The sequence below is a fragment of the Natronorubrum halobium genome, from assembly GCF_051351675.1.
Lineage (GTDB): Archaea > Halobacteriota > Halobacteria > Halobacteriales > Natrialbaceae > Natronorubrum.
Genome location: NZ_CP195595.1, coordinates 3,890,374 through 4,111,349 on the forward strand (window position 1 = coordinate 3,890,374; position 220,976 = coordinate 4,111,349).

A 220,976-nucleotide genomic window follows, 5' to 3' on the forward strand; every position below is an offset into this window, starting at 1 on the left:
TCTCCTCTCGAGGAGGCGAGGACACCCCTATGGCACGCTTACTCGAGCATCTCCTCGGTGATCGTGTTCGGTAGCAGGCCACCGAGCGTGTACTCGCTCGGCTCCTCGTCCTCGCCCTCGTCACACAGCACCACGAGGTCGCCGTCACAGAACTCGGACAGCGTCTGGCGACACATTCCGCAGGGGGTGACTCCGTCCCGGCGGCCGGAACTGACGGCGAGTCGCGCGAAGTCGCGGTGGCCGTTCTTGACCGCCTCGGCGACGGCGACCTCCTCCGCGTGGAGGCTGTTGCTGTAGTTCGCGTTCTCGAGGTTACAGCCGACGAAAACCTCGCCGTCGGCCGTCTCGAGGGCGGCACCGACGGGGTACTCGGAGTAGGGAACGTGTGCGGCGGACTGGACGTCGCGGGCGGCCTCGAGCAACTCGTTCATGGCCACTAGTGGCTCGAGGACGCGCAAGAAGGCATCGACCGCGACGAAACGCCGATCGAACGAGACGCGGATTCGAATCGACGCGAGCGCGGGGCGCTCGCGATCAGTCCTCGCCGGACTCGTAGTTATCGCCGGCGGCGTCCGGCAGCCGGGTTTTGCCGACGAAGACGAGCACGACGATCACCGTCACGTAGGGGATCGTCTGGATGAGATCCGTCGGGACGGCGTAGCCGGCCAACTGCAGTCGGATCTGCAGGGCGTCGAGGCCGGCGAAGAGGAACGAACCGGCCAGCGCGCCGAGGGGGTGGTAGTTCGCGAACAGGTAGGTCGCGATGGCGATGAACCCGCGGCCCCCGATGTCGGTCTCGCCGCCGCCGGCGAACGTCTGGAGTTGGCCGAGCGCGAAGCCGGCCCCGCCGAGTCCGGCGAACACGCCGGAGAGGAGCACCGCCGCGTAGCGGACCTTTCGGACGTCGACGCCGGCCGTGTCGAGCGCCTTCGGATTCTCGCCGCTGGCGACGACCCAGCGACCGAAGCTCATTCGGTTGAGGACGTACCAGCCGACGACGGCCGCACCGAGCATGATGTAGACCTGCGGCGGCGTGTCGAACAGCAGGTGGCCGATCAGCGGAATCTCGGAGAGCACCGGAATCGTCACGGCGTCGAACCGACCGACTCCGGCCGTGTTCGGGCTGTCGAAGACGATTCTCGAGGCGAAGGGTGCCAGCCCGAGCGCGATGAGCCAGAGCGCGAGTCCCGCGATGATCTGGTCGGCCTTGAACTCGATACAGACGATCGCGAACAGGAGGGCGAACAGCGTGCTCACGAGCACGCCCGCGAGCAGGCCCCACCAGTGGTGAGAGATCGCGAACGTCGACTCGCCGGAGCCGAGCCAGAAGGTGACGACGATCGCGCTGAACGCCGAGACGATGAGCAATCCCTCGATACCGATGTTGATGACGCCGCTCTTCTCGGCGAAGATGCCGCCGATCGCCGCGAGCGCGATCGGAACGGCGAGGCGAAGCGTCGCCGCCTGCCAGCCGCCGGGGGTCGCCCAGAGGAAGAGCGCGAGGGCGACCACGCCGGCGAGCGTCACCGCGACCGGATTCCGGTCGAACAGGTCGTGCGCCGTGCCGATCGGATTACGCATCGGTCTCACCTCCGTCGTCACCGCCGTCCGCCCGGACGGGTTCGGACTGTCCGATGTCGGTGAACTGCGCGCCGATCATCCGGAAGAACTCCGGCATCGCCACGAAGAGGATGATCAGCCCGCTCAGGATGCCGACCAGTTCCGGCGGTACGTCCGTCGCCGTGTTGATCGACTGCGATCCGCTGTCGAGGACGCCGAACAGGAACGCCGACGCGCCGACGCCGATCGGGTTGTTCCCCGCGAGAATCGAGACGGCGATGCCGTCGAACCCGTACTCCGGGACGCTCTCGAGCCAGCGGCCGGGGACCATGAGCACCCAGAAGGCGCCGCCGATCCCGCCCAGCGCGCCCGAGAGCGTCATGCTCGCGACGACCATGCGCTTCTCGTCGACGCCGCCGTAGGCGGCCGCGTCCGGCTGGACGCCGCTGGTCCGCAACTCGTAGCCGAAGGAGGTTCGGGCGAGCAGCCAGGCGATGCCGATCATGAGCGCGACCGCGAACCCGAGCGCGAGCAGCGAGAAGTTCATCCGCCCGCTGAAGCCGACGACGGGGATGTTCGGAATCTCGGCGTATTCGGGGACTCGCCGGGTCCCCGGGTTGGGGCTGTCGGGATCCTGGAACTGCCAGGACAGCAGCGTCGAGGTGATCCCGACGGCGACGAAGTTGAGCATAATGGTCGTAATGACTTCGTTCGCGTCGGCGTAGGCCTTGAGCGCGCCCGGAATCGCACCGAAGAGCCCACCGGTAATCGCACCCGCGAGCACGCCGAGCGGAATCAGCACGAGCATGCCGACGAGTCCGCCGGGGACGATTACCGCCGCGTAGAGGACGGTCACTGCCGTCGCGAGGCTTCCGACGACCAGTTGCCCCTGCGTTCCGATGTTGAACAGCCCGGCACGGAACGCGACCGCGACCGAGAGCCCGGTGAAGATCAGTATCGTCGTCTGCTGCAGCGTCTCCGACATGTCGAAGTTCAGCGGGTGCCAGCCGCCCTCGAGCGGATGGCCGAGCGCCCCGAGGAACAGTTCGTAGTAGACCTGCATCGGGTTGTAACAGAACGTCCAGCCGCCGAGGGTGAGTCCGGTCTGACAGGAGGCGAAGCCGCCGGAGACGAAGACGAGGACGCCGCCGATGAGGATCGACGCGAACAGCGCGGCGAAACTGATCGCGATTCGCTCGAACGCCGACGCGCGGATGAGTCGGCCGAGGAGTCGTTCGATCGTCCCTCTCATCGGTCACCTCCGGTGTCGGCGTCCGTGTTCGATGCCGCGTCGTCGGTAGTCGGCGTCGGAGTGGAGCCGACAGCCGAATCCGGCTGTTCGCCTGCCATGAGTAAGCCGAGATCCTCTTCGGAGAGGTCGTCGGGGTCCGTTACGTCCATAAAGGAGCCTTCGTAGATGACCGCGAGTCGATCGGAGAGACTTCGAACTTCGTCCAGGTTCGACGAGACGAGCAAGATCGCGACGCCCGCTCGGCGGAGGTCGAGCAGTCGTTCGTGAATGAATTCGGTCGAACCGATGTCGACGCCGCGGGTCGGATGGGTCGCGACGAGCAGTTGCGGATCGCGCTCGAACTCGCGGCCGACGATGAACTTCTGCTGGTTGCCGCCCGACAGCGACTCGGCGTCGGTGTCGGGGTTCGGCGGCCGAACGTCGTAGGTGTCGATAACGTCCTCGGAGTGATCGCGAACGCTGCTCCAGTCGATCCGACCGCCGTCGGCGAACTCGGGCGCGCGCTGGCTGCCGAGGACGCCGTTTTCGACGAGATCGAACGGCATGACGAGCCCGCGCTCGTGGCGGTCCTCCGGAATGTACGACATGCCGGCGTCGATTCGGTCTCGGCGCGACCACGCCGTAATGTCGTCGCCCTCGAGCGTGATCGCTCCCTGGTCGGGGGGCTGGAGGCCGGTGATCGCGTCGACCAGTTCGGCTTGTCCGTTGCCGTCGACGCCCGCGATACCGAGGATTTCGCCGGCACGAATCTCGAGATCGATACCCGAGACGACGTCGACGCCGCGGTCGTCCTCGACGGCGAGGTCGTCGATCGAGAGGATCGTTTCGCCCGTCTCGTTCGGCTCGGTTTCGGCCTCGAGGAGGACTTCCCGTCCCACCATGTATTCGGCCAGTTCGTTCCGATCCGTGCGAGTCGGATCGACCGTGCCGACGGACTTGCCGTCGCGGAGGACGGTCACTTCGTCCGCGGCGTGGGTCACTTCGCCGAGTTTGTGCGTGATGAAGATGATCGTCTTCCCCTGTTCCGTCAGTTCATCGAGGACGTCGTAGAGGCCCTCGACCTCCTGCGGGGTGAGGACGGCCGTCGGTTCGTCGAGGATGAGGATGTCGGCGCCCCGGTAGAGCGCTTTGAGAATCTCGACGCGTTGCTGGGCACCGACGCTCAGATCGGCCACCGTCGCGCGCGGATCGACGTCAAAGCCGTAGCGATCACAGAGGTCGCGAATCTCGCCGTCGATTCGGTCGCGATCGATCGCGAGTCCGAACCACTTCGTGGGTTCGGTACCGAGCGCGATGTTCTCCGCGACGGTCATCGTGTCGACCAGCATGAAGTGCTGGTGGATCATCCCGATCCCGGCGTCGATGGCGTCCCGCGGCGAGTCAAACGATCGTTCGGTACCGTCGACGACGACCCGCCCCTCGTTCGGCTCGTAGAGTCCGTAGAGGACGTTCATCAGCGTCGTCTTGCCGGCCCCGTTTTCCCCGAGCAGCGCGTGGACGGTCCCGCGCTCGACCCGGAGATCGACGTCGTCGTTCGCGACGACGCCCGGAAAGCGCTTGGTGATGCCATCGAGGTTGACGGCGAAATCGCGACTCATTGCTGTCCCTGCCGTTCCCCCGTCGTCAGTTGGTCCCGTTCCCGAACCGGTCATATGCGATTACAGGTCGTCAGGGTGGTCCGGAACGTCGATCTCGCCGTCGATGATCTCCTGTCTGGAGTCGTCGACCTGCTCCTTGATCTCGTCGGGGATCTCGTCACCGAGCGTGTTACCGTAGACGGCCTCGATACCGTCGTCTTCGAGGCCGAGTTGTTCGACTTCGCCGCCTTCGAACTCGTCGTTGACGACGGACTCGACGGCGGTGTAGACGGCCTCGTCGACGCGCTTGACCATACTCGCGATGACCACGTCCGCGTAGTCCTCCTCGAGCGACTGGTCGGAGTCGACGCCGATCGCGAACCGGCCCTCCTCCTCGGCGGCCTGGAAGACGCCGATGCCGGACGCACCTGCCGCGTGGAAGATGATATCGGCGTCTTCCTCCTGGTACATCGAGAGCGCCATCTCCTGTGCGGTGCCGGTGTCGTTGAAGTCATCGACGTACGACGTGACGACTTCGGCGTCGTCGTTCGCGTACTCGACGCCGGCCGTGAAGCCGGCCTCGAACGACCTGATCAGCGGCGACGTAACGCCGCCGACGAAGCCGACGACGTCCGCGTCGGGGTTGGTCTCGCTGTCGCCGGCCGAGAACTCCTCGGCGGTCAGCAGTCCCGCCAGGTGGCCGACCTGGAACGATCCCGCCGGTTCATCGAAGGTGTAGCTCCGGACGTTGTCCTCCTCGAGGACTTCGTCGATGATGATGAAGTTCTGTTCGGGATACTCGGGGGCGTTGCCCTCGAGTGCGTCCTTCTGTGCGAAGCCGATGCAGCTGATCAGGTCGTAGTCGCCGTCTTCCGCGAAGTCGCGCTGTGCGCCGTCGAACTCGCTGTCGTCGCCCGGCTCGGCCTCGCTGTAACTGACGCTGAAGTCGTCTTCCGCATCCTGGACGCCCTGCTGGGCCATGTCGTTGAACGAGTTGTCTCCCAGTCCACCGCTCGCGTACACCATGCCGACCTGGAAGTCCGTATCGGCGTCTTCGCCGAAGCCGCCGACACAACCGGCTATCGTTGTTAGTCCTGCGACACCTGCACCAGTAAGGAACCGCCGTCGATTCTGCGCCATGGCCCTGAATAGCGTAGACCTCCGGTTTATACTCGTCGGAATCGACGAATGTAATAGTAAAAGAACTAGCGAGACCACGTTTGTTATTCCTTGCGAACACAACTAGTGCGAAAATCACGGCAGGAGGAGCAATCCGCGGTTCGATCGCGAGCCGCTCGGCCCCGATCGACTATCGCGAAGCGGCGATCGCGGCCTCGACGACGTCACGAGCGTCCGCGACCAGATCGTCGACGCCGTCGCTCTCGGCGTAGATCCGCACGTAGGGCTCGGTCCCGCTCGGACGAACGAGGATCCACGAGGCGTCCTCGAACTCGAGGCGAACGCCGTAGCTCGTGTCGACCGCTGCCGCCGGGAAGGCCTCGGAGAGGTCGGTCTCGAGGGCAGCCATCGCGTCGGCTTTGGCGTCGTCCGGACAGTCGACGCTGACCTTTCGGTAGGGGCGCTCGGTGACCGGGTCGCGGAGCGTCTCCGTATCGCCGGCCGCCGCGACGAGGGCGCTGACGACGGCGGCGCTCGCGACGCCGTCGATCCAGCCGCCGAACGCGGTGTGGATGTGCTTCCACGGCTCCGCGGCGAAGACGACCGCCGTATCGCCGTCCGCCGTGGCCGCGCGGCGCTCTCGAGCGATTCCCTCGTGGAGCGCACCGAGACGAACTCGCTCGACGCGTCCGCCCGCGTTTCGGACCTGTTCGTCGATGCGCGCCGACGCGTTGGGCGTCGTCACGACGACCGGGTCCTCGGCGTCACTCGCCGCCGTGTAGTGGGCCGCGACGACGGCGAGCACCGTGTCCTCGTGGATCGCGTCGCCGTCGGGACCGAGGACGACCAGCCGATCGGCGTCGCCGTCGTGGGCCAGTCCGACGTCGAACGAACTCGCTTCGAGGAAGGCAGAAAAGTCCGACAGCGTCTCCGGCGTCGGTTTACTCTCGCGAGCGATGAAGTGGCCGTCGACGTTCGCGTTGAGCGCGACGACGTCGGCGCCGAGCCGCTCGAGGACGTGCGGCGTCGCGACCGATCCCATTCCGTTCCCGCAGTCGACGGCGATATCGAGGCCGTCGAGGGGCGTCTCGTTCCCCGTCGGTGCGTCGTCGACTGACGTCTCGTCCGCCGTGTCGAACTGGTTTCGCACGTAGGTGACGACGGCGTCTCGATACTCGTCGAGGACCTCGAGTTCCGCCGAGCGGCCCCAGTCGTCCCACCGGGTCGATTCGAGCGTGCCGTCGCCGTCGACTCGGTCCTCGATGGTCCGTTCGGCGTCGCGGTCAAATTCGACGCCGTTCGCGAAGAGTTTGATTCCGTTGTCCTGGGGCGGGTTGTGACTCGCGGTGAGCATCACGCCTTTGCGTCCGCGCGAGGCGAACGCGAGCGCCGGTGTCGGTACCTCGCCGATTCGATGCACGTCGGAGCCGGCACTCTCGAGGCCGGCTTCGACCGCCGCAGCGAGCGCGGGGCCGGTCTCTCGGCCGTCTCGTCCGACGACGAACGTCGTGTCGGGGTCGCCGGCGGCCTGTCCGACCGCGAGCGCGAGCGCTGGCGTTACCTCGTCGACTGGGCCGCGGATCCCTGCAGTCCCGAAGAGCGTCATAGCAGGCCGTTCCGCGAGGAACTACTTAGCAACGTTGCACACGAATCGGGAGAACGGCCGTCGCCGATTCCGGGGGACGGTGTCGTCACTGACTCCGATCGACAGTACTCGCGGGTTCGAACGGCGAGGGAGGGCTAGACTGAAAACGATGGGCTGCCAGACCGGCGACTAACCCTGATTCGTGACGGTGTCGACTACGCTTCGGGCAGGTCGTCGATCAGGACGACGGCTTCGCCGTTGATGACCGTCGCGTCCTCGCTCTCGTTTCGGATGATCGTCTCGAGGCGGTACTGCCTGTTGCCGAGGTCCTCGACGATCTCGACGCGAGCGGAGACGCGGTCGCCGATGCCGACGGGGCCGCTGAACTCGAGGTCCTGCGAGAGATAGATCGTCAGGCCGGGGAGTCGAGCCAGCGCGGCGCTGATGAGACCGGAGACGAGCGTCCCGTGGACGATCCGTTCGCCGAAACGGGTGCCGGCGGCGAACGCCTCGTCGAGGTGAAGTCGGTTTGTGTCGCCGCTGACGTGGGCGAACGCCCGGACGTCGTCCTCGCTCAGGACCTTCTCGAAGGTGACGGTGTCGCCGACGCTGATGTGCGCCGGGTCGTCGACGGTTCGGTCGAACTGCCAGTCGAGATTCGAGTGATCGATCGAGGGGATCGAGGCGGCGACGGTCTCGTCGTCGGACCCGTTCGATACGCTCGGTGCCAGCATCGCGGACATGGCCGCACGGTTGGCAGCGGTCGCACCTTCGAAGAAGGTCTGGGCCATCGACGTCCACGCGTCGGTCATGGCAGCGAAGTTGTGTTTCGCAGTCTTCTCGTGGGACATCTACCGGCCGGTAGGTGTGTGGTGGTTATGACTTCTTTGGCTGCGCCGAGCGGTCTTTAAAGCGATAGTAAACGATTATTAGGCGTTTTCCCGCCCGCGTTCGTCTAATCGCCGCCGCGGAACCGGCGGCCGATGGAAGCCGCGAGAACGCATCCCGATCCGTCGCGTTCCATCAGATGGTATCAGATGGCATCTAGTGGAAACCCTTATCAGGTCCGAGCCCATATGTACACTCGATGACGGACGACTCCGACCGATCGCTCTGGTTCCCGCCTGCGATGTTCACCGAACAGATGCAGGAGGCAGGCGAGCAGGTTGCCGAATCCCAGCAGGAGATGATGAAGAAGATGATGCAGGCCAGCGGCTCGAACCCGTTCGATACGGGCTCGAGTTTCGGCCCGATGAACATGGGAACGGCGACGTTCAAGGCTCGCGTCCAGAGCGGCGGTCGGATCAGCATTCCCGGTCCGGAACGGGAAGCCCTCGACATCGAAGAGGGAGATATCGTCCAGACGATCGTCGTTCCCGTCAAACGAAACCGAGAAGATCAATCATGACTCAGAACCCATTCACCGCCGTCTTCGACGCACAGCGCACCGCACTCGAACAGTCCCAGAACCTCACCCACGACGCCCTCGAGGCCCAGAAGTCCTCGATCGGCGCCTTCGGCGACGCCGTCGAGAGCTCCGGCGCACTGTTCGAATCCAACGCCGAACTGACCAAGGGCGCCGTCCACGCCTACTTCGACGCCCTCGAGGCCTCCATGCCCGAGCAGGCCGCCGAGTTCGACGAACTCCGCGACCTCGTCGACGAAGGCTTCGACTCCGCAACCGACGCACAGCAGCAGTCGCTCGAGGCCGTCGTCGAGGCCATCGACGAATCCGAAGCCGCCTACGACGAGTTCGCCGCCAGCTACTCCGAGGTCGTCGACAACTCGTTCGACGCCGCACTCGAGGCTCACGAACAGGTCGAAGAGAACGTCGTCGCCGCCGCCGAAAACGTCGAAGAAGCCGCCGAAGAGATCGACGTCTCGGCGTAAACCGCAGAATCAGGCGCAGCTTTTTCAGCGCCGCTCCCACAATTTTAGTCCAATGACAGATTCACAGCCCCAGGCGCAGAACTGGAACGCGGTCGTCGAACAGTGGAACGAACAGTTCATGGATGCCCTCGAGGAGAACATGGAAGCCCAGGCCCAGTTCGTCGAGAGCTGGTCCGACGCCGTCGGCGAGGCCACCGAAGAGAACGAGATTTCCGACGGCGTGGAGGGCTACGCTCGCGCCTACGAGACGTGGATGAACGCCTCCCAGCAGATGGTCGACCGGATGAACGACAGCATCGAGGGCGAGGAGGTCGACATGGAGGAGTTCCGCGACATCTGGCTCAACACGGCCAACGAGGCGTTCAAGGACGTCATGTCGACGACCGCCTTCGCGAAGATGACCGGCGAGACCGTCGGCGACATTCTCGAACTCCAGCAGCAGGCCGACGAGGCCTCCCAGGAGACGCTCAGCACGCTCGGCTTCGCGACCAGAGACGACGTCGTCGAGGTCGGCGACCGCCTCGTCGAACTCGAGCGCCGTCAGCACGCCGTCGAGCGGAAACTCGACCGCGTTCTCGATCACCTCGAGGAGGAATGATGAACCCGTTCACATCCGTCCTGGACATGCAGCGCCAGGCCTGGGAGGCGACCGCCGACCTGGCCGACAAGAGCAAAGTGACGCCCGACCGGACCGAAACTCTCGAGAACGTCGAGGTCGGCCAGACGCCGAGCGAGGTCGTCTACGAGGAGAACAAGCTCACACTCCTCCACTACGAGCCGATGACGGAGGAGCAACACGACATCCCGATCCTCGTCACGTACGCGCTGATCAACAAGCCGTACATCCTCGACCTGCAGCCCGACCGATCGGTCGTCCAGACGCTGCTCGAGGCCGGCTTCGACGTCTACCTGATCGACTGGGGCGAACCCTCGCGGCTGGACCGCACGCTGGGGCTCGACGACTACGTCAACCGCTACATCGACAACTGCGTCGACGTCGTCCGCGAGCGCTCCGGTCAGGATTCGATCAACATCCTCGGCTACTGTATGGGCGGCACGAAGTCGGCGATGTACGCCGCGCTCTACCCCGAGAAGGTCGAGAACCTCGCGCTGATGGCTGCGGGTCTCTGCTTTGCGGGCGACGGCGGCGTGCTCGAACTCTGGGGTGCCGAGGACTACTACGACCCCGAGACGGTGACCGACACGTTCGACAACGTCCCCGCAGGGTTCCTCGACGTCGGCTTCGCGCTGATGGATCCCGTCGCGAACAACATGACGAAGTACGTCCGGTTCTACGACAACATGGAGGACGAGGACTTCGTCGAGAACTTCGCCCGCATGGAGCGCTGGCTCGACGAGGGGATCGACGTCGCCGGCAAGGCCTACGAGGAGTTCATCCGCGACATCTACCAGGAGAACAAGCTCTACGAGAACGAACTCTACCTGAACGGCGAGCACGTCGACCTCACGAAGATCGATATGCCCGTCCTCCAGATCGTCGCGGAGTACGACCACCTCATCCCGCCGGAGGCGTCGAAGCCGTTCAACGACGTTATCAGCTCGGACGACACCGAGATCCTCGAGTTCGCGACGGGCCACATCGGGATGTCCGTCTCCTCGAGAAGCCACGACGAACTCTGGCCGCAGGTCAGCGAGTGGTTCGAGGCGCGCTCGAACGGAACGGACGTCGAGGCCGAACCCGAAACGCCGGAACCCGAGGAAGAGGACGCGGCACTCGCCGAGGACGTTACCGGCGACGAAACCGGCCCTAGCGATCTGACCGACGGGGGCGCGGCCGTCGAGTCCGAGGACGGCGCGGAGACGGACGAAACCGGCATCGGAACCCAGACGGACGAGTCCGACGTCGACGCCGAAACCGACGAGCTCGACGCCGAGACGAGCGACCTCCACGGCGAGGATCGAACGGACGAGGAAGTCACCGCACGCGGTGAAGACGATATCCAGGACGAACCCGCGGAGCCGGGTGAGATGACCGTCGACGAAGACGTCGTCGAGGAAGTCGCCGGCGAGGACGCCGCCTCCGAGATCGAGGCCGAAACCGACGATCTGACCGATCTCTCCGGTGTCGGACGGGCCTACGCGGACGATCTGACCGAAGCCGGCATCGAAACCTTCGATCAGCTGGCCGACGCCGATACCGCGGAGCTAGCCGCCGAAACCGGCATCTCACCGAGCCGAATCGAAGACTGGATCGAGCAGGTCCAGAACCGATAACGCCGCTGCGGTAGCCGACGGCTCGCGCGACGACGCTGGGTCGTCGATCTGTCTTCCCCGTTCTTCTCACCGAAGTATGTCCTGATAGCCAACATGTCGTTATTTATCGCCGGACGTTGACGGGTGAACCATGTCTATGGATGGGCGAACCTGCGTTATCACGGGCTCGGCGCGCGGTATCGGACGGGGCATCGCGGAGTACCTCGGCGAGGAGGGCGCAAACGTCGTGATCAACTACCGGTCGTCGGAGGAACCGGCGCTCGAGGCGGTCGACGCCATCGAAGCGGTCGGCGGGAGCGCCGTCACCGCACAAGCCGACGTCTCCAACCGCGACGAAGTCGTACATATGCGCGAAGTCTGTCACGACGCGTTCGGTCCGGCGGACGTCCTGGTCAACAACGCCGGCATCACGGCGGACGAGCAGTTCACCGAGATGACCCGCGAGGAGTGGGATCGGGTCATGGACGTCAACCTCGGCGGGATGTTCAACTGTACCCAGGAGTTCTTCGACGACGTCTGGAACGCCGACGAGGGCCGCCTGATCAACATCTCGAGCGTCGTCGGCAAACAGGGGAACTTCGGGCAGGCCAACTACGCCGCCGCCAAGAGCGGCATGTTCGGTTTCACCCGCACCATCGCCCTCGAACTCGCTAAAGGCGGGTCGACGGCTAACTGCGTCGCCCCCGGCTTCACCGCGACCGACATGCTCGAGAGCGTGCCGGATCACGTCCTGGAGCGGATCATCTCGGGAATCCCGCTCGAGCGACTGGCGGAAGTCGAGGACATCGCCGCCGTCGTTCGCTTCCTCGCCAGCGAGGAATCCTCATACGTGACGGGCGAAGTGATCGACGTCAACGGCGGGATGGACCTGTAGTCGGCGTCGCGACGTCGATCCAGTCGACCGATCACAGCTCTCAGTCGCCGCTATTCGCGCTCCCTCGATTCTGCTGCAATCCTCGAGACGGGTTCGTACACCGTCGCGGCTAAAATATATTTTAGCTAACACATATTCCGACAGGGGCCGTCGTTGCTACTGATGGAATCGAATACCAGATTAGAGACGAGCGATTTCGGGCCGAACGGCGTCCCGGGAATCGGGCGTCGTTCGCGCTCCGATCGAGAGGACCGGTGGACGAATTCGGAACTGACCGACTCGAGTACCGCCTCGAAGGAGATTAAAACGGGAACCACGACGGTCGGTGCCGTCGGTGCAGACGGCGTCGTCCTCGCGGCGGACAGGCGGGCGAGCCTCAGTGGGCAATTCGTGACGAACCAGTCGGCGCGGAAGATCGAACCCGTCGACGACCGAACGGCCGTCGCGTTCTCGGGCAGCGTCAGCGACGCACAGTCGTTCGTCCGACAACTCCGCGCCGAACTCCGACAGTACGAGTTCCGCCACGGCGACGCCGCGTCGGTCGAAACCGCCGCGACCGTGGCCGGCGACCTCGTTCGACGCGGTCCCTACCGGATCCTCGACCTCGTGCTCGCGGGCGTCGACGACGACCCGGCCGTCTACCAGATCGGCGGCGGCGGTAGCGTCATGGACACCGCGTACGCGGCCAGCGGCAGCGGCATGCAACTCGCCTACGGCTCGCTCGAGGGGGCCTACGAACCCGACCTCCCGCTCGCGGACCTCCGTCGCGTCGTCGCGGCCGCCGTGCAGAGTGCGACCGAGCGCGACACCGCCAGCGGCGACGGGATGACGATCGCGACGATCGCTCCCGACTCGCTCGACCTCGAGCAGTTCGACGATATCGCCGCGGCCGTCGCGTCGACGGCGGCTATCGAGGGCGACAGCCGGCCGAACCCGGACTCGACGTCCGAGGAGGGGCGCTGAGATGGAGTCGAGTGCACCCCAGCAGGCCTACGACCGCGGCAACACGATCTTCTCGCCGGACGGCCGGCTCTACCAGGTCGAGTACGCTCGCGAAGCCGTCGAACGCGGCTCGCCGAGCGTCGGCGTCGTAACCGACGACGGCGTCGTCCTCGCGGCGCGAAAACGCGTTCGATCGCCGCTGCTCGAGGCGGACACGATCGAGAAGATCCATCGGGTCGACGATCATCTCGCGATCGCGACTGCGGGGCACGCCGCCGACGCGCGACAGCTCGTCGACGTCGCACGCCGCGTCGCACAGCACCATCGGGTCCGATACGGCGAGCCCATCGGCGTGGAATCCCTCGCGACGCACCTCGCGGATCACGTCCAGGAACACACCCAGACGGGCGGCTCGAGACCGTTCGGTGCGGCGCTGCTCGTCGCCGGCGTCGATCCCGATCGACCGGGCGGGAGCGTCGGGCGGCCGCGACTCTTCGAAGTCGACCCCAGCGGGACGCCCTACGGCTGGCGGGCCGTCTCGATCGGGAACGGGTCCGGCGAGATCAGCGGGTTCTTCGAGGACCGACTGGACGGCGATGGTCCGCTCGATCGACGTCGGGGAACGACGGCGGCGCTCGAGGCGCTCGAAGTGACGGCTGAAGGCGATGGTGACGCGGACCTCGAGCCGGAGAGTATCGACGTCTGGACGATCGACTCGGAAACCGGGACCGTCGACGAGTTCTCGACCGGCGAGATCGAAGCGGTGCTCGGGGAACTCGAGTCGTAGTTCGCTTCTCGGGTACGTCCTCGGTCGATACTACTGTGAACCGCCTCGGGGTCAAGTGGTTCGAGAGAGCAAAGCTCTCTCGTTATCAAGCGAACGCTTCGCGTTCGCGGACATCGCGAATCTCCGATTCGCTCAGTCACGGAAGATCAAAGATCTTCCGTACGACCCCGAGGTACTCGGCCTGCTACGCCTGTAGATTCGTCATCTGACACGGATTCGGAATCGACGTTCTCGATCCGTTTAGTCTCCGTACGAATGGAACGCTCGAGCCGATACCGTACGGACGACGACAACGTGTGTTCTGCAACCGCTGGCGGCGATGATTTCCACGTCCTCCCCAGCCGATTCACTCACTCTCTTCGTTCGTTCGCTCATCCCTCGCACGACTTCGGGCCGCGGTTCACTTCTCGCTCACCGCGGCCCAGCGCGCGCCACCGCAACGTGGTATGACCGGTCCGGAATAGGATGTGAATTACCGCCGCAGACTACGGACTATTAGCCTTCGACGCTCGCCCGCTGGACGTCGACCACGTCGAGCCCTTCGTCGACGTACAGCGCGAGCACGTCGTCCTCGAGTTCGACGACGACCCGAACCGCGAGCGGGTCATCCGAGAGCACCGTTTCGGCCCACTCGTGACCGACGTTCCAGATCGGGCGGTCGCCGACGTCCCGGTCGTGATCGCGGTAGAACGAGACGACGTCCGCGTGCTCGAGCAGCGCCAGCGTGACGGGACAGCGCGCTTCGGTGCCGCAGGTGGAACACTCGAGGACGGCCTGGACGTGGTCCGTGTGTTCGGCCGGCAGTTCGTCGGCGACCGCAGCCGAGGGAGCTCCGAGTCGGGTGTCGACGGTGCCGGCACACTCGGGACAGACGCCGTCGCGCATGAGCGCGAGCCGGTGACGGTGGTGGCGGTCGAACGCCTCGGGAAATCGCCGTCCGTGAGACTCGAGTCCCGACGGCGGAAAGCCGAGTGCTAACAGTCGGCGCTCGCAGCCGGCACAGGCCACGGTCACGATATTGTCCGTCGATTCGGCCTCGAGCGCCTCGCGACCGCAAAACGGACAGGCCTCCTCGAGCGCGATCGGCGGGTGGTCGACCCGGTGGGTGTAGGTGCCGGTGGCGATCGCCCGGGCGATCTGCAGTCCGGCGTAGGTGAGTTCGTAGCCCGCCGGACTCTCGCCGGCCCCCTCGCTCTCGTCCGCCTCGTACTTCCGAAGGTACGGACCGGCGAGTTGCTCGAGGTGGTACGCGAAGCCGGCCGACGTGTCGACCTCGGAGGCTTCGAACAGCTCCGAAAAGGAGATGCGCGACGGCTCGTCGCCGTCGGTTCTTTCGAGCATCGTCTCGAGAATTCCCATCCGAATCTCGTTGCCGAGCGCCTGAAAGGCGTCGCTGGGCGCGGATAGCTGCTCGGTCCGGGCGGACTCGAGGGCGGGCTCTCGGGGCGAATCCGCCGGGTTCGGACCGGACTCGTTCCCTCCAGCGGTTGGCGACGGCTCGTCCGTGTCCTCGAAGGACATGCCACGGTGTTTGGGTCCGGGTCCCAAAGTAGGTTCCGTGTGCGGCAAGTCGTCCGTCGTTCGATACTGATCCGTCGTCTCGACTGTCCGATCAGCCGTCCCGATCCGACCACCCCGCTGTCCTCGAAATTGCCTCGCGTGTCTCCGAAACGAGGGCTTCGACCGCGTCTCCCGCCGGACGAACGTCGTCAGTTAGGCCGACGCTCTGGCCCGCGTACAGCGCCATCTCCCCGATATCACCGTCGACATCCGGCGTCGCCAGCGCCTCGTCGTAGCGTTCGATCGGGTCACCAGCGCCGGCGTCCGTTCGCGCAATCACGTCGGTTTCGCCGGGTCGTTCCCCGACGGGTGGTCGATCCGCGTCCTCCCATCGCTCGAGCGTCTCGTTTCGCAGGACGCGGTGCGCCATCCCCGGCCACCCCTTGTCGAACACCGTCGTGTAGCTGGTGTCGGTTTCGTCGCTCTCTCGAACGCGGCGCTGGTACTCGTCGTGGACGTTCGCCTCCGCCGTCGCGACGAAGCGGGTGCCGAGCCACGCGCCGTCGGCCCCCAGCGCGAGCGCTGCCGCGATTCCCCGACCGTCGGCGATGCCGCCCGCAGCGACGATCGGCACCTCGTCTCCGACCGCGTCCGCGACGCGGGGAACGAGCGCGGTCGTCGCCACCTCGCTCTGGACGTGACCACCCGCCTCGAGGCCCTGCGTGACGACGACATCGACCCCAGCATCTACAGCCTCGCGTGCAGCCTCGGCGCTGCCGACCGTCTGGAGCGAGAGCGCGCCCGCCTCGCGGACCCGATCGACGTAGGGGGCCGCGTCGCCGAACGAAACGGAGACGATCGGTGCGCCCGCCTCGAGGACGGCCTCGAGATGCGCGTCAGTCTCGACGAGCGTGGTCGCCTCGTCGAGCGCGAGGTTGACCGCGAACGGCTCCTCGGTCCGCTCGCGAGTCTCACGGATCACGTCTCGCGTCTCCTCGAGGTCGCGCCACGTGACCGCGAGATGCCCCAGTCCGCCGGCGTTCGAGACGGCCGCGGCGAGTTCTGGGGTCGTCGCGCTGCCGATCGGCGCCTGCACGATCGGGTGGTCGATCTCGAGGGTCTCACAGAGGGGTGTCCGGAGCGTCATCGTACACCCGTCGGTTTCCGTTAGCCGCACATCACTTCTCGTGTTTCTCCTTCGCGAGCACCCGCACGTTCTCGATGCCCGTCGACGGGTACTGTCCGTCGTCGTCCTTCTCGACGGCTTTGACCATATCCCAGACGACGTTCAGGCCCGTCGTGACGCCCTCGAGCGCCTCCATCTCGCAGCCCGTCTTCCCCGTCGTTTCGACGCCGACCTCGAGTTCGATGCGGTCCTCGGCGAGCGAGAACTCGGTGTCGACGTTGGTGATCGGAATCTGGTGGCACATCGGAATCGTCTCCCAGGTGTGTTTGACGGCCTGAATCGCGCCGATACGGGCGGTCGCGAGCACGTCGCCCTTGCCGACCTGATCCTCCCGAATCGCCTCGATGGTCGACGGCTGGAGGCGGATCTCCCCGACCGCGACGGCGCGGCGTTCGCTGTCGGGTTTGTCGCCGACGTCGACCATCTGGACGTCGCCGTCGTCGGTGGTGTGCGTGAGTTCGTCGGCCGCCGCTTCGCTCGAGTCCGCCTCCTGCGTTCGATCGTCACTCATCGGTCTCACCCCAGAGCGCCGCGGGAATCTCCTCGAGCATCTCGGAGGCGAGGAAGCCGAACTCCTGGGTCTCGGCCAATCGTTCGCCCGCGAGACCGTTGACGTGGGCGCCCGCCGCCGCGGCGTCGAGCGGGTTCGCGTGCTCCATCAGGGCCGCAACGATGCCGGCCAGCGTGTCGCCGGTGCCGCCGACTTTCATGCCCGGGGTGCCGGAGCGGCTGATCCGGGTCCGCTCGCCGTCGGTGATCACGTCGTTTGCCCCCTTCGCGAGGACGATGTGACCCAGTTCGGCCGCGAAGGATTCGATCCCGTCTGCGACCGCGGCCAAATCGTCGGTGTCCGGGCCGCCCATCCGCGCGAGTTCGCCTCGGTTGGGCGTACAGACCAGCGTCGCATCGGTCTCGACTTCGGGGACGACTTCCAGCGCGTCGGCGTCGACGACGACCCGCCCCGAATAGGACTCGAGGAACTGCGCTGCGGCCTCGAGCGTCTCGTCGTCCGTACCGAGTCCCGGCCCGAGGACGACGACGTTGTCGTACTGTTCGGCCGTCTCGAGGAGGTCCTCGGCCACCTCGGGTGTGAGCACGTCCTGTTCGTAGGGCTGGACGATGAGGTCCTCGCTGTATCCCTGAATCTCGCCGGCGACGGCGTCCGGTGCGGCGACGAAGGAGAGTTCCGCGCTGGCTCGTAACGCGGCCTGTGCCGCCAGCGCCGGCGCGCCCGTGTACGGGCCGCCGCCGATGATGTTAGGTCGGCCGTCGCGACCGTCTGGTCGGGCGAGCGAGATGTCACCCGGACCGACGTAGCGCTCGGCTGCTGCGGGAATACCGATGTCCGCGACCGAAACGTCGGCTGCGAGTTCGTCGAGCCCCGGTTTCGCGTCGTGGAAAGTGACGACGCGATCGGCGTCGACGCCGTTGTCCGCGTGGGCACCCTCGTTCGCGTCGAAGCCGGAGGGGACGTCGACCGAGACGACGGTGGCGTCGGCGGCGTTGATCGCCTCGGCTGCAGTCGCGACGGGCTCCCGGAGATCACCGCTGATTCCGGTGCCGAGCACGGCGTCGACGACGACGTCGCAGTCGGGGAGGTCGAACTGGCTCGAGTCGGTCACCTCCCGGGTGTCGTACTCGGCTCGCTCGAGGGCCTCCCAGTTCTCGTGGGCGATCTCGGTCCCGATGTTCTCGGACTTCCCGAGCAGGAGGGTGGTAACCGAATAGTCGTCAAGAAACCGCGCGGCGACGAACGCGTCCCCGCCGTTGTTTCCGCGACCGGCCACGATCGCGACGCTCGAGCCCGGTTCGGCGACGGTTCGAACCGCGCGGGCGACCGCGTGCCCGCTCGACTCCATCAACTGCTTTCGCGGCACCCCGAGTGCCGCGGCGTTCTCGTCGACCGCGGCCATCCGCTCGCCTGTAATCATGTGGGAGCGTTCGACGGGCCGACCGTTGAAGATTGCGGACGACACGCTGAAGCGATCGCAGCACCGAGAGCCACTGTGAACGTCTTCTGGCTCGACGAGGACCCGCGGCTCGCGGCGCGGTATCACTGTGACCAGCACGTCAACAAACTGCTGCTCGAGGCGGCTCAGGTGCTCTGTACCGCGGCCCGCCAGAACGGCTACGAGGCCGACTTTCTCTACGAGCCAACCCACACCGGCCATCCCGTCACGAAATGGGCCGCCGAGTCTCGAGCGAACTGGCTCCGCTTGCGCGAGCACGCCGAAGCGCTCAACAGGGAGTTCGTCGAGCGATACGAGAAGGACGACGACCACGCCTCCTGGCAGGTGATCGAGCGAATCGATCCCGACGCGATCGCGTTTCCGAGCGACGAACCGACGCCGCGGCCCCAGACGATGCCCGACGAGTACAAGCGACCCGGCGACCCGGTTGCGGCCTATCGAGCCTACTACGCCGGCGAGAAGGCCGACTGGGCCGAGTGGCGGCACACCGACGAGCCGCCGTGGCTCGCGGCGTATCTGGCCGACCTCGAGTGATCGGTCGACGCGCGGTCGACACTCCTTCGTCGTCGGTTTGTCCCAAGACCGCAGTTCAGTACTGAATTTCGAAGCCGTCCTCGCCCTGTGGCTCCTCGTACTCCGTCTCGACGTCCTCGACTTCGGCCGCGGGGCTGCCCGTGTGACACCACTCGATCATCGACTCGACGGCGTCCTCGGGCCCCTCGAACACCGCCTCGACGCGGCCGTCCTCGAGGTTCTTCACCCAGCCGTCGACGCCCTTCTCCTGCGCCGTATCGCGAGTGTTCGCGCGGTAGTAGACGCCCTGTACCGTGCCCGAGACGAAGACGTGTGCGCGGGTTCGATCTGCCATGTGCGGGTCATCGACCGCGACCGTCAAAAATCCGGGTCAACGATCCGGCTCGTATCCGTGACGAGAAATCGGCTGGGGAGGACGCTGAATCCCTAGGTGTCACGAGTCGCGGACGGTTTCCTCACAGATTTCGTGTCGTCACTCGAGCTACTCGACCCGCTGATGACGTTCGAAAAGCGAGATGTAAACGTAGCTCGAGCTCCAACCGGTACTCAGTGACCGTACGGTATCGAGACGGCATCCACTTCGAACGAGAGGGCGATTCCGAGCCACACGTCGTCGCCGACGCCCGCAGCGCCGTCGGCACCGTGAACGTCGTCAGCCACGCCCACGCCGATCACACCTTCCGGTCGGCCCCGGAGACGGTCGTCTGCTCGGCCGAAACCGCAGCCATCGCGGAGGCCCGCACCGGGACCGGCTTCGAGTTCGTCGACGCCGCACCCGGCATCGAACTCGTCCCGGCGGGCCACGTCGTCGGCTCTCGAGCGGCGATCATCGACCGCGAGGACGCGAGCGACGGTACCGACTCGCAGCGATACTGCTACACCGGCGACTTCTCGACCCGGGATCGGTGCTACCTCGAGGGGTTCGACCCCCACGCGGTCGACGCGGACGTCCTCGTGATGGAGACCACGTACGGACTTCCCGAGTACCGCTTCCCGACGCAAGAGACGCTCGAGGCCGAAATCTCCGACTGGATCGGCGACAACGACGACCGGCCGCTCTTCCTCTTCGGCTACTCGCTGGGTCGGGCCCAGAAGCTCCAGTGGATCGCCCGGAGCGCATCCACCGATCGCGAGACCCTGGTCTCCGACTCGATCCACGACGTGAACCGGGCCATCGAAACGGCAACGGATGGCCGACTCGAGTTCCTCGGCCGCCCATACGACACCCTTCGAAACCTCACGGACGAGATCGTGATTCTGCCGTCGAACCAGGCTCGAGCGGACTGGGTCGAGGCGGCCGTCGCCCGTGAGAATGCGCTCAAGGCGGGCTTTTCGGGCTGGGCCGTCGACTCGTCGTTCCGGTATCGGGGGAATTACGATGTGACCTTCCCCCTTACCGACCACTGTGACTTCGACGAACTCGTCGCCACGGTGCGGGCGATCGACCCCGAGGTCGTCTACACCACCCACGGCTTCGACGAGGCGTTCGCAGACGTCCTCGAGACGGAGTTCGGTTACCGAGCCAGACCGTTGAAGCGAGATCAAACGACGCTCGAGGAGTTCTGGTAACGACGATGGGCATCATCGATCACTTCGAAGAGGAGTACCTCGACGTCTCGAGTAGTCGCGCGACGGTTCGCGAGTTACTCGAGTTGTTCGTCGGTGCCATCGGCTTCGTCGTCGCCGCGAGCGCCCTCGCGTACTACCTGCTCGGCGGAACGGTCGCCCTCGCCGTAGCCGCGATCCTCGCGGTGATCTTCGCCATCACGCTCGTCTCGCAGGCGTACTGGGCGCTCACCGGACGTGAGGACTACAGGCAGTAGTCGTCGTCCCTCGCCGAATCCCTCTCTCACACGCCACAGCGCGCTCGTCAGGCCGCGCGTGGACGGAACTCTCACGCCGCGTCTTCGTAGCGGCGAGCGCCGACGAGCATGCGAGCGGTCACTGCCGCGACGCCGACGAGGAAGCCGACCCAGATCAACTCGGTCCCCGCGAACGGCCCCGTATACTCGACGACGGCGACGAGCACGAGCAGCGCAGCGACGTAGAGGGTGTTCGTTCCGATGAACGTCGCCAGCCCCTCCTCGTCGGTGACGCGGTCGGAGTCGTAGCCCGCGATCAACTGGACCATCCCGAAGTACTTGATCAGGACGCCGAGCGCGCCGACGAACCCAGCCGCTGCGAGGAGGGAACCGATCGTCCCGTCGACCATACCCACATAGTGACGCCGAAACGACAAAACGATTTCGTGGACGAGCTCACTCCCCGGTTCGCAGGTGGTGGAAGATGTACTTCTGGCCACAGGCAATTTGTAGTAGTAGCGCTTCAGATAGTCTCCAGTATGGGAGATATCAATGACCCTCAAGATTTCGCCGGGGGTCTCAAACGCCAACATCGCTTGCTCCAGGAGTCGGAGGCCGTCTTCGACGTCGACCGCAAGGCGATCGGACGCTGGCTCCGCAAGAAGGACGGCTCCGTCGCGATCTCGAGTCTGAAGACGTACCTCCGACGCGTCCGTGCTGCGAGCGAGCGATCCGAAACGCCGCTCGTCGAGATGGAAGAGTCGGATTACCACGACCTCGTCTTCCGCCTGCGACACGAACACGAACTCGCGGACTCGACGGTCCAGAGTTACGAGAACGCCGTGCTCCTCTTCCTCGGAGATATGACCGACTTCGAGTGGATCGACGACGTCGAGCGGACGAAGGTCGAACGAAGTGGTCCCGAGGTCGATGAGATGCTGGCCCCGAAAGACATCCAGGCGCTGACGTCGACGGCTCGACACCAGCGCGACGTCGCCTTCATCGAGTTCCTCGCGGACACTGGCGCCCGTCTCTCGTTGGCCCTCTCGCTGCGCGTGCGTGACATCGATCTCGATGATCCGCCGACGTACAAGCCGAACAGTGACGCGGTCGGCCTGAAGGGCGCACCGATCACCGAGTACCCGCTGATCGACTCCGCAGCTGCGATCCGTTCGTACCTGCGGACCGCACACCCCAGACCGAACAACCCGGATGCAGCCCTCTTCCACAAGCTCAAACCGCACAGTCGCGGGGAAGATGGCGAGCGCTGGACCGACGACGGCGCCGTCGTCCCGAACGCAGCCCGCCAACAACTCGTCCGAATCTCCGATCGTGCCGATCTCGAGAAGCCGGTCAAGCCCCATGCGTTCCGACACGCTGCGATCACGCGAATGGTACGCGAAGGCTACAGCCGATCGCAGATCGAGCATCGAGTCCACTGGACGCTCGATACGAACATGTGGGAGACGTACGAGCACATTACGTCCGAAGAGCACAACGAGGACATCTTCCGCGCTGCTGGCATCCTCGACCCCGAGGATGGCCCGGACCGAATCCGGAAGAACTGCGGGAACTGCCAGCAACCGCTGGCTCCCCATCACGACTGGTGTCCGAACTGCGGCCAGCCTGCGGCTCCGGGTGCCGCAGACGAACACACCGACGCGAAGGATACTGTCCTCGAGGAACTCGTCAACGAGACGAACCCGGCGACGCGCCGGGAGCTCCGAGCCCTCCTGGACGAACTCGACGAGCGGCCGGACACTGCTCGCGGCGACGCTCACGACGATCCCTCCTGACGACGCTCGAGTGCGCGGCGGGCCATCGCCGTGATCTCCGGGTTGATGTCCTTGCGAACCAGTGCTTTCAGTTTCTCCTCGCGGCTTCGGCTTGTGTCGATGTCTTGGCTTTCGGTACTCATAGGTCGCTCACCAGTTGGTCGCGGATGTGCTGTTGTTCATCTCGCGGGCGATTCGACAGTGGATAGCAGGTCACGAGCCGGCCGTTTGGCTCGGCCAACAGGATCGTCTCGGTCACTTCGTGTAGTCGCGCACACTCTGCCGGCGGCTTCGCGCTCGGGTAGTCGATCGGGATCGCCTCGAGCCACGCGATGCGCGGGTTGAGGTTCGGGCGACCGGAGCGCTCGGACCACCGCTTCGGGAAGTGAGGATCGACGAAGATCTCGTCGTAGGTCGGTGTGTGGGAGACGTCGATGTCAGTCTCGACGATACTCATACCGGGACCACCCCGATCGCGCCGACGATGATGCCGCTGGCGAAGCCGATCGTCAGTGCGATCAGAACACGGAGGACGGAGAGCGGCATCTAGCGCTCACCTCCCGGCTGTAGTGATCGAATTTCGATAATCGGTCGAGGGGATGGTACATACAGCCCCAGTTCGTAACCGTCTCCAGACCCTTCGATAAAGTGGCGGTCATCAACAGTTTCGGTGGCCCAACCACGAAACGGACCGATGACTGCCATCTCTTCATAATCGACATTGCGTTCAGTACCGCTCGAGGACTGTCCGCCATCGGTGGCGACGTCGTCGGGGTGTGGCAGAACTCGGAAGCCGTCGTCGGTTCGGACTTTGAGCCCCGCGGTGCGTTCCCCGTCGTGACGTTTCTCGTCGTGCGTGTGAAGTTTCTCTCGAGATTCCTCGGAGGAAACGGTCGTCTCCGTACCGCAATCGGGACAGCGGATTCGGACCAGCTCCGGGAGTTGGGCGACGTCAGCGCTCATCGCGACCCACCCTCCTCGCGTTCGTAACTCTCCGGGTCTGGACCGAGGACGGCCTCGGTCGCCTCGTCCTGGTCGTCGGCCATCGGGACTGCGTCTTCGCCGATCGCGATGCCGTCTTCAGTTCCAACGATCGTCTCGCGGCGGAACACTTCCTCGAGGCCGCCATCGGTCGCGATCTCGCTCGCGCGTTCGAACTCGCCACCATCGGGGATGGCTGTCTCGGCTTGGTCATCCTCGAGGGCCGCATCACACTCGGGGCACACCTGACAGTCGAGGTACCGGCGCGGATCGATTTCCGACCGCCGGACGGGAGCCTCGATGATCTCGCCACACCGGGCGACGTCCCGCTCGTCCTCGCTATAAGGACAGTGGTGATAGACTTCCTCGACATCCGCGACCCACCACTCATCGGGCGTGTCGGCGTTGCCGTCGAACCGCTCGGCGAGAGCCCCCTCTTTGCAGCGCTGGCAGAGGTAGTCGCGGCCGCGACACTGGTCGCAGCTCATGCTTCCGCCCCGTTGTCCTCGAGCGTCGACTGTTCAGCCTGGTCGTCCTCTTCGACCTCGGCGTCATCGCCGAAGTACGCGATCGGGACGATCTCCTCGTCGATGAACCGCCCGAGCAGCTCGGGCTTCATTTCCTCGGGCTCCCAGATCGCGATGTAACCACTCGCGTAGATGACCAGTCGGACGAACTGGTCGCGCCAGTGTGTCGTTAGGGCGACGCCGACGTCGGCGTCGACGGCCTTGGACTTGAGCGCACCCGCGCCCCACTCGATCGTGACATCGTCGAGGTTGGATTCGTGGGTCGCCATCTCGACGGTCCACTCCCGTCCGGCGTCACGCTGGTTGCGGACGAACTCCCACGGTTTGAGTCGGACCGGCGCGATCTCCTGACCGATGCGTGTCGAGAAATCGTTGAACGGCCAGTCCGGTTCGTGCTCGAGGTCACTCGTGTGCGTGCGTTCGGCGAGGATCCAGCCACCGCCGTCGACGTCGGCGACCCACTCAGAAGCGACCTTCCGCCGGACGTCTCGAGTCTCGGTTTCGATATCGTGACCGTTGATCAGGACACGTTCGTCCTGCTTGACGACCTCGCCGGCGACGTTACCCGACTGGATGACGAGATCGTCGTCCAGGTAGGTCTGGGTCTCGACGACTTCGATGGCGCGGGTGTTGCCCTGGTGGTAGTTCTCGAGCGGCTCGTCGGCCGGATCGGCGAGGAGTGCGAGCTGGCCAGCGATCATGCTGGCTCACCTCCGGTGAGCTCCGCGATCGCATCCTCGTCGCCGTCAAGCGCAGCGCTGACGGTTTCACTGATATCGTCTTTGCCGACGATGACGGTGCCGACTAATTCGCGCTGTCCCTTTGTCCGAACGGCTTCGCCGAGTGGGTAGCACCCACCGTCGAAACTGAAACCTGCGAAGCCGACTGTCGAATCGATTTTGAAATGGTCGCGGTCACCATGCGGAGCACTGACATCGAGGTCCCCGATCACCTGGCCGATCAGGGCAATCGGTTCGTCGTCGTTGTACTCTTCGTACGTGTCGAACAGCGCATCGACGCGATCGTGCATCTCCTCGCGCGTGAGGAAACTCGTGGTCATCGAACCGCCTCCACATCGATGGTCTGGCGAGTCCAGATGTAGGCCTCGTCTGCGTTCGTTGGATCCGCAAGCCAGTAGCGTCCGGTCTCGTCGACGCGAGCCTCGCAGCGGCGTTCGTCTACCGGGTCGCTGTCCTCGATCGTCTCGAGGGAAGCGCGAACGACGCCGATGGTTTCGGCAAGGTTGGTACTCGTTTCTTCGGTACTCTTATTCGAATCGTTGGTGTCTGTATTCATGGTTACAGCTGCCCGGGGCGGATTCCTGCCCCGGCGTTGGTGTCTGTAGCCCGCGGACAACCGGAGCGCATAGACTGGTACTCTTGGGCGCTCCGGTGGTTGCCGCGAGTGGCTGGTTCTGCAGTTGATCACGAAACCCTACTAAGGTAACCCGCGTCATTTCGAAACAACGACTACGCAGTAATCTGCGGTTGTCGGTCGTACTGGCCGCTATAGCCGCCGCGTAACAATATCGTCCGATGGTGTCCGTGACCATGCGAGCAGGTGTTTCTGACTTCGAGTCGGGCGCTGGTGACGCCCGGCTCACTGCAGTTGATTGGTGAGCTATGCTCTACAGCGCGTTCGTCTCGACAGTGTATGATTCAGGGGCGTCCCATTCGCCACTGTCTTCTGCCTCAAATCGCGCGACGAGGGCTTCGCGAACGTATCGACTTTTGTTCCCATCCTCGCCAGCGCGACTCTCGAGGTCCTCCAACATTTCATCGGGCATCGTAAACGACGGTCGCGCCATAATACTGCATTACTACTGTACCACCATAATAATACCGTCTCGTACCAATGCAGAGTAGTACTTCCGAATGCTACATTCTTATATTACTGTGGCAGAATGGCAAAACCATGACCGAGCGCGATAAGCAGCTAACAACGTATGTAACGGAGGAGGAACAGCAAAAGATTCGTGTGAAAGCCGCGGAAGAGGGGTACTCTGGCGTTTCTGGATGGCTGCGGGATTTGGCACTTAGCGAATTGGAGGACGAAGAGGGAAATCCGAAGACGGAAGCAATGATGACAGCTGACTAATCCAGTTCGACAGTCTCTCTCGGACCGAACTTGACCGGAGCTTCTAACTCTTCATCGACCACCTCGTAGACTTTCGCGTTCGTTTTCCCAGGCATCGTGATCAAATCGTAGTCCTCCATTTTCGAGAGGTAGTTGCACGCCTGTCGCCATCCCACTGGATTCTTGTTTCGGCCAGCGAAGATCGCCTCTTTGTGTGTCTCGTACGCCTCGGACATCTCATCACCACTGGCGGGCCCGATCTCTCGGACCAGTTCGTACAATCGAAGATGCGGAACGGGTAGTGATCGAAGGTTCGCTTTCCGAATTTTCGCTTTCGCGCGATCGAACGCGTCCGTAACATCGCGTTCGTGAAAATACTCGTGATGGCGCTCGTCGGCCAGCTCCGCAGCGGCAAGGACGGTCTTGATCGCCCAGCGAGCTACCCCACCAGTCTCGTCTGCGATCCACTCGAGTTGATAAGAATCGGCCGGCTGGCCCATCAGCCCGTGCTCGACACGCGGCTCGAGGATATCGATCAACTCGGGGACGTGGTATTTCTGGTACTCGATCTGGCTCTCACCGCGGAACCGGGGTCGAATATCCCGATCGACGCGGTTGAGCCACTCATTATCCTCGTGCGTGATCGCAATCACCGACACCAGGTCAACCGAGAGCAGATCCTCGAGGATGTCCAGGTCGGGAATGACGTCGGCCTCGTCGAGCACGATGATGAACGGCTCGTCGACGATCGTCTCGAGCGTCGCGACGAGTTCATCGCGTGGCTGATTCCGTTGGACGACCGTCCCCTTCGGATACTTCTCGATGGCCTCGTGGATGATCCCGTTAGCCGTCTGTCCCGAGCACTCGATCAACGCCGAACTGACAGCAGCCCGCCTGCGGAGATCGCGAAGCATCCAGCGGGCAGTCGCGGTTTTCCCGACACCGGACGGTCCGTGGATCAGAACGTCACCAGCCCTTCCACCAGCAGTCGCTGGTTTGAGCAACCGTGAGAGTGAGTTGAGTTCTTCGTTTCGATGAAGGATATCAGTCGGATACGCGTCGTCGAAGACCCACCGATCTTTAATCATACGTGACTATTTCTAACGGTGATATAAAAGGCGTAACGGGCGTCGTTTCGAAACAGTCCCTGAAGGTCGCAATCTAGGCCGACGGTGATTGGGAACTAGTTCTCGACAAACCGCGAAAAGAGCGACTCTATTGAAACATTCAATAGGTGACAAGAGTTGCCTGCTGAATATAGAGGATGTGTTCAACACAACGACTTCGTTTGTTTCACGCTGAATCCAATGGATCAGCCGATCAGTAGATCTGCTTATTGAGCGGTGAGGTATGGTCGGAGCAGTTCAACGTACTTCTCGGGCTCGGTTGGCTTCTCGATAATCTTGTCTGCCCTTGATACCGATGCATTCTCGGACTCCATTTGTGTTTTCGAGCTTGTCATTATGACGACAGGGATGGGTGGGGTGACTGACTTGGCAGCATCCAATACCTCTTTGCCAGTCGTCTGAGAGAGCCTCCAATCGAGCAGCACCACGTCGAGGCGGGGTGTATCCTCGTACTCGTTTCGTCGATGGATGAAATCGAGCGCCTCATCCCTCGTATTCGCAGTATGAATAGTCGGGGTCAGTTCTAAGACAGTGAACGCCTCCTCAATGAACCGAATATTCCCCGGATTGTCATCGACGACGAATAGTTCCCCACCACTCATCACAATACCTCCATTGGAACGCACAATGTTACTGCTTCTTATGGATGTTTCGAACCGTCAAAATACAATAGAATGGTAGTTTCCCTATTGCAATACGTGTGTCCTCTGTACTGAGCAGTAACTATGTGGGCGAAGTAGAATCCAGAGACAGCTGCCACTATAATTTGGGCGAATAATAATGGTGAATGCCGCGGCAATAATCCACATGAGCAGTCTTGAAGACGGGCCACAAAAAACCGCTGGCGTCTGTAGAAATTGCGGGGAGATGTATGTTGTTCACGTTAATCCAGATGGAGATGTGAACCCGATTGGCATTACTGAGTGTACCTGTGGTGAGAGTAACCTACAAATCATCGGTAAACAGTAGTTCACCTGTACTGAACGATCAACACCTTCGCAAATTGAGCCAGAGTTCGTACTGCACTCGCGCCCTGTATTCAGCAGAAACTGAATCTTCTACTCAGATTCTGTCAGTAACAGCGTGCTGAATAGAGAAGATGGATGCAGCAAACCAGCATCGTTTCTTCCACCGGATTCGTATTGAATCAGCCGATCAATAGACCTGCGAACTTGCCATTGAGGGTAGCTATCTGGCTCTAAACCACTAAGAACAGGGAGGCAACCGCACCCTTTCAATCCAAAACCCCTCAACAGTCTGTACTAACTCGACAAACGACTCAGGATCGTCTGGTTTCGTCAAGTAAGCGTTCGCGTGTTGCTCATAACTCGAAATAATATCCTCGTTAGCCGTCGAACTGGTCAGTACAAGTACCGGAAGATGCTTCAGTTTAGCATCGTTCCTGATTTCCTCTAACACGTCAAATCCATCTCTACGGGGCAAATTCAAATCCAATAATATAAAATCAGGACACGGTGATTCCTCGTCCCTTAAGAAATCAATTGCTTCAATGCCATCGGTGGCAATATGCATTTCTACGTCAAACTCCGCATCTTGGAATGCTATCTGAGTTAATCGAACGTCTCCGGGATTATCCTCTACAAGCAGAATATCAGGGATAGAATTACTTTCACTCACGTATATCAATAAAGTCTCTCAGATAATCGGGGTTGCTTGAGTCTTATTGCTTTTTCTCGGTTAAAACTTCTTCCCAACTACTTTGGTAGCTGACCGGCTAAATTGATAGCCGCTTCAGTAACTACCTCCCCTGTACTGACCGGTCACACCTTTGCAAATTGGGCCAGACTTCGTGCGATATTCGCGCGATGTATTCAGCATGCCTCCAGAACCCCGTCACCGATTAAGGGTTTCAACAGAACCAAAAGAGCAGCTTTTCTACTCGCCGGTCGTGACGCTGCCCGCAGCCTCGAGGCCGACGTCGGCGACGATCTCCTCGCCCGTGATCCGCCAGCGTCCGCGTCGGTGTTCGTACGTGATCCGATCCCAGCCACCAGCTGATCGTGGTTCGAAGACGACCTTCTGGGCGCGGCCGTGCGGTGGCGTCCAGCGGATGGCGAAACTGTCGCGCGAGTCAGTCATCGTCGCCCTCCAGGTACTCGGCGATCGCCCGGCAGCGCCCGGCGACCTGCTCCTCGGTGAGCGGCCGCTCGAACGTGAGTGTCATCTCGATCGTGTCTCCGCTGGCCGCCATCAGAGACCTCCGTCGACGAGATCTATGTCACGCTCGGCGCGATCAAGTCGGCGCTCGACGTCCTCGAGACGGTCGTCGATCGTCTCGTGAGCGTCGACGATGTGCTCGGCGATGGCCTCATCCCCTGCTCCGAGGTCGTCCAGCTGCTCCTCGATCTCCTCGAGGCGTTCGGCGAGCGTACACGATGGACAGCTGCGACCAGTGGGGTTGCGAACGAAGATCGTCCCGCAGCGCGTACAGTACACCGACTCCTCGAGATAGTTCTGGTTGCCGTGGAGCTCGCGGCCGGGGCCGTTGAACGCCATCAGTCGCTCACCTCTTCGTCGCGGTCGTGCACCCGACCGACGACCTCGAGCCTCGATCGAGGGAACGCGTATCGTTTCTTCCCCTCGAGCTTGAGATCGGTCCGCTGCGGGTATACCACTTCGATGACGTCGTCGGTCGCCGGATACTCGGGGTTGACATCCGCGACCGTCGGCCCACCGTCACCAAGCTCGTACGCGTCAGCCTGGAGGGTGTCGAATCCGACGACAACCATCGTCGCGTCTGGATCCTGTTCGTCCTGGACGTGATCGCCGACGTCGATCGGCTCCCGGTCCTTGCCCTCGCCGTCAGCCATCGCCAATTGCTCGGCGATCCGTGAGGCGTGGACGTTGTCTTCGCCACCGTCGGCGCGGACACCCTCGGCGCCGGCGACCGCCTTCGCGTGTTCGATCTCCTCGAGGTCGCTCTGGACACGCTCTTCGGGCCACTCATCGACGTCGGTGGGCTGCTTCGCGACCGCCATTTCAGCACACCTCCTCGAGCACATCGTTCAGTTGGTCGGCCGCCGAGACAGGTCGGTCGGCCCAGCCGCCACACTCCTGGCCGATGAAGGCGATCCACTCGCGGACGTCGTCCCCGCCGGCACCGTTCGATGCGAGTTCAATCCCTTCGGTGTGCAGGATCGGCCCCTCGAGCGAGAAGACTGGAACCGCGCCGGAGTCGTCTCGTTCGGCGCGGGACTTCGTGACGACGATGCGCCCGCGCTTTCTATCCACGTGGTGGTGTCGCTGCTTGTTGTCTGCGCCGAGGTAGCCGAAGTTCCACGAGCGACGCTCGAGGACGACGTCGTCGATCTGAGCTTCCGAAACATCTTGGTTCGTGCGTTGCGTAGTAGCCATTTGCCTTTCACGAGGCACGGGAGGTCGGTGCTGTAACACCGGCCTCAGATTTTCCGAGGCGTCCCGTGCTCATCCTATAGTAATACAGCCGACTACTTAACCCTTAGGGTCTATGGATTATGGCATAAGGGTTAAGTCCAAAGCCATTGTCCCTTTAGACGTGAGCGTAACAACTACCAACCAAGGTTCAATGCTCGACTCAGAAGACCTTGGTCCGGCCGACGAGAAGTTGCTCGATATGCTCAACGAGGGACGCGTGACGGCACCATACGCCTCTGAAGAGACCGGCTACAGTCTACAGTACGTCCGCGATCGACTTGGCCGACTCGTTGAACACGGGAACGCGCGTAAAGTGTATGAGGGACTCTACGAACTCGTTGACGACCCGAGGGACGGTGATCCCGATGAGTAGTCAGCAGTACGCTGACGGCGGCTCACTCCAGTGGCCTGACGGCTACGACCGCACGGACTCAAACGATCGCGAAGCCTACCCCGGAAACATCTCGCTCAGCCACAAGCAGGCATTCGAGTCGATCGTCGAAGAACTCGAGCGCTGGGGGAAGACCGACGTCGAGATCGAGACCGCGGGAACGCACTACGCGAACGATCCGAACATCCCGCATAAGTCCGCTGACCCGAACGACGTCGGCGTCGTGGCCTATTACCGCGACCTCGAGGCCCGTGCCGACGAACAGTCGGCGATCGCCTGCGACCAGTGGGAGAGCCAGCGCGAGAACGCCCGCGCGATCTCGCTGTGGGTTCGACGCATCCGACTGGCCGATCGCTGCGGGGTCGAGACAGCGAAGGACATCGACGAAGTCGCGCAGCTGCCGCCCGCCGACGAGGAGGCGATCGCGGCGCCGCCGGCCTCGAGTAGCGATGGTCTCGACCAGGAGCCGCACGAGATCCTCGAGATCTCGCCGGACGCTTCGGACGACGTCGTCACGGCGGTCGCTCGGCGGAAGTCAGCGAACGTGCATCCGGACGGTGACACGCCTGACGTCGAGGAGTACAAGCGGATCCAGAAAGCAAAAGAAGTACTACTCCATTAATACTCATCTATATTTCAATATAGAGGAGGAGAATCAATAACGCAGGAACAGTTCCTAACACGACATGGATCAATTTACTGTTAGTAGTATAGTTCGAGTACCTTTCCGATATTACTGTATAGTAACTGCGAAACGCAGCAGCAAACAATATCCCGGGAAGGATCACGATTGGAAATAAAATCATACCGTCATTATACGAAAATGATTCAGATAATCTTGAAAAGATGGGTGTTAGAATTGTGAAAGGCGTGTATGATATCGCAAAGTTGAATAGAGAAATCAATGGATTGTATCGAGGAATCTCCCTTAGCAATCTTGTCTCAATATCCAAATACAGGAATATGTTCATTAGCGGGAAATAAAAAACAATACCTCGGAAAAACCACCGATAACTCTTTTCCAGATGTGTTCGCTTTGCGGTTGGAAGATCTGGTAGCTGTTTCGTAGTTTTTTCACTATAGTCACCTGTTGACTTCCAAGGATATGAAATAGCCCTTGCAGAGATGCCGATAAATTTCACTCCATACATAATTATTAGCCCGAATATCAGAGGGGCTATCAAGAAAAACCATGATAGGAAAAAACCATCGTATACACGGTAATTTGAGAGAGACGGGTTGAAAATAGCGATGTAAAGCATTCCAGGGAGTGGCAAAAAAATGCACAGCCATCCAAGTTGAGAAAATATAACCAATTGTTTCACTAATTCCTTAGAACGGCTTATTAGAATGGTCAGTCCCCTAACCCAATATCTCGGGTCTGATTTTAATACTCGCCGTAGAAGTTTCCAATCCATCTTATGGACTACTTATCAGTCTAACTTGTATATCACACGGTATTTAATTCTCATTTATGTGATTGGGTCTATATCGGTATATTATCTCTATCTAGATAGACCCGGTTCGTCGCGATGCTCCTCGAGCCACTCTTCGAAATCGCCGTCGACGAGGCCCTGGACCAATTAGTTGACCATCGCCTCGACGTTGCCACCGCGGAGCTCCAGGAGTCGTTGGCCGAGCTCGTATCTGACGACGCGCCGGCGCCGCTCGCGTTCTCCATACCTGCTGATGTTGATGTAATGTTTTAGCGGTCACGGGGCCGATTCCGTTTCTTCCGGCTTTGAAATTACTATTATACTGAAGTAGTGAGAGTCATCCGTTATGAGCGATCCAAATCTAACCACTCATCCAATGAAGATAGCTGAACTAATCGGAATCGGCTCCCTTGCAGGTTATATCGGTGGGTCAATGGGGCAGGGGTTAACACTAACCGGGCTAGGTGAAGTAACTCTAATATTCTTATATGTGACCTTGATTTCAATTTCAACAAACTATATCCACAAACGAATCAGAAGTCGGATGAAAAACGATGAGGAAGAACGTATTCGATACGACTGGCCACCACATCGGGGATCTTGATCTGCCAACACGTTTAATTTAGCGTGGTCGAATGCACCATCCAGCGCGAGTTGGATACTGTCGTTGCCGACAGGTTCCGTTCGATGTGAGACATCGTAAACTACCCACCACTGATCGGAGATCGTTCCAACGTCAATAGCCACCGACGCCTGATCTCGGATTGGTCCGTCCGATTGACACACCACTATTGGATAGGAAGAGTTCAAGCGGATTCAGAAGGCGAAAATGTAATGGTTAGAGACTAAACATTTAAATGCGGCACCAGATAACACGGTACATGCCGCTCGCGAAACGACCGCATTCGTACCTCCTCACGGTAGAATTTGATCGGGAATCGCAGAAGTTTCTATTGAAGACCCCAGATCCTCTTGCGACTCAACTTCGACATGCCGTTTCTCTGTATGAGAAATGTCGAGATTTGCCCGTACGGATTGAGCACATTGGAGGACCGGGTGTTATTTGGGCATTATGTGAGATTTCGGTCAAAATCGCTGCGCTGATGGTCTCTGTATCTATCCCTCGTTTGATAACGTGGATAGTCGAGAAGAACGCACGTATAGTACGAACCGTCGATTTGTCAGGTACTGCAAGCGGTAGTGGTTCTGCTTCAGGATCTTTTGAAGTGAACTCGCACAATTGTTGATTGTTTCAACTCGCACGTTCCGTGTTTGAGAACAGAACTGCTCACCGCCATTCGTAGTGTACCCAATCCAGTTCATCGCGATGCTCCTCGAGCCACTCGTCGAGATCACCACGCCAGAGGCCCGTCTCGACGCGCGATACTCCGTTGCAATGGATTCCGTAGATGTCCAACCGTCCCTCGAGGACACTCGACACGTCATCGTACACCAGCGCCTCGCGACTGTGGTCCCGGATCGCGACGAGGTCGCTCTAATGCAATTGAGGCCGTGAAGGGCAGAATCCCCCTCAAAAATTTGCCAGACCACATTTGGATAAATGCCAATAATATCACCACATTTACTTTATTCGGCCAACATAGTTATGATCTTTAGGGAACACTTCATAGATAATGCAAATCGAAGCAGACCGGGTTTGTGAGCAATTGGAGTATCGATTTGGTGATGACCTTCGAAGCGTTGGTTACTACGATAATGGTGACAGTGAACACATATATATTCGAGATGATGTCAAAAAGAAGTATGACACTTCGGATGTGGAGAAGGTTTTCCGAGATGCTCGGCTAGAAGCAATTGATCGAGAGCACCAAGAATCCCTGTATATTCACGGTGACTTACAATGCACTCTACGATGTTTCAAGAAAGCGATAGAATTACACCTCATCAAAGACCAGCGTAAAGGGGTAATAGCCGCTATTGAGACTGGCGCAATAGACGATCTTCAAGGAACAATCGAATCTGCAGTAGTTGCAATTGAAGAATCGGATTCTTGATGGACTTCAATCTGGGTACTAATTTATGAGTAGCTCAAGCATGTCAAACACCACCAATAGCCATTGAAACGTCTGTTTTCGGCCAATAAGGTTTACATCACGTAGCCGAATGTACTAGTTCCATGGGTAATGATATACTCGCCATTTTCGGTGTGTTCGGTGCAGCGTATGGCGTTCTGGTCTTCTTCGTGGGCCGTCACGTTCTGCATACAATGTTTGACGGGGGTGTCATCAAGACTGGCGCCACACAGGGGATGCTCATCCTAGCTGGCGGGGTCATCCTCGCGCTCTTATTCGTATCCGGAATCGTTATAAAATTGATGGTGATTCTAAATGTACACAAGATGTAGAGAGCGCGCAACCCACAAGTTGATCAGTCACTGAGTCGGTCCCATTTCTTCCGATATCGAACTCGCCTGTGCGGCCAGTAGACTTAATCACCGATGCTCGAATGCTTCAGCCGGCGGGATGAGGAGTACTGTCGCTGGGACGGCGGTATCAATCCGACGTGAGACATCGTAAACCGCCCGCCACTGATCGGGGATCGTTTCAACGTCGGCAGCCATCGACGCCAGATCCCCGATCGCCCGTCCGATCGGCACACACCAGTGGATGGGGAGCTCCGACGTCGGCCCACTACCGACGTCTCTCAGACAGGGAATACCTACACGGTCATAGGAAATGTCCGGGTGGGGGTGGGGGAAGATGCTAAAGTTACCCGGACAGATCTTAGTACCGTGGAGTGTGTATTAAACTGCAGGTCGATATCGAGTCGTGAGTCGCGACCACGTCTGGTTATTTTCGGCGGCCATAATCCATCACGAATACAGTCGTGAAACTTGAGGAATTGGGGTGTCCACCTTACGACTCAATCCGGCTGTAGGCAGCTACCGTCCGCTCGAGTTCACTGATCGAATTGTTCAGGTTCCAGAGTTGGGGGAGGTCATCCTCCAACATCTGGACCTCGTCTAAGACCCGTTGTAGCTCCTCCTCTGTGTCGTCGGTATATTCAGGCTCAGTAGCCATAGATAAACCTCCTATATGAATCCTCATTATATTATCCAATAATACCACTGCCTACACAGTTACTTTTCGAAGATCTCAACTTGAGAAAGATGACGCACTACGGTCGAACAAGCTCGAGTGGGCTGGCAGCTGGCCGCCAATCGGCTCCTGGACTCCAACCTCCAGGCCGAGGAGATCGTCGACGAACTCGAATTAGGCAAACATGATAGATGTGGTGATTTTGCAGAGCGTTTATGATACTGCTTGAATATGTGATGGTATGGCAGAAAATCGTGACTGGCTCTTGAGGGTCGGTGCTACGCTTCTGGGTGGCACCGCTGTAGCTGATTTAGCCGGATATCCGCTGGGAGAGGCACTTCTCGTTGGCATTGTCGCAGCACTGAGTTTTCTCGATCCGATTCTGGGGGAGGTAGGAGGGGTTCTGTCGGAGTACATTTTCGGCATCGATATCGTCCCCGGCCTTCTCGAAGCAGTGAGCTATCTCATTGAGCAAGCGGCTGCGTCCGATATGCTACTTTTTGTGGTCGCAGCGTCTGGAACGGTCCTTATTCTACGGGCCGTAGGCATCCTCTGGCACAAACGCAGTAGCTCGTAACAACTCTGGTTCACCTGTTCTTTTCGCGATGTGATAGCCAACACTATTATCACAAACACATCCAATAGATATGATATGAACCGACGAAAGGTGCTTCTTACGAGTGGCGTTGCACTATCGGCCGTCCTAGCCGGCTGCACGAGTTCGAGCGACGATGGCACTAACGGCTCCGGCGGTAGTGAAAGCGACGACGAGGCCCTCGAGGATGCTGCCGACCATATTGTAGAGGCAAGCAACCGCCTTGAGGAAGAGACCACGATTTCGTTCGAGACCGATCCCGGTGACCCACTCAATACCAGCGCAATCGAGCAGGGTATCGAGAACGCCGAGGAGTCGTTAGACGATTTCAACGAAGATGAAGCAAGCAACGATCAGCTGACTCAGTACGAAAACATCGAAGCGGCAATCGAGTATACCACTGACGCGCTGGAGGTTCTCACCGAACTCGAAGAGGCGTTTGACGCGTTCGATACCGCTGTATCGTACGAAAACAACGAACGATATGATGATGCTGCCGATCAACTCGAGATTGCTCTGGATCACTTCACCAAGGCAGATGACCTCGTTGACGACGCGGCAGAATCCTGGTCATCAGTTGAAGTCGAAAACACCGAGGGGAAACTCGACATCGCGGACGGGGAAGACGACCTGGACGAACTTGACGATATCTGTGATGCTTATGCCCGACTGACTGAGGCTGCGATAGACTTCGACCGTGGCCTGGAAGCGTTCAAGGAAGGCACAGAGTCGATTGAGCAAGGGCGCTACAGCGCAGCCGCTTCAGCGTATGGTGATGCAACAATACACTTCGAAGATGCCAGAGATCTGTATCAGGATGCCGAAACGGAGGTGCCGTCGTCATACCGAGAAGTGTTCATCGATATGACGTGTGTTTCCGAGGCAATTGTCGAAGCAAGCGAACTGTTCGTCGAGGCCAGCGAAGCCGCCGACAGAGGAGACTACCAGACCGCCGATACTCGAGCTAACGAGGCCCAGGAGGCAATGGACGTGAGTTGCGGAGGCCAACGGTTCTAACGGGGTCCCCCTAAGGATCACACCTGGAGAGTAGATAGCGCTAAAAGGAGATCCGTCATACCAGATCCGTCGCCGCCAACAGCGGATTCTGGATCCGACCGACAGTCTCGGAGACCGGCTGGCGGTTCCCCATCCGCAACTAGATCTGACCGGCCTCTTCGTCGACGTCGTAGAATTTCACATTCGGTTTGACCCCAATAACGAACGCCAGTAGCGTGAAGATCGTCACACCCGGTCGCTGGTCGCGCTAACCGTCGACCTGATCTGCCGAATTGCATCTTCCGCACGTTTTCGCGACCCCAGTCTGGCCGATAGTTGGCCTGCCGAGACGTCGAGATCGTAGACGCTCATCGCCTCGCCAGCGACGCCGTCGACGTCGAACGCCTCGAGCAACCTGTCGACGTGCTCGCCGGCCGGGATCTCGACATCAGCCTCCCAGCGTGGCGTCGACGTTGTGTCGACGATCAGCTTCGCTGCGAGCTCGCAACCGCGGACAGTCGTGAGACCGTTGATGGTCTCGACGCGATCGTGGCGTGGGTCACCGTCGTAGTCGGCGTGTTCGAAGGTTCCCGAGACCTTGAAGTCGTACTCGACGTCGAGTTCCTGACCGTCTTCGATGTCGCCGGTCGCGAGCGGTTCGATGGTGCCGCTCGAGTTGTCCATCGTGTAATCGCGGAGGTACTCGTAGCGCTCTTCACTCTCGACATCGCGGACCGTCTCCGTACCGGGGATGACGTTCTCTTCGGCGAAGGCGACGTCCTCGTCGAGAGCGGCCGTGACCGTCTCTCGTGTACTCCGACCGCCGCCTTTGACCGTGCATCGCAGCGTTCGGTCACCGCGTTTCGTCACGCTGTAGTTCGCGAGCGGCAGGTCGCGGTCACTGGACCGCTGGCCGGCCTGCGCCCAGTGGACAACCGTGTCGTCGCCGTCCTGACGCACCTCGAGGAGTGAGTCGGACCGCTCGGCGTAGTCGACCAGGATGTCGATCAGGTCGGCATCCCGGCTGTCGTTGATGACCAGCGGCGTGTCGTCGCCGTCGAACCGAAGTTCGTAGCCCTCGAGGCGGTGTGGCTCGTAGCCATACCGGGGGGTCGCATCGTCTCGAGGCCCGTTTGGAGCGTGCCCCCCGGCGGCGATCCGAAGCCGCAGGGACGCCCCGAGCGTCTCGAAGTCCGTCTCCAGCGTGTCGGCGTTCTGGACCTCGGTCCACGACCGGCCGCCGTCGTTCGAGATGGCGATCGCCTGCTGTCCATCCGTACCGCTCCACGACGTGGTCGCGTAGCCCGTGAGCACCGAGTAGATGGTCTCGGCGTCACTGGTCTCAATCTCCGCCTGGCGGGCGTATAGCGTCGGAGAATCAAGGTGCCCCGCTGGCTCGTGGAGATCGTTCGCGAAGTCATCGCTATCCTCCGAGTCGTGGAACCGCTGGTCGAAGAACGTCACGAGGTCGATCAGTGAATCTTCGCTGTTCTCCTCGCCGTTGACCTCGAAATAGTAGTCGCCACTGGGGACATCGCCGCCCGCCCAGTCGGAGCCGAACGTACTATTGTTGAAGTCCCACGTCGGTCCGAACGACCCACTACCGACGGTGAAGTCGATCGTTCCGACAGCGGAGTCGTCGCTGGCGTCGTAGAGCGTGACCGAAATATCCGTCCCACCGGACGGCACCTTCCAGCGCACACCGATTCCGACGTCGTCGGCGGCGACGTCCATCTCGTTCGTGAACGTGCCGAACTGGATGTAGTCGGATGCCTCGTCGATAGTACGACCGCGCCCATCGGTCAGTTCGTCATCGTCGATCGCGGAACCAGCGTTTGTATCGACAATCTCGCTGACGTCGGAGCTGCCGGCGTCGTTGAGAAACAGCGTCTGAACTTGCTCGAGGCCGTCGTCGATAGCCTCGAACGGATCGGCGGCCGACGGTGAGAACGCCTCGTCGAACTCGCCGGTGGTCTCGACCGCCTGGAGGAGCTCGTCGACCACCTCCTCGACGACGGGCTCATCGATGACGGTTGCGTAGTCCGTGCCCTCGGCGATCAGGTCGCCGACGAGTGTGTAGGTCTCCTGCTGGATGACGTTCGTTCCGACGCGGCGCTCGAGTTGTGTCCCACCGACGCCGACCAGTTCGCACTGCCCAGGATCGGTGACGATGTCCTCGAGTTCGTCGATCGGCTTGCGGTCGCCATCCTTGTAGACCCGCATGTCTGCGCCCTCGTACGACTCAAGCGAGTAGGCCCCGTCCCGTGGGACTGGGACGCGGACCCGTGGGAGATCGTTGACCCGCGGCTCGAACTGGACGCCGTCGAGGATCTGCGGTGTGATCGTCTGACCCGACGGGTGGTCGATCTCCACGTGCCAGCCCCGCGGTGGAGCCGCCTGATGGGGCAGCCCGTTGTCGTCGGTCTCGGCCGAGTCGCTCACACTGCTGTTCGCGTACTGCCACTGAGTGAGCGTCTTGACCTGATAGACGTACTCTGTGTGGGGTGCAGCGGTATCGTCAGTGAACGTGTTGTTGCCGTCGCCGACGGTTCCCAGTAACCGACCGTCGACGGCGGGATCGTCGTCGTATTCGTATTCCGTCCGCTGGCGGTAGATCAGATGTGAACCTCGGAACTCGTTGTTGATACTCCACGAGATATCGACCGTCGTCTCTGACGTGGCGTCGAATGAGATATCGCCCGAGGGGACCAATTTCGTCACCTCCTCGACAGTCAGCCACGAACCGGTCTTGTAATCGGTCTCTGTCCGGATACGGACGGAATACTGCTCTCCACCGAGGATGTTTTCGATGACGTGGTCAGGAGGGGAATCGTGAGCGCCGGTCGCCTCGTGTTCGTACGGTGGGTGATCCCCGTCGGGATCGTCATCACGGATCTCGAGTCGGTACTGGCCGTTATTCAGGACGGCGTCCCACGTCGCTCCCAGTGATTCGGGGTTACTGGCGTCCAGTGAAAGCGATTCGACGTCTGGGATGTCAGTCGTGAAGGAGGCAGGCATTATTGATCCTCGCGAACGCTGGTGTCGGTTGTGAACGTCTCAACAGTCGTATCGTACTGCTGACCGTCCAGCAGTTCGGTTGTTACGTACTGGACGGATCCACCTTCACTCACGCCGGTTACCGAATCGTCGTCGATTACCCACTCGGTCGATCCATCTTCGCTGAGTAACACTTCGTAGTGATCGGTGTTGTTTGACTGGTCAGACCACGAAAGAGTGGCGTAACGCCCATTGACATCGTCGACCGTGAGATTTTCGACTGGGGGAAGATCGGTAAGTACGGTCTCTGGACTACTCTCCGACGACGTATCAGGCGTCACACGCCGAATCGTGTACTCGTACGCCTGTCCGTCGAGGAGTCCGGTGTCAGTATGTGTCACGGTGGACAGCCCGGTAATCGTCTCGACAGTTGTCCCGTCGCGGTCGATCTTGATCTCCCCATCGGTATTGTTGTCTTGGACACTCCACTCGAGATCGGCCAGTCGATCACCCCCAGTCGCACTGACGATCGTGGGACTCGGGAGCGTCGTCGTTCCACTTGTTCTGTCTGAGGGGTCAGACTCTTCGCCGTTGTACTGAGTCGTTACTCGGTAGTGGTATTCCCGTCCGTTCGTCAGATTCGTATCCGTGTACGATGTCGATGTCGTCGATCCGATCTGGGTATAGTTGCCGAACGTGGCACTACTATCCGTCGTTCGGTAGACGTTGTACCCCTCGATCGTCGCCCCACCCGAGGTGTTGGCTTCGTCCCAGTCGAGATCGATTTCCGAATCACGCTCGTCGACGACCGATACGCTGGGTGGATCGGCATCCGGGGTCTGATAGGTGATGACGATCTGACCGTCACCTGTGTTCCCACCGACTTGCATATCCGTCGACGGATCGGCGTTAATCGCAACCGATTCGTCGATGTATCCGGACCCACCGCCACCTGATCGGCGCTGGCCTGAGTATTGACCAGAACCGCCCGAACCGCCACCGTACCATCCGCCGCCACCGCCACCGCCGCCATACGTCTCGCCAGAGACGGATCCCCCATAGAAAAATTCTCCGTCCTCAGTCGTGCTGTCATAGGATTCGCCACCCGACGTTTGCGTACCACCACTATCCGCGTTCGATTCCCCCGGGCCACCTTCAAGTCCCCCGCCGTCACCACCATATTCGCCGTAGACCGCACCACCGCCACCACCAGCTACAAGGATTCGATCATTAAGACCAGTCCCTCCGACACGGACGTCAGTTCCCCCACCAGCGTCACTACCCCTTCCGCCACCGTCACCACCGCCATTGTACCCGTTTGCTCCTCCGACGTACAGATATAGTGTATTAGAGATGTCACCGGGGAACGTTGCTTGGGCGTACCCACCTTTCCCACTCGTACCATCGCCACCGTAATCGCCACCTTCCGCTCCGTAGCACTCAACGGTGAACTCAACGGCTTCGTCGGGAACATCCCACTGATAATTCCCCGGACTGCTGTATGTCTCCGTCGGCATTGTTACCTCCGCACCTCACGGCGTCTGACGAGTGTTTTCGCCCCCTGTACATCCACGATCCCTCCCGAGGCGATCGGATTCAGCCAGTCCTCGAGGTCGGTCGGGATCGGCCCGGTCTCACCGTCCGGGATCGAAAACAGGACGTCCTCGGCACCGGTCGCGACGATCGCATCCAGGGCGAACAGATCGCCGGCGACGTCGAACGTCAGCTGGGCGTGATCGCGAATCATCGAGACCGACGTGAGGTCGACGTCGAACAACTCGACAGAGGCGGGCTGCTCGAGGCCGACATCAATCCAGGAGTCGGTGCTCGAGTCCCACTCCTGGGCGTCGACCGTGCCGGCGTCCTCGTCGATCCACAGGCGGAGGAGGCCGTTCGACATCACAACCGGATTATCGATGTCGTGCTCGGTCGTGTGGACTGTCTGCCACTGACGTGGGCCATCACCACTATTCGAAAACTTCCCGTCGTAGCCGCGTGTGTCGTATACACGAGCGCCTGCGCGGACGTCGTTGCTATAGGCAGACTCGTATACAAGCACCGGTGCGTCCTGATCGAACGGCGGAGGATCATACCACGATGCGTCCGTGAGATCGTAAACGCCCATGTCGGTGTTGGCCGCTGGTCTCGTTTCGACCGGCTCGGCCAGTTCGGTTGACTTGTCGTCCAGGTTCATCCATCGGACCTTTCGAGCCGACGTCGGCACCGCGATCATTGTCTGGAGACCGTTGCCGAACTCGTGGTCGACCTGGAACGGGTTTGTCTCCACGGCTCGGAAGTGAGTTGCCTGCCTACCGACAAATGTCAAGTCGAGCGTCCAGGCCCACACATCACGCTGGTTGGCGTGGAGTGGGTCGACGTCGGCCGACGCGATTTCATAATAGCCAGCGTTGGAGTAGCCGCCACCGCGGCGGAATAGGGGCAGGTTCCCCAAGCTCGAGTCCGCGAGTTCGTCGAGCTCCGTCGCGATCATCGTCGAGATGTCCTCACCCCAACGGATCTGCCCCTCGAGACGGAGGTCAGCAGCCTCAGAGGCGATCGACTCGACGGAGGTACTGTCTTCGCCCAGGACCCCCATTTCAGCGAGTCGCTGGCCGAGTCGGTCGCTCTCGTTATTCGTCGATGCTTCTGGCAGGGGCAGGTTGTACAGGTATTTCATAGGTGTGTCGCGCTAATAGTCGGGGATGAGCTCCCCGAGTTCGTCCAGGCCGTCCTCAACCGCTCCGAGGATGTCGACGTCGGGGAACGTAGAGGTCCAGGTCCCTTCGAGTGAGACCTCGATCGCCGACGGGTCGTCTGCGCTTCGGGTCACCCGGGCCTCGGTGATCGCGAGCGGTTTCGGCCGCTCGAACGCCCCGGCGCCGTTTGAGTAGTCGCCATTGGTCCATTCACCGATATGGAGGCGAGCCGGCGCGGTCGAATCTGTCGGTGACTGTGCAATACAATACTCGAGTACCTGCCGCATCGCACGCAGGTTCGAGCCAGTTGCGTCGTACTTGGTTACGCTGGACTCGTCGCTCGGATCGCTCGAACCGTCGCCCCAGAGATCTCCGATACCTGCCTCGAGCGTTAGTGACGTCTTGTAGGCGCCCATACCTCCGTCGACGTGGTACCCTTTCCGACTCTCGAGGTCGGCATCGGCGACGTCGTCCGGGAGCAGGTCCGTTCCGATATCATAGGCCTCCCGAAGGTACTGGCCGCGGTTGCTGAGGAGGTAGTCTTTGGTCACCTCACCAGTGTCTGAGAGGTTCTCGCGGAATCGGAAGACCGCTGTCGTATCGTCGACGTCGATCTCGAGATATGCGTCTGTTTGTAAGGTCATGCGTGGAAAACAGTGCCGCGGTGACCGCGCGGCGGCGGTGTCGATGAGGTTATTCGACGACGTCGGCGAGCTTGACGAGTGCTACAGTATACCAGATGAGAAGGCACAGCAAGAGCGTCTCGACGGCCGAAGGGTCGAGGAGAGCAATAAAACCGATCGCGAGTACGATGTATCCGAGGACCGCCGCTGGCACGACCAGCTGTGCCGAGCGATCCGAGAGCTGTGACACATCGCGCAATTTCATGATGTTTGTTAGTTCTTCGAGACATGATAAAAGCGTTTAGGCGTTTTTAGGAGCGTCAATTTCGGGCGATCTCCCGTTCGAGGTCGTCAATCTTCCCTTCAAGGTCGTCACGTAGCTCCTCGATCTGATCCTCGTTCGCCTGCTGGACCTCGTCGACGACACGCTCGAGGTCGCGGGCGTCAACGTTGACGTCGCCCTGGTTGACTGTGATCTCGACTGGAGAGGGGTCAACAGTTGTTTCAACCGATGTTGTAGACTCTTCTTGCGATTCTGCCAACGTGTGCAACCGCGCGTCGCCCCCTTCCTTAGAAGGGGATCCGCTGTTACTACCCGGTTCTGTGGTTGGGTTGAGGTCCTGTGCGAATTGCTCGCCCCCGCGCGCAACCTCCGCAGCCCACTGGTCTACCCCTCCAAGACCAACATGTTCAAAGAAGGGGAACGTGTCCGGGTCATCAGCATCTGAGTCAGCCGAGGGTGAGGGCGAGCCAGACCCACCACCCCCGCCGGTGTTGGTAGTTACGTCGACGGAGATCTCGATCGGATCCAGTTCCTCTACCTCGAGGGGATCGATCGCTTCGATCTCGAGCGGGAGTAGCTCGTCCGAAAGCTCATACGGCTCCTCGGGGTGGTCCACCGCGTACGGATCGTCTGGGTGATCCAAACCGTAGGGATCCTCGGGATGGTCGACGTCGTACGGATCTTCTGGATGATCCAGGCCGTAGGGGTCCTCGGGATGGTCGACGTCGTACGGGTCCTCGGGGTGATCGACGTCGATCGGCACCCACTCCGGCTTCTCGAGTGTGAGATCAACACCTTCGCCATCGACCTGGAGCTCCTCGTCAGAGAGCGCGTCGGAAATTGCTGGTCCTACTGCCGACCCGACAGCGCTGCCGATCGCCGGACCGATCGCGCCACCCAGGAGACTGCCGGCACCACTGCCGAGGCCACCACCGAGTCCGCCCAGCAGTTCGCCGAACATCCCGCCACCGTCGCCGTCCCCCTCGAGGTCGTAGAGGACCTCGAGCATCTCCTCGAGGTAGTCCGTGCGCTCACGGGCCCAGCGATACTCGCGGCGTCGACGTCGACGTTCACGGCCGCCGCCCCCAGCGCCACCTGCAGCCTGGGCAGACATCGACCCGCCGTCGGTCATCCCGATCTCGGTGGTGCCGATCTCGGACTCGATCTGCTGGCGAGCGTTCCGGAGTTCCGACTCCGGGATCTCGATCGACAGTTGGGCTTCGGTATCGAAACTCATAGTCTGGGTCGTGTGGCCGCGTATGCGTCAAGCAGTCGCAGGTAGTCGAGCGGTACCTCGAGGACCTCCTCGTAGCTCATGCCGTGGGCGAGTCCGACGACGATGTAGTAGTCGAGTTCGGCTCGTCCCTCGAGGTCTCCGACGCCTCGCTCTCCGCCGAGGACGTCGAGGATCCGTTTCCCGACTCATCGGGGACGCCGAGGCCGTTCGCCTTGGCCTCGGCCCACTCGACGAACGCCGGGTGACAACCAGCGAGTTCGGAAAACGTCTCCTCGAGATCGGCGCCGGCGTAGGGTGCCGTCTCTGTGCTGGCGGCGACGAACCACAGCCGCATCTCGTCACGGCCGGCGTTGTCGGGCGCCTCGCGGTGCATCATCGCATTCTCGCCGGCAGTCATCGCACCGAGTTCAATCTCGGCGCCGCCGCCCCAGCCTTCCTCGTCACGCTGCCAGCGGAGGCCGCGCGAGAGGTAGCTGACGCGATCGCGGCGGCCCTTGATCAGCTTGAACTTGTCCGTCCCCTGCTCGAGGTCCCCGAGCGCCTCGTCCAGGTCGGCGATCCGATCGGTCAGTTCCTCGAGCGCACCGTCGAGCGTGTAGGTTTCGGTCTTGAGCATCGGTTAGACCTCCTCGACGTCGGCGACGTGGTAGTCGATCGGCTCCGAGAGGTCGCTGTCCGGGGCGACGAGATCGCTCCAAGAGTACGACGTCGGCTGGCAGTCTGTGAGACTGTACTCGATGGTCGTCCCCTGGCCGTTCTCGAGCGAGAAGGTCGCCGGTACCTTTCCGACCGGTCCGTCGCGAGAGTTGTCGACGGCCAGCGCCAGCTGATCGCGCTCGGTGAACGTCGCGTCCGTGCTGAAGCTGGGCTCGATCGCGTCGACGACTGCGTCGAACGGGTGGCGATCCTGGCCGCGGCGGAAGCGTGCCAGTCCGGACAGCGACAGCGTCGCCGACTGCATGAGCGGCTGGTTGAGGGCGTCGACCTGGAACGTCGCGCCGTGCCAGCTGAAGACGTCCTCGTCAGACGGCTTCTGGATCGTACCCGGCGCCGTGATGTCGTTCGGCTCGTCGCCGAAGAGCAGCGTCAGTTCGACGGTGACGTCGCTGCCCTGTTCGTAGCTGATCGTCGCGTCCTGGACGACCGCGCCGGTCGGCGTCCGCGTCTCGGTCGTCCCGTCGGGCATGTCGACCGCGCAGTACCATGTCGACGACGGCGCCGCCATCGGCGAGTTCGGGAGTGCCGTCCCGCCGTCCGCGAAGACGAGGTCGTGCCAGTTGGTGTCGGTCAGCGAGAACGATACCGACATGGCACCCTCGAAGTTACCTTCTCGAGAGCCCGACGGCGTCGGATCGTCCGGTTGGCGAGACCGCTCGAGCGCCTGCTCGATCGTCAGATCGCCGACTGTGATGTTCATACCAGGTTGATACCATTCGACTGTCCCATCGCCGTCGCTGTCCACGAGCGGGCCTCCATAAGAGTCCTCGAGGGCGTACGCGACGGCCGCCGAGCCTGCACCAGTCATCTGCCGATACCTCCGTCTATAGTAGCGCTATCTGTCATGGTCAGATTGTGTGTCGAAAAGACAGCAGTGCTCGCCGCTTCAGCGGGTCATCGCAGTAGATTTAGTCAATAGGATCGTAATATCTGTGACTAGTAAGAAAATTCCCAACCCACAGAACTTCATCGCCTTTCTTAGCAATTCCGATCAAGCCAGTCCAAGAACCGCTGGAAATCCTTCATCCCTGCTTGTTCACCAATATCTCGAAGCGTCCCTACTGACACTTCGTCATGGCGGGGGACAGGTACCGTTCGAGCATCCGAATCGTGGTCATCAGGAGGTTCCCACCTGAGAATGAAATGATCACCATTCACGCGATCAACGTAGAATGGGCCATGATTTACTAATACCTTCATTACATCGTCGCCCGAATACGTCCGCCGCGTCATCTCGAGAACTGTAGCCTACTGAAACTCGTCTGGGAGAGGTTTTCCAGATACATTTTTATCGGGGTCGATACCGATTTCGCGGAGCTCTTCAGGAGTCGGTTCTCGTCCCTCTCCCTTGTACCCATCGACAGCCTCATTGAGGTTCTCGAGAGCCTCAAATCGCGTCTTCCCTTGGCTTGATACACCGGTATATTCGTCTGTCGCAACCCACCATCCACCTTCGTCCTGTCTAATATCGATATCGTTTAAAAGATCAGGATCAAGCATATCCGCGAGTACAGAGATTAACTGTAGTGTTTTACCGGACCCCGCAAGACCAGAAATGGCGATAGATACGCGTGCGATATCTTCAATATTATCAAGATGATTGATAAGATCGACTCCTGCATCCTCCTTCGTCTTACCAGTCCCAGACTCGCCAGTCTCTTCGTCAACAGCCCTAATCCGACCATTCTCCCTTTCGAACTTGACTGGGGTTGTTGCACTCATGATTCGATGATAGGCGGTATCAGTGGTATCATGCCGCCCATGCTGGTTGATGGATGATATATGCCACGCGTCCATAACGCTTTGCATGCCCATTGCAATAGCGTTGCACGTGAATACAGACTACAGGCTCTGTACCCTGGATATATTCCGTTTCTACGGAACGGATGCTATTGCATCCAACGCTAAATGATAGATATGACATAGCTATGCCATACTTATGGTAGTGACTCGTAGCCGCGGAACACGCAGTCCAGTTGGTAGCGATAGAAGTCCCGGTACTCACTCGACTGCGGGTCGTCATTCGTGATCCGCAGGTCCGTGTACGACGTGTGGGGCGTTCCGGGATCGGGATAGCCGCGACTCTGGAGCAGCGTCCGCCGGATCTGACGTACGAGCATGCTGAACGGCACACCGTTCTCGCCGTCCGGGTCGACGTGACCCCAGTTGTCGCCCTGGGACGTCATCCCCTCGAGAGTGATCCCGACGACCGTCTCGATCTGATGGTCGTACTCCGTTCCGACAGGGCCGGTCGCCCGATCGGCGAGAGTCGCGCCGACATAGACGCCGCTCTCGAGACTGTCTGAGCGCTTGTGCATCGGCTCGTTCAGGTCGAGACCCTCAGAGCCTTCGTAGACGCTGCTGCCGTCGCAGTTGACCCGCTTGACAACGACCGGTTTGCCATTTCGATCAGTGTAGCTGTTGGCGACGTCGTCGACGACACTGCCCAACTGCTCGAGGATCCAGTTGACTTCGGTCATGATTCAAGCCTCCGACGCGCGTAGTTCAGCGCATCACGGATAAACCGGGCCTCTGGCAGCCCCGAGGGTTGTGTTTGGGGTAGGAACACGCGCCAGCCGTTGCCCTCACGATCGAACTCGTCGCGGACCCACTGCGGTGGGTCGTGGCGGCGCTCCCACACGAAGGACAGTATCGGGTTGCCCGATATCGGCTTCGAGTGGGTCGTTCCCCTTTCGAAGTAGATCGCCGGTTCAGGCCACCCCCAGCGCACGATGACGCGACCCTTGCGCCTCTCGACTCGGGTCACACCGGCCTCGATGATCGTCGAGACGTTGTACTCGTGTCGCTGGCCGTAGTTCTCGAGGATCTCGTGGGCCTTGGCCTGGACCTCCGGCGCGATCTCGTCGCGGGCCTTCTTCTCGACGTCGTCCAGGACGGCCTCGCGAAGGTCGTCCTCGAAGCTGCTCTCGAGTTCCATCAATGGTAGACCTCGAGCTTCTCCTCGGCCTGGCGCTCGAGAGCCGAGACCTTCGTCTCGACCGTCTGCAGATTGGCGTTATCGGGGATCCCGAGGTTCGCGTCATCGTCTGGGGCGAGCAACTCGGCTGCTGCCTTCATCGCGACGGCCTTCCGGACCGTCTGCGGGATGCCCTCGCGCCCGTACTCGTAGGTCACGTAGACCGCGTTACTGTAGGACTCGAGAAGCGGCTCGCCATCCCCGTCGAGGAGGTTCTCGGTGTCGAGATACAGCTGTGAGACACCGTCGTTGTTGACCCTGACGTAGTAGTCATCGCCGACCGCATCGGGCCACGTACCGCCGCTGTAGTCGCCAGCGGTCCAGTCTTCGTAGCCCTCGGGTGTTCGGACGAGCAACTGTGAGACCGACCCGGCATACCGCCGCTCCAACCGGATCCGCGTGTACGACCCTTGCCAGGTCTTCGGCGTCGCAGGTTCGCCAACAACGAACGCGCCGCCGGTCGGGATGTCCTCCTCGTCGTCACGAGACTTTGGCTCGGTCGGGATTAGGTCGTGGTCGTCCTCATCGATCCCGCCGGGTTCGTACCAGTGGCGCTCGGTCGTCTTCTCGAGCCACTCCTGTTGGCTGGCGATCGCGTCGACGACCGCTTTGTGGTTGTCCTCCTCGAGCGCACCCGAGAAACCGGCCTTCTGAAGCACGCGGCGGACGTCCTCAACGGTGCAGGTTCCCGAGTCTGACATGTGTTAGTTCTCGCGGAGCGCGTCGATCAGTTCGTCTTTGGTCATGCTCGACCGGCCCTCGATCTCGGCCTCGGCAGCGAGGTCTGAGAGTTCGTCGACCGTCTTATCCTCGAGGTCGTCGACGGACGGACTGTCTGGTTCCGGGAGCTCTTCGGCAGCCCCGTCTTCGTCGACAGCGCCGTCCTTGACCTCGGTAAACTCGACGTCGGTCGCTTCGACGCGCTCGAAGAGGCCGCGATCGTCGCAAAGGTACTCGGCTGCACTCTCGGTGACCTCGTGTGTGTCGCCGTAACCGGAGACGTGGTCCAGCGCCGCGTGGCTGAATCGTCCTGGGCCGTCAACGTGGCGGATGGTTTCCATCAGTGGTCACCTCAGGCATCCGCTGTGACGTCGAACGAGACGTAGCTCGAGCCGTCGTAGCCACGCCAGGCGCTGTCGGTCGTGTTGAACCACATCTCGCCGCCCTCGAGGTTGCCGGCGGCCGGGTCCTCCGAGAGCACACGGATGACGCGATACTCCTCGAACGCCTCGCGAACGCGTGCGTTAGTAGTGGGCATCAGCGGTCACCTCAGGGCGTGGTCGGCGCGGCGATGGTCGTGCCGAGCGCGCCGGCCTGGAGTTCCTCGATCTGGTAGTCGAACTGTCCCTCGATCAGGTTGCGGCTGTGGAGGCGACGCTCCATCGTCTGGTCCGTCTGGGTGAGCTGCGTAATCTCGACCTCGTCGTAGAGCCCGTAGACGAGGTTCGACGGGTCGACGAGCATTATGACGTCGTCGGGCCAGTAGGAGACGCCGACGATGTCGTACTCGAAGGGCGTGACGTCGTTGTCGCCCAGAAGCGCCGCGACGCCGAGACTGTCCTCTCGCTCGGTGAGCTCGTAGTGGTAGCTCTGGACCTGGGACTTGCTGGTCAGGAAGACCAGGTCGTCCGGGTCACGGTACCGCTCCGGCACTGTCTGGATCATGTTGTTGAACAGCGCCGTGTTGACCGCCTGGGCGTTGCCGGAGCCGTCGCTGTGGTCGTAGGTCGGCATCGTGGAGGCGTCGGCCTCCTCGCCGGTGCCGATGCGATCCGAGGCCGTGTCGTTGCCCTCGGCGATCGCGATCCAGCCGTCGAACGTGTCGTTGAACGTCGCCGGCAGGCCGCTTCCGGATCGGCCGGCGTTGATGCCGATGTTCTGGATGTCGTTACCCCACGCACGTTCGAAGTGCGAGAGGATGACGTCGGCGACGCTGTTTTCGTCCGTGATGACGTTCTTGACCGAGTCGCGCTTGAGGTCGTACTGGATGTAGTACGACTGGTCGGTCGCGTTGAACTCGACCGAGCCGGTCTCCGCGTCGGAGTTGGTCGTGCCAGTCGCGTCCTCGCCGCCCTCGGTGCGGACGTCGCCCGAGAGTTCGGGGACGCCGATCTTCGGGACGCCCATCTCGAGGCGCGGTAGCGTCTCGACGCGGACCATCTCGAGGAGCCCCGCCTCCTTCTGCTGGCGTTCGATGAACCGCTCGTAGAGATCGCGCGGGAGCTGGGCGCCGTTGAGGCTCGAGGTGTCGATCGTCTGCTTCTGGACCGAGTTCTTGTTCTGTTCGCGTGCGCCTTCGATGTTCGTGCTCATTAGATGTCACCTCCGCCGACGCCGCCGCCCAGTGCCTTCTTGAACTGGGCCGACTCGTCGTCCATGTCGCCGTTTTCGTTGCCCTTTTCGACACCGGGAAGCTGCTGACTTGCGCCAGTTTGCTTCGAGATCGCGTCGATCTGCTCGGCGTTCTTCTCCTGCTCCTCCTTCAGCGCCTTCGCCCACTCCGGGGCCTCCTTGAAGGCGTCTTCGTCACCGCCACTCTCCCCGCCGTCAGCACCCTTCTCGGAGAGTTCCTCGGTGATTCGGTCGCTGTTCTTCTCCTGCTGTTCTTTGAGCGCCTTCGCCCACTCCGGGGCGTCGGCGAACGGGTCGTCTCTGCCGTCCGTGTTCTTGTCCTTGCTCATGGTGAGATCCGCATCCGCGTCTGATTCCGTGCCAACCCAGTCGACGAAGTCCTCGGTGACTGGGGTCTCGTCGCGCCGTTCGCGGACGAACTCGCGATACTGCCAGGCGGCCTCGTCGGCCGCGAAAGCCGTGTCGTCATCGAGGACGTCCGTCTGCCAGACCCAGTCCTGGAAGTCCGAGAACGGGGCCTCGCCCTGGGCGTCGACGAAGCGCTGGAGTGCGTTGACGACGAGGTCGCCCTGCTCCTCGGTCAGCTTCTCGAGGGGGGCAGCCTTCTCGTCGCCTTCGCCGTCTTCGTCCTCGTCTTCGCCGTCACTGCCGCCGAACTTGTCGGCGTAGTCGGTGAGGTCGAAGTCCGAGTCTGGGTCGTCTGTAAACCGATTCGTCTCGAAGTCCTTGTCCGACGCCAGCGACGCCTCGACCGCGTCGTGTGCGGCCATCAGCGCCTCGCGGTTGTCTGCGTTCAGCGGCCGCCCCTCCTTGGCCGCATCGAGGGCCTTCGAGAGGGACACCTCGGAGACCTCGGACTGCCCAGGCTCGGGACTTACATCGTCATCGGGCTCCGGATTCGCGTCCGTCTTGCTGAACGCCTTCCGCAGGCGCTTGAGGAAGCCGACGTCCTCATCATCGAGGCCGCCGGCGTCGGGATCTGTTTGTGATTTGCTCATAGCATGTTTCGCGTCGGCTGCCTCGATCGACTCGAGGTAGCCCCACAGGTCGCGGGCGTCCTCCTCGGAGTGGCCGCGGCCGGGCGTGTCCTCGTCACCAGCCATCACAGCGACGAACTCGTCCTCGCCGGCGACGTCATCGACGATCGATTTGTCGGCCTTCGTGGTCGCGAACTGTGCCGAGACCACGGCCGGGATATCGACGTCGGAGATCTCGCTGACGAAGCCGTTCGTGACCTGAACCGGCGGCCAGTACTTGTCGCCGACGGCGTCGGGGTCCACCGTGTCGGGGATCTCGACGTCGTCCGGGAGGTCCTCGATCGAGTCGAACTCGATACCTTCCGTGACCTCGCCGCCGATCGAGTAGCCGTTGAGAACGCCCCGCTCGACGAAATCCCACAACTCGTCGTTGTGGTACTGACGTTGGACAACCCAGTTGCCAGCCTCGAACTCGGCGCCGTCGATCGTCTCGTCCTCGTCAAGCACTTCGTTGCGGACGAGTTCGGCGTCATCGTCCGGAAAACGGCCGTGCATGACGCCATGGTCAGGGTCGGGATTGAACATCGCCTGGACGCCCTCCGCGCGGAAGAAGTCCAGCTGGTGATCGACCTCGTCAGCCGTGAGCGCAAGGCCCGTGGCTATCTGCTCGGCGTCGTCGGTCGCTTTGATCGCGACCTGTTTGGTGAACTGTCGTCTCGAGTTGTCTGTCATCGTAGGTCCTGTGAGAACGCCGGAACAGATCTCGGGCAGAGGCCCCGACGAGGGCGTACCGTCATCGCCGCCAATCTATTCGTTATCGTATGATGACTACAGAATATCAAAATTCAAAAGATAGTCAATATATATTTCACAAGGGCAACCCAATCATCACCAGATGTCTGGTAATAGTAACATTGAGACCTCAATTCGACTTCGTATTCGAGACACTGAAAGTAAGGAACAAGATGCATCTTGGAACGATGTCTACAGCCTTTTCGTGAACAAGGACGGTGACGTGTTCGGATCACTGACCTATGAAACAGACCGGCCAACATTTGATGTGTTTCATGAATATGAGGCCGTTGATCTCGTGGATATTCCAGATCGGGTGGTGACTGTCATGCAAAAGTATATAGATAATTCGACAGTCAATTGGCCGTCGTCTGTAAACGCCCAAACGGCAGATATTGAGCACGAAGAGGCAGAGGTGATTTTGAAAGATGACGACAATAAGTTTAGCTTTTCAGTCTATAGCGGAGAGTATGTCCGTATTACGAAGAATGGAAATCCAATCCGAATCAATAGTGTCCCACCTAATATCCAATCCAAGGTAGATCAGTTCATCCCAAGTGAAGCAGAATATCTGTAAATATTTTAGGCTCGCCTGCAATCAGGGTCACTGCCTACTAGACTAGGCACCGATCTGCGGCCAACCGGTTGTGTTGGTCAACTCTTCGTACGGGTAGCTCATCCGGATCGAGTCGTAGTGATACGAACCCGCGGAACTGGCGCTGGTCCACGAGTCCCACTCCGATTCGTCGACGCCGAGGTAGACGTAGATCCGATCCTGGCTATCCTCGCCACCGTGGAAGCGGACGTACAGGTCCTCGGTCAGCGACTGATAAAGGGCGCTGTGGATGTTGCTCGAGTCGAACTCCTGCATCCGGACCTGGTCATTCTCGTCGTCTTTGACCGCCTCGCGGTCGACGTCAATCGACTCGCGCGTGCCGACCATGTTCTTGACCGGCGGCGCATCCTCCGGCCGATCGTCCGGGACGGCGGCCGCCTGGTCGCCCAGGTTCGCGAGAAGTGTCTCGCCATCGATCGGGTGGTCCTCGGGCAGCGGGTCCTTCCCCAGCTCGGCTCGAGCCTCGTCGACGGTCAGTGTGCCGTTCGACGCACCGATGCGCTTCTGGGCGATCGTCGCATCCCGGTCGGGGCGATCGGCACCCTTTAACTCGAACTCGATCGTCCAGTCCGTGACGTCGAGCGCCTTCTTGTGGATGATCTCGTAGAGTCGTGCCTCGAACTTCTGCTGTTCAGGGGCGATGGTCTCCTCGGCGAACTCGCGGACCTGCTCCTCCGAGTTCGACCGGTTGGACTGGCCCGGTCGGTTGTAGAGGACCGGCGGCACACCGTGGACCTTCGCGATGTCCTGCTCGGCCTCCTTTCGGAGTGTCTCGTAGTCCATCTGCCCGGCGTTGTCGCCCGCGAGTGGGCGGAGCTCCACTTCGATCTCAGAGCCGCCCTCGCCCTCGAGGCCCATGCCGCTCGCCTCCTCTTGGAGTTTCTCAACTTCGAGGACCGACGCCCGATGCGGGTTGTCCTCGAGATCCTCCAGCATCTGGCGGAGTTCGTCCTTCGAGTCCTCAGTGAGCGTGCCCCCCTTTACGATCACCGCGAAGTGGCTGATCCCGAAGTGCTCGAGCTTGTCCTTGTTGTATTGCTTCGCCGCCTGATCCATCGCGAGCGTCTCCATCGAGCTGATCCAGTCGGGGATCCCGTAGTAGGTCGCGATTGGCGACGGGTTCGGGATGAAGATGAGTTCGTTCGCCGGACTGTTCTTGAGCCCCTCGGCCGAGTCGTAGGTGACGTCGCCGGTGACCTTGTCGACGAAGACGCGCCGATCGCTCGGGTCGTCCTCGTTCAGGTAGCGGTCGCCGGCCTCCGCGTAGTATCGGCGCTGCCCATGCCGGCGCTGGACGTAGCCGTGACCCGACGTCACGATCGTCTCACCATCGTCAGTTTCCTTCTCGGTCTTGCGAACTCGGACCGTTGTCGCTGGGACGTGTGCCAGCCCGGTCGGCGTGCCATCGGGGGCGACGAGGATCTCGAGCGCGCACCACCCGATCATGTGGTAGTCCATCCGCGCGAGTTCGAGGACCTCTGTCGGCGTCGTCGCCGGCGTGTGTTCGGGTCCCGTCTGCCACCGCGACCCACTCCCGTACCAGAAGTCGTCGACGGTGTCGCGCTGGTCGTCGCTGGCCTTCTCGGGGTCAACCGACGTGTGCGGGACGATGTCGAAGCCGTAGCCCGCCTCCCAGCGCGCTTTCTTACGGATCGCTGCCGCGTGGGTTTCGTTGAGCTCCGAGAAGGCGGCCAACGTCTCCGGTGGATACGGCGGCCGGATCCCCCAGCCCTTCCCGGTCGCGATATGACGCTCGTCGAGCTGGGTGGTCTCGCGAGCCTTCGACATCGCGTCGTTGGTGCCCATCTTCGATACCGTGACCGAGACATTGCCGTCGTCGGAGTCACTCATCGTCTTCGTCCTCCTCGAGACTATCGCGGATCTTATCAACCGTGTCGGTGCCGCCGACGGTGCCGTGTTTCTCTCGGGTGTTGTCCTTGTCAGAAGTCATAGATGGGTCACCGCACTTTCGCTGTTGTCGTCTTCGTCGCGCTTCTGTTGGCGGCGCATCACTGCCCCGATCCGCTCGAGTTGTGACGAGGCCAGGGCGAGCGCGTCGACCGTGTCGTCGTGGAAGCCCTCCGGCGCGTCGTACCGGACCGTCCCGCTCGGCGTGACGTCGTACTCGAAGACGGACATCTCGTGACGCAACTGCGGGATTTCCGGGGCCGTGAGTTCGCCGCCCTCGACGCGGGTGATGAGGTCCTCGATCAGCTCGCGCTTGCGCTTCGGGCTGAACTTGACCGGCTCGATCGCGAGGCCGGCGTCGTGGAGATCGCCCACAATCTTGTTGTCCCTAGAGGCGTCGATCGCGACGATGCCCTCGTACTCGGCGGCCGTCTTCTCGATCCGGTTCTGGATCTGCGGCCAGCTCTCGTTCTGGGTGCGCTCGAAGTGAACGACTCGCCCCTCGGCGTCGAGCACGATGCCGACGAGAAAGTCCTGATGCCGCGCCAAGTCCCAGCCGTGCGCGTACGGCGGCGTCCCCTCGAGGTCGTCGACGTCACCCTCGAGTGTGAATACGCGGTCGCCTAGGTCGGAGAACACGCCGCCGCTCTCCTCCTTGAACTCCGCGAGATACTCCTGTTCGAAAACGTGCTGCGGGAGTTCGCGCTGGGCGGCGTCGACCTCCTCGTCCGGCACGTACGGGTTCTGGTAGGTCGGCGACTGCCACGACTCGACGTCGTGATCGTCGCTCGAGTTGCCGCGCTCGAACCACTCGAAGAACCAGTTGCGGCCCTTCGGTGTCGAGATGGCGATCATGTCGCCCAGCGTGTCCGACAGCGTCGGCCGAAGTTCCTTCTGCCATGCGCGATCGGGGACCATCGCCGCCTCGTCGATTATCAAAAAGTCGACCCCCTCGCCACGCAGTGAGTCCTCGCGGTCCGTGCTCCGGAACGAGATCAGCGAGCCGTTCGTGAGGCTGATCTCCTTCGGCTTCGTCTTCTTCGGCTCGCCGTCCATCAGCGGCGCCGGGACGACGTCCTCGACCGCGTTGAACCCGAGGTCCGCGATGTCGTACGTCGGAGAGACCCACCAGACGAGCGTATCCGGCTTGCCCAGCCGGCGGAGCGCCTCGTTGGCGCACATCTCCGTCTTCCCCCAGCGCCGGCCACAGCCGACGATCCGAAACCGCGAGTCTGACTCGAGGACGTCGACCTGTCCGGGGTGTGGGGACCAGTCGAGTTTGACTGTCGCTGACACCGTCACACCTCGTCGGCGAACTCGACAACGAATCCGTCTCCTTCGATCTTGTGCGTGTTCTCGCTCTCGACCTCCTGGCGTTCGGTCTTGATGAACTTGAACGAACGCTCGAGGAGGAACCGGACGAACGAGATATCGATTTCGTCCTCGGGATCGAGGCCGCGCTGGATGAGTCGATCGGCAGTTCGGCCTCGCGCGCGCTTGAACTCGTTAAAAAACTCTTCGTGCTCGTCCAGGTACGTGTAGAGTGTCGGCTTCGAGACGCCGCCTCGGTTGGCGACCTGTTCGTGGTTCAGTGGCTTCTCTGCAGCCTCGAGGAGATCGTCCTTGACCGCCTCGAACTTCGACGGTCGACCGCCGTGGGCCTCGGAATCGCCCTCGAGGATCGCTTCGGCTGAGGACTTTCCGATCATGTGGACGTCGACCAGGTCGTCGGCGCTGGCGGTCATGACGTCGTCGGCGGTTTCGAAACCAGACTCGCGCAGCTGCTCGGCGATCGCTGGGCCGATGCCGTCGATGTCGGTGAGGTCCTCAGTCATGGGTTAGTCCTCGCAATCGTCGTCTCGAGGCTGGCCGCCATTGGTCGAGATTGTGATCCCGTTGAGAAGGCGCTCGACCTCGAGGTTCCACATCCGACCGAGGATGGAGAACGCGAGGGCAGTGATAGCGATCTGGAGCTCCCACCGGGGCGGTTCGGCATCGAAGAACATCGGCCCGAGGACGATCAGCGCCCAGACGACGAAGAGGAGGATCGTACCAACCGTCTTCTCGAGGGTCTCTTCGTCAGGCATCAGCGCCCTCCCGAGGCAGTACATCTCGCATCGCAGTCGTTCGATCGGTCGGTTCCAGTTCTCCAACGCAGTCGGGTCCAGTTTCGGTGCATCTCTATGGCTCATGGTCAGTCGGTTATTCGGTGATCGAAAGTCACTGTCTGAACGGTCAGTGTATGAAAACGGGGTGCGCCGGGTCGCGTCTGCGAGGCTTGTGCCGAATCCCGGCGCGGGTCGGGACGGACCGTGGAGTCTGTCAGTCGCGGTGTGCCAACCGCCCCGAAGCGAGTAGTGTCAGCGGGTGCGATGACGTCCCCTTCAGCCCGGCGGGTAGGGGCAAGCCGGGCCACATCGGGGACTACTGGAGACAAACGTTCGCCCTACCCGTTGCGATGGTCGTGCCGTCAGCGTCGACGACGATCTCCGAGCGTGGGTTGTTCCAGGAGGCGTGCCAGCGGACGTCTTCGACGACGCCCTCGACGTCGCGACCGGCGAAGCGAACCTCGACCGGCTGGCCCTTGGCGATGGACTGGACCGTCATGGGACGATCACCGCCGACGCGAAGGCCTCGCGGATCGACTCGCGCTCGAGGACGGCATCGAACAGTCGCTCCTGATCGAGGCGGACGTCCGTCTTATCCTCGCGGCGGAGTTCGCGGGCAGCGAGTGCCAGATAGTACGCTGTCTGGAACGGGTAGCGCCCCCGGAGCGTGTCGTCCTCGTGTTTGTGATCCGTCTGACCGCAGCAGCAGACGGTGCCGACCGGGATCGGTTCGGCGGCGTCGATCGAGCGCGGCAGTGGGTTCCGAAAATCGGCGTAGGTGCCGACGTTGTGATCTTCGCCGTCGACGTCGTAGACGTAGACCGGATCGTGGCCGTCCTCGAAGTCGAGATCGGGCACGTCGAGATCGTCGTCACCGTCGTCGCGGATGTGGGACTTGATGCCGAACTCGCCATGTTCGGTGATGTGTTCCCAGCCGATCGCGGCGTCGGTGATCGACTTCCCCTTCGAGTTGCGCTCCGGAGGCTTCTCGATCTCCTTGATCTGACGCCCACACGTCGAGCAGAAGCGGTGATCGTGCTCGAGCGTCTCGAAGAAGTTACCTGCGTGCTTTTGACGCCGGTGATCATCGTGACACTCTGGCGAGCAGAACGAGCCCTCGACTGCGGGGAGGGTGAACTGGTCACCACACTGTCCGCACTCGACGCTCTTCGGTCGGGTGGATGCGTGTACAGACATAGCTCTGGAGGTACCCGGGCCGCTACCAACGACCCCAGGAGGAACGCGTTGATATCAGGTATAGTGATTGTAGTGCTTAAGAGACTATATTGTCACGAAATTCGTGACTTTCAGTCTGGCAAAACAGTAGTTAGTAATACTATTTCTTTATCCAGAATCGAATTCGAAACTGAGGGGCCCAATTCGGTAACTACAGATGCTTTTAGTCCGAGCAATAATAGACTACCTGAAAGGATCCATCAAGACAAGTAATTCCTCTCGAGTGGACTGTGCAACTCAACAGATTGCTATATATTCCTCATATCAAGATTCATCTAAAGAAACCACAATCGGCTATTTGATGGCGACATACTACAGCCGGCGTGGTGCACTGTCACTTCTTACCGCACTCGGTCTCGGAGCTGGGGCTTCGACAGGGAGTGCCAGCGCTAAGTCCGATACCCACACCGAAGAAGGGCCGACCTTAAACCGGTTTGCGACGACCGTCCGCGGTGCGGAGATCACCGGAATGTTCCTGACTGATAATGGTCGCTTCTTCTTCAATATCCAACACCCGAGCGGATCGAACGAGGAACCGTTTGACAAGGGAACCCTGGGTGCGCTCACGGGCGTTGACCTCCACAATCTTCCGAGCGACTTTGGGAGCGTCCCGGTTCCCGACGACGGTGACATGACGACAGTTCACACAGCGGCGGGAGAGTACCAGCCGCTCGCAAACGGCGGCGACGAGACCGACGACGGGGAGGGACTCGGGGTCCCCTATAGCCCGGACGGCAACCCGCTGACGAGCGCGAATAACCCGGATTTCAACGGGTTCGTCCCGGCTGAACATCCGAACGAGGGATACCTATTCAGCAACTGGGAAGCTCGGCCAGGAATGGTGAGTCGGCTCCACCTCCGGATGAAGGGGCGACGTGGAAACAGTCAGAACCACCAATGGGAGGTCCTCGGGAGCGAGAACGTCGACTTCCGGGATGTCGAAGGGACGTGGACCAACTGTTTCGGTACCGTGAGTCCGTGGGGCACACCCCTCACTTCCGAGGAGTACGAACCCAATGCGAGAAACTGGTTCCGCAGCGGGAGCGGCGCAGGCTCGATGACATCGTACCTCGGGCGGTTCGCGAACGCCTACCGGTACGGCTATATTGTTGAAATCGAAGAGCCAACCGGCGACCCCGAGCCAGTGAAACACTTTGCGATGGGCCGATTCTCACACGAGAACGCCGTCGTGATGCCCGACGAGAAAACCGCCTACATGAGCGACGACGGGACCGGCACCGTCTTCTTCAAGTTCGTCGCCGACGAGGCAGGCGACCTCTCGGCAGGAACGCTGTATGCAGCACAAGCGACACAGGACGACAGTACTGACGTGGCCGCAGCAGGGTTCGATCTTGAATGGACCGAACTCGCCCACGGTACTGATGAGCAGATCGAAAGCTGGATCGCCGAATACGATGATCAGGAGCCGGGTCCGAATGCCGACTACGTCACCGACGCCGAGATCGAAGCGTGGGCGAACGGGAACGCCGAGGACGACCGCGCAGCGTTTCTTGAATCCCGTGCGGCCGCGGCGGCCGTCGGTGCAACCGATGAATTCCGCAAAATGGAGGGCGTCAACATCCGTCGGGATGCGATCCCGGGCGATTACCTCTATATGGCCATGTCGAACACGAATGCGACGATGGCTGATGAACAGGGCGATATCGCAATCGAGGGCGACAGTTGGGGCGCAATTTACCGAATGGAACTCGACGAGGACTTCGATGTCGGGCGCATGGAACCAGTGATCACGGGAGGGCCTGACGCGAACATTTGTGGGGGCTGTCCCTATGATGCACGTCCGGACTCTGCGAGTACAGTCTGTCAGGACTGTGCATTCAATCCGATCCCAAATGACGAGGACGAGGAGAAAAGTATCGTCGGCCGTGGCCTTGAGCGAATGAGCGAGTCGTTCGACTCTGCACAGCCGTTCGACCCTGAGACGACGATCTCAGAACCGGACAACGTGGTTGTCATGGATGACGGACGTGTCGTGATCGGCGAGGACACGAACAACGAAGGACACGATCCACCGAACATGATCTGGATTTACGATCCTGGCGACGGCGAGCGGGGGCCGGTGAAGAACTCCGGTCGCGGTCGTAGTCAATCATAATCGGAGACTCGTCGCTCCTAATCCCCTTACGATTGGATCAGGTGGCGAGATCGATTTCATCATGAACAAAACTCGGGCAAAATCGACCGCTATCATCGAGATTTCGTTCCCGACCTCCGTTACCTGCTTCACCTACACTTGCCGCGATTTTCACAGGCCATTCTGAAGAAAGAAATCGTGCTGCTATCTACTGAAAGAGTAGAGACTCTGCCGGGCATCGGATGGGTTCGGTCGGGAGTCGACGAGACTTTCCTCTTCGAGTCGATCGAGGGCGTACCGGAGCGTACGCTGGTGGAGTCGCGTTTCTTCCATCAGACCCTGTTGCGTGAGCTCCCCCTCCGCCTCGAGGACCCAGACGACAAGCTTCGCACTGGGTGGGAGGTCATCAATCTGGTCTCGGTGTTCCTGTTCAGGCATCGATTGTGTCACCTCGAGGGAGATCACGACAGTTCAAGCACGGGACGAACCGGAGTGGGTCCCCGCAGCGCTGGCAGTGACCGTCGGGGTAGCGCACTACTGGTCACCCCCTTTATTTCGCGTTGAGTTTCCTGACTGGTCACGCTGTGTGTCCGGTTGTAGTGTGCGATGTGGACGCTGGAATATAGCGCCCAATAGATGTGTGTATAACGATTGCTGCATCCTAGTTCGATTTAAGCTATTATCTGTCCATTCTCTACTCGAATCGATGACATCACTGCAAGATCGCCCAACCACTATCGCTATTTGTGAAAGTTGCGGAAAGCCAATAGCTTCGCGAGAACTACCAGACGGAGTGCTTCTCCCGATCGGATCGGGGAAGGAATGCCCATGTGGCAGTGGCGATTTTCGTCGTTTTGACTGATCAGTAGCGCCTGTGGAGTGTGCATTCTGGTCACTCATTCTGACCACCGTCCACCTGCTTGCGCAGGTACTGGATTCGCTGATTGGCGATTCCGATCACATCCCGTCGCGGATCATCACAATGCGAGCGGTTCGTTTCGATCTTCTCGAGCAGTTTCGTGGCGTCGTTGATCCCGAGTCGGATGCAGCCTTCGGCGTCGTCGGTCTGGAACAGATCACCGTTCCGACGAGCGGCCGTGATCGCTCGAGAGATCTCCTCGAGCGAGTAGCCCGATCGGCAGAGCGATCCGACCACCGACGGTTTGCTCGCCAGCGGTGGTTGTTTGCGCCCGCTGTTGTAGTCGATGACTCGGACGACGGTCTCGTACACCTCCTTGGTTCGCTTCCGGCGCTCTGCTTCCGTCTCTTGCTGTTGAGTTTGCATCGACATGATCAGGCCACCCTCCCGAGGTATCGGATGTGGTCATCCTGTGGCTCAGTTGCCTCGCCGGCTTGGAGCATGTTGTCCATATCTGTGTGGAGCCGATCGGCGCTGTAATCTCGCCGAAGTTCCTCCTGAACGTGTTCGATGACGGCCTCTCGTGGGACTCCATCACTGTAGTCGGCTGTGAGGTCGGCGATCGCCTGGGCAAGTGTTTGCATGCGGTCCTTCTGACTCTTTGACTGGCCAACTTCCACCACGTCAGCGTCGAACTCGCCATCCTCGTTCTTCCCGACGTCTTGCATCGACCGACCGGCCATCTCCGTCGCGATCTTCGCGTGACGCTCTTTGATCGTCTCCGAGAGCTCGAACTTCGCTGCTGCCTCCGCGATCCGGACCAGTCCCTCAAGGTCGCGGAAGGTGACTGGAACCGGGGAGTTGTCGCTGACGTCGTACAGCTTACGGATCTCGAGAAAGCTCTCGCGCAGTTGTTCTTTGACGTCCTGGCTTTCGAACGGCGGGTTCGGTTGCTGCTTTGCGACAGCGATCCACTTCCGGAAGATCTCAGGGTCGACGATCGGCTCCGCTTTGTCCTCGTCCTCGTCGAGATTGTCATCGCGTTTCGCCCCATCGCGGACGTCGAGGACGTGATCGGCCAGTTGCCGATCGCTCTCCTCGTCGGGGACGTCCTGGACGGTGAAGATCAGGTCGAAGCGCGACAGCAGGTCAGACCGGAAGTCGAACTGTTCCGGGATGGGTTCGTACGGATCGAATCGCCCATGTTTCGGGTTGCCTGCAGCGATCACCGAGGCCTGGGTTTCGAACGTCGCCTGCTCGCCGGCGATCGAGGCGTTGATCTTCTGTTTCGACATCGGCTCGAGCATGAACGCGCGGACGTCCGGGTCCATGTCGTCGAGTTCGTCGATGCAGACCGTCCCACCGTTCGCTTTCACGAACGCACCGGCTTTCAGTGACCACTCACCGTCGCCGAAGTCGTCCTGTTCGGCAGTGACCGTCAGACCAGGCCCGGTCGCTCGGCGGCTCGTCACGCCGACGGTCCGCCACCCGATCGACTCGGCACGGTCGATGAGCTTCGACTTCCCGGTTCCCGGATCACCGATCAGAAAGACGTTCAGTGTCGACCGGTCGCTGTCGCCGTCAGCGTACTGAATCTGTCCCCCAGAGACCATCGCGAGGATGAGCGCCTTCTTCTCGAGATCGTAGCCGAAGACCTTCGTCGTCAGCGACTGTGCACCTACGTCGAGCGGGAGACCCTCGGTACCATCCGCGAGCTCGCGGATCCGTTTGCGCTCTTGTGAGGAGACGTCGAGATCTTGTTGATCGGTCTGTTCGATCTCGATGTGGCAGCCCTCGAGGTAGGGATCGAACTTCGGCTGCTTTTGCGAGTTCTTCGTCTCCTGTTCGAAGTGGATGATCCCCGAGACGACGACGCGGTCACCGACCGTGACGTCGCCGGCGATATCGTCCTCGACGAACGCATCGATCTTCTGGCCGGCGCCGTCAGCCAGTTCCGGCGGCACTTTGATGCGGAGTTTCTGCGCGTCGACGAACTCCGACTGATCGAAGTTCACTTTGAACGGCCCCTGTCGCTCGCAGCCCTGGCACTCGTGAGGCTCCTGGAAGTCTCCATCGGCCTGCGGGATCCGGTTGAGCGTCGAACAGAGCTGGCATTCGAACGCCGCTTCCTCGATCTTCGGATAGACGTCGGATGTCTTCGTGATCTCACCCCGGATCGAACGGTAGTCAGCGAGATGTTCGGATGGGGAGAACTCGCCCGGGTAGAACGTGTGTTCCTCCGGGAGATTCCCTACGCGTATGTGGGCGTTGAGCGTGATGTCGATCGAGAGGTCGAACATCCGCAACGCCTCCTCGAAGTACCGACGCATCTGCTCCGGTTGTGTGAGGAGATCGTCGGCGACGTCGGGATCGAACTTGTGGACGTCCCGCCAGTCGACCTCGAGGGAGCGCTGTTCGTTCGGATACTTCTGGGCCAGTTGCCCGATCGCCTCTTTGTAGTAGCGACGATAGAACTTCGTCGCCAGGCGATCGGTGATCGGTTCGTCTTGGGATTGTTGGGTTGACATTGGATCGGTCACGGTTTTCGTCTGCGAATAAAACCGAATCGAGCCTTCGTGACGTTGAACGACGGCGTCGGACGGCGTCGGATTCGGCGTACTCACAGCTAACGGACACTTATTTACACAACACCACTTGTACTGAGTTACACTCAGATTTACGGAGGGGGAATCCCTCGATGGAACGAACCCATCCTCAGATCACCCCCTCCGAATCCGTTTTATTCGCGGACGAAAACGCGGCTCCTGTTCTCGCCTCATCTGCGTCGACGGCCAGTTGCTTCCCTTTCCCGGCAGGATCTCGGTATTCGAATCCGGGAGCGTCTGCGGCGAGTCGCATCAACTTGTAGCAGTAGTCTGCGCTAGGTTCGCCGTCGAAGACACTCCACATGACGTCGTTGTAGTCGAGCGTCGCTTTGCCATGGCCGTTGGTCGCTCGCTGGAACGCGTGTTCACGGACGCGGCCAACGCGACCGTCGCGATCGAGATCGTCGTACGACTTCGTTTCCTCGAGGTCCTGGTAGCGCAGCTCGAGTGCGGTGACACGATCGGCGAGGTCGCCGTTTTCCTCCCGGAGCTTTTCGACCTCATCCTCGAGATCCGAGCAGCGGTTCATCGCACGCTGGGCAACCTGGAGCGCATCCTCTGGGCTGACCTCTGGCGTCTCACCCATCGAGATCACCTTCGAGGCGCTCGATGCGGGCATCGATTTCGTCGGTTTCTGCGTGGAGGACGTTGATCTCGTCCTCGAGGAAGACGCACTTACCGAGCGTGCGTTGGGAGATCACGACCGCGTCTGCAGCCGGCGATTCAGACAAAGCGGATCACCTCGCAGTCCTTGGCGTGGGTCGAACAGACCGTTCGCTCGCCGTGTTCTGGGTGATCGATGACGTACTCGGCGTCATCGGTACAGCCGAGCGCTCCGCAGAACGGGCCGAACCCGTCGGTCGCGGAGCTCACACACAGACACCTCCTACAGGAGTAAACCCTATACTGGGATACTGACCGGAACGGTTTCCGTGGGTTTCCGATACAGCGTTATGTTCCGATATTACCTCTCTAAGCCTCTCTTCCACCAGTTCTGAGGAAATGGAAGATGTACGTCTGGGCGTAGCCCGCGTACTCGCCGCCCAGTTCCGCCCGAAGTGCCCGCGAGGTCGCGGCGTAGGAGCCCCGATCACAGTTCGGGTAGTAGTCCTCGATGGCCGACTTGATCCACGTGTCCAGCGGCACGGCTTCGTCGAAGCCCAGCGAGAACAACAGGACGCAGTCGGCTACCTTGTCGCCGACGCCGACAAATCGTGTCAGGTATTCGCGGGCGGCTTCGTACTCGAGGGCCCGAGCCTCGGCCGGATGCGCCTCGCCGCTCGCCACCATCTCGGCCGTGCGGACGACGTAGGGTGCCCGGTAGCCGAGTCCGAGGTCGCGGAGTTCGGCTTCGGTCGCCGCCGCCAGTTGATCCGGCGTCGGAAACGCGTGGTAGGTCTCCCCGTCGAACCCGAACGCGTCGCCGTACTCGCGGGCCAGCGTCGAAACCATCGTGTGGATCCGGCTGACGCGCATCTGCGCCGAGCAGATGAACGAGATCAGACAGCCGAAGGGCGGATCCTCGACCAGTCGCATCCCCCGGTGGGCCTCGTAGGCCTCGTGGAGGAGCGGATCGTCCGGCGCGGCCGCCACGATCGCCTCGAGGTCGTCGTCCAGTCGAACCAGTCGACGGACGGTCGCCTCGGCGTCGGTCGTCGACTCCCACTCGAGGACCCCATCGAGTTGCCGGATACGGATTACCTCACCATCGACGACGGTGTAATACCACGCCTCGCCGGGCGGCGTGCCGCTGTACATCTCGCCGTCGCTCCGTCGCCAGCAGTAGCTCTGGCCGCTCTCGAGCGTCCGGTACAGGTCGAGTCCGCCGGAGAGGCTGTCGATCGGAATCGTCCCCGTCTCCATCTGTCCGACCCTTCGGGAGCGGAGGCTTTTGCCTTTCGAACCGAGCGCCGCACCGATCCCCAGGGCGTCGCGGTCGAGACCGTCAGCGCTGTCCCCGGTGCTCGTCGGTACGGCATCGAACTACCGCGCTCGCGGTCACACCGTCACGATCCCCGTCCTCGATTACACCGTCCCGATCCCCGTCCTCGATTACACCGTCCCGATTGTCGTCACGAAACCGGCGTACAGGGTCGCCGCTCGTGGAATCGGATTCGTATGAGGCGAACCTTCATACTGCAGGCGACACAATGTCTAGGTATGCACTGCAGGGTTGTCGTCGAAGCCGCCGTGCCGGTGTTCGACGTTGAGACGGAGGACGAGGCGATCCGTATCGCCATCTCGAAGACGGGCGAGATGCTGAACCCTGACTTAAATTACGTCGAGATCAACATGGGCGAGCGCACCTCTCCATCGGGGGAGGAGTTGCCACCCGCCTTTATCGCGGCCGACGAAGCGCTCGTCGCGCTCGAGCTGGAGATGACCGTCTTCAACGTCGAGCGCGAGGAACACGCCTCACGAATCGCCCGCAAAGAGATCGGCCAACTGCTCGAGAATATTCCGCTCGAGGTCATCAGCATCGAGGAGTTCGAGGACGAAGACGACGCGGAGGACGACGAGTCGGCGGACGATGACGACGCGGAGACGGCCGATCGGGACGACGAGAGCGAGCCGGACGAATCGGCTGGCTCCGAGACGGAGACCGAAGCGGCGGACGACGACGATGAGATCCTTCCCGAGTTCGAGGATCTCGTAGAATAATCGCGCCACCGTTTTCGATCGGATATCGGTTGTTACCCGCCGAAACTCCCAGCTGAGCCGAATTGAGCGAGTACAGGAGCGAGTGTCGTCGATAGAAACGGTTCGAAACGGTCGGCCGGACGACGAGTCTCGCCAGTCACAGTGTAGAGTACTCGAAGGAGACGATGTACGTTTCAGTCTGCAGTAGCGGCAACTGCTTCCTGCTCCCCCTCGCGCATATTCATCGTGATTCCCCCCGCGAGTGCAAAGACAGCAGCTTTGTGATCTGTTTTCGACTTGTGGATAGATGTCGGCCGGATCCCGAGTGTCTCGTACTCCTCGAGGTCGATCTGACAGTCATCCCATGCCGCACACTGGTTCGATACCTCCGCGAGAAGGCCGTGAAGGTGAATGAGCTCCTGCTTCTTCATAACCATGCAATCCTACCCACTGCAGGGTTATATTATTATCTTGAGTCGCGTTAACACGCAACCCGTACTCGAGGCGGAGTATGTCACCGACTAGAGGTCACCGAAGGTCGCACCTACCGTTCGGAAATCGCCGGAAGGGAGCGACTACAATCGGTTGTTACCTCCATAACGACGGTTTTCGTTTCAGTTTCCAAGGGGACTACTTAGGAGAGTTAAACGGTCACTACTGTTGGACCGAACGGCCGACGAGCGGGGCCGCCGATCGTTACCCGAGTTGCTTCAGCGTCTGGAGATCACGGTCCGTTCGCATGAACTCGGACATCCGTCGAGATGCGTGACAGTTCGGGCAGTGGAACATCGCGGTGGATCCGGGAAGTTCGCCCGGAGTAATCTGCCACTCTTTCGTACATTCAGGACACAACAGTCGGACGGTCGTCTGGTCCATGTCACGGTGTTCCACACCACGCCTCAAAAGTGTTGTCGCACGTTCGCTCACGAATCGGCCGGTCGCAGATCCCGACGTCGCACCGATACCGCCGATGACAGGTCCCGAAAGCCGTCGTTTACGCCGGGGCTGCCGTGTCGGAGGCTTCGAGTAGCTCCTTGTAGCGGTTGCGGATCGTGACCTCGGAGATGCTGGCGACCTCGCTGACGTCGTTCTGAGTGACCTTCTCGTTGGTCAACAGCGCCGCGGCGTACACCGATGCGGCGGCGAGGCCAACCGGCGATTTCCCGCTGTGGACGCCTTCCTGACGCGCGGACTCGAGCAGTTCGCGGGCCATGCGTTCGGTCTCGTCCGAGAGATCGAGGTCGCTGACGAACCGCGGCACGTAGTGTTCGGGGTCAGCGGGCTTGACCTCGAGGCCGAGTTCCCGGATGATGTACCGGTACGTTCGGGTCAACTCCATCTTCTCGACGCGGGACACGGCCGAAATCTCGTCGAGGCTGCGCGGCGTGCCGGCCTGTCGGGCGGACGCGTACAGCGAGGCCGTCGCGACGCCTTCGATCGAGCGGCCGGGGAGGAGGTCCTCCTCGAGCGCGCGGCGGTAGATCACGCTGGCGGTCTCGCGGACGTTCTCGGGGAGACCCAGGGCGGAGGCCATCCGGTCGATCTCGCCCAGCGCCTGTTTGAGGTTGCGCTCTTTCGAGTCGCGGGTGCGGAAGCGCTCGTTCCAGGTGCGTAGCCGCTGCATCTTCTGGCGCTGGCGACTCGAGAGGGAGCGACCGTAGGCGTCCTTGTCCTGCCAGCCGATGTTGGTCGACAGGCCCTGGTCGTGCATCATGTTCGTCGTCGGCGCACCGACGCGGGACTTCTTGTCTTTCTCGGCGGCGTCGAAGGCGCGCCACTCCGGACCGCGGTCGATCTCGTCTTCCTCGACGACGAGGCCGCAGTCCTCACAGACCGTCTCGGCGTGTTCGGCGTCCGAGAGGACTCGGCCGCCACACTCGGGGCACACCTCTCGCTCACCCGATTCCTCGGTCGTTTCTTCGCCCTCTTCCTCGCTCGTATAGGTTCTGATTGTGGTGTCTGTCATGGTGTATCGGGACGCTTACTCGCGGCTCCCGGGTGGGGTAACCAGAAGAAACCCGGTCGCCTCGGCTAACATATAGTTAGGCCGTAAGCCATATAAAGATTTCGCCTTCTTTATAAACTAATCGGGAAAGCTGTTATATATGTTTTGGTTATATAGTGATTGATCGTTACCGATGCGGGCCGCAGTGACCGACTACTCGCTCCGACGGGCGCCCCGGCCCGCGGCTCTCGAACCGGACTCGACTCGCGCCGGTCGCCGATGACGATTCGCGTCACTTCGTACGCGTAAACGGCGTTCAGATACAGAAAGGTAGTGTCCAAACACGTTGGTACTGTCACCGACGTCACCGTTCACGTCCCGCATAACCGAGTGTGGGGCGAGACTAGACCGTGAACAGATGCCCGTCCGTGGGCACGTCGAACAATCCGACTCGCGCTCCGGCGTCGAGCCACGCGTGCCCGTAGGAAAACGAGGCCAACGCGTTGACGAGGTCGCCCTCCTCGCGGAAGTGACGGCCGTCCTCGAGGTACGACGCCGCCATCTCGTAACACTCGTCGGCCGCCTCGGCCATCGGCGTTCCCTCCGGCGGGGCAACTGAAGCCGCCTCGAGCGCCTCCGCGAGCAATTCGCCGTAGCGATCCGTCTTTTCCTCGAGATCCGCAGCCATAGTCGATGCTCGGCCGTCGGCACCGTAACTGTGTCGTCAGCGGACCGCCGTTCCCCGACCGCGCGGAACCCCGAACGCCGATGGTTCGACGACGGATACGTGAACGCGTTCGGCCGGTTAACGACTTCATAGGCTTGAGCCGTCCCGGCGTGGGCTCGAGCGTGCGACTGATCGAACTGTTCGTGCCGGACCACAGGTCCGACGACGCGCTGGCGGTCCTCGACGAGGAGGGGATCGACTACGTCCGGACCGCGGAAGCCAGCGACGGGACAGATGGAGAACTCGTCAGCTTTCCGGTCCCGCCGCAGGCTGTCGAACGCGTTCTGTCGTCGCTTCGCGAGGCCGGGATCGACGACGATTACGTCGTCGTCTCCTCGATCGAGACGGCGCGAACGCCTCGGATCGACGAACTCGAAGACCGCTACGTCAACGGGCGGGCGGAGGACGACAGCATCGCCCACGAGGAGATCAGGTCTCGAGCGATGAACATGACGCCCGGACGGGTCACCTACTACGCGATGACCGTGTTGAGCGCGGTCGTCGCGACCGCGGGACTGTTGCTCGACTCGCCGGCGATCGTCGTCGGTTCGATGGTGATCGCGCCGCAGGTCAGTGCGGCGTTGACGGGGACCGTCGGGCTCGTCCTCGACGACCGAAAGATGATCGTCGACGGGCTGACCTCCCTCGCCGTCGGACTGGTCGCCGCCATCGCCAGCGCGTTCGCCTTCGCCTGGCTGGTTCGCTCGGGCGGGATCGTCCCCTCGACGATCGACATCACGGCCATCGTGCAGGTCCAGAACCGGATCTCGCCGGGGCTGCTCGTGTTGATCGTCGGGATCTGTGCCGGTGCCGCCGGCGCGTTCGGTCTCGCCACGGCGATTCCCGTCTCGCTGGTCGGCGTCATGATCGCCGTCGCGCTCATCCCGGCGGCCGCGGCGGTTGGTATCGGCCTGGCCTGGGGCGATCCGTCCGTCGCGCTCGGCGCGTTCGTGCTGGTCGCCGTCAATGCCACGTCGATCCTCTTCTCCGGGCTCACCGTCTTCTGGTATCTGGGTTATCGACCCGACGGCTGGACGCGCGGCTCGATTCGGGAGAATATCTCCGGTGACTGGGTCGGTACCCTCGCCGTCGCCGTCGTTCTGGGCGTGATCGTGCTCTCCATGGGCGGCTTCGTCCTTGGACAGTACGTCCTCTACGAGAACAGCGTCAACGACGAGGTTCGAACCGTCCTCGACGACGACGAGTACGCCGACCTCGAACTCGTCGAGGTCCGAACCGAATTCGTCAGTACCGGCGTGGACGACGGAACGGAGGTCACCGTCGTCGTCCAGCGACCCGCCGATGCGCCCTACCCGACCCTCGTCTCCGATCTCGAGACGGCCCTCGAAGACCGGACCGACCGCGACATCGCCGTCGTCGTCGAGTTCGTCGATGCGGGGCGGTCTACTGCGGTCTAACGACGACTCGGGACGTCACAGGAGGGGGCGCCGCGTTGCTGAGAACGCAAGCGGTTTAGGCACTCTATCCCAATCCGTAGCCATGAGCGAACAGCCTCGAGTCGAGATCTATACCAAAGAGGACTGTCCGTACTGCGACAAGGCCAAGGATCTCTTCGACGCGAAGGGAGTCGAGTACGAGACGTACAACGTAACCGGCGACGACGACCTGTTCGAGGAGATGGTCGAGCGAGCGAACGGGCGCAAGACGGCCCCCGAAGTCTTCATCGACGACGAACTGATCGGCGGCTGGGACGACACCAGCGCACTTGACGAGACGGGCGAACTGGACGCGAAACTCGGTATCGAAGACGATACCGAAGCGGGCGAGGTTCTCGAACACCGCAAGCTGATCATCGCGGGAACCGGAATCGCCGGACTGACGGCGGCGATCTACGCCGGCCGGGGCGACAACAACCCGTTAGTCATCGAAGGCGACGAACCCGGCGGGCAGCTCACGCTGACCACCGACGTCGCGAACTACCCCGGTTTCCCGGACGGCATCGGCGGCCCCGAACTGGTCAACAACATGAAAGAGCAGGCCAAACAGTTCGGCGCCGACCTGAAAAACGGCATCGTCAAATCGGTCGATGCTGACACCAAGCCGTTCCGCGTCGAGATGACCAACGGGGACGTCTACACGGCCGACGCCGTCATCGCGGCCTCCGGTGCGAGCGCACGAACGCTCGGCATCCCCGGCGAGGACGAACTCATGGGCTACGGGCTCTCGACCTGTGCCACCTGCGACGGCGCGTTCTTCCGCGGCGAGGACATGCTCGTCGTCGGCGGCGGCGACGCCGCCATGGAGGAGGCCTCGTTCCTCACGAAGTTCGCCGACACCGTCTACATCGCCCACCGGCGCGAGGAGTTCCGCGCCGAACAGTACTGGATCGACCGCGTCCACGAAAAAGTCGAGGAGGGAGAGATCGAGATCATGAAGAACACGGAAGTGACGGAGATCCACGGCTCACAGGAGGCGGGTGTCGACCACGTCACCCTCGTCGAAAACGACAAGGGTCATCCCACGGACCGACTCGACGACCCCGAAACCGACGAGTTCGAGTTCGACGTCGGGGCCGTCTTCTTCGCGATCGGCCACACTCCGAACACGGACTATCTCGAGGGTACCGGCGTGAAAATGGACGGCGAGGGCTACCTCCGGACCCAGGGCGGCGACGGTGGCGGTCAGACGGAGACCGACGTTCCCGGCATCTTCGGCGCCGGCGACGTCGTCGACTTCCACTACCAGCAGGCCGTCACCGCTGCTGGCATGGGCTCGAAGGCCGCACTGGACGCCGACGAGTATCTCGAGGACCTCGAGCGCGCGGAATCGACGAGCGAGGGCGAGGCCGTCGCTGCGGACGACTAACTGGTTACTAAACCGCTACGCGGACGGTTTCTCGTTCCCGTTCGACCGAATCCTCGCTCCGTTCGAGACGCATTTTCGTTCCGGTTGCGACGGTTCTACTGCTCTCGAGGAACCCACAGTACGGTATCGCAGACAGTCCGTTCGACGACGGTTTCGGGAGCTATACCGGCCAAAATACCGGAAGACATACACAGGCTGTGCGACGAAAAGGCACGCATGACTGTTCGATCCGCTATCGTTCTCGCTGCTGGGGAGGGAAAGCGGCTCCGGCCGCTGACGGAACACCGGCCGAAGCCCATGCTTCCCGCCGCCACGGAACCGATTCTGGCGCACGTCTTCGATTCGCTGATCGCGGCCGGAATTACGGAGCTAACGGTCGTCGTCGGCTACGGTCGCAACCGCGTGCAGTCGTACTTCGGACCGACGTACCGTGACATTCCCGTGACGTACGTGACTCAGGAGAAACAGCTCGGGAGCGGACACGCGCTGGCAGCCGCCGAGTCGACGGTAACGGGCCCGTCGCTCGTCGTGAACGGCGACCAACTCGTCGACCGACGAATCGTCGAGGACGTCGTTGAGGCTCACGGCGAGGCCGACGACGCCGCGGCGACCATCGGCGTGATCCAACACGGGACGGTCGCGGAGTACGGCGGCGTCCTCCTCGAGAACGGCGACTCGGCCGACTCGTCCCGTCCCGTCGCCGAAATCGTCGAGAATCCGCGCGACGATCGGAGCTACCTGCTCAACGCGGGCGTCTACGCGCTCGAGGAGCGCGCGTTCGATATCGTCCGGAGTGCGAACCCGCGGAGCGGGGAACACTCGATCGTGGACGGGCTCGACGCACTGATCAACGGCGGCGAACCGGTCCGGGGCGTGCTCTCGGAGGGGATCTGGATCGACGCGACCTATCCGTGGGACTTACTCGAGGTCGCCGACGCCCTCCTCGAGAGCGGCGAGCGCGTCGAGAGCACGACGGCGTCGTCCGCTCGAATTCACGAGAGCGCGACGATTCGCGGCCCCGTCGTCATCGCCGACGATTGCGTCGTCGGTCCCGGCGCGGTGGTCGGTCCCAACGTCTGTCTCGGCGAGAACGTCACCGTCGGCTCGAACGTCGTCTGCGAACACAGCGTCGTCGACGCCGACACGCGGATCGGCCCGAACGCGACGCTCGTCGACTGCGTGACCGGCCGCGGCGTCCGCGTCGGAGCCGGATCGACCGTCGTCGGCGGTCCCGGTGACGTTCACGTCGGCGACCGAATCCACCGAAACGAAGAGCTCGGCGCCCTCATCGCCGATCGCGTCCGCGACGAGGGCGGAGTGACGTACGCGCCGGGGACCATCGTCGGATCGAACGCCGTCATCGGGTCCGGAACCACCGTCCGCGGCACGATCGACTCCGAGACGGAGGTGCGATCCTGATGTGTGGCATCGTCGGCTACGTCGGAACGGGCGACGCCATCGACGTCCTGATGAACGGCCTCTCCGGCCTCGAGTACCGCGGCTACGATTCGGCCGGGGTGGCGGTGGCGAACCCGTCGCTCGCGGTCTACAAGCGAGAGGGCGAACTCGCCGAACTCGAGTCGGCGCTGCCGACCGCGGAACTGCACGGGAAACCGATCGGCATCGGCCACACCCGCTGGAGTACGCACGGGCCGCCGTCGGACGTCAACGCACACCCGCACACGGACGGCGAGGGGCGCGTCGCCGTCGTCCACAACGGGATCATCGAGAACTATCAGTCGCTGCGCGACGAGCTGACGGCGGACGGCGTCACGTTCGAGAGCGAGACGGACACCGAGGTCGTGCCGCACCTGATCGGCCGTGCCCTCGAGGAGGGGATGACCCCCGAAACGGCGTTTCGGACCGCCATCGATCGGATCGAAGGGAGCTACGCCGTGGCCGCCGTCTTCGCCGGCTCGGAGACGATCTACGCCGCCCGACAGGCGTCGCCGCTGGTGCTCGGCATCGGCGACGACGGCTACTACCTCGCGAGCGACGCGCCGGCCTTCATCGAGTACACCGACCGGGTCGTTTATCTGGAGGACGGGGAGTTCGCGCGACTCTCGCCCGAGGAAGTCGTCGTCACGGACTCGAGCGGATCCGTCGTCGAGACGCCCGTCGAGACGATCGAGTGGGACGCCGAGGACGCCGGCAAGAGCGGCTACGACCACTACATGCTCAAGGAGATCCACGAACAACCGACGGCGCTCCGGCAGTGTCTACGGGGCCGCGTGGACGAACTGAGCGGGACGGTGGCTCTCGAGGAACTCGGCGCGCTCAAGTCGTCGTCATCGGTGCAGTTCGTCGCCTGTGGAACGTCCTACCACGCCGCGCTGTTCGGGGCCACGCTGTTACGCGAGCGCGGCGTCTCGGCCCAGTCGTTTCTGGCCAGCGAGTACTCGACCGACCGGGTTCCGGTCGACTCCTCGACCCTCGTCGTCGGCGTCACGCAGAGCGGCGAGACCGCCGACACGATGCGGGCGCTGCGCGAGGCGAACCGCGCCGGCGCGGAGACGGTCGCCGTGACGAACACCGTCGGCAGCTCGGCGGCGCGGGAGTGCGACCACGCCCTGTACATTCGTGCCGGTCCCGAAATCGGCGTCGCCGCGACGAAAACCTTCGCGAGCCAGCAGGTCGCGTTGACGCTGCTCGCGTGTCGGCTGAGCGACGGATCGAATCACGACGTGATTCGCGCGTTGCGCGACGTTCCCGACCAGGTCCAGACCGTCCTCGATACGTCGCAGGCGACCGAGATCGCCGCGGAGTACGCCGATTCGGACGCCTTCTTTTTCATCGGACGGGGCTACCAGTACCCCGTCGCGCTCGAGGGCGCGCTCAAACTGAAGGAGATTACCTACTGCCACGCCGAGGGCTTCGCCGCCGGCGAGTTGAAACACGGCCCGCTGGCACTCGTGACCGAGGAAACACCCGTGTTCGCACTCGTGGTTGGCGACGACGAACGGGCACACAAGACCGTCAGCAACGTCAAAGAGGTCGAGGCCCGCGACGCGCCCGTCGTGGCGGTGACCGACGGCCGGACCGACGTCGAACGCTACGCGGATCACGTCCTCGAGGTGCCCGCGTCGAACGCCATCGGCGCGGCGGTCACCGCGAACGTCCAGTTGCAACTGGTCGCCTACTGGGTCGCCCACCGCCTGGGTCGATCGATCGACAAACCGCGACATCTGGCGAAGAGCGTTACCGTGGAGTGATCCCTCGGCTTGACGCCGATCGTTCGCACGCGGCGATGCGGGATCACCAGTACCGGCCCGGAGCGAAAACATGATGAGTGCTTACACTCACGTCATGGCCAATGACCGACGCCGACTCGAGCGCGCTCGCCGATGCGACCGCCTCGTTTCTCGCAGATCACGACGAGGGGGACCAGGCACTCGAGGCCGTGCTCGAGGTCGATTCCGGCTCCGAAACCTGGACGTTCGACGATATTCCGCTGGATTCCGGGACGTTCGGTGAACTGGTCTCTCGAGGGATCGTCGAGAAGGTCGACGGCGAGTACCGGGTCGTCGATGCGGCCGTCGTCCGGGCCGTGATGTCGGGTGAGGCGGTGGATGTGGACTCGAGCGACGGCGAATCGTTCGACCTCCGCTCGGCGTTCGACCTCGGTATCTGGGGTGATCGACGGGCGCTCGCCGGAGTCGTCGGCGCGTTGCTGCTGGTCGTCGCGATGCGGATCACGCAGTACCGGTCGGTGTTCCGCGGCGAGCACGTCGTTTCGCCGGGTAACGATCCGTACTACTACCGGTACTGGACGGAAACGCTGCTGGCGGAGTCGACGAACCCGACGGATATCGGCGTCCTCGCGGAGATGCCGGCCGACGCCGTCGGTCGGCGACCGTTGACCCACGCACTGAACTGGTGGTTCGCGACGTTGTTAGGCGGCGACCAGTGGGCCGCCGACGCGGTCGCGGCCTGGTTACCCGTCGTCGCGTCGGTCGCGCTCGCCGTCGTCATCTACGCGCTGGCGGTCGTGGTGACGAGAGACGTCAGGGTCGGCATCGCCTCCGTGGTGCTGTTCGCCGTCACGCCCGTCCACGCCGTGTACACGCAGGTGGGCTTTCTCGAGCACCGGCTGCATCAGTACCTCTGGCTCGGCGTGACGCTTCTGACGCTGGCGTGGCTCGCGGTCGATCTGACGCGGCGGCGGGAGACGAACGCCGATCGGGACGCAGTTCGCGACCACCTCTCGTCGCCAGGGGCGTGGCTCGTTGCGGTGGTTCTGGGCGTGGCGCTCGGTGTTTCGGTGCACCTGTGGGGCGGCTCCTCCTTGCTGTTCGTGCCGCTGGCCGCGTACGTCGGACTTCGAGCCGTTGTCGACGCCCGCGAGGGGATCTCGCCGACGCTGGCGAATCTGCCCGTCGTGGTCGCTATCGCGATCGGGACCGGAATCTCGGTCTGGTTTCACACCAACTGGGGCTGGCACTACGGGTTCGTCGCGTACACGCCCGCGATGGTGCTCGGCGGTGCGGTCGTCGTGCTCGCGCTGGGCGATCTGTGGCGTCGCGTCGATATCCACCCCGGCGCGCTCGTCGCGCTCGAGACGGCCATCGCCGGCGTCGGTCTCTACGCCCTTCGCCGGTTTCGGCCGGGCGACTGGGCGGACGCGCGAACTCGAGCCGACGATCTGCTCTTTCGGGAAAACATCACGGAGACGGCGTCGTTGTTCACCCCCGACTACGCGGTGATCTTCGGTCCGTTGATCCAGCTCGGGGTCGGCTTCTATCTCGGGGCCGCAGTTCTGGTGTGGGCCGTCTGGCTCGTCTCCCGTCAGTACGAACCCGCGTGGTTGTTGCTTGCAGTGTACGCGTCGTTCTGTACGCTACTCGCCGCGATACAGGTTCGGTTCGCCGCGCAACTCGCGGTTCCGCTGTCGGTTCTGGGCGGCGTCGGCTTCGTCTACGCGCTGTCGACGATCGACCTCGCGCGGCGACCGGTACCGTTCCGACGGGGCACCGAACGACCGAAGGCGGTGGCGGCGGACGGCGGCAGCGACGAGCCCTCGATCACGCTTCCCGACGCGCGGAAGATGGGGTACGTTCTCGGCGTCGGACTCCTCGTCTGCGGGTTCAGTCTGCTCTACGTTCCCGGCCTCTCCGGACAGATAACCCACGGCGACGCGGAGTTCGAGGCCGCGCTGGCGATCGACGAACACGCGGCCGAAGCGGATCGGGAGTATCCCGAGAGCTTCGTGCTGAGCGAGTGGGGCGACAACCGGATGTACAACTACCACGTGAGCGGGGAGTCCCAGCGGTACGGGTACGCGATGGCTAACTTCGACGACTTCCGGTTCGGCGACGATCCGGACGGCAACTACAGCCAGTTCGAAGACCGGGTCGGCTACGTCGTCGTGACCGAGCGGGACCGCGATCTGCCGGCCGAGAGCGCACACGCGCAACTGCTCGAGGAACTCGGTACCGGTGGCGACGACGGCGAGGCGCTCGCACACTATCAGTTGCTCTCCGTCGACGACGATCGATCCGCCGCGGCGTTCGTCGTGGTCCCGGGTGCAACGATCGAAACCACGGCCGAGCCGAACGAAACCGTGACCGTCAGCACGTCGGTCTCGGTCGACGGCGAGTCGTTCACCTACGAGCGCGCGGTGACGGTCGGGGAGGACGGCCGACTCGCGGTGACGGTTCCGTACGCCGGCACGTATTCGGTCGGCGACGACAGCGTCGACGTGACCGAGTCGGCCGTCCTGGAGGGGGAGACAGTCGAGGTCGGTGCTGGCGACGGCGACTCGAACTGAGTTCCTGATACCCGCCGTATTCGGACCACCGTTCTCGAATCGGCGGCGATCGATACCGTGAAGGCGGCGACAGTCCAGCGTAGAGACGAATGCGCCTCGCCGCCAGACTCGTCGTCGCCGCCGTCTTGGTCGCAGCGGTCCTCGGCCTCTGCGTGCACTACGGAGGGACCTACGACGACAACTGGCCCCACCCGACTGGCGACCAGTTACGGGACGAGTACGACGCTTACGAGGGTGAGCGCGTCCTGCTGGTCGGCAGCGTCCAGTCGGTCGATCGCGATACGATCGTGATCCACATCACGGACTCCGCCGACGAGGTCGCGGCCGAACTCGAGATCCACGGCGTCGACGAGTCGGTGGCCCCCGGCGGCACCGTCCAGGTCTACGGCGTTCTCGAGCCCGATCGAACGATGACGCCCGAAGAGACGGTCGTCGTCGACCGCGACGCGAGTGCGTTCGGCTACAAACTCGCTACCTCCATCGTCGGCGTCCTCCTCGCGGTCGGCTACTTCGGCCGCCACTGGACCGCGAATCCGAAGACGCTCGCCATCGAACCGCGACGGGCGGAGACCACCGAGACGGGGGACGATGGCTGAACTCCTCTCGCACGTCCTCGTCGCCTACGCCCTCGGTACCGTCGTAAGCTGGCATCTCGACTGGGTGACGAAACGCTGGGTCGCCATCGCGATGATCGGCGCGCTCCTGCCGGATCTCAACCGCGTCGGCCTCTTCGTCGCGGATGCGACGCTCGAAACCGTCCTCGGCGTCCCGTTCGGCGTCGACGCGATCCACACGCTCGGTGGCGTCGTTCTCCTGGCAGGTATCGGCGCGGTGGTCGTCGCCGACCGACACCAGCGAGCGTTCGCCACGTTGCTCGCGGGTGCCCTCTCACATCTGCTCGCGGACGCGCTCAAGGCGTACGCCGACGGTGCCGCCGGCGCGTGGCTGTATCCGGTCACCTGGGCCCGCCACCCGGCGCCGAGTCTGTACGTCTCGTCGGATCCGATCGTCCTCGGTGTGATCGCCGCCGGTGCGCTTCTCGTCTGGTGGCTAGACCGCGCTCGAGACGATCGAGCGACGGCATCGGCCGACGAGTGAGAACGGAAGCGAAGCACCGCTCTCCCTCCCGCAGGTCACAATACCTATGTGGATGCGAGAAACTCAGCATTGGTATGAACGATTCGGGTGAGCCATGGAGATAATCGACGAAAACGGGAACCTCTTCGGGGCCGTCAACGTCGTCGATGCGCTCGCCGTCTGCCTCCTCGTCGCGGTCGTCGTCGCCGGCGTCGCGGCCGTCGGGACGCTCGGAGCGGAAGACGAGACCGAGGCCGACGATGGGCCCGCCGTCGAGACTCGCTACGCGACGATCGATCTCGGGACGCAGTCGTCGTCGCTGGCCGAAACGATCTCGGCCGGCGACGAGATGACTCGCGACGACCATCCGCACAGCCTCACGATCACCGACGTGTACGCGACCCCGGTCTCGAGCGGCGCGGCCGACGTGACCGTCCGCACGGAGGTCGAGGGAACACAGTTCGAGAACGGGACCTACGCCTTCGGTGACGCCGAGTTCGCGACCGGACGGAACGTCTCGATCGGGACCGAAGCGTACGACGCCACCGGAACCATCGAGGCCGTCGAGAACGAGGGAACCGAACTGCCGGTCGCGGAGACCGACGCGTTACTCGAGACGACGGCCTCGTCGGAAGCCGCCGCGGACGTCCAGGTCGGCGACGAGGTCCGGATCGGAGACGAGACGGTCGCGACGGTCGAAACCGTCTCCGTCTACCCCGTCGGCGACGGCACTCATCGGGTGCTCGTCGGCGCGACGCTGACGACGCTCGAGCACGAGTACGACCGTCGGTACGGACAGATACCGGTCGAATCCGGCTCGACGATCCCGCTCTCGACGGCCGACTACGACCTCGACCTCGCAGTTCTCGATACGGGTGTCACCGACGAACCGGGCGAGCCGACGACGACGACGGTCGAGATCGATCTCGAGAAACTGGGGGACCGCGAAGCGGGGCAGTTCGAACCCGGACTGACCGAGACCGCCGGCGGTGAGACCTGGGCGACGATCGAGGACATCGAGCGCGAACCCGCCTCGGTTATCGTCGAAACCGAGAACGGCGAACTCCACGAGCGCCACCACCCGACAAAAGACGACGTGACACTCACCGTCGAGTTGCAGACCCGGGAAACCGCGCTGGGGCCCCGGTTCAAGGGTAGCTCTCTCGACAACGGCGACACCGTCTATCTCGACTTCGGCATCGCGTCCATCGAAGAACGACTCTGGGTCGTCGACGACTGACCATGATCGATTCGAACGCCGGCTCCCCGAGATCGACGCTCGAGACCCTCGGAGAGCGACTGCGGACGTCCGTCTCGCAGTCTCGGCTCACCGGCAGTGCCCGAACGCTCACGCGCATCGTTCGTCACTCGCGGCTGTATCGCTGGCTCACGACCGAACCCGAGTCGGACGTGATCGTCATCGACCTCCGCGAGACCTACACGGTCGGTCCGTTTATCCGCGTTCTCGATCGCTGTCTCGAGCAGCTCTCGGACGCCGCGGCCTCGTCCAGAACGGCCGATATCGCCCGTCGAGTCGACGCGACGTTCCAGCACCGGCCGCTGGGAGTTGTCGGACTCACGCTGATCGCGGCGGGACTCGTCTCCCTGCTCATCTCCATCGTGCTCGGTCGACTGGGGACGACCTGGATCGCCGTACACGTCGGCCTCTTGCTGGTATCGCTCCTGGGGCTACGTTCGGAGCGGACGCTCGACGATCTCACCGAGACTCGAGCCTGGGAGTTGCTCGCTGCCGCGTTCGAACCGCCCGAGCCGCCTCACGGCGGATAACAGCTTTGGAAAACTGCGAATCACCCCTCTGTATTGGTCACAGTTTGGGTACCTGCGCTGGACCGAGTAAGTTCGACTCGGGGACTGCTACGTCGATCGGCGAACATTTCGATAACTGTCTGCAGCGACTCGAGAACGTCGTCCACTTGTCAAACGGAACACGTCGCAGCGTGTGAGCAACCACGACGAACTATCCGTGAGAATTTATAAACACTCGGCACGCATATCACTACACAACCATGACGGACGATCCGGAAGTGGCACTTCCGTCCGAGGAGGTCACCGCTCTTCGCGAGATTCTCACGGACCACGAGGTGCGCTTTGCGGTGGTATTCGGTTCGGCGGGACGTCCGGACGGCGATCCAGCGGATGTCGATCTTGCAGTCGAATTTGCGGAGTGCCTGCCGACGGACGACGGATACACGGACACGTATCTGAGGCTCCACTCGGCGCTCGAGAACGAACTCGGCCGGGATGTCGATCTCGTCGACGTACACTCAATGTCGCCTCGGTTCGCCAGCGTCGTGTTCGACGATGGCGTCCGAATTCTCGGTACTGTCGACCGGCGGCACACCCTCGCGGAGCAACTCGCAGGCGAGAGTCAGTCCGTCGGCGACGCCCGAAAACGTGTCGCTGCTGCCGTCGCTCGTCTCCAGGAGGGGTCGTCGTGATCGACAGATCGTTCGCGGACGGCGATACAGACCGATGAGTTCCGACGACCTCCCCGCCGACCGAGCCAACCGAATCGCGGATGCCGTCGAGGATATCGAACGAAACGTCACTCGACTTCGCACCCACCAGCGTCTATCGCGGGACGAGTACGCGGCCCCTGGCGAACAAGACCCGCGCGATGCGATCGAGCGGAAGTTCGAAAAGCTTGCCGAGGCGGTAGTCGACATCGCCTCGGAACTGTGCAAACAAGAACGCGGTGACGTTCCCGACCGCCGAAAGGCCACCATCACAGCGCTCGAAGACGAAAGGCTCATCCAGCAGGAACTTGCCGAGCGCTTCGTGACGCCGTTGGGTTCCGGGACGTTCTCGCACACACCTATGGACCGATCGTAAACGATGATATCGTTTACGACGCACTCCAGAACAGCATAGAGCGCTACGTCGAGTTCGTCGAAGCGGTCCACGAATATCTGAACGGATAGCTCGATCTCGACATCCAACCAAGGGGTTCACGACCCTCGGGCCTATCCTCGGATCATCTCCCACACGTCCGCGAGCACGTTCCACACCTGTCGGACGACGATCTTCACGTCGACCCGGAACGACTGCCGGCGGATGTACTCGAGGTCGTACCGCAGCTTCGCGTTCGGATCGGTGCTCTTCGCGTCGTTGATCTGCGCCAGCCCGGTCAGTCCCGGTTTCACGAACCACCGTTTCCGCCACGCCGGCGCGTCCCGCTCGAGCAGCACCTCCTCTTCCGTCCAGACGGCGCGCGGTCCGACGACGCTCATGTCGCCGACGAAGATTGACCACAGCTGCGGCAATTCGTCCAGATGCGTCTTCCGGAGGACGCGTCCGACGCGCGTAATCCGGTCGTTCTCCGCGTCGTCGGTGGGCGTCGCGTCCTCCCCTTCGGGAACCATCGACCGGAACTTGTAGACCGGGAAGGTTTCGCCGAGTCCGGCCGTCCGGTCTTGACTGTAGAAAACCGGTCCGGGACTGTCGTACTTGATCGCGGCGGCGATCAGCAGCATCACCGGCGCGAAACCGAGTAATCCGACCGTCGCGAACAGGACGTCGAACACGCGCTTGAACAGGTGATCCAGCGGGTCCCAGGGCTCGAGGTCCACGTCGACCAGTTCGCCGACGTCACCCGCGGAGACGAGCACGCTGTCGGCGTACTCCCGGTGTACCTTCGCGTTGACACCGTGTTCGTGACACGCGTCGAGCGCGCCGAAGAACTCCGCGCGGTCGGCCTGCCGGAACGCGAGCACGACGGTGTCGACGTCGTACTCGACGAGCACGTCCTCGAGGCGGGAGAGCCCGCCGAGTCGCGTCAGTCCGGCGAGTTCCCGCGGCTCGTCGGGTTCCGACTCGAGCGCGCGGCCGGGGACGGCACCACCGGTCTCTGGCGTCTCTACTGCGACGCCACCGTCGGCCCTGACGTCGCCGGTCTTCGTACCGGCGTCGCGACCGTCGATATCGTCCTCGTCGAATCCGTGGTAGCCGACGCTCGACGGACAGAGGTAGCCGAGCACGGGGGCGTTCACGGTCGGCGCGATACGCTCGACCTGGGCCAGGTCGTCCCCGACGAACAGCGTGCGGCCGCCCGCTTCGGTCGGTCGGCGGCGGATCCAGACGAACCACGCCGGGATCAGTATCGCGAGGAGGCCGACGATCATGACCAGCGTCGCTCGAGGCAGCCTGTGGGACCACTTGAAGTAGCCGAGGGTCGAGAGCGCGAGCCCGGCGACCAGCACCCGTTTTTGCGCCAGCACGACGGTATCCAGGATTCGCCGCGGGCGGGGCCGATAGAGCGGCAGGAGACACACCGTCACTGCGACGACGGTCAGGGCCACCGCCCAGTGGAGCGACGCACCGGTCAGGACAGTTACCTCCAGGCGGTTGAACAGCGGGACGTACGTCGTAAAGACGTGCTGGGAGAACGGATGGTTGGTAGCAGCCACGGCGGCGACGGTCAACCCGACCACGCCGAGGACGCTCACGATCCGGAACCGCCACCCAGTAAGCATTCGTTACGAAGAACGAGTCGGCAGTGTCATAACTTTGTTGAAAGCAGTGTCAGTCAGGGTAGGCGTCGACGTGACGCGAGTCGTTTCTCGGGTTCAGCGTCGACCAGACAGTATCCGATATATCGGCGAATATTGGCCATTGAGACGTTCATACGACGCATCTCCGAATTCGGTTCGGTAATTATTCAACCAGATACTACTGTATAACAAGAATCAAACATGTTTTATCAGTGTTCGTTCGCATAGAATTATGCCCGCTACGCGGTGAGCCGGAGCCGAACCACGCGGAACTCCTCTCTCGAGAGGGTGACTCGAGTGCTGAACTGGCGAGTTCAACTGCATCGACACGCACGTCTCGGTAGTAAGCGCGGATTACCAGAACCGCCGGCTCACCGCGAGTCGAGAAGTCATAACGTTACTAACCAATAGTCCCGGGAACGCCCTGACGACGGTGTCCCTCCGAATTCCACTGCTCCCGCGGCTCGTTCGCTGGCTCCCGTCCGTTGTCGTCGCCGCGCTGATCTGCTACTGGTCGGTGATCGCGACGCCGCCGGCGGGTCCGTCGCTCGAGACGGCGGCTCTCGTCGGCGACACTGCGGCGCTGGCCGACGATACCGTGGCGAGCGGCGTCGGAACCGGCGTCGCAGATTCGATTCCGGACTCCTACACCCGCCACGCGACGGCCTACGCGACGCTGACGCTCAGTCTCGCGTACGCGCTCGCGGATCGCGAGGCCCCGATCGCTCGGAAGGCGCTGTTCGTCTTCGCCATCGTGACGGGCTACGGCGCGCTGATGGAGGTCGGACAGCTGTACCAGCCGGCTCGCACCACCGCCCTCGCGGACGTTCTGGTCAACGCCTGCGGGGCCGCGATCGCACTGGGCTGGTACGGCCTCGAGCGACGAGCGCGGGTCGTTCCCGTGCTCGAGTCCCGTCGGCGCGACGCGGTGTAACTGACGACACGTCCCCAGCATCGCACACGCCTTCCCCCAACTGCACGTCAGCATCCGTTTCCTGCCACGATAACGAATCTTGAACGGGGCCAGTCTCCTCATCGGCTAACAGCGACTCAACGCGCTCGACAGCATCAACGACGTCTTCAAGCCCCATCCGCGAACACCTCCTGTTTCACTGCGTCAAGAACCGGGGCGTCGTGAAGCGTGATCCCTTCCACGAGCACGTCACGGATTCGGTCGTGCGTCACTGCTGAGCCGCGCGTCTCAACGACGATGTGCGGCTCGAACCGGTCACCGTCAAACTGTTCCGACGCGATCTCTTCCTCAATGCCGTGTGCCGCTCGCTGCGCCGCCATTCGGCCATCATCGACGATGACGAATACGTCGATATCGCTCGCTCGGTCGGCGTCACCGCGAGCGACACTCCCGAACAACACGATCGCTGCGTCATCCCCGATACGATCTACGAGCCGGTTCCGAACGGCTCGCACTGGGTCGTGGTACTCGAGTTGCGGGATCGTGGTAACCGGATCGTCGCTGCGGACGAGTTTCTCCGGATTGATCTGTACGGCATTTGACCTGCCGTCACGGTCGACGTGAATTACACCGAGCGCTTCGAGGGAGAGGACAGCGGCGTTCACGTTAGACATTCCTTTCCCAGTCAGTCGGTGGAGTTCACGGTTCGAGAAGGTCGTGTCGGGATTATCCGTGAGTACATGGAGGATGTCAGTCGCTGCGCGGTGCCGGAACGCGTCGCGGTCACCGAGCGGGATCGGGAGACAAACGTGCGTTCCCTCGCATCCACCTGACGACTGAACGGTCTTACGGTTCATGAACGGGTAGATGGTTCAGTACCCATTAAGTATTCCGCTCACGAGCACCACGTCCGGTATTCAATTTTATCAGAGCCGACAATCTCGATCGGACCGAACAGGTACGAACCGGTCGCTGTGGAGCGGATAGGGTACTATTCGTATAGGAAACGGAACCGACGGCGACGAACGCGATGGCTGTCGCTGGGTGGTGTAGCGTTCGAAAGAAATGAAAGTGCGTCGGAGCCGGACGAAGTCCGGTGGTTAGTTACGAGTTAGTTCTGACGTCGCAGGGCCAGCATGGCGGCTGCGAGCAGCGCGACGACAGCGACAGCGACACCGAAGCCGGGCGTTCCGTCGTCGGAGTCGTCATCGCCATCATCGTCGGAGTCGTCGGAGTCGTCAGAGTCGTCGGAGTCGTCGGAGTCATCCGAGTCGTCGGAGTCGTCAGAGTCGTCGGAGTCATCCGAGTCGTCAGAGTCGTCTTCATCATCGTCGCCAGCCTCGGTGACGGTCAGCGTACCGTCGTAGGAGGCGTCGTCAGAGCCGCTCTCTGCGGTGATGGTGAAGTCGAAGGCACCCTCGCCGAGGTCTGCACCGTCGGCGGTGGTGAGCGTCACGGTCTCGGAGTCGTCTCCGTCAACGTCGACGCTTTCGGTGTAGGTTTCACCGTCGAGCTCGAGTTCAACATCGACCGTCTGGTTGTCGTCGCCGTTGTTGGTGACGACTGCGTCGATGTCGGTCGACTCTTCGGTGGTGATCTCTTCATCGTAGTCAGCGCCGAGTTCGATGCCCGTAGCATCGTCAGCGCCCGAGAGGGTCAGGTCCTCGAGGACAGCATCCTCTGCGGCACCATCGCCGCTATACGTTTCCGAGGCAGTGATGTCGAAGAGCGAACCAACCTGTTCGCCTTCGAGGTCGAACTCAGCGGCGAAGGTGTAGTCTTCGGCGACAACAGTGTCGGTGTAGTCAACGAAGCCACCTTCGTCACTTGGCGAGTCGGCGTCAGCTTCGAGCTCCGTACCTGGTGCGACGTTCGTCGTACCGGTTGCGGTTGCGTCCGACTCAGCTGGGAGCGAATCGATGTCGTCCCACTCAATGTTACGCTCTTCGAAGCTGGTGTCGAGTTCTGCTTCGTACTCGTCGTCTTCAGCAACGTAGTCGTTGGTGTCGTGTACCGTGAAGGAGACTTCGTGGTTTGCTTCAGCGAAGTCGAAGTCCGTAGCGTCGTTGATGTTAACCGCGAAGACGAGGTCTCCGTCGTAGTCGTCTTCAACGTCGATCAGACTGACGCCGAGTGCGTACTCGTCCGCGCTGGCATTATCACCATCGAACGTGCTGTTGTACGTATTCACGTCATCCGAGACAATACCCGATTTCTCCTGAACGATCTCAACGGAGACGTCGTCCAGGAATGCGTCGTCAATGTTAGCGACTGCAGCATCAGCACCAAAGTCCTCGAGGGTCAGGAAGAGCTGATCTCCCTGTGCGATGGTGTCCGCCTCAGTAGCGGATTCATCGAAGTCTTCGAGGGTACTAACGTCGTCGTCAGCTGGTGCAACGGAGCTTACCGTATCACCGAAGCCACCGTGATCATTAACGACGAGTCGATCTCGGTCGTAATCGTCGAAGTTGTCCATATCGACCGTTTCTCCCTCATCGAACTGATCCGCTGGACCGATGTTCAGGTTCCAGTTGTGGGATGGGAGTGGCTGGTCAATACTGCTATTGCCGTTGTTGGCGTCACGCACCTCAGCGTCGGAGTCCTCGTGGACAGTCCATGCGTCGGCGGCGTCAGGTGCGTCCGTGTTGTAGAGGAGGACGACTTCGTCACCCTCGATGTCGGTCACTTCAACAGCAGAAGCGAAACCGTTGCCGATCTGTTCTTCGTGGATGACAACAGTGGCGCTGTCAGCCTGGTCGACACTGATAGTGATCTCAGCGAAGTCACCCTGATCGACATCCTCGACGTTGACGAATTCGTAGTCAGCATCGTCGTCGGTCACGGTAACCGAAGCGTTGTCCGATGCCGTTGTGTCGGTCACATCAAACGTGAATTCGTAGTCGCCGACGTCGCTGTTAGCGAAGGTTGTTTCGAAGCTATCTTCGGCGGAGACGCCCTGAAGTTGGACAATCTCATCATTTTCATCTTCGACATCCACGCTGTCAGTGAAGATAGCGTCGAGTTCCTCATCACTGAGGGTCTCGCCGTTATATTCACCGGTCACGTTGAGGTCGACATTGTCAGGTCGTTCAACGTCACTAACATCATCGTAGCTGACGTTGACAGGGTTATCCTGGCCAGCGATAGTGGACTCGAATTCAGTGTCGACTTCGTGATCGTTCACCCAGAAGGATCCAGTCTCATTTTCGTCACCGTGTGCGATGTAGTACCGACCTTCGTCGAGGCCGCTCGTGTCGATGGTTGCGGTACCATCACTGAGACGGAGGTTCTGGACGACTTCGTCACCCTGCATCAGGTCAGCAGGGGAATCGAGGCCGCTAACGCTAATCGTTTGTCCTGCCCATACATCATCGTCATCGAGTGCTGTCTGACCGTCTTCGTCGAAGTTTTGGTCAGCATGGTTACTGGCCGCTGCCGCCCCCGCAAACGCTGCGGACATGGCGAAAACGGACATAACCATAAGCGCGGCCAGGAACACTGCGCGTCCCTTTTCGCGATATGAGATTTCGTTTGTCATTTATGTTGTCTTGTGTTTTGTGTTGGTTGGTTTGCGAGCGATACGACAGGAGTGCGAGTGAGCGACCAGTGCAACCGCCGCACTGTCTCGCACCGGGTAGGGGTATCAGAAATGTATAAAGCATCACGTAATAAGCTTTCTGGAACACTCAGTGTTCGATTGTCTCGAGTAATGCTAGATAAAAACGCAAGACGGGGGCGCGATAGACTGATCGAACCACCGATTAGTCAGAACCCGTGACTGACGATTCTAAGTGCGTGTTACTCATAAAGGGGCCTGAAATTCTCGAGTCCACGTATGTATTTGGTCTGTCTCTAGCATTCCCGATCACTCCTCACAACCGAGTCAATCGCTCCTAATTGTAGATTACCACCTCGAGAACCGCAACGAACCCCCATTCGAGCGGACCGTCCGTCCGACTGTCTCGACCGGGTCGAGGACCGACCCTCCCATCGACTGTCCGAAGGAAGATCGCTACTCTCAGGGACAGTGATAGTCTCGATCGAAACCACTTTTACTCGCTGTCTACCAACAGGATCGAGTATGAATCTGGACAGACGACAGCTGTTACGACTCACCGGGGCGACGACGGCCGGCTCGGTGGCCGCACTGGCCGGCTGCACGAGCGACGGCGACAGCAGCGACGATACTGGGAACGGAGACGACGGAAACGGGGACGAAAACGGCGAGGAAACCGACCCGAACGGCGACGCCCTCGAGACCGCCGAACTCTCCTACGAGCGGTGGCTGACGAGCGACGCCGACGGCGAACTGCTGTTCAGCTACTTCGACTGGACCGGACTCGAGGACGTCGACGAACTCGAGGACGACGAGGACGAGCGGTTATCGGAGTGGAGCGAGGACTCCGAGGTAGCGGACCCGATGATCGACCTGCCGATGACCGGCGCGTTCCTGGTGGTGTTGACTGCGGCCTTCGCGATACCGGGCACCGGGCTGGAGCGGATCGTCGATATGGAAGACGACGCGCTGGCGGCGACGGACGCCGAGACGACGCTCGACGAACTGCTGTTCGTCAACGAGACGCTGTGCTTCCTCGGCGATGTCGAGACCGGCGAGGTCGTCGACGCGCTCACCGACGACGGGGGCGACGACCCGTACGCGTCCGAAACGGCGTTCGAACACGCCGACGATATCGGCGACTTCGAGATCTACGAGCCGGACGACTCCGGCGACGACGACGGGTACGGGACGGCCTCGAGCGAAACCGTCGCCGTCGGCGAGAATGCGATACTCGTCGCCGACGATTCGGAAACCATCGACGGGATCGACCACGTCCGATCCGTCCTCGAGGCGTCCGACGGCGAGACCGCGGCGGACGAACGAGACGAGTTCGACTGGACGCTCGAGACGGCCGGCGACGGCCACATCGTCCTCGGTGCGTACAGTAACGGCGACGAACTCGACGACGTCGAACCGGGCGACGACGTCGAGGACGCGAACGCGATCGTCAGTTCGCTCACGTTCGACGAGGACGGCGGCGCGGCGGGCGACTTCGCGGCGACGTTCGAGACGATCGACGACGAGACGGAAGCCGAAATCGAGAGCGACCTCGGCGCGACCGCCGACGACCTGCGCCTCGAGATGGAGGACACGCGAGTCTCGGCCTCGGCCTCGTGGGACGCGGACAACGAGGTGCTCGAGTAGCTGACGCCGGTGATATCTCGCACGAGACGTTCAGTATCGGTCTACGAGATGCGCACGCCGTCGGGAACGAGCGTGAACCCGAGCGTTCGAAAGTCGCTATCGAACGCGAAGACGCCTATCGAACGCGAAGACGCGTTCGACCCCGTAGGCAGCCGCGAGCGATCCCGTCGCGTGATCGACGAACGGAATCCGCTGGTCGTCGACGCGAGCGAACTCGTCGCAGATCACCTCGAACTGCTGGGAGGAAGAGAGTCGTCCCGAGCGTCGCGTTAGAACCGGTGAAACGACCGTTCGTCGCTCAGAACGGGAACAGCGAGTCGGCCTCGAGGTCGCGCTCGAGCAACTCGATCTCGTGGCCGTCCTGGTCCGTCGTGAAGGCGTACATGTTGTCGTTGCTCGCGGGGTCCCGGTAGTCGGGCGCCTCCCGTTCCAGCAACTGGTCCCAGTCGTCCTCGAGGTCGTCCATCCGAACGCAGAGGTGGCCCCAGGCGTCGCCCATCTCGTAGCTCCGGCCGTCGTAGTTGTACGTCAACTCGACGGACATCGCCTCGTCGGCGGCGTCCGACGGCTCGACGAAGTAGTTCGCGAACGTGTCGGACTCCCAGCGACCGACCTCGTCGTACTCGAACTTTCGGGTCCAGAAGCCGAGCGCCTCGTCGGCGTCCTCGACGCGGATCATGGTGTGGTCGATCGACCACGTCGCCCCCTGATCGCGCTGGACGATTTCGATCTCGTGGCCGTCGGGATCTTTCACGAACGCGTACCGGCCGCCGCAGCTCTCCGGATCGCGGTAGTCCTCGACGCCGTCGTCCATCAGCTGCTCGTAGTGGGCCTCGAGTTCGCCTTCGGGCACGCGAACCGCGATGTGTCCCCAGGCGTCGCCCAGTTCGAGGTCTGCACCCTCGTTGTGGGTCAACTCGAGCATTGCGCTCTCCTCGTGCATGTCTTCGGGACCGAGGTAGACGATGGTGAAGCCGTCGCCCTCGTAGCGGTCTTTCTCCTCGTACTCCAGGTGCGTCTGATACCAGTCGAGGGACTCCTCGAGATCCTCGACGCGCATCATCGTGTGGTCGAGCGTTCCGTCCATGTGAAAACCGTCGCCTGCAGGCGGCAAAAACGTGGCGAAGCCGGCGGTCTACTCGTCCCTGCGGCCGCGCTCGGCGCGCTCCTCGGGCGTTCGCGACGTGATCGGATCGAGGCCCTTGCGAGCGCCGTCGAGTTCCGACAGCCCGCGGACGAGCGCGTAGAGGAGGACGAGTCCCAGCGGGAGGAAGAGGACGGGCGAGACGTCGAGATAGCCGTAGAGCAGGTAACAGACGACCACGACGAGCATGACGGTGCTGGCGTAGTACAACTGCGTGCGCACGTGATCGATCAGGTCGGCCCCGGTGAACGTCGACGACAGTACGGAGGTGTCGGAGATGGGTGAGGTGTGATCGCCGAAGATCGCCCCCGAGAAGACGGCGCCGACGATGACCGGCATGATGTCGAACGATCCCGTCAGGTTGTACGCGATTTCGATCGCGAGCGGCGTCACGATCCCCATCGTGGCCCAGGACGACCCCATCGTGAACGCGATGAAGGCCGCGACGAACAGAATCGCGATCGGGAGCACCTCGACCGGGATCGTGTCCCCGACGGCACCGGCGACGTAGTCGCCCGTCTCGAGGGCCGACGCGACGTCGCTGATCGCCCACGCGAGGACGAGGATCGTGACCGCAGTCACCATGAGCTTGAACCCGTCGAGGACGGTGTCGACGCCGTCGCCGACGTCGAAGAGGTCGTAGGCGACGCCGATCGCGATCGCGGACGCGACCATGGCGAACGAGCCCCAGATCAGCGCGCCGGCGAAGTCTCCCGCGCCGACGATATCGACGAGTACCTGCAGCCAACCGTCCTCGCCCGCCGCAGCGCCGATGGCCGTCGGCGCGCCTTCCTCGGCCTGGTCCGCGGTCCACGCGTCGTACCCGGTCCAGAGCGCACCGGCCATCGTGACCGCGATGAGCACGACGACGGGCGCGAAGAACGTCCGCAACATCGGCCGATCGTCGATCGGCTCGCCGAGATCCTTCTCTACTTCCTGTAACGGCTGGGCGTCCTCTCGGTTGACGTTCCCGGTCGTCCAGGCGCGGTGTTCGGCGTCGAGCATCTCGCCGAAGTCTCGGCGAGTGTAGACGACGATCCCGACCATCGCGATCGCGAGCAGAGCGTAGGTGTTGAAGGGGATCGACCAGACGAACGTTTCGAAGGCGGTCGGGGCCTCCTCTTCGACGCCGAGACCCTCGTAGCCGTCGGCGATCAGCGAGAGCTGGAAGGCCACCCAACTCGAGAGCCCGATCGTCGCCACGGGCGCGGCCGTCGAGTCCACGATGTAGGAGAGCTTCTCGCGGGAGATGCGCATCTGGTCCGAGATCTCGCGCATCGTACTCCCCACGATAGCGGTGTTCGCGTAGTCGTCGAAGAACATGAGCAGCCCCAGCACCCACGTCGTCAGCCCGACGGTTCGCTGGGTCTCGAGTCGGTCCGTCGCCCAGTTACGAACCGCGGTCGCGCCGCCGAGTCGCCAGATAAGCGCGACCCCCGAGCCGAGCAGGATCGTAAACAGCAGGATCTGGACGTGAAAGCCGTCGTCGGCGATGATCGCGCCGACGATCCAGTCGAATGTCTGTGCGATACCGTGACTCTCCGTGTAGATGACGGCTCCCGACCAGATGCCGAGGAACAGCGAGAGCATCGGCCGCCGGGTAACGATCGCGAGGCCGATCGCGAGCAACGGTGGAACCAGCGACAACGCGCCGAATTCGGACATATTCGAGACTCATTGAGGATTCAGATAATCCTACTCATTCGATAGCTATGATGTTTCACACAGGACGGGAGTGAATAGTACGGCAAAACCGCGCACGAATCGTCTTACCGGCGCAGAATCAGTTTGAGCACGTCCTCGTCCTCGAGCACGTGATCCTTCCCGACCTGTTGTTGGTCGTGGGTCGCGCTGGGACCCGTCACGCGGGCGAACCGGAACCGCTCTTGCATCTCGCCGCCGAGTTTGTCGATGGCTTCGCCGACGGTGGCGTCTTCCTCGATGACGAGCGGTTCCTCCCAGTCGATTCCGCGGCCGGGCTTTTCCATGTAGACGCGGATGAGCCCCAGGTTGTCCCAGATGCGGTCTTTGAGGACGTCCAGTCCCTTCTCCTCCTCGGCGCTGATGAACGTCACCTCCTCGGGATCGAGGTCGCGCTCGCGGAGTTTCTCGTCGACCGTCTCCTTGTAGGAAGGTTCGATCAGGTCGACCTTGTTCACGCACGTGATCGACGGAATGTACTCCCGATTCTCCATCAGGCCGTCGACCAGTCGGTCGATGTCGACGTTCTCCTGGAGGTTGAGGTCGGCGTTGACGTACCCCTGATCGCGCAACACGTCCGAGATCGTCTTCTCGTCGAGATCCTGCTCGGTGCTCGAGGTGATCTTGATGCCGTCTTTGATCTTCGGACGGACCGTCACCCGCGGCGGTTCCTGATCGACGCGGATGTTGATGTCGTACAGCTCCTCTTGGAGTCGGTCGTACTGCTCGATCTCGAACACCGAGAGCATGAAGATGATCAGATCGGCGTTGCGGACGACCGCCAGGACCTGCTGTCCGTCACCGCGCCCCGACGCGGCGCCCTCGATCAGCCCCGGCACGTCCAGCATCTGGATGTTCGCCCCGCGGTGCTGGAGCATGCCGGGGTTGACGTCCAGCGTCGTGAACTCGTACGACCCCGTCTCGCTCTCGGCGTTGGTCATCGAGTTCAACAGTGAGGACTTCCCAACACTCGGGAACCCGACCAGTGCAACGGTCGCGTCGCCGTGTTTCTCGACGGAGTAGCCGGTGCCGCCGCCCGCCGAACTCTGGTTCTGGAGCTTCTCTTTTTTCTCCGCGAGCTTCGACTTCAGCCGGCCGATGTGGGCCTCCGTCGACTTGTTGTAGGGCGTGTTGGCGATTTCGTCTTCGATCTTCTCGATCTCCTCCTCGAGCCCCATTTGTCTGTACCCAACCGCCCGTGCCGAAAAACACTTTCGACCCCTTCGCAGGACGATGACACTGGCGCCGTCGTGCGATCGGTCGGTCGCGCCGCCACGCTCGTCGTCGAGTCACCGCTCGTTGGACGGACGGCCAACCGACGTGACGCCGCCGCTCGAGCGACGCGAACCCGAAGCCGACCCGCTCCGATCAGTAGTCGACGACGATGGTATCTTTCACGACTCGAATCCGATCGACGGGGACGAGCACCCGATCGTTCTCGTCCGTTTCGAAGTCGAGCGACCGGGATTTGATCCGTGGAGACGGGTCGATGACGAGGTCGTTGAGTGTCCCCGACGTCGGATTCAGCGTGAGATTGTGAACGGTTCCGAACTTGGTGCCGTCGACACCGACGACGGACTTTTTCGTAAGCGATCTCGCGAGCAGTTCGCCCATGCATCTCGAGCCATCGGTCTCATTCATAACTACCCGGGAGCTTACGACGCTGCAACGGTTTCACTCGACAGTTTCGCTTTCCGGAAGAGACGATATGAGTCCCTTAGGGGCCGACGAGAACGACGCCGACGACGCTGGAGAGTCGACTCGAGTGGCGAGCGGGCCGTTCCGGCTCAGTCTTCGGGAAGGACGAGCGGACGTTTCACGAGGTTCGCGAGGGCTTCGAGCAGCGAGCGTTCGTGATGGACGACCACACCGTCTTCCACTGGCGAGATATTCAGGACCACGTTCGCTTCGGTCGGGAGTTCCCGGTCGACGGCGCGACCGCGTTCTTCGAGTGGCTGGCGACCGTCGATACCGACGCGATCACGGAGTCGGTGACCGAAGCGACACACCGCAAAGTCGTCCGCGGCGTCGCGCGTAACATACCCTACCCCGTCTACAACTCGCTGTACCCCGTCTACGGTTCGCTCAAGAAGCGTATCTGAGTCGGCCCTGTGTTCGCGGTAGAGGACACGGCGACGAAGACACCCTGCTCACGAACGGGCTAGCGCTCGGGGTGTGTCGGCGCGTCGAACCCGCCGCGGACCAGCGGCTTCGAAATGTGTCTTCGCGCACACGGAGGCACTTCGTACCAGCCCGTCTCGAGGGCCCGCTCGAGGTCGCGCTCGACTTTCCCGTCCGTGCCGGTCCCGCAGTCCCGACAGCGATACCCCTGATTCCGCCCGGCGCTCTTCATCGTCCGCTCGCAGTCGGGACAGGTCGGCGTCGCGCGCTCGGTCGTCACCAGTTCTCGAACCGCGAATTTCTCGAGTTTGAGCGTTCCCTGCGAAACCTCGCCGCAGGCGGTGAGCCGATCTCCGACCCGCAGCGCCCGCACCCGATCGCGGAACCGTTTCGTCGGTTCGAAGGCGGCACACTCGAGCCGCGAGGTGTCCGCCGCCCCACTCTCGAGTTCGAAAAAGACGTGCCCTCCTCGACGCGTTTCGGGATCGCTCGCGACGCGGCCGTCGATCCGATACGCCCGGCCGTCCGCGGCCGACTCGAGATCCCCGTCCTGCAGGTGAACGTCCGTCCCCTGGTTGGTCACGAACAGCTGACTCGAGGCGACCGGTTCGCTCTCGATCCGGTCGGCGACGGCGCGAACGGCGTGGGGGTCGTCGCCGCGGATCCCGTACAGGATCGGGCCGGGGGTGTGGGGCACGCAGACGGTCTCGTCCTCGCCGCGGTCCACCGTGTCCCAGACGTCGGGGTAGCCCCAGTCGGCCGCGGCGAAGACGCTCTCGCGGTCGACGTTGCGCGGGGTTCCCCACCGGCTCGAGTCCCGGTAGGAGATGTATTCGTACGTCCAGTCCGACAGCGCCCGTCGACCGCCGATCGCGGCCAGCGCACCGATCCGTCCGCGGCCGTCGCCCGCGTGCCACGTCCGGTAGCCGTGGCGCTCGACCAACGCCGTTGCGTCGGCGATCTCGAGGTGTTCGCGAATCGCCCGACCGGCGAAGGCACTCACGTCGTCGGGGACGTCCTCGGCCTCGCCCGCAGCCACCACGAGCCCCGGATTGGTTCGCTCGTCGGCCGTTTCCGAGAGCGACTCGAGGCGCTCTCGAGCGATCGAAAACGCGCACTCGGGATCGGCGTCGGTGTGGATCGCGAGTGCAGCGTTCCCCCGCGTCTTGTACGGAACGGCGGGATTGAGCCGGACGAGCAGCAGTCTCGAGACCGCAGTCCCCCGCCGGCGCAGCCGCTCGGCCACCTGCGCGGCGACGTACGTCGTACACATCCCGCGCTCGCGGGAGTCGGTATCGTCGAGGCCGACTAGGGTCATCGCCCGGAGTTGGGACGGGAGCGAGTAACCGCTTTCGGGACGGCTTCTCGAGTCGGCGATCCGAACCGGAGCGAACCGATCAACGGAGGCGACTTATCACCAGCGGGGCGTATAACAGATATATAAGTATACTGCCGGTACGTATCCGAACCGCGACACGGCACGGATATCCCGGGGAAAACGTCTTATACGAGGAATCGCTTACATCCCCCTATGTCCCGCTCCGCACTGGTCGGCAACGTGACCGCGATGTTAGAGGACGCGGGATTCGTGGTGAGCGACCGGTGTGCGATCCGACCGAAGAGTTTCGATATCGCTGCGCGCCGCGGTGACGACCTCATTCTGGTCAAGATCCTCGGCAACATCGACGCGTTCAACGAGGCCACCGGCCACGAGATGCGTCGCCTGGGAACCTATCTCCGGGCGACGCCGCTGGTCATCGGCCTCCGGAGTCGCGACGAGGATCTCAAACCCGACGTGACCTACTTCCGTCACGGAGTCCCCGTCCTCAGCCCGGACACGGCGTACAACCTGTTCATCGAGGAGGTCCCGCCGCTGATCTACGCCGCACCCGGCGGCCTCTACGTCAACATCGACGGCGACCTGCTCGCGGACGAACGCCAGGACAGAGAGTGGAGCCTCGGTCAACTCGCGACCGAACTCGGCGTCTCCCGGCGAACCGTCTCGAAGTACGAAGACGGGATGAACGCCTCCGTCGAGGTCGCGATGACGCTGCAGGAGCTGTTCGACGCGCCGCTGACGAGTCCCGTCGACGTGCTCGACGGGGCCGACGAGGTCCACGAGAGCGACTCGACGCCGGACGACCCCGACGCGGACCCGGACGACGAGCAGGTCGTCGCCGTCCTCACCCGGGCCGGCTACAGCGTCCATCCGACGCTTCGATCGCCGTTCAAGGCCGTCAGCCGGGACGACGAGGACGACGACGAAGACGTCGTGCTCACCGGCCACTCCGAGTTTACGAAGGCGGCCGAGAAGCGGGCCCGGATCATGAGTTCCATCGGCCACGTCACCCACACGCAGTCGGTCTACGTCGTCGACCGAGCGAAACAGGAGTCGGTCGACGGCACCGCGCTGGTCGAACGCGAGGAACTCGAGGAACTCCGCGACGCGGCGGAGCTTCGGAAGGTCATTCGGGAGCGCGCCGAACACGAAGAAGCGGCCTGAATCGATTTTTGCGGCGGTGACTCGAGGTCGGGACGGTACGACCGATGGCCCTCACACTGGAGGAGTGAAAGCTGAACGAATCGACTGAGCAGAAGTGACTCGGGAGCGGTGGACTAGGCGTACGTTTCTTCGAGGTACTCGACGATATCGTCGCTCTCCGACATTCCCTCGACGCCCTGGGACTCGTCGGTGATGACGGGGACGCCGGTCTGGCCGCTGACCTTCTCGACCTCGGTGCGCTCGTCGTGTGATCGGGGTACCTCGATCACGTCGTACTCGAGGTCGAGATCGTCGAGTTTCGTGCGGACTTTCGCGCAGTACGGACAGCCGGGAAGTTCGTACATCGTGATGTCAGCCATGGGCGACGGTAATCGACTAACGCGTAAGAGGCCACCGGTCACCTGTCGAATTGCCGGAACCGAGAACGGACCGAGGACGAGACGTAGGATCGAGAACGAGAGGCGGAATCGAGAACGGACCGAGAACGAGATACGATGCCGATACCGGTCAGAAGGTGACCCGTCCGGCCTCGACCGCGAAGTAGACGACGAAGTAGCAGATGAACGAGACGGCGAGGGCCCACTGGCCGAGCGAGACGTCGCGATACTCGCCCATCCCGGCCTTGACGAGCGGATAGCTGATGATCCCCGCCGCGAGCCCGTTGGCGATCGAGGTCGTCAGCGGCATGACGGTGATCGTCAGCCCGGCGGTGATCGCCCACGAGGGATCCTGCCAGTCGATGTCGGCGACGCCCTGCAGCATGATGATCCCGACGACGACCAGCGCCAGGTAGGTGGCGTACTGCGGAATCGCGGCCATCAGCGGGACGACGAGCAGTGCGAGGAAGAACAGGCCGCCGATGACCAGCGCCGTGAAGCCGGTTCGACCGCCCTCTTCGATCCCGGCCGAGGACTCGATGTACGTCGTCACGGTCGAGGTGCCGATCATCGCGCCGACCGTGGTGCCGACCGCGTCGGCCATCAGGGGCTTCTCGATCTCGGGCAGGTCGCCCTGCTCGTCGAGGAAGCCGGCGATCTGGGAGACGCCGATGAGCGTCCCCGCGGTGTCGAAGAAGTCGACGAAGAAGAACGTGAACACGACCAGCACGAAGACGAACGGATCGTCGGTGATCATCCCCAGTCCCTCGACGAAGCCCCAGAACAGCGGCGTAAAGTCGTACTGGACGGAGGTGAGCATCGAGACGACGCCCTCGTTGGTCACCTGGTCGTACGAGCCGTCGGGTGTGAGCACGTCCGGTGCGACGACACCCGCCAGCGTGAGGAGCCAGCCGGAGACGGCCGTCGTCACGATCCCGACGACGATCGATCCGCGAACGCCGCGAGCGTACAGCAACAGCGTCAGGAACAACCCGGCGAGCGAGAGCGCAGCGACCGGACTCTCGAGGACGTTCCCGAGCGTGACCAGCGTTCCCTCGTAGCCGACCACGACCTGCATCTCCTGTAAGCCGAGGAAGAGCAGGAAGACACCGATACCGGCCCCGACTGCGAACTTCACGGGTTCGGGGAACAGTTCGATGACGTACTTTCGCGCCCCGACGGCGGTGAGCGCGATGAAGACGAGTCCCTCCACGAAGACGGCCGCGAGCGCGAGTTGCCACGGAACGCCGAGAATGACGACCACGGTGAACGTGAAGAAGGCGTTGAGTCCCATGCCCGGTGCCAGCCCGAACGGACGTTTCGCGTACAGCGCCATCACGAGAATCCCGGCGATCGAGGCGAGAATGGTCACCACCGCGAGCATCTGGAAGATCTCGCCGCCGGTGTACGTCGTGCCGTTGATCACCGCCTCGTCTCGGAACTCGCCCGCTTGGTGATCCCAGAGGATCGCATCGCTCAGGATCGCGGGATTGACCACGATGATGTAGGCCATCGCCAGGAACGTCGTCACACCCGCGAGTGTTTCTGTTCGATAGTCGGTATCGTACTCCTCGAAGTCGAAGTAGTCCGCGATCGTATCGGAAGCCCCCATATTGGACGTTCGAGCATACCCATACCGATTAGTTAAACGTTCCCGTCCGCGGATGCGAGCTATGTGTACAAGCTCATGTACAACTATCCCTCCGCGGTCCGTCTCTCGTCGACGGAACGCTCCAGTAGATAATGTTCTAAATTTGAAGTAAACCCGCTGCTTTTACTCGGTGTGTGGAAAACGGTTGGCCATGAGAACTGACGAGGCCATCCGATTCACCACCGAGTCGAACGGCCGAACGTCTCGATCCGGAATCGCGTCGGGTGAGCAGCCGTGATCGAGAACCGAGATCAGGGAGCGACGACCGACGAGCGCGACCTCGCCCTCGAGTGCGTCGAGGCGGGAATCGCGGCCGGACACCCGCGACGAGTGATTCGCGAGACCGTCTCGCTCGAGGGTAGCGAGACTCCGAACGAGTCTCGAGCGGGCGACGAAGCCGCCGGCGACACCCTCCGAGTCGCCGACGCGACGTACGACCTCGGCCGGTACGACGAGCTAGTCGTTCTCGGCGGCGGAAACGCCGCTGCACACGTCGCTGCGGCGCTCGAGAGTATCCTCGGCGATCGGATCGGCGGGGGTATCGTCGTCGCGGACGATCCCGCCGACACCGACCGGGTCGCGGTACTCGAGGGTGACCATCCGGTACCGAGCGAGCGCGGCGTCGAGAGCGCGCGCGAACTGCTGGCGGCCGCCGACGCCGCCGACGAACGGACGCTCGTGCTGGCGGCGATCACCGGCGGCGGCAGCGCACTCGTGCCCGCACCCGCGGGAGACGTCTCGCTCGAGGATCTGCAGTCGACGACCGGCGCGCTGCTCGAGAGCGGCGCCGACATCCACGAGATCAACGCGGTCCGAAAACACTGTTCGGCGCTGAAGGGCGGCCAGTTGGCCCGTCGCGCTGCTCCGGCGACCGTCGTCTCGCTCCTTCTGAGCGACGTCGTCGGCAACGATCCGAGCGTGATCGCGAGCGGACCGACGGTCCCCGATGAATCGACGTTCGCGGACGCGGTCGCCGTGCTCGAGCGATACGCGATCGACGTTCCCGATCCAGTTGCAGATCGACTCGAACGGGGTGCGACCGGCGGCGTTCCGGAGACGCCGACGGCCGACGACCCCGCTTTCGAAACCGTCTCGACGCACGTCGTCGCCGACGGGATGACGGTGCTCGAAGCGGCTCGCGACGTCGCCGCCGAACGCGGGTACGAGCCACTCGTGCTCTCCTCGCGGATCCGCGGGGAGGCGCGCGAGGCGGCCACGACACACGTGGCCGTCGCGGAGGAGGTACTGGCCACGTCGACACCCATCTCGCCGCCGGCCGTGCTTCTCTCGGGCGGCGAGACGACCGTGACGGTCACCGGCGACGGGACGGGCGGACCGAATCAGGAGTTCGCGACGAGCGCGGCGCTCGACCTCGTGGATGGGGGATCCGTCGAGGGCAGCGTCACCGTCGCGGCCGTCGATACGGACGGGATCGACGGCGCGACCGATGTGGCGGGCGCGCTCGTCGACGAGACGACCGTCGAAGACCGCGAGGCTGCTCGCGCCGCGTTACGGGACAACGACGTCTCACCGTACCTGGCCGAGCGGAACGGACTGATCCGCACTGGACCGACGGGGACGAACCTGAACGATCTGCGGGTGGTCGTCGTCGAGGGGGACTCGTCGGACGGCGACTGACGGTCGAAGCGCGTTCGCGTCCGGTACTCGCGGCGAATCCGAGCCAACGTATTTCACCGCGGAGCGTGTATTACTGTACCATGAGATTCGTCATCGTGGGTTACGGACGGGTCGGTTCGCGAACGGCGTGCATTCTGGACGAGGAAGGCCACGCGGTGATCGTCGTCGACAACGATCCCGACCGCGTCGAGCGAGCGGAGAACGACGGGTTCGAGACGGTTCACGGCGACGGCGCCGACGAGGAGGTCCTGATGGAGGCAGGAATCGACGCGGCCGACGCAATCGGGGCGTTCACGCCCGATCTCAACGTCAACTTCGCGGCCTGCATGGTCGGCGGTCACCACGACTGCCGCACGGTCTTGCGGATCGACGAGGACTACCGCGAGGACATCTACGAGAAGTACGCCGCGGACGTCGACGAGATCATCTACCCCGAACGACTCGGTGCCGCGGGTGCCAAGACAGCCATGCTCGGCGGCGACTTCAACGTCGTCGCGGATCTCGCGACGAACCTGCAACTGACCGTCCTCGAGATCACGGACGACTCACCGGCCGTCGGGAAACGGATCAGCGAACTCGAGTTGCCTGCGGACGCGCGGATCTACGCGCACGGTCGCGAACGCGAGTCGTTGACGATTCCGTTACCGGGGACGGAGCTCGCGGGCGGTGACGAGGTCGCGATCATCACCGAAACGGATCGGGCGGACGACGTTCGGTCGGCACTGCTGTCGGCCAGCGCTTGAAGGGAGTCGCAGGAGAGGACTCCCGCTGTCCAGCGACCGGTCGTCCGCACGAAAGCGAGAGGGGAGGAATGCTGGCGCGCGGATGGGGTGGATTGGAGTGGGATGGGGAGCGAATCCGCCAGTGCGCGCCAGTTGAACCAATCGTATTGAGTCCCAATAAAACCGCGTCAGACGTCCGAATGACACGAATCAGATCCTGATTACGCGTCCGATTCCGGCCGGAAGACGAGCACGTTCTGGTGGACCATCGATGGAACGAACGAGAACGGATAGCCGTAGACGTGCAGATCCTTCGTCGGATCGTACCAGATCAGGTTCGCCGCGAGCGTCACGGGTGCCGCCGACTCGATCGCCCGCGCGAGATCGGCAGAGAGGAACTCGTAGGACTGCTCGCGGTACATGTCGCCGATGAAGACGACGAGGTGGCCGTCGGAGGCGACCGCGTCGGTAAACCGGTCGAATTTCTCGGCCATGTCGGCCAGCCACTCCGCTTTGGTCCGGGTTTCCGTTTCGTCATCCGCCGTGCCGTCGCGTTCAGCGTCGGCAGCCGCATCCGTCGATTCGGCCGCAGCGTCGTCGCCCGCGTCGAACGAGCCGAGTTTGCTCTCCCGAGTCGCGCGCTCGTTTCGCGTCTGCTCGAGTTCGTCCATGTGCCAGTAGGGGACGTCCGTCAGCAACAGGTCGACCGAGTCGTCCGGAATCTCCCCGATCAGGTCGGCACAGTCCCCGTGACGGACGTTCTGTTCGGCCAGCGGCGGCTCGCCGCGGCTCCGTCGCTCCTCGTTCTCGCGCTCGAGGACCGTCTCGTAGACCTCGATCCAGCGTTCGGTGCGTTCGAAGCCGATCGCTTCGCGTCGTCCGGTCCCCTCGTATTCGCAGAAACTCGCGCCCAGCAGCGTGCCACCGACGCCGGCGAACGGGTCGAGGACGGTGTCCCCGGCCTTACTGAATCGCTCGATCAGGTCGGCACAGAGCCGCGGCGGCTTCTGGCCGCCGTGTTCGCCGCGCAGGTCGTGCTGGACGTCGGGCGGGTAGCCCTCCGCGATCACGGACTTCGTCGCGTACTTCCACTCCTTGCCCGTGAGGTCGTTGACCCGATTGCGCTCGTCGTAGATCCCCCGACCCTCGACGTAGCGCTGGTGGTCGGCGAGTTCGTCGGTGTCTACCACCTCGCCGTCCTCGACCGGGAGCGACTCGTTTCGCGCGCGCTCGGCGTCGAATTCACCGTCGTCGTCAGTGAACAGGCGACTCTGCCGATGCCGGTCCCCGTCGTCTGCCATATACCTCGAGTGGGTATCGCAGTTGCATAAATCCGTGTCTCTCCGTCGGTGCTCGAGCGACCGCAGAACGTGAAAAGCGAGGAGACACCTACCCGGTGTAGGAACTCTCGCCGACGACCTCGAGGAACTCGCCGCGACCGGTCGACTCCGTCTCGTCGAACTCGGTCACCCGCAGTCGGACGCGTTTCTCGACGGTCTCCGGACCGGCACCGTCGATGAACAGTTGCGTGTCGCCGACGTAGGCGAGTCCCGCGTCGGTGCCGTTCGTTTCGGAGACGAACACGCTGATCTCGTCGCCCACGTCGAACGACGGGCTGGTACTCCGGAACGTCCATCCGCTGAAGTATTTCTTGAAGATGCTCATAGTCGTGCCACCTCTTCGGTTTCGCGGTCGGTCACGTACTCGCGGCCGAAGCCGGTGATCGCGGCGACGACGAACACCGCGACCAGCAGCCAGCCCTGGAAGACAAACGGAACGACGTCGATCGGCGTGACGAGCATGTCCGTCTCGAACCAGTCGTACTGGCCGGGCAGGTCCTGCATCGCCGTGTAGCCGGCGAGGACGCCGCCGGACCACGGGAAGATGTAGCCGAGCGCGGCGGTCTGGCCGTCCAGGATGTTCGCCCGCCGGTAGCCGTTCAGGTTGAATCGTTCGCCGATCTTCGAGATGTACGGTCCGATCGCGACCTCGGCGGCCGTGTTGATCGTGATGACGGCGTTGATCAGCGCCGCGGAGCCGACCATCGTCAGTTCGGCGTTACGGACGTTCGTCGCGAGGTTCTCGATCGACCAGTCGAGGATCGCCTGAAACGCACCGCCGCGGATCATGATCTGTGCCGCGGCGATGATCAACAGGACGAGAATCGCGAGTTCGAAGAAACCCGCCGCGCCGTTGATCAGGCTCCCGCCGACGCCGACCGCGTCGGCGTCCTCGACGATGGTGAGGAACGGGAGGAACTCGAGCGGTTCGGCCAGCGGCGCGTCCTGCGGCGCGTTGAAGGTCACGATGTCGCCGACGCTCATCAGCCCCAGTACGAGACTGAACGCGATCGCGGAGACGATCCCCCACGAGATCGCCTCGACGATGTGTCGGCCGGCGACTGCAGCACCGATGACGATCCCCATCGAGACGAGGTGGATCAGGCCGATGGGTTCGCTCTCGGCGACCAGAATATCCTGTGCGTCGCCGGCGATTCCGAGACCGCTCATGAACTGGCCGGCGACGACGTAGCCGACCAACGCGATGACGGCGGCGATGATCACGTACTTGAATCGCGACGCGACGACGCCACCGATGTCCGAATCCTGGGTGACGGCGCTGACGATCGTCGTGTCACTGACCGGCGCGAGGTTGTCGCCGAAGATCGCCCCCGACAGAATCGCACCGAACAGCAAGACCGGGTTCGCACCGAGCAGGATGCCCGCCGGGAAGAACAGCGTGACGAACGCGATAGCCGCGCCGTATCCGGTCCCGATCCCCGTCGTGAACAGCGCTGCGAGGACGAACGTCACCGCCGGGAAGAGCGTCGCACCGATCCCGGCGACGTCGGCGAACCAGACCAGTCCGTCGACGAAGCCGCCGTCCTGTAACACCTCGGCGAACATCCCCGCCCAGATCCAGGCGACGATCGCCGTCACCGCGACGGGCTGGGTCATCCCCTCGAAGATGGTGTTCGCGTACGATTTCCAGTTCCCGCGGACGAAGAACATCCCGGCGATGAGGCCGATCAGGATGCCCACGATCAGTCCGCCGGTGTCCGAGATTCGCCAGAGCGCCGTCTGTGCGACGGCCCAGACGATGAAGAACGCGATCGGTAGCGCGCTCATTCCGCGGCCGCCGTAAAACGCTATTCGTGGTTCGTCGTCGCCGGTTCCCTGAACGAACGCATCCGTCGGATCGCCATCGGTCGAATCATCACTGACACCACTCATTTGAACTCACGAGATGTATAATCAAACTCTCGCTGAAAAGTCTTGCCTAAAAACGAGTGAAGTGCCGCCAATCGACATGTTGCGACGCCAATCACTGACCGTCCGCTGGAAAACATCCTCCAGCCGTGCCGTACCTCCACGAGCCGCCTCGAGTCGGCTCGGTTCGTTTATCGGTTTCTGGAGCGGGACGAACTGATCGGAGTCCTCGAGAGCCTCGCACTGGTGGTCGGCGGCAGTATCGCCCTCCGGTTCGGCGCGACGTGGCTCGTCGCGGCCGCCTCGAGCGTCGCGGAGTCGGTCGGTATCTCCCCGCTCGTCGTCGGCCTCACCGCCGTCGTGCGTCCGATGACCGTCGACCCCGCCGTGTTCCACGGCGTCGCCTGGCTGGTCGCCCTGACCGCCATCGCGACGGGACTCCTCGCGACCGGCGGACGCGTGACGCGATCCGAGGGCGCCCGCCTCGTCGGGATCGGCGCGAGCTACTGGATCGCGACGTGGACTGACCGCCGACAGTGTTTCCACGGTGGTAACACGGATGTCAGCGAGACGCTTTGACCCTCGAGCCCGTACGACGCGTATGAACATGCTCGTCGACGGCGAGTGGCGAACGGACGCTGGAGAGTACACCGACGACGACGGCTCGTTCGAACGCCAGGAGACGACCTTTCGCGACCGGATCCGGGACGATCCGGACGCCGAGTTCCAGCCCGAAGCGGGCCGGTACCACCTCTACGTCTCCTACGCGTGTCCGTGGGCGCACCGAACGCTCGTGGTGCGGGCGCTGAAGGGACTCGAGGACGCCATCTCGGTTTCGGTAGTCGACCCCTACCGCGACGAGGACGGCTGGCAGTTCACGCCCGAGAAGGAGGGCTGTACGCGAGACCCCGTTCTCGACGCCGACTACCTGCGACAGCTGTACGTCGAGGCCGATTCGGACGTGACGAGCCGCGTATCGGTGCCCGTCCTCTGGGACACGCAGGAGGGGACGATCGTCAACAACGAGTCGAAAGAGATCATGCGAATGCTCGACACCGAGTTCGGGGAGATCGCCGACCGAGACGTCGATCTCTATCCCGAGGGCTTGCAGGACGACGTGGACCGAATCATCGACGAGATCTACGAGCCGATCAACAACGGCGTCTACCGGGCCGGCTTCGCGACCAAACAGGAGCCCTACGACGACGCGGTCGACGATCTGTTCGCCGCGCTCGATCACTGGGACGACGTGCTGGCCGATCAGCGGTATCTCGCCGGGGACCAGCTGACGGAAGCCGACGTCGCCATGTTCACGACGCTCGTCCGGTTTGACAACGTCTATCACACCCACTTCATGTGTAACGTCCAGTACGTCCGCGAGTACGACAACCTCTGGCCGTATCTGAAGGACTTGTACCAGACGCCAGGTGTTGCACAGACGGTGAATATGGACCACATCAAGGAACACTACTACACGACCCACCCCGACGTGAATCCGAACCGGATCGTCGCTCGAGGGCCGGATCTCGCGTTCGACGCACCCCACGACCGCGACGAACTGCCCGGCGGCCCGCCGTCGGCGCTGGCCGGCGCGAGCGCGGACGACTGAGGCTTGGTGGACGATCCACGTGCGGTGGCGCGCACTTTCGTCCGACCGAGCGAAAGCGAGGGTGGACGATAACACTGCGTGAGGGATGAGTGAGCGGAGCGAGGCGCGAGCAACGCGAGGGCCTCGGAAAGCGAATGAATCGGTTGGGGAGGACGCGGAAATCCCCGTTGCCAGAGCGAGCGGAACGCTCGTCTATGCGTTGCATCAGAGCTCCCATCTCACCGCGTACCGCGTAGAACCAGGTCGAATTGAGAGTCAGAACGATTCGCGATACAAGTTCTCCTTTACGAGCCGCTAGGCGGGCGACCCGACCGCTCTCGCCACGCTTCGAAGCTGTGTTCGCGCTCCTCGCTCCCGGCGACCGCTCGCCAGATGATGTACGCGGGAATGATCACCGGCAGCAACGGGAGCGCGATAATCACGAGAATCCCCGCCATGATGTACCCGAACAGGGACATCTGAGTGTTCGGTCCGTAGCCCGACGATTCGGCTACCTTAGTCGACATATGTCTCGGTACGTACCAGTCGCTATTCGGTCTTACGGTCTGCGAATCGGCCGACGCCGAACGGCCCCACCGCCTCGAGTTACCATTCCCATCAGTCACCCAACACGTCCGCCGAGTCGTCCTGCGGGCGATAGCCCAACTCGAGCATCGTCTCCGACAGCGAGAGAAACCGCTCGGAGTTGTCCGAGATGCCGTGGGCTGTCGTCGGGTTCGACTCGAGGCTCGTCGTCGCGGCCGCCTCGATCACCCGCCGACAGTCGTCGGCACTGAGCCACATCGCGCGGGCGAAGCGCTCGCCCGCGCCGTCCCGGTCGGCGACCTCCTGCTCGAGTTCGTCTTCCGAAAGCAGCCACCCGATCCGCAGGTTCACCACGTCCATCCCGTGACGCTTCGCGTAGTAGTGGCCCATCGCCTCCCCGAAGACCTTCGTGACGCCGTAGTAGGTGTCCGGATCCATCTCGTCGTCGGGCCGGACGATCTCGGGCTTGCCGACCGTCGACTCCGGCCGAATCGGCGAGACGGTGTTTTTCATGTTCACCGCGTGGTTCGAACTCGAGAAGACGACCCGCTCTACGTCGTTCTCCGCTGCGGCCTCGAAGGCGTTGTAGACGCCCTCGACGTTCGGTCCCGAAACCTCGTCCCATTCCGCCCGCGGGTTCGGGTTGGCCGCGAGGTGGATCAGGACGTCCTGGCCCTCGAGGGCGTCGACGAACTCCTCGCGGTTCGCGATATCTATCGGCGTCGTATCCAGGTCCTCGGTCTCGCTGTGCGAGAAGAGCGTGAGGTTTTCGTCGGAGAACGCTTCGATAGCCTCCCTCCCGACCCGTCCTGACGCGCCGGTGATGGCGATATCGGTCATAAGCGGTCGACATCGGGACGGGGGAAATAGCTCCGGCCAGCGCGTTCCGGCTAGTCCCAGCTGGGAAAAAGACGAATACCGCGAGTGCAAACGGGAACACCCTGAAAGCCCCTTTCGACCTCGGCTCCCGGGACTCGCTGTGCTCCTCGTCTCACTCCGTTCGACTGCGGTGCTTACTTCGTCCGGGTTCGCCGACGCCGAAAGCCCCTTTCATTCCCGCCCGGCGGTGGATGGCCGGGGCGGCCGAAACCCGCCCGAGGGAGGCTGCTGAACTACGGTTCGACGACCAACTTGCCGATGCTCTCGCGGTCCTGCATCGTCGCGAAGGCGTCGGCGGTTTCCTCGAGCGGGAACGTCCGATCGATTTCCGGCGACAGCTCTCCTGAAGCGGTCAACTCGACGAGCCGTCGCAGATCGTCCTGGGTTCCCATCGTCGAGCCGACGACGCGCTTGTGGCCGAGGAAGAGGTTCGCGACGTCGACGGTCGACTCGTTACCGGCCGTGCGGCCGCAGACGACCATCGTCCCGCCGCGGCGCAGCACGTGCTGTCCGAGTTTCGTGTACTCGCCGCCGAGATGGTTGATGACCGCGTCGGGATCGCCGATATCGGCGACCGCATCCCGAATCTCGTCCACGTCGGTCGCCTGGATGGCGTAGTCGAGACCGAGTTCCTCGACGCGCTCGAGTTTCGCCGCCGACGAGGACGTCCCGATCGTTCGCGCGCCGAGGATATCGGCCAGTTGGACGGTCGCGACGCCCACCCCACCCGTCGTGCCGGGAACGAAGACGAGATCGCCCGGACCGACGTCGGCCCGCCGGAGCATGTGGTAGGCGGTCATATACGCCGTGGGCAGCGCGGCGGCCGCGGTGGCGTCGATGTCGTCCGGCAGGACGATGAGGCGGTCGGCCTGCACTCGAGCCCGCTCCGCCAGTCCACCGTGATAGAGCGAGAAGCGTTCGCAGGTGTTCTCCGGTCCCTCGCTGCAGAACCGACAGGAACCGCAGGTCTCGTTCGGACAGAGCACGACCCTGTCACCCGGTTCGACACCCCTGACGGACTCGCCGGTCTCGCTGACGACGCCGGCGACGTCCAGCCCCGTGACGAACGGGAGGTCGTCCGCGTCGATCATCGCCGAGTCGCCCTCGAGGATCCACAGGTCGTGCCGGTTGATCGCGCTCGCTTCGACGTCGACGACGGCCTCGTCCGGGCCGGGTTCGGGATCCGACTGGTCGATCACGCTCACGCCGTCCGGGCCGATCAGATCGGTGAAGGCTGCGGCTCGCATCGGTTCGTGAGTCGGTCTCGAGGCTCAAGACCGTGGGGGCCGCGGAAGAGTACGCATCCGCCACGGGACGAGTCACCGGCAGGAACGTTTTAGGCGGTCTTTCTCGACGACTCGAGTATGCTGGACGATACCACAGCGTTCGTCACCGGTGCGAGTCAAGGACTGGGCCGCGAAATCGCCGTCGCGTTCGCCGACGCGGGCGCGAACGTCGCGCTCGCGGCCCGCAGCGACGGGATCTACGAGACCGAAGAACTGATCGACGAGCCCGAGCGAACGCTGACGGTCGAAACGGACGTCACGGACTCCGAATCCGTCGCCGACGCCATCGAGGCCACCGCCGACGAGTTCGGCGGGCTGGACTGTCTGGTGAACAACGCCGGCATCGCCGGGCCGACGGCCCCGGTCGAGCGGACGACCGACGAGGAGTGGCTCGAGACGCTGGACGTGAACGTCGTCGGCATTGCCCGTGCGGTCCGCGAGGCATCCCCTCACCTCCGGGAGTCGGACCGCGGCAGTATCGTCAACGTCTCCTCGATCGGCGGCAAGCGGCCGTATCCGAACCGAACGCCCTACGCGGCCTCGAAGATGGGCGTCATCGGTCTCACTCGCTCGCTCGCGTTCGAGTTCGGCCGGGACAACGTCACCGCGAACGCGATCTGTCCCGGCCCCGTCGAGGGCGAGCGCATCCGGAACGCCTTCGAACGACAGGCCGAGGAGCGGGGGATCGAGTTCGAGGACGCCAAGGACGACGTGCTCGACACGCTCGCGATCCACGAACTGGTCCCGCCCGAGGAGGTCGCCGCACTGGCGGTCCAACTCGCGGGTTCGGACGCTCGTCACGTGACGGGCCAGGACATCAACGTCTCCTCCGGCGGGGCCTGGTACTGATCGGTCGAGTTCTCACGCCAGGCAATCTGACAGAAGGCCTTTTTACGAACCTCTCCTTGATTCGGATGCACTCGTGTCCGGGTTGGGGTAGTGACCATCCTTCAGTCCGTTCCGACTGAGACGCGCAGTTCAATTCTCGCACCCGGACCTTCTCGGAGACCGTGAGTACCATCGCCCATCGACGAACCGAGAAGAACCGGTAGTCATCGGCGAACCGAGAGAAATGGACGTCTACGGACTGCGCAGGCCGAGGCGGTTCACCGGTGGGGCCAGTACAGCGACCGACCCGTTTTGAGCACCTTCCAGAGCGGGTTACAGCCGCGTTCCCAGACGAGGATGGGGATCAGTCGACCGCCGAAGCCCTCTTTGAACCTGAAGACGCCGTCCTCGAAACTCGAGTTCGTGCTCCCGAAGTCGTACGTCTCGTAGCCGTTCTCGATCCCCCACCGAAACACGTAGTCGTAGAGCAGTTCCGACGCGTGCGCGTCGAAGTACTCCTGTGGCACCGCAGCGAAGAAGCCGTGGATGGACGACCGATCTTCGTCGAGGAGTTCCAGAAATCCGCCGGCGTACTCGCCGTCGATCCGGATCGTCAACAGGAGCAGTCGCTCTCGCATCGCCAGCAGCTGTTCGAAAAAGGAAAGCGGATAGACGTCGCCGTCGACGCGGTCCATCACCTGTCTGTACACGCGATGAAATCGCTCGAGGTTCTCCAGTGTGAGTTCCTCCTCGACGATTTCGTAATCGACGTCCTGTCCCTGTTCGATCCCTCGCCGCCTCGTCCTGCTCATCCCGTTCCAGATGTCGTCGTACCCCCGTGTCAGATCGAGCAGAAACCGACACTCTCGTCGGTACGGATCGTACCCTTCCGACTGCAGGTAGTTGTTGTACCGCAGATACTTCGTATCGAGCGCCCGAATCTGATGCACGACCGACCGGCCGGTACAGAGATCCGGAACGGCATCGGTGAGCAACGCGAGCGTCTCGCTCACGTCGGTCGTGGCCAACGGCCCACCGAATCCCGGGTAGACCGACGAGAGCCGCCGGAAGGGGGTCTTATCGATATCGACGACGAAGTTCGGTAAGAGGCCGATGAGGTTGCCGTCCTTTTCGACGACGAGATGCCGCGGCGTGTATCCGAGTCCGGTCTCGATGGCCTCGAGCCACTCGTGGCGATGAAAGACGCTGCCACACGTCGCTCGCTCGACGACGTCGTTCCACTGGGACGCCGACTTGGCTCGTATCGTATCGAGAACACGTACCTCGAGTCCGGTCGTCGATTCACCCAGCGTCGTGATCGACATATTCGTGCTGGTGGTTGATTTTCTGTCCGAAGAAGTAGCAGTTGCGGTCGTCTGGGCCATTCGTGACCCATAGCACCCGAGGGATCGGTTTAAGTTATCTTCATGTACAGTGATATGTCCGGGTTCGGGACTCGCTGCGTCGCCCGTTTCACTGCAACCGGACCGATGAGGGGGTTCTGGGTGCGGAAGACGCGACCGCAGCGGGAAGTAACAGTCCCGTACTGGTATCCGTCGGCTCGTCAGTCCCGTACAGAGCAACCGTCGGTTCGTCAGCCTCGTCGTCTCACACCGGCTCGTCGGTCCCGATTACGTCGACTGACGTCTCGGCCGCGTCGTCCGCACCCTCGACCCGGACGGGGAACGTCTGGCTGTTCGCGACGGTCGCCGTCTCGAACTCGAGCGTCACCGTCTCCGTCTCGTCGACCGTCATCGAGGCGGTGTCGACCACCGTCGGATCGTGTCCGACGACGAGGTCGACGGCAGCCGTGGTCTCCGACCCGGAGCCGTTCTCGAGTTCGGCCGTTACCTCGAGTGTCTCGCCCGCGGGGACGGGAGCGTTGGTTGCGAGCAGTTCGACCGTAATCTCGCCGTTGCCGGCATCCTCGTCATCGTCGGTGCCGTCACCGCCGTCGAACTCGCGATCGAACGAGTTGTATTCGTCCCAGAACGGCTGCGAACCGCCTTCGCTGGCACCCAGCGTGATTCCTCGGCTGCGCGCGTCTTCGACGTCGTCCCAGACCGCGAGCGGCCACGGCTCGTCGGTACCGTTTTCGATCATCGACGCTTCCATCCGCACGTCGGTTGCGACCGCCTGACTGATGCCCTCGAGATAGCCGTCGTAGAACTCCCGAAGCATCTCGGCGGCCCGTTCGTTGTCGGCACTCGTCTCCTGCGCGCCGGTCGCGGAACTCCCGCCGATCGAGAGCAACGCCGCCGCCGCACCGGCCTTGAGAACGGTTCGTCGCTGTGGACTGTGTTCGTCCATGAATGGTCTCGCAACGATACCAGTGGAAAAGCTACCAGAACGTTTCACTACCACGAGTACCAGTTAATCCGGAATTAGTGGACGATTTAGTTCGTAACGAAGGGAGGTTTCTCCCGACGGTGGTCGTCGAGACGCGTCGATCGCCGAACGCTAATAACCGACGACCACAGTCGCACAAACCGATTCTCTGAGGCGATCTGGACGGTGATAAATCGAGAGCACTGACGGCCGAATCGACGGCGGACCGATCCGGATGGCGGTCACTACTGTCCGTCAAGGACGTATTTCTGGTTGGCTGAACTCTCAACGGTCTGACTTTACGCCGGCCGTGACGATCGCGGCGCGGTCGAGCCACCCTCGAAAACCGGTACCGGCAGCCGCGACGTCAGTCGACGAACTGATCCAGCGTCGCGTCCAGCCCGTTTCGGACCTCCCGCACGAGCGCGCCCTCGATATCGAGTCCGAGCGCGTCGACGGCCGCCCGGCCGACCCGTTCGCGCATCTCCGGTGGCGAGTAGACGCCGAGTCGCCACTGGGAGTACTGGGCGGCCCGCAGCGCCTCGACGAGCGGCGACTGCTGACCCAGTCGACGAATATCGCCGTTGACGAGCACGCGCGTCGTCGATTCCTTCATCGACGGCCGTCCGGGAACGTCGAGGATCACGCACTCCGGATCGACGCTCGCCTTCTCGGCTACCTCGCGTTCGAACTCTCGGATCGATTCGTGGTCGGACTCGATGATCCCGCCGGGGACGTCGTCGATCTCCGCCCACACCGCCCGTTTGTACAGGTCTCGCTGGTCCAGCCGACGCGAGAACTCGCTCGTCTCCGGACACGTTCGAAGGGCGACGATCAGGTCGTGATCGTCCATCCGCTGGAGCGTCTCGGCGTCGACGTCGGTGTCGGGGGACTCGAGCAGCCGTTCGGACGCGCGCCTGAGCATCGCCTTGGTGAGTCTGGCGACGCTGTGACTGTAGACGGTGGGGTTCATCAGCGCCCGTGCGACCAGCAGGCTCTCGGCGGCCTGGACGTTCCCCTCGTCCAGCACGAGTTCGCCGTCGGTAAAGGTGAGTTCGCGGACGAGTCGGCCGTGATCGATCGTCCCGTAGGGGACGCCCGTGTGGTGGGCGTCTCGCACCAGGTAGTCCATCCGGTCGACGTCGAGTTCGCCCGAGACGAGCTGTCCGAACCGGCCCTCGCCCGCGACGAGGTCCGCGACTGCCGCCGGCTCGAGGTCGTGGTCGCGCAGGACATCACCGACGTCCCCCTCCGAGAGGAGCTCGTGAACGTCGTCGTGGTACCGGCCCGTTCGTCGGTGTGTTACCGACTCGAGGTTGTGACTGAACGGACCGTGACCGACGTCGTGGAGGAGGGCCGCAGCGTGGACCCGTTCGGCCCGCCGGCCGTCGATACCGAGGTGATCGAGGGCTTCACAGGCGAGGTGATAGACGCCCAGACTGTGCTCGAAACGAGTGTGGTTGGCCGAGGGATAGACTAGCGAGACGGTGCCGAGCTGACGGATGTTTCGAAGTCGCTGCACGGCGGGGGTATCGAGGAGTTCGCGCGCCACGCCGTCGACCCGAATGTGGTCGTGGACGCTGTCCTTGATCGTCGTCATACCCCTCGGTTCGGCGCTATCGTACAAAAACTGTCGTCTGAATCGGGGGTATCGCGGCCGTTTCGACGGCGACGGTGCGGATCGACGGTCCAGCGGTCGAGCGGTCGCTGGGTTAAAAGCGCCCGTCGTCTGACGCGGGGTCACTTACCGGCCTCGCTACCGTCTTCCCGTATCGACATGACTGAACTCACTGTTCCGCCGGACGCCGACGAACAGACGGCCGCGGACCTCGTCCGCGAACACGTCTCGGTCGGTGACGTCGTCGAAATCTGGAACCGAGAACGAACGGATGCCGACGATCCGGAACACTCGGGGGAGGTGACGAGCTTCGAACCGGCGTATCTCGAACTCGACGACCAGTCTCCCGAGGGCAAGAGCGTTCGGTACGACGAGATCGATACGGTCATCAAGGCCGAAGCGTCCGGCTCCGGTCACCAGTAGGTGGATTCGAGACTGAGTCGTCAGTTCGGGACTGTCACGAGGCCGATCGGCAGCCAGCGATCGTCGGCCACGAACTCTCGAGCGTGTAGCACTACCGACGAACTAGTCGGCAGACACCCGCACTACGTCGAGGTATCCCGTGCAGAACTGCGGATCGGTCGAACGTACCGGCGCGCGATCTCACTCGATTATCGATAGCCCGTCGTGATGTGCGGCCAGTAGCTCCAGCGTCGGTTCGATTTCGTCGAAGCGAGGCCCCCGTTCGACACAACTCACGTCGGGGCTCCAGTCGATGAAATCGCGGTCGTCCAGTTTCGGAAGGTGGACGTGTCGGTATTCGATCCTCGCCGTGCGAGTCTCTCGGTCACCGTCGGGCGGCGTGTCGAGTTCGTTCAACGAATCGGTTACGAGATCGTCTTCCAGCAAGGCAAACAATAGCTGCTGGCGTCGTCTGTTCGACAATGCGTCGTATAATTTGCCTTGCCTATCGAGCATGTGTAAATAACGATTGAGGCCCTATCCTGATATAGTTGCTCCCAACTAGCACGCGAAAATATGTTTTGATCATTTGGGTGAATCATCTCGCAGCCGGTATTCCAGCGATAGAGAGCGTGTGACTCGCGTCAGAACGCGGCCAACGAGGGGGTTGCTACCGCGATACCGTCGGCCTCTCGCCGTCGATCTGCCGCTCGTTCCGGGACCGGCCAACGGACGGTGACGAGCGTCCTCACTCGAGCGAGACCCACTCCCGATTCTCGTCGCTCTCCTCGATCGCCGCGAGCACGCGCTGGGCGGCGAGCCCGTCCTCGAAGCTCGGCTCGAACTCACCACCGCTCTCCACCGAACTCAAGAACTCGTAGTTCTCGTGGACGAACGTGTGTTCCCAGCCCAGGACGTGGCCCGGCGGCCACCAGTGGTCGACGTAGGGGTCGTCCTCGTCGGTGACCAGGATCGTCTCGTAGCCCCGGTTCTCGTCCGTGCGGAGGACCTCGAGTTCGTTCAGCCGCTCGAGGGAAAACCGGAGACTCCCCTCGGAGCCGTGGATTTCGACGGTGTGGTCGTTCTTGTGGCCCGTCGCGAAACGGGAGGCCTCGAGGGTCCCCATCGCGCCGTTTTCGAACTCGACCTGCGCGGAGTAGGCGTCGTCGACGGTAACCGGTCGCGTCTCATCCGAATCGGGGACCGGCCGTTCGTCGACGAACGTCTGCAAGTGTCCGCTGACGCGCCCCATCTCGCCGGCGAGGTCGTCGTCGCCGACCAGGAACCGAAGCAGGTCGACCGTGTGTGCGCCGAGATCGCCGAGCGCGCCCGATCCGGCCAGCTCCTCGTCGTTGCGCCACGACCACGGGGCCTCGGGATCGGCCAGCCAGTCCTGCAGGTACCGCCCGCGGACGTGGTGGATCTCGCCCAGTTCGCCCGCCTCGAGGAGCCGTTTCGCGTACCGAATCGCGGGTACGAACCGGTAGTTGAACGCACAGCCGGCTGGGACGTCCGCTCCGGCGTCGCGGGCGGCTTCGGCCATCGCTTCGGCGTCCTCGAGCGTCGGTGCAAGTGGTTTCTCGCAGAAGACCGGTGTGCCGGCCTCGAGCGCCGCGATGGAGGGCTCGGCGTGGACGTGGTTCGGCCCGAGATTGTAGAACGCGTCGACGTCGTCGACGACCTCGGTCCAGTCGGTCGCGACGGAGTCGAACCCGAGTCGGTCCGCCGCGTCGGTCAGCGCGTCCTCGTCGCGGCCGACGAGGACGCTGCGTTCGACGTCCGGCGCGTCCGGGAAGAACATCGGCAGCCGCGCCATCGCGTTCGCGTGTGCTTTCCCCATGAATCGGTAGCCGAGAACGCCGACTTCGAGTGACATGCGTATTCGTTCACAACGAGTGTAATTAGTGGTTTTCGTCGCGAGGGCGTTCTCTGTGGGACTCTCGGGAAACTCGCGCAGACTCGACGTGCTTATCGTTCGAACACGAGCGCATAGTGATACGGCGGGAGTTCGATGGTATCTTCGAGAGCGAACGCTGCCGCGTCGAGAACCGTCCGTTCGGTCTCCTCGGGGGACATCCGCAACTCGGTCGGCGGTCCGCGCGGCTCACCGGCGATTCGGGTCGTCTCCTGAGGGCGGTCCTTCCAGTTGATGATGATGAATCGTCCCTCGGAGCGAAGTGATTCGAACGCCTGCTGAACGAACGCTTCCGGCTCGTCAATGCCGTGGAAGGTGTTGGCTATCAAGACGACGTCGGCGGGTTCGGGAACGTGCTGTGATAACTTTCGAGCATCACCAGTGAGAACGGTGACATTTTCGATGGCTTGCTGGTCGGCGAGGTGCGATAGCTCCGCCAGTAGTGACTCGTCGATATCCAACGCGTAGACCGATGCGGGCGCGACGATTCGAGCAGCCGGGAGCGCGAAATAGCCGTTTCCGCTTCCGATTTCGGCAACCGTGTCACCGGATTCGAGGCCGAGTTCGCGGAGTGTTTCCCCCGGCGCGGGCCACAGTTTCCCCCACCAGTCCCAATCGGGTTGTCTCGTGTTCTGAAACCGGTCCATGAGCACAGCTTAAAAACACACAACGATAAGTCTAACCGGAGCTGACCGATATGACGTCTCATATACTGGGCGGGACGTACCTCACCTGTACTTACTCGGCCCAGTACGCGTTCCCGGGCTGCTCTCGGAATACTGCTCGATCGAGCAGATCGACGGCCTTTTCGAGGCCCTCGCGCGAACTCGTCAGGGAGTCCTCGTGCTCGATACTCAGCGCGCCGTCGTAGCCGACCATCCGGAGCGTCGAGACGATCTCTTTCCAGTGGGATTCGTCGTGGCCGTAACCGACCGACCGGAAGAGCCACGAGCGGTTCGGCTCGTCGTCGTAGGCCGTCGTGTCGAGGACGCCCTTTTCGCGGGCCTGCTCCTCGTACACTCGAGTGTCCTTCGCGTGGAAGTGATGAATCGCGTCGCGCTCGCCGAGATACCGGATCGCGTCGGTGATCGAGATGCCTTGCCAGTAGAGGTGCGAGGGATCAAAGTTCGCGCCGACGCGATCGTTCGTCTCCTCGCGCAGCCGGGCCATCCCGTGGGGCTCGTAGACCAGCATATTCGGGTGCATCTCGATGGCGAGGTCGACGCCGTGCTCGTCGGCGTGTGCGGCGAGGTTCGACCAGTACTCGAGGGCGACCGCCCACTGGTACTCGTGAGCCTCGGCGTGTTCGGAGGGCCAGGGAGCCGTGATCCAGTTCGGGACTTCGTCGTCGGGGCCGCCGGCTGGCAGTCCCGAGAAGCAGGTGACCGCGTTCACATCGAGCTGGTCGGCGAGGCGAATCGCCTCGCGGAGTTCGGTGTCGGCCGCCTCAGCGCGGTCTCCGTCCGGATGCAGCGGGTTGTTGTGCGACGCGAGCGCGCTGATTCGCATCTCGTAGGTCTCGAGCAGCTCCGCCAATTCGGCCTGTGCGTCCTCGTCGTCGAGGTACTCCCGGCGAACGAGGTGATCGTCGCCGGGATAGCCGCCGACGCCGGGTTCGATCGCGTCGACGCCGATATCGGAGAGGGAGGCGAGTGCTCCTTCGAGCGATTCGTCCGCCAGCGGTGGCGTGTGTACACCGATGTCCATACGAAACGGTAGCGGAGCCATTGGAAAATATATTTCTATCTATCGTAGTAAAAATAAAATCGCGGTAGCGACTACGCTGTTATCGGCCGATTGCTCGACCGTCCGACGACGCACCCGCGCGGGGACCGCCCCTACTCGAGCCGTCAGGTGTCGTCAAGTGCGACCGACCGCCCGTCCTCGCTCGAGCGGTAGATCCCGTCGACGATCCGCTGGACGGTCAGCGCCTCTTCGACGCTGGAACCCGCGTCGCCGCCGTTCTCGATCGCGTCGAAGAACGCGGCCTGTTCGTCGGCGTGGGTGTCGTTCTCGCGGGTCTCGACCGTCGTATCCAGCATGTGGTCGGTGACGTCCGCACTCGCGGAGTGGACGGTGGGTTCGTTCGTGAGGAGGTCGAACCGCGCACTCGAGGCGGAGCTGGGGACGATCCGTGATCGTCCTCATGCCGGAGACCGGCGCACCAGTCACGCTCTCGCGCGGTATCGCGATCGCCGAACTCGCCGCCGCGCGTGCCCTCGAGTCCCGCGTCGAGTCCGACGCGGTTCGCCGCGCCGCGGGTCGGCCGCTCCGAACGCTCCTCGAGCGGTGTCCGCTCTGTGACGAGGCGGTGACCATCAGTCGCTCGAGTTGCTGCGGCGAGGTGACGCCGATCGGCAAACTCCCGTCGGAGAAGCTGGTCTGTCCCGCCTGCGACGAGCGATTCTACACGTTCGAGGATACCGGGCCTGATCGGTAACCCGCCCTCGTGGCCGCTCGAGCCGGTCGTCCACGTTCGGGAGCGGATACAGTTTCCCGTCTGTAAGACGTACGACCACCTATCGAGGGAGTATGAGCATCACACTCACCGTAAACGATACCGACAGCGTCCAGTTGACGGACGAGCGCGTCGTCCGACAGTCACCGGATCGCATCGGGTTCGCCGTAGAGGGTACCCTATCGGTAACCGAAGCGCTGCTAGCCGCGTTCGAGGGAGCGACGCTGAACCCCGCACGGGTGACGATCGCCGTCGACGAGTCACGGACGGTCGACATCGATCTCACCGACGAGGCGTCACTCCGACTCGAGACGATCGACGTCGGCATCGCGACCCCCGACGCGGACGACCTCGTTCCGGAGAGCGACCCGATCTCCGCCGTCGCAAACGACGACCCGGCATCGGCCGCACCGACGCCCGACGTGCTCGCGTTTACCGTCGAGGGCGTGATACGAGGCGTGCCGGCGGAGACGGTCGAAGCCGTCGCGGCTGGCGATCCGGAATTCGTGTCGCTCACGTTCACAGTCGACGACGCTCGAACCGACGGGGGGTCGAAACCGGACGTGGTTCTCGAACTCGCGCTCTTCGGTTACGGCATCGTCGTTCGACGGAACGGGCGAATATCGATCGGGACGAGCCGGGAGGGTGATCGCGAGGAGCGAGCGTGACCTGACGGACTGGAGGTGTGAGGAGAGGATGGTTCCCCGAGCCCCGCTACTCGTCCCAGTCGATGGCCTCCGTTCGTTCCGCGTGCCGCAGGATGAACGGCCCGAGCGATCCCGTCCGCTTCGAAATCGTCGCGATCCGCAGGACGTAGGCCGCGAGCAGGAAGAAGGGGACGAGCGCGACGGTCGCGCTGGCGCTGACCACCCACACCATGTTGTCCACGCCGAGCAGCGTCCCCGGCACTGACTCCGGGTCGAGATAGAGTACCGTTGCCGTCGCGGCGACCACCCCCGGCAACCCCGCGTACAGGATCGATCGCGTGAGGTGGACGAGTTCCCACTGGAAGTACAGCGATTTGAAGTGCTCGAGCGCCGGCCCGAACAGCGTCAGCACGTCGATCAGGTCGCCGAAGGCCTCCTGTTCGTCGTCGTCGAGCGTGTCCTCGTGCTCGTGGCGGAGTCGTCGAACCGCGTAAATCTTCCAGGAATAGTTGTAGTTCAGCCCCGATCGGAGGACGCCGAAATCGCCGAAATCCGACGTCTCGAGTTGAGAGTGGATCTCGTCGGAGTTTCGACAGACGTTCTCGACCAGTCGATCGGTCCGGCGGCGGAGGACGTCGTCGTCGCTGTCGGCGACGGCCGCTTGCAGGTCTTGTGCCCGGTCGCTGCTCGTCTTCACGAGCGCCTGCAGGAACTGCGAGGGATCGGGTGGGCCGACCGATCCGAACAGGTCCTCGACGCCCCGTCGGTACTCCATGGCCTCGTCCATCCACTGTTGTTGGTCACCCAGTCGACCGAGTTCCTGCGAGAGCACCAGCTGATTGATCGAGACGACCAGCGTCACGCCCGTGAGAATCGCGGCGATCAGCGCCTGAAACGCCGTGTTGACTGGTGTCCCGTCCGCCATCGCGTCGCGAAGCGGCACGGCGACTGCACCGAGCGCGACGAAGGCGGCGAACGCGACGACGGACAGCAATCCCGCGAGGATCCACCGGTTCGCATCGAGCAGGAACCAGTGTGCGATCCCGCTCTCGCCGGTTCGTCCCCGGAGCGTGTCGCTCGAGAACGGATCGTCCATACGGGTCGTTCGGGCCGCGGCGGAAAAGCGGTTGAGCCTGAAACGGAATCTCGAGCGGCGTTCCGACGAGACGGTGCGCGTGGATCGGAGACCGGCAATCCGGGCAGATCCAGCGTTGACGGCACGCGCGATCAGAGGTGGACGGCCCGAAACCGTAGCCGTCGATAGTCTCCCGTCCACGTCTCGTCGTCGTGGTCCTACAGGACCGACTCGAGTCGATCTTCGGCGGCCTCGAGCACGGTAGGCATCCGCGTTCCAGCCGTTCGGTCCGGATGGCACTTCGACCAGACACCGTGAACCGGATCGGCATACTCGAGAATTCGTTTCGATCGAGTTCGTCCGACACCGTTTTCGGGGGACAACAGCAACAGCAACAGCGAGGCGACCTGATTACTCGAAGCCGCCGCGGTGGAGGAGTTCCTCGAGCGGCTTGCGTCCGCTCGGCTGCTCGCGTTCTTCCAGCTCGTCGGGAAGCGTCTCGGGCGGTGCGCGCTCGCCGATTGCGGCCATCGCCTCGACCGCGTACTCGTCGGGAATTTCGAGGACGTCGGCCGCACGCTCGTAGTCGAAGCCGGCCATTCCGTGGACCGCGAGACCGCGGCGCGCGCCCTCGAGGGCGAAATTCTGCCAGGCCGCACCGGTGTCGAAAGAGTGGACAGGTGCGGGTTCATCGTTGTGGTCGAACGTCGTCTTCGAGACGATCACCACGAGCACGGCCGCGTCGGTCGCCCACGCTCGGTTTCCTTCGGACAGAAGATCGACGTAGGTATCCCACTCGTCGTCCTCCCGCGTCGCGTAGCAGAACCGCCAGTGTTGGTTGTTGAACGCGGACGGTGCCCACCGCGCGGCCTCGAATAGGGGGAGATACTCGTCCTCGTCGAGCGGTTCGCCGGTCATCGCACGCGGTGACCACCGGTTGACGAACAGTGGATCGACGTCCTGGCCCGGGCTACGATGTTCGGCAACGTCGTCGCGGAGTTCGCTTCGCTTCGGAACGCGTTCTTGCATCACGCTCCGCTTGGATCTCTCCTCCCGTATACCTTTTCAGACATATGTGTTACCTGGTAACGGCCACGTCGTTGCCTAGTGTCCTCGTTTCACACGAATCACAGGTGTGAAAACAAGATGATAAGTCTGGTGGGAGATACTGCAGATGACCCGTTCACCGTTTCGAGCAACGAGCTGATCGACGGGAGCGAGTCCGGAGCCGATCCACGACCGCAAAAACACGCCAGGGACGGCTTCCGAAAGGAAAACCAACCGGATACCGTAAGAGGGTCGTCAGTCGTCGGCCGGCGTCGGCGCACCGCGTTCGACGTCGACGTTGCCCTCGTCGAGGTCGGCCTCGACGTTGCGGGCGGCTTCGACCATGTTCGCCATCTTGCCGTAGGCGACCTCGCGGGGCAGCAACTTCACGCCGCAGTCCGGCGAGACGACGAGCTGCTCCGGCGGGACGACCTCGAGTCCCTTCTTGATGTTCGCCTCGATCTGCTCGACCGATTCGACCTCGGCGACGTGGACGTCGGTGACGCCGAGCGCGAGATCGGCGGTGAACTCGGGGTCCTTGAAGACGTCGAGCTGATCGTAGTCGCCGTTCGCGAGTTCGAGGTCGAACTCGTCGACGGGGTACTCGAGGATCTCGGGGTAGATACGCGAGTAGTCACCGTAACAGACGTGGAGGCCGATGCGGACCTCCTCGGGAATATCCTCGACGATGTGCTCGAGCGCCTCGCCGACGATGGCGTGGTCGTCGGGCGTGGTCGCTAGCGCGGGCTCGTCGATCTGGATGTAGCGCGCGCCGGCGTCGACGAGCTTCTCGATCTCCTCGTTGACGAGATCGGCGAGTTCGAGCGTGAGTTCGTCGTCGTCGTCGTAGGCCTCGTTGAACGACCAGTTGGCGAGCGTGTAGGGACCCGTGATCGGGACCTTGACCGGTCGGTCGCTGGCCTCGGCGGTGAACTCGTACTCGTCGACGAGCCAGCTCTCGTCGTACTCGACCTCGCTGACGACGCTCGGCTTGTCGAAGTAGTTGTGTCCCCAGACCTTGACGGGGCCGTTGAACTCGTAGCCGTCGATGCGGTGGGCGAAGAACTCGACCATCTCGTTGCGCCGCATCTCGCCGTCGACGACGACGTCGAGACCCGCACGCTCGTGTTCGTTCGTGATGAGGCGGGCCGCGTCGTCTTTGGCCTCTCGATAGTCGTCCTCGTCGAACCCGTGGTCGGGGTCCTGGTAGAGCTCTTTCGCGCGGTTGAGCCACTTGGGCTTCGGGTAGCTGCCGACGACGGTCGTCAGCAGGAAGTGGTCGTTCTCGTGATTCTCCGGTCGGAACTGATCCTTGTTTTCGTTCTCGTTCGTGCTCATGCGGCTGTCACCTCCGCGAGGTCCGCGGCTTCGGCGAGGACCTCGAGTTTCTCCTGGTACTTGGCGTACGGCAGGTAGAACGTCTCCGTGTTCGTCGTCAGGTAGACTGTCTCGAACTCGGTGACCTGCAGCTGGTCTTCGACCCAGTCGACGCGGTCGCGGATCGCTTCGGGATCCTCGACGAGCGTGTTCTGACCGTCGGCGAGGCCGAGCGAGATGTCGCCGGTCGCGCCGTACTCCTGAATGTTGTAGACGTTGTCGTCCTGGTTGGCCACGAAGTCGAACCCGACCGCGTCGATGTCGGCGTCGAGCAGGTGGGCGTAGACCTTCTCCTCGAGTGCGCCCCAGTAGGGCTGAACGACGACGTCGGCGTCCGTCGCGCTCGCGACCTGATCGATCGCCTCGCTGGCGCGTTCGTCAGCGCCGTCTTCGGGCGCGTCCTCGACGAGTGACGGCTCGAGCAGGAACAGCGTCTCGTGCTCGGGGAAGGCGTCGACTTCGCCCTCGAGGAAGTCGGCGATCGCACCGAGGAACTCGGCCTCGTCACCGTACTGTTCGTCGGTTGCGAGGTCGGCCAGCGAGTACGGGCCGGGAAGGACGGCCTGCAGGTCGTCACCGTCGGACAGTTCGGCCGCAGCCTCGAGTTCGTTCGCGACGTCGCCGGAGAAGTCGAGTTCACCGTCGACGACGGGCTCTCGATAGAAGTTGTTGTTGTCGTAGTAGCGGACGATGCCGCGGGTTTCGACGGCGTCGTGGACGGCCAGCGGGTGGGCGAGCATGTCGTCCCAGCGCAGTTGCCCCTCGACGATTCGGTCGAGGCCGGCCTCCTGCTGGTCCTCGATCACTTCGGTGCGGGCGTTCTCGTAGGCCGCGGCGATCTCCCCGCCTTCGTCACCACCGATGAGGTCGTGTTTCTGGTGTCCTTTCAGGTCCGAGAGGTCGTCTTTCGCCCAGTCCGGGAGCGGAAAGAGCCCCGGCGTGGTCGAAACGTACTCAGTCATCGTGCGACCGGGTAGGGTATACCGACGCTTAATATTTTCCATATCAACAAATACGTGGCAGTAATTGTCGGTGGGGTAGTAGAGTGCGATATCGCGTCCAGAACCGCCACTGTCGTCCGTCGAGCGACGTGGAATCGACGCCGATACAGCGTTCGAGTATCCGAGAAGCATCATTAGTTTTATGTGACCGCTCAAATATTTATACGGTCTCGAATTCCTAATTGTTATTTACCTCGTGCTGGATGCCAGCGTATGGCGTTTGAAAATCCCCTGATTGTCTTTGCAATCGGGTTGATCGCCGTAATCGCGCTGCTCGTGTGGCTTCGATTACCCGCCGTACTGGGTCTCATTATCGCCGGCCTCATCGTCGGTATCGTGACGGCCGAGGTTCCGCTCGGTGACGTCCCGTCGGAGTTGGCCGTCGGCCTCGGCGAGACGTTCGAAGGGGTCGGTATTCCGATCCTGATGGCCGCGATCATCGGCAAGGCGATGATGGAGAGCGGTGCCGCAGAACGGATCGTTCGGGCGTTTCAGTCGTTGATCAGCGAGGAGCGCTCCTACCTCGCGCTGTGGGGAAGCAGTACCGCGCTGTCGATTCCCGTCTTCTTCGACAACGTGTTCTTCCTGTTGACGCCGCTCGCACGCTCGATGCGGGCCCGCACCGGCCGCGACTACGCGCTGTACATCGCCGTCATCGGCGCCGGTGCAGCGACGACGCACGTGCTCGTTCCACCGACGCCGGGCCCGCTCGCGGTCTCGCTCGAACTCGGAGCCGATCTCCTGTGGACGATGGTCATCGGTGCGATCGTCGCTATCCCGACGGCGATCGTCTCGGGAATCCTCTACGGAAAGTGGATCAACCGCCGACTCGACGACATTCCGCTCCGCGAGACGGTCGGATCGACCGCCGAAGACGCACACGAACTCGCGGAACGAGAGCTGTCGGCACTGCCCGGCGTCTTCGAGGCCTCGCTGCCGATCCTGCTCGCGGTCGTCCTCGTCGCGTCGAACACGACGCTCGACTACCTCCTCGATCTGGCTGCGGACGGTTACTTCGGTCTCGACGCGGTCGAGGGACCGCTCGAGGCGGCACAGCCGGCCGCGGCCTTCGTCGGCGATCCGAACTTCGCGCTCACCGCGGCCGCGCTGGTGGCCGCGGTGACCTACTTGCGTATCCGGAACCTCGATCAGGACGTCTGGAACGACGAACTCGTCGAAGCGCTCAAGAGCGGCGGACACATCGCGGCGATCACCTCCGCCGGCGGTGCGTTCGGCGCCTTGCTCGCGGCGTCCGGCATCGGTGAGTACATCGTCGACCTCATCAGCGTCGGCGGCGCCGGTATCTCGGTGCTGGTCTCGGCGTGGGTCATCGCGGCGGCGATTCGTATCGCGCAGGGCTCTGCGACCGTCGCCATGATCACGACGGCGGGAATCATGGCCCCGCAAGTGCCGGAACTCGGCGTGAGCGCGGTCTACCTCGCGCTGATCATCGGTGCCGGCGGAAACATCTGCTCGTGGTTCAACGACAGCGGCTTCTGGCTCATCAAGGAGATCGGCGGCCTCACGGAGGGCGAGACGTTGAAAATCTGGACGGTGTTGACCACGATCATCTCCGTGACGGCGTTCGTCATTATCCTGGCGCTGGCGACGGTGCTTCCGAACCTGCCGGCCTAAACGGCCTCGAACGGTTTTCGTTCGCCGCCGTCGAAGTACTCGTCGTCTGGAACCAGCGCTACTCGAGGGCCAGCAACGCGTACGACTCGTCTTCGACTGCTGCAACCACGTACAGGGTGCCGTCGTCGAGGACCGGTCCGGGACCGACGCGTCCCTCGAACTCCCGCTCGAACCGGAGTGCGGGCCCGTTATCCGGGTCGCTTCCGGGCGAGGGATCGAACGCTCGCAGCCGGTCACCACCCACGAAAACCGTCTCGCGGCCGTACGCCGGGGCCGTGTGTCGCCAGTCGCCGATGTCGTACTCCCAGTAGCGCTCGCCGGTGTCGGAGCTGACGGCGGAGAAACCGTGAGTACCCGCGACGAGGACGAGACCGTCCGCAACGCCGATCCCGCGTTCCGTCCATCCCGTCTCGACTTCCCAGTACACGCCGTCCGCGTGTCCGTCATCGTCCGTCAGCGCGTACGTCCTCCCGTCTCGGCAACTCACGTAGATCGAATTCGCGTCCGCACTCGGCGGACACATCGGTGGGGCCGGGAGTTGCCAGCGCCGCCCCCCGATCCCGTCTTCACTGAGCAGGTAGACCATTCCGGCTTCCGTCGCGACGACGATCGAGTATCCCATGAAGAAGGCCGCGTGATGGAGAACCTGTCCGAACACGTCGCGTCGCCACGCCACGGAACCGTCCTCGGGATCGAGCGCCACGACCTGTTCGCCCGCCCCACAGATCAGTTCGTCACCGGCGTACGTCGCCGGCGTCGTCACGTTACCGGGCGTCTCGAACTCGCGTTCCCACAGCGTCTCACCCGTTTCGGCCTCGAGCGCGTGGATCGCGTTCCCGATCGAAACGTACGCGACGCCGTTCCGGACCAGCGGTGCCGTCCTGCCGTCCTCGACCGTCCACAGTTCCGCACCGTCCGCGGCGTCGAGGACACGAAGCGTTCGGAAATCGGGCTGATAGACGCGACCGTCGGCGACCGCGGGTGCGTGGTAGGCGAGTTGTGCCACCTCGACGCGCCAGCGTTCATTGACGCCGTCGACGGGTGCCTTTCCGTCGGCGACTTCGCGGGTGTTGGACGCGTTACAGCCGAAATTCGACCAACTGCCGTCCGCACCGTAGATGTGATCCTCGGGATCCGGCAGTTCGTCGACGCCCGCCGCCGGCGGATCGTCGGGCGAGGGCGAGCGAGTCAGCGTCGAACAGCCGGCGAACGCGACGCTTCCGGCGGCGATAGCCGTCAGAACCGTTCGTCTCGAGGAGGGCATTAGTCCGACCGTTTCCAATCGGACACAAAATAGATTCGGGTCCGATACCGGGTTACCGGACTAACTCGAGCACCGTCAGCGTCTCGAACGGGAACGACTCGTCGGCGACGGCGACGGCGCTGAACCCGTGCTTGCCGGCCTCCTCGACGACCTCGTCGACCCCTGTCAGGCTGCTGACGAGCAGGTAGACGACGCCGTCGGGGGCGAGCACGCGACCGATGCTGGCGAGGAAGGGATCGATGACGGCCCGGCCGTCCTCCCCGCCCGACAGCGCGCGTTCCATCCAGTCGTCCCACTCGTTGTCGGGATCGGTCGGAAGGTACGGCGGGTTGAAGACGACGGCGTCGAAGGCGCCGTCGGCGAACGGCGCGACCAGATCGGCGCGGACCGCCTCGAGTCCCTCCTCGCGGGCCTGTCGAACCGCGTGCGGGTTCAGATCCGCGGCGATCACGCGCGCGGTCGTCTCCTCGTCGATCCGCCCCGCGACGTAGCCGGAGCCCGTGCCGACCTCGAGGACGAGCGGTTCGCCCCCGCCGTCATCGGCCGTGAGCCGCTCACAGGCCGCCTGCGCGAGCAGGTGGGAGTCCTCCGCGGGCTGGTAGACGTCCGTATCGACGCCGCGCCGGTCTTCCAGCCCCATCAGTCGTCCTCCGAGGGCGTTCCCGTTTTCGTCTCTCGAGTCGGTTCGTCGGTTGCGTCGGGTTCGGCTGAGTCGTCCATATCGTTCTCCTGTGGATCCAGCGACGAGTCGCTCGCCGCTCGAGTCCCGTCTTCGGCGATCCGGAACCCGCCGGTTTCGGCCCGGCCGGTGAGTTCCCGCTGCGGGTAGGGGATCTTGATACCCTCGTCCTCGAATGCCCGCTTGATCGTGTGAATCGCGACCGTTCGAGCCTTCAAGAAGCGTCTCGCACTCGGATTGTCGATCCAGAACCGCACGCCGAGCACGACCGCCGAGTCGGCAAACTCCTTCGTGATAACCTGCGGTGACGGAGCCATCAGCGACTCGTCGAGATCGGAGACCACCGTTTTCGCGATCTCGCCGGCCCGTTCGGGATCGGTCGAGTAATCGATCCCCACGTCCACTTCGACCCGCAGTCGGCCGCGCTTCGACCGATTCGTCACTATACTCGAAGAGATGACGTCGTTGGGGATCATGATGTACTCGCCGTCGAACGACTGGAGTCGGGTGTTGACGATCGAGATGTCGGTGACGATCCCCTCCTCGTCGTCGACTTCGATCCAGTCGCCGATCTCGAACGGCCGATCGAACATCAGAACGAAGCCGGCGATGACCGTGCCGAGCGTCTGCCGGGCGGCCATACCGATGACGATACCGAGAAATCCGGCCCCAACGAGCAGGCCGCCGAGGTCGTCGACCCAGACGCCGAGAATGATAACGAGCGAAACCGACCAGATCAGCACCTGTGAGAGTCGATGAGTGATCTCTCGCTGATGGTCGGTCACGGCCGTCGCCGAGCCGAGCACCTCCCGGAGCACTCGGCGGACGAATCGAGTGGCGATGAGCGTCCCGATGACGAGAACGAACGTGAACACGCCGCGCGCGATGACGTCGCTACCGAGATCCTGATCCGCGTAAACCGACTGAATTTGGCTGGTATAGTCCCAGACGCCCAGGACGACGGCCAGACTGAGTAGACAGGTCGAGATCAACACGCTCACCGAGATGATGTCGCTGTACAGCGGCCGCGTTCGCTCGGCGAGCCACCCCTGAAGCCGGCGATAGGAGAGGAGGACGACGAGCAGGACGCCGACCGCTGCGAACGTGACCGCGAGTCTGCCGTTGGTCGTCTCGAAGACGTTCGAGAGCCAGTCGAACCCCGTCAGTATCTCGGACATAGGTAGTCGTCGTCTCTCGAGGCTGTCGTCCGCGTAGCTACGAGTATCCGTCGGTCGGTGTCGATACTGCCAACGGTTCTCGTCCGCCCGAGAGTGGCCGTCACGGCCTTACTGTCCCTCACCCACCGCGCTGACGTCGGCCGCGAGCTGGGCCAGCGCCGCGAACTCCGCCGGTGCCATCGCGCCGGCACGCTTCTGCAGAATCTCCTCGTCGGCCGCCTCGACGACCGCGTCGGGCTCCTCGAGTCCGGAGATGTGGGCCGTGTTCCGGATCCCGTTTCGGATCGTCTTCCGGCGCTGGGTGAACAGCGCCTTGACGAATCGCAGGAAGAACTCCTCGTCGTCGACCGCGTAGTCGGGATCGCGAGGCACGAGTCTGACGACCGCGCTCCGGACCGCCGGCGGCGGCGAGAACGCTTCCTTCGGAATCGACTCGACGAGTTCGGCGTCCGCGTAGTGCTGGGTCGAGACGGAGAGCCGGCCGTACTCGGGGGTCCCGGGCTCGGCGACCATCCGCTCGGCGAACTCCTGCTGGAACATCAGGACGAGGGGGCGTTTTTCGGGCAGCAGGCGGAACGTAATCTCGCTCGAGACGCCGTAGGGGAGGTTGGACACCGAGGCGGTGAAGTCGGGCAACGCGACCTCGAGGGCGTCGCCCTCGATCACGGTCAGTTGTCCGGCATCGATCTCGTCGGCGAACTCCTCGCGGAGAAAGGCGGCGAGGTCGCGGTCGCGTTCGACGACGGTGACCTCGTCGTCCTCGTCGCCCATCGCCAGCAACCGATCCGTCAGCGCGCCCGTCCCGCCGCCGATCTCGAGCAGATGGCTGGTGTCGGCGTCGATCTCCGCTACGTAGGTCGGCAGTCGATCGAGGACGCGGTCGTCGACGAGGAAGTGCTGATCGCGGTCCGGATCGCCCCGGACGCCCGCCCGCGCGATCAGTCCGTCTGGATCTCTCATTGGCGGCGTTTCGGCGGGGGCAGGTGTAAACGCACCGTCTCGGCCGGACGAACGGGGACGGGAGAGACTCGATCCGTAGCCCTCAATACGCGCTGCCGCGTGGGTGAATGCAGTGACGCTGAAGTTCGTCGAGATCCTGTTCGGGAACCCGTTTGCGACGATGAACACGATCGGGTTAGTCGCGTTCGCGGTGGTCGGGTCGACCAAAGCGATTCGCGAGGAGTTCGATCTGTTCGGGGTGACGATCGTCGGGCTCGCCACGGCGTTCGCTGGCGGGGCGACGCGGGATCTCCTCGTCAATCGCGTTCCGCTCGTACTCAGGTCGCCGATCGAGATCGGGCTCGGACTGCTCGGCGTCTGTTTGGCGATCGGTCTGAGCCTCGCACTCGATGCCGCGGACGAACATCCGGCGACCGTCCTCTCCGACGCGATCGGACTGGCTGCGTTCACGACGACCGGAGCGATCGTCGCCACCGAAGCCGGCGTCTCGGGGTTCGGCGTCGTCGCGATTGCGACGATCAACGCCGTCGGCGGTGGCGCCTTCGCGGACATCCTGCTGGACCGGTCGCCGTTTATCCTGTTGGGAGATTTCTACGCGAGTTGTGCAGTACTCGGCGGGTTCACGTACTGGCTCGTGGTGACGCTCGGGTGGACCGGTAGTACCGCCGCAGCCGTCTGTGCGAGCGTGACCGTCGGGACGCGAGTCGCAGCCGTCACGTACGGCTGGGAACTCCCGACAGCGCAGACGCTCGGAGTGGGGGCGCAAGAACGGCAGTAACGAGTGAGAGGTCGACGTCGAACGCTTCTCGACGCCACCGGACCACCGGATGCCTCTCGAGGGCGATTACGTCGTCCCGCACTCGAAACGCTGCGAACTGCAGGAGCCGACCTACTGGTTCTGTTCCTGCTCGCGCCGGCCGACGAACGTCTGGTATTTGAGGTCGTCGTCGCGCAGTTCCTCGAGAATCCGCTCGACCAGCACTTCGTCGGGGTCGTGCAGCCCGGAGACGCGTTCGGAAAGCTCGTCGAAGCTCTCGAAGGGCTTGCGTTTGCGTTCGTCGAGGATCCCGTTGCGGAGTTTCTTCCCGATCCCCGGCAGGAGATTGAGTTGGTGGAGACGCAGCGTGATCGGCTGGGCGTCGTTGTAGAAGTCGACGAACCGCTGTTCGTTCTCCTCGACCAGATCGGCGACGACGTACTCGAGTTCCGACTGGGCACCTGAGGAGAGGTTCTCGTAGTCGACGCGGTGGGCTTCGGTCACGATTTCGCGCTCCCCGGGCGGTTCGACGACGACTTCGCTCCCGATCGTCAGTCGCTCCTCTTCGTCGAAGGCGACCTGATAGAGCTGAAAATCGTCGACTCCGAGGGCGTACCCCGCCGGTGACTTCTCGTACTGTGGCCGCCCGTCGTCGGAGAGCCCGTGTGCGAGATAGTCCAACACGACTGCGCGCCGGATATCCGTCCCGTCGCTGTCGGCTTCGCTCATTGGTTTTCGATACGACGAGGGCGTACTTAAAGAGTCGGCCCGGTCGCCGTCAGACGTACTGCGCGAGGACGTTGAGAATCTCGTCGAGTTCGTCTCCCGAGAGCGAGTACCGCTGTTGGGCGTACACCGAGCGAAGTTCGTCTCGGTTACGCGGCAGGAGATTGGCGATCTTGTACGCCGTCGGTTCGTCGACCTTCTCGAGCGCCTCGAGGTCGTCGACGAGTTCCTGCGCCTCTTCGGGCTCCAGGACCGCAAAGCGGTTGGCGTGTTCGATCGCTCGCGCGAGTTCGTACCGCAGCTCACGCTCTTCGTCCAGCGCGCGTTCGGCTTCGATGTCGGCGAGCAGCTCCTTCGTCTCCGAGATCGTCAGGAACTCCTCGTCGACGATCTCTTTGAAGATCGTCATTCCTGGCTTAGATCCGGTTCTTGTCCTGGTTCTGTGCGTGCATGTGTGCCGCGGTGACGATCAGGGTCTTCTCCTTGCCGCGGTCGCTGATCTGCACCTTGAACGCGTCGCCCTGTTTGCCGACGACTTCGCCGGTCTGACCGTCGAAGCGAGGGTGGTAGCGTCCGTTCGGAACGCTCGGGTCGATCTTCAGGTGGACTTTCTCTCCCGCTTCGTACTCCTGAATCGCTCGCTGTGGCGGAGACGTCCCGCGGTCTCGAGGATCGTTCGCGAGTTTTCGCCGGGTTCCCTGACGGGGGCCATTAGAGTGTGGCATAGTCGTACGGGGCTCTTGATCGGTGACGGTTATAAAACGCACGTCTTCCGCCCACCGGTCGTCGCGCGGCGCTTGTTCGCGAGTAGTTGAACGCGGCGCGCTCGCTTCGCTCGCACGTACCGACTCGAACGTGACCGCTTCGAGTCTCCCGAGCTGTCAGTACGCCCACTGTTGCATCGTAGAATACTCACGCTGGCCGTCGAAAACGCCTGTTTTCGGGCGTTCAGGAAAGCTGGCCTTAACCCCGGTTTTGCGAACGGATAATAATGAGTGGACGGTTCGGACGGATGGGTATGCGTCACTACGACGTTCGACTCGCTCCGGACGACGGGTGGTTTCACCCCTTCGAGAGACGGATCGACCGGCGGGAGGGAGTCGAACGGGTCGCGATCCACCGGATCCGCCTCGTTACCGACGACCTGGGCGTGATGCTGTACGAACTGGGCGGCGAGTTCGACCGGGTGGAGGCGTTCGTGGACGACGAACTCGGCGCGCTCGGCTACTGGCTCGAGGCGTTCGACGACCGGATCTTCCTCTGTTCCCTGTTCGTCCCGAACGAGACCGTTCGCGCCCTCCTCCGGGTCACACGGGAGTTTCGAGTCTTCCTCGATCCCCCGATGACCTACGTCCGAGACGGCGACCTGCGGGTGACCTACCTCGCGACCGAACGCTCGTTCAAGCGCGCGACGTCGGTGATCCCCGACGACGTCGAGGTCGTTCTCGAGACGAAGCAGGCGTTCGCGCCCGACGAGAACGTCTTCCTCGCGAAACTGACCGCACAGCAGCGGCGGCTGTTCGAGACGGCCCTCGAACTCGGCTACTACGGTTCGCCGCGAGACGCGACCTACGAGGACATCGGCCGCGAGGTCGGTATCGCCGGAGGGACGGTCGGCGAGCACCTCCGGAAGATCGAGGCGAAACTCGTCGACCACGTCGTCTCGGAACCGAGCTCCGAGTCCACGACACCCCAACGAATCTAGAGCGCGCCGGCCGCCGACCGAATCGGCCGAAAGCGAAAGCAAGAGTAACCCCACTCGAGTCCGTTGAGCCCGTATGGACGACCGCGAGAGCGACACCGGTGACGGAAGCGACGGCGAACAGTTCCGACTCGAGACCCGTTCGATCCACGCCGGACAGGACCCCGACGAGGAAACGGGCGCGCTGATGACGCCGATCCACGCCAACTCGACGTACGAGCAGGACGCGCCGGGAGACCACCGGGGCTACGAGTACTCCCGAACGGGGAATCCCACCCGAACCGATCTGGAGGCGAACCTGGCGAGCCTCGAGAACGCCGACTACGGTCGCGCGTTCGCCAGCGGCATGGCCTCGATCAACACCGTGCTCAACCTCCTCGAGGCCGGCGATCACGTCGTCACCGGTAACGACGTCTACGGCGGCACTCACCGCATCTTCACGCAGGTGTACGAGGAGTACGATATCGAGTTCTCGTTCGTCGATATGACCGACCTCGACGAGATCGAGGCGGCGTTTCGGGATAACACGGAACTGCTGTGGCTCGAGACCCCGACCAATCCGCTCATGTCGATCGTCGACATCGCGGGCGCGGCCGAGATCGCCCACGCGAACGACGCGCTGTGTGCCATCGACAACACGTTCGCGACGCCGTACCTCCAGCGACCGCTGGATCTCGGCGCCGACATCGTCTCCCACTCCCTGACCAAGTACCTCGGCGGCCACTCGGACGTCGTCGGCGGGGCGCTCCTGACGAACGACGAGGACCTGGACGAGCGATTGGGGTTCTACCAGAACTCCGTCGGGGCGACGCCCGGTCCGTTCGACTGTTTCCTCGTCCTGCGGGGCACCAAGACGCTGCCCGTCCGCATGGATCGTCACTGCGAGAACGCCCGCGCGATCGCTCAGTGGCTCGACGGCCACCCCGACGTCGATCGGGTCTACTACCCCGGCCTCGAGTCCCACCCCGGCCACGAGATCGCCGCCGAACAGATGGACGACTTCGGCGGCATGCTGAGTTTCGAACTCGACGCGAGCCTCGAGGAGGCCGGCGAGGTCGTCTCGAACACCGATGTCTTCACGCTCGCGGAGAGTCTCGGCGGCGTGGAAAGCTTGATCGAACAACCCGCACCGATGACCCACGCCGCAATTCCCCGCGAGGAGCGCGTGGCAGCCGGCCTCACGGACGGTCTGATCCGGGTGAGCGTCGGCATCGAACACGTCGACGACCTGACCGGTGACCTCGAGCGATCGATCGAGTCGGCGCTTCACTGATCGAATCGGTCTCGGAGCAAGAATCGTCGCACGTAGGTTACTCGGACCGAAACGAGCTGCGCCAGCTCACTGAGCACCGGACTCCGCTCCATCGATCGATACTGACGAGTGATACGCCCGCTGCGCGGCGCTTTGCGCAATTCAATCAGTTCGACGGCCGGTTCGCGAGCTGTGCCCGAAAGATCGTCTCGAACCCCTCGAGATACGCGCGGAGATCGACGCTTTCGACCGCTCCGACGAACTGCGCCGCCTCGTCGTACTCGCTGCGCCAGCGGTCGACGAAGTAGGCCTCGATGTCGGACTCGCGAATCGCCGCGACGACCGGTTCGACGACGTCGTCCGTCGGTCGCCTCCGGAGCGCCTGCAGTTCCGCACTCGAGACGACGCCGGTTTCCAGCGCACGGACCACGACCCCCGAACTGCAGTCGCCTTCGGCGAGTTCGCGTTCCCAGGTGGCGATCCAGTTGCCGACCCGGGCCATCCGTTGGGCTCGAGTGACGACCTGCCGAACCGGCGCGAGTTCGGCAGTGTCGAACGACGGCGAGTACGCGAGATCGATACCGGCGAAACAGAGCACCATCATGTTGTGAGCGTCGTACGTCCAGAGTTCGCGTTCGGAGGCGAGGGGAGGATACTGCGCCAGCAGCGCGGAGTAGTCGACCGACTGGAGCGCCTGACGGAGGTCGAACCGGAACAGATTCGCGAACTCGCCGGCCCGCGGCCCGTCGTCGTACAGCGCCCGCAACGCCGTCCAGAGTTCCCGCTGGAATCGGACGTACTCGCCGGCAGCGCCCGCTCGAGTCGGATCGGCGTCCTGGTGCTCGAAGGGGACCTTCAGCAGTTCCGCGAGCGTCTCCCGGTCGCCGTATCGCTCGGCGACGTCGTCGACCACGGTGATGAACATCGTGGCGAGGACCTTCGCACTGCGGGCGTGCTCGACCCGGTCGGGTTCGACACACGAGAGTCCGAACTCGGCGGTCGCGCGGTAGAGCCAGCGCCAGAGGGACCGATCCCGATCCGCAATACGCTCGTCGTAGGCGGCAGCTAGCGGCCGAACGGACGCCGGGAGTGACAGCGCGTCGGCGTCGGCAAACGGGTCCGTCTCTCCCTCGAGGGTGGGAAACCCGGAGGCATTTTTCATACTCGAGAACAACAACCAATATTATTTATATTCTTCTACCAATTAAATTATTGTTAGCATCAACCCACTAATGCAGCGATCGGATCCGCCGACCGACGGACGACAATCCTTTCGTTCTGGCGGTGAACGTCTGGCGTATGGGAACGAACGAAGATCGCGAGGCAGGCGTCCACGCGCTCCCGATCACGGTCGACTACGGCGGCCGAGAGCTGACGATCACCCCGACGCTCGTCGAGACCGAGCGGGGACTGATCCTGATCGACGTCGGCCCGGAAGGGGCGGTCGAGGCCGTTCGAACCCATCTCCGATCGCTGGGCTACGAACTCGAGGACGTCTGGCTCGTCCTCCTGACTCACCACGACGGCGATCACGCCGGCGGGCTCACGGACCTGCTCGAGCACGTCGACGCGGTCGTCGCAACCCATCGCGAGGAAGCGCCGTACGTGACGGGGAAACGGGACCCGATCAAGGGTGACGGCGATCGGTACCCGCCCGCCTCGGTCGATCTGGAACTCACCGGCGGCGTTCGGATTCCGACGTTGGCGGGGCCGATGGAGGTCGTCGACACCCCCGGACACGCGCCGGGCCACGTCTCGTTGTACTTCCCCGAGGGCGACTTGTTGCTCGCCGGCGATGCGCTCGTCGCCGACGGTGATGGTGACGAACCGCTGTCCGGTCCGAAGCCCGAGTTCACGCCAGACATGGACCGCGCGCTCGAGTCCGTCGCCGACCTCGCGGCTCTCGAGGTCGAACACGTCGTCTGCTTCCACGGCGGCTACGTCGACTCCGGTAACGAGCGGATTCGAGCGATCGCCGCAGGACGCGACGAGTGAGCGGCCGCGGACGAACGACCGCTATTCGAGTGATTCTCTCCGACGGTCTCACTCCCGGACGATGTGACCCTCGAGGTAGTTTTCGGTCCTGTCGTTGGTCGACTGCGTGCGTTTACAGAACGTACAGACGCGGTCGCCGTCCTCGCGACGGTCGGCCTCGATTTCGATCTGGAGCCCCTGTCCGCGGAGGTGCTCGAGCAGGACGTCGACAGTCTCGGGGCTGGCCCGAACGGTGTGGCGCTCGCCGACGGCGTCGCCGTCGGCGACGGTCCGGATCGTCTCCCGCATCGAGAGCAGGATGGCCTCACCGAGTTCGTGGGCACGGTCGCGCGCGACGTCGTCGGATTCGTCCCACTCGACGGTCTGGAACCCCTCCCTGATGAGTCGTCGGAACATGAACGGTTTGCCGTAGTCGAACGGTAACGAGAACGCGTACGCCAGATCGCCGCGGTTCGAGGCGGACGTCGTGTACTTCAGTTGCTCGGTCCCGTCGGGGGACTTCATCACGACACCCTCGCGGCCGTCGGCGTCGAGGTCGTCGACGATGCTGCGAACGTCGTCGGCCGCGTCCCCGACCGCGTAGGTGCCGAACAGTCGCGTCTGGGGTACCTCGAACCGGTCGTAGCGCTCGCGGCGCTGCTCGACCGCCAGGGGGTCGCCCGACACCCGGTCGCGCCAGTCGAACGCCCGAAAGGTCAGCGAGTCGACGTCGGGATAATCGTGTGCCGTGTACGGGTTCTCGGGGCCGATCATCTCCCCGCAGACCATCGCCCGCGGATACGCCTCGAACAGGGCCTCGAGGTCGACCAGTCGATCCAGAACGCGCGTCGTGAACGGACAGACGATCCCGCTTCGCGAGAACGCGAGGACGTCGCCGTCGATCCGCGCCGCGCGGACGTTGTAGCCGTTCAACTTCTCCTCGACGGCGATCCGGTCGCAGCGGTCGGCGAATCGGGTCGGAATGCCCTCCGCGAGGACGAGCGTCCGCGAAATCTTCGGAAAGCCGCGGACGACCTCGCCGGCGATCAGGGCCGTTCCGCGTTCGACTCCGTGCCGGGCGTCCGAGAGGTGCCGGTACGTCCGCCCCTCGTAGTTTCGACGCTCGAGGTGTTCCTCGAGGGTCTCGAAGGCCGATTCACCCATCCCGAGCAGCCTGTGGTACTCGGTGTCATCCATCTGTCGGACTACGGGACGAAGCGTAAAGAAACGGGCTCCATCCGGACGGCGAATCGACTGGAACGGGTGGATCGACTCCGACGCCGTCGCTCCGCTCGGCGTCTCGAGCACCGCGTCGAGAGGTCCGGAACGGAATTCTCATCGGTGTCCAGCCACAACGCTCTCCCAATGCGAATCGAACTTCGCGTCTGCCAGCACTGTCTCGACGGCGACGACGGGCACGGCGGCCACCAGAAGTCGGCGCTGCTCCAGGATATGGTCTCGTGTGCCGAAGTGATCCGGGAGCACAAGGAGGTCCTCGACCTCGAGGCCGTTCACATCCGAAAGGTCAAGGACACCGAGCAGGGCAAGCCGGAGGCGCTCCCGGTCGTCGCGGCGACGATCCAGAACGACCAGATCGTTTTGAACGACACGCAACTCGTCGCGGAGGGCCAGGACGGCAACATGTTGCTGTACGCGAACCCGGACGACATCCTGACGGTGCTCGCGGGCAACGTCGACGAAATCAGCAAGGCCGTCCCCGGCGACATCTCCGTCGAACTCTCGTCGACGGGCGCGGAGATCATCTCGGAGGCGGGGCTGGGTGCGGATCCGGACCGGCAACCGGACCGCTGAGCGACGGCCGCCGACGGTTCACTTATTTCTTGGTTCGTCCCAAACGTTTCAGTATGTCCAGTGAGGCGTTCAAACAGCGATTCGTCCTCGATACCTCGCTGTTCATCACCGAGGAGATCCGCCGGGACGACGAATCCGTCGAGGAGGCCGTCCGCCGACTGCTCGAGTTGATCGCGAACGCCCGGCTCAACCTCGGCATCTCCTGTTACGTGCCGCCCACGATCCACGACGAACTCACGACCATGCTCGAGGCCCGCGACGTCGACGACGACGTCTACTCGAAGCTGAACACGTGGGTAATCCGCAAGCATCCCGACCGGTACGCAGTGTCGGTCCCCGCGAACGTCGTCTACAGCTTCGTCGACGAGATGAGCCAGCGCGTCGATCGAGGGCTGCGCGTCTCGGAGAAGGCCGTCCGCGAGGTCGACGATGCCGGTGACGAACCCCTCGAGGACCACGAGCACATGACCGAGACCGACGCAGTCATCTCCGACCTGCGCGACAAGTACCGGCGAGCGATGCGCACCGGCGTCCTCGACTCGCGCGAGGACTTCGACCTCCTGATTCTCGCTCGGGAACTCGAGGCCGGCGTCGTCACCGAGGACAACGGGATCATCGACTGGACCGAGGAGTTCGGGCTCCGCTACATTCGGGGCCGGGAGTTCCCCGATCTGCTCGAGCAGTATCTGACGGCGGTCGATCCGGAGTCGAAGCGAACGATCGACTGATTCCCTACGGCGCGCTCGAGCGGTCCCGCTCCGGCGTGGACGTCGCCGCGCGGTCGCGCACGAGCAGCCAGCACGAACACAGGAAGCCGACGGCGACGGTGCCCGCGAGGATACCGAAGGCGACCCGGTAGCCGAACTCGGTGTAGGCGACGGTGCCGCCGACGGTCTCACCGGTCTGGTAGGCGTCGAGTGCCATCCCCATCACCGTCGGGAGGATCGTCCCGCCGACGAACCCCGCCGTGTTCACGGTCGCCGTCGCGACGCCGCTGGCGCCGGCCGGATACCGTTCCTTGACGACCGACAGCGAGAGCATCGAGGCCCCGAAGAGGAAGCCACAGGCCAGATAGGAGACGGCGACGATCGGAAGCGGCGGTCGCCCGAAGACGGGGACGGCGGCGAGTGCGACCGCGAACAGCCCGATACCGACCGTCATCGGCAGCAGTCGCTGGCCGCGTCTGTCCGAGAGCCAGCCGATGGTCGTCGGGCCGAACAGGACGCCGATCGACGCGAGGAGGGTGAAGTAGGACGCCGTCGTCACGTCGAACCCGTAGACCACGACGATGTACGGAACGCCCCACATCCCCACCAGCGTCAACATCGCGCCGTTGCCCGCAAAGAAGACGATCGAGAGCAGCCACTGGTCGACGTCACGGACGAGCGTTCGCAGGTGGCCGCCGATATCCTCGAGCGAGACCGTCGGCTGCTCGGGGACGCCCTCGATCGGCTCGAGACCCGCGTCGGCCGGCGACTGTCGCGCGAGGACGTAGACGGCTCCGGCGGCGACGAACCCGACGACCGCGAGTCCGAGCATCGTCTCCCGCCAGCCGAACAGGTCGACGGTGACGGCGAGCGGCGTCGTCGCGAGGATTGCGCCGAGACCGGCCACACTGCCGGTCAGCCCCGTCATCGTCGCGAACTCGTCGGCGCGATACCAGTTCGCACAGAACCGCAGGATCGAGACGAAGATGACCCCGCTGCCGAGGCCGATGAGCGCGCGCGATCCGAACGCCGCGAGGTAGCTCCCGCTGAGTGCGAAGCCGACCGCGCCCAGACTCAAGACGACCCCGCCGATCGAGCCGACGTACCGCGGCCCGAGTCGGTCGGCGAGGACGCCGGTCGGAATCTGGATGGCGGCGTAGATGAGGAAGAACGAGGCGTGCAGCGTGCCGAGTTGGGCCGCCGTCGTCTCGAAGTCGCTGGTCAACCGCTCCGACAGCACGGCCGTCGAAAGGCGGTGCAGGTTGACGAGCAGGAAGACGATCACTAGCGCGCCCCACGCGAGCCACCGGCGTTTCATCGGATCCGACAGGACGTTCACGCCGAAACTGTTTCTCGAGCGGGATAGTAAGAATTGCGAGACACCTACGGACCGTGAGACGCGACTCGAGGGGTGCCGCGACGCCGCCGATCAGTTCGCCGCCATCGCGATACCGGCGGCTCGTCGTGCGAAGAGCCGTTGAGAAATTCGGCCGGAAACCGGATCAGATACGGCCGACGTTCTCGACGCCGACGCTTTCGACGCCCTCGACGTCCGCGAAGTTCTCTTCGACGGTCTCCGTCCCGCCCGATCCGTCGGGGACGATCACGGTGGGGTAGAGGGCGATGAGACCGAACGCGACGTCCTCGCGTTCGACGCCGTTAATCTTCGCGCCTTCCGGGAGGGCGCTCTCGAGACGCTCCTGAAGCGCGTCCAGGTCGATCTCTGGGCTGTCCGGCATGACCTTGATTTTGGCAGCTACTTTTCCCATGGGTATCTTACGGGCCGGTGAATCCGCAGTCGGGGCACTCGTAGAGGTTGCTCTGCTTGCGGCACTTGGCACAGCGGTAGATCTGGGCGCCACAGTCGGGACACTTGAACGCGGCGGCGTTCGTGCCCGCAATGTTGATCCCGCAGGAAACGCAGGATCGCGTCTGCTTGTCGTCCGTCGTACTCATACCCCTCCCTTTCCGCCCGCCGTTTTTAACGGTTGTCTTTCGAGGGCTCGAGGTCGACGACCGGATCGCGATGCGTGTCGGCAAGCGCCACGGTACGCGACCCCGGGCGTTTTCTGATCCAGAAAACACTCGTCCGGATACTTTATGTGGCGCCCGAAAGGGGAGGATGAGGTTCGGTGGGTGAACGCCAGACCGGACCTCTGCCTCTGACATTCTGCCGCTGGAGTTACCCCCGTTAGTCGTGCGGATGGAACCGACGAACGGCCGCCCTCACCGCGTCCTCGCGACCGAGGAACGTCACTTTGTCACCCTCCTCGAGTACCGTGTCCGCGCTGGGAACGGACGTCTCTCCTTCGCGGGCGATGACGGCGACGATACAGCCGTCGGGAATCTCGGCGTCCAGTTCGGCGATCGTCGAGCCGCCCAGATCCTCGGCGGTGACGGCGATCTCCTGGGCGTCGTGGCCCTCGCCGAGTTCCGTCATCCACTGGGCGAGCGCGGGCCGTTCGATCTGATTGTCGAGCGACCACGCCGTCGCGCTCGAGACGTCGATCGCCCGAACGCCGAGCGTCTCGAAGGCGCCGACGTTGTCGGGTTTGTTCACGCGAGCGACGACCGTCTCGACCTCGTACTTCGTCCGCGCGAGCTGGCAGACCAGCAGGTTCGTATCGTCGTCCGCGGTCGTCGCGACCGCGATCTTGGCGTCCTCGATCCCCGCGTCCCGCAACGTTTCGTCGTCGGTGCCGTCGCCCTCGTGGGCGGTAAACCCGTCCTGCCGAAGGTCGTCGACGACGGTGGGATCCTCGTCGATCAGGACGACGTTTTCGCCGCGATTCTCCAGCCGTGTGGCGAGCGCCCGGCCGACCCGGCCGCCGCCGACGATGATGGTGCGCATTGGAATGACGTCGAAGTAGTCCGCGATCTGGCGGGCGAGACCCGCCTGCAACACGACGGTGATGAAGATCACGAGAAAGACCGTCCCCGCGAGCGTCTGGGCGGCCTCGAACTGCCCGGCCGCCTCGAGTTCGAGGGCGAACAGCGTCGCCACCGACGCCGGGATGATGCCGCGGGGACCGACGAACGAGAGGAAGAGTCGTTCGTCGCGGCTGAACTGGCGGTCCGTCGCCGAGAGGGCGACGAGGATCGGGCGCACGAAGAGGGTAACCGCGACGACGACGGCGATGCCGCCGGTTCCGAGCCCGAACAGCGAGTCGAAGTCGATCAACGCCGCGAGCGAGATGAACACGAACGAGAGCACGATCAGCGTGAGATCGCGGTTGAACGTGAGGATTTCCTCCCGGTGGGGGAGATCGACGTTCCCGAGGACGAAGCCGGCGGTCGCGGCCGCGGCCACGCCGGTTTCGGGGAACACCGACTCGGCGAGGCCGAACGCGATGAGCGCGCCGACGAGCGTCACCAGCCGCGCCATCTGCGGGGCGTCGCCCGCGGGCGGTTTCACGTGAACGAGGAGGACCCAAACGACGAGCGCGGCGACGATGCCGATACCGACGCCCGCCGCCAGCCGCTGGAGAAACGCCGGCGGGATCAGTTCCGGCGAGTCCGCGACGACGAGGACCTCGAAGATGACGATCGCGAGGACGGCGGCGGTCACGTCGTTGAAGATCCCTTCGGCTTCGAGGGCGGTCCCGACGTGTTCCCGAAGCGTGAGCACCTCGAGCAGCGGCGTGACCACCGTCGGCCCGGTCGCGATCAACAGCGCACCGATCAGGAAGGCCACGTCCCAGTCGGTGCCGAGGAAGAAGCGGACCGCGACCGCCGTACCGACGAACGTCAGCACCGCACCGATCGTCGCCATCTTGAGCACGGCCTGCGGGGCCTGCTCGAGTTTCTCGCGACGGAGGTGAAAGGCCCCGTCGAAGATGATGATGGCGACGCTGACGCCGACGACCGTCGTGAGCCCGTCGCCGAAGGTCTCGATGGTGACGAAGCCGAACCCTTCGGGACCGACGACGACGCCGATAGCGATGAGAAAGAGCACGCTGGGGACCTGCAAGCGCTTTGCGAGCACCTGCGCGCCGACGCCGAGCGCGAGGATCGCGATCACGACGAGCAGCAGCTCCACGGGTGTCGGTTTCCCACCACCCGTCGAACCATAACGTCTCGGCCGATTTCGCACCGTGAGACTGTTTCCATGGTCGGACACTAGCTACCGCCGTCTCGCAACTCAACATTCAAAGCCGGTGGCTCCCTACACCCAGTGAATGCGCCTCGACGACTACATCGAGGATCTCGAGCCCGACGAGGAGGCCGAGCGACGGCGCCTCGCGAAGGAGAAGTCCTACGCGATCACGGACCACTTAGCGGAGTTCGAGCAACGGTTCGACGACGCGCTCAGCGGCGACTCCCTCGTGGGATCGACGGCCCCGTCGATCTTCGTCGGACGGTCGAACTATCCCGACATCCCCGTGGGGCTCCTCTCGCCGGTCGGCGACGAGGACGCGGCCGAGGAGTACGTCACCGACGGCAACTGGTACCGGCAGGGGTACGACATTCCGGACGTGCTCCAGCGCCGCACGGGACTGTTGAACTCCAGCAAACGGGCGAACGTCGACTCGCCGAGCATCGCGAGCCGGCTGGCGCCCTCCGTCCACGACACCTGGGACGGCTTCGTCGGCGTCCAGCGGGAGGTCGCCATCGCCGGAAAGCCGGTCGACCTCGAGATCGGTCTCGACGACGCACCGGATCTCGGCCTCGACACGGGCACCGACGTCGCCACGCCCCGCGGTCCGCGGGCCAACGCGCGAAACGCCGAACTGCGGGAGAATCCCTACGTCCCGAAACAGGTCAAGAAGACCCTCGAGGACGACGACTGGCAGGCCCAGGGCGCGATGACCTACCTCTATCGGCGCGGCTTCGACGTCTACGAGATCAACTCGATCCTCTCGGCGGGCGCGCTCGGCGAAGCGAAACAGCGCCGCCTCGTCCCCACGCGGTGGTCGATCACCGCCGTCGACGACACCGTGGGTCAGTTCCTGCGCGGCGGCATCCGCAACGAACCCAGCATCGACGAGGTCCAGGTCTGGGCCAACGAGTACGTCGGCAACCGCTACTGGATCGTCCTCGCGCCGGGTAACTGGGAGTTCGAACTCGTCGAGATGAAAGCGCCCGGCAGCATCTGGAATCCCGACCCCCACGACGACATCTGGCTCGCGAGCGCCTCGGAGGGGTTCGAGGGACGCTCGAGCTACGTCGAGGAAACTGCGGGAGCCTACTACGCGGCCCGGCTTGGTGTGCTAGAGTACCTCGAGTCCATCGGTCGCCAGGCGAAGTGTCTGGTCCTCCGGGAGGTATCGGACGACTACTGGGCCCCCGTCGGCGTCTGGCAGGTTCGCGAGAGCGTCCGGAACGCCTTCGAGGGCAACTACGGCGAGGCCGAGACCTTCCACGACGCCGTCGGGGAGGTCGCGACGCAGTTACCGGTCTCTCACGCCCGTCTCCGGCGGAAATCGGAGCTCGCAGCGGGGCTGCAAGCGAACCTCAGCGCCTTCTCGACCGGAGAGAATCCGAGTTCCTAACTCGCTCGCGCTCCTCCGCTCGGTATGACTCTCGCGCTCGTCAGCGCCGAACTGCTCGCCGTGATGGCGGTGCTCGTGTTGCTCGTCGGGGTTCCACTGTTCGTCGTCGCAGTCATCGCGGTCTTTTCGGCGTACGTCCAGTACGACGGCGAACGCCGACTCGAGGAACTCGCGGACGACGAGGGGTCGATGCGCGAAGAGGAGTCCTGACGTCTCCGCGCTGACACCGTCGTCCTCGAGCAGGGCACCTCACGCGCCGTTCCGGGTGGATCTCCTCACGCGTCGTCTCGAGCAGCGTTCTCGTCGACTCGCCAATCAGTTCCCGGCAGTCGAGCGGACGGCGCTGGATCCCGCGATGAATAATTATGGATAATAAGACGTGTCTCTTTTATTCCTCGATTGCATACCACGGCCGATGACACTGGATTTCACTCCGACGACGTTCGACGAACTCGATCCGGAGCGACGGCCGTCGTTTCGGCTCGCGCTCGTTCCGGTGCTCGCGGTCGTCGTCTTTCTCGGCGTGGGCTCTGCGGTGCTCGGCCTCGACCCCCACGTCCCGCTGCTCTGGAGTATCGTGGCCACGGGTGCGTTCGGCACCTATCTGGGCTACTCCTGGGACGACCTCTACGACGGAATCGCAAACGGACTCCTGATGGGGCTGCAGGCGATCCTGATCATCTTCACCATCTACGCGCTCATCGCGACCTGGGTCGACGCCGGGACGATCCCGGCGATGATGTACTACGGCCTCGAGTTGCTGACGCCGACGGTCTTCCTCCCCACCGCGGCCGTCCTGGCCGCCGTCGTCGCGTTCGCGATCGGCTCCTCGTGGACGACGGTGGGCACCCTCGGCGTCGCGTTCGTCGGCATCGGTGCCGGACTCGGCGTCCCCGGTCCGATGACCGTCGGTGCGGTCATCTCGGGCGCCTACGCCGGCGACAAGCAGTCGCCGCTGTCGGACACGACGAACCTCGCGGCCGGCGTGACGAACACGCCGCTGTACGACCACATTCGCCGGATGCGAACGGGGACGGTCGTCGCGTTCGGTATCGCCCTCGTCATCTTCGCCGTCCTCGGCCTCCAGGCCAGCGGGGCCGTCCCGACGGACGACGTCGCCGAGATTCAGTCCGCACTCGCCGGAACGTACGACGTTTCGGTGCTGGTCTTCCTGCCGCTCGTCGCCACCTTCGCCCTCGCGCTTCGGGGCTACCCCGCCCTGCCGACGCTCGTCGCCGGAACGATCGCCGGCGTCTTCACGTCGATGCTCCTCCAGGGCACCGGCTTCGTTCCCGCGTGGGAGGTCTTCCTGAACGGCACCGAACCCGGAACGGGCTCGGAACTGGTCGACGATCTCCTCGAGACCGGCGGGCTCACCGGCTCGGCCTGGACGATCACGGTCGTCGTGGCCGCGCTCGTACTGGGCGGACTGCTCGAGAAGACCGGCGTCCTCGCGGTGCTCGCACACCGCCTCTCTCAGGGCGTCACCAGTTCCGGTAGCCTGGTCGCCGGCACCGGCCTCTCCGCGATGGCGATCAACGCGCTCACCGCCCAGCAGTACATGAGCATCGTGCTGCCGGGGATGACGCTGCGGAGCCTCTACGAGGAGTTCTCGATGGATAGCGACGAACTCTCCCGGGCCGTCGAGGCGGCCGGGACGCCGACCGGCGCGCTCATCCCGTGGCACGCGGGCGGCGTCTTCATGGCTACCGCAACCGGCGTGCCGACGCTGTCGTACGCGCCGTACTACCTGTTCGGAATCCTCTCGCCGCTCGTGCTGTTCGCGATGGCCGCGACCGGGTTCGACATCCCGACGACACATCGATCCGAACAACCCCAGACGGCGGACTGATCGCCGTCTCCGACCGACGTCTCGCTGACTCGCGACGGTTCGCGAGAGATCCGCGGCGAGACGGCCTCACGGACACCGTGTTAATCTGCACCGTCCGACTCCGCCAACCGTTGCTCCGTGCCGGCCGCCGCCGATCCCCGACCGGCCTCGAGACCGGCCGCGGACCGTCGCTCGTCCTCCTCGAGGGTCACCCTGTTGAAGACGTTGAGCCCGGCTTTGAACACGGCGAGCAGGACGGGGCCGAGGAACAGGCCCATGATACCGAGGAGGTAGATACCGCCGATGACGCCGACGATGACGACCGCCGGGTGGAGCCCGGAGCCGCGGTCGACGAAGACGGCTCGCAGGTAGTTGTCGACGACCGAGAGGACGGCGACTCCGTAGATCAGGAGCGCCACGGCGGGCCAGGGGCCGCTGGTCGCCGCGAGATAGCCGACGGCGGGTCCCCAGACGAGCCAGACGCCGATCGCGGGCAGGAAGGCGACGACGATCATGATCACGGTCCAGAACGCGACGTTCGGGACGCCGAGCAGGTAGAATCCGAGCCCGCCCAGCAGTCCCTCGACGACGGCGACGAGCACGTGACTGTAGATGACGGCCCAGGTGACGGTGCTCACTTCCTCGAGCAGTTCGTCGCGCACGTGCGGGTCGATCGGTGCGACCTCACTCAGCCAGGCGACGAGCGCCGGGCCGTCGACGAGCAGGTAGTACAGCAGAAAAACGAAGACGATCAGTCCCAGCCCCATCTCGATGCTGGCGTTCAACAGGCCGACCAGTTCGAGTAACGCGATCTCGACGGCGTCGGAGAGCGACGATTCGACCTCGGTGAGAATCGCCGCCTCGATGGCCTCGACGTGGTCGATCTCGAGTCCGAGATCGTCGATCGCGATTCCGCGGGCGGTCTCGACGGCGTGTTCCTCGTCGAATCCGTTCAGGAACGAGACGACGGTCTGCAGGACGACGACGGAGATAACGAGCAGCGGGACGACGGCGGCGACGATCGCGAACCCGGTCAAGGCGAGTGCGGACAGCCGCGGCCCCAGCCGCGGCTTGAGACGATCGTGGGCTGGATAGAGGACGAACGCGAGCAGGGCTGCAGCCATGACGTACTGCAAAATGGGGGCGATCATCAGGGTCGCGATCGCACCGAGAACGACGAGCAGGAGGGCGAAGAACGCGGTTCGGACGTCCATACGGAACACTGACACGAACGTGACGTAAGTGTTGACATTTCGGCTCGCTAATCAGAATCAACAAGGGTCAACGGCGACTGTGCGGTTCGAGAGACGCGTCGCGTCCTCGGCCGAGACTGACGGCTGCCGGTAGATAGTGGTCCGCTGCTCGAGACGACGAGTAGCGTCAGTCGGTGACCTCCGTTTCGACCGAATCGAACCGCTCGAAGGCTTCCTCGGTGAGGTCGCCGGTCGTGTCGATGATATCCGCCCACGCCTCGTTGTCCGGCGCCGCGCCGAGCAGGCGGGCGATTTTCATGATCGAGGCGTGGTAGACCCGCTGTCGGCCCGGTTCCTCCTGCCAGACGATCATGTTACAGGGGAAGAGGCCGCCGATCTTCATCGTCTCGTCGAGCGCCTGATCGGCGATCTCGGGGTTGCAGGCGCCGAGAACGTAGTAGGGGTCCCGATCTGCGTCAACTTTCTCGTTCAACAGTTCCGACGGCGAGAACTCGACGGGAATGCCGAAGCCGACGTCCTCGCAGACCTCGCGGACGTGTTCGATCGCTTCCTCGTGGTCCATCTCGAGGACGGCCTGCTTCTCGCCGAAATCCTCCGGGTCGATCGCGGCGGGATTGATTGGCAGTGACATACCTGACCTTCGCCGTCGTGGCTCAAATACGTGTGGTCGGAACGCGGCTAGCAGTCGGTGGATCGCGTCCGCGAGCCGCGAACCGGACGCGGTTTTTGGAGTCTCACTCGGTGACGGGGCTTCGACCAACGTATCTCGAGGAAACTGGTGGAAAACGGGATACAAATCGTCGAGAAATCGACGCAAACCGAGGCAACGGAGTGACGGATTAATGTCTATGAGAGTCTTTCAAACTGGTGTGATGAATCGATACCTACTCGTCGTCATGATCGCTCTCGTCGTCCTCGTCGGGGGGACGGCTGCAGCAACGGCACAGCCAACTGATGGGGCGACAGCCCAGGGAGAGGGGCCGCCGGTCGACTTGCCCGATCCGGTTCCCGATTTCGTGACGGATCTGCTCCAGTCGATTAGCGACTTCGTTAGCGGCGTGCTCTCCGCACTCGGCGAGGCCATCCAACGTATCGTCCCGGGTGCCGGCGATGCCCCACCGTCTGGAGCGTAAGCGGTCGTCGAGAGTCGGTCACTGAGAGATGAAACGGCTAACACGTTGACTTTCGTTTTGACAAGAATTAGCGAGGACCGATTATTTTAAGCACCACTGGTAGCACGGTGGCGTATGAATCTCCGCGTCGCGCTGTTGGTCCTCCTCGTTGGTGTCGGGACCGTCGCTACCGCGCCGATGACGGCCGCCCAACCGAGTAGCTCGGATTCGGTCTCCGTCGCGGGAGAACCGGAAGAGATCGACGCCGACGAGACGCGGCTCGATATTTCGCTGCAGGAAGACGGCAGCGCCGAGTGGTCCGTCGAGTTCTGGGTTCGTCTCGACGATACCGAGAGCACCGAGGCCTTCGAATCCATCAGGGACGATATCGACGAGGATCCGGACGCGTACACGGACCAGTTCGCGGATCGAATCGACGACACCGTGGCGACGGCGGTCAGCGCAACGGATCGGGAGATGTCGGCCGAGGAGTTCACCGTCGACACCGCCCGTCAATCGTTCGGTGCCGAGTACGGGGTCGTCAGATACACGTTCAAGTGGCACGGCTTCGCCGCGGTCGACGGCGACGAACTCCACGCCGGCGACGCGATCGAGGGACTGTATCTCGACGACGAAACGCGGCTGTCGATCAGTAGGCCCGACGCGTACCACCTCGTCTCGGTCGGCCCGGAGCCCGACGATGAGCGCGATCGAACCGTCATCTGGCACGGAAGCGAGACCGATTTCGTCTCCGGTGAGCCCCGCGTCGTCGTCTCCACGGGTGGAACCGGACTCGGTGTCACGGCCATCGGTGCGGCGGCTCTCCTCGTCGTCGTCGTCGGCGTCGGTGCTGCCTGGTGGTACCGGACTCGTACGCCGGTGTCGACCCAGTCCGACGATTCACCGTCCCACCCGTCAGCGGAGGCGAGCGAGACGACTCCTTCGACCACGGCCGCGGGGACCGACGCCACGCCCGATCCGCGAGACGATCTGCTCAGCAACGAGGAGCAGGTCCTTCGCTTGCTCGAGGAGTACGACGGCCGAATGAAACAACAGGCGGTCGTCGAGGAACTCGGGTGGACCGACGCAAAGACGAGCAAGGTCATCAGCAGCCTCCGAGAGGACGGGGACCTCGAATCGTTCCGTCTCGGACGCGAGAACGTACTCTCGCTCCCGACGGACGACGGTGCGTCCGATGCGGCGGCCGACTCGGTACAAAACGGGTGAGCAGCCGTTGTCGGCGGGGCCTCAGCAGTTAGCGATCGGACTCCAGCGGTTACCGCTGCCGGTACCGGCGAGTCATCGACGCTGTCGGCATCGATCTGAGAAACACGACGGAGTGTTCACGGACTATTCTTGACGGGAATTGACGCCGTCGAACACGCTTTCGCGCTTCGAGCGGTTAACTCGAGAAATCGCCAGACTGCAACGGGTCGAAAATGGGCGAAAACGTCGGAAACGGTCGTTGAACCGGAGTAATCAACTCGAGCATATATCACCGGATAGTCCATAGGATGGGCTGTCATGAAACGACTCCCAACGATCACACTGACGGTCGCACTCGTCGTCGCGCTGGTGGCGATGCCACTCGGCGCGGCGGGTGCCCTCGCGAACGAACAGAACCAGGACGACGACGAATCGATCGCTCCTGGCGAACAGCTCTCCGGTGCGGTCGGCGTTCAGGAGGCGGAGATACAGGGTGAACTCACGGAGCGAACCTACGGCATCAAACTCGCGAACGCCCAGTCCGACGACGAGCGAGCGGCTGTCGTCGAAGAACAGTTCGCTGACGCCGAGGACCGATTCGCAGCACACGAACAGCGACTCGAGGAACTCGAGGACGCCCGCGACTCCGGTGAAATCACCGAGGGGCAGTACCGAGCCGAAGTAGCGACGATTGCCGCTGAAACGGCGACCGTCGAACGCCTCGCAGAGGATGCAAACGCAACCGCAGGCGAACTGAACGAATCGGTCCTCGAGGATCGAGACATCAACGCGAGCGCGATTGCGGAGCTACAAACCAATGCCGCCGAACTCGGCGGTGACGAGGTTGCGGCCATCGCACAGTCGATCGCTGGTGACAGCGTCGGTCAGTCACCCGTTGCGGACCGTGAGCCAGGAGCACCGATAGATACGCCGGGCATGGATCGGGGCAACGATGCCCCACAGCAGAACGAAACCGCTCCTGATCGCGACGCTGATGCCGGATCGGGTGGCGACGACGCGGACGAAACCAATTCGACCGACGGCGAAGACGTAGCAGACGAACCAGAATCTGGTAACGACGACTCGGAAGCCGCGAACGAAACCGAGCAAGAAGAAACCGACGGCTACAGTGGTGACGAGTAACGATGCAGCGCGAACTCGCTACCGTGGGCGTCATTTCGCTGCTCCTCGTGAGCGCGTTCGCACTGCCAGTCGCGGCATCGAGTCCGAACAGCGGTGAGTCCGTCGAGGAATCGGCGGTTCACGTCGATCTCGACGCAGACGGAGATGCCACCGTGTCGTTGGTTTCGATATACGACCTCACTGACCCGAACGAACGTGATGCGTTCGAGACGCTTCGGGAAGACGAATCGGCACAGGAAGAGTTACTGGACCGGGCCGCCGATCGGTTCGATTCAGTTGCGACAAACGCGGAAGCCAACGTCGAGCGTGAGATGACGGTGTCTGCCGAATCGGCCGACGTTTCCGTCTCCGACGACCGCGGAATCGTGACTCTCTCGGTGAACTGGGAGGGACTGGCGGCCGTCGAAGACGACACGCTCGTCGTCACGGAACCGTTCGCAAGCGGGTTCGACGCCGATCGGTCACTCGTCGTGACCGCTCCAACTGAGGCGACGATCGGATCGTCGACACCGGAACCGACGACGCAAGACGAGACTCGGGCGACGTGGGACGCCGAAACCGATCTCGACGGATTCGAGTTGACGGTTTCGGGAGCGACGACGGCGAGCGACGACGCGAGCGATGGAACTCCCGGATTCACCGGGGGTGTTGCACTCGTCGCCGTCGGTATCACCGTCGCCTCGCTCGCCGCGAATCGTCGCTGATCGGTCGATAATCAGTCGGTCGCTGATCGGGCCGCGACCGTCCCGGTATCGGTCGCGATGGATTTCCTTCATTTTTCGAATCGAGTCACAACGGGACCGGCAGCCACTCGAGAGACGCCAACACCGAGGTCGGATCGAACAGCGGATCGTGGACCACGAGCCAGTCGAGCAGGACGAGTCCGGCGCCGTGGGCGATGACCGACGGGAGAATCGAGTTCGACTCGTAGTCCACCGCGCCGAAGAGGATATCCGTCGGTCCCGAGAGCAGGAACTCGATCGGCGGTTTCCCGGCGTGGTGGATCATGTAGACGACCGGGCTGATGAGCACCGCCTTGAATCCGATCTCTTTGACGCCGACACAGAGCAGGCCGCGATAGTACGTCTCGGCGGCTAACGCGAGGACGAATAGCTGCACCGCGTGCGGCACGAACTCCCCCAACGCGGCCGAGGTCTCCCACATCGGATAGAATCCCCGGATCGTCGGCAGCGTCGAGCCGACGAGGTAGAACGGAAGGACGAACAGCGAGAGCAGTATCGCGTTCCGGACGGCGACGCGGTCGATCTGCCAGCCGATGCGGTTCCCGTGCGTAATGCCGAGGGCGAGCGGTCCCCCGATCAACAGCAGTCCGTCGACCCAGACCCGGCGCTCGAGTTCGCCCGGGACGGTGTTCATCCACACAATCGTCAAGATCGCGCCGGTCAGCAGCGACTTCTGGAACCACGACAGGCGATCGAACTGGTCGCGAAGCCACCGACCGCCGCTCCGGGAACCCTCGGTCGCCACGGATAGTTACTCGTCCGCCGTCGGGATCGGTCCGGTGCCGATAACCGCTCGAACGTGGTTCTCGAACTCCTGGTGGCGCTGGAAGTACGTCTCGTCGACCTTCTCGAGGACGGTCGACAGCTCTCGCGGCCCGTCGGGCGTCCGGACGACGCTGTCGCCCTCGAGTCGGTCGATCTCGCTCTTCTCTTTGGGCCAGACCAGTCGGGACGTGACGCGGGCGAGGGGGGCGCCCTCGACGGGGGTCGACTCTCCGAGTGTCACGGCTGGCTCCTCGTCGTCCTCGTCGCTCATGAACGGGGGTTTGCGAGCGCGTCGATTCAAGCTTTCGTTTCCGAAGGGGCGGAGTGGCGGGACCCGAAAATCGGCGGGTCGTTTCGCCGGTCGATCGGACACGTCGACCGGCGAGACCTCTCCGGCGCACGACGTGTGTCTGACGTATCGTTTTGTGGTGGGAGCCCAAACTCCCGTTCATGACAAGCCTGACGGAGGCCTACGACGGGAGCGCAGGGGAGGTGGCGAGCCCCCAGCGCCTGTACGCGGGGACGGGACTCGTCCTGCTCGGGGCGATCCTGGCGGTCGCGGCCGTACTGATGGCGACGACTGACCTCTGGAGCGGGGTTGCCGCCTCGCTCTCCTCGGGGATGGAGGCCCACTACGCGTCCATTCGCGTCGCCGGGGTGCTCGCGGGCCTCGGGGTTCCGACCGCACTCGTCGGCGTCTTCCTCGTGTTGCCGGCCGGCCGCCGCGTCCAGGCCGCCGCCGCGATCAGCGTGAGCCTGTGTCTGCTCGGGGTCGTCCTCTTCTGGGGCGCCTACCCCTACGACTGGCGATCCTACGGCGACGACCACACGCTCCGCGTCTCCGCGATCTACCTGCTCGGGCTCTTTACCGCCCTCTGGAGCCTGTTCACCGCCGTCGTCAACTTCAAAACCCGCAACGACCCCGGCGGCGCACTCGAGATGAACGTCACCCGGCACAACCAGACCGTCGTCGAAGTGACCGAGTCGAACGAGTCGACCGGCTTCGGCGGCATCGGCTTCTTCGGCGGCACGCCGGACGGCGACGTCGAAACGCAGACCAACGGGCCCGAATCCGACGGCGAGCGCCTGTCGTACGACGAATCCTCGAGCGTGTCCGGATCGAAAGCGCGGTCGACGACCGGATCTAGCGCCGGTACCGATCGTTCCAGCGGCTCCAAGCGTCCTCGAGCGCCGACCGCCGGCACCCCGACCAGCGACGGCGGGACGGCGGCGTCGGACCTCTCCTCGCCGCTCGACGCCGGCGACGGCCACGACGCCGAAATCGTCGGGTCGGAGACGACCAAGCCGGACGAGCCGACGGATCGCTACTGTGGCAACTGCAGTCACTTCGAGTACGTTCGGTCGTCCGAGGGGATGGTCCCCTACTGCGGCCGCCACGACGAGGCGATGGACGACATGGACGCCTGCGAGGAGTGGACGCCGAATAACTGATAGGGTCGGTTGTAACTGCTTACCGGCGCAACTGCAAGGCGGTTCGCGGTCGCGACGGAAATGACTTACAACCGACCCTATGAGACCGCGGGCTCGGTTTCGCGTCTCGGAGTCGCTCGCGTCGGGGACGTATTGCCGCGAAAAACTCTTATTGACGGTTGTTACGGTCACGAATCGATACCCGAACACTGGCTACCTCGTACCGACGTGCGATCGAACCACGGCTCGGACTCGAGGGGTACGGTGTAGTTGTCCACACGCGGGAACGGCGGTGAGAGCGCGACGATTCCGATCGGAAGGCGATGGCCGACAGCCAGAACAGCCGCGTCGTCCCACTGCGACGGCGAAGAACAGCCGCGAATTTCCGACGGAGACGGACGTGTTGCCGATCGTTCGACGTGACGGCGTTCACACGCTACGTACTGGCGGCACGCGGGTAACGACTCGAGAGATCCGGGTCCCAAACGGTCGTGGCCCAGTACGCCCTATATGCCGAGCGCCTGTCGTCCCAGCTCGAGGCCCCACTGCGGCACCTCGTAGAGGACCAGTCCGACGAGCACCAGTTCGAGGACGGTGATGACGACCGTCACGCCAGTGGCGTGTTTGCTGCTGACCGCGACGCCGACGGGCAGCCCGAATTCCTTCTTCCAGAGGGGATAGAAGAGCCCGATGCCGCGTTTGCTCCCCGCGACGTCGAGTACGTAGTGGGTCAGCACGCCGATCCAGACGTACTCGAGGTTTCCGAAGACGTACGGAAAGGCGACGAAGCCGGCGAGAACCGGAAGGCTGTGCAACGTTTTCCGGTGTTTGCCGAAGGCCGTATCGACGTCCGGAAAGAGGGCTCCCAGCGTCACCGGCACGCCGATCATGATGATCGCTCGAAACGTCTCGAGGTCGCCCGCCGGCTCGAGGAGGTAGCCCAGTCCGAGACTCAGGAGAATGGCGTTGAGAACGTGTCCCTTCTTGTTCATCTATCGCTACTGGAGAGGCAACCGCCGAAAAGGTTTCTCTCGACGACTGTCATCGACCCGTGCCAGTTGACAGTAACCGTGCGAGGGGAGAACGTTGGAGGGTGGTTCTCGTCGCGAACGTCGGTTGGAATCGGTCCGCTCGAGTCAGTCGATCTCGCTCCGAGGATTACCGTTCGGTGACGGCGAGCACTGTAAAGAGCGCGAAGGCGCCGAACTCGGCGAGTTTGGTCGACAGGGCCACCACATCGTTTCGCAAGTGGTCGAGCGTTACGCTGACGACGCCGCCTTCGCCGTCGTGTCCGTGATCGTCGTTGTGATCGTGGTCGTCTCCACCGTGGTCGTCCTCGTCGTGCTCGTGATCGTCGCTATGGCTGTGATCGTCGTGGTCGTCTCCGTTGTGGCTGTGGTCGTCACCAGTGTGATCGTGAGTATCGCCGCCGTGGCTGTGTTCGTGCCCCAGTTCGGCGTCGTCGACTCCGAGGGCGGACTCGGCGATTCCCGCCGCGTGCCAGTCGGCGTAGCCGACGATCGGGAGGACCATGACGAGCGCACCCGCGGCGTAGGCCTGCGCCTCCCAAAGCAGGCCCTTTGAGTACGTGTAGATCAGGAGGAAGACGACCAGCGAGAACGCGACGAAGGCGAACGGGAGTATCGACGCGGAGTCGCCGTTGACGAGCCAGTGGTAGAGATCGACCATCCCGAACACTAGATGGACGACCGCAGTGAACAGCGCGAGGGCCCCCGCTGCGAAGACGGCGTATTGGCGCTTCATAGGGACAGTAGCCCGCTAATTCATAACCCGGTTCTGGTCCGGCAGTCGAAACCGCCGTCGCTCGCTCGAGACTGGTCTCTCGAGCGACGCGTTCACGGATCAGCCATCGAGACGGTCACCGACGGTCGATCGCCTCGAGCAGATCCTCGAGCGCCCGATCCACCGTCTTCGCTCGGACGGTCGCCCGATCGCCGTCGAAGACGTAACGCTCGACCGACGAAAACGAGGACTCGCTCCCCCACGGGCCGGCGTACGCGATCCCGATGTAGACGGTTCCCACGGGGTCTTCCTCCGTGCCGCCGGTCGGCCCGGCGACGCCGGTCGTCGAAATACTCCAGGTGACGTCCGCGACGTCCCGCACGCCGCGGGCCATCTCGTGGGCGACGGGTTCGGAGACGGCCCCGTACTCGTCGAGCGCCTCGCGGCTGACCCCGAGATGACGCCGCTTGGCGTCGTAGGCGTAGGTCGTCAGTCCGGAATCGAAGTGATCGCTCGCGCCGGGGACGGCCGTGATCGCAGCGCCGATCAGCCCGCCGGTACAGGACTCGGCGACGGCGAGGGTCTGCTCGCGGTCCCGGAGCGCGTCGGCGACGGCCATCGGCAGTTCGCGATCGATGTCGTCGTTCATACCCTGAGACAGAGCGCGGCGCCTTGTCAATCCGCCGGCTTCAAGGGAAGACAGAATCGACGACGGCCGGTCCGACCGAACTCAAACCGTATCGCGGTCGGTGTACGACCACCGGTCGACGATCAGTCCGTCGTCGTCGAACTCGTGGTGGTCCGCGAAGCCGAACGCGATATCGTCGCCGTCCTGAACGCCGGAGAACCGCCCGCGGACGGCCGCGTAGTTGTCGTCGACGATCATCCGGTCGACCTCGTGGCTCCCGTCCTCGAGCGGGCGGTCGTGCTCGTAGAACGTGCGCAGTTCATCGATGCCGTCGATAGCGCCCTGTCCCGGCCGCTCGTACCGGATATCGTCGGCGAACAGTTCGAGGAGCGCGTCGGTGTCCCCGGCGTCGACGTACTCGTAGTACGATTCCAGCACGGATCGCGGATCGCGATCGACTGTCATACCGAACCGACACGCCGGAGGAGTATGTCTGTTTGCCTCCCGGCGGTGCCCCGAAGCGGCGTGGATCGGCGCTCGACGTCGGCTCGTGACGAAAGAACCACGGCCGGTGATCGCCCAGACTCCCCTATGGAGTACGAAACGCCGCTGTTCTTTCACGTCATGCAGTACGCCGACCGGGCCGACCGCGACGTCATCGACATGGTCAGCGGGAATCCCGACTGGGAGCCCCCCGAGGCGCTCCGCGACGGCCTTCGGGAGTACGCCGACCTCGAACCGGAGCAGTTCCAGTACCCGCCGAGCGAGGGATTGCTCGAGTTGCGCGAGGAGATCGCCGCCCGCCGGGGCGTCGACGCCGAGCAGGTGGTCGTAACGAACGGGGCGGGGGAGGCGAACTACCTCGCGATGGCGCGGGCGCTCGAGCGCGAGCGCGGGAGCGAGATCCTGCTAACGGATCCGGTCTATCCGTACTACCCCGGAAAGACGACCATGCTCGGCGGCACGCAGCGATTCGTCGCGGCGGACGACGAGGGGCGACTCGATCCGGCCGACGTTCGCGAGGCCGCGAGCGAGGAGACCGCGGCGATCGTGATCAACTCGCCGAACAACCCGACCGGGGCGGTCTATTCGGAGGAGACGGTTCGGGAACTCGTCGCCGTCGCCGAGGAGTACGACGCGATCCTCGTCAGCGACGAGGTGTACGACCACTTCGACCTCTCGAGGGAGTTCTCGAGCGCGCTCGGCGTCGACTCGGACCACCGGATCGTCACCAACGCGTTCTCGAAGTCGATGGCGATCACCGGCGTGCGCGTGGGGTACGCGGTCTTCCCGCCTCGCCTCGTCGAGAACGCCAAGAGCCGTCACATGCTGGTCAACGTCGCCACGACCCGCCCCGGCCAGTACGCGGTCCTGCAGGCCCTGCGCGAGACCGGTCCGGACTACTACGAAGCCAACCGCGACCTGCTCCGCGAACGCGTCGCGACGTTCACCGACGCCTTAGACGCCGCAGGAGCGGAGTACACCACGCCGAAGGGCTCGTTCTACGTCATGGCTCGCTTCGAGGGCTATCCGGGGACGCTCGAGAACGTCGAGCGATTGATCGACGAGGCCGGCGTCGCCGGGATGCCCGGGGAAGCCTTCGGCGACTCGCGGACGGAGTGGCTCCGATTCGCTCTCGTGACGCCGCGCGTCGAGGAGGCGGCCGAGCGGCTGGCGGCGTACTTCGACTGACGGCCGTCGAGTTCGACATCGACCCAGTACAGTCCAGGACCCATCCCTAATGCAGGACCCATTTCGGCCGCAGTAACGAACGCACCGGCCGTAATACAGATACGAGCGGCTGAGAGTGTTGCAGGGAGATGCTGCTCGAGGTCGTCGTCGCCGCGTTCGTCCTGACGCAGCTGTGCTACGTCGTCGTCAACTGCGGGCTGCTCGGCCTGTTCGTCCGCCGGCCGACGAACGAGGTCGACGAACGGACGCTCGGACGCGTCCTCGAGACGACGACCAGACGGTGCGAGCGACGGCCGACTCGAGCCCACGCCGACGGGGGCTCCGAACGGTCACCCGGTCAGCCCGCCATCGTGTCCGCTCTCGACCACGGACCCGGCCCTCGCTGTCGGCTTCCTGCCACGCAACTCCCGCGGATTCACGTCCTCGTGCCGGTCGCACACGACCAGTGGGACCTCCTCGAGCGGACCCTCACGAGTATCGCGTCCCAGAGCTATCCGGTGTCGCTCGTGCGCGTGACCGTCGCGTACGATCCTCGCGAAACGTCCCCGCCGGAACTCGAGGGTACGATCGGCGCGGATCGTCCGTCAGGGCTCGAGGTCGTGACCATCGAAACCGACCCCGATGCGCTGGCGAGCGAGCGGTCTCCGGACGAGTGGTGTTTTTCGGGAACCGGCGTCTCGCGGGCGCAGGCCAGTGCGCTCACGTACGCCTACGATACCCAGTCCCGGACGTTCGCGGACGACGACGTCGTCACCGTCCTCGAGGCGGGCACGCGACTGCCCGTCGACGCGTTCGAACTCGCCGTCGCCGGTCTCGAAGCGTACGACGTCGTACAGGCCAAACGGACGGCCGGAAACGCCGACGACGGCGTCCTGCCGCTGCTCGAGTCGATGGCGAGTGCGGGCTGGTCGGATCTGTGTTACAAATCGAGCAAGGGACCGTACCACCTCCTGGGATCGGCGTTCTTCACCGAAGCGCGCGTACTGGCCGATCTGGATCGCTGGCAACGGGAGGCCGACGACGACATCCCGCTGGGGATGGCGGCGTCCCGTCGCGGCTACGGCCTCGGGATCGTCGATCGATACGCTCGCGTACACTGTCCCACCGCTCTCGAACCCTGGATCGCCCGGAAACGACAGCGGACCCGCGAGCCGTACCGGTATCTGTTCGCGCGCGGGTGGGCCGGCTTCGACGACAGCCGGTACTGGACGGGGCTGTTTCTGATACAGGCGCTCGCACTGATCACCGTCGTCGGCTTCCCAGCCGCGCTTCTCGTCGGACTCCTGTCCATCGGCGGCGGGCCCGTCGGCTCGCTCTCGGTGCCCGTCCTCTCGCTCGTCGGCTTCAACGCGCTCGTCTGGGGATACTCGAGCGTGCTGGCCTACCGTGCGGCCTGGGACGCGCTCCCCTTCCGGAGTCGCTGGCACCGCCTGGGCTACTCGATCGTCGTCAATCCGATCGCGCAGGGACTGTTCCTGTCGGCGCTGGCGGTTCCGACGGCGCTGGCGATCGTCGACGTCGCTCGAGGGCGAGCGTGACCGGATCGGACCGATCCGAACCGAGGGAGACCGACGAATACTCGTGTCGGGACGGAGAATCGGCTGGCATGAGTGGAATCGACGTCGAGCCGGTCGACGAGGAGGCCGAGGACGCTTCGAGCGGCGACGACGGCGCACACACCATCGAGGTGACGCCCACGGACTCCGTCGCAGACGACGAACGCGAGACGGTCGACGTGGAGCCGTCCGACGAGCCGATCGACGGCCCCGACTACGTGCTCTACGGCGGGAAAGGCGGCGTCGGCAAGACGACGATGGCCGCCGCGACCGCCCTCGACAGCGCCCGCGGCGGGACCAGCACGCTCGTCGTCTCGACGGACCCCGCACACTCCCTCTCCGATACGTTCGAGACCGAGGTTCCGTCGGAACCCGGTCGCCTTCGCGACGACATCCCCCTCTACGCGGCCGAGATCGATCCCGAGGCCGCGATGGAGCGCGGACAGGCCGCCTTTTTGGGTGGCGGGGGTGGCGCGGACAGCACCGGGACGGACGACGGGAGCGCCGGCTTCGGCACCGGTGGCGACGACGCATTCGGCGACAGTAATCAGGGGCCGTTCGGCGGCGACTCCGAGAGCGGTGGAATGGGCGGCATGGGTGGACTCGGTGACATGCTCGGCGGCGACTCCCCGATGGACGCCATCTTCGGCGGCGCGATGCCCGGCGCCGACGAGGCCGCCGCGATGCAACTGCTCCTCGAGTACTTGGACGACCCCCGGTTCGAGCGCGTGGTCGTCGACACGGCGCCGACGGGACACACCCTTCGGCTGCTCCAGTTACCCGAACTGATGGACTCGATGATGGGGCGAATCATGAAGTTCCGCCAGCGGATGAGCGGCATGCTCGAGGGCGTCAAAGGGATGTTCGGCGGACAGGAGCCGCCCGAGGAAGACGATCTCGGCGATCTGGACGAACTGCGCGACCGAATCGAACGGCTTCGAGCGGTCCTCCGCGATCCAGCACGAACGGACTTCCGGATCGTCATGGTTCCCGAGGAGATGAGCGTCCTCGAGTCCAAACGGCTTCGCCAACAGCTCCGGGAGTTCGACATTCCCGTCGGCACCCTCGTCGTCAACCGCGTCATGGAACCGCTCTCGGACGTCACCGACGACGTCGAGGGCGAGTTCCTCCAGCCAAATTTGGACGACTGCGAGTTCTGTCAACGACGGTGGGACGTCCAGCAGAAAGCGCTCGCGGAGGCGCAGGATCTCTTCCGCGGGACCGACGTCCGACGAGTGCCGCTCTTCGCCGAGGAGGTTCGCGGGGAGGGGATGCTCGAGGTCGTCGCGGCCTGTCTGCGGTAGTCGACCGGACTCGTTTCGTTCCTTCCGTTCAGTTCACGTCGATACAGTTACACCTATGTGTCAGCTGTCTGGATTCTGAGTATGTCGACGACCCTCCAACGAAAAGGAACGATCGGATCGATCGGGGACGGAATCGAATGGGTCCGGCGAAATCCGATTCTGATCGGCGTGTTCTTCCTGTACGGAACGCTCGAGTTCGTCGCCGAGATACTCGGACCAGCAGGGTTCGGTCTCTCGGTCGTCGGCTTCCTGGTGTTGCTCTACCTCGACGGCCTCGTTCACGTAATCGGGGAGCAGGAAGCAACGGGGGCGACGAGCGACATCGGACGGGCGTCTGCGACCGTCCTCGGACGATACGTCTCGCTCCTCGGAATCGCGATCGTCTACGGACTGGTGGTCTTCGTCGGGTTCCTCTTTCTCGTCCTCCCCGGCATCTATCTCGGGGTTCGTCTCTCGCTGGCGTTTCCCGCCTGTGTTATCGACGATCGGGATGCGTTCGAGAGCCTCAGCACGAGCTGGGACGTCGCGAAGGGAAACCTCCTGAAACTGTTCGGAATCTCCGTCGCCTCCTTTCTCGTGATCGCCGGTGCCGGACTCGTCACCGCGTTGCTCACCGGCGTCGGCGACGAGTTCTACCTCACGTTTCTCGGCGTCTCCGCCGTGGTAACCGCGGTCGTCAGTCCGGTCGTCCAGTTCGCGTACGCCCGCGTCTACCTCGAGAACCGGCCGCTCGAGAAATCGGCCGGGACCGAGGACGACGCGTGGGGATCGACGACCGACGACGGGACGCGAAGCGAGCGCGACGACGATCGCTGGGACGACGCCAACTGGTGACGGGCGCGAGCGGAGAACGCCGTCGCAGTTAGTCCTCCGCTCGGTGCTCCGGCACGACCGTCACCGGCCGATCGCTGGCGAGGATCACCGCTTGCGCGACGCTGCCGAACAGGACCTTGCCGACCGGTGACCGGTTCCCGATGCCGAGGACGATCGCGTCGCTGTCGCGCTCGTCGGCGAACTCCAGAATCGCCTCGGGTGGCTCACCCGTCGTCTCGTCGAGCGAACACTCGACGTCGCCCGACTCGAGGATATCGACCGCCGTCTCGATCGAGTTCGGGAGTCGCTGCGCGTTTCGGACGGCCTCCGACATCTCCTCCACGTAGGTTTCCGAGAAGCCACCCGCCGCCCATTCGGCGTTCGGTTCCGAGACCTCGTCGTGGACGTACAGAACGTCGACGGTGCACTCATCTGCGGCCGGGTTCTCGAGGATCGACTCGGCCTGTGCGCGCGCTCGAGCGTCGTTCTCGTCGATCGGAAGCAGGACGCGATACATGGTCCACTCTTCGGGCCCCGGGAGCAAAAATCGTCCTGCGTCCCTGCTGCTGAGCCGTTCTGTGCTCCGTTCCGATAGTTCGCGTTACTCTCTCGTCCGGTCCAACGACCATCACTCCTGCATCGCCGGTTCGTCGATCGGGGGCTCGAGTCGGACGGCGTACAGCAGGAGAACGACGGCGAGGCCCATCCCGGTGGCGAGCAGCCACCACGAACCCCGATAGCCGACGGTGTCCGCGAGATAGCCGAACGCGGGCGGAGCGACGACCGAGCCGATGACGAGCGAGAGTTGGCCGGCGGCGGTCGCGCCGCCCATCTCGTCGGCCGTGACTAACGTCGCCATGTACGAGTAGTAGATGCCGGTGTTTCCGAGCACGAAGAAGCCGAGGACGGAGAAGGCGATGGCGGCGTTCAGCGCGCTGTCGCTCGCCGCGACGACGACGAACAGGACGGCCCCCGAAACGACTTGCAGGATCAGGATCGCACCGATCCGAACCCGCGGGTCGCCGGGCAGATTGTCGCTCAGCCAGCCCGTGACGATGCGGCCGACGCTGCCGAACAGTTGCACGAGCGCGAGCACCGCGCCGCCGAAGGCGACCGAGGCGCCGATCTCCTCCTCGACGTAGAGAACGGTGTAGCCGGTCGTCGTAAACAGCGCCGCGCCGAGGAAGAAGCCCGCCGCGACGAGCACCCGATACGGGCGGTTGTGCGAGAGTGTCCGAAAATCCGGATACTCCGCCCGCCCGCCGTCGCTCGCGTTGCTGTAGAGCGCGGCGAAGAGGAGTGCGACGACGAAGCCGACGCCCGCGGCGATCAGGAATCCGACCTGCCAGAAGAGCACGCCAGCCAATCCGGTCACGAGTAGCGCGCTGATGCCGCTCCCGGCGGTGACGCCGACCTGTTTGATCCCCAGCGCGAAGTTCTGGCGGCCCGCGGGAATACTGTCGTAGATCGCCTTGTTCGTGCCCGGAATCGCGGACGCGTACATCGAGCCGAGGAAGAACGCCGCCGCGAGCAACAGAGCGTAGGTCGGTGCGCCCGCGACCGTCACTGCACCGGCCGCCAGTCCGACGAGTCCGAGCGTGAGCGAGCGCTTCTCGCCGAAGCGGTCGATCAGCGCGCCGACGGGGAGCAAGCAGACCGCGTAGCCGAGCGTCAGGGCCGTCACCACGAACCCCACGGAGAACCGGGAGAGACCGAACTCGTCGCGAAAGAACGGCGTCGCCGCGAAGACGGTGTAGTAACAGATACTCGCCGACACCTGCCACAGCGTCACGAGAGAAACCGTTCGCCAGTACGACCGATCCATCGAACGTCGCGTCCTTTCTCGAGGGCACGCTTTACTGTCCCGGTGGCGGAGAGGCGTTCCGGGTCGTGAAACCCGTCCCGTTACACGGTTCCCGCGACTATCCGAGGGTCACTCGCCGTCCCACTCGCCGCCGACGCGGTCGACTCCCATCATGTTCTCGCCCGAATGTTCGGTAAAGACGACCTTCATGTTCTCGTCGGGAACGCCGAACGTTTCGCCGACGTAGGCCATCGTCTCGAGTGCGAACGCGCGCTTGCGTTCGAACGGCCTCCCCGCCCGGATCTCGGCGTCGAGAAAGAGGATCGGCCCGTCCACTGCGCGGCCGAGGTGGAGGTCGGCCGACTCGCGGTCGCGAATCGTCACCGCGACGTGACCCGCGGTCGTCGCCATCTCGTCGGTGTACAACGCCGTTACTCGGTCCGCGATCGCCGTTTTCTCGTCCGCGGCGAGCGACAGCGTCGTGTCGAACTGTAACAACGGCATATCCCGATTTGGTCGGCCGTCTGCTTGTGGATTCCGGCACCTCGTCCGTCTACGTGTCGTTCCCATCATCGGACAGCGGACCGTAATTAGTCCTTATCCGCACAGGATCGAGCCCGCTCGGCTGCTACTTACTGGTTACTTATTGGGTGTACCGACCAAGCGGCCTGTGAACAGTCGATCCCCGTCGACGAGACCGACCTGAGCGCCGATACTGAAGGAATTATATGGCGAACGCAAAGCCCGACGACGGACTGGCGTATCACTCTCGAAACGCTTTCGGACCGCTACACAGCGACTGTGGGCGTATCTGTGGCGGCTCAACGAGCAGACGAAGGCGTACCTCACGCTCGACGGCCCCGCGATTGTCGAGGATATGGACGGGCTGACCGAGGAGGAAAAACGTCTCGCCAGGAAGGCCTTCGCGGACGGTGGCCGCGATCTCGACGAGACGGCCGCCGACGGCCGTGATCGGGACGCTGGTGGTGATCCCGGCGGTACCGGCGGTGATGACGGGACCGATGGCGGCGACGACGGCTCTCCGTTCGACATCGGCGAGGGCTACGGGCTTCGCCAGAAGATCGGGTTCGGCCTCGGACCGCTGCTGTTCGCGCTGATTTTCCTCTCTCCCACGCCGGAGGGACTGACGCCGGAGAGACAGGCGGTCGCCGCCGTCACGGCGTGGGTCGCCGCCTGGTGGATGTCGGAGGCGATCCCGATTCCGGCGACCTCGCTGCTCCCGATCGTCCTGTTCCCGCTGACCGGCGGTCTGCCGGTCGAGGACACGACGCCGTCGTACGCCGATCCGCTGATCTTCCTGTTCATGGGCGGGTTCTTCCTCGCGATGGCGATGCAGCGGTGGGGACTCCACCGACGGATCGCACTTCGGACGATCAACGCCGCCGGCACGGCCCCGTCGAGACTCATCCTCGGGTTCATGGTCGCGACGGCGTTCCTCTCGATGTGGGTCTCGAACAGCGCGACGGTGATGATGATGGTCCCCATCGCGCTGGCGGTGATCTACCAGACCGCGGACCTGGTCGAGGAGACCGACCTCGATATCGACACCAGTCAGGGGAACTTCTCGTTCGGCGTCGCGCTGATGCTCTGTATCGCCTACGGAGCGTCCGTCGGCGGCGTGGGTACCCTCATCGGAACGCCGCCGAACATCCTCTTTGCGGGGCAAGCGGGCGAACTCTTCGGCGAGACCATCGGCTTCGCCGAGTGGATGCTGTACGGCGTCCCCATCTCGATCGTCGGACTCGCGACCGTCTATCTCTACGTGACCCGTCTCGCGATGTCGCCGCAGTTCGAGGACCTGCCGATCGGCGCGGACACGATCGAGACCGAACTCGAGGAGCTCGGATCGATGTCCACGCAGGAACGGATGGTGTTGGTCGTCTTCGTCGGGATGGCCGCGTCCTGGATCGGGGCGAGCCTGGTCGATCAGTTCGGGCTCCTCCCCGTTCCCGAGGACGTGGACTCCATCGTCGCGATCGGCGGCGCGCTGGTCCTCTTTGCGCTGCCGACGACGACCGAGGACGGCGACCACACGTTCCTGCTCGACTGGAGCAGCGCCGTCGAGATTCCGTGGGGCGTAATCCTCCTGTTCGGCGGCGGGCTCGCGATCGCCGCCGGGTTCGGCGACACCGGCCTCGCGGCCTGGATCGGCGAACAGCTCGCGCTGCTCGAGGGCGTCTCGATGATCCTCATCCTGTTCGCGGTGGTGCTGTTGACCGTCTTCCTGACCGAGGTCACCTCGAACACGGCGACGACGGCGATGTTGATGCCCATTCTGGCCGGCGTCGCGGTCGGGATCGGGATCCACCCCTACGGGCTGATGATCGTCGGTGCGACCGCGGCCTCCTTCGCGTTCATGCTCCCGGTCGCGACGCCGCCGAACGCCATCGTCTTCGGCAGCGGTTACATTACACTGCCACAGATGGCCCGCGTCGGAATCGGGCTCAACGTGATCGGGATCGTCCTGATCACGCTGGTCGCGTTTCTCTGGTTGCCACTGGCCTGGGGGATCGACCTCACGACGCTGCCGACCGAGTTCGTCGAGGCGTGGGAGTCGTAACGATCGAGAGCTGACTCGAGATCCGCTCGAACCGACGCTGTGATTTCGACGGCAATGCGACGCGACACCGTGATACTCCGGATCTGCCCTCGACAGAACGGCTCGAGAATTACTATCGGTAACCACGTTCCGACTGGCTGGGAACCGGGTGTGCGGTTGATACACTCGTCCGAACACGTGATGAATGAGACGGTATGCCAGACCACGACCACCCAGATCGGACGCAGACCCGCGCGATCCTCGAGGCGCTCGAGGACTCCAGTCCGGCGACGATCGCTCAACTCGCGACCGCTCTCGATACGCACCCGGTAACCGTCGAGCGCCGCTGTCGCGGCCTCCAGCGGGACGGGGACATCCGCCAGTGTACGGGTGGGGTATACACGCTCGTCGAGACCGACGGAGACCGGCAGGCGGCCCTCGCTGACGCTTCCGTGGACCGGCACACGCCATCGAACCCTGCCGACTGACCACCGTTCATCCCTCGGGCAGACCGAAATCCGGTCGTCCCATAGCAACGATCCCGGTTATCGGCGCTCGAGGACGGTATCGTCCGCGTTTCGACGGCTGCGTTCGGTGTCCCTACTGCCGTCGCTGGCTGCCGACTCACCTAGTAGTTCGCTCGTCGCGCACTCGAGACAGTAGTAGTTGTACGCCGCCGACCGCGTATAAATCGGAAGCCCCGCGAGCGCGTACTCCTCCCGGTAGCGCCGAACCAGTCCCCGCTCGACGCGAGAGTCACAGGCGATACAACGTTCGTCGCAGTCCTCGTCGGGGCGGACGACCCGTCGATCGACCGACCGAACGCGTCCGAACGTCGACGGCGCGTGTCGACGGTTCAATCGGCTTCGCATCCCCGGATTGACGAAGATGCCAAGTGCGACGAGCACGAACGAGACGGCGAGCCACAGCGCTACCAGCACCACGTGTCCGGCCGCGACGCCCCGTGTGGCGCCGGCGACGAGGTTGCCGGTCCCCGCCAGCCCGAACAGCAGTCCGAACCCGACGAGGAGCCAGCCGGCGATGCCGTACAGAAGCGCCGAAACCCGATCCGCGAGTTCGACCGCATCCGATTGGGTGCCGGACATTACAGTGGTCGGAGTTCGAAGGGGGATCGTGTAAACGTTCCGAACGAATCGGACGGCGGTTCAGACCAGTTTTTGGAGCAGCCGGTAGCCCGCGTCGCGGAGGGTGTCCGGTAGGTATCGGGCGTAGACGCCGTACTGGGCGAGCGGCCCGACCGGGTAGCGAGCGGGCGGCTCGGGCGTCGTCGCGGACTCGAGAATCGCCCGCGCGACGTCCTTCGGTTCGGAGGCGAAGGGACCGCCGCTGCCGCCGCCGATCAACTGCATCTCGTCGTACAGTTCGTACAGCGTCTCGTAGGCCGGCGTGCGCTCGCTCTCCGGTAGTTCCTCGTCGACGCGATCCGTGAAGTTCGTCTCGACCGGACCGGGTTCGATCACGGTGACGTCGATGCCGAACTCCTCGACCTCCGCGCGCAGCGAATCGCTCATCGCCTCGAGGGCGTGTTTCGAGCCCGCGTACGCGCCCGACCCGGGGAACGCGATCCGGCCGACGACGCTCGAGACGTTGATGATCCGGCCGGCGCCCTGGGCGCGCATGTGGGGCAGCGCCGCGCGGGCGAGTCGGTGCGGTCCGTAGACGTTGACGTCGAACTGCCGGTGGAGATCCGACGTCGAAACGTCCTCCATCGGCCCCATCTGGGCGTAGCCCGCGTTGTTGACCAGACAGTCGATCGCGCCGGCGACGTCGACGACCCGTTCGACCGCCCGCGCGACCTGGTCGGGATCGGTGACGTCTAGCGCGAAGGTCGTACAGCCGGCCTCCTCGAGGACCGCGATATCGTCCGGGTTGCGCGCCGTCGCGAAGACCTGCCAGCCGTTGGCGAGGAACGCCTCGGCGGTCGCCCGGCCGATTCCCGAGGAGCAACCGGTGATCAGGACGCCCTTCTTGCGCGCGTAGCGATCCCGGTCGTCCTCGTCGTCGGTCGACGTGGTCTCGGACGGCGTGCGCTCGGTCGTCTCACTCTCGACCGGGGTGCGCTCGGTCGCGCTGGTCTCGGTCGTAGTCGATTCGGCCTCGCGATCCTCCACGACGACGGAGCCATCCGGCCCATCGTCGGCTTCCTCGACGTCATCAGCGGTGGCCATACGTGACCGGTTCGAGAGACGATACCTAAGTATCGACGGTTTGTCGCGCTGAACGTACTGTTCGGTTCGGCGGGTGGCCATCCACCGCCGCGACGGACGCGTCGCGGGTCGATACCAGTCACCGATGCTGACGTTCTCGGGAACTAACCGAGAGGTATTCACTACCTTGCTACGAAGTTACACGCATGAGTGCCACGACAGCGGACCGGCCGGTACTGGTCGCCGTCAGTAACCCCGACTACGCCGGACAGTTGGTCCGAACGGCCAGCGACCTCGCTCGAGCGAGCGATAGCACCGTCAAGATCGTTTCAGTCGTCGTCAAATCGCACGACTCGCCGTTTTCCGTCTATTCGGACGAGACGATCATCGACCGGTACGCGGGAAACAGTCGGCGACTGCTGGACAGGGCGATCGACGTCGCGCCCGACGACGTCACCGTCGACGATGCGCAGGTCGTCAGTGGATCGGTCGCCGACGGCATCCTCGCGGCAGCCGAACGGACCGACGCGCGGGCGCTCGTCGCCGGCTGGCAGGCGCGGGGGAGCCGAACCGATGCCGTTCTCGGGACGACGGTCGATCGGCTCATCGAACGCGCACCGTGTGACCTCTACGTCGAGCGCATCGGTCACGAGGCGAACGGTGTCGACTCGATTCTGGTCCCGGTGGCGGGCGGTCCGCACGTCCGCCCGGCGGTCGACGTCGCCAAAGCGATCGCCGTTCGCAACGATGCGACCGTCTCTCTCGCGTCGGTCGTCGATAGCGAGACGGATTCGACGACGGCCGACGAGTACATCGATCAGGCGCGGGCCGCGCTCGAGGAGGCACCCGGTCCGAGCGTGCGGACGGAGTCGGCGACCTACGCTGGCAACGACGTCGCGACGGAACTGCTCGCGGTCGCCGCCGACCACGACGTCATCGTGTTCGGTGCGACGCGTCAGGGGGTGCTTCAGCGCCGTCTCGTCGGCACGATTCCGCGGACGGTGACACGGCAGACCGATAAGACGGTGGTCCTCGCTCGCGACGGGGAGACCGTCGGCGGGTCGGTACTCCGCCAGATTCGACAGCTGCTGACCTCGTCGTAGCGATCGCCGTGTCGTCTCTCCTCGCGGCGTCTCGCCGAGTTCGCGGTTATTTCGGTCTCTCGTCGAGCCCCTGTTTCGCCTCGTCGGCGTAGCTATCGGCCAGTCGGACGGGTTCCGGGAGTTTGTACGACGACGCAAGCGCGAGCGCGACGTCGGCCGCGGTCTCGGGGCCGACGCGGTGTCCGGGGCTGACGTACAGCGGATTGATGTACCGATCCGGGGACTCGTACTGGCGCGTCTGGACCGCGTAGCCGATCAGGGTGCCGTCGGGCGCGTCGACCCTCGAGTTCGCGTCGATACCGACTCGAGTACCCGCCGGGAGGTTCTCGGTGTCCTCGCGCGGCGTGCCACAGAGCAGGCTCTTCGCGACGCCGATACTGGGAACGTCCCGAACGACGCCCATGTGGGTCGCGATGCCGGCCTGCCGGAAGTGGATCCGGCCGCTGCCGTCGAACAGGAGCAGGTCAGGCTCGACGGAGAGCGCCTCGAGCGCCTCGAGGATCGGCCGCCCTTCGCGAAAGGAGAGCAGACCGGGGATGTAGGGGATCTCGAGCGGCGTCACCGCGTGGACGCGTTCGATCACCTCGCCGCCCCGCATCGCGACGACGGCGCTCAGGGCACGGTCCTGGTCGCCCTCGGCGTTCGTGAGAAAGGACTGGTCGACGCCGGCGACGATGGGTGGGTCGCCGGCGCTCGAGGCCGACGCGAGCGGGTCACCGAGCGTCGTCGGGTCGAACTCGAACGCGTCCTCGAAGACCGCAGTGTCGGCGATTTCGCGCTGGAGGGCTTCCATGTCGTCGCGCTCGAGCGAGGCGTCGGGAGCGAGGTCCGGTCGGGGTGGAGTCATCGATAGCGGTGCATTCGCAGCGGGTGAAAATCAGTTCCGTGGTTGCGACGGGGGTGCTCGAGTGTGAACGGCGAGCGACGGAGATTAGAACCGACGACGACCGCCGGGACCGCCCGGTCCGCCGGGACCGCCGCCGAGTTGGAGCTGGCTCGGCGCGCGAACGTTCTGGGTCCGCTTGATGTACTCGCCGTAGGCCAGTCCGACGAGGAGGCCGATCAGGTGTGCCGCGTGGGCGATGTCGAACGCGCCCGCAGCGCCGCCGCCGATGAAGCCGAGGCTCAGGATCGCGAAGCCGGCCGTCAGTATCCACAGCGGCATCGGGATCATGAAGAACAGGTAGACCCGGAGGTTCGGGTTCAGGATCGTGATGACGCCCAGGACCGCGAGGCCGGCACCGCTGGCCCCGAGGACGCTCGACGGAGCTCCCTGCGCCATCGAGATGCCGACCTGTCCGAGTCCGGCGAGGGCACCGCTCACGACGAACAGGATCGCGAACTTCACCGAGCCGACGTAGCGCTCGACGAGCGGCCCGAAGAAGAATATCACGATGCTGTTGAACACGATGTGCATGAAGCTGCCGTGAGCGAAGGTCGACGTGACCCACGTCCAGACGTACTCGATGTTCCACGAGGAGAGGACGAACAGGTCCTGAGCGACGCGCGGACCGGCGACCACCGTCGTGACCATCTGCGCGAAGAACGTGATCCACATCAGCGCCAGCAGCGTATAGGTCATGTTCCCGCGGAAGTACGCGAGCGGCCCGCCAGCCCCCGTATCGATGGGAAGTTTGTCGGTGAGACTCGAAACCTTAGATTTGCTCCCACCACCGCCGTTGACGGAGTCGTCGAAGCCGCTATCGAAGACCCCGTCCGGGTCGTTCCAGTTCTGGAGCCCCGTACAGTCGTGGTTCTCCGGCAGACGGTGTTCACCACAGTAGGTGCCCCCGCAGTGCCGACAGTTGTAGGGCATGCTTTCGTCTTTCCCACACACGTCGCACTTCGCCATTGACCGGGGGTATGTGTGGCACCGCTAAGGGATTTGGGGTTCGTTCCTCGCACTGAGTAGCGACTCGAATGGAACGATTACGGCCGTGTTCGCGACAGTTCGCCGGGCCTAACCGTTCTACGAAAACGTCAGTCACGACTTACAGACTATCGCGGACGATCGCACGACCGAACCTGCCGTACCTGGAACCTGCCGCACCCCCGTCGACCCGAGAGCGGTCGAAGCGGGTCGACGGGCCACACGACCACGGACGAACTGTACATTTTTGCCCTCCCAACCCGGATATCGAGACGTGCAAGAGTACGAGCGCAAGCAGCTGCTCGAGCGGGTCGAGCGCGAGGGCGCGACCGTCGGCGCGGACATCCCCGAGACGATCACCGTCCAGGACGAGGAGATCGACCTCCGGACGTTCGTCTTCGAGATCAAACGCCGCGAGACGGTCCCGACCGGCGAGCGCGACCGCGTCGAGCGAGCGAAGCGAAACCTGCGACGGGAGCGACTGGACCGCCTCGAGCGAATCGAGGAGGGCGACATCTCCCGCGAGGAGGGCGACGAACTCGCCCAGAGTATCATCGGCATCGATCGCGCGCTGAACGCCCTGGAGAGCCTCGGGCCGACGGATATCGAGCGCGAGCAGCAAGCCCAGCAGGCCGCCGATCGAAAGCGCTGGATGTCGTTCCTGAAGCAGGCCCTCGGCGACGACGACGGCGGCGGCAAACGGAGGGGGCGATAATGGCGACCAACGCCGAACTCGCCGGCCGCTTCGAGGAGTTCGCCGACCTGCTCGAGGCCGACGACATCGAGTACAAGCCCCGCGCGTACCGCCGCGCGGCCGAGAACATCCAGGCCCATCCCGTTCCGATCGCCGACCGCGTCGAGGCGGGAGACGAGGCGGTTCTCGAGGAGATCGACGGCGTCGGCGACGCCATCGCGTCGAAGGTGGTCGAGTACGTCGAAACCGGGTCGATCGAGGAACTCGAGGAACTGCGCGAAGACCTGCCGATCGACATCGCCGACATCACGCGCATCGAGGGCGTCGGTCCCAAAACGGCAGGAAAACTCTACCGCGAACTCGGCGTGCGGACGCTGGACGACCTCGAGGAAGCCGCCGAGGCCGGCGAGATTCGGGAGATCAAGGGCTTCGGTCCGAAGACGGAGGAGAACATCCGAGAGGGGATCGAGTTCGCCCGCGAAGTCGGCCAGCGGCAACTGCTGGGCGAAGCCCGTCCGCTCGCGGACGACGTGCTCGCGTTCCTCGAGGGGCTCGAGGCCGTCGAACGCTGCGAGGTCGCCGGCTCGATCCGGCGCTGGCGCGAGACGATCGGCGACGTGGACGCCCTCGTCTCGACGGAGCGGGGCGAGGAGGTGGTCGAGGCGTTCGTCGACTGGGAGTCGGTCGACAGCGAGATCGAGTCCGGGCCGGAGAAGGCGAGTATCCGCGTCGGCGAGATCCGCGTCGACCTGCGGGTCGTCGTCCCCGAGGAGTTCGGCTCCGCGCTCCAGTACTTCACGGGGAGCAAGGACCACAACGTCCGCCTGCGAAACTACGCGATCGCCCGCGACATGAAGCTGAACGAGTACGGCGCGTTCGACGTTTCGGCGGTCGACGATCCGGAATCCGGACAGCGCGTCGGCGAGCGCGTGGCGGGAGAGACCGAGGAAGGCATGTACGAGGCGCTCGGCCTGCCGTGGATCCCGCCGGAACTTCGCACGGATCGCGGCGAGATCGCCGCCGCCGAGAGCGGCGAGTTGCCCGACCTCGTCACTCGAGACGATATTCGGGGCGACCTCCACAGCCACACCGAGTGGTCCGACGGAAACACCCCGATCGAGGCGATGGTCGACGCCGCCGCGGAGATGGGGTACGACTACTACGGCGTCGCGGATCACGCCGAAGGTCCGGGGATCGTCGGCGGCATGGGTCTCTCGGACACCGAGACCCTCGAGCAGGTCGAGGCGATCCGCGAGGTCGCCGCCGCGAGCGAGATCGAGGTCTTCGCCGGCATCGAAGCTAACGTCGACGCCGACGGCGAGATCGGTCTCACCGACGAGGTGATCGAGGCGTTAGACGTGATCGTCGCCTCGCCCCACAGCGCGCTCGATCAGGACGCGGAGACGGCCACCGAACGGCTCGTCCGCGCGATCGAGAACCCCGCTGTCGACGTGCTGGGCCACCCCAGCGGCCGCCTGCTCAACGAACGCTCCGGGTTGGACTTCGACGCGCGACGGCTCGGCGAGGCCGCCGCCGAGCACGACACCGCCCTCGAGATCAACAGCAATCCGCACCGACTCGACCTCTGGGGGAGCGCGGTGCAGGCCGCCATCGAGGAAGGCGCGCCGATCTCGGTCAACACCGACGCCCACCAGCCCTCGACGCTCGAGTACGTGCGCTGGGGCGTCCACACCGCCCGCCGCGGCTGGGCCGAGCCCGCCGACGTGATCAACACGTGGGAGCTCGAGGAGCTGCGCGAATTCCTGCACTGATCGCCGCTCCGTACTGATCTTCACATGCGCCTGCTCCTCGACGTCATGTGCGGTGGGGTGGTTTCCTATCTGCGGATGTGCGATCACGACACCGTCTACGCCGGCGACCGCGGGGTCGAGGCCGACGACGCGCTGCTCGAGATCGCTCGAAACGAGAGCCGAACGCTGATCACCCGGGACGTCGCGCTCGCGAATCGCACGGACGATTCGATCTTGCTCGAGTCGCGCGAGGTCGAGGGCCAACTGGCTGCACTCGCCGATTCCGGGCTGGAACTGACGCTCGCCGACGTGCCGCGGTTCTGTGGCCGGTGTAACGGGGCGCTCGAGCGCGTCGATCGAACGGTCTCGACACCGGAGTACGCGCCGGATCCCAGCGACATCGAGATCTGGTGCTGTGAAGCGTGCGGACAACACTTCTGGCGAGGGAGCCACTGGGAACGGGTTGCGGACACCCTGGCGAAAATAGACGGGGCCGGCGCGGATCCGATCGAGGACCGGTAGCTGGCCAGGGATCCGTACGCGTTCTGGCTCGACGGCGAGCCGATTCCGGCTATCTATTCAGCACGAACGCGACGTCGAGGGTCGTCCGGTACTCCTCGATCGTGCCGCCGTCGACTTCCGCCGTCTGTGACTCGATTTCGATCCCGGTGATGTTCTCGAGCGTCTCGTCCGCGTCGTCGAGAGCGTTCTGTGCGGCATCTTCCCACGATTCTGTCGAGTTACCGGTCAGCTTGATGACTTTGACTGTTTCTCCCATAGTCCAGTGGATAGACAGCGCGGAACGAGGTAGTCGTTCGGCGTGAGAATGCCGTCCTCGAACGGCATACTCTCCGCCGAGGACGAAATCACCGTATCGACCCAAACCGTTTCACGTCTCGATGGTGAACCCCTCAGCGATCATGGCAACCGATAACGAACACCTCGACCGAGCGGGGAAACAGGCGGCGTACATCACCAACGAGTGGAGCGACGATCCCGCGATCATGCAAACGCAGGCGCTCTGTTACGTCGGCATACAACTCGAGCGGATCGCCGACGCGCTCGAGGAGAAACAGTAACCCGCGTTCCGTCCTCAGTCAGTAGACCGAGACGTCGTCGAATCGCCCGTCGTAGGCGATGTGGTGTGGATTCGTCGGCTCGGTCCCCGAGAGGAAGAGTCGGTCGACCTTCTCCCAGGTGTTCTCGTAACAGAGGTGGGCGAGTTCGGTCACGGTCGTTCGCCACCGTCGGCTCCCGTTCTGGTGGACGACGCGTCGGGCGACGCCGTCCGTGAACGCGCTCACGAGGTCGGCCTCGGAGTCGATCGACGCCTCGAACGCCGTGTAGGCGACGCCGACCGTGCTCGGAAGATGGGCGTACGACGACGCGAACGGCGGGTAGTCGAACAGGTCGGCCAATTCGCGTGCGCGGCGGTTGTGCGACGGGAAGTGCTTCGGATTGAAGATTTCGACCGCGTCGATGACGTCTCGATACCGGCGCAGATCCGCTTCGGTGAGGCTCACGGTCGCAAACTCCGGATGGGGGACCAACACGGCGGCCCCCTGTCGCTCGAACTCCGCCATCGCGGCCTCGAGCGGGATGAAATCCGGCACCGACTCTTCGAGGCCGATCCCCAGGACGTGTTTCCGATCGCGCCACGAGCCGGTGAACACCTCGCGTGCGGGGATGACCAGCAACTCCTCGCTCGAGAAGCGGTCCGCTCGGCGCTGGATCTCCGGTAGGCGGGTGAAGTGTGGCGCGTAGACGATGGCGTCGAGGCCGGCGTCGATCGCTCGCTCGACGACCGTCTCGTCGAGCACCTTCACGTGACAGTCGACTCGAGTCTCCACGGCTGTACCCTCGCTCACGACAGTCCCTTTCGAGACGGCCGAGTTATGAATTCTGATTCGGCGGCCGGCCGACAGTCTCCCTGATCACGTCGACGATCGGTTCGACCGGTTCGTCGGACTCGAGCGCGAGGAACAGTCCGTCCTCACCCACGTAGACCCGCAGCAGCTTCAGCACGTCCATCGCCGTCGCGATGTACTCGACCCGTTCGGCGTCCGGAAACAGCGTGTTCCGAAAGAGTTCGATCTGCATGAAGTCCATGTGAACGTGCGTGTGGATTCGCTCGAAATGTGCGAGCATCTCGTCGCTGTCGTCGTACATCGCGATCGTTCGGTCGTCGATGTAGAGCGGCCGAAACGACTCCGTGTTGTACTCACAGAACGAGTAGAGTGGGCCGGAAACGGTGTTTTGGACGGCACGGCGGACACTGTCGGCATCGAAGCCGGAGAGCGCCGAGTGATTCGTAGCGGGCATAGCCTCTCCCTGGAGCCGACCCGTTGAAGCCCTGTCGGGCGCGGAGCGACGTCGGGGACGACCGATAGCTATCGAACCTGGCTGCGAAAGGATCATTAGGCCGGCCACTCGATAGCTTCAGTGAGAGTGAATGGCCTGGGAATGCGGAATCGACGGCTGTGGAGCGGTGTTCGAGGACGTCGAATCGACCGTCGTCCATCAGGCGACGGAGCACGAGCGACGGGAGTGTAAGGTCTGTGGCACCGTCGTCCCCGACGGCTACCTCGCGATTCGACACGCCTTCACCGAGCACAGCCGCGCCGAATACGTTCGCGCCTACGGCGCGAACTCCGAAGACGTCCGTAACCGCGAGGAACTCCTCGAGGAGATCGAAGACGTCGCGGACATGCAAGCGATCGCCACGGAGCTCAAACGGTAGCGGGGTTTTCGGACCGGCGACTCGACTTACTCCGTTCGACAGCCGTCAGGCGAACGTACGATAACCGCTGTATCGATCAACACCACGAATATTGGACCAGCAACGACTATCTATGTCGAGTCGATTGACGACGATTGGAAATGGATTCGTGTTGAGCGGGGTATTTCTGGCGGGCGTTATTGCACTCGCCTTTCTGCTGCTCTCGACCCCTGTATTGCCACTGTCTTCCTGTACTGATGTTGGATATGTCGACGGGCCACCGGGTGGCTTCGAGTATTATGCGTACTCCTGGATATGGATGGAGTACTCACCGGATGGTGGCGTGAACCGGTGTAGCACATCGATTGTGACGATTACGGTCGGGTTATTCGCGATCGGAAGCGGTATTCTCGGAATTGAACGGTGGAATCGATAACCCTTCCGCCTGTACCGAACGGATACCGCGACTGAGACTCGATACCGCGAACACTACTCGCCACGACAGGCACAGATAGGAATCGCGCCGGAAATCCGACGAGAACAAGTACAGTTCGTCTCTCGAGGCCCTACCGCTCGTCACTGTCTGCTCACGGGTGCAGAGCACCCGTTCGACTGTCCGACGAACTACCGTTCGTCCGAGTCGAGCACGCGAATCTGGTCGCCCCGCACCGTCACCGGAATCGGAACCGTCGCCTCGTACAGTTCGACGGTCACCTGATCCTTGCCCTCGTCGATGCGCTGGACCTGGGCCTTCTCGCCCTTGAAGGGGCCGGCGATGAGTTCGACGATGTCGCCCTCGGCGATCCCCTCGACGTCCGGCTTGGGCGAGAGGAAGTGCTCGACCTCCGAAATGTCGGATTTGCCGGGCACGATGCTCCGGGCGTGGGGGATGTCCTCGAGGACGCGGTTCAACACGGCGTTGCCCTCGGCCTCGACCATCACGTAGGAGGTCAGCGAATCCGGGGCGAGTGCGGCGTGGATTTCGGGCTCCTCGCGGTTGATGATCATGTCTGCAACGGTGCGCTCTTGACTCGCCGTCGTCTTGACTGCGAAGATCCCCATCAGAGACCACCAGTCAACAGGATCATGAGGCCCCCGATGAGGAAGCCCATCAGCCCGATGAGCAGGATGCCTGCGCCAGCGATCTTCGATACCTGAAGGAACTCCTCAGTCGTGGGTGTCGTCGCCATCTTCAACACCCGAACGTACGAGGTCAGGTCGTACGGAACGTCCATATCTATCCGTTCACACTGCGGCGTCTTTTATCTGTCTTTCGTGTCCGGCGACGATTCGGTTCGCGAACAGGTCCCGACGTTGCATGCGACGGCCCGACGACCAAACCGCTCGAGGACGAATCACGCAGCATGGCTGAAGACGACGCAGACCGAAAAAACGAGTACGAGGCGGAACGAGAGGCCGAAATCGAGGACGAACTCGAGCGCGTCGATCAGGACCCCGATCAGGTCGACGACGGGGACGACGACCTCGGCACGCAGAACGCACCCCGCGAAGACGCCGAGGAACTCGAGGATCTCGAGGACGCCGAAGAGACGGACGAGGAATCCTAACGGCGGACGGCTACCGCACCGCCGGCAGAACGGTTTCGTCGTAGAACTCGACGAACTCGGCCTGGTTCGAGCCGATCTGGTGGACCGTCACGCGGTCGAAGCCGGCGTCGACGAACTCCTGAATCGCCTCGACGTGTTCGTCGGGGTCGGCTCCACAGCAAACCATCCCTGCAATGTCGTCCTCCGAAACGGCCGCGGTAGCCTGTTCGAAGTGTGCGGGCGTCGGGAGTTCCCACATGAGTTCGCCGGGAAGTCCCTCCTGTGGCCACAGGTCGTGTGCCCGTTCGATCGCCGCCTGTTCGTCTTCGTCGTAACAGACCGCAACCTCGCCGTATTTCGGTTTATCACCGCCGCCGGCCGTCTCGAACTCCTGAACCAGGTCCTCGTCGGGATTGACCGCGATGAGGCCGTCACCGACCTCGCCCGCGACGCGGGCCGTCTTCGGCCCGTCGGCAGCGATCGGGATCGGGGGCAGTTCGTCCGGGAGCGTATACACGCGGGCGTTCTCGACGGTGTAGTACTCGCCGTCGTAGCTCGCCGTTTCGCCCTCCCAGAGCGTGCGTATGATGTCGATCGCCTCCTCGAGTTTCGCCAGTCGAACGTCGTGTTCGGGCCAGCGGTCGCCGAGGACGTGTTCGCTCAGGTTCTCGCCGGTTCCGACGCCGAGGAAGAACTGGCCGGGAAGTTGCGTGCCAGCCGTCGCCGCTGCCTGCGCGATGATCGCCGGATGGATTCGCGTCGTCGGACACGTCACGCCGGTCCCCAGCCGCAGGCCGTCGGTCGCCTGGGAGATGGCGCCGATCACGTTCCAGACCATCGGGCTCTGGCCCTGACTCGAGGTCCAGGGATGGTAGTGGTCGGAGATCATCGCGAAGTCGAAGTTCGACTCGTCGGTGAGTTGTGCGTACTCGACGAGGTCGTCCGGGCCGTGCATCTCGCAGATGAGTTTGTGACCGATCTGTGTCATAGGTGTGAATGAGGGCGGTCGTTTTCGTCGGCAGTCTCCGTCGGTCGGTACAGAGCGGTCGACCACGACGCCATCCGTAAGCCCTCCACCTGCATCCGTCCGATCCGACTCGGGGTACTTCCCTTCGACCGTGATTCGGCTCGTTGCGGGCTCCGATCTCGCTGGCGTTCGCTACCGCCACCGTTCCGAGAACGGTAATCTCCCATTCGATGACGGAGAGACGATCACGGTGTGTAGATACGGCTGTATTCCCATGATGAATGGCGATTTTGGGACTGCTGCGTGGCGATCACGGCGCGTCGACGTCCGGCCGCGACTCGAGCGTCAGTTCGACCGTCCCGCGCTCGCCGTCGCGGACGATCTCGATCGGAATCGTCTCGTCGGGCGAGGTCTCGAGGGCGAGCACCGACGAGAGCAGATCCTGGTTGGGAATCTCCTGCTCGTCGATGGCGACGATCACGTCGCCGCCGACGGGGACGACCGAGCCGTCGACGGTGGTGCCGCCGGTCGCCGGCCGGAGGACGTCATCGGCGGGCCCGTTCGGGATGGTTTCGGTGACCAGCACGCCGCGTGGCTCCTCGAGGTCGTTCGCCTGGGCGATTTGCGGGCCGACGGGCGTGACGGTGACGCCCATGTAGGGGTGTTCGTACGCGCCGTCTTCGACGAGCGTCGGGACGACGCGATCCGCGAGCGCGGCGGAGATGGCGAACCCGATCGTCTGGCCGGCGCCGGCGAAGACGACGCCTTCGACCTCCCCGTCGAGGTTCACGAGCGGACCGCCGCTGTTGCCCGGATTGACCGGTGCGTCGGTCTGGATCGCCGCCGGGATCGAAAACCCGGTCGGACTCGGGAGCGATCGATCGATCCCGCTGACGATCCCCTGTGAGATCGACGCGTCGAGCCCGAGCGGGTTGCCGAGGGCGAGGACTTCGTCCCCGATCGTCGGCCCGCCGGTAGCGAACTCGAGCCCGTCGGGACCGTCCGGCATGTCGTCGACGGAGAGAACGGCGAGGTCGCTGTGAATGTCCGTTCCGACGACGGTCCCTTCTCGCCACTGTTCGTCGCGAAACTGGAGTTCGACCATCTCCGAGCCGCCGACGACGTGGTTGTTGGTCACGACGTACTCGTCGATCACGAACCCGGACCCGAGGCCGCCGGGCGTCTCCCGACCGGGTTCGCCCGTGCCGAAGACGTTGACGAGGACCACGTCGTCGATCGTCTCCTCGTAGACCTCGGCGTACCGGCCTTCGGCGTCCGCCCCTTCGTCGTCCTGTAGCGTCCCGCTCGAGACGTCGACGGCGGTGTCCCGTGCGCTTGAACTCGCGGATGCGGTCCCGCCGAGACCGATCACTGCGGCGGTTCCGGCCGCAGACCGAAGCAACCGGCGGCGAGTGACGTGATGCTGATCCGGTGACATGCCAGAATCCACCCCGACGAGGACAATAAAACACGACCCGGCACGACCATCCCGTCGAATGCGGGGCCACGGCCACCCAGACGCGCGAGTTCCCGGGGAGGGACCCGGCCGCTGCCGGCCGACGCTTATTGGACGGTCCGTAGAATAGCTAGGTATCTGCACCGTTCGCTGACTACGTCGCTTCACACTGCTTCACAAACTGCCTCCGTATGGCGTATCCACCACTTCGTGACTACGGCGTCATCGGCAACGACGACCGCTGTGCCCTCGTCAGCCGACAGGGATCGATCGACTGGTGTTGCTTTCCACACCTCGAATCAGCCAGCGCCTTCGCCCGGATTCTCGACGACGAGCGCGGCGGTCACTTCGCCGTCCAGCCGTCGGGACCGTCCGAATCGAGCCACCGCTACGCCGATCGAACGAACGTTCTCGAGACGACGTTCGAGACCCGAGCGGGGCAGGCGACGGTGACCGACTTCATGCCGCTCCGCAACGGTCGCGAGCACGAGGACGAGCGGTTCCAGCAGGCGATCTACCGTCGCCTCGAGTGCGACCGCGGCAGCGTCGACTTCGACGTCGAGTTCGCGCCGCGATTCGACTACGCGCGGACGGAGCCGGCGCTCGAGCGAACCGAAAACGGCGTGCTCGCCGAAAGCGGTGGACCGACCGACGGTGACGCCGCCGGCACCGGCGACGGACCCGACGAGCAACTCTTCTGGTACGCCGGCGACGAACTCGAGCCCGCGATCGAACTGACGGAGTCGGAGACGACCGCGACGGGAACCGTCTCGCTCGAGTCGGGTGAGTGCTGCTGGACCGGCGTCCAGTACGGCGGCCGAGAGCCGCTGTCGTCGATCGACCGACAGGAGACGCTCGACGAGACGAAACGCTACTGGCGCGAGTGGGTCGGCCGCCGCGACGGCGGCCCGGAGTCGATGCCCGAACGCTGGCACGAGATGGTCGTCCGCTCGGAGCTCGTCTTGAAACTGCTGATCCACCACGAGACCGGGGCGATCCCCGCCGCAGCGACGACGTCGATTCCGGAAGCGATCGGCTCCGATCGGACCTGGGATTACCGGTACAACTGGATCCGCGACGCGAAGTTCGCCGTCCAGGCGCTCCACGACACGGGTCACCGTCAGGAGGCGCGGGACTACTTCGACTGGTTTTCGGCCGTCGCACGGTCCGACCCGGCGGAGATCCATCCCCTCTACGATCTGCACGGAAACACCGGCGAGGCCATCGAAGAGGAGACGCTCGAGCACCTCTCGGGCTACCGCGAGACGGGACCGGTCCGAATCGGGAACGCAGCGGCCCCGCAGCAGCAACTCGACGTCTACGGAACGATCGTCCAGGCCGTCTACGAGACGGTCCAGTTCGACGCGGAGACGACGGTCGCGGACGACGAATGGGTCGCCCTCCGTGACATCGTCGACTACGTCTGTGCGCACTGGGACGAACGCGACGCCGGCATCTGGGAGTTCCGGGACGAACGGCGACACTTCCTGCACTCGAAGCTGCTGTGTTGGGTCGCCCTCGATCGCGGCATCGCGCTCGCCACCGAGAACGAGTTCGACGCTCCCCTCGAGAAGTGGCGCGAAGACCGCGAGGCCGTCCGCGACGCGATCGAGGTGCGCGGCTTCAGCGAGGAGGCCGACAGCTTCGTCCAGCACTTCGAGACCGACGAGGCGATCGACGCGACGGCCCTCCTGATCCCCATCTACGAGTTCCTCCCGCCGGAGGACGACCGCGTGCAGGCGACGATCGACACCGTCCTCGAGCGACTCGCGACGGACGACGGTCTCGTCGTCCGGTTCGTCGACACCGATATCCGCCGCGACGAGGAGAAGGCGTTCCTGCTGTGTTCGTTCTGGCTGATCGACGCGCTCGTGCTCTCGAACCGGCTGGAGCGCGCCGAGGAGTACTTCGAAAACGTCCTCGAGTACGCGAGCCCGCTGGGCCTCTACTCGGAGAAGATGGATCCCGAAGACGGCCAGTTACTGGGCAACTTCCCGCAGGCGTTCTCCCACCTGGGGCTCGTAAACAGCGTCACGTACCTCGCGCGGGCGCTCGAGGCCGACGGCGAGGTGCGGCCGGCGGATTTCGATCCCGAGAACGTCGAGACGCTGTTCCGACGCGGCGATTCGCCGGAGTTGTAAGTAGTAGCGGGTAGCCAGTTGCGAGCGCTATTCCTCGTCGAAGAGTTCCTCTCCGTCGACCATGTGCTCCGCAACGACGTCCATGTCGAGCGTGACGCCGAGACCCGGCTCCTCGGGGATCTCGATGTAGCCGCCCTCGATGACGTCCTCCTCGACCAGGTCCTCCCACCAGCCGAGTTCGTAGGAGTGGTACTCGACGGCCAGGGAGTTCGGAATCGCCGCGCCCACGTGGGAACTGGCCATCGTGGCGACGGGTGAAGCGACGTTGTGCATCGCGACGGGAACGTAGTACATGTCCGCCAGATCCGCGATCTTCCGGGTTTCACGCATCCCGCCGACCTTCGGCATGTCCGGCGCGATGATGTCGACGGCCTGCTCCTCGAGCAGTCGGCGCTGGCCGTGCTTGCGGTAGACGTTCTCGCCGACCGTGATCGGGGTCGTCGTCGACTGCGTGACCTCCCGCTGAACGTCGTGGTTCTCCGGCGGCACGGGGTCCTCGAGCCACCAGATGTCGTACTCCTCGAGACGCTTCGCGAGGCGTTTCGCACTCCCACCGGAGAACGTCCAGTGACAGTCGAACGCGACGTCGGCGCGCGACCCGACGCGTTCGGTGATCGCCTCGACGATGCTGGCTTTGTGCTCGATCTCGGGCCCGCGGAGGTGGCGGTTCGCGCGGTCCTTCTCGTGGCCCGAGGGGACGTCGAGGTCGAACTTCAGCGCGTCGTAACCCAGTTCCTCGACGACGCGTTCGGCCTCCTCGGCACACGCCGTCGGATCCGCCTCGTCTTCGGTGTGACAGTCACAGTAGACGCGAACCTCGTCGCGGTACTTCCCGCCCAGTAGCTGGTAGGCCGGCGTCTCGAGGATCTTGCCCGCCAGATCGTGCAGGGCGACCTCGATGCCCGAAATCGCCGTCACCGTGACGCCGCCGATCGAGCCCTCGCCGGACATCTTCTGGACGAGGTGCTCCGTGAGTCGATCGATATCGAGCGGGTTCTCGCCCCGGAGGAAGGGTCTCATGCGCTCGATCAGTTCCGGCGCGCCAGCGCCCCAGTAGGCTTCGCCGGTGCCGACGATGCCCGCGTCCGTGTAGATACGAACCAGCGTCCACGGGAAGTTGCCGTCGACCATCGTCGTCTGGATGTCCGTGATCTCGACGTCGCGACCCTGGCCGCGCTCGCGGGTCACGTTCATCGTCTCCGCCGAGAGGTCCCGCATCGTGTACTCGGCGTTCGGATCGTGCAACTGCGTATAATCGACTCCCATGGCACAAATACTTACTTCAGTAATAGTAATTGTTTCTATTCGCTGGTCGACGACGACTGCACCGAACGACGGGAGAAGCAGCGCCGCGAGCGTGACACCGAACCCGACTCAGATACTACTGAACTCGACCGCGGTCTTGACGATGTCGTCATCGGTTTCGAACGCCCGCTCGAACTCCTCGAGTCCGTAGACGCCGGTGACGAACTCGTCGGTGAACCACGTCGGGAGCTGTGAGAGCGTATCGATCGCGGCCTCGAAGTGGCCGCGGTGGGAGTTGACGGTCCCCAGCAGGGCCTTGTTGTGGAGGACGAGTTCCCGGTGGAGTCGGCCGCCGTCGACCTCGAACTCCCAGGGTTCGGGGACGCCGAGCAGGACGCCGACGCCGTTCGGCGCGAGCGCGTCGACCGTCTCGAAGGCGTGTTTCGCGTACCCGGTCGCCTCGTAGACGAGGTCGATCGGCTCGTGGACCTCGGGAATCTCCGGAACGGACGTCTCGCGGGAGTCGACGTACGTCGAGCCGAGTTCGTCGATGAGATCGATCGTCGGATGCGGGCGATCCCGCCGGCCGAGACAGTAGGTCCGATCGATGTCGAGTACCTCCTCGAACATCGCGAGCGTGATGAGGCCGAGCGATCCGTTCCCGAGGACGATCGCCGACTCCGGTTCCCAGTCGAACGCCGATCGGGAGGCGATCGCGTGCTCGATGGCCTTCTCGCTGATGCTGATCGGCTCGACGAGAAATCCGAGCGGTGCGAGCCGGTCGGGAATCGGCACGAGATACTCCGCGGGGCTGGTGAAGTACTCCGCCATGAATCCGTGTCCGTCGACGATCCCTCGCTCGACGTACTCCCCCTCGGGAGCCATATCGGGCTCGCCGCGCTCGAAGTACTCGTTGGTCCCGTTCGGCGGCCGTCGAACCGTCGGGACGACGAACTCGCCCTCCTCGAGATCGGTTCCGTTCGCGTCGTCGACGACGCCGACGGCCTCGTGGCCGAGCACGAGTCGCTCCGCGCCGTCGGGGAGGTTTCCGTGGTGGCCCGCGATGACTTCGTGGTCGGTCCCGTCGACGCCGACGCGAAGCGTGCGCACGAGCGCTTCGCCGGGCTTCGGGTCGGGACGGGGCTTTTCGACGAGGACGGGCGTTCCGGCCCCGGGTTCGACAGCGATCGCTTTCATAACTCGTCCAAGGACGCTCCGATGCAAAAAGTTTACCCTATTCGTAGTAAATATTTGAACAGCGGTCGGCCACCGTCAGTAACTATCGGTTCAGTGAGACTGTTCGTACCCAGTACCGACGGCTGTCGCTCGAAGAACGAAACGTAGAACCGGGATTCTGTACGTCGAAACCGGATTCCGCACGGCGAAACGGTAGTTGCGAACGAGGGCAGCGATCAGTCGTCTCGGGCGGATTCGACGGCCTCGACGAATTCGGCCGCGGTCTCTCGAACGCGGTCCATATCACCGTCTTCGATCGCGTCGTAGTCGACGAGTGCGCTGCCGGCACCGACGGCGACCGCGCCGGCGTCGAAGAACGACTCGACGTTCGCCGGCGAAACGCCGCCGGTAGGTATCACGTCGACGTCGCCGAGCGGGCCTCGAATCGCGCCGATATGGCCCGGCCCGACGGTCGAGGCCGGGAACAGTTTGAGTGCGTCCGCTCCGGCCTCGAGCGCCGTGACGGCTTCGGTCGGCGTCATGACGCCTGGCGCCGAGAGCACTCCCTGCCGATTACACAGTTTGATGGTCTCGACGTCGGTGTGCGGCGAGACGACGAACTCGGCGCCCGCGTCGATCACCGACTGTGCCGTCGGCGCGTCGAGGACGGTCCCCGCACCGACGACCGCGTCGGTATCCCCGAGTTCCCGGTCGACGGCGGCGATCTGGTCGCTCGCACGCGTCCCGTCCGCGGTGATCTCGAGCGCGTCGACGCCCCCCTCGTGAATCGCTCGAGCGACCGGAACGATCCGATCCTCGTCGATTCCGCGGAGCACGGCGATGACGCCGCTCGCGACGACTCGATCCCTGACCGATCGACGCTCAGACATCGGCGATCCCTCCCGCTGTGTGGCAGTGACGGTCCATCACGACGAGACGTTCACGCCCCCGTCTCAAGAAATTTACTCACGATCGAAAAACCAGTGCGATCAGTCTTCTCGCTCCTCGAACGGCCGGACGGTGACCGACTCGGCCTCGAAATCCTCGAGGAACGCACCGGTGCCGCCGATCGTGTAGCGCTCGCCGTCGACGGCGAGTTCGAAGGCGTTCTCGATCGGCACCGTCGACGAGACCGGCCGAACGAGGCTCTGTCGGACGGCCACGATCTCGCCGGAGAGCGTCGACGGGAGGTCTCGGTCACCGACCGGCGATCCCGTAACGGTCGCTTCGATCCGGCTATCCGTGGCGCGGTGGAGCGCGATCTGGAAGACCGCGTTGCGAAATCCCTCGAACGTCTGCGGCAGTTCACCGGGCGCGCTCACGTAGCGTTCCTCGGCGGTCGGCCAGTAGTTCGCGAGGAACGAGCCGGCGAAGACGGGCGCGAGCTGCGGTTGCGAGATGCTGATCGCTTTGGTGTCGCTCGTCGAACTCGTCAGCAACTGACTGGGGGCGAGCAGTCCGTGCTGCGCGTCGACCGTGAGCATCGTCGGCACGAGCGCATCCCAGGTACGGACCGTACTCGCCGTGCCGGCCAGCGAAGCGATGTCCTGGTCCTCGTCGGTTCCGCCCAACAGGAGCAAGACGAGTACACCCCGATCGACGGTGTCCTCGAGGGTCGAGCGGATTTGCGGCAGGATTTCGGCCGGGAGCGAGAGGGTGACCTCCGTCTCGGCGCCGGCCAACAGCTCCTTGATTCGTTTGAGCACCGTCTGGCGGGACTTGATCACCTCGAACTGCTCGCCCGTCCGCTCGGTCGTCGTGTACCGCGATCGCAACTCCGGCTCGATCGCTTCGACGCTCTCGGTGAGCTGTCCGATGACCGTCTCGGGCTGGACGGGGCGGATAACGGTCGGAACGGAGTGATCGTCGACCTCGACGAAGCCGCGGTCCTCGAGCTCTTCGCTGATGCTGTAGACGTATCGCTTGGAGACGTCCGCCGCGTCGGCGATCGTACTCGCCTTCGACTCCCCGTGATCGAGTATCGCGAGATAGGTGTCGATCTCCTTCGCCGAGAGGCCGAACTGTGCGAGCAGTTCGGCGAGATCGTCGGTATCCATGTGTATTCAGTAGTTCACAGATTGTTCGGTTACGCTAAAAGATTCCCGATCAATCGGCCGCGATACCGCTGGACGCCTCCCGTCGGGGCCACCGCTGTCTCTGGAGGACGCCCACACGGTCAATAGAGTCTCCGGCGGCGTCTTCTGGCGCGTGTGAAAAGTAGGAACACATTTTTCAACAAGATTTAATGGCCGGGGCGCGAACTGGGTACACGATGGAATTACACGGCGCCCTCAACGATTTCAAGCGTTCACAGGGCGATCCTCGGCGGTTCCCCGGGGAGCGACGCTCGACGACGGGACTGTTCTCCGGTCTCGACGACAGACTCGTCCGCGTCGCGCCCGACGGATCGATCAGCGATTACTCCTATCCCCTCTCTGGCGTTGCCGGCATCGAACGCTCCCGATTCGGGCTCGTGCTGGACGACGAACTCCACTGGTTCGACGGCGGAGACCAGCGGTACATCGAGGACACGGCAGTCGTCGAAACGGTGCACGAGGTCGCCGGCTACAGCTGTATTCAGTACGACCTCGCGGTGGAGCGCGGCCACGTGACTCACTTCGTACTCGAGGGCGTCGCGGCCGACGTCGACGCCTCGATCAAGGCGTGTTTCGGGTTCGCCCCCGAGGGACGGGCGAGCCGAATCGGCCAACTCTGGCACGGTGACGCCGTCGAGGTCTACCACGACAGCGAGCGCGACTTCGTCGCCGCGTCAACCGAAATCTCCGTTTCGGGTCAGGTGCCCGAGCGATTCGAGGAGTTGCTCGAACCCGAACCCGCGGAGTTCCCGCGGTCCGAAGACGACGATCGGTACGAGGAGGCCCGACTCAGTCCGATCACGATGGTCGAGTTCGAACTCGCCGGCTCGACGCCGAGCGCGACCGTCGCGACGCTGCTGACGGACGCCGCCGATCGCACCGACGCGCTCGAGCGCGTCCGGTCGGAGGCGCTCGCTCACGGCGACCGCGAGTCGATCGTCGACGCGGGCCGGAGGCAGGCCCGCGACCGGCTTCCCGACGCGGTGACCGGAATCGACCGCGGATTCGCGGATCTGCGGGCGCTCTGTCTCCTGCGGACGTCGACGGGCGCGCGGATCGCCGGCCCCGAGTTCGACCCCTTCTACCGGTACTCCGGCGGCTACGGCTACACCTGGTTCCGCGACGACGCCGAAATCTCCCGATTCCTCCTCGACGCCGACGAACGGACGGGGCTCGGTCTCGAGGAGTGGCACGAAGCCAGTGCGCGCTTCTACGCCGACACCCAACGTCCCGACGGGACGTGGCCCCACCGCGTCTGGCCGTACAACGGGCGTCTCGCACCGGGCTGGGCGAACGGTCGGCTCGAGGAGGCGAACACCGCGGATTATCAGGCCGACCAGACCGCGAGCGTCGCGGCGTTTCTCGCGACCTACCTCCGCCGCGTCGATTCCGGCGACGAACGGGTTCACGAGACGCTAACGTCGGCCCTCGGGGGGATGGACGCGACCCTCGGCGACGACGGCTTGCCCGAACGCGTCCAGAACGCCTGGGAGAACATGACCGGGCGGTTCACCCACACGACGGCGACGTTCCTCGAAGCCTACGCCGCGATCGCCCGGGCGCCGGTCGACGAGGACGTCGCGGCCCGCGCGAGAGCGCAGGCCGAACGCGTCTCCGAGGCGCTCGACGACCTGTGGGTCCCGGAACGCGACTGTTACGCGATGCGACTCGACGGCGACGAGATCGACGATCGACTCGACGGGAGCACGCTCGCGCTCGCGTCGGCACACCGGGAGTACGACGCGATCGCGACCGTCGACGACGAGCGGTTCGGTCGTCTGGTCTCCCACGTCGAGACGACGCTCGACGGACTCTATCGCGATCCCGACGGGCCGATCGAGGGGTTGGCCCGCTTCGAGGACGACCCCTGGCGGCTCCGCGAGCAGACCGGCGCGAAGATCTGGACGGTGACGACCGCGTGGGGCGCCCACGCGGCCGTCGAACTCCGCGATCTACTGGCCGCGACCGGCCACGAGCGCGCCGACGAGTTCGACGAGCGCGCTCGAGCGTTGCTGGCCCTGGTCGCGCCCGGCGGCTCGCTCCGACGACCCGGCGACTACCTCCCCGAGCAGTTGTTCGACGACGGCACGCCCGACAGCGCGACGCCGCTCGGCTGGCCGCACGCGATTCGCCTCGCGACCGCCAGCGCGCTCGAGGCGGCTGACGCGGTCGAGTCCTCGAGCGTCGATACCGGCGGGAAAGCAGCCAGCCACGAGTAACGTCGAGCGGATCACGCCCGACGCTTCCGCTCGACGGGAGCGTGCGTGCACAGCGACGGCTCGTCCACGACGACTCGTTTTCAGCCGTGGCGAACGCGGGACGAAATCAGACGAGAGAGAGCGGCTCGAACCCGGATCTACTGCCGCTCGAGCGGCCGAGAGCGCAGCGGACCGTTACGGGGCCGGCGCTTCCGGCGGTTCGGACTCGGCGCCGAAGATATCGATCCCGCTGTCCGGATCGAAGAGGTGGAGATCGGACTCCGAGAACGTCAGCGTCACCTGTTCGCCGGCCTCGGGGTTGATCGTCGACTCGACGCGGACGATGAAGTCCTCGGCGACGTCGACGTGCAGATAGTTGTCCGAGCCGACGGGTTCGACGACCTCGACGGTGGCGCGGACCGTGTTGTCGGCCGTCCCGTCGTCGACCGAGACGTTCTCCGGTCGGATCCCCAGCGCGTATCGATCGGCCGAAAGTTCGCCGGCGTGTCGATCGACGTACGCCGCCGAGAGATCGAACTGGAACCGTCCGTCGGGGCCGAGCAGCCGGATCCGATCGCCGTCGCGTTCGACGTCGACGTCGACGAAATCGGCGCCGCGATCGGAGGTTCCGCCGTCGGTGACGATTCGTCGGTCGGATCGCCTGTGGTCGCTGTTCCAGTTCACGATTCGACTCTCGGCGGCCACCGAATAAATATGTGGTGTATGAATACATCACGCCTAAAACTCCGGGGCAGACCTCGCTACGAGGGTTCGGGAGATCCGTCTCCAATCGTTTGCTGGAGCACCGGATAGCGCAAATCGAAGATTTGCTGGCTTGACGAAGCGTGAGCTTCGTCAAACAACGCCGAGCAGAGCTCAGCGAGTTTGACTTCGGCTTACGCCTCGTCAAACAACTCCTCACCGTCGACCATATGCTCCACGACGGCGGCCATATCGAGCGTGATGCCGAGCCCCGGCTCCTCGGGAACCTCGATGTAGCCGTCCTCGATGACGTCCTCCTCGACCAGGTCCTCCCACCAGCCGAGTTCGTAGGAGTGGTACTCGACGGCCAGCGAGTTCGGAATGGCGGCCCCGACGTGGGCGCTCGCGACGGTGGCGACCGGCGAGGAGACGTTGTGCATCGCGACCGGCATGTAGTACATGTCGGCTTTGTCGGCTATCTTCGCCGTCTCGCGCATGCCGCCGACTTTCGGCATGTCGGGTGCGATAATGTCGACGGCCTGCTCCTCGATCAGTCGGCGCTGGCCGTGCTTGCGGTAGACGTTCTCGCCGGCGGCGATCGGCGTGCTCGTCGACTGGGAGATTTCGCGCTGGACGTCGTGGTTCTCTGGCGGCACGGGGTCCTCGAGCCACCAGACGTCGTAGGGCTCGAGCGCCGCAGCGAGTCGCTTCGCGCTGCCGCCGGAGAACGTCCAGTGGCAGTCGAACGCGACGTCGGCACGCGAGCCGACGGCCTCGGTGACAGCCTCGACGATGCTCACCTTGTGATCGATCTCCGGCTCCCGGAGATGGCGGTTCGCGCGATCTTTCTCGTGACCCGACGGTACGTCGAGATCGAACTTCAGCGCGTCGTAGCCCAGTTCTTCGACGACCCGCTCGGCCTCCTCGGCACAGGCGATGGGGTCGGCTTCCTCCTCGGTGTGGCAGTCACAGTAGACGCGAACTTCGTCCCGGTACTTGCCACCCATCAACTGGTAGGCCGGCGTCTCGAGGATCTTCCCAGCCAGATCGTGGAGGGCGACCTCGATCCCCGAGATAGCCGTTATCGTGACGCCGCCGATCGAGCCCTCGCCGGACATCTTCTGAACGAGATGCTCGGTGAGTCGGTCGATATCGAGGGGGTTCTCGCCCCGGAGGAACGGCGTCATCCGTTCGATTAGCTCGGGCGCGCCTGCGCCCCAGTAGGCTTCGCCCGTGCCGACGATGCCCGCGTCCGTGTAGATTCGGACGAGCGTCCACGGGAAGTTGCCGTCGATCATCGTCGTCTGGACGTCCGTGATCTCGACGTCTCGGCCGTTGCCGCGCTCTCGAGTGACCTGCATCGTTTCCGCCGAGAGATCCCGCATCGTGTACTCGGCGTTCGGATCGCGCAACTGTGAGTAATCGACTCCCATATCGAGTTGGTCGCTCGCAGGTCAGTAATAACTCGGGGCGGCGTTGTCAGGAGGTGGCGTGAGACATAACGAAAACGGCGTGATAATCGGTTGCTCGATCAGGCCAACGGAACGATTGTCGCCGCGACTATCGCGTTCGACCCGCGGAAGTCCTCGTACTCGCCGACATCTCGGACCTGCTGTCGACGCGTTCAGCTGCGATGACGCTGCATCAACAGGAGGACGACGAATGTCGATTCCGCGGCGAGGTCGGCTACCGAGAGCGGATCGGCGCCGACTCCGACGTTCGGAACCTCGAGCGAGGGGACTTCGGAATCGATGCGGTAGTGACTCGCGGATTCCCTCGGCGGACGACACGAAAAAACGACACTCCAGCAGACGTTGGTACGCCGCGGTAGACGCTGGGGAGCCGAACGCCTCGCTACTCCTTCAGGCTCGCGACGACCTCCGCCGGCGTCGCGTCGAACCCACCCGCCTTCGCCAGCGCCGTCGAGCCGCCGCCGCCGCCGCCGAACTCGTCGGTCAGGTCGTCGATCACGGCCTCGGCGGAGCACGATCCGTCCGCGGCCACGACCGCGTACGGCGATCCGGCGTCCCCGGCGATCACGACGACGTCGGCGACGTCGCCCGCTGCGGCGCTCGCGATCTCTCCCGCCTCGTTCACGTCGACGTCCGCGACCGTCGTCGCGACCCACTCGCGTCCGTCCCGCTCGAACGGCTCCGCCCGCTCGAGGTCCGTTTCAACGAGTTCCCGGCGGAGCGATCGAACCTCGGCGGCGAGTTCGTCGCGTTCGCCCTCCAGTCGGGCGAGTTCGTCCCCGACGTCCTCGAGGGGAACGCCGAGCGCCCGTCGCGACGAGAGCGCGACGCGCTTTTCCGTTTCGCGGCGATCGATCGCTCGCGGTCCGACCGCGAGTTCGACTCGCGTCAGTCCCTTTCCGGGGTTCGACCGGTTGAGAACGGTCACGGGACCGACCTCCCGCGTGTTGCGGACGTGGGTCCCGCCGCAGGCCGCGACGTCCCACAGGTCTCTCGAGCCGCCGTCCCTGCGGAGTCCGTTGACGGTTCCGTTGTCGTCCTCGCTCCCGATCGTGACGATCCGGAGGCGGCCCTTCCGGAAGGCCCCCTCTTCGGTCGCCTCGTTGAACGCGATGTCGTCGCGCTCTCGCGCGTCCGCGACCGGGATATCGTCCCACGTCACCGGCCGGGATTCCCAGACCACCCGATTGACGAGCGTGTCCAGTTCGAGCAGCGTCTCGTCGTCGATCTCCGTGCTCGTCTCGAGGTCGACCCGGACCTTCTCCTCGCTGATGTCGAAGCCGCCGTAGCCCAGATCCTCGAGGAGCCGCCTCCCAGCACCGTAGAGAACGTGACTGGCGGTGTGCGCTCGCATGCAGTACATGCGAAACGACCAGTCGATCGAGCAGAGCACACGGTTGCCGACCCGGAACGACGGCTCCTCGGCGAGGACGTGGACGTGTTCGCCGTCGTCGTACTGGACGTCCGCGACCTCGATGCCGCCGATCGTCCCGCGGTCGGCCGGCTGACCGCCGCTTTCGCCGTAGAAGTAACTCGTCTCGAGCCAGACCTCGCGACCGTCGATGGACGTCACCTCGGTCTCGAACCGCGTGGTGTACGGCTCTCCAGCCGCCCGTTGCCCGGTCATTGCGTGGACTCTGTCGTCCGCCATAAAAAGTCTGCTTGCCGAGCATCGCCCGCCGGCGTCGTGTTCGAACGCGGCGACCCGTCGGTCGCGTCAGTTGGTCGAGTCGTGCCGGTCCGCCGAACCGCGTGGATCGACTCTCGTCACTCCGCGAGCGTCACGTCCAGGCGCTCCTCGAGCGCCTCGATCAGTCCGCCGCCGACGCCGGCCTGCGTCGCCCGTCCCTGTTCGACGGCGAGCAGTTCTTTCTCGCGCGCGCCGAGTTCGTCGGCGAGTTCGTCGCGCTGGAGGCCGGCTTCCTGACGCGCCTCGACCAGCACTTCGCCGTAGTCGGTGACGAGATAGGGAAGCGGGTCGTCGTCGTAGTTCGTTCCCTCCTTCTCCCAGTGTTCGGAGTCGCCGTCCCAGACCGGGTTCGCTTTAGCCACGTTCTGGGCCGCCTTCTGCTTGCGGCTTGGGCCGTCGCTCGAGCCACTTCTGCCGCTGTCCTGGGAACTGCGTCGCTGTTGCTGTGAACGGGATTTCTGCTGGTTGTCGTCGTGGGGTGCGCAGTCGGGACAGACCTCGAGTTCGGCGCCGGCGACGGTCGCGAGCCGGAGCTTGTTGCTCTCGGCGCCGCAGAGTTCGCAGTTCGTCCCGCCGCCACCGGACGAGGACCCGGTCGAATACTTAGCCATGGTATCCTTTGGCAACTGTCGCATTTCAAATCACCGCCTCGACGCGGGTCAGTCCCGTGTGACCTCGCCGCAGGCGCGCCTACAAAGGAAAGGGCTTTTATAATCACACTGGATACGATTGAGTGCAGAAAGACAAAGATACCGCGAGCGTGGGTAGCCAAGCCAGGCCAACGGCGCAGCGTTGAGGGCGCTGTCCCGTAGGGGTCCGCCGGTTCAAATCCGGTCCCACGCATCGCATGCGCGGCGCTACGCGCCGCGAAACGCGAGGCGAGCGCGGAACCTTAGGTTTCGCGAGCCGTCGAACGGGCGCTAAGCGCCCGTGAGACGACGGCTTTGCCGCCGAGCGCATCGATGCAGGTGATTTCCCTTCGCGGACATCACCCACGCATAATCCTTCAGGAAACTACCACCGAACAGCGAACGCGCTATTTGAAACTGTATACCGAGCGCCGACACCCCGTCATCGGCGACACCGCTCGAGTGGCGGGCCGTCTAATCGAGACAGTAACCACTTTCCTCCCTCGGTCGAACCTCGAGACATGGAGTACGTCCCTCGAGAGCGCGTCACCCCGCTCACGGCAGTTCTGAGCGTCGTCTCACTCGCGGTCGTCTTCGCGGCGGCGGGCGGGCAGATCCCGTCCTCGACGGTGCCGACTGCGCCCGAGTGGGTTCTCGACGCGATTCCACACGTCAACGTCCTCATTAGCGCGACGGCGATCGGGACGATTACGCTCGGTTGGCGGGCGATTCGTCGGGGCGACATCGATCGACACCGCGTCGCGATGCTGGCGTCGTTCGGCCTGTTCGCGGCCTTCCTCACGTTCTACCTCTACCGGCTGGTCGCGACCGGCGGTCCGCAGTCGTTTCCCGGTCCCGAGACGGTCTACCAGTTCGTCTACCTCCCGATACTCGCGATCCACATCTTCCTCGCGATCGTCTGCGTGCCGCTGGTCTACTACGCCCTGCTGCTCGCGTTCGCCTACCCCGTCGAGGAGCTGTACCAGACCAGTCACGCTCGCTTCGGTCGCCTCGCGGCGAGTTTGTGGCTGATCTCGTTCTCGCTTGGAATCGTCGTCTACCTCCTGTTGCACGTCGCGTACTAACGTTCTCGAAACGGCTTACGGCACGCCGGCACGGTCGGTCCGCTACGGGACCAACACGACTTTCCCGTCCGGCCGTCCGGAATCGAGCAACTGCAGTGCCTCGGACCCCTCCGACAAGGGGGTGCATAGGTACGCCCCCCTCGAGTGCACCCACCAGCGACGCGTAGTCGACGTGATCGGCGCACCGCTCGTCCCCCGAGCCCGAACGGCGGGTTGAACCATTCACTCGCAACGGACACGTCCAACAACGCTCCGGCGGTAGTGGCGTCCATGACACGTCAGGAGGCGCGCGAGAAGGCCGAGGAGATCGAGCCGCAGGAACAGGACTGGCCAGCCCGGCCTCGAGAGCGAGATGGAACCGCCCGCCGAGTTCATCCGCGACGAATACCGGGGCAGCGGCAAGCTCGAGGGAAAGGTCGCGATCGTCACCGGCGGGGACAGCGGGATCGGCCGGGCCGCCGCGGTACACTTCGCCCGGGAGGGCGCCGACGTCGCCGTGCTGTACCTCGACGAGGAGGAGGACGCGGAGACGACGGCCGAGATGATCGAGGATGAGGGGCGAGACAGTCTGGTCATCGGAGGCGACGTCCGCGACAGCGCGTTCTGCCGGGCGGCCGTCGAGGAGGTCGTCGACGAACTCGGCGGCGTAGACGTCCTCGTCAACAACGCGACGATTCAGGTCGTAAAGACCGACCTGACGGACATCTCCGACGAGCAGTGGGAGGAGACGTTCGCGACGAACATCCACGGCTACTTCTACATGACCCGGGAGGTCCTCCCGTATCTGGACGACGGCGACGCGATTATCAACACGACCTCCGTGAACGCCTTCGAGGGGAAGGATATGCTGGTGGACTACTCCACGACGAAGGGCGCGATCGTCGCCTTTACGCGCTCGTTGTCCCAGCAGCTCGCGGGCGAGGGGATCCGCGTCAATCAGGTCGCTCCCGGTCCGATCTGGACGCCGCTGATCCCCGCGACGATGGGCCAGTACGATCCCGAGATGGTCGAGGAGTTCGGAACCGACGTGCCGATGGGACGTCTGGGCCAGCCCAGCGAACTCGGGCCGGCGTACGTCTTCCTCGCCTGCGAGGACTCGTCGTACATGAGCGGACAGACCCTGCACATCAACGGCGGTTCGATCGTGAACGGATAGGCGTTCACCTGCCGTTCGACGGATTCGGCGAGCTCGAGTGGACGGTCTCAACGGCTCGAGCGGGGCGACGATCACGTTCGAGTCGGGTTCCTGCACCGCTTGTCGATTCCTCAGTCGTCGCGCGATGTCTCCTCCGCGTCGCTCGGTTCGCAGTCCGCTTCGGGCGGAAAGAACAGGTCGCGTCGGTGCAGGAGGTAGCCGGCCACGATACCGGCGAGGATGACGGCCACTCGACCTGGCTCCGTCTCACCGCTCAGCAACCAGTAGGCGCCGAAACCGACCAGGAACAGACAGATTGTGATCCCGCCTGCGAATCCGATCGGTTGGTGATTCAATACGCCTCGGAAGGTCTCGAGAAAGAGGAGGAACGTTCCGGAGAGAAGGCCCACTCTGCCGAGTCGCCACGCGGAGAACTCGGCGTACACCGACGGGAGTGCGTCGATGAGGAGGAAGAAACCGGTGCCCGCGTTGGCGCCGAAGAAGAACGCGAGGAGGTAGATTCCGACGGGCGATCGCCCGTCCTTGTGACTCCGGTACCACCACTCGCGCGACGGCACGCCGGAAGGGAGCGAGGGGACGGACGACGGCCCTGCCATTGTCGAACGGATGGGCTACGGATGTGATAAACGTACCGTCAGGAGTTCGGTGAGATAAACGCCGTCACTTGGCCTCAGTCGTCGGCGTGCAGCGCTTGCCCGCCGAGTTCGGGTCGGCTCACGTCGCGGTCGGTCTCCTCGCCGTCGATGTCGTAGGGGTACTCCCCCGTCACGCAGCCGAGACAGAGGTCGATCCGCTCCTTGCCGAGGACTTCGGCGACGGCGTCGGTCGAGAGGTACGCGAGACTGTCGGCGTTGATCGCGTCGCGAATCTCCTCGGGCGACTTGTCCGAGGCGATCAGTTCCTCGCGGGTGGCCATGTTGATCCCCATGTAACACGGCGCGACGATCTCCGGCGCGCCGATCCGGACGTGGACCGCCTCTGCTCCGCAGTCCTTGAGCAGTTGCACGAGCTGCGTCGAGGTGGTCCCGCGGACGATACTGTCGTCGATGACCGTGACGGTCTTCCCCTCGATGGTCGATTTGATCGGGTTGAGCTTGAGTCGCACCGCGCGTTCGCGCTCGTCCTGGGTCGGCATGATGAACGTCCGGCCGACGTACCGGTTCTTCATCAGCCCCTCGGCGAACTCGACGCCGTCGTCGTCCTCGTCGCGGGGTTCGCCGTCGGCGGTGGTTTCGGTCGCCGCGTCGGCGTAGCCGGCGGCGAACGCGCGGCCGGAGTCGGGCACCGGCATCACGACGTCGCTCTCGACGCCGCTTTCCTCCCAGAGCTTGCGACCGAGGTTCCGCCGCGCCTCGTAGACCAGCGTCTCGTCGATGACGCTGTCCGGCCGCGCGAAGTAGACGTGTTCGAAGAAGCAGTGGGCCGAGTTCTCCTTCTCGATCAGTTGGTAGGAGTCGAACCCCTCGCCGTCCTCCTGCAGGACGACGAGTTCGCCCGGGCGAACGTCCCGGACGAGTTCACCGTCCAGCGTGTCGATCGCCGCCGATTCGGAGGCGAGAATGTAGCCGTCCTCGAGTTTCCCGATACAGAGCGGACGGTTCCCCTCCGGATCGCGCACGCCGAGAATCGTATCGTCGTGGCTGATCGTCAGCGAGTAGGAGCCGTGGATGCGCTGCATCGTGTGCTTGACGGCGCGCACGAGATCCTCCTCGAGCAGGTTGCGCGCGAGGTCGTGGGCGATGACCTCGGTGTCGCCGTCGCTGGTGAACGCGTGGCCCGTGGCGGCGAGTTCGTCCCGGATCTCGTCGGCGTTGACGAGGTTCCCGTTGTGGCTCAGGCCGAGCGAGCCGCTCTTGAACGAGACGGAAAAGGGCTGGGCACAGCAGGAGTCGACGGAGCCGGCCGTCGGATACCGAACGTGCCCGATCCCCGACGCCCCGTTGAGGACGTCGAGGTCGTCCTCGTCGAAGACGTCGCCCACGAGCCCCATCTCGACGTGGCTGTGTTGTTGAAAGCCGTCGTGCGTAACGATCCCTGCGGACTCCTGGCCGCGATGCTGGAGTGCGTAGAGCGCATAGTACAACGGTCGTGCCGCGTCTCGACCGTTCAGTGAGACGCCGACGACGCCACACTTCTCGGTCATTCCTGTTCGCCGGGGAGTCTCGCCCCGCCCATCAGTCATGGACGTGAGTAGGCGGCCGAGTGGATAAAAATCCCCGTGTTTGTGCCCCACCCGCGGTGGTCAATACGCCCGAATATCCATTATCGTGCATACCTTCCCGGACATCGGCCGAAGGACTCCGGATCTCGACGCACGCCGACCAACACGGACGAGCGGGACAATGCGTCCGACGAGCCGTTGCTCACCGTGAATAGTCGGGCACGAACGTGAACATCTGGGGAGACGGCCGCGAGCCGCTCGTTCAGCCAGCAGTCGACGGTCGAGCCACGAGGACGGCGGCCGACTCCTCGCAAGGCGATGACACAGTGTTCAAGACGGTTGCCCCGAGTCCAGAACACATGCGACTCGAGGAGTACTGGGGCGTCGGGCCGAAGACGCGGGAGACACTGGTGGAGGAGTTGGGCAACGAACGCGCGATGCAGGCAATCGAGAGCGGCGACGTTCGGGCGCTCTCGGACGCCGGTCTCGCCCGCGGTCGAGCGACGCGTATCCTGCGACGAGCGACGGGTGGCGACGGGATGGAAGTGCTGGCGACGAGCGACGCGCGCTCGGCGTACAAGGAACTGCTCGATCTGGCAGTCGATCACGCGGTCACCCGGCGCGCGGCCGACCGGATTCGCGTGCTGACGCCGCTGACGTCCCGGGAGGCCATGGAGGAGCGACTGGACGACGTCCTCGCGGCCCGCGACGCCTGGGCCGCGCTCGAGGACGCCGACCGCGACGCCGTCCTCGAGGCCTACGACCACTACGACGAACGCGACGAGAGCGAACACGCGGCCGTCGAGGCCGCGCTGGCACTGCTCGAGGCCGGCGTCGACTCCGGTCCGTTCGAAACGATCGCCGATCTCGAACCCGACCGACTCGCGGAGGCCGCCGACGCCCTCGCGGCGCTCGGTGGGGATCGCGGGCGAGTCCGTGCGGGTGCCGACGACGAACTCGATCGGCTACGCGGTGCACTCGGGACGATCGAGGATATGGACGCGAACGCCCTCGAGTTGATCGACGAACTACGGGCGGACGGCGTCCGCGACGTCGGGCAGTTCCGGGAGTCCTTCGAGGATCACCTCCTCAGCGAGACCGAGGTGACGATCGACCAGGTCCGGGACGCGATGCCGACCGATGCGACCGACGCGACGGACTTCGTCGGCGCTACCCTGCGGACCCTCCGAAGCGATCTCACCGCGGCGATCGACGAACGCGAGGAGACGGTCGCGAGCGACCTCGAGGAGACGCTCGAGGAGACCCGCGACGCCACCGACCGGGCCGTCGCGGCGGTCGACGACATCGCGCTCCACCTCTCGCTGGCGCGGTTCGCGCTCGCGTACGACTGTACGCGCCCCGAATTCGTAGACGATCCAGATGGTGCCGTCTCCGTCGTCAACGCGCGCAACCTCACGCTCGCCGCGGCCGACGAGGAGGGCGTCCAGGCGGTCACGTACGCCCTCGGCGAGCACGACGTGACCGAGGTCCCGGCGAGCGTGAACGCGGTTCCCGGCGAACAGCGCGTCTCCGTCCTCACCGGAGCGAACAGCGGCGGGAAAACGACGCTGCTCGAGACCCTCTGTCAGGTCGTCCTGCTGGCGACGATGGGACTGCCCGTCCCGGCCGACCGGGCCGAGGTGACGCCCGTCGATTCGCTGGTCTTCCACCGCCGACACGCGAGTTTCAACGCCGGCGTCCTCGAGTCGACGCTGCGCTCGATCGTGCCGCCGCTGTCGTCGGGCGGGCGCACCCTGATGCTGGTCGACGAGTTCGAGGCGATCACCGAACCGGGCAGCGCGGCGGACCTGCTCCACGGACTCGTCACGCTGTCCGTCGAGCGCGACGCGCTCGGCGTGTTCGTCACCCACCTCGCGGACGATCTGGAGCCGCTGCCGCCGGCGGCCCGCGTGGACGGCATCTTCGCGGAGGGGCTGAACCCCGACCTCGAGTTACTGGTCGACTACCAGCCGCGGTTCGACACCGTGGGCCGGTCGACGCCGGAGTTCATCGTCTCGAGACTCGTCGCCAACGCGGACAGCCGAGGCGAGCGGGCCGGCTTCGAGACGTTGGCGGAGGCGGTCGGCAACGACGTCGTGCAGCGAACGCTGGCCGACGCCCGCTGGAGCGAGATCGACTGATCAGGTGGCGTCGTGCCCCTCTTCGTCGCCGTCCCCGTTTTTCCGGTTCTCTCGAACCCGCTCGTTCTCGAGCCACCAGTCCGACGTCGGCGCGTACGACGGGTCGTCCAACTCCGACGTCCCGTACGTGTACACCGTTCCGTTCTCGTCTTCGCAGACCCGCGCCTCGAGGTAGGCCTGCGCCGCGCGACGCGAGAGCGCGCCCATCTCGACGACGTCGGCGAGCGCCGTCTTGGTCGCGCGAAACCACGTACGGACCCGCCGGTCGGCGGCGTCGTCCGCGACGGAAATAATCGCGCCGCGGCCGTCCTCGCGGCCGTCGCCCCACTCGAGCCAGCAGACGCGGTAGGCCGAAACCCGGTAGTCCGCGCCGGGGGAGACGAGGTACAGCAACTCGTAGATACAGGGGTCGAGGTGGCCCGTCAGAACCCGCTCGCGATCGATCGCGTTCGCCAGCAGGTCGGGGTCGACCGCGCCGTCGGCCAGCGGGTTCTCGGCGGTGATCCGCTCGCCGAGGGAGACGCCGTCGCCGCCCCAGTGGCTGTAGCGGACGTCGTAGCGCCGGTCGGGTCGCCGGTAGGCGACGAGCGCTCTATGCCCCATCGTTCACCCGGGGCGAACAGCGGGGCTGGCCGTGTGCGTTCCTCGGGCGGTGGAGGACGGTGATCGGGGAATCCATCGCCGGTGCTGGCCGCCCGTCCGTACTTGAACCTGCGGACCGATCACCGACGATACTCGAAAAACGGTGGCGCGCTCGAACGCGGAATTCGAGTGACGGTTGCTACTTCGGTTCGAGTTCGAAACTCCCCCGTTCACGAACGTCGAGTTCGCCACACTCCGGGCATCGTTCGTCTGCCGTGTCGAAGACGTGTCCACACGACGGACACTGATATTCGACGCCTCCAGTACCGATCGGCAGCGTTTCGCTGAGTCGCTCGAGAAGGCTCACAGTGACGGTAGTAGCGAACCGCGCCAAGTGAGCGGCGAGGTTGCATATGCACCGTGATCGGTGAGCGAGTTCCCCGCCCCGACGGAACGCTCACGAGGGACGGACGGCGAGCACAACGCCGAAATCCTCTCGGTTCCTACGTACGGACGAAATCGATGGCTACGGAATACGACGCGGTCGTCTTCGACAACGACGGCGTACTGACGACACCGACGGATCGAGCGGTACTGGTCGACGCGATGCACGACGCCTTCGCGGACGTGGGCGTGACCGACCCGCCGGACGACCACGTTCGCACGCTGATGGGACCGAACGTCGACTCGCTGCACGATATTTCTGACGCATACGACGTGGATCCGCACGACCTCTGGACGGCGCGAGAATACGCGGCGATCGAGGCCCAACTCGAGGAGATCGAGGCCGGCCGAAAGCGCCTCTACGACGATATCGACACGCTCGCGGACCTCGAGGTCGCCACGGCCATCGTCAGTAACAATCAACACGAGACGATCGGCAATATCGTCGACCACTACGACCTCGACTGGTTCGACAGCTGGTACGGCCGCGAGCCGACCGTTCAGGGGATCGATCGCAAGAAGCCGACGCCGTACTATCTCGACCTCGCGCTCGAGGAACTCGAGACCGAGAACGCGCTGTACGTGGGTGACAGCTGGGTGGATATCCAGGCGGCCGAGGCGGCCGGAATCGACGTGGCCTTCATCCGCCGAGCGCACCGCGAGGGGTACGAACTCGAGCGAGCGCCGACGTACGAGATCGGGGGACTCGACGCGATTCCGGAACTGGTGTGAGCGTTACTCCGTCACTTCGATCCGCGCCTCCGCGCGCTTCTTGACGGCGGCGTTCATCGCCGCGAACCCGGCCTCGAGCGACTCCTGGTCGAGCAGCAGCGGCACGAGCACGCCGCGGAACGTCTCGCGATGGAGGAGTCGCGTTCGCCCCGCTCCGCTCGACTCACCACCGTCGGAGTCCGACTCCGACGTGGATCGCGATCCTTCGGATCGCTCACTCCCGGAAGAGCCGCCGTCTTCCGTCGTTCGCCTCGCTTCACTCGGCTCACCGCCGTCGATCGGCTCGAGGTGGAGTTCGTGGTAGCCGTCGAAGGCGAAGGGGACCACTAGTCGGCCGAGCCACGCCAGCCGGCGGTTCTCCTCGACGGCGACGACCTCCGGCTTGAACGTCATCCCGCGAGAGTTCGGCGGATCGATCCGCACTCGGAGCCGTTCGCCTTCGCGGGGGATCCCTTCGATCGTCCGGACGAACGGGTTCCACTCGGGGTAGCTCTCGAACTCGAGGAGGACGTCCCAGACGACCTCGGGCGGGGCGTCGATCTCTTCGAACACTTCGATTTGGTTCATGCTAGCACGGATGTACTCGAGTGATATGCCTGTGTTGCCGACGCAGTCCGGTACGCGAGAGCCGTGTCGGTCGAACGACGGTGCTGTCGCGAAATCGGCGCCATCGCTCGACCCCGAATCGTTGAAGGCACGCAGGGCGAACACAGTGGTATGGAACGAACGGGGACGATCCTCCGGGGACGCGGATTCGAGCCCGTCGAAGGGCGAATCGTGATCGACGACGACGGTCGGATCGAGGCGATCGAGGAAACGTCGGTCGACGGCTCGGATATCATCCTCCCGGCGTTCGTCAACGCCCACACGCACATCGGCGACTCGATCGCGAAGGAAGCGGGACGCGGACTCTCGCTCGAGGAACTGGTCGCGCCGCCGGACGGGCTGAAACACCGGCTGCTCCGGCAGGCCTCGCGCGACGAACTCGTCGGCGCGATGGAGCGGTCGTTGCAGTTCATGCGGGCGGGCGGCACCGCGGCCTGTCTCGACTTCCGCGAGGGCGGCGTCGAGGGAGTCGAGATGCTCGAGGCCGCAGCCGACGGCCTCGAGATCGACGCGCTCTCGTTCGCTCGGGGATCGATCGACGCGATGCGCGCGGGCGACGGGTTCGGCGCGAGCGGAGCCAACGACGCCGAGTTCGGCGAGGAGCGGGCGGCGACGCGCGAGGCGGGCAAACCCTTCGGCATCCACGCGGGTGAGGTCGACGCGAGCGACATCCACCCCGCGCTGGATCTCGAGCCCGAGTTTCTGGTCCACGTCGTCCACCCCGAATCGGATCACCTCGAGCGGATCGCCGAGCAGCAGGTACCGATCGCCGTCTGTCCTCGATCGAATCTCGTGACGGACGTCGGCCTCTCGCCGTACGCGGAACTGAACGAGCGGACGACGCTCGCGCTCGGGACGGACAACGTGATGCTCAACTCCCCGTCGATGTTCCGGGAGATGGAGTTCCTCGCCAAACTCTCGGACCTACCGGCCGACGAGATCCTCCGGATGGCGACCGTCAACGGGGCAGAGATCGCCGGCCTCGAGTACGGACTGGTCGAACCCGGCCGAAAAGCGCGATTGGTAGTACTCGACGGCGACTCGCACAATCTCGCGGGCGCTCGTGACCCCGTCCGGGCCGTCGTCCGTCGTGCCGGCGTCGACGACGTGCGCGAAGTCGTCCTCGAAGCCTGAACGCGCCGGTCATCGCCGCGCTCGAGTTTCTCCGTCTTCGGCAAACAAGTCAGCGACACCACAACAACGTTATTATATCACAGGGTGATATACGTTCACACGTAGCATGTACGACTGCATCCTCGTCCCGACCGACGGGTCACCGGAGGTCGAGCGTGCCCTCGAGTACGCGTTCGACCTGGCACAGGCCCACGACGCAACGGTTCGGGCGATCTACGTCGTCAACGTGGCCGGCTACGGCAGCCTGCCCATGGAAACTGCACTGGAAGGCATCAGCGGCGCGCTTCGCGAGGAGGGCGAGGCGGCCGTCCAGCGGGTCGAAGAACTCGCACCGGCCGACGTCGAGGTCGAAACGAGGGTGCTCGAGGGATCGCCGAGTCGCGTCATCGTCGAGCACGCCCACCCGAACGAGTGCGAACTCATCGTCATGGGAACCCACGGCCGCGGCGGGATCGATCGACTCCTGCTCGGCAGCGTCACGGAACGCGTCGTCCGTCACGCGCCGGTTCCGGTGCTGACCGTTCGGGTCGATCAATCGACGGTCGACGACGGGACGGAGCGAAAACAGGTCGCCGTCGAGTGATCGAAACGGGTCCGTCGGGTCGGGGTCCTCACCGAATCGTCAGACCGGTCGTAAGTGCTCACAGTCGCCCGCCGAGACCGTCTCCCGCCCGTCCTCGGTCTCGACGACGAGCGCGCCGGCGTCGGTGACCGCGACGGCCTCGCCGACGAGTTCGCCCGTTGCTCGATCGACTCGCACCCGTTGGCCCAGCGTCAGCGCCAGGTCGCGCCACGCCGGGACGACGGCCTCGAGATCGGTTCGGTAGCGGTCGAACTCCTCGAGCACCCGCTGGACGAATCGCCGCCGATCGACGTCGCCCGCCTCGTCGCGGACGCTCGTGGCCCCCTCGGGCAGCGCGTCGGCGTCGATGTTCGCGTTGACGCCGATACCGACGGCGATCCAGTCCACCCGGTCCATCTGGCCTTCCATCTCCGTGAGAATTCCCGCCAGCTTTCGGTAGTCGCCGTCCTCGCCGACCGGGACGACCACGTCGTTGGGCCACTTGATCCGCGCATCGACGCCGGCCTCGCGGGCCGCCCGCGCCGTCGCGACCGACGCGGCGAGCGTGTACAGCGGCGCCTGCGCGGGCGCGATGTCGGGCCGCGTGACGAGACTCAGCCAGACGCCGCCCGACGGGGCCGACCACTCGCGCTCGAGTCGACCTCGGCCACCCGTCTGTTCGTCCGCGAGCACGGCCACGTCCGCGGCTCCCTCCGAGGCCAACTCGCGTGCGCGGTCGTTCGTGCTCCCGATCGAGTCGTGGTACTCGATCGAAAACGGAGCCTCGAGTTCGTACTCCACGGCCGGGGCGTTGTACGCCGTCACCGCCGCCAGTTCGTAGCCCGTCGGTCCGCTCTCGATCTCGAAGCCGGCGTCGCGGAGCGCGTCGATGTGTTTCCAGACCGCCGCCCGCGAGACGTCGAGCGACTCGGCCAGTTGCGGTCCCGACACCGGCCCCTCCGCGAGCGCCTCGAGGATCGTCCGCCGCGTCTCGTTCGTGGTCATGGGATCGAGAGGGGCGCGCTCGCACTTGAATCGGCGGGATCTCCGTACGGTTCACCACCCCGGAATTGCGATGTTCTTCGACGACGAGGAGACGGCACCGTGGCCCGCGTTCGTCCTAGTCGTCGCTTTGATGGCCATCGGTTGGGCCGGAAAACGGCTCCTGTCGATGGCGTAATTCGACCGTCAGACGCCGCGACCGTTCGGTCCGCTGGCTGATCCGTAGACTTTTCCTCGTCGTTCGCGGAGCTACGGATGTGGGGTGAGGTAGCAATACCCATGAAACTCGGACGACGCTGCACGACCTGCGAACGACGCATCGAGGAGACGGAGATCGAGGTCTGTGAGACGTGTGGCCGGGAGGTCCACGAACCGTGTGACGAATACAGGACCACCTTCGAGTGCCGCGACTGCGGGGACGAGACGGCGATCGGTGCCGTCGAGTTCTAAGAGATTTTTTCGCGGATTCGGGAGCTACAGCAACTGGTCGGCGATGATATTCTTCTGGATCTCGCTCGTGCCGTCGTAGATCTTCGTAACCCGAGCGTCCCGGTAGAACCGTTCGACCGGGTGGTCGGTGACGTAGCCCGCTCCCCCGTGGACCTGCAGCGCCTCGTCGGTCACCTCGACCGCACGCTCGCTCGCGAACAGTTTCGCCATCGCGGCGAGTTTCGTGGCCCGGCCGCCGTCGCCCGACTCGAGGCTCGCCGCCGCCCGATAGGCCAGTGACCGACCGGCCTCCACGTTCGTCGCCATCTCGGCGAGTTTGTGCCGAATCGCCTGGAACTCCGAAATCCGCTGGTCGAACTGCTCGCGTTCGTCGGCGTACGAGATCGCTTCCTCGAGTGCGGCCTGAGCCACACCAGTGGCCTGGGCGGCGACGTCGACTCGAGCGGGCGCGAAGAACTCCATCAGCTGGTAGAACCCCCGATCCACCTCGCCGACGACGTTGGCGTCGGGCACGCGGACATCATCGAGACCGATCTCCGCGGTGTCCTGCGCTTTGATTCCCAGTTTGTTCGTGATCCGCGTCGCCTCGTAGCCGTCGACGTCGGTCGGCGTGAGAAACGCGGTGATGCCGCCGTGGCCCTGCTCCGGCGAGGTCTTGGCCATGATGATCGTCACGTCCGCCACGGTGCCGTTCGTGATCCACATCTTCCGGCCGTCGATGACCCATTCATCGCCCTCCTTCTCCGCTCGGGTCTCCATCCCCGCCACGTTCGAGCCGTGTGCGGGTTCCGAGATCCCGGTCGCGATCGAGGTCTCGCCGGCCGTAATCCGGGGCAGCCACTCCTCGCACATCCACTCGTCGCCGTACTCGAGGAGCATGCCGGTCCCGAAGTCGGCCGCGGCGATCGAGCCGCCGACGCCGGGATCGGCGCGCCACAGCTGCTCGGTGACGATCGCCGTCGAGATCGCGTCCATCCCGGCTCCGCCGTACGCCTCGGGGACGTGTGGCGCGACGAGATCGAGTTCGGCGGCGTCCGAGAGGAGGTCGGCGGGATACCGCTGCTCGGCCTCGTACTCCGCCGCGACCGGCCGGATCTCTTCGGACCCGAACTCGCGGACCGCATCCCGAATCGCTTCCTGTTCCGGCGTGAGATGAAACGGCATAGGACGATACTCGAGGCCGAGAATCGTCAACCCATCGGCGAGTAGCAAGCGGGACGGTCGGTTTGGAGAGACTATCAATCGCGAGGCCATCGATTCGGCGGGGGAAAACGGCGTATCGAATCGGAAGCGGTAACGCTTGCCATGGAAGGGGAAACGGAGCAGTGCCGTGCCGACGAAACTAGCGCATGGAACGCGGCGCCCGTCGGGAGAAGGACGCTGTCGAGGTCGAGTTTCGCGTCTGCGATCCGTCGTACCCGTTCGTCGGCGCGTCGCGGGCCGAGAGCTGTCGGCTGAACCTCGAAGTCGTATTTCCGCACTCGGACGAGGGGGTCGTCGAGTACTTCACCGTCGATAGCGGCTCGCCGGAGCGAGTTCTGGACGCGATCGACGGTACCGACGGTGTCGACGCGGACCTCGTCGCACGCCACGACGATGGCGGTCGAGTGCAGCTCCGCGTCCGCGAACGCTGCGTCGCGATCACGCTCGTCGAGTTCGGGGCGATCCCGCGGGTCGTCGAGGCGGAGGACGGCGACGGTCGCGTCGTCGCGGAAGTCGCCTCGCGGGCCGATGCCGCCAGGCTCGTCGACCGATTCGAACGGGAGCATCCGACGGTGACCCTCGAGGACTGTCGCGGCCAGCGGCGATCGACGCCGCTCTTTACGCATCACGATTTCAAACAGACCGCCGTCGAGACGCTCACCGACCGGCAGCGAGAGGTGTTCCTGACGGCCTACATGAACGGCTACTACGACTGGCCGCGAAAACACGAGGCGAGCAAACTCGCCAACAAACTGGATATCTCGCCGGCGACCTTCTCACAGCATCTGCGGACCGCCGAAGGGAAACTGTTCCATACGCTTCTCGGTACCGACGACGAGCGTATTTTCGTCGAGTGAGTTCGACGCTCGAGGGGCGTCTTACGGTTACGATCTGATCTCGCGCAGCTTCTCCCGGCCCGGCGCGATCAGTTCGTCGAGGTAGCTCGCCAGCGTCCCCTTCGCGTCGGCGGGGTGGAGTTCGCCGGACTCGAGGTCCGCGGCCAGGTCCTCGTAGACCTCGTAGGTCAGATCGCCGCCGTACTTCTCGGGCCGCTCGACGACGACCTCGTCGAAGCGCGGGAAGACGTGGTACTCGAACAGTTCGAGGACGGGGTTCTCGAGGTCGCCCTCGGGGTCTCGGGTCGGCGGGCAGAACGCCGAGTTGACTTTGTCTTCGAGGTCCGCCGTCGAGTCCTCCATCGAAATGGTGACACCCTCGCTCGAGGACATCTTCCCCTCGCCGCTGGTGAGGTCGGCGACGATGGGGGTGTGGAGGGCGGGCCGCACGTCGTAGCCGACTTCGGGCAGCTTCTCGCGGGCGATCATGTGGACCTTGCGCTGGTCTAAGCCGCCGACCGCCAGATCGAGGTCGAGGTACTCGATATCCAGCGTCTGCATGAGCGGGTAGACGAGGTGGCTCACCTTGGCCGTCTCGCCGCCCTGAATCTCGGCCATCGCGCGCTGGGCGCGGTTCATCGTCGTCGACAGCTCGAGTTGGTGGAGATCGAGGGTGTACTCCTCGTCGAGCTGGAACTCGGAGCCGTAGACGAACTCGGTGTTCTCCTCGTCGAGACCGTAGGCGACGAACTGGGCTTTCATCTGCTCGGCGGTGTCGCGGATCTCCTCGAACGTGCCCTTCCCGTTGAGGTAGGCGTGGACGTCCGCGAGGAGCACGACGATCTCCATCCCCGCGTCCTGCAGGTCGATGAGTTTGTTCGCCGTCAGCAGGTGGCCCAGATGAAGCACGCCGGAGGGCTCGTAGCCGACGTAGGCGCGCTTGCCCGCGGGATCGTCCGCGAGTTCGCGCACCTCCTCGTCGGTGACGACCTCCTCGGCGTTTCGCATAATCAGATCGTACGTGTCCATGTGTGGAGTGAAACCGGAGGAGGAATTTATACCCGATGAATCGTCCGGGCCGTCGCTGACCCGTCCTGCTCAGAGCGACATCCCCGATTCTTCACGGTTCCGCCTCCGATCTGTCACGCCGTTTCGTCCCGAAACACGGCCGTCCCGTCCTGCTCGACGTGGATCCGATACCCCTGATAGGTGAACTCGAGTTCCGCGTCGGCGGTGCCGGACGGCGGGGAAGAAAAGAGCGCGTCGACGACGTCGTCGATACTGTTGTAGATCGGGTCGAGTTCGGTTTCGGGAACGCTCTCGAGGTCAGCGACGATTTCGACGAGCCGAATCTCCGGCGATTCCTGCGTCGTATCGAGATCCAGACTGGCAACAACGTCGTCGTCCGGCGGATCGATCCACTCGGTCATCGGTACCCCAACCGAGTACAGCGATGGGTGTAACAGTTGTACCGGCGGTGGCATGGCCGCGTCTCGATCGGTCGGTCGCGTCGCGTATGCCTGCCGAACACCCTTTGGGGTGACGCTCGTACCGCCCCCGATGGGTTTCACGGAGGACTTCGTCAACGGCTTTCGTCGGAGTCTGTGGCCGCAGATCCACTACCTCGTATCGGGACGGTTCGACGGCTACGCCGTCAGCCACACCACGGCGGACGAGTACGTACTGACGACCCACTGCTCGGAGAACCGGATCGAGGAGATCCTGGAGGAACTCGGCTTCTCGCGCAATCCGATCTCGTCGCTGAAGGTTCGCACGGACGGGAACACCTCGGAGGGATCGTGGGTCTGGCGGGCGTCGCCGCTGGCCGACATGCAACTGCACATCGTCCTTCACGCGGTCGAGAACGCCGAGAAGGTCGACGTCTACGCCCACTGGGAGTGCTCGTGGATCCGCCATCCCTACAAACACTACGTCGCCCGCGGCTACGACGCCGAGAAGGGCGTCGAGTTGGCTCGCCGCTGGCTCATCAACTACGACGAGGAGTGCCTCAACGGCTCCGACGGCATCGACTACGAGGTCGACGACTCGCTGTCGCGCAAGGCCAGCGAGTATCTCTCGGTCTCGTACTATCAGGTCGAAGAAGCGGTCGCAAGCGCCAGATATCGGCTGCCGTACGTCAACGGCTCGCTCGAGATCGACCGGGAGGGTGAACGGGACGGCGTGTCGCCACGGGTCGTCGACCGTTGAGGGAAAGGGAACTACACGAGTACTGTAATCGACCGTCGGGAGGCCGCAGTGAACTATCGTAGCCACTGAAAGTCAATGCACACCTGATCGCAGGACGGCGTTGCGATCAGTGTGTAAATCGTTTCAGTTGTTACGATAGTTATTGCCATTTGGCGGCCGCCAAATCCGAATATGGGTTTATATCCCCAAAGCAGAATGCGCTAGGACAGAGGCAAATGGCTTCCCTCCCGCCCTGGATCGACACCCGGATCGACGACGACCTGAACAAGAAGCTAACCCAGCGACACGTCGTCGAAACGATGCTCGCAGCGGACCGGCCGTACTTTTCGGCCGAACAGATCCGTGCCCGGGTGCGCCCGGACGTGAGCAAAGAGACCGTCCGGCTCCGGTTGAACGAACTCCTCGAGATCGACGTCATCGCCGCGGAGACGTACCCGGAATCGATCACGCTGTACTACGTCAACCACCCGGAGTCGGCGTGGCCGCTGAGTCCCGAAGGGAAAGCCGCCCTCACCTACGAGACGCCGCTGGATACCCTCTCGGTCAGCGATTTCGTCCGCCTTCGGAACCCGGCGGGGATCAGAACCCTGGTCCTCGCGGGCTTTCAACTGAGTCTGGTCCTCTTTGCGGTGGGGATCGTCGCCCCGCTACTCGCGAGCGATCCGATCGTCCAGAGTTCGAACGGCTACTGGGAAGCGGCTGGAAATCTCTTCGCCGTCTGTTTCGGTATCCTGATCCTCGAGCGGCTCGCCCGCAAACTTCGGACCGACGGTGTGCTCGCCGGGGGCGTGCGCTCTGGGCGAGCAGACTCGAACTGAACGCGACCGTGCTGACGCAACTCACTGACTGACTACAGAACACGACGCACACATGTCTAACGAACACGATCACACGACGACGGCATCGACATCGACGACGCAACCAGGACCGGCTCTCCTCGAGGAGCGGACGCTCGCGGGCATCTTCGTCCACTTTCTCGGGCTAGGAACGGGATTCGTCCTCCCGGCGCTCGTCTATCTGGTCGCCGAGCACGAGTTCACGCGCGAGAACGCCCGGAACGCGTTCAACTGGCAGGTGATCGTAACGGGCGTCTTCGCCACGCTCTTCGGTCTCCTCGCAGCCGCGATCGCAATCGATTCGACGTTCCCAGAGCGTTCGCCCCTCCAGTACCTCGCGATGGTGTTCTTGCTCGTCTCTGGGATAGGGTTGTTCGCGTCCATGTTCGTCTTTCTGGCGAATTTCGCATTCGGGCTGATCGCGATGGGGAAAGCGATCTTCGGGAGCACGTGGTCGTACCCGCTCGCACCTGATTTCGTCGGCTGGCTCGCCTCGAGGGTCGGCAGTGACATCGGCTGGTGGAAACTGCTCGTTCCCCACGCCCTCGTCGCGCCGGCTGCGGGGGCGTATCTCGGCTGGTTGGTTCTCGAGCCGGGGGCAGAAAGCGACGCGATGTTCTTCGCCGGGTTCGGCCTCGTACTGGCACTTCTTCTCACGTCAGCGCTCACGCCGGGCGTGCTCGTCCGGGATATGCGAGCCGTCGCGAAAACCAGCGCGTCGTGGCGACCGAGTTGGCTCACGTACGTCGTCGGTCCGGCGGTACTCGCCGCGCTCACGTACGTCGTGGCAGCGCTGCAGTTCAACTCGGTAAACCCGGCCGGCGATGCGATCTACGGCTTCGCGGGCGCGCTCTGGCTCGCCGTGATCATCTACCTGATCAGACGATATCGGCAGGTTAACTCACTGTAACAGGTGCTACAGTCCGTTTCGAATCCGTTCTTCCGCATCCTCGAGCGCCTGCTCCCGATCGAACGCCTCGATAATCTCGTGCAGTTCGTCCGTCTTAGCATCGGCCAACTCCCGCGCGTGGGCGGTCATATTTGGCACGGCGCGGATGATGTTGTCCACGATCGGCACCTCGGCGACCTGTGGCGACCGCGAGAGCGGGTTCAGGTCGATCACGATCTCGGTCTTCCCCATCTCGTTCAGCGCCTCCGCACGGTCGCCGTCCTCGAGGGGGACGAGCACGACGTCAGCGGCATAAATTCCGTCCTCGTCGACCTTCGCCCGCTGGTGGTCGAGGTTCGGAATCCGTGCGTCGGCCTCGAGGCCCTTGACGTCCTCGGCGCCGTACTCGCGCAGGTGATCCGCGATGGCCTCGATCCGCTCGGGCGTGCGATTGAAGAGGTTGACCTCGAGGTCGGCGCCGGTCGCCGCGGCCAGATCGGCCATCTCGCCCGGAACCAGCGCGGCGACGTTGCCGTTGATCGAGAGCACGGGATGATCGGCTAACAGGAGGTGAGCCGCGGCCGCCCGCTCGGCCGCGTCCGCGCTGGGAATCGTCTCCTCGCCTAGCAGATAGTCGAACGCGCTTCCTCGGCCTTCGGCGTGCATCCCCTGCAGGTGGGTGATCCCCTTCTCGACACCCTTCTCGATCCGGTGGCGGGTGAGCAGGTCCTGATATCTGGGATGGTCCTCCGGAATCTCCTCTTCGTGTTCGACGTCGGCGGAGACGGTGTCGTAATCGGTCACGATCGATCACTGGTTTCGGTCGATAAAAAACAGACCGATCCGCCGAATACTCGCGGATCGGTCAGGAATCGTCGGTTCGATCGGACCGGGCGGAGTCCGTACCGACGGATCGACTCTCGTTCGTCGGTTCCACGCATAAAGACGCGATATGTTTCGCGTTAAATTACTCACCCGTCTACCGCCATTTTCGAGTATGGCCACGGACCCTCGAGATCGAGAACCGACGCCGGCGAACGCTACCTCAAGCATCGACGACGAGCACGCCGACCACCTCGAGCGCAGTCGCACCGTCTGGGATCGGTGGAGCGACTGGTACGAGATGAGCGAGAGCGACTTCGAACCGATGCGCGAGGCAGCCATCGACCGACTGGCTCTTCAGCCGGGTGACCGCGTCCTAGAGGTCGGCTGCGGACCGGGCGTCAACTTCGAGCGGATCCGCAACGACATCGGCGAGTCCGGAGAACTCGTCGCCGTCGATTACAGCCCGGAGATGATCGCGAACGCGCGGGAGCGGATCGACTCGCACGGGTGGGAGAACGTCGAGGTCCGGCGTGCCGACGCGACGACGGTCGCGTTCGACGAACCGTTCGATGCGGCGCTCGCGACGCTGTCCCTGAGCGTGATGCCCGACGTCCCTCGTGCGATCGAGACCGTCTACCGGTCGCTGGTCCCAGACTCGACGTTCGTCGTCTTCGACGTCAGACCGTTTCCCGACGGGCCCGCTCGAGTCCTGAATCCGTTCGTCTGGCGCTTCCTGCGCTGGTACGCGAACTGGAACCCCGATGAAGACGTCGTGGAGTCGCTCGATACCGTCTTCGATGCGAGCGAGATCGTCGACACCTATACTCGCGGGACCACGTACACCGTCGTCTGTGAGAAAGGCGACGCGGACTGACCGAACCGGCTCTATCGAATTCCTCAGAGGGCGATCTGTGTCCCACCCTCTACGGTAAGTATAGACGAAGGCGTTACCGGATCGTGCATCTACCACTCTGATGGCTGCCAGAAACGGCGTGCTGAATACAGCGGTTGCAACAGGCGGCCGTCGCTCGTTTCATACCTAGAGGTAGAAACAACCGTTGGGAAGGTGTGCGTCCCGAACAGGAAATTCACCGTAGTTGGCTGCGAACGGCCCGCGCTCCCGTTTGATCTGCTCGCGGAGTTCTAGCCCGGACTCGTCGGGCGGTATCGCCACGTCAAATCCGCGTTCCACCATCGCTATGATTATCCTCGACCAAGAGAATCTGGATTCCCTCCTCCTATGCCGTTCCCTTCTCAATACTGTCAGGAACCGTGAAGAAGAACGTTGTTCCCTCGTCAGGGTCGGACTCGACCCAGATACGGCCATCATGCGTCGTCACAATGCGTTTGCAGATGGCGAGACCGATACCAGTTCCCCCGTACTCGTCAGGAGTGTGGAGGCGATTGAATACATCGAAGATGTCGTCCGTCTTCTCCGGGTCTATCCCGATCCCATCGTCGCGAACCGAAAACATCCACTCGCCGTCCCGTTGCTCGGCGGAGACGTGGACGGTCGGTGGACCATCGCCCGCATACGTGATGGCGTTATCGAGGAGATTCTGGAAGAGCTGAATGAGTAAGCGTTCATCGCCGCTCACAGTGGGCAGTTCATCCGACGTGATGGTGGCATCACTTTCGTCAATTGCCATCTGGAGATTCTCCATCGCCTCCGCAAGGACCGTCTCGCAGTCAATCGGCTCAAAGTTCTCCTCGTGGGTATGTAGCCGTGAATATTCGAGTAACGCATCAACCATTTCCCGCATACGGTCCGCGCCATCGACAGCGAACTCGATAAACTCTTTTGCGTCAGCATCGAGGTCGTTTCCGTAGCGATTTTCGAGTAGCTGGAGGTAGCTAGAGACCATTCGTAACGGCTCCTGGAGGTCGTGGGAGGCGGCGTGGGCAAATCGCTTGAGTTCTGTGTTTGAGCGTTTCAGTTGGGCGTTGGCTTGTTCGAGTTCCCGCTCGTACTCTTTGCGCTCGGTGATGTCGCTCGCCATACCGATCCACTCGACGATGTCACCGTCCTCATCCAGCATCGGTACCGCACGCGAGAACGTCCAGCCCAGGCTACCATCGACCTGCTCTACCTGATGTTCCAGTTCGAAGATGCTCTTGGTCCGGATCGCTTCGTCGATAGCCTCCGTGACGCGCTCCTGATCGTCCGGATGAATGTATCTATCGAGCCAATCACTGGTCGATTCGCGTGTATCGGCGATGAACTCCTTGCCTTCGAGGTGGTGCATTTCGCTCCAATCGGGGCTCATGCGATACACGACATCCGAGCTAGCGGCGACCAGCGCTCGGAATCGCTCCTCGCTCTCCTGAAGCGCCTCTTCAGCCTCCTTGCGCTCGGTGATATCGCGCGTCGTCCCGGCGACGGCTTCGACTTCTCCCTCGTCGTTTAGTACCGGTGCAAAGATGTAGTCGTAGATTCGGCGGCCGCGCTCAGCATGTTGGAACGCTACCTCGCCGCGGATTGGTTCTTTTGTCTCCAGGACTTGGTCGATCTCGCGTTCGTGCATCTCCGCGTGCCACGGCTCGTAGCCATTTTCTCGCAGAGTTTTCCCTATGGATTCTTCAAAGGTTTGGCCCCACATTTCCAGCAGTGCATCGTTAGCGAATATGAAGCGGTAGTCGAGGTCGAACGCGTAGACAAGATCGGGAGTACTGGAGATGATGGTCTCGTAAAGCCGTCGCTCCTGTTCGGACTCGACGGTCACTCTCGTCATCTCCGCCTCCGCTTCCTTGCGCTCGGTGCTATCAGTATTCGCGGGCGACTCCGCATTTTCGAAGGCGTACGCGATTGTTACCCCTAACTCTGCGACCGATTCTCGCTCAGCCGTACCAAATCCTTGCGAGCGGTTGGAAGCCAGATGCAAGACACCGTATAGCGTTTCTTCGTAAGCGAGGGGGATGAACGCACATGTTCGGTAGTCGTGTTTGAGGGCGTGGTCGCGCCAATCCTCGCAAGGTGGGTCGGTAACGAGATTCTGTCTGACCGTGACCTCCCGTGTGCGTACTGCCTCGTTTGACAGTTCCTGTAGGAGTGGTTCCTCCGTGGTGAGAATCCCATCGAGCGTATTCTCTGCAATCCCGGAGGAAACTGCCGGAATTATCTCCTCTTTCTCTGGATTATAGCGCCCAATCCACGCAAAGGAGTACAACTCCGACGCTGCGAACTGCTCACAAACGCGTTGTTGAATCTCATTTTCGGTGATAGCGGGAACCAACGCTCGGGTGACTTCTCCTATCACCTCGTTTATGGAGTGTCGTCCGCCAAGACTCATTGATGACCCCATAGTACTAGAATTGTTTACTCCTACCGGTTTTGGAAGTCGGGATTTTATATTTGTTGCCGAATGTATTTCAATCGAGAGCAAGAAATTCTCGTACGTTCAACGTATCAAGTGCTGAATATGCGCTTTCTATTCAGCACGATCCTCTGAACATCAGCTACAGACGATACCATCCCAGCGGTATATCCGCACACGTAGTTATCGTTCAGTACAGACAAATGAGGTAACGCGACGAGTCAAAACGTATTCTATTTCTGGTAAGCGTCTTGTGTGGGCTGTCATTCGGACTCGTGCGTTCGTCACTACTACTCCCTCCCGCTCTCTCACTCGATGAAGTGCCGAAATGCGCGGAGAACGTTTTTCCCGTCCGACGTCAGTGAGGCGAATTTCCGTCGACCCACCTTCTTGATCTCGATGTACCCGTGTTCAACGAGCGGGACGATAACGTGTCGATCCAATAGACTGTAGTACCCTTTCTGCGAAGTCGTCTCCGACTTGACAGCGAAGTCGAACTCCTGATCGATAGCGAACTCGATCAACTCTTTTTTCGGAACCCCGCGATACCGGCCGTGCGTCTCGACGGTCGTTCCCGCTTCGATGCGGGCCAAAAACTCGAGGTGTCTGTTCGATGGACGGTCGATCGGATACGTCGGGAGTTCGAACACCTCCGCGACCTCGTCGTGTAGCGGCTCGTCCGGAATCTGCTCACCATCGGGCCCGTAGTCCGGCCGCGCGTAGATCGGCGACGCTCCGGAGGCCATGCAAGCGATCATCCCGGCGATCGCGGTGATCTTGCTGCCGGCCGAGAGGTTCACGTAGACGTCGTCCATTTCGTAGTCGGTGATCGCTTCGGTAATCGTGCCGAGCGCGTCGTACAGCTCGAACAGGTCGCATTCGCGCCGATCGAGTTCGATCCGTTCGTTTTGTTCGAGCCCGTCCACCAGCGCCGAGAGAAAGGGTATCTCCCGATCGCTCTCTGCGTATTCGATGGCAACGACCACGTCCGCCTTCCAGTGCAAGATCGGTTCCTTCAGTCGGGCGTGTTCGAAGCCGAGTGGAACGATTTGTACTCGGTTTCGAACGGGAGCGTCGTTCGTCATAGTGATCTGTTCGGCCACACGTAGTAAGGAGTATCCGTTACTGTCGTCGCTGTCCCGTTCAGTCGAAGAGTTGGACGGCCATCGAACTCACCGTGACCAGCGCCAGTCCGATGAAATCGAGTCCGTCCAGCGATTCCCCGAGAAACAGCCAGCCGAGTACCGCCACCTGTACCAGCATCGTGTTATTGATGACGCTCGACTCGGTGGCGGACAGCGTTTGGAGCGTTCGGTTCCAGAGCGTGAACGCGAACGCCGTGTTCACCACCGCAAGCCAGATAACAATCGCCCAACTCTGGGGCGAGAGCGATGGCAGACCCTGGACCGCAACGCCGCTCGAAAGCAGTACCCCTGACCCGAATCCCATACTGACGGTCGTAATTGCGAGTGGAGAAAGCATTTCCTCGCGGTTGAATCGTCGTCCCAGAACGGATGAGAGTGCGTTTGCGAGGAGGCCGAACAACATAACGGCGAGACCGAGCAGGGCTGCTGTTCGAAGATCGAACGGATAAAAGTAGATGCCGACGCCGAGGAGTAGCACACTGATCCACAACCACTGTCGAACCGACGGTGGCTCGTCGAGCATCGGTACCGCAAGGAATGCGACGACAGCGGGCGTGAAACTCAAGACGAGGCTGACCGTGGCGGCGCGGAGGTACTGGAGAGCGACAAACTGAGCGCCCTGCATGACGGTATAGAGGAGAAGGCCGAGGAGTAGGAGCGGTCCGAGGTCGCGCCAGTTGAGGGTTCGAACCGTCCGATGCTGACCGCGGTACACGAACAGCGGGAGTAACACGACGGCCGCGATGGCGTAACGCAAGCCTGCGAACGTCAGCGCGGGAATCTCTTCCAGACCGATCGTGATCAAGACGTACGATGACGACCAGAGAAGTGTGACGAACAGCGCCTGTGTGACCGACCACAGGTGCTCGGACACGATGCCTGACTCGACCGGAGACCGCCGTACTACTCGTAACCACTCGATCATCGTGGAGCGCTTACGGGGCGACAAAAGTAACGATTCAGACGTTACTATCGTTACTATCACTCAACACCTGCGATGGCCGGCCCCGAAATATGCTCTACGCCGACCGTCTATGCAACCTTGAATATCCAATATCACGCTGACAGTAGCTCCAGTGATCAGTACGCACGTGTAGTGAACGTGTGTTTCACGCTAACTCACATCTGAAGCAGAGATCGATAACAGAACTACCGAACCGCCCTACGGGCCGCTATCGAGTACTCGTCCGACCGCGTTCGCTTCGCCGCGACGGACGAGTTCCGACGCCGTCGAGACGGCGCACTCGAGTTCGTCGGCGACCGCTTCGATACCGCCCTCGCGCGGAACCTCGTAGAACCCGACGTCCCGGGCGGCCTGCAGTGCGGTTGCCTGTCGATCCGACACTGCCGTGTCGGTGACCGCGATCTCCTGGCTGACCCAGCGGACGTCCAGTTGCATCCCCTCGGGAACCGCCTCCACGACGGCGGTGAGCGACGACGGATGGCCGACGACGGTCAGTCGGATCGTCCTGTCCGAGCGGATCTCGATGGGCGGGACGACCACGACGGTGTCCTGTGCGAGCGCGTTCAACAGCGACAGCCCCTCCGGCCCGAGATCCCGGCGGAGGTACAGAAAGAACCCGTCGCCGGACGGCGTGATGTCGTACTCGAGAACCGTCTCGAGGTCACACAACAGCGACTCGTAGGCCTCGGGCTCGCCGTAGACGAACGACGTGATCGTCTCGACGCCGTCGACCGTCTGTCCGCCGACGATGATCTCCCGATCGATGTCGGGCGACTCGCAGATTCCCTCGTGTAACGGTGGAATCGTCGCCGACGCGTAGCGAAGTTCGATGCGCATCGATTTCATGGCTCGAGAATGCGTCCCCGTATACTTCAATGCCCGATAACTATCGGGGGTACTGCGACGGCGCTGACGGGACGATCGTGAGTATGGATCTCCGACTGCCGCGACGGTGGCGCCAGTGGAGTTTGCTCCTCGGCGCGGTTCTCGCCGGGGCGTACTACCGACAGCGTTCTCGAACCGAGCCGTCGACCGACGAGGGGTCGGTCATCACGGAACGCCATATGACCGCGTTTCTCGTCGGTCGACGGCTCGACTCCGGGCGCGTCGAGGCGATCGAAACCGAAATCTCGCAGATGATCACCGGATGGGATCCGAGTCGGTTGCTCGGACTCGAGGACGCCGGTACGGGGTCGCTCTTCCTCGATCGAAGCGGTGTCGACCCCGAACTCCTGTGGTACGTCGAACTGCCGCGCGCCGTCGTCGACGAGTGGGCCGATCCCGAGACGAGAGTGGCGGACGCGTTTCCCATCACGCACGACGGTCTCGAGTCGGTCGACGGAACGGCCGAGCGGGGGTTGCTCGTCCACGCCGTGAATCCGGACCGACCGCGAACGATCGGCGCCGATCGACTGGTGCAGGCACCTATCGTTGAGGGCCCCGACGAAACTACTCGGACGACCGTCGACGTCGAACTGGTTCGGATGCGTCTCAAACCCGGTACCCCCGAACGGCTCGCGGACTGGTTCGCCGGACTGACGCGGCAGGTGATCGACGGCGAGCGAACGCTCGATCGAGTCCAATCCTGGAGCGCCGAGATGATCGATCTCGAGCGAATGTACACGGAATCGATCGTTCTGGAACGGGGCGAGCGATACACGCTGTACCAGTACATGGAGGCCGCGGAGATGCGGCGGGTGTACGACGCCTACTACGACACCTGGAATCCGGTCGCGCGGGCGTCGGAACTCCTGCTCGGACGACTCCTCGAGAATCCGGATCGGATCCTCGACTATCCGCCGGAAACGGAGATCCGACTCCTCGCACACGCGATCGATCCGGAGCGGCCGCGGCGGGTTCAGGAGTGCCTCGAGCGGTGAAACCAGCGGAAAACGGAAACCGACGAGACGGGAAAACGGACGGGCGATCGACGATCGGTTCGGGTCGGAACGCCGGTTACTCCGTGAAGGTGATCCAGCCGTCGGGAGCGTGGGCCTTCACGTCGTTCATCGCCTCGCGGGCGTCGGTACGGCTCTCGTAGGTCCGGGTGCTCTCGGCCATCGTCGAGCCGTACTCGTCGACCAGCCGCCAGACCCAGCCGTCGTCCTCTTCGGCGGTGTGCAACTCGAAGGAGACGCTGTCGATCTCGAGGATGCTCGCCTCTTCGATCAGTTCGCGGACGTCCTCCAGGGCCGCGCGTGCGGCCTCGGTGGACTCGTGCGTCTCGGAACCGCTCGCGATCGTCCGGCCGTCCTCGTCGATGAGCCGCCACTGCCAGCGCTCGTCCTCGTCGGCGACGAGTTCGAAGGAGGCGACGTCGAAGTCGACGCGGCCGGCCATCGGCGCGAGCTGGCGGACGTCCTCGATGGCTCCCATGGCGGCGGCCTTAGTGGAGACGGCACCGACCGCGCTCGCGCTGACGCTGCGCTCGCGGTCGATGAGCTCCCACGTCCAGCCGTCGTCGCCGGACAGCCGGATCGCGGCGTCCTCGATCGCGAAGATCGGCGCGTCGACGGCGTGGGCCTTCAGGCTCTCGGCGCCGTTCATGGCCTCGTCGCGGGTGTCGTAGGTGACGGTCGAGTCGGCGACCTCCTCGCGGTCGCGGTCGAGCAGTCGCCAGTGCCAGCCGCCGCTGTCGTACAGCTGAACGGCGACGTCGCCGATCGTGTGTTGGTGAGCGGCGGCGGCCGAGTGTCGAACGTCGTCCAGTTCGTCGACGAGTTCGTCTCGAGTCGGGTGGGCCTCGCCGGATTCGGCGACCGTCTCGCCCGAGGGCAGCACGAACCGCCACTGCCAGTCCTCGGCCGCGTAGGTCTGGAAGATCGCCCGGTCCATCGTCCGGATGTCGGAGTCCAGGTGCTCGAGCAGCCGGTTCATCGCCTGTCGTGCAGCGCCGCGGGTCGGGTGCGTGGCGGGGTCCTCGGCGACGAGTTTGCCGGCCTCGTCGATGAGCCGCCAGCCCCACTCGTCGTCCTCGTTGACGAACAGTTCGAACGCGGCGGTCTCGATCTCGAGCAGTTCCGCGTCGGGGGCCTGCTCTTTCAGCGTCATCATCGCCTCGGCGGCCTCGCCGCGCGAGGTGTGTTCCTGCCCGCTGTCGGCGAGGACGTTGCCGTCCTCGTCGATGAGCCGCCAGCGCCACTCGCCGGAGTCGGCCTCGTAGACCTGGAACGCCGCGTGCTCGAACTCGATGAGGTCGGCCTCGCTGGCCTGCTCGCGAACCCGCTGGATCGCCTCGGACGCCGTCTCGGCGTTCGGGTGGGGTTCGGTGCTGCCGGCGACGATCTCGCGGTCGTCGGTGACGAGCCGCCAGTGCCAGTCGGGGCCGGTCTGATCATCGTACTCGAGCGTCGTGCCGCCGTCCGTCTTGGCGACCGCGTCGTCCACCGTCGCCGGGAGGTCGTCGTCCGGGTCGGCGGGCGTCGACGCGCTGTCCGTCGGGTAGACCTCGTACT

The 220,976-nt window shown here is 63.6% G+C and carries 236 protein-coding genes, 1 tRNA gene and 2 pseudogenes (1 of these 239 running past the window's edge); 90 read left to right on the forward strand and 149 right to left on the reverse strand.

Annotated elements, in window-relative coordinates; genetic code table 11:
* Positions 1–38 precede the first annotated feature (38 nt).
* The 7 genes from cdd to ACSFC7_RS19385 form a co-directional block, all read right to left on the reverse strand.
* Complete coding sequence (gene cdd, locus ACSFC7_RS19355; RefSeq protein WP_436344444.1) at positions 39–431, reverse strand: cytidine deaminase; 393 nt, start codon at positions 429–431, stop codon at positions 39–41.
* Between the two features lie 103 nt (positions 432–534).
* Positions 535–1,581, reverse strand: a complete 1,047-nt coding sequence (locus ACSFC7_RS19360; RefSeq protein WP_436344445.1) for an ABC transporter permease — start codon at positions 1,579–1,581, stop codon at positions 535–537.
* Positions 1,574–2,812 carry an ABC transporter permease gene (locus tag ACSFC7_RS19365; RefSeq protein ID WP_436344446.1) on the reverse strand — a complete coding sequence of 413 codons (1,239 nt, stop codon included), beginning with the start codon at positions 2,810–2,812 and terminating at the stop codon, positions 1,574–1,576. Before ACSFC7_RS19365 ends, ACSFC7_RS19360 begins: the two co-directional genes overlap by 8 nt.
* Positions 2,809–4,464 (reverse strand): ABC transporter ATP-binding protein, encoded by a 1,656-nt coding sequence (locus tag ACSFC7_RS19370; protein WP_436344447.1) that lies wholly within the window; start codon positions 4,462–4,464, stop codon positions 2,809–2,811. Before ACSFC7_RS19370 ends, ACSFC7_RS19365 begins: the two co-directional genes overlap by 4 nt.
* A gap of 6 nt (positions 4,465–4,470) precedes the next feature.
* Entirely contained in the window at positions 4,471–5,529 is a 1,059-nt protein-coding gene (locus tag ACSFC7_RS19375) for a BMP family lipoprotein (protein ID WP_436344448.1), read from the reverse strand.
* Positions 5,530–5,698: 169 nt separating this feature from the next.
* Positions 5,699–7,114 (reverse strand): phosphomannomutase, encoded by a 1,416-nt coding sequence (locus tag ACSFC7_RS19380; protein WP_436344449.1) that lies wholly within the window; start codon positions 7,112–7,114, stop codon positions 5,699–5,701.
* 194 nt (positions 7,115–7,308) lie between these two features.
* Positions 7,309–7,944, reverse strand: coding sequence for a MaoC family dehydratase (locus tag ACSFC7_RS19385; protein WP_436344450.1), 636 nt, complete (start codon positions 7,942–7,944; stop codon positions 7,309–7,311).
* A gap of 236 nt (positions 7,945–8,180) precedes the next feature.
* Here ACSFC7_RS19385 and ACSFC7_RS19390 point away from each other — a divergent pair, with 236 nt between their 5' ends.
* The 7 genes from ACSFC7_RS19390 to ACSFC7_RS19420 all read left to right on the forward strand — a co-directional run bounded on the left by ACSFC7_RS19390 (position 8,181) and on the right by ACSFC7_RS19420 (position 13,821).
* Positions 8,181–8,501 (forward strand): AbrB/MazE/SpoVT family DNA-binding domain-containing protein, encoded by a 321-nt coding sequence (locus tag ACSFC7_RS19390; protein WP_090303481.1) that lies wholly within the window; start codon positions 8,181–8,183, stop codon positions 8,499–8,501.
* Positions 8,498–8,983 (forward strand): hypothetical protein, encoded by a 486-nt coding sequence (locus ACSFC7_RS19395; RefSeq protein WP_436344451.1) that lies wholly within the window; start codon positions 8,498–8,500, stop codon positions 8,981–8,983. Before ACSFC7_RS19390 ends, ACSFC7_RS19395 begins: the two co-directional genes overlap by 4 nt.
* Positions 8,984–9,035: 52 nt before the next feature.
* Positions 9,036–9,581 carry a poly(R)-hydroxyalkanoic acid synthase subunit PhaE gene (locus ACSFC7_RS19400; RefSeq protein WP_436344452.1) on the forward strand — a complete coding sequence of 182 codons (546 nt, stop codon included), beginning with the start codon at positions 9,036–9,038 and terminating at the stop codon, positions 9,579–9,581.
* Positions 9,578–11,218 (forward strand): class III poly(R)-hydroxyalkanoic acid synthase subunit PhaC, encoded by a 1,641-nt coding sequence (phaC, locus tag ACSFC7_RS19405; RefSeq protein ID WP_436344453.1) that lies wholly within the window; start codon positions 9,578–9,580, stop codon positions 11,216–11,218. Before ACSFC7_RS19400 ends, phaC begins: the two co-directional genes overlap by 4 nt.
* A 130-nt stretch (positions 11,219–11,348) precedes the next feature.
* Positions 11,349–12,092: a beta-ketoacyl-ACP reductase gene (locus ACSFC7_RS19410; RefSeq protein ID WP_436344454.1), complete on the forward strand. Its 744-nt coding sequence runs from the start codon at positions 11,349–11,351 to the stop codon at positions 12,090–12,092.
* Positions 12,093–12,254: 162 nt separating this feature from the next.
* A complete protein-coding gene (locus ACSFC7_RS19415; protein WP_436344455.1) occupies positions 12,255–13,055 on the forward strand; it encodes a proteasome subunit alpha in 801 nt (266 codons plus the stop codon).
* 1 nt (position 13,056) lies between these two features.
* Positions 13,057–13,821: an archaeal proteasome endopeptidase complex subunit alpha gene (locus tag ACSFC7_RS19420; protein WP_436344456.1), complete on the forward strand. Its 765-nt coding sequence runs from the start codon at positions 13,057–13,059 to the stop codon at positions 13,819–13,821.
* Between the two features lie 495 nt (positions 13,822–14,316).
* Here ACSFC7_RS19420 and ACSFC7_RS19425 read toward each other — a convergent pair whose 3' ends face one another.
* The 4 genes from ACSFC7_RS19425 to ACSFC7_RS19440 all read right to left on the reverse strand — a co-directional run bounded on the left by ACSFC7_RS19425 (position 14,317) and on the right by ACSFC7_RS19440 (position 18,438).
* Positions 14,317–15,342, reverse strand: a complete 1,026-nt coding sequence (locus tag ACSFC7_RS19425) for a DUF7351 domain-containing protein (protein WP_436344457.1) — start codon at positions 15,340–15,342, stop codon at positions 14,317–14,319.
* A gap of 91 nt (positions 15,343–15,433) precedes the next feature.
* A complete protein-coding gene (locus ACSFC7_RS19430; RefSeq protein WP_436344458.1) occupies positions 15,434–16,468 on the reverse strand; it encodes an NAD(P)H-dependent flavin oxidoreductase in 1,035 nt (344 codons plus the stop codon).
* A 31-nt stretch (positions 16,469–16,499) separates the two neighbouring features.
* The gene (gene moaC, locus ACSFC7_RS19435; RefSeq protein WP_436344459.1) at positions 16,500–17,018 is read right to left on the reverse strand and encodes a cyclic pyranopterin monophosphate synthase MoaC; all 519 of its coding nucleotides are present in this window, start codon (positions 17,016–17,018) and stop codon (positions 16,500–16,502) included.
* Positions 17,011–18,438 carry an NAD(P)H-hydrate dehydratase gene (locus ACSFC7_RS19440; RefSeq protein WP_436344460.1) on the reverse strand — a complete coding sequence of 476 codons (1,428 nt, stop codon included), beginning with the start codon at positions 18,436–18,438 and terminating at the stop codon, positions 17,011–17,013. The genes moaC and ACSFC7_RS19440 overlap by 8 nt, the downstream gene beginning before the upstream one ends.
* 75 nt (positions 18,439–18,513) lie before the next feature.
* Here ACSFC7_RS19440 and ACSFC7_RS19445 point away from each other — a divergent pair, with 75 nt between their 5' ends.
* Positions 18,514–19,011: a hypothetical protein gene (locus tag ACSFC7_RS19445; protein ID WP_436344461.1), complete on the forward strand. Its 498-nt coding sequence runs from the start codon at positions 18,514–18,516 to the stop codon at positions 19,009–19,011.
* Positions 19,012–19,066: 55 nt separating this feature from the next.
* On the opposite strand, the gene ACSFC7_RS19450 is transcribed toward ACSFC7_RS19445, so the two are convergent.
* Complete coding sequence (locus ACSFC7_RS19450) at positions 19,067–19,345, reverse strand: acylphosphatase (protein ID WP_436344462.1); 279 nt, start codon at positions 19,343–19,345, stop codon at positions 19,067–19,069.
* 215 nt (positions 19,346–19,560) lie between these two features.
* On the opposite strand from ACSFC7_RS19450, the gene ACSFC7_RS19455 reads away from it, so the two are divergent.
* Positions 19,561–20,580: an mRNA cleavage and polyadenylation specificity factor-like protein gene (locus ACSFC7_RS19455; protein ID WP_436344463.1), complete on the forward strand. Its 1,020-nt coding sequence runs from the start codon at positions 19,561–19,563 to the stop codon at positions 20,578–20,580.
* Positions 20,581–20,585: 5 nt separating this feature from the next.
* Positions 20,586–20,834: a hypothetical protein gene (locus ACSFC7_RS19460; RefSeq protein WP_436344464.1), complete on the forward strand. Its 249-nt coding sequence runs from the start codon at positions 20,586–20,588 to the stop codon at positions 20,832–20,834.
* Positions 20,835–20,905: 71 nt separating this feature from the next.
* Here the strand turns inward: ACSFC7_RS19460 and ACSFC7_RS19465 are convergent, their stop codons facing one another.
* The gene (locus ACSFC7_RS19465; RefSeq protein ID WP_436344465.1) at positions 20,906–21,223 is read right to left on the reverse strand and encodes a DUF3784 domain-containing protein; all 318 of its coding nucleotides are present in this window, start codon (positions 21,221–21,223) and stop codon (positions 20,906–20,908) included.
* A gap of 129 nt (positions 21,224–21,352) precedes the next feature.
* Between ACSFC7_RS19465 and ACSFC7_RS19470 the strand changes: the two genes are divergently transcribed.
* Positions 21,353–22,609, forward strand: a complete 1,257-nt coding sequence (locus ACSFC7_RS19470) for a tyrosine-type recombinase/integrase (protein ID WP_436344466.1) — start codon at positions 21,353–21,355, stop codon at positions 22,607–22,609.
* Here the strand turns inward: ACSFC7_RS19470 and ACSFC7_RS19475 are convergent.
* The 7 genes from ACSFC7_RS19475 to ACSFC7_RS19505 all read right to left on the reverse strand — a co-directional run bounded on the left by ACSFC7_RS19475 (position 22,591) and on the right by ACSFC7_RS19505 (position 25,392).
* Entirely contained in the window at positions 22,591–22,731 is a 141-nt protein-coding gene (locus ACSFC7_RS19475; protein WP_436344467.1) for a hypothetical protein, read from the reverse strand. The two genes, ACSFC7_RS19470 and ACSFC7_RS19475, sit on opposite strands and share 19 nt — an antisense overlap.
* Positions 22,728–23,045 (reverse strand): hypothetical protein, encoded by a 318-nt coding sequence (locus tag ACSFC7_RS19480; protein ID WP_436344468.1) that lies wholly within the window; start codon positions 23,043–23,045, stop codon positions 22,728–22,730. Before ACSFC7_RS19480 ends, ACSFC7_RS19475 begins: the two co-directional genes overlap by 4 nt.
* Before the next feature lie 89 nt (positions 23,046–23,134).
* Positions 23,135–23,551, reverse strand: a complete 417-nt coding sequence (locus tag ACSFC7_RS19485) for a hypothetical protein (protein ID WP_436344469.1) — start codon at positions 23,549–23,551, stop codon at positions 23,135–23,137.
* Positions 23,548–24,057, reverse strand: a complete 510-nt coding sequence (locus ACSFC7_RS19490; RefSeq protein ID WP_436344470.1) for a hypothetical protein — start codon at positions 24,055–24,057, stop codon at positions 23,548–23,550. The genes ACSFC7_RS19485 and ACSFC7_RS19490 overlap by 4 nt, the downstream gene beginning before the upstream one ends.
* A complete protein-coding gene (locus ACSFC7_RS19495) occupies positions 24,054–24,797 on the reverse strand; it encodes a hypothetical protein (protein WP_436344471.1) in 744 nt (247 codons plus the stop codon). The genes ACSFC7_RS19490 and ACSFC7_RS19495 overlap by 4 nt, the downstream gene beginning before the upstream one ends.
* Positions 24,794–25,156 (reverse strand): hypothetical protein, encoded by a 363-nt coding sequence (locus ACSFC7_RS19500; protein ID WP_436344472.1) that lies wholly within the window; start codon positions 25,154–25,156, stop codon positions 24,794–24,796. Before ACSFC7_RS19500 ends, ACSFC7_RS19495 begins: the two co-directional genes overlap by 4 nt.
* Positions 25,153–25,392, reverse strand: coding sequence for a hypothetical protein (locus ACSFC7_RS19505; protein ID WP_436344473.1), 240 nt, complete (start codon positions 25,390–25,392; stop codon positions 25,153–25,155). The genes ACSFC7_RS19500 and ACSFC7_RS19505 overlap by 4 nt, the downstream gene beginning before the upstream one ends.
* Before the next feature lie 618 nt (positions 25,393–26,010).
* On the opposite strand from ACSFC7_RS19505, the gene ACSFC7_RS19510 reads away from it, so the two are divergent.
* On the forward strand, positions 26,011–26,193 hold the full coding sequence (locus tag ACSFC7_RS19510; protein WP_436344474.1) for a plasmid mobilization protein: 183 nt from the start codon (positions 26,011–26,013) through the stop codon (positions 26,191–26,193).
* On the opposite strand, the gene ACSFC7_RS19515 is transcribed toward ACSFC7_RS19510, so the two are convergent.
* The 7 genes from ACSFC7_RS19515 to ACSFC7_RS19545 all read right to left on the reverse strand — a co-directional run bounded on the left by ACSFC7_RS19515 (position 26,190) and on the right by ACSFC7_RS19545 (position 30,674).
* Positions 26,190–27,260, reverse strand: a complete 1,071-nt coding sequence (locus ACSFC7_RS19515) for a Cdc6/Cdc18 family protein (protein ID WP_436344475.1) — start codon at positions 27,258–27,260, stop codon at positions 26,190–26,192. The genes ACSFC7_RS19510 and ACSFC7_RS19515 overlap by 4 nt on opposite strands.
* A 245-nt stretch (positions 27,261–27,505) precedes the next feature.
* Positions 27,506–27,901, reverse strand: a complete 396-nt coding sequence (locus ACSFC7_RS19520) for a response regulator (protein WP_436344476.1) — start codon at positions 27,899–27,901, stop codon at positions 27,506–27,508.
* Positions 27,902–28,505: 604 nt separating this feature from the next.
* Positions 28,506–28,937, reverse strand: a complete 432-nt coding sequence (locus ACSFC7_RS19525; RefSeq protein WP_436344477.1) for a response regulator — start codon at positions 28,935–28,937, stop codon at positions 28,506–28,508.
* Positions 28,938–29,195: 258 nt separating this feature from the next.
* Positions 29,196–29,399: a hypothetical protein gene (locus tag ACSFC7_RS19530; RefSeq protein ID WP_436344478.1), complete on the reverse strand. Its 204-nt coding sequence runs from the start codon at positions 29,397–29,399 to the stop codon at positions 29,196–29,198.
* Positions 29,400–29,510: 111 nt separating this feature from the next.
* Positions 29,511–29,816, reverse strand: a complete 306-nt coding sequence (locus tag ACSFC7_RS19535) for a hypothetical protein (RefSeq protein ID WP_436344479.1) — start codon at positions 29,814–29,816, stop codon at positions 29,511–29,513.
* A complete protein-coding gene (locus ACSFC7_RS19540) occupies positions 29,816–30,298 on the reverse strand; it encodes a hypothetical protein (protein ID WP_436344480.1) in 483 nt (160 codons plus the stop codon). The genes ACSFC7_RS19535 and ACSFC7_RS19540 overlap by 1 nt, the downstream gene beginning before the upstream one ends.
* Before the next feature lies 1 nt (position 30,299).
* The gene (locus tag ACSFC7_RS19545) at positions 30,300–30,674 is read right to left on the reverse strand and encodes a hypothetical protein (RefSeq protein WP_436344481.1); all 375 of its coding nucleotides are present in this window, start codon (positions 30,672–30,674) and stop codon (positions 30,300–30,302) included.
* 160 nt (positions 30,675–30,834) lie between these two features.
* Here ACSFC7_RS19545 and ACSFC7_RS19550 point away from each other — a divergent pair, with 160 nt between their 5' ends.
* From ACSFC7_RS19550 to ACSFC7_RS19575, 6 genes are all read left to right on the forward strand, one after another.
* Positions 30,835–31,086: a MarR family transcriptional regulator gene (locus ACSFC7_RS19550; protein ID WP_436344482.1), complete on the forward strand. Its 252-nt coding sequence runs from the start codon at positions 30,835–30,837 to the stop codon at positions 31,084–31,086.
* Entirely contained in the window at positions 31,079–31,726 is a 648-nt protein-coding gene (locus ACSFC7_RS19555) for a J domain-containing protein (protein ID WP_436344483.1), read from the forward strand. The genes ACSFC7_RS19550 and ACSFC7_RS19555 overlap by 8 nt, the downstream gene beginning before the upstream one ends.
* A gap of 910 nt (positions 31,727–32,636) precedes the next feature.
* A complete protein-coding gene (locus tag ACSFC7_RS19560) occupies positions 32,637–32,813 on the forward strand; it encodes a hypothetical protein (RefSeq protein ID WP_436344484.1) in 177 nt (58 codons plus the stop codon).
* 73 nt (positions 32,814–32,886) lie between these two features.
* Positions 32,887–33,144: a hypothetical protein gene (locus ACSFC7_RS19565; protein ID WP_436344485.1), complete on the forward strand. Its 258-nt coding sequence runs from the start codon at positions 32,887–32,889 to the stop codon at positions 33,142–33,144.
* Between the two features lie 1,030 nt (positions 33,145–34,174).
* Positions 34,175–34,555, forward strand: a complete 381-nt coding sequence (locus ACSFC7_RS19570) for a DUF7522 family protein (RefSeq protein ID WP_436344486.1) — start codon at positions 34,175–34,177, stop codon at positions 34,553–34,555.
* A 122-nt stretch (positions 34,556–34,677) separates the two neighbouring features.
* A complete protein-coding gene (locus ACSFC7_RS19575; RefSeq protein ID WP_436344487.1) occupies positions 34,678–34,905 on the forward strand; it encodes a hypothetical protein in 228 nt (75 codons plus the stop codon).
* A gap of 511 nt (positions 34,906–35,416) precedes the next feature.
* Here the strand turns inward: ACSFC7_RS19575 and ACSFC7_RS19580 are convergent.
* On the reverse strand, positions 35,417–35,581 hold the full coding sequence (locus ACSFC7_RS19580) for a hypothetical protein (protein ID WP_436344488.1): 165 nt from the start codon (positions 35,579–35,581) through the stop codon (positions 35,417–35,419).
* A 259-nt stretch (positions 35,582–35,840) separates the two neighbouring features.
* On the opposite strand from ACSFC7_RS19580, the gene ACSFC7_RS19585 reads away from it, so the two are divergent.
* Together ACSFC7_RS19585 and ACSFC7_RS19590 are read left to right on the forward strand one after the other, a co-directional pair.
* A complete protein-coding gene (locus tag ACSFC7_RS19585) occupies positions 35,841–36,176 on the forward strand; it encodes a hypothetical protein (RefSeq protein WP_436344489.1) in 336 nt (111 codons plus the stop codon).
* Positions 36,177–36,251: 75 nt separating this feature from the next.
* A complete protein-coding gene (locus ACSFC7_RS19590) occupies positions 36,252–37,211 on the forward strand; it encodes a hypothetical protein (protein ID WP_436344490.1) in 960 nt (319 codons plus the stop codon).
* A gap of 225 nt (positions 37,212–37,436) precedes the next feature.
* Here the strand turns inward: ACSFC7_RS19590 and ACSFC7_RS19595 are convergent, their stop codons facing one another.
* From ACSFC7_RS19595 to ACSFC7_RS19675, 17 genes are all read right to left on the reverse strand, one after another.
* Positions 37,437–40,208, reverse strand: coding sequence for a fibronectin type III domain-containing protein (locus ACSFC7_RS19595; RefSeq protein WP_436344491.1), 2,772 nt, complete (start codon positions 40,206–40,208; stop codon positions 37,437–37,439).
* A complete protein-coding gene (locus ACSFC7_RS19600; protein ID WP_436344492.1) occupies positions 40,208–41,704 on the reverse strand; it encodes a glycine-rich protein in 1,497 nt (498 codons plus the stop codon). Before ACSFC7_RS19600 ends, ACSFC7_RS19595 begins: the two co-directional genes overlap by 1 nt.
* A gap of 2 nt (positions 41,705–41,706) precedes the next feature.
* On the reverse strand, positions 41,707–42,864 hold the full coding sequence (locus ACSFC7_RS19605) for a hypothetical protein (RefSeq protein ID WP_436344493.1): 1,158 nt from the start codon (positions 42,862–42,864) through the stop codon (positions 41,707–41,709).
* 12 nt (positions 42,865–42,876) lie between these two features.
* On the reverse strand, positions 42,877–43,527 hold the full coding sequence (locus ACSFC7_RS19610) for a hypothetical protein (protein ID WP_436344494.1): 651 nt from the start codon (positions 43,525–43,527) through the stop codon (positions 42,877–42,879).
* A 49-nt stretch (positions 43,528–43,576) separates the two neighbouring features.
* Entirely contained in the window at positions 43,577–43,771 is a 195-nt protein-coding gene (locus ACSFC7_RS19615; RefSeq protein WP_436344495.1) for a hypothetical protein, read from the reverse strand.
* Between the two features lie 55 nt (positions 43,772–43,826).
* On the reverse strand, positions 43,827–45,026 hold the full coding sequence (locus tag ACSFC7_RS19620; protein WP_436344496.1) for a hypothetical protein: 1,200 nt from the start codon (positions 45,024–45,026) through the stop codon (positions 43,827–43,829).
* Positions 45,027–45,102: 76 nt separating this feature from the next.
* Positions 45,103–45,642 (reverse strand): hypothetical protein, encoded by a 540-nt coding sequence (locus tag ACSFC7_RS19625; protein WP_436344497.1) that lies wholly within the window; start codon positions 45,640–45,642, stop codon positions 45,103–45,105.
* Between the two features lie 3 nt (positions 45,643–45,645).
* Positions 45,646–46,551, reverse strand: a complete 906-nt coding sequence (locus ACSFC7_RS19630) for a phage tail tube protein (RefSeq protein ID WP_436344498.1) — start codon at positions 46,549–46,551, stop codon at positions 45,646–45,648.
* A 170-nt stretch (positions 46,552–46,721) separates the two neighbouring features.
* On the reverse strand, positions 46,722–46,976 hold the full coding sequence (locus ACSFC7_RS19635; protein WP_436344499.1) for a type II toxin-antitoxin system HicA family toxin: 255 nt from the start codon (positions 46,974–46,976) through the stop codon (positions 46,722–46,724).
* 15 nt (positions 46,977–46,991) lie between these two features.
* Positions 46,992–47,243: a type II toxin-antitoxin system HicB family antitoxin gene (locus tag ACSFC7_RS19640; RefSeq protein ID WP_436347990.1), complete on the reverse strand. Its 252-nt coding sequence runs from the start codon at positions 47,241–47,243 to the stop codon at positions 46,992–46,994.
* Positions 47,244–47,680: 437 nt separating this feature from the next.
* The gene (locus ACSFC7_RS19645; protein ID WP_436344500.1) at positions 47,681–48,223 is read right to left on the reverse strand and encodes a hypothetical protein; all 543 of its coding nucleotides are present in this window, start codon (positions 48,221–48,223) and stop codon (positions 47,681–47,683) included.
* Positions 48,220–48,681, reverse strand: a complete 462-nt coding sequence (locus tag ACSFC7_RS19650; RefSeq protein ID WP_436344501.1) for a hypothetical protein — start codon at positions 48,679–48,681, stop codon at positions 48,220–48,222. Before ACSFC7_RS19650 ends, ACSFC7_RS19645 begins: the two co-directional genes overlap by 4 nt.
* Positions 48,681–49,421 (reverse strand): hypothetical protein, encoded by a 741-nt coding sequence (locus ACSFC7_RS19655; protein ID WP_436344502.1) that lies wholly within the window; start codon positions 49,419–49,421, stop codon positions 48,681–48,683. Before ACSFC7_RS19655 ends, ACSFC7_RS19650 begins: the two co-directional genes overlap by 1 nt.
* Before the next feature lie 3 nt (positions 49,422–49,424).
* Positions 49,425–49,781, reverse strand: coding sequence for a Rho termination factor N-terminal domain-containing protein (locus ACSFC7_RS19660; protein WP_436344503.1), 357 nt, complete (start codon positions 49,779–49,781; stop codon positions 49,425–49,427).
* 11 nt (positions 49,782–49,792) lie between these two features.
* Positions 49,793–49,978 carry a hypothetical protein gene (locus tag ACSFC7_RS19665; protein WP_436344504.1) on the reverse strand — a complete coding sequence of 62 codons (186 nt, stop codon included), beginning with the start codon at positions 49,976–49,978 and terminating at the stop codon, positions 49,793–49,795.
* An 11-nt stretch (positions 49,979–49,989) separates the two neighbouring features.
* The gene (locus ACSFC7_RS19670) at positions 49,990–51,033 is read right to left on the reverse strand and encodes a hypothetical protein (protein ID WP_436344505.1); all 1,044 of its coding nucleotides are present in this window, start codon (positions 51,031–51,033) and stop codon (positions 49,990–49,992) included.
* Entirely contained in the window at positions 51,033–52,781 is a 1,749-nt protein-coding gene (locus tag ACSFC7_RS19675) for an XkdF-like putative serine protease domain-containing protein (RefSeq protein WP_436344506.1), read from the reverse strand. Before ACSFC7_RS19675 ends, ACSFC7_RS19670 begins: the two co-directional genes overlap by 1 nt.
* Before the next feature lie 163 nt (positions 52,782–52,944).
* Between ACSFC7_RS19675 and ACSFC7_RS19680 the strand changes: the two genes are divergently transcribed.
* On the forward strand, positions 52,945–53,418 hold the full coding sequence (locus tag ACSFC7_RS19680; RefSeq protein ID WP_436344507.1) for a hypothetical protein: 474 nt from the start codon (positions 52,945–52,947) through the stop codon (positions 53,416–53,418).
* A 42-nt stretch (positions 53,419–53,460) separates the two neighbouring features.
* On the opposite strand, the gene ACSFC7_RS19685 is transcribed toward ACSFC7_RS19680, so the two are convergent.
* From ACSFC7_RS19685 to ACSFC7_RS19710, 6 genes are all read right to left on the reverse strand, one after another.
* Positions 53,461–55,308, reverse strand: coding sequence for a phage portal protein (locus ACSFC7_RS19685; protein WP_436344508.1), 1,848 nt, complete (start codon positions 55,306–55,308; stop codon positions 53,461–53,463).
* Positions 55,309–55,404: 96 nt separating this feature from the next.
* Positions 55,405–56,661, reverse strand: coding sequence for a terminase large subunit domain-containing protein (locus ACSFC7_RS19690; protein WP_436344509.1), 1,257 nt, complete (start codon positions 56,659–56,661; stop codon positions 55,405–55,407).
* Positions 56,662–56,663: 2 nt separating this feature from the next.
* Positions 56,664–57,200 (reverse strand): helix-hairpin-helix domain-containing protein, encoded by a 537-nt coding sequence (locus tag ACSFC7_RS19695; RefSeq protein ID WP_436344510.1) that lies wholly within the window; start codon positions 57,198–57,200, stop codon positions 56,664–56,666.
* A 3-nt stretch (positions 57,201–57,203) separates the two neighbouring features.
* Positions 57,204–57,452, reverse strand: a complete 249-nt coding sequence (locus tag ACSFC7_RS19700) for a hypothetical protein (RefSeq protein WP_436344511.1) — start codon at positions 57,450–57,452, stop codon at positions 57,204–57,206.
* Between the two features lie 337 nt (positions 57,453–57,789).
* Positions 57,790–57,972 (reverse strand): hypothetical protein, encoded by a 183-nt coding sequence (locus ACSFC7_RS19705; protein ID WP_436344512.1) that lies wholly within the window; start codon positions 57,970–57,972, stop codon positions 57,790–57,792.
* On the reverse strand, positions 57,969–58,670 hold the full coding sequence (locus ACSFC7_RS19710) for a hypothetical protein (protein ID WP_436344513.1): 702 nt from the start codon (positions 58,668–58,670) through the stop codon (positions 57,969–57,971). The genes ACSFC7_RS19705 and ACSFC7_RS19710 overlap by 4 nt, the downstream gene beginning before the upstream one ends.
* A 196-nt stretch (positions 58,671–58,866) precedes the next feature.
* Here ACSFC7_RS19710 and ACSFC7_RS19715 point away from each other — a divergent pair, with 196 nt between their 5' ends.
* Entirely contained in the window at positions 58,867–60,825 is a 1,959-nt protein-coding gene (locus tag ACSFC7_RS19715) for an alkaline phosphatase PhoX (protein WP_436344514.1), read from the forward strand.
* Between the two features lie 183 nt (positions 60,826–61,008).
* On the opposite strand, the gene ACSFC7_RS19720 is transcribed toward ACSFC7_RS19715, so the two are convergent.
* From ACSFC7_RS19720 to ACSFC7_RS19750, 7 genes are all read right to left on the reverse strand, one after another.
* Entirely contained in the window at positions 61,009–61,242 is a 234-nt protein-coding gene (locus ACSFC7_RS19720; protein ID WP_436344515.1) for a MarR family transcriptional regulator, read from the reverse strand.
* A gap of 454 nt (positions 61,243–61,696) precedes the next feature.
* Complete coding sequence (locus ACSFC7_RS19725) at positions 61,697–62,095, reverse strand: hypothetical protein (protein WP_436344516.1); 399 nt, start codon at positions 62,093–62,095, stop codon at positions 61,697–61,699.
* Positions 62,096–62,097: 2 nt separating this feature from the next.
* Positions 62,098–64,191, reverse strand: coding sequence for a minichromosome maintenance protein MCM (locus tag ACSFC7_RS19730; RefSeq protein WP_436344517.1), 2,094 nt, complete (start codon positions 64,189–64,191; stop codon positions 62,098–62,100).
* A 187-nt stretch (positions 64,192–64,378) separates the two neighbouring features.
* On the reverse strand, positions 64,379–64,855 hold the full coding sequence (locus tag ACSFC7_RS19735; protein ID WP_436344518.1) for a hypothetical protein: 477 nt from the start codon (positions 64,853–64,855) through the stop codon (positions 64,379–64,381).
* On the reverse strand, positions 64,848–65,000 hold the full coding sequence (locus tag ACSFC7_RS19740; protein WP_436344519.1) for a hypothetical protein: 153 nt from the start codon (positions 64,998–65,000) through the stop codon (positions 64,848–64,850). Before ACSFC7_RS19740 ends, ACSFC7_RS19735 begins: the two co-directional genes overlap by 8 nt.
* The gene (locus ACSFC7_RS19745; RefSeq protein WP_436344520.1) at positions 64,993–65,142 is read right to left on the reverse strand and encodes a hypothetical protein; all 150 of its coding nucleotides are present in this window, start codon (positions 65,140–65,142) and stop codon (positions 64,993–64,995) included. Before ACSFC7_RS19745 ends, ACSFC7_RS19740 begins: the two co-directional genes overlap by 8 nt.
* 99 nt (positions 65,143–65,241) lie before the next feature.
* Positions 65,242–66,132, reverse strand: a complete 891-nt coding sequence (locus ACSFC7_RS19750) for a DNA-3-methyladenine glycosylase family protein (protein ID WP_436344521.1) — start codon at positions 66,130–66,132, stop codon at positions 65,242–65,244.
* Positions 66,133–66,429: 297 nt separating this feature from the next.
* Here ACSFC7_RS19750 and ACSFC7_RS19755 point away from each other — a divergent pair, with 297 nt between their 5' ends.
* Complete coding sequence (locus ACSFC7_RS19755; protein ID WP_436344522.1) at positions 66,430–66,930, forward strand: DUF555 domain-containing protein; 501 nt, start codon at positions 66,430–66,432, stop codon at positions 66,928–66,930.
* Between the two features lie 173 nt (positions 66,931–67,103).
* Here the strand turns inward: ACSFC7_RS19755 and ACSFC7_RS19760 are convergent, their stop codons facing one another.
* The 4 genes from ACSFC7_RS19760 to ACSFC7_RS19775 form a co-directional block, all read right to left on the reverse strand.
* A complete protein-coding gene (locus ACSFC7_RS19760; protein ID WP_006090682.1) occupies positions 67,104–67,340 on the reverse strand; it encodes a UPF0058 family protein in 237 nt (78 codons plus the stop codon).
* Between the two features lie 265 nt (positions 67,341–67,605).
* A complete protein-coding gene (locus ACSFC7_RS19765) occupies positions 67,606–67,785 on the reverse strand; it encodes a DUF7836 family putative zinc-binding protein (RefSeq protein ID WP_436344523.1) in 180 nt (59 codons plus the stop codon).
* 118 nt (positions 67,786–67,903) lie between these two features.
* Positions 67,904–68,875 carry a transcription initiation factor IIB gene (locus ACSFC7_RS19770; protein ID WP_436344524.1) on the reverse strand — a complete coding sequence of 324 codons (972 nt, stop codon included), beginning with the start codon at positions 68,873–68,875 and terminating at the stop codon, positions 67,904–67,906.
* A 382-nt stretch (positions 68,876–69,257) separates the two neighbouring features.
* Positions 69,258–69,542, reverse strand: a complete 285-nt coding sequence (locus tag ACSFC7_RS19775) for a DUF357 domain-containing protein (protein WP_436344525.1) — start codon at positions 69,540–69,542, stop codon at positions 69,258–69,260.
* Between the two features lie 161 nt (positions 69,543–69,703).
* Here ACSFC7_RS19775 and ACSFC7_RS19780 point away from each other — a divergent pair, with 161 nt between their 5' ends.
* The 11 genes and pseudogenes from ACSFC7_RS19780 to hepT all read left to right on the forward strand — a co-directional run bounded on the left by ACSFC7_RS19780 (position 69,704) and on the right by hepT (position 82,193).
* Positions 69,704–70,999 (forward strand): DUF389 domain-containing protein, encoded by a 1,296-nt coding sequence (locus tag ACSFC7_RS19780; protein ID WP_436344526.1) that lies wholly within the window; start codon positions 69,704–69,706, stop codon positions 70,997–70,999.
* Between the two features lie 82 nt (positions 71,000–71,081).
* On the forward strand, positions 71,082–72,407 hold the full coding sequence (locus tag ACSFC7_RS19785; RefSeq protein WP_436344527.1) for an FAD-dependent oxidoreductase: 1,326 nt from the start codon (positions 71,082–71,084) through the stop codon (positions 72,405–72,407).
* A 216-nt stretch (positions 72,408–72,623) separates the two neighbouring features.
* Positions 72,624–73,826: a sugar phosphate nucleotidyltransferase gene (locus ACSFC7_RS19790; RefSeq protein WP_436344528.1), complete on the forward strand. Its 1,203-nt coding sequence runs from the start codon at positions 72,624–72,626 to the stop codon at positions 73,824–73,826.
* The gene (gene glmS, locus ACSFC7_RS19795; protein ID WP_436344529.1) at positions 73,826–75,619 is read left to right on the forward strand and encodes a glutamine--fructose-6-phosphate transaminase (isomerizing); all 1,794 of its coding nucleotides are present in this window, start codon (positions 73,826–73,828) and stop codon (positions 75,617–75,619) included. Before ACSFC7_RS19790 ends, glmS begins: the two co-directional genes overlap by 1 nt.
* Before the next feature lie 101 nt (positions 75,620–75,720).
* Positions 75,721–78,174 (forward strand): MFS transporter, encoded by a 2,454-nt coding sequence (locus ACSFC7_RS19800; RefSeq protein WP_436344530.1) that lies wholly within the window; start codon positions 75,721–75,723, stop codon positions 78,172–78,174.
* A gap of 89 nt (positions 78,175–78,263) precedes the next feature.
* Positions 78,264–78,770, forward strand: coding sequence for a DNA-binding protein (locus ACSFC7_RS19805; protein ID WP_436344531.1), 507 nt, complete (start codon positions 78,264–78,266; stop codon positions 78,768–78,770).
* Positions 78,763–79,272: a metal-dependent hydrolase gene (locus ACSFC7_RS19810; RefSeq protein ID WP_436344532.1), complete on the forward strand. Its 510-nt coding sequence runs from the start codon at positions 78,763–78,765 to the stop codon at positions 79,270–79,272. Before ACSFC7_RS19805 ends, ACSFC7_RS19810 begins: the two co-directional genes overlap by 8 nt.
* Positions 79,273–79,366: 94 nt before the next feature.
* The gene (locus tag ACSFC7_RS19815; RefSeq protein ID WP_436344533.1) at positions 79,367–80,491 is read left to right on the forward strand and encodes a DUF4330 family protein; all 1,125 of its coding nucleotides are present in this window, start codon (positions 79,367–79,369) and stop codon (positions 80,489–80,491) included.
* 2 nt (positions 80,492–80,493) lie between these two features.
* Positions 80,494–81,039, forward strand: a complete 546-nt coding sequence (locus ACSFC7_RS19820) for a hypothetical protein (protein WP_436344534.1) — start codon at positions 80,494–80,496, stop codon at positions 81,037–81,039.
* Positions 81,040–81,278: 239 nt separating this feature from the next.
* Positions 81,279–81,710: a nucleotidyltransferase family protein gene (locus ACSFC7_RS19825; RefSeq protein ID WP_436344535.1), complete on the forward strand. Its 432-nt coding sequence runs from the start codon at positions 81,279–81,281 to the stop codon at positions 81,708–81,710.
* A gap of 34 nt (positions 81,711–81,744) precedes the next feature.
* Positions 81,745–82,193 (forward strand): annotated as a pseudogene (gene hepT, locus ACSFC7_RS19830) (type VII toxin-antitoxin system HepT family RNase toxin).
* 42 nt (positions 82,194–82,235) lie between these two features.
* Here hepT and ACSFC7_RS19835 read toward each other — a convergent pair.
* A complete protein-coding gene (locus ACSFC7_RS19835) occupies positions 82,236–83,744 on the reverse strand; it encodes a sugar transferase (protein ID WP_436344536.1) in 1,509 nt (502 codons plus the stop codon).
* 451 nt (positions 83,745–84,195) lie between these two features.
* Here ACSFC7_RS19835 and ACSFC7_RS19840 point away from each other — a divergent pair, with 451 nt between their 5' ends.
* Positions 84,196–84,696 carry a VanZ family protein gene (locus ACSFC7_RS19840; RefSeq protein WP_436344537.1) on the forward strand — a complete coding sequence of 167 codons (501 nt, stop codon included), beginning with the start codon at positions 84,196–84,198 and terminating at the stop codon, positions 84,694–84,696.
* Positions 84,697–84,842: 146 nt separating this feature from the next.
* Here ACSFC7_RS19840 and ACSFC7_RS19845 read toward each other — a convergent pair whose 3' ends face one another.
* The 3 genes and pseudogenes from ACSFC7_RS19845 to ACSFC7_RS19855 form a co-directional block, all read right to left on the reverse strand.
* Positions 84,843–85,532 carry a nucleotidyltransferase domain-containing protein gene (locus tag ACSFC7_RS19845; RefSeq protein ID WP_436344538.1) on the reverse strand — a complete coding sequence of 230 codons (690 nt, stop codon included), beginning with the start codon at positions 85,530–85,532 and terminating at the stop codon, positions 84,843–84,845.
* 254 nt (positions 85,533–85,786) lie between these two features.
* Positions 85,787–87,151 carry a BGTF surface domain-containing protein gene (locus ACSFC7_RS19850; protein WP_436347992.1) on the reverse strand — a complete coding sequence of 455 codons (1,365 nt, stop codon included), beginning with the start codon at positions 87,149–87,151 and terminating at the stop codon, positions 85,787–85,789.
* A 987-nt stretch (positions 87,152–88,138) separates the two neighbouring features.
* A pseudogene (locus ACSFC7_RS19855) lies at positions 88,139–88,213 on the reverse strand (surface glycoprotein); the annotation flags it as partial.
* A gap of 543 nt (positions 88,214–88,756) precedes the next feature.
* On the opposite strand from ACSFC7_RS19855, the gene ACSFC7_RS19860 reads away from it, so the two are divergent.
* A complete protein-coding gene (locus tag ACSFC7_RS19860) occupies positions 88,757–89,878 on the forward strand; it encodes a hypothetical protein (protein WP_436344539.1) in 1,122 nt (373 codons plus the stop codon).
* A 96-nt stretch (positions 89,879–89,974) separates the two neighbouring features.
* On the opposite strand, the gene ACSFC7_RS19865 is transcribed toward ACSFC7_RS19860, so the two are convergent.
* From ACSFC7_RS19865 to ACSFC7_RS19885, 5 genes are all read right to left on the reverse strand, one after another.
* On the reverse strand, positions 89,975–90,106 hold the full coding sequence (locus tag ACSFC7_RS19865) for a hypothetical protein (RefSeq protein WP_436344540.1): 132 nt from the start codon (positions 90,104–90,106) through the stop codon (positions 89,975–89,977).
* Between the two features lie 70 nt (positions 90,107–90,176).
* Positions 90,177–90,965 (reverse strand): VOC family protein, encoded by a 789-nt coding sequence (locus ACSFC7_RS19870; protein ID WP_436344541.1) that lies wholly within the window; start codon positions 90,963–90,965, stop codon positions 90,177–90,179.
* A gap of 48 nt (positions 90,966–91,013) precedes the next feature.
* A complete protein-coding gene (locus tag ACSFC7_RS19875) occupies positions 91,014–92,687 on the reverse strand; it encodes a Na+/H+ antiporter NhaC family protein (protein ID WP_436344542.1) in 1,674 nt (557 codons plus the stop codon).
* 104 nt (positions 92,688–92,791) lie between these two features.
* Positions 92,792–93,901 (reverse strand): OBG GTPase family GTP-binding protein, encoded by a 1,110-nt coding sequence (locus ACSFC7_RS19880; RefSeq protein ID WP_436344543.1) that lies wholly within the window; start codon positions 93,899–93,901, stop codon positions 92,792–92,794.
* Positions 93,902–94,091: 190 nt separating this feature from the next.
* Entirely contained in the window at positions 94,092–94,364 is a 273-nt protein-coding gene (locus tag ACSFC7_RS19885; protein WP_436344544.1) for a PRC-barrel domain-containing protein, read from the reverse strand.
* 215 nt (positions 94,365–94,579) lie between these two features.
* On the opposite strand from ACSFC7_RS19885, the gene ACSFC7_RS19890 reads away from it, so the two are divergent.
* Positions 94,580–94,825 (forward strand): hypothetical protein, encoded by a 246-nt coding sequence (locus tag ACSFC7_RS19890; RefSeq protein WP_436344545.1) that lies wholly within the window; start codon positions 94,580–94,582, stop codon positions 94,823–94,825.
* 59 nt (positions 94,826–94,884) lie between these two features.
* On the opposite strand, the gene ACSFC7_RS19895 is transcribed toward ACSFC7_RS19890, so the two are convergent.
* Positions 94,885–96,162, reverse strand: coding sequence for a TiaS agmantine-binding domain-containing protein (locus tag ACSFC7_RS19895; RefSeq protein ID WP_436344546.1), 1,278 nt, complete (start codon positions 96,160–96,162; stop codon positions 94,885–94,887).
* A gap of 213 nt (positions 96,163–96,375) precedes the next feature.
* Between ACSFC7_RS19895 and ACSFC7_RS19900 the strand changes: the two genes are divergently transcribed.
* Positions 96,376–97,347, forward strand: a complete 972-nt coding sequence (locus ACSFC7_RS19900) for a transcriptional regulator (RefSeq protein WP_436344547.1) — start codon at positions 96,376–96,378, stop codon at positions 97,345–97,347.
* Positions 97,348–97,460: 113 nt separating this feature from the next.
* On the opposite strand, the gene ACSFC7_RS19905 is transcribed toward ACSFC7_RS19900, so the two are convergent.
* Together ACSFC7_RS19905 and ACSFC7_RS19910 are read right to left on the reverse strand one after the other, a co-directional pair.
* The gene (locus tag ACSFC7_RS19905) at positions 97,461–97,706 is read right to left on the reverse strand and encodes a glutaredoxin family protein (protein ID WP_436344548.1); all 246 of its coding nucleotides are present in this window, start codon (positions 97,704–97,706) and stop codon (positions 97,461–97,463) included.
* A 148-nt stretch (positions 97,707–97,854) separates the two neighbouring features.
* A complete protein-coding gene (locus tag ACSFC7_RS19910) occupies positions 97,855–99,336 on the reverse strand; it encodes an NCS2 family permease (protein WP_436344549.1) in 1,482 nt (493 codons plus the stop codon).
* 273 nt (positions 99,337–99,609) lie between these two features.
* Here ACSFC7_RS19910 and ACSFC7_RS19915 point away from each other — a divergent pair, with 273 nt between their 5' ends.
* Both ACSFC7_RS19915 and ACSFC7_RS19920 read left to right on the forward strand, forming a co-directional pair.
* Positions 99,610–101,013, forward strand: a complete 1,404-nt coding sequence (locus ACSFC7_RS19915) for a glycerate kinase type-2 family protein (protein WP_436344550.1) — start codon at positions 99,610–99,612, stop codon at positions 101,011–101,013.
* 80 nt (positions 101,014–101,093) lie between these two features.
* Complete coding sequence (locus ACSFC7_RS19920) at positions 101,094–101,756, forward strand: potassium channel family protein (RefSeq protein WP_436344551.1); 663 nt, start codon at positions 101,094–101,096, stop codon at positions 101,754–101,756.
* A 200-nt stretch (positions 101,757–101,956) separates the two neighbouring features.
* Here ACSFC7_RS19920 and ACSFC7_RS19925 read toward each other — a convergent pair whose 3' ends face one another.
* The 3 genes from ACSFC7_RS19925 to ACSFC7_RS19935 all read right to left on the reverse strand — a co-directional run bounded on the left by ACSFC7_RS19925 (position 101,957) and on the right by ACSFC7_RS19935 (position 104,968).
* Positions 101,957–103,036, reverse strand: a complete 1,080-nt coding sequence (locus tag ACSFC7_RS19925) for a DNA methyltransferase (protein WP_436344552.1) — start codon at positions 103,034–103,036, stop codon at positions 101,957–101,959.
* Between the two features lie 88 nt (positions 103,037–103,124).
* Positions 103,125–103,400: a DUF7513 family protein gene (locus tag ACSFC7_RS19930; protein WP_436344553.1), complete on the reverse strand. Its 276-nt coding sequence runs from the start codon at positions 103,398–103,400 to the stop codon at positions 103,125–103,127.
* Entirely contained in the window at positions 103,397–104,968 is a 1,572-nt protein-coding gene (locus ACSFC7_RS19935; protein ID WP_436344554.1) for a Na+/H+ antiporter NhaC family protein, read from the reverse strand. The genes ACSFC7_RS19930 and ACSFC7_RS19935 overlap by 4 nt, the downstream gene beginning before the upstream one ends.
* Before the next feature lie 222 nt (positions 104,969–105,190).
* Here ACSFC7_RS19935 and ACSFC7_RS19940 point away from each other — a divergent pair, with 222 nt between their 5' ends.
* Both ACSFC7_RS19940 and ACSFC7_RS19945 read left to right on the forward strand, forming a co-directional pair.
* Positions 105,191–105,523, forward strand: coding sequence for a hypothetical protein (locus tag ACSFC7_RS19940; RefSeq protein WP_436344555.1), 333 nt, complete (start codon positions 105,191–105,193; stop codon positions 105,521–105,523).
* A gap of 22 nt (positions 105,524–105,545) precedes the next feature.
* Entirely contained in the window at positions 105,546–106,553 is a 1,008-nt protein-coding gene (locus ACSFC7_RS19945) for a glutathione S-transferase family protein (protein ID WP_436344556.1), read from the forward strand.
* A gap of 284 nt (positions 106,554–106,837) precedes the next feature.
* Here the strand turns inward: ACSFC7_RS19945 and ACSFC7_RS19950 are convergent, their stop codons facing one another.
* From ACSFC7_RS19950 to ACSFC7_RS19960, 3 genes are all read right to left on the reverse strand, one after another.
* The gene (locus tag ACSFC7_RS19950; protein ID WP_436344557.1) at positions 106,838–107,059 is read right to left on the reverse strand and encodes a DUF7535 family protein; all 222 of its coding nucleotides are present in this window, start codon (positions 107,057–107,059) and stop codon (positions 106,838–106,840) included.
* Between the two features lie 91 nt (positions 107,060–107,150).
* Entirely contained in the window at positions 107,151–107,918 is a 768-nt protein-coding gene (locus ACSFC7_RS19955; RefSeq protein ID WP_436344558.1) for an NAD-dependent epimerase/dehydratase family protein, read from the reverse strand.
* A 272-nt stretch (positions 107,919–108,190) separates the two neighbouring features.
* Entirely contained in the window at positions 108,191–109,204 is a 1,014-nt protein-coding gene (locus ACSFC7_RS19960) for an alcohol dehydrogenase catalytic domain-containing protein (protein ID WP_436344559.1), read from the reverse strand.
* Positions 109,205–109,321: 117 nt separating this feature from the next.
* Between ACSFC7_RS19960 and ACSFC7_RS19965 the strand changes: the two genes are divergently transcribed.
* Positions 109,322–110,092: an SDR family NAD(P)-dependent oxidoreductase gene (locus ACSFC7_RS19965; RefSeq protein WP_436344560.1), complete on the forward strand. Its 771-nt coding sequence runs from the start codon at positions 109,322–109,324 to the stop codon at positions 110,090–110,092.
* A gap of 257 nt (positions 110,093–110,349) precedes the next feature.
* Here ACSFC7_RS19965 and ACSFC7_RS19970 read toward each other — a convergent pair whose 3' ends face one another.
* From ACSFC7_RS19970 to ACSFC7_RS19980, 3 genes are all read right to left on the reverse strand, one after another.
* Positions 110,350–111,396 carry a GNAT family N-acetyltransferase gene (locus tag ACSFC7_RS19970; RefSeq protein WP_436344561.1) on the reverse strand — a complete coding sequence of 349 codons (1,047 nt, stop codon included), beginning with the start codon at positions 111,394–111,396 and terminating at the stop codon, positions 110,350–110,352.
* A 283-nt stretch (positions 111,397–111,679) separates the two neighbouring features.
* Positions 111,680–112,381: a hypothetical protein gene (locus tag ACSFC7_RS19975; protein ID WP_436344562.1), complete on the reverse strand. Its 702-nt coding sequence runs from the start codon at positions 112,379–112,381 to the stop codon at positions 111,680–111,682.
* Between the two features lie 385 nt (positions 112,382–112,766).
* Positions 112,767–113,999, reverse strand: a complete 1,233-nt coding sequence (locus ACSFC7_RS19980) for an HD domain-containing protein (protein ID WP_436344563.1) — start codon at positions 113,997–113,999, stop codon at positions 112,767–112,769.
* Between the two features lie 177 nt (positions 114,000–114,176).
* On the opposite strand from ACSFC7_RS19980, the gene ACSFC7_RS19985 reads away from it, so the two are divergent.
* Entirely contained in the window at positions 114,177–114,440 is a 264-nt protein-coding gene (locus ACSFC7_RS19985; protein WP_436344564.1) for a hypothetical protein, read from the forward strand.
* Positions 114,441–114,620: 180 nt separating this feature from the next.
* Here ACSFC7_RS19985 and ACSFC7_RS19990 read toward each other — a convergent pair whose 3' ends face one another.
* The 5 genes from ACSFC7_RS19990 to ACSFC7_RS20010 all read right to left on the reverse strand — a co-directional run bounded on the left by ACSFC7_RS19990 (position 114,621) and on the right by ACSFC7_RS20010 (position 118,376).
* Positions 114,621–114,935, reverse strand: a complete 315-nt coding sequence (locus ACSFC7_RS19990) for a DUF7344 domain-containing protein (protein WP_436344565.1) — start codon at positions 114,933–114,935, stop codon at positions 114,621–114,623.
* A 232-nt stretch (positions 114,936–115,167) separates the two neighbouring features.
* The gene (locus tag ACSFC7_RS19995; protein WP_436344566.1) at positions 115,168–116,295 is read right to left on the reverse strand and encodes a Gfo/Idh/MocA family protein; all 1,128 of its coding nucleotides are present in this window, start codon (positions 116,293–116,295) and stop codon (positions 115,168–115,170) included.
* Positions 116,296–116,387: 92 nt separating this feature from the next.
* The gene (locus tag ACSFC7_RS20000) at positions 116,388–116,981 is read right to left on the reverse strand and encodes a class I SAM-dependent methyltransferase (RefSeq protein WP_436344567.1); all 594 of its coding nucleotides are present in this window, start codon (positions 116,979–116,981) and stop codon (positions 116,388–116,390) included.
* A gap of 91 nt (positions 116,982–117,072) precedes the next feature.
* A complete protein-coding gene (locus ACSFC7_RS20005) occupies positions 117,073–118,041 on the reverse strand; it encodes a sugar phosphate isomerase/epimerase family protein (RefSeq protein ID WP_436344568.1) in 969 nt (322 codons plus the stop codon).
* 143 nt (positions 118,042–118,184) lie between these two features.
* Positions 118,185–118,376 (reverse strand): Gfo/Idh/MocA family oxidoreductase, encoded by a 192-nt coding sequence (locus tag ACSFC7_RS20010; protein ID WP_436344569.1) that lies wholly within the window; start codon positions 118,374–118,376, stop codon positions 118,185–118,187.
* A 104-nt stretch (positions 118,377–118,480) separates the two neighbouring features.
* Between ACSFC7_RS20010 and ACSFC7_RS20015 the strand changes: the two genes are divergently transcribed.
* Positions 118,481–118,774, forward strand: coding sequence for a hypothetical protein (locus tag ACSFC7_RS20015; protein ID WP_436344570.1), 294 nt, complete (start codon positions 118,481–118,483; stop codon positions 118,772–118,774).
* A gap of 92 nt (positions 118,775–118,866) precedes the next feature.
* Complete coding sequence (locus ACSFC7_RS20020; RefSeq protein ID WP_436344571.1) at positions 118,867–119,460, forward strand: hypothetical protein; 594 nt, start codon at positions 118,867–118,869, stop codon at positions 119,458–119,460.
* Between the two features lie 46 nt (positions 119,461–119,506).
* On the opposite strand, the gene ACSFC7_RS20025 is transcribed toward ACSFC7_RS20020, so the two are convergent.
* The 4 genes from ACSFC7_RS20025 to ACSFC7_RS20040 form a co-directional block, all read right to left on the reverse strand.
* The gene (locus ACSFC7_RS20025; protein WP_436344572.1) at positions 119,507–120,535 is read right to left on the reverse strand and encodes a hypothetical protein; all 1,029 of its coding nucleotides are present in this window, start codon (positions 120,533–120,535) and stop codon (positions 119,507–119,509) included.
* A 390-nt stretch (positions 120,536–120,925) separates the two neighbouring features.
* The gene (locus tag ACSFC7_RS20030) at positions 120,926–121,543 is read right to left on the reverse strand and encodes a nitroreductase family protein (protein ID WP_436344573.1); all 618 of its coding nucleotides are present in this window, start codon (positions 121,541–121,543) and stop codon (positions 120,926–120,928) included.
* Positions 121,544–121,816: 273 nt separating this feature from the next.
* Positions 121,817–122,899: a methionine synthase gene (locus ACSFC7_RS20035; protein WP_436344574.1), complete on the reverse strand. Its 1,083-nt coding sequence runs from the start codon at positions 122,897–122,899 to the stop codon at positions 121,817–121,819.
* Entirely contained in the window at positions 122,896–123,900 is a 1,005-nt protein-coding gene (locus ACSFC7_RS20040; protein WP_436344575.1) for a 5-methyltetrahydropteroyltriglutamate--homocysteine methyltransferase, read from the reverse strand. Before ACSFC7_RS20040 ends, ACSFC7_RS20035 begins: the two co-directional genes overlap by 4 nt.
* A 252-nt stretch (positions 123,901–124,152) precedes the next feature.
* Between ACSFC7_RS20040 and ACSFC7_RS20045 the strand changes: the two genes are divergently transcribed.
* A complete protein-coding gene (locus ACSFC7_RS20045; RefSeq protein ID WP_436344576.1) occupies positions 124,153–125,574 on the forward strand; it encodes a GntP family permease in 1,422 nt (473 codons plus the stop codon).
* Positions 125,575–125,632: 58 nt separating this feature from the next.
* On the opposite strand, the gene ACSFC7_RS20050 is transcribed toward ACSFC7_RS20045, so the two are convergent.
* From ACSFC7_RS20050 to ACSFC7_RS20065, 4 genes are all read right to left on the reverse strand, one after another.
* A complete protein-coding gene (locus ACSFC7_RS20050; RefSeq protein ID WP_436344577.1) occupies positions 125,633–126,838 on the reverse strand; it encodes a PQQ-binding-like beta-propeller repeat protein in 1,206 nt (401 codons plus the stop codon).
* Positions 126,839–126,890: 52 nt separating this feature from the next.
* Complete coding sequence (locus tag ACSFC7_RS20055) at positions 126,891–127,478, reverse strand: HemK2/MTQ2 family protein methyltransferase (protein ID WP_436344578.1); 588 nt, start codon at positions 127,476–127,478, stop codon at positions 126,891–126,893.
* On the reverse strand, positions 127,478–128,695 hold the full coding sequence (locus ACSFC7_RS20060) for a mechanosensitive ion channel domain-containing protein (protein WP_436344579.1): 1,218 nt from the start codon (positions 128,693–128,695) through the stop codon (positions 127,478–127,480). The genes ACSFC7_RS20055 and ACSFC7_RS20060 overlap by 1 nt, the downstream gene beginning before the upstream one ends.
* Before the next feature lie 108 nt (positions 128,696–128,803).
* Positions 128,804–129,655 carry a 16S ribosomal RNA methyltransferase A gene (locus ACSFC7_RS20065; protein ID WP_436344580.1) on the reverse strand — a complete coding sequence of 284 codons (852 nt, stop codon included), beginning with the start codon at positions 129,653–129,655 and terminating at the stop codon, positions 128,804–128,806.
* 160 nt (positions 129,656–129,815) lie between these two features.
* Here ACSFC7_RS20065 and ACSFC7_RS20070 point away from each other — a divergent pair, with 160 nt between their 5' ends.
* Positions 129,816–130,433: a trimeric intracellular cation channel family protein gene (locus tag ACSFC7_RS20070; protein WP_436347993.1), complete on the forward strand. Its 618-nt coding sequence runs from the start codon at positions 129,816–129,818 to the stop codon at positions 130,431–130,433.
* Positions 130,434–130,544: 111 nt separating this feature from the next.
* Here ACSFC7_RS20070 and ACSFC7_RS20075 read toward each other — a convergent pair whose 3' ends face one another.
* From ACSFC7_RS20075 to ACSFC7_RS20085, 3 genes are read right to left on the reverse strand one after another with little or no spacing between them, the layout of a single operon-like run.
* Entirely contained in the window at positions 130,545–131,141 is a 597-nt protein-coding gene (locus ACSFC7_RS20075) for a DUF655 domain-containing protein (protein WP_436344581.1), read from the reverse strand.
* Positions 131,142–131,190: 49 nt separating this feature from the next.
* Entirely contained in the window at positions 131,191–131,547 is a 357-nt protein-coding gene (locus ACSFC7_RS20080; RefSeq protein WP_436344582.1) for an RNA polymerase Rpb4 family protein, read from the reverse strand.
* 7 nt (positions 131,548–131,554) lie between these two features.
* Positions 131,555–131,863 carry a 50S ribosomal protein L21e gene (locus ACSFC7_RS20085; protein ID WP_436344583.1) on the reverse strand — a complete coding sequence of 103 codons (309 nt, stop codon included), beginning with the start codon at positions 131,861–131,863 and terminating at the stop codon, positions 131,555–131,557.
* Positions 131,864–132,129: 266 nt separating this feature from the next.
* On the opposite strand from ACSFC7_RS20085, the gene ACSFC7_RS20090 reads away from it, so the two are divergent.
* Both ACSFC7_RS20090 and ACSFC7_RS20095 read left to right on the forward strand, forming a co-directional pair.
* Positions 132,130–132,843: a helix-turn-helix domain-containing protein gene (locus tag ACSFC7_RS20090; protein ID WP_436344584.1), complete on the forward strand. Its 714-nt coding sequence runs from the start codon at positions 132,130–132,132 to the stop codon at positions 132,841–132,843.
* Positions 132,844–132,916: 73 nt separating this feature from the next.
* Positions 132,917–134,113: a cystathionine gamma-synthase gene (locus ACSFC7_RS20095; protein WP_436344585.1), complete on the forward strand. Its 1,197-nt coding sequence runs from the start codon at positions 132,917–132,919 to the stop codon at positions 134,111–134,113.
* Between the two features lie 145 nt (positions 134,114–134,258).
* Here ACSFC7_RS20095 and ACSFC7_RS20100 read toward each other — a convergent pair whose 3' ends face one another.
* Positions 134,259–135,254 (reverse strand): terpene synthase family protein, encoded by a 996-nt coding sequence (locus ACSFC7_RS20100; protein ID WP_436344586.1) that lies wholly within the window; start codon positions 135,252–135,254, stop codon positions 134,259–134,261.
* A 137-nt stretch (positions 135,255–135,391) separates the two neighbouring features.
* Here ACSFC7_RS20100 and ACSFC7_RS20105 point away from each other — a divergent pair, with 137 nt between their 5' ends.
* Entirely contained in the window at positions 135,392–136,087 is a 696-nt protein-coding gene (locus ACSFC7_RS20105; protein WP_436344587.1) for an MBL fold metallo-hydrolase, read from the forward strand.
* A 48-nt stretch (positions 136,088–136,135) separates the two neighbouring features.
* On the opposite strand, the gene ACSFC7_RS20110 is transcribed toward ACSFC7_RS20105, so the two are convergent.
* On the reverse strand, positions 136,136–137,263 hold the full coding sequence (locus ACSFC7_RS20110; protein WP_436344588.1) for an RNA ligase: 1,128 nt from the start codon (positions 137,261–137,263) through the stop codon (positions 136,136–136,138).
* A gap of 168 nt (positions 137,264–137,431) precedes the next feature.
* On the opposite strand from ACSFC7_RS20110, the gene ACSFC7_RS20115 reads away from it, so the two are divergent.
* Entirely contained in the window at positions 137,432–137,878 is a 447-nt protein-coding gene (locus tag ACSFC7_RS20115) for a hypothetical protein (RefSeq protein ID WP_436344589.1), read from the forward strand.
* 53 nt (positions 137,879–137,931) lie between these two features.
* On the forward strand, positions 137,932–138,606 hold the full coding sequence (locus ACSFC7_RS20120; RefSeq protein ID WP_436344590.1) for an RNA ligase partner protein: 675 nt from the start codon (positions 137,932–137,934) through the stop codon (positions 138,604–138,606).
* 4 nt (positions 138,607–138,610) lie between these two features.
* On the opposite strand, the gene ACSFC7_RS20125 is transcribed toward ACSFC7_RS20120, so the two are convergent.
* From ACSFC7_RS20125 to ACSFC7_RS20140, 4 genes are all read right to left on the reverse strand, one after another.
* A complete protein-coding gene (locus ACSFC7_RS20125; RefSeq protein ID WP_436344591.1) occupies positions 138,611–139,924 on the reverse strand; it encodes an MFS transporter in 1,314 nt (437 codons plus the stop codon).
* A 163-nt stretch (positions 139,925–140,087) separates the two neighbouring features.
* Complete coding sequence (locus ACSFC7_RS20130; RefSeq protein WP_436344592.1) at positions 140,088–140,354, reverse strand: elongation factor 1-beta; 267 nt, start codon at positions 140,352–140,354, stop codon at positions 140,088–140,090.
* Between the two features lie 7 nt (positions 140,355–140,361).
* Positions 140,362–140,541, reverse strand: a complete 180-nt coding sequence (locus ACSFC7_RS20135) for an HVO_2753 family zinc finger protein (protein WP_006090569.1) — start codon at positions 140,539–140,541, stop codon at positions 140,362–140,364.
* A gap of 235 nt (positions 140,542–140,776) precedes the next feature.
* A complete protein-coding gene (locus ACSFC7_RS20140; protein WP_436344593.1) occupies positions 140,777–142,624 on the reverse strand; it encodes a cation:proton antiporter domain-containing protein in 1,848 nt (615 codons plus the stop codon).
* Positions 142,625–142,763: 139 nt separating this feature from the next.
* Here ACSFC7_RS20140 and nreA point away from each other — a divergent pair, with 139 nt between their 5' ends.
* The 3 genes from nreA (at position 142,764) to nhaC (ending at position 145,929) form a co-directional block, all read left to right on the forward strand.
* Positions 142,764–144,077 carry a DNA repair protein NreA gene (gene nreA, locus ACSFC7_RS20145; protein ID WP_436344594.1) on the forward strand — a complete coding sequence of 438 codons (1,314 nt, stop codon included), beginning with the start codon at positions 142,764–142,766 and terminating at the stop codon, positions 144,075–144,077.
* A gap of 24 nt (positions 144,078–144,101) precedes the next feature.
* A complete protein-coding gene (locus tag ACSFC7_RS20150) occupies positions 144,102–144,287 on the forward strand; it encodes a hypothetical protein (RefSeq protein ID WP_436344595.1) in 186 nt (61 codons plus the stop codon).
* A gap of 205 nt (positions 144,288–144,492) precedes the next feature.
* Positions 144,493–145,929 (forward strand): Na+/H+ antiporter NhaC, encoded by a 1,437-nt coding sequence (nhaC, locus tag ACSFC7_RS20155; RefSeq protein WP_436344596.1) that lies wholly within the window; start codon positions 144,493–144,495, stop codon positions 145,927–145,929.
* 80 nt (positions 145,930–146,009) lie between these two features.
* Here the strand turns inward: nhaC and ACSFC7_RS20160 are convergent, their stop codons facing one another.
* Together ACSFC7_RS20160 and ACSFC7_RS20165 are read right to left on the reverse strand one after the other, a co-directional pair.
* Positions 146,010–147,122, reverse strand: coding sequence for an AI-2E family transporter (locus tag ACSFC7_RS20160; protein WP_436344597.1), 1,113 nt, complete (start codon positions 147,120–147,122; stop codon positions 146,010–146,012).
* 166 nt (positions 147,123–147,288) lie between these two features.
* Positions 147,289–147,753: a DUF302 domain-containing protein gene (locus tag ACSFC7_RS20165; protein WP_436344598.1), complete on the reverse strand. Its 465-nt coding sequence runs from the start codon at positions 147,751–147,753 to the stop codon at positions 147,289–147,291.
* A gap of 241 nt (positions 147,754–147,994) precedes the next feature.
* Between ACSFC7_RS20165 and ACSFC7_RS20170 the strand changes: the two genes are divergently transcribed.
* The 4 genes from ACSFC7_RS20170 to ACSFC7_RS20185 all read left to right on the forward strand — a co-directional run bounded on the left by ACSFC7_RS20170 (position 147,995) and on the right by ACSFC7_RS20185 (position 151,287).
* Positions 147,995–148,255 (forward strand): hypothetical protein, encoded by a 261-nt coding sequence (locus tag ACSFC7_RS20170; protein WP_436344599.1) that lies wholly within the window; start codon positions 147,995–147,997, stop codon positions 148,253–148,255.
* Between the two features lie 114 nt (positions 148,256–148,369).
* Positions 148,370–149,461: a helix-turn-helix transcriptional regulator gene (locus ACSFC7_RS20175; RefSeq protein WP_436344600.1), complete on the forward strand. Its 1,092-nt coding sequence runs from the start codon at positions 148,370–148,372 to the stop codon at positions 149,459–149,461.
* A gap of 297 nt (positions 149,462–149,758) precedes the next feature.
* Complete coding sequence (locus ACSFC7_RS20180; RefSeq protein ID WP_436344601.1) at positions 149,759–150,583, forward strand: hypothetical protein; 825 nt, start codon at positions 149,759–149,761, stop codon at positions 150,581–150,583.
* Between the two features lie 2 nt (positions 150,584–150,585).
* Entirely contained in the window at positions 150,586–151,287 is a 702-nt protein-coding gene (locus ACSFC7_RS20185) for a DUF7345 domain-containing protein (RefSeq protein WP_436344602.1), read from the forward strand.
* A gap of 85 nt (positions 151,288–151,372) precedes the next feature.
* Here ACSFC7_RS20185 and ACSFC7_RS20190 read toward each other — a convergent pair whose 3' ends face one another.
* Together ACSFC7_RS20190 and ACSFC7_RS20195 are read right to left on the reverse strand one after the other, a co-directional pair.
* Positions 151,373–152,071 carry a CPBP family glutamic-type intramembrane protease gene (locus ACSFC7_RS20190; protein ID WP_436344603.1) on the reverse strand — a complete coding sequence of 233 codons (699 nt, stop codon included), beginning with the start codon at positions 152,069–152,071 and terminating at the stop codon, positions 151,373–151,375.
* 6 nt (positions 152,072–152,077) lie between these two features.
* Positions 152,078–152,362 (reverse strand): DUF5789 family protein, encoded by a 285-nt coding sequence (locus ACSFC7_RS20195; RefSeq protein ID WP_436344604.1) that lies wholly within the window; start codon positions 152,360–152,362, stop codon positions 152,078–152,080.
* Positions 152,363–152,541: 179 nt separating this feature from the next.
* On the opposite strand from ACSFC7_RS20195, the gene ACSFC7_RS20200 reads away from it, so the two are divergent.
* The gene (locus ACSFC7_RS20200) at positions 152,542–153,543 is read left to right on the forward strand and encodes a DUF7139 domain-containing protein (RefSeq protein ID WP_436344605.1); all 1,002 of its coding nucleotides are present in this window, start codon (positions 152,542–152,544) and stop codon (positions 153,541–153,543) included.
* Between the two features lie 485 nt (positions 153,544–154,028).
* On the opposite strand, the gene ACSFC7_RS20205 is transcribed toward ACSFC7_RS20200, so the two are convergent.
* From ACSFC7_RS20205 to ACSFC7_RS20220, 4 genes are all read right to left on the reverse strand, one after another.
* Complete coding sequence (locus ACSFC7_RS20205; protein ID WP_436344606.1) at positions 154,029–154,514, reverse strand: metal-dependent hydrolase; 486 nt, start codon at positions 154,512–154,514, stop codon at positions 154,029–154,031.
* Positions 154,515–154,680: 166 nt separating this feature from the next.
* Complete coding sequence (locus ACSFC7_RS20210; protein WP_436344607.1) at positions 154,681–155,286, reverse strand: hypothetical protein; 606 nt, start codon at positions 155,284–155,286, stop codon at positions 154,681–154,683.
* Positions 155,287–155,401: 115 nt separating this feature from the next.
* Positions 155,402–155,914, reverse strand: a complete 513-nt coding sequence (locus ACSFC7_RS20215) for a CinA family protein (protein WP_436344608.1) — start codon at positions 155,912–155,914, stop codon at positions 155,402–155,404.
* Positions 155,915–155,995: 81 nt separating this feature from the next.
* Complete coding sequence (locus ACSFC7_RS20220; RefSeq protein ID WP_436344609.1) at positions 155,996–156,358, reverse strand: nuclear transport factor 2 family protein; 363 nt, start codon at positions 156,356–156,358, stop codon at positions 155,996–155,998.
* Positions 156,359–156,484: 126 nt separating this feature from the next.
* Here ACSFC7_RS20220 and ACSFC7_RS20225 point away from each other — a divergent pair, with 126 nt between their 5' ends.
* From ACSFC7_RS20225 to ACSFC7_RS20240, 4 genes are all read left to right on the forward strand, one after another.
* Complete coding sequence (locus ACSFC7_RS20225) at positions 156,485–157,585, forward strand: pyridoxal phosphate-dependent aminotransferase (protein ID WP_436344610.1); 1,101 nt, start codon at positions 156,485–156,487, stop codon at positions 157,583–157,585.
* A 128-nt stretch (positions 157,586–157,713) separates the two neighbouring features.
* Positions 157,714–159,123 carry a glycosyltransferase gene (locus tag ACSFC7_RS20230; RefSeq protein WP_436344611.1) on the forward strand — a complete coding sequence of 470 codons (1,410 nt, stop codon included), beginning with the start codon at positions 157,714–157,716 and terminating at the stop codon, positions 159,121–159,123.
* A 68-nt stretch (positions 159,124–159,191) separates the two neighbouring features.
* Entirely contained in the window at positions 159,192–160,445 is a 1,254-nt protein-coding gene (locus ACSFC7_RS20235) for an ArsA family ATPase (RefSeq protein ID WP_436344612.1), read from the forward strand.
* 81 nt (positions 160,446–160,526) lie between these two features.
* Complete coding sequence (locus ACSFC7_RS20240; RefSeq protein WP_436344613.1) at positions 160,527–161,279, forward strand: DUF7847 domain-containing protein; 753 nt, start codon at positions 160,527–160,529, stop codon at positions 161,277–161,279.
* A gap of 28 nt (positions 161,280–161,307) precedes the next feature.
* On the opposite strand, the gene ACSFC7_RS20245 is transcribed toward ACSFC7_RS20240, so the two are convergent.
* The 3 genes from ACSFC7_RS20245 to ACSFC7_RS20255 form a co-directional block, all read right to left on the reverse strand.
* Entirely contained in the window at positions 161,308–161,775 is a 468-nt protein-coding gene (locus ACSFC7_RS20245; RefSeq protein ID WP_436344614.1) for a universal stress protein, read from the reverse strand.
* 111 nt (positions 161,776–161,886) lie between these two features.
* Positions 161,887–163,083 carry an MFS transporter gene (locus ACSFC7_RS20250; RefSeq protein ID WP_436344615.1) on the reverse strand — a complete coding sequence of 399 codons (1,197 nt, stop codon included), beginning with the start codon at positions 163,081–163,083 and terminating at the stop codon, positions 161,887–161,889.
* A 108-nt stretch (positions 163,084–163,191) separates the two neighbouring features.
* Positions 163,192–163,566 carry a tautomerase gene (locus ACSFC7_RS20255; RefSeq protein WP_436344616.1) on the reverse strand — a complete coding sequence of 125 codons (375 nt, stop codon included), beginning with the start codon at positions 163,564–163,566 and terminating at the stop codon, positions 163,192–163,194.
* A 373-nt stretch (positions 163,567–163,939) separates the two neighbouring features.
* On the opposite strand from ACSFC7_RS20255, the gene ACSFC7_RS20260 reads away from it, so the two are divergent.
* Complete coding sequence (locus ACSFC7_RS20260) at positions 163,940–165,643, forward strand: SLC13 family permease (RefSeq protein WP_436344617.1); 1,704 nt, start codon at positions 163,940–163,942, stop codon at positions 165,641–165,643.
* 194 nt (positions 165,644–165,837) lie between these two features.
* Positions 165,838–166,110 carry an Lrp/AsnC family transcriptional regulator gene (locus ACSFC7_RS20265; protein ID WP_436344618.1) on the forward strand — a complete coding sequence of 91 codons (273 nt, stop codon included), beginning with the start codon at positions 165,838–165,840 and terminating at the stop codon, positions 166,108–166,110.
* A 57-nt stretch (positions 166,111–166,167) separates the two neighbouring features.
* On the opposite strand, the gene ACSFC7_RS20270 is transcribed toward ACSFC7_RS20265, so the two are convergent.
* Together ACSFC7_RS20270 and ACSFC7_RS20275 are read right to left on the reverse strand one after the other, a co-directional pair.
* Positions 166,168–166,728, reverse strand: coding sequence for a hypothetical protein (locus ACSFC7_RS20270; RefSeq protein WP_436344619.1), 561 nt, complete (start codon positions 166,726–166,728; stop codon positions 166,168–166,170).
* 60 nt (positions 166,729–166,788) lie between these two features.
* Positions 166,789–167,811 (reverse strand): SDR family oxidoreductase, encoded by a 1,023-nt coding sequence (locus ACSFC7_RS20275; protein WP_436344620.1) that lies wholly within the window; start codon positions 167,809–167,811, stop codon positions 166,789–166,791.
* A 185-nt stretch (positions 167,812–167,996) separates the two neighbouring features.
* Here ACSFC7_RS20275 and ACSFC7_RS20280 point away from each other — a divergent pair, with 185 nt between their 5' ends.
* Complete coding sequence (locus ACSFC7_RS20280) at positions 167,997–168,893, forward strand: universal stress protein (RefSeq protein WP_436344621.1); 897 nt, start codon at positions 167,997–167,999, stop codon at positions 168,891–168,893.
* A 46-nt stretch (positions 168,894–168,939) separates the two neighbouring features.
* On the opposite strand, the gene ACSFC7_RS20285 is transcribed toward ACSFC7_RS20280, so the two are convergent.
* A complete protein-coding gene (locus tag ACSFC7_RS20285; protein ID WP_436344622.1) occupies positions 168,940–169,740 on the reverse strand; it encodes an endonuclease V in 801 nt (266 codons plus the stop codon).
* An 84-nt stretch (positions 169,741–169,824) separates the two neighbouring features.
* Positions 169,825–170,745: a rhomboid family intramembrane serine protease gene (locus tag ACSFC7_RS20290; protein WP_436344623.1), complete on the reverse strand. Its 921-nt coding sequence runs from the start codon at positions 170,743–170,745 to the stop codon at positions 169,825–169,827.
* 292 nt (positions 170,746–171,037) lie between these two features.
* On the opposite strand from ACSFC7_RS20290, the gene ACSFC7_RS20295 reads away from it, so the two are divergent.
* The 3 genes from ACSFC7_RS20295 to ACSFC7_RS20305 are packed head-to-tail and all read left to right on the forward strand — an operon-like array spanning position 171,038 to position 173,730.
* Complete coding sequence (locus ACSFC7_RS20295; protein WP_436344624.1) at positions 171,038–171,478, forward strand: DUF5788 family protein; 441 nt, start codon at positions 171,038–171,040, stop codon at positions 171,476–171,478.
* Positions 171,478–173,229: a DNA polymerase/3'-5' exonuclease PolX gene (gene polX, locus ACSFC7_RS20300; RefSeq protein WP_436344625.1), complete on the forward strand. Its 1,752-nt coding sequence runs from the start codon at positions 171,478–171,480 to the stop codon at positions 173,227–173,229. The genes ACSFC7_RS20295 and polX overlap by 1 nt, the downstream gene beginning before the upstream one ends.
* Positions 173,230–173,253: 24 nt before the next feature.
* Positions 173,254–173,730 carry a Mut7-C RNAse domain-containing protein gene (locus ACSFC7_RS20305; protein ID WP_436344626.1) on the forward strand — a complete coding sequence of 159 codons (477 nt, stop codon included), beginning with the start codon at positions 173,254–173,256 and terminating at the stop codon, positions 173,728–173,730.
* A 49-nt stretch (positions 173,731–173,779) separates the two neighbouring features.
* Here the strand turns inward: ACSFC7_RS20305 and ACSFC7_RS20310 are convergent, their stop codons facing one another.
* Positions 173,780–173,986, reverse strand: coding sequence for a dodecin family protein (locus ACSFC7_RS20310; protein WP_436344627.1), 207 nt, complete (start codon positions 173,984–173,986; stop codon positions 173,780–173,782).
* A 142-nt stretch (positions 173,987–174,128) separates the two neighbouring features.
* On the opposite strand from ACSFC7_RS20310, the gene ACSFC7_RS20315 reads away from it, so the two are divergent.
* Positions 174,129–174,287 (forward strand): hypothetical protein, encoded by a 159-nt coding sequence (locus ACSFC7_RS20315; RefSeq protein WP_436344628.1) that lies wholly within the window; start codon positions 174,129–174,131, stop codon positions 174,285–174,287.
* 18 nt (positions 174,288–174,305) lie between these two features.
* Here the strand turns inward: ACSFC7_RS20315 and ACSFC7_RS20320 are convergent, their stop codons facing one another.
* Complete coding sequence (locus tag ACSFC7_RS20320; RefSeq protein WP_436347994.1) at positions 174,306–175,058, reverse strand: PHP domain-containing protein; 753 nt, start codon at positions 175,056–175,058, stop codon at positions 174,306–174,308.
* A gap of 43 nt (positions 175,059–175,101) precedes the next feature.
* A complete protein-coding gene (locus ACSFC7_RS20325; RefSeq protein ID WP_436344629.1) occupies positions 175,102–175,530 on the reverse strand; it encodes a hypothetical protein in 429 nt (142 codons plus the stop codon).
* A gap of 130 nt (positions 175,531–175,660) precedes the next feature.
* On the opposite strand from ACSFC7_RS20325, the gene ACSFC7_RS20330 reads away from it, so the two are divergent.
* Positions 175,661–175,948, forward strand: coding sequence for a DUF7565 family protein (locus tag ACSFC7_RS20330; RefSeq protein ID WP_436344630.1), 288 nt, complete (start codon positions 175,661–175,663; stop codon positions 175,946–175,948).
* Between the two features lie 603 nt (positions 175,949–176,551).
* Here ACSFC7_RS20330 and ACSFC7_RS20335 read toward each other — a convergent pair.
* Both ACSFC7_RS20335 and ACSFC7_RS20340 read right to left on the reverse strand, forming a co-directional pair.
* The gene (locus tag ACSFC7_RS20335; protein ID WP_138244971.1) at positions 176,552–176,989 is read right to left on the reverse strand and encodes a transcription elongation factor Spt5; all 438 of its coding nucleotides are present in this window, start codon (positions 176,987–176,989) and stop codon (positions 176,552–176,554) included.
* The gene (locus tag ACSFC7_RS20340) at positions 176,989–177,162 is read right to left on the reverse strand and encodes a protein translocase SEC61 complex subunit gamma (protein ID WP_436344631.1); all 174 of its coding nucleotides are present in this window, start codon (positions 177,160–177,162) and stop codon (positions 176,989–176,991) included. The genes ACSFC7_RS20335 and ACSFC7_RS20340 overlap by 1 nt, the downstream gene beginning before the upstream one ends.
* A 129-nt stretch (positions 177,163–177,291) precedes the next feature.
* Between ACSFC7_RS20340 and ACSFC7_RS20345 the strand changes: the two genes are divergently transcribed.
* Entirely contained in the window at positions 177,292–177,495 is a 204-nt protein-coding gene (locus ACSFC7_RS20345) for a hypothetical protein (RefSeq protein ID WP_436344632.1), read from the forward strand.
* A gap of 10 nt (positions 177,496–177,505) precedes the next feature.
* Here the strand turns inward: ACSFC7_RS20345 and ACSFC7_RS20350 are convergent, their stop codons facing one another.
* Both ACSFC7_RS20350 and ACSFC7_RS20355 read right to left on the reverse strand, forming a co-directional pair.
* Positions 177,506–178,462 (reverse strand): TIGR03557 family F420-dependent LLM class oxidoreductase, encoded by a 957-nt coding sequence (locus ACSFC7_RS20350; RefSeq protein WP_436344633.1) that lies wholly within the window; start codon positions 178,460–178,462, stop codon positions 177,506–177,508.
* A gap of 289 nt (positions 178,463–178,751) precedes the next feature.
* A complete protein-coding gene (locus ACSFC7_RS20355) occupies positions 178,752–179,879 on the reverse strand; it encodes a S1C family serine protease (RefSeq protein ID WP_436344634.1) in 1,128 nt (375 codons plus the stop codon).
* A 209-nt stretch (positions 179,880–180,088) separates the two neighbouring features.
* On the opposite strand from ACSFC7_RS20355, the gene ACSFC7_RS20360 reads away from it, so the two are divergent.
* Entirely contained in the window at positions 180,089–182,038 is a 1,950-nt protein-coding gene (locus ACSFC7_RS20360; protein ID WP_436344635.1) for a glycoside hydrolase family 15 protein, read from the forward strand.
* Positions 182,039–182,065: 27 nt separating this feature from the next.
* Here the strand turns inward: ACSFC7_RS20360 and ACSFC7_RS20365 are convergent, their stop codons facing one another.
* The 4 genes from ACSFC7_RS20365 to ACSFC7_RS20380 form a co-directional block, all read right to left on the reverse strand.
* Positions 182,066–183,304 carry a mandelate racemase/muconate lactonizing enzyme family protein gene (locus ACSFC7_RS20365; protein ID WP_436344636.1) on the reverse strand — a complete coding sequence of 413 codons (1,239 nt, stop codon included), beginning with the start codon at positions 183,302–183,304 and terminating at the stop codon, positions 182,066–182,068.
* A gap of 108 nt (positions 183,305–183,412) precedes the next feature.
* Complete coding sequence (locus ACSFC7_RS20370; RefSeq protein WP_436344637.1) at positions 183,413–184,480, reverse strand: glucose 1-dehydrogenase; 1,068 nt, start codon at positions 184,478–184,480, stop codon at positions 183,413–183,415.
* A gap of 215 nt (positions 184,481–184,695) precedes the next feature.
* Positions 184,696–185,349 carry a bifunctional 4-hydroxy-2-oxoglutarate aldolase/2-dehydro-3-deoxy-phosphogluconate aldolase gene (locus ACSFC7_RS20375; protein WP_436344638.1) on the reverse strand — a complete coding sequence of 218 codons (654 nt, stop codon included), beginning with the start codon at positions 185,347–185,349 and terminating at the stop codon, positions 184,696–184,698.
* Between the two features lie 99 nt (positions 185,350–185,448).
* Entirely contained in the window at positions 185,449–186,516 is a 1,068-nt protein-coding gene (locus tag ACSFC7_RS20380; RefSeq protein ID WP_436344639.1) for a TrmB family transcriptional regulator, read from the reverse strand.
* A gap of 215 nt (positions 186,517–186,731) precedes the next feature.
* Here ACSFC7_RS20380 and ACSFC7_RS20385 point away from each other — a divergent pair, with 215 nt between their 5' ends.
* Positions 186,732–188,774 (forward strand): glucan 1,4-alpha-glucosidase, encoded by a 2,043-nt coding sequence (locus tag ACSFC7_RS20385; RefSeq protein WP_436344640.1) that lies wholly within the window; start codon positions 186,732–186,734, stop codon positions 188,772–188,774.
* Between the two features lie 174 nt (positions 188,775–188,948).
* On the opposite strand, the gene ACSFC7_RS20390 is transcribed toward ACSFC7_RS20385, so the two are convergent.
* The 4 genes from ACSFC7_RS20390 to ACSFC7_RS20405 all read right to left on the reverse strand — a co-directional run bounded on the left by ACSFC7_RS20390 (position 188,949) and on the right by ACSFC7_RS20405 (position 193,228).
* Positions 188,949–189,437, reverse strand: a complete 489-nt coding sequence (locus ACSFC7_RS20390) for a TOBE domain-containing protein (RefSeq protein ID WP_436344641.1) — start codon at positions 189,435–189,437, stop codon at positions 188,949–188,951.
* 212 nt (positions 189,438–189,649) lie between these two features.
* On the reverse strand, positions 189,650–190,888 hold the full coding sequence (locus ACSFC7_RS20395; RefSeq protein ID WP_436344642.1) for a mandelate racemase/muconate lactonizing enzyme family protein: 1,239 nt from the start codon (positions 190,886–190,888) through the stop codon (positions 189,650–189,652).
* A gap of 421 nt (positions 190,889–191,309) precedes the next feature.
* Positions 191,310–192,554: an alanyl-tRNA editing protein gene (locus tag ACSFC7_RS20400; protein ID WP_436344643.1), complete on the reverse strand. Its 1,245-nt coding sequence runs from the start codon at positions 192,552–192,554 to the stop codon at positions 191,310–191,312.
* A gap of 140 nt (positions 192,555–192,694) precedes the next feature.
* Positions 192,695–193,228, reverse strand: coding sequence for a helix-turn-helix domain-containing protein (locus tag ACSFC7_RS20405; RefSeq protein ID WP_436344644.1), 534 nt, complete (start codon positions 193,226–193,228; stop codon positions 192,695–192,697).
* Positions 193,229–193,375: 147 nt separating this feature from the next.
* On the opposite strand from ACSFC7_RS20405, the gene ACSFC7_RS20410 reads away from it, so the two are divergent.
* The 3 genes from ACSFC7_RS20410 (at position 193,376) to ACSFC7_RS20420 (ending at position 195,487) form a co-directional block, all read left to right on the forward strand.
* A tRNA-Leu gene (locus ACSFC7_RS20410) sits at positions 193,376–193,460 on the forward strand.
* A gap of 307 nt (positions 193,461–193,767) precedes the next feature.
* Entirely contained in the window at positions 193,768–194,331 is a 564-nt protein-coding gene (locus ACSFC7_RS20415; protein ID WP_436344645.1) for a DUF420 domain-containing protein, read from the forward strand.
* Between the two features lie 352 nt (positions 194,332–194,683).
* On the forward strand, positions 194,684–195,487 hold the full coding sequence (locus ACSFC7_RS20420) for a glucose 1-dehydrogenase (RefSeq protein WP_436344646.1): 804 nt from the start codon (positions 194,684–194,686) through the stop codon (positions 195,485–195,487).
* A gap of 110 nt (positions 195,488–195,597) precedes the next feature.
* Here the strand turns inward: ACSFC7_RS20420 and ACSFC7_RS20425 are convergent, their stop codons facing one another.
* Together ACSFC7_RS20425 and purF are read right to left on the reverse strand one after the other, a co-directional pair.
* On the reverse strand, positions 195,598–196,083 hold the full coding sequence (locus ACSFC7_RS20425; protein WP_436344647.1) for a hypothetical protein: 486 nt from the start codon (positions 196,081–196,083) through the stop codon (positions 195,598–195,600).
* A gap of 74 nt (positions 196,084–196,157) precedes the next feature.
* Positions 196,158–197,630, reverse strand: a complete 1,473-nt coding sequence (purF, locus tag ACSFC7_RS20430) for an amidophosphoribosyltransferase (RefSeq protein WP_436347996.1) — start codon at positions 197,628–197,630, stop codon at positions 196,158–196,160.
* A gap of 377 nt (positions 197,631–198,007) precedes the next feature.
* Between purF and ACSFC7_RS20435 the strand changes: the two genes are divergently transcribed.
* Positions 198,008–199,789 carry a MutS-related protein gene (locus ACSFC7_RS20435; protein WP_436347997.1) on the forward strand — a complete coding sequence of 594 codons (1,782 nt, stop codon included), beginning with the start codon at positions 198,008–198,010 and terminating at the stop codon, positions 199,787–199,789.
* Here the strand turns inward: ACSFC7_RS20435 and ACSFC7_RS20440 are convergent, their stop codons facing one another.
* A complete protein-coding gene (locus tag ACSFC7_RS20440) occupies positions 199,790–200,392 on the reverse strand; it encodes a DUF6735 family protein (RefSeq protein WP_436344648.1) in 603 nt (200 codons plus the stop codon).
* A 501-nt stretch (positions 200,393–200,893) separates the two neighbouring features.
* On the opposite strand from ACSFC7_RS20440, the gene ACSFC7_RS20445 reads away from it, so the two are divergent.
* Positions 200,894–201,547, forward strand: a complete 654-nt coding sequence (locus tag ACSFC7_RS20445; RefSeq protein ID WP_436344649.1) for an HAD family hydrolase — start codon at positions 200,894–200,896, stop codon at positions 201,545–201,547.
* Positions 201,548–201,550: 3 nt separating this feature from the next.
* On the opposite strand, the gene ACSFC7_RS20450 is transcribed toward ACSFC7_RS20445, so the two are convergent.
* Positions 201,551–202,114 (reverse strand): SRPBCC family protein, encoded by a 564-nt coding sequence (locus ACSFC7_RS20450; RefSeq protein ID WP_436344650.1) that lies wholly within the window; start codon positions 202,112–202,114, stop codon positions 201,551–201,553.
* Between the two features lie 150 nt (positions 202,115–202,264).
* Here ACSFC7_RS20450 and ACSFC7_RS20455 point away from each other — a divergent pair, with 150 nt between their 5' ends.
* Both ACSFC7_RS20455 and ACSFC7_RS20460 read left to right on the forward strand, forming a co-directional pair.
* The gene (locus ACSFC7_RS20455; RefSeq protein WP_436344651.1) at positions 202,265–203,287 is read left to right on the forward strand and encodes an amidohydrolase family protein; all 1,023 of its coding nucleotides are present in this window, start codon (positions 202,265–202,267) and stop codon (positions 203,285–203,287) included.
* A gap of 106 nt (positions 203,288–203,393) precedes the next feature.
* Entirely contained in the window at positions 203,394–203,870 is a 477-nt protein-coding gene (locus ACSFC7_RS20460; RefSeq protein WP_436344652.1) for a universal stress protein, read from the forward strand.
* 39 nt (positions 203,871–203,909) lie between these two features.
* Here the strand turns inward: ACSFC7_RS20460 and ACSFC7_RS20465 are convergent, their stop codons facing one another.
* Positions 203,910–204,854, reverse strand: coding sequence for a biotin--[acetyl-CoA-carboxylase] ligase (locus ACSFC7_RS20465; RefSeq protein ID WP_436344653.1), 945 nt, complete (start codon positions 204,852–204,854; stop codon positions 203,910–203,912).
* Positions 204,855–205,130: 276 nt separating this feature from the next.
* Here ACSFC7_RS20465 and ACSFC7_RS20470 point away from each other — a divergent pair, with 276 nt between their 5' ends.
* Positions 205,131–205,301 carry a hypothetical protein gene (locus tag ACSFC7_RS20470; RefSeq protein WP_436344654.1) on the forward strand — a complete coding sequence of 57 codons (171 nt, stop codon included), beginning with the start codon at positions 205,131–205,133 and terminating at the stop codon, positions 205,299–205,301.
* Between the two features lie 24 nt (positions 205,302–205,325).
* Here the strand turns inward: ACSFC7_RS20470 and ACSFC7_RS20475 are convergent, their stop codons facing one another.
* Positions 205,326–206,465, reverse strand: coding sequence for an acyl-CoA dehydrogenase family protein (locus tag ACSFC7_RS20475; RefSeq protein WP_436344655.1), 1,140 nt, complete (start codon positions 206,463–206,465; stop codon positions 205,326–205,328).
* Positions 206,466–206,650: 185 nt separating this feature from the next.
* Between ACSFC7_RS20475 and ACSFC7_RS20480 the strand changes: the two genes are divergently transcribed.
* Positions 206,651–207,361 carry a bacterio-opsin activator domain-containing protein gene (locus tag ACSFC7_RS20480; protein ID WP_436344656.1) on the forward strand — a complete coding sequence of 237 codons (711 nt, stop codon included), beginning with the start codon at positions 206,651–206,653 and terminating at the stop codon, positions 207,359–207,361.
* A 27-nt stretch (positions 207,362–207,388) separates the two neighbouring features.
* Here the strand turns inward: ACSFC7_RS20480 and ACSFC7_RS20485 are convergent, their stop codons facing one another.
* Together ACSFC7_RS20485 and ACSFC7_RS20490 are read right to left on the reverse strand one after the other, a co-directional pair.
* Positions 207,389–208,369, reverse strand: a complete 981-nt coding sequence (locus ACSFC7_RS20485) for a tyrosine--tRNA ligase (protein ID WP_436344657.1) — start codon at positions 208,367–208,369, stop codon at positions 207,389–207,391.
* Positions 208,370–208,482: 113 nt separating this feature from the next.
* A complete protein-coding gene (locus tag ACSFC7_RS20490) occupies positions 208,483–208,770 on the reverse strand; it encodes a HalOD1 output domain-containing protein (RefSeq protein ID WP_436344658.1) in 288 nt (95 codons plus the stop codon).
* Positions 208,771–208,900: 130 nt separating this feature from the next.
* Here ACSFC7_RS20490 and ACSFC7_RS20495 point away from each other — a divergent pair, with 130 nt between their 5' ends.
* The 3 genes from ACSFC7_RS20495 (at position 208,901) to ACSFC7_RS20505 (ending at position 211,294) form a co-directional block, all read left to right on the forward strand.
* Complete coding sequence (locus ACSFC7_RS20495) at positions 208,901–209,548, forward strand: hypothetical protein (protein WP_436344659.1); 648 nt, start codon at positions 208,901–208,903, stop codon at positions 209,546–209,548.
* Positions 209,549–209,763: 215 nt separating this feature from the next.
* Positions 209,764–210,366, forward strand: coding sequence for a hypothetical protein (locus tag ACSFC7_RS20500; RefSeq protein WP_436344660.1), 603 nt, complete (start codon positions 209,764–209,766; stop codon positions 210,364–210,366).
* 52 nt (positions 210,367–210,418) lie between these two features.
* On the forward strand, positions 210,419–211,294 hold the full coding sequence (locus ACSFC7_RS20505) for a DUF4870 domain-containing protein (RefSeq protein ID WP_436344661.1): 876 nt from the start codon (positions 210,419–210,421) through the stop codon (positions 211,292–211,294).
* A 6-nt stretch (positions 211,295–211,300) separates the two neighbouring features.
* On the opposite strand, the gene ACSFC7_RS20510 is transcribed toward ACSFC7_RS20505, so the two are convergent.
* Complete coding sequence (locus ACSFC7_RS20510; protein ID WP_436344662.1) at positions 211,301–212,077, reverse strand: 4-phosphopantoate--beta-alanine ligase; 777 nt, start codon at positions 212,075–212,077, stop codon at positions 211,301–211,303.
* Between the two features lie 193 nt (positions 212,078–212,270).
* Here ACSFC7_RS20510 and ACSFC7_RS20515 point away from each other — a divergent pair, with 193 nt between their 5' ends.
* Positions 212,271–212,972: a class I SAM-dependent methyltransferase gene (locus ACSFC7_RS20515; protein WP_436344663.1), complete on the forward strand. Its 702-nt coding sequence runs from the start codon at positions 212,271–212,273 to the stop codon at positions 212,970–212,972.
* 364 nt (positions 212,973–213,336) lie between these two features.
* On the opposite strand, the gene ACSFC7_RS20520 is transcribed toward ACSFC7_RS20515, so the two are convergent.
* The 4 genes from ACSFC7_RS20520 to ACSFC7_RS20535 all read right to left on the reverse strand — a co-directional run bounded on the left by ACSFC7_RS20520 (position 213,337) and on the right by ACSFC7_RS20535 (position 218,367).
* Positions 213,337–215,388, reverse strand: coding sequence for an ATP-binding protein (locus ACSFC7_RS20520; RefSeq protein WP_436344664.1), 2,052 nt, complete (start codon positions 215,386–215,388; stop codon positions 213,337–213,339).
* A gap of 332 nt (positions 215,389–215,720) precedes the next feature.
* Positions 215,721–216,497: an HFX_2341 family transcriptional regulator domain-containing protein gene (locus ACSFC7_RS20525; RefSeq protein ID WP_436344665.1), complete on the reverse strand. Its 777-nt coding sequence runs from the start codon at positions 216,495–216,497 to the stop codon at positions 215,721–215,723.
* Between the two features lie 58 nt (positions 216,498–216,555).
* Positions 216,556–217,431: a DMT family transporter gene (locus ACSFC7_RS20530; protein ID WP_436344666.1), complete on the reverse strand. Its 876-nt coding sequence runs from the start codon at positions 217,429–217,431 to the stop codon at positions 216,556–216,558.
* A 288-nt stretch (positions 217,432–217,719) separates the two neighbouring features.
* Positions 217,720–218,367: a helix-turn-helix domain-containing protein gene (locus tag ACSFC7_RS20535; RefSeq protein WP_436344667.1), complete on the reverse strand. Its 648-nt coding sequence runs from the start codon at positions 218,365–218,367 to the stop codon at positions 217,720–217,722.
* Positions 218,368–218,450: 83 nt separating this feature from the next.
* Here ACSFC7_RS20535 and ACSFC7_RS20540 point away from each other — a divergent pair, with 83 nt between their 5' ends.
* The gene (locus ACSFC7_RS20540) at positions 218,451–219,401 is read left to right on the forward strand and encodes a hypothetical protein (protein ID WP_436344668.1); all 951 of its coding nucleotides are present in this window, start codon (positions 218,451–218,453) and stop codon (positions 219,399–219,401) included.
* Between the two features lie 76 nt (positions 219,402–219,477).
* Here the strand turns inward: ACSFC7_RS20540 and ACSFC7_RS20545 are convergent, their stop codons facing one another.
* Positions 219,478–220,976: the 3' portion of a DUF1508 domain-containing protein gene (locus tag ACSFC7_RS20545; RefSeq protein ID WP_436344669.1), read on the reverse strand. 1,399 nt of this gene lie beyond the right edge of the window; the window shows 1,499 of its 2,898 coding nt (coding positions 1,400–2,898); the start codon falls outside the window, past its right edge; its stop codon occupies positions 219,478–219,480.

Coding starts and splice junctions, on each gene's coding strand:
- ACSFC7_RS19655 (WP_436344502.1), bottom strand. CDS start 49,421: ATGTCAGACTCGGGAACCTGCACCGTTGAGGACGTCCGCCGCGTGCTT.
- ACSFC7_RS20365 (WP_436344636.1), bottom strand. CDS start 183,304: ATGGGAGTCGATTATACGCAGTTGCACGATCCGAACGCCGAGTACACG.
- ACSFC7_RS19430 (WP_436344458.1), bottom strand. CDS start 16,468: ATGACGCTCCGGACACCCCTCTGTGAGACCCTCGAGATCGACCACCCG.
- ACSFC7_RS20285 (WP_436344622.1), bottom strand. CDS start 169,740: ATGACTCCACCCCGACCGGACCTCGCTCCCGACGCCTCGCTCGAGCGC.
- ACSFC7_RS20505 (WP_436344661.1), top strand. CDS start 210,419: ATGTCTAACGAACACGATCACACGACGACGGCATCGACATCGACGACG.
- ACSFC7_RS19365 (WP_436344446.1), bottom strand. CDS start 2,812: ATGAGAGGGACGATCGAACGACTCCTCGGCCGACTCATCCGCGCGTCG.
- ACSFC7_RS20230 (WP_436344611.1), top strand. CDS start 157,714: ATGCTGCTCGAGGTCGTCGTCGCCGCGTTCGTCCTGACGCAGCTGTGC.
- ACSFC7_RS20460 (WP_436344652.1), top strand. CDS start 203,394: ATGTACGACTGCATCCTCGTCCCGACCGACGGGTCACCGGAGGTCGAG.
- ACSFC7_RS20385 (WP_436344640.1), top strand. CDS start 186,732: ATGGAATTACACGGCGCCCTCAACGATTTCAAGCGTTCACAGGGCGAT.
- ACSFC7_RS20255 (WP_436344616.1), bottom strand. CDS start 163,566: ATGCCGTTGTTACAGTTCGACACGACGCTGTCGCTCGCCGCGGACGAG.
- ACSFC7_RS20370 (WP_436344637.1), bottom strand. CDS start 184,480: ATGAAAGCGATCGCTGTCGAACCCGGGGCCGGAACGCCCGTCCTCGTC.
- ACSFC7_RS20095 (WP_436344585.1), top strand. CDS start 132,917: ATGGACGACCGCGAGAGCGACACCGGTGACGGAAGCGACGGCGAACAG.
- ACSFC7_RS19450 (WP_436344462.1), bottom strand. CDS start 19,345: ATGGCAGATCGAACCCGCGCACACGTCTTCGTCTCGGGCACGGTACAG.
- ACSFC7_RS20210 (WP_436344607.1), bottom strand. CDS start 155,286: ATGAAGCGCCAATACGCCGTCTTCGCAGCGGGGGCCCTCGCGCTGTTC.
- ACSFC7_RS19995 (WP_436344566.1), bottom strand. CDS start 116,295: ATGTCACTCGAAGTCGGCGTTCTCGGCTACCGATTCATGGGGAAAGCA.
- ACSFC7_RS19815 (WP_436344533.1), top strand. CDS start 79,367: ATGGAGATAATCGACGAAAACGGGAACCTCTTCGGGGCCGTCAACGTC.
- ACSFC7_RS20475 (WP_436344655.1), bottom strand. CDS start 206,465: ATGCCGTTTCATCTCACGCCGGAACAGGAAGCGATTCGGGATGCGGTC.
- ACSFC7_RS19965 (WP_436344560.1), top strand. CDS start 109,322: ATGCTGGACGATACCACAGCGTTCGTCACCGGTGCGAGTCAAGGACTG.
- ACSFC7_RS19700 (WP_436344511.1), bottom strand. CDS start 57,452: ATGCCTGACGAAGAGACCCTCGAGAAGACGGTTGGTACGATCCTCCTC.
- ACSFC7_RS20495 (WP_436344659.1), top strand. CDS start 208,901: ATGGGTTTCACGGAGGACTTCGTCAACGGCTTTCGTCGGAGTCTGTGG.
- ACSFC7_RS19895 (WP_436344546.1), bottom strand. CDS start 96,162: ATGACCCTAGTCGGCCTCGACGATACCGACTCCCGCGAGCGCGGGATG.
- ACSFC7_RS19490 (WP_436344470.1), bottom strand. CDS start 24,057: ATGAGCTGCGACCAGTGTCGCGGCCGCGACTACCTCTGCCAGCGCTGC.
- ACSFC7_RS19660 (WP_436344503.1), bottom strand. CDS start 49,781: ATGGAAACCATCCGCCACGTTGACGGCCCAGGACGATTCAGCCACGCG.
- ACSFC7_RS20265 (WP_436344618.1), top strand. CDS start 165,838: ATGCCAGACCACGACCACCCAGATCGGACGCAGACCCGCGCGATCCTC.
- ACSFC7_RS19975 (WP_436344562.1), bottom strand. CDS start 112,381: ATGGACGAACACAGTCCACAGCGACGAACCGTTCTCAAGGCCGGTGCG.
- ACSFC7_RS19905 (WP_436344548.1), bottom strand. CDS start 97,706: ATGGCTGACATCACGATGTACGAACTTCCCGGCTGTCCGTACTGCGCG.
- ACSFC7_RS20120 (WP_436344590.1), top strand. CDS start 137,932: ATGTCCAGTGAGGCGTTCAAACAGCGATTCGTCCTCGATACCTCGCTG.
- ACSFC7_RS20220 (WP_436344609.1), bottom strand. CDS start 156,358: ATGACAGTCGATCGCGATCCGCGATCCGTGCTGGAATCGTACTACGAG.
- ACSFC7_RS20355 (WP_436344634.1), bottom strand. CDS start 179,879: ATGTCACCGGATCAGCATCACGTCACTCGCCGCCGGTTGCTTCGGTCT.
- ACSFC7_RS20240 (WP_436344613.1), top strand. CDS start 160,527: ATGTCGACGACCCTCCAACGAAAAGGAACGATCGGATCGATCGGGGAC.
- ACSFC7_RS20070 (WP_436347993.1), top strand. CDS start 129,816: ATGAACACGATCGGGTTAGTCGCGTTCGCGGTGGTCGGGTCGACCAAA.
- ACSFC7_RS19835 (WP_436344536.1), bottom strand. CDS start 83,744: ATGCTTACTGGGTGGCGGTTCCGGATCGTGAGCGTCCTCGGCGTGGTC.
- ACSFC7_RS20235 (WP_436344612.1), top strand. CDS start 159,192: ATGAGTGGAATCGACGTCGAGCCGGTCGACGAGGAGGCCGAGGACGCT.
- ACSFC7_RS20420 (WP_436344646.1), top strand. CDS start 194,684: ATGGAACCGCCCGCCGAGTTCATCCGCGACGAATACCGGGGCAGCGGC.
- ACSFC7_RS19500 (WP_436344472.1), bottom strand. CDS start 25,156: ATGACCACGAGTTTCCTCACGCGCGAGGAGATGCACGATCGCGTCGAT.
- phaC (WP_436344453.1), top strand. CDS start 9,578: ATGATGAACCCGTTCACATCCGTCCTGGACATGCAGCGCCAGGCCTGG.
- ACSFC7_RS20440 (WP_436344648.1), bottom strand. CDS start 200,392: ATGGGGCATAGAGCGCTCGTCGCCTACCGGCGACCCGACCGGCGCTAC.
- ACSFC7_RS19485 (WP_436344469.1), bottom strand. CDS start 23,551: ATGAGCGCTGACGTCGCCCAACTCCCGGAGCTGGTCCGAATCCGCTGT.
- ACSFC7_RS19935 (WP_436344554.1), bottom strand. CDS start 104,968: ATGAGTGGTGTCAGTGATGATTCGACCGATGGCGATCCGACGGATGCG.
- ACSFC7_RS19515 (WP_436344475.1), bottom strand. CDS start 27,260: ATGATTAAAGATCGGTGGGTCTTCGACGACGCGTATCCGACTGATATC.
- ACSFC7_RS20000 (WP_436344567.1), bottom strand. CDS start 116,981: ATGGACCGGTTTCAGAACACGAGACAACCCGATTGGGACTGGTGGGGG.
- ACSFC7_RS19410 (WP_436344454.1), top strand. CDS start 11,349: ATGTCTATGGATGGGCGAACCTGCGTTATCACGGGCTCGGCGCGCGGT.
- ACSFC7_RS19640 (WP_436347990.1), bottom strand. CDS start 47,243: ATGCTTGATCCTGATCTTTTAAACGATATCGATATTAGACAGGACGAA.
- ACSFC7_RS20450 (WP_436344650.1), bottom strand. CDS start 202,114: ATGAACCAAATCGAAGTGTTCGAAGAGATCGACGCCCCGCCCGAGGTC.
- ACSFC7_RS19610 (WP_436344494.1), bottom strand. CDS start 43,527: ATGACCTTACAAACAGACGCATATCTCGAGATCGACGTCGACGATACG.
- ACSFC7_RS19665 (WP_436344504.1), bottom strand. CDS start 49,978: ATGCCCACTACTAACGCACGCGTTCGCGAGGCGTTCGAGGAGTATCGC.
- ACSFC7_RS19540 (WP_436344480.1), bottom strand. CDS start 30,298: ATGGCGGTCGCGAAGCAGCCCACCGACGTCGATGAGTGGCCCGAAGAG.
- ACSFC7_RS20150 (WP_436344595.1), top strand. CDS start 144,102: ATGACTCTCGCGCTCGTCAGCGCCGAACTGCTCGCCGTGATGGCGGTG.
- ACSFC7_RS19705 (WP_436344512.1), bottom strand. CDS start 57,972: ATGACGGTCCAGTCCATCGCCAAGGGCCAGCCGGTCGAGGTTCGCTTC.
- ACSFC7_RS19790 (WP_436344528.1), top strand. CDS start 72,624: ATGACTGTTCGATCCGCTATCGTTCTCGCTGCTGGGGAGGGAAAGCGG.
- ACSFC7_RS19750 (WP_436344521.1), bottom strand. CDS start 66,132: ATGGAGACGGGGACGATTCCGATCGACAGCCTCTCCGGCGGACTCGAC.
- ACSFC7_RS19555 (WP_436344483.1), top strand. CDS start 31,079: ATGAGTAGTCAGCAGTACGCTGACGGCGGCTCACTCCAGTGGCCTGAC.
- ACSFC7_RS20465 (WP_436344653.1), bottom strand. CDS start 204,854: ATGACCACGAACGAGACGCGGCGGACGATCCTCGAGGCGCTCGCGGAG.
- ACSFC7_RS19370 (WP_436344447.1), bottom strand. CDS start 4,464: ATGACCGGTTCGGGAACGGGACCAACTGACGACGGGGGAACGGCAGGG.
- ACSFC7_RS19950 (WP_436344557.1), bottom strand. CDS start 107,059: ATGTCGACTAAGGTAGCCGAATCGTCGGGCTACGGACCGAACACTCAG.
- ACSFC7_RS20250 (WP_436344615.1), bottom strand. CDS start 163,083: ATGGATCGGTCGTACTGGCGAACGGTTTCTCTCGTGACGCTGTGGCAG.
- ACSFC7_RS20260 (WP_436344617.1), top strand. CDS start 163,940: ATGGACGGGCTGACCGAGGAGGAAAAACGTCTCGCCAGGAAGGCCTTC.
- ACSFC7_RS19845 (WP_436344538.1), bottom strand. CDS start 85,532: ATGAACCGTAAGACCGTTCAGTCGTCAGGTGGATGCGAGGGAACGCAC.
- ACSFC7_RS20310 (WP_436344627.1), bottom strand. CDS start 173,986: ATGGGAGAAACAGTCAAAGTCATCAAGCTGACCGGTAACTCGACAGAA.
- ACSFC7_RS20360 (WP_436344635.1), top strand. CDS start 180,089: ATGGCGTATCCACCACTTCGTGACTACGGCGTCATCGGCAACGACGAC.
- ACSFC7_RS19850 (WP_436347992.1), bottom strand. CDS start 87,151: ATGGACAACTTCGACGATTACGACCGAGATCGACTCGTCGTTAATGAT.
- ACSFC7_RS20200 (WP_436344605.1), top strand. CDS start 152,542: ATGACAAGCCTGACGGAGGCCTACGACGGGAGCGCAGGGGAGGTGGCG.
- ACSFC7_RS19900 (WP_436344547.1), top strand. CDS start 96,376: ATGTCCCGCTCCGCACTGGTCGGCAACGTGACCGCGATGTTAGAGGAC.
- ACSFC7_RS19735 (WP_436344518.1), bottom strand. CDS start 64,855: ATGGGTGAGACGCCAGAGGTCAGCCCAGAGGATGCGCTCCAGGTTGCC.
- ACSFC7_RS19470 (WP_436344466.1), top strand. CDS start 21,353: ATGGGAGATATCAATGACCCTCAAGATTTCGCCGGGGGTCTCAAACGC.
- ACSFC7_RS19480 (WP_436344468.1), bottom strand. CDS start 23,045: ATGAGTATCGTCGAGACTGACATCGACGTCTCCCACACACCGACCTAC.
- ACSFC7_RS19985 (WP_436344564.1), top strand. CDS start 114,177: ATGACTGAACTCACTGTTCCGCCGGACGCCGACGAACAGACGGCCGCG.
- ACSFC7_RS20090 (WP_436344584.1), top strand. CDS start 132,130: ATGAGTGGACGGTTCGGACGGATGGGTATGCGTCACTACGACGTTCGA.
- ACSFC7_RS19380 (WP_436344449.1), bottom strand. CDS start 7,114: ATGACGCTCTTCGGGACTGCAGGGATCCGCGGCCCAGTCGACGAGGTA.
- ACSFC7_RS19440 (WP_436344460.1), bottom strand. CDS start 18,438: ATGATTACAGGCGAGCGGATGGCCGCGGTCGACGAGAACGCCGCGGCA.
- ACSFC7_RS20035 (WP_436344574.1), bottom strand. CDS start 122,899: ATGAGCACGAACGAGAACGAAAACAAGGATCAGTTCCGACCGGAGAAT.
- ACSFC7_RS20170 (WP_436344599.1), top strand. CDS start 147,995: ATGAATCGATACCTACTCGTCGTCATGATCGCTCTCGTCGTCCTCGTC.
- ACSFC7_RS19390 (WP_090303481.1), top strand. CDS start 8,181: ATGACGGACGACTCCGACCGATCGCTCTGGTTCCCGCCTGCGATGTTC.
- ACSFC7_RS19465 (WP_436344465.1), bottom strand. CDS start 21,223: ATGGTCGACGGGACGATCGGTTCCCTCCTCGCAGCGGCTGGGTTCGTC.
- ACSFC7_RS20325 (WP_436344629.1), bottom strand. CDS start 175,530: ATGCCCGCTACGAATCACTCGGCGCTCTCCGGCTTCGATGCCGACAGT.
- ACSFC7_RS19765 (WP_436344523.1), bottom strand. CDS start 67,785: ATGGACCAGACGACCGTCCGACTGTTGTGTCCTGAATGTACGAAAGAG.
- ACSFC7_RS19800 (WP_436344530.1), top strand. CDS start 75,721: ATGACCGACGCCGACTCGAGCGCGCTCGCCGATGCGACCGCCTCGTTT.
- ACSFC7_RS20290 (WP_436344623.1), bottom strand. CDS start 170,745: ATGGCGAAGTGCGACGTGTGTGGGAAAGACGAAAGCATGCCCTACAAC.
- ACSFC7_RS20485 (WP_436344657.1), bottom strand. CDS start 208,369: ATGGACACGTACGATCTGATTATGCGAAACGCCGAGGAGGTCGTCACC.
- cdd (WP_436344444.1), bottom strand. CDS start 431: ATGAACGAGTTGCTCGAGGCCGCCCGCGACGTCCAGTCCGCCGCACAC.
- ACSFC7_RS20065 (WP_436344580.1), bottom strand. CDS start 129,655: ATGAGAGATCCAGACGGACTGATCGCGCGGGCGGGCGTCCGGGGCGAT.
- ACSFC7_RS20315 (WP_436344628.1), top strand. CDS start 174,129: ATGGCAACCGATAACGAACACCTCGACCGAGCGGGGAAACAGGCGGCG.
- ACSFC7_RS19600 (WP_436344492.1), bottom strand. CDS start 41,704: ATGCCGACGGAGACATACAGCAGTCCGGGGAATTATCAGTGGGATGTT.
- ACSFC7_RS19595 (WP_436344491.1), bottom strand. CDS start 40,208: ATGCCTGCCTCCTTCACGACTGACATCCCAGACGTCGAATCGCTTTCA.
- ACSFC7_RS19645 (WP_436344500.1), bottom strand. CDS start 48,223: ATGACCGAAGTCAACTGGATCCTCGAGCAGTTGGGCAGTGTCGTCGAC.
- ACSFC7_RS20345 (WP_436344632.1), top strand. CDS start 177,292: ATGGCTGAAGACGACGCAGACCGAAAAAACGAGTACGAGGCGGAACGA.
- polX (WP_436344625.1), top strand. CDS start 171,478: ATGGCGACCAACGCCGAACTCGCCGGCCGCTTCGAGGAGTTCGCCGAC.
- ACSFC7_RS19775 (WP_436344525.1), bottom strand. CDS start 69,542: ATGGCTGCGGATCTCGAGGAAAAGACGGATCGCTACGGCGAATTGCTC.
- ACSFC7_RS20335 (WP_138244971.1), bottom strand. CDS start 176,989: ATGGGGATCTTCGCAGTCAAGACGACGGCGAGTCAAGAGCGCACCGTT.
- ACSFC7_RS20540 (WP_436344668.1), top strand. CDS start 218,451: ATGGATCTCCGACTGCCGCGACGGTGGCGCCAGTGGAGTTTGCTCCTC.
- ACSFC7_RS19945 (WP_436344556.1), top strand. CDS start 105,546: ATGAACATGCTCGTCGACGGCGAGTGGCGAACGGACGCTGGAGAGTAC.
- ACSFC7_RS19810 (WP_436344532.1), top strand. CDS start 78,763: ATGGCTGAACTCCTCTCGCACGTCCTCGTCGCCTACGCCCTCGGTACC.
- ACSFC7_RS19420 (WP_436344456.1), top strand. CDS start 13,057: ATGGAGTCGAGTGCACCCCAGCAGGCCTACGACCGCGGCAACACGATC.
- ACSFC7_RS20225 (WP_436344610.1), top strand. CDS start 156,485: ATGGAGTACGAAACGCCGCTGTTCTTTCACGTCATGCAGTACGCCGAC.
- ACSFC7_RS20135 (WP_006090569.1), bottom strand. CDS start 140,541: ATGAGTACGACGGACGACAAGCAGACGCGATCCTGCGTTTCCTGCGGG.
- ACSFC7_RS19920 (WP_436344551.1), top strand. CDS start 101,094: ATGAGATTCGTCATCGTGGGTTACGGACGGGTCGGTTCGCGAACGGCG.
- ACSFC7_RS20010 (WP_436344569.1), bottom strand. CDS start 118,376: ATGCTGGATACGACGGTCGAGACCCGCGAGAACGACACCCACGCCGAC.
- ACSFC7_RS20515 (WP_436344663.1), top strand. CDS start 212,271: ATGGCCACGGACCCTCGAGATCGAGAACCGACGCCGGCGAACGCTACC.
- ACSFC7_RS20245 (WP_436344614.1), bottom strand. CDS start 161,775: ATGTATCGCGTCCTGCTTCCGATCGACGAGAACGACGCTCGAGCGCGC.
- ACSFC7_RS20480 (WP_436344656.1), top strand. CDS start 206,651: ATGGAACGCGGCGCCCGTCGGGAGAAGGACGCTGTCGAGGTCGAGTTT.
- ACSFC7_RS20165 (WP_436344598.1), bottom strand. CDS start 147,753: ATGTCACTGCCAATCAATCCCGCCGCGATCGACCCGGAGGATTTCGGC.
- ACSFC7_RS19785 (WP_436344527.1), top strand. CDS start 71,082: ATGAGCGAACAGCCTCGAGTCGAGATCTATACCAAAGAGGACTGTCCG.
- ACSFC7_RS20350 (WP_436344633.1), bottom strand. CDS start 178,462: ATGACACAGATCGGTCACAAACTCATCTGCGAGATGCACGGCCCGGAC.
- ACSFC7_RS19530 (WP_436344478.1), bottom strand. CDS start 29,399: ATGACTGACTCGCGCGACAGTTTCGCCATCCGCTGGACGCCACCGCAC.
- ACSFC7_RS19930 (WP_436344553.1), bottom strand. CDS start 103,400: ATGAGCATCTTCAAGAAATACTTCAGCGGATGGACGTTCCGGAGTACC.
- ACSFC7_RS19820 (WP_436344534.1), top strand. CDS start 80,494: ATGATCGATTCGAACGCCGGCTCCCCGAGATCGACGCTCGAGACCCTC.
- ACSFC7_RS19545 (WP_436344481.1), bottom strand. CDS start 30,674: ATGGCTACTACGCAACGCACGAACCAAGATGTTTCGGAAGCTCAGATC.
- ACSFC7_RS19495 (WP_436344471.1), bottom strand. CDS start 24,797: ATGATCGCTGGCCAGCTCGCACTCCTCGCCGATCCGGCCGACGAGCCG.
- ACSFC7_RS19770 (WP_436344524.1), bottom strand. CDS start 68,875: ATGACAGACACCACAATCAGAACCTATACGAGCGAGGAAGAGGGCGAA.
- ACSFC7_RS19425 (WP_436344457.1), bottom strand. CDS start 15,342: ATGTCCTTCGAGGACACGGACGAGCCGTCGCCAACCGCTGGAGGGAAC.
- ACSFC7_RS20535 (WP_436344667.1), bottom strand. CDS start 218,367: ATGAAATCGATGCGCATCGAACTTCGCTACGCGTCGGCGACGATTCCA.
- ACSFC7_RS19680 (WP_436344507.1), top strand. CDS start 52,945: ATGTCTGGTAATAGTAACATTGAGACCTCAATTCGACTTCGTATTCGA.
- ACSFC7_RS20415 (WP_436344645.1), top strand. CDS start 193,768: ATGGAGTACGTCCCTCGAGAGCGCGTCACCCCGCTCACGGCAGTTCTG.
- ACSFC7_RS20400 (WP_436344643.1), bottom strand. CDS start 192,554: ATGACCGGGCAACGGGCGGCTGGAGAGCCGTACACCACGCGGTTCGAG.
- ACSFC7_RS20380 (WP_436344639.1), bottom strand. CDS start 186,516: ATGGATACCGACGATCTCGCCGAACTGCTCGCACAGTTCGGCCTCTCG.
- ACSFC7_RS20160 (WP_436344597.1), bottom strand. CDS start 147,122: ATGGACGTCCGAACCGCGTTCTTCGCCCTCCTGCTCGTCGTTCTCGGT.
- ACSFC7_RS19715 (WP_436344514.1), top strand. CDS start 58,867: ATGCTTTTAGTCCGAGCAATAATAGACTACCTGAAAGGATCCATCAAG.
- ACSFC7_RS20185 (WP_436344602.1), top strand. CDS start 150,586: ATGCAGCGCGAACTCGCTACCGTGGGCGTCATTTCGCTGCTCCTCGTG.
- ACSFC7_RS20280 (WP_436344621.1), top strand. CDS start 167,997: ATGAGTGCCACGACAGCGGACCGGCCGGTACTGGTCGCCGTCAGTAAC.
- ACSFC7_RS19695 (WP_436344510.1), bottom strand. CDS start 57,200: ATGACTGAGGACCTCACCGACATCGACGGCATCGGCCCAGCGATCGCC.
- ACSFC7_RS19960 (WP_436344559.1), bottom strand. CDS start 109,204: ATGCGAGCCGCAGCCTTCACCGATCTGATCGGCCCGGACGGCGTGAGC.
- ACSFC7_RS19710 (WP_436344513.1), bottom strand. CDS start 58,670: ATGTCTGTACACGCATCCACCCGACCGAAGAGCGTCGAGTGCGGACAG.
- ACSFC7_RS20040 (WP_436344575.1), bottom strand. CDS start 123,900: ATGACTGAGTACGTTTCGACCACGCCGGGGCTCTTTCCGCTCCCGGAC.
- ACSFC7_RS19635 (WP_436344499.1), bottom strand. CDS start 46,976: ATGACGCGGCGGACGTATTCGGGCGACGATGTAATGAAGGTATTAGTA.
- ACSFC7_RS20030 (WP_436344573.1), bottom strand. CDS start 121,543: ATGCAAGAACGCGTTCCGAAGCGAAGCGAACTCCGCGACGACGTTGCC.
- ACSFC7_RS19580 (WP_436344488.1), bottom strand. CDS start 35,581: ATGGCTACTGAGCCTGAATATACCGACGACACAGAGGAGGAGCTACAA.
- glmS (WP_436344529.1), top strand. CDS start 73,826: ATGTGTGGCATCGTCGGCTACGTCGGAACGGGCGACGCCATCGACGTC.
- ACSFC7_RS19970 (WP_436344561.1), bottom strand. CDS start 111,396: ATGTCGATCACGACGCTGGGTGAATCGACGACCGGACTCGAGGTACGT.
- ACSFC7_RS20305 (WP_436344626.1), top strand. CDS start 173,254: ATGCGCCTGCTCCTCGACGTCATGTGCGGTGGGGTGGTTTCCTATCTG.
- ACSFC7_RS19875 (WP_436344542.1), bottom strand. CDS start 92,687: ATGTCCGAATTCGGCGCGTTGTCGCTGGTTCCACCGTTGCTCGCGATC.
- ACSFC7_RS20520 (WP_436344664.1), bottom strand. CDS start 215,388: ATGAGTCTTGGCGGACGACACTCCATAAACGAGGTGATAGGAGAAGTC.
- ACSFC7_RS19825 (WP_436344535.1), top strand. CDS start 81,279: ATGACGGACGATCCGGAAGTGGCACTTCCGTCCGAGGAGGTCACCGCT.
- ACSFC7_RS19870 (WP_436344541.1), bottom strand. CDS start 90,965: ATGGACGGAACGCTCGACCACACGATGATGCGCGTCGAGGATCTCGAG.
- ACSFC7_RS19400 (WP_436344452.1), top strand. CDS start 9,036: ATGACAGATTCACAGCCCCAGGCGCAGAACTGGAACGCGGTCGTCGAA.
- ACSFC7_RS19730 (WP_436344517.1), bottom strand. CDS start 64,191: ATGTCAACCCAACAATCCCAAGACGAACCGATCACCGATCGCCTGGCG.
- ACSFC7_RS20115 (WP_436344589.1), top strand. CDS start 137,432: ATGCGAATCGAACTTCGCGTCTGCCAGCACTGTCTCGACGGCGACGAC.
- ACSFC7_RS20060 (WP_436344579.1), bottom strand. CDS start 128,695: ATGTCCGAGATACTGACGGGGTTCGACTGGCTCTCGAACGTCTTCGAG.
- ACSFC7_RS19535 (WP_436344479.1), bottom strand. CDS start 29,816: ATGGCGTTCAACGGCCCCGGCCGCGAGCTCCACGGCAACCAGAACTAT.
- ACSFC7_RS20015 (WP_436344570.1), top strand. CDS start 118,481: ATGCCGGAGACCGGCGCACCAGTCACGCTCTCGCGCGGTATCGCGATC.
- ACSFC7_RS19560 (WP_436344484.1), top strand. CDS start 32,637: ATGCTCCTCGAGCCACTCTTCGAAATCGCCGTCGACGAGGCCCTGGAC.
- ACSFC7_RS19805 (WP_436344531.1), top strand. CDS start 78,264: ATGCGCCTCGCCGCCAGACTCGTCGTCGCCGCCGTCTTGGTCGCAGCG.
- ACSFC7_RS20375 (WP_436344638.1), bottom strand. CDS start 185,349: ATGTCTGAGCGTCGATCGGTCAGGGATCGAGTCGTCGCGAGCGGCGTC.
- ACSFC7_RS20330 (WP_436344630.1), top strand. CDS start 175,661: ATGGCCTGGGAATGCGGAATCGACGGCTGTGGAGCGGTGTTCGAGGAC.
- ACSFC7_RS20195 (WP_436344604.1), bottom strand. CDS start 152,362: ATGAGCGACGAGGACGACGAGGAGCCAGCCGTGACACTCGGAGAGTCG.
- ACSFC7_RS19615 (WP_436344495.1), bottom strand. CDS start 43,771: ATGAAATTGCGCGATGTGTCACAGCTCTCGGATCGCTCGGCACAGCTG.
- ACSFC7_RS20045 (WP_436344576.1), top strand. CDS start 124,153: ATGGCGTTTGAAAATCCCCTGATTGTCTTTGCAATCGGGTTGATCGCC.
- ACSFC7_RS19890 (WP_436344545.1), top strand. CDS start 94,580: ATGGACGACCACACCGTCTTCCACTGGCGAGATATTCAGGACCACGTT.
- ACSFC7_RS19510 (WP_436344474.1), top strand. CDS start 26,011: ATGACCGAGCGCGATAAGCAGCTAACAACGTATGTAACGGAGGAGGAA.
- ACSFC7_RS20005 (WP_436344568.1), bottom strand. CDS start 118,041: ATGGACATCGGTGTACACACGCCACCGCTGGCGGACGAATCGCTCGAA.
- ACSFC7_RS19605 (WP_436344493.1), bottom strand. CDS start 42,864: ATGAAATACCTGTACAACCTGCCCCTGCCAGAAGCATCGACGAATAAC.
- ACSFC7_RS19925 (WP_436344552.1), bottom strand. CDS start 103,036: ATGGCAGACGACGGGGACCGGCATCGGCAGAGTCGCCTGTTCACTGAC.
- ACSFC7_RS20405 (WP_436344644.1), bottom strand. CDS start 193,228: ATGGCTAAGTATTCGACCGGGTCCTCGTCCGGTGGCGGCGGGACGAAC.
- ACSFC7_RS19670 (WP_436344505.1), bottom strand. CDS start 51,033: ATGAGCACGAACATCGAAGGCGCACGCGAACAGAACAAGAACTCGGTC.
- ACSFC7_RS19570 (WP_436344486.1), top strand. CDS start 34,175: ATGCAAATCGAAGCAGACCGGGTTTGTGAGCAATTGGAGTATCGATTT.
- ACSFC7_RS19755 (WP_436344522.1), top strand. CDS start 66,430: ATGCACTGCAGGGTTGTCGTCGAAGCCGCCGTGCCGGTGTTCGACGTT.
- ACSFC7_RS19565 (WP_436344485.1), top strand. CDS start 32,887: ATGAGCGATCCAAATCTAACCACTCATCCAATGAAGATAGCTGAACTA.
- ACSFC7_RS19505 (WP_436344473.1), bottom strand. CDS start 25,392: ATGAATACAGACACCAACGATTCGAATAAGAGTACCGAAGAAACGAGT.
- ACSFC7_RS19990 (WP_436344565.1), bottom strand. CDS start 114,935: ATGCTCGATAGGCAAGGCAAATTATACGACGCATTGTCGAACAGACGA.
- ACSFC7_RS19475 (WP_436344467.1), bottom strand. CDS start 22,731: ATGAGTACCGAAAGCCAAGACATCGACACAAGCCGAAGCCGCGAGGAG.
- ACSFC7_RS19385 (WP_436344450.1), bottom strand. CDS start 7,944: ATGTCCCACGAGAAGACTGCGAAACACAACTTCGCTGCCATGACCGAC.
- purF (WP_436347996.1), bottom strand. CDS start 197,630: ATGACCGAGAAGTGTGGCGTCGTCGGCGTCTCACTGAACGGTCGAGAC.
- ACSFC7_RS19725 (WP_436344516.1), bottom strand. CDS start 62,095: ATGTCGATGCAAACTCAACAGCAAGAGACGGAAGCAGAGCGCCGGAAG.
- ACSFC7_RS19980 (WP_436344563.1), bottom strand. CDS start 113,999: ATGACGACGATCAAGGACAGCGTCCACGACCACATTCGGGTCGACGGC.
- ACSFC7_RS19625 (WP_436344497.1), bottom strand. CDS start 45,642: ATGCTCAAGACCGAAACCTACACGCTCGACGGTGCGCTCGAGGAACTG.
- ACSFC7_RS19885 (WP_436344544.1), bottom strand. CDS start 94,364: ATGAATGAGACCGATGGCTCGAGATGCATGGGCGAACTGCTCGCGAGA.
- ACSFC7_RS20445 (WP_436344649.1), top strand. CDS start 200,894: ATGGCTACGGAATACGACGCGGTCGTCTTCGACAACGACGGCGTACTG.
- ACSFC7_RS20215 (WP_436344608.1), bottom strand. CDS start 155,914: ATGAACGACGACATCGATCGCGAACTGCCGATGGCCGTCGCCGACGCG.
- ACSFC7_RS19860 (WP_436344539.1), top strand. CDS start 88,757: ATGAATCTGGACAGACGACAGCTGTTACGACTCACCGGGGCGACGACG.
- ACSFC7_RS19910 (WP_436344549.1), bottom strand. CDS start 99,336: ATGGGGGCTTCCGATACGATCGCGGACTACTTCGACTTCGAGGAGTAC.
- ACSFC7_RS20270 (WP_436344619.1), bottom strand. CDS start 166,728: ATGTCCGGCACCCAATCGGATGCGGTCGAACTCGCGGATCGGGTTTCG.
- ACSFC7_RS20435 (WP_436347997.1), top strand. CDS start 198,008: ATGCGACTCGAGGAGTACTGGGGCGTCGGGCCGAAGACGCGGGAGACA.
- ACSFC7_RS20130 (WP_436344592.1), bottom strand. CDS start 140,354: ATGGGAAAAGTAGCTGCCAAAATCAAGGTCATGCCGGACAGCCCAGAG.
- ACSFC7_RS20105 (WP_436344587.1), top strand. CDS start 135,392: ATGGGAACGAACGAAGATCGCGAGGCAGGCGTCCACGCGCTCCCGATC.
- ACSFC7_RS20020 (WP_436344571.1), top strand. CDS start 118,867: ATGAGCATCACACTCACCGTAAACGATACCGACAGCGTCCAGTTGACG.
- nhaC (WP_436344596.1), top strand. CDS start 144,493: ATGACACTGGATTTCACTCCGACGACGTTCGACGAACTCGATCCGGAG.
- ACSFC7_RS19685 (WP_436344508.1), bottom strand. CDS start 55,308: ATGAGTGACTCCGACGACGGCAATGTCTCGGTCACGGTATCGAAGATG.
- ACSFC7_RS20275 (WP_436344620.1), bottom strand. CDS start 167,811: ATGGCCACCGCTGATGACGTCGAGGAAGCCGACGATGGGCCGGATGGC.
- ACSFC7_RS20205 (WP_436344606.1), bottom strand. CDS start 154,514: ATGAACAAGAAGGGACACGTTCTCAACGCCATTCTCCTGAGTCTCGGA.
- ACSFC7_RS19375 (WP_436344448.1), bottom strand. CDS start 5,529: ATGGCGCAGAATCGACGGCGGTTCCTTACTGGTGCAGGTGTCGCAGGA.
- nreA (WP_436344594.1), top strand. CDS start 142,764: ATGCGCCTCGACGACTACATCGAGGATCTCGAGCCCGACGAGGAGGCC.
- ACSFC7_RS19650 (WP_436344501.1), bottom strand. CDS start 48,681: ATGGAACTCGAGAGCAGCTTCGAGGACGACCTTCGCGAGGCCGTCCTG.
- ACSFC7_RS20525 (WP_436344665.1), bottom strand. CDS start 216,497: ATGACGAACGACGCTCCCGTTCGAAACCGAGTACAAATCGTTCCACTC.
- ACSFC7_RS20025 (WP_436344572.1), bottom strand. CDS start 120,535: ATGGACGATCCGTTCTCGAGCGACACGCTCCGGGGACGAACCGGCGAG.
- ACSFC7_RS19630 (WP_436344498.1), bottom strand. CDS start 46,551: ATGACTGGTGCAGGCTCGGCGGCCGTCGCGTACGCCCTCGAGGACTCT.
- ACSFC7_RS20395 (WP_436344642.1), bottom strand. CDS start 190,888: ATGGGAGTCGATTACTCACAGTTGCGCGATCCGAACGCCGAGTACACG.
- moaC (WP_436344459.1), bottom strand. CDS start 17,018: ATGAGTGACGATCGAACGCAGGAGGCGGACTCGAGCGAAGCGGCGGCC.
- ACSFC7_RS20050 (WP_436344577.1), bottom strand. CDS start 126,838: ATGCCCTCCTCGAGACGAACGGTTCTGACGGCTATCGCCGCCGGAAGC.
- ACSFC7_RS19620 (WP_436344496.1), bottom strand. CDS start 45,026: ATGAGTTTCGATACCGAAGCCCAACTGTCGATCGAGATCCCGGAGTCG.
- ACSFC7_RS20075 (WP_436344581.1), bottom strand. CDS start 131,141: ATGAGCGAAGCCGACAGCGACGGGACGGATATCCGGCGCGCAGTCGTG.
- ACSFC7_RS20340 (WP_436344631.1), bottom strand. CDS start 177,162: ATGGACGTTCCGTACGACCTGACCTCGTACGTTCGGGTGTTGAAGATG.
- ACSFC7_RS19585 (WP_436344489.1), top strand. CDS start 35,841: ATGGCAGAAAATCGTGACTGGCTCTTGAGGGTCGGTGCTACGCTTCTG.
- ACSFC7_RS20425 (WP_436344647.1), bottom strand. CDS start 196,083: ATGGCAGGGCCGTCGTCCGTCCCCTCGCTCCCTTCCGGCGTGCCGTCG.
- ACSFC7_RS19720 (WP_436344515.1), bottom strand. CDS start 61,242: ATGCCTGAACAGGAACACCGAGACCAGATTGATGACCTCCCACCCAGT.
- ACSFC7_RS20490 (WP_436344658.1), bottom strand. CDS start 208,770: ATGACCGAGTGGATCGATCCGCCGGACGACGACGTTGTTGCCAGTCTG.
- ACSFC7_RS20500 (WP_436344660.1), top strand. CDS start 209,764: ATGGCTTCCCTCCCGCCCTGGATCGACACCCGGATCGACGACGACCTG.
- ACSFC7_RS20085 (WP_436344583.1), bottom strand. CDS start 131,863: ATGCCACACTCTAATGGCCCCCGTCAGGGAACCCGGCGAAAACTCGCG.
- ACSFC7_RS19575 (WP_436344487.1), top strand. CDS start 34,678: ATGGGTAATGATATACTCGCCATTTTCGGTGTGTTCGGTGCAGCGTAT.
- ACSFC7_RS19880 (WP_436344543.1), bottom strand. CDS start 93,901: ATGGGGCTCGAGGAGGAGATCGAGAAGATCGAAGACGAAATCGCCAAC.
- ACSFC7_RS20110 (WP_436344588.1), bottom strand. CDS start 137,263: ATGGATGACACCGAGTACCACAGGCTGCTCGGGATGGGTGAATCGGCC.
- ACSFC7_RS19460 (WP_436344464.1), top strand. CDS start 20,586: ATGGGCATCATCGATCACTTCGAAGAGGAGTACCTCGACGTCTCGAGT.
- ACSFC7_RS19520 (WP_436344476.1), bottom strand. CDS start 27,901: ATGAGTGGTGGGGAACTATTCGTCGTCGATGACAATCCGGGGAATATT.
- ACSFC7_RS20100 (WP_436344586.1), bottom strand. CDS start 135,254: ATGAAAAATGCCTCCGGGTTTCCCACCCTCGAGGGAGAGACGGACCCG.
- ACSFC7_RS20055 (WP_436344578.1), bottom strand. CDS start 127,478: ATGGGGCTGGAAGACCGGCGCGGCGTCGATACGGACGTCTACCAGCCC.
- ACSFC7_RS20455 (WP_436344651.1), top strand. CDS start 202,265: ATGGAACGAACGGGGACGATCCTCCGGGGACGCGGATTCGAGCCCGTC.
- ACSFC7_RS19590 (WP_436344490.1), top strand. CDS start 36,252: ATGAACCGACGAAAGGTGCTTCTTACGAGTGGCGTTGCACTATCGGCC.
- ACSFC7_RS20470 (WP_436344654.1), top strand. CDS start 205,131: ATGAAACTCGGACGACGCTGCACGACCTGCGAACGACGCATCGAGGAG.
- ACSFC7_RS19955 (WP_436344558.1), bottom strand. CDS start 107,918: ATGACCGATATCGCCATCACCGGCGCGTCAGGACGGGTCGGGAGGGAG.
- ACSFC7_RS20080 (WP_436344582.1), bottom strand. CDS start 131,547: ATGACGATCTTCAAAGAGATCGTCGACGAGGAGTTCCTGACGATCTCG.
- ACSFC7_RS19675 (WP_436344506.1), bottom strand. CDS start 52,781: ATGACAGACAACTCGAGACGACAGTTCACCAAACAGGTCGCGATCAAA.
- ACSFC7_RS19415 (WP_436344455.1), top strand. CDS start 12,255: ATGGAATCGAATACCAGATTAGAGACGAGCGATTTCGGGCCGAACGGC.
- ACSFC7_RS20175 (WP_436344600.1), top strand. CDS start 148,370: ATGAATCTCCGCGTCGCGCTGTTGGTCCTCCTCGTTGGTGTCGGGACC.
- ACSFC7_RS19395 (WP_436344451.1), top strand. CDS start 8,498: ATGACTCAGAACCCATTCACCGCCGTCTTCGACGCACAGCGCACCGCA.
- ACSFC7_RS19360 (WP_436344445.1), bottom strand. CDS start 1,581: ATGCGTAATCCGATCGGCACGGCGCACGACCTGTTCGACCGGAATCCG.
- ACSFC7_RS19760 (WP_006090682.1), bottom strand. CDS start 67,340: ATGAAGAAGCAGGAGCTCATTCACCTTCACGGCCTTCTCGCGGAGGTA.
- ACSFC7_RS20180 (WP_436344601.1), top strand. CDS start 149,759: ATGAAACGACTCCCAACGATCACACTGACGGTCGCACTCGTCGTCGCG.